Source organism: Sphingomonas paeninsulae (assembly GCF_003660165.1).
Classification (GTDB): Bacteria; Pseudomonadota; Alphaproteobacteria; order Sphingomonadales; family Sphingomonadaceae; genus Sphingomonas_O; species Sphingomonas_O paeninsulae.
In genome coordinates, this window is record NZ_CP032829.1 from 2,080,588 (window position 1) to 2,311,273 (window position 230,686).

Below are 230,686 nucleotides of genomic sequence, written 5' to 3' on the forward strand. Positions count from 1 at the left end.
ATCTTGCCAGTGGCCTGAAGGTTTTTGGCACCGAGGGTGTGATCAAGGTCATGCGTCTGTTGCTCGACGTGCTTGGCCCCGTCGGCCTGGTGCGTGACGGATCGCCGGGAGCAGTGTTGCGTGGGCGGATCGAGCGTGAATATCGGAAGTGCCAGATCAACACATTTGGCGGTGGCACAGCCGAGGTGCTGCGCGATATGGTGGCACAAATCGGCCTCGGTATGCCAAGGGCGGCGCGCTGATGGCCGAGCTTCTCGAACAGGCACGCGCATGGGTTGGGCGTGCGGCAAACACACCATCCGTCGCCCGCGACGCCGTTAACCTGCCAATGATCCGCCGCTGGTGCGAGGCGATGGGTGAGACCAATCCGATCTATTATGACGATGCTGCGGCGCGGGCGGCGGGGCATCCGGGTATCGTGGCTCCGCCTGCGATGCTCGACGTGTGGGCGATGGCACCCTATCGGCCCGGCGGCCGAACCTCCGAAGAGAATATGCCGGTCCTCAATCTGTTCGATGCGGCTGGCTATACTGGTGTCGTCGCGACCAACGTAAAGCAACATTATGCGCGTTATCTGCGCATCGGCGATGTGGTCACTTCAACACCCAGCGTCGCGGACGTTTCGGACGAAAAGCGTACCGGGCTGGGGATCGGTCACTTCGTCACATTGGCCTATGACTTCACCAATCAGGATGGCGATGCGCTCGGTTCGATGACGTTTCGGGTGCTGAAGTTCAAACCGAATCTCGCCCAGCCAAAGCTTGTCGAACCCACGGATACGGACGGCCCCGTTGTCGCGCATCCTCGACCTGCGATCACTCATGACAACGCATTTTTCTGGGAAGGGCTGTCCAATCGCAAGCTGCTCTTTCAGTCATTCGGTGGTCGCTTGCGTCACCCGCCGGGGCCGATGGACCCGGTAACCGGGTCGCTCGAATTCGACATTGTGGAGGCCAGCGGTCGCGGCACTATCCACAGCTTCGTTGTCGTGCATCAGCCGAGAATGCCGGGCTTTGAATACCCACTCCCTGTGGTGCTGGTCGAACTGGAGGAAGGCGTCCGCATCGTTGCCAATATGATCGACGCCAAGCCCGAAGACGTCGCCATTGGCCGTGCGGTCACCGTCGATTTCGTCGAGGTCGAGCCCGACTATGTGCTCCCTGCTTTCCGTCTCGCCTAAGGACCGTCCATGGATTTCACCCTGACAGACGACCAGCGCGAACTGCGCGATCTCGCGGCCCGTATCCTGAGCGATGCCGTGACCGATGAGAGCCTGAAGCAATTTGCCGCCGGCACTGCATCCTACGACGCCGGGCTGTGGACAACGCTGGCGGATGCTGGCCTGCTGGGCCTCGCTATCTCGGCGGATGCCGGTGGGCTTGGTCTCGGGATGGTTGAACTTGGCCTGCTGCTCGAGGAACAGGGGCGGACGCTTGCACCGATCCCATTGACTGCGACAATCGCGCTGGGGGCGGTGGCGATCGATCGTCACGGAAGTGCTGCACAGAAAGAAACGTGGCTGCCAAAGGTTATTGCGGGACAGTCAATAATCACCGCCGCGATCGAGGAAGTAGGCGGGATCGATGCGATGTTGCCGACCACGCGCGCTCAGTCCGATGGCAATGGCTGGCGATTGAGCGGTGCCAAGGTGGCCGTGCCCTATGGTGCGCAGGCCGCAGCGATTCTGGTTACGGCGATGACCGTAAATGGCCCGGCGCTGTTCCTTGTCGATCCAGCCGGTCCCGGCGTTCGCGTGGATCCACAGCAATCGACCAGCGGTGAGCCGCAGGCGCTTGTCACATTCGACGGCGCGACACTAACCGGCGATGCTTTGATTGGCAGTGTTGAGGACGGTGCCGCGATTGTGAGCGATCTGGTCGGGAGGGGCAGGTTGCGCTCGCGCAGCGGCAGGTCGGTGTCGCGGCTGAGGCGCTGCGACGAACGGCGGAATATTCGAGCAACCGGATCCAGTTCGGCAAGGCGCTCGGTTCGTTTCAGGGTGTCCAGCAACGCGCGGCGGATGCCTTTATCGATGTGGAGGCGATGCGTTCAACGTCGCTGCTCGCTGCGTGGCAATTCGATGCGGGGGTCGTGCAGGCTGCCGATGTCGCGACCGCCAAATACTGGGCGGCGATGGGCGGTCATCGTGTCGTCCATACAGCCCAGCACCTGCACGGCGGGATGGGTGCCGACGTAACCTATCCAATCCACCGATTTTTCCTTGCGGCCACCCAGATCGGACAGGCGCTGGGCGGTGCTGCGCCGATGCTGGCGAAAATCGGCCGCGAGGTTGCGGCAGGCAATAGCGAGCCGCTCGCATGAAGGACCAGCCGATGCGCTTTAACGATATTACCCTCGGGCAAACACTTCCCGAACTCGCCATACCGATCACGGCCAGCGCCATCGTGGCGGGCGCAATCGCGACCAATGATTTCGAAAACGTCCACCACGACAAGGCGGCTGCGCTGGCGACCGGCGTACCCGACATCTTCATGAATATCCTGACGACCAACGGTCTGGTTCAGAGATACGTTAGTGACTGGTGCGGTACGGCGGGTCGTGTCGCGAGCGTCGAAATCAAGCTCGGCGCACCTAATTTCGTTGGCGATACCATGATGATGACAGGGCATGTCGCCAAGCGAGAAGGCAGCATCGTCGATGTGGCCGTCAGTGGCCGCAATGCCATCGGCGAGCATGTCGTCGCCACCGTTTCACTCGATTTCGGGAGCACGAAATGACCGATGCACTGTCCGGCAAGGCTGCCATCGTCGGCATCGGCGCTACTGAATTCTCAAAGAACAGCGGTCGGTCGGAGTTGCGGCTCGCGGTCGAGGCCATCACTTCTGCGCTCGAGGATGCGGGCATCGATCGAGAGGAGGTTGACGGTCTTTGCACCTATACGATGGACAATAACCCGGAGATCGAGGTTTTTCGCAACATCGGCGGACGGCAACTGAAGTTTTTTAGCCGGGTTCATTATGGCGGCGGCGCTGCCTGTGCCCCGGTGATGCAGGCGGCTATGGCGGTCGCGACCGGCGTTGCCGAAGTCGTGGTTTGCTATCGCGCCATGAACGAGCGTTCGCAATATCGCTTTGGCAGCGGCTATACTCCACCGCCGGTCCCGAACGCGGAGTCCGCTCATTATGGCTATTATGTACCGTTCGGATTGGTATCGCCCGCGTCTTGGGTGGCGATGGCAGCACAGCGCTATATGTACGAAACCGGCGCGACATCGGAGGATTTCGGTCGCGTTTCGGTTGCGTGTCGCCGCCATGCTGCCAACAATCCGAAGGCATGGTTTTACCAGCGGCCGATCACTCTGGACGATCATCAGGCGTCTCGCTGGATCGTAGAACCTCTCCATCTGCTCGATTGCTGTCAGGAATCGGACGGTGCGCAGGCGATTGTGGTGACCAGTGCAGCGCGGGCCGCCAAGCTCCGTCAGCCGCCAGCAATTATCCGTGCGGCTGCACAAGGAGCGGCGGATGACCAGCAGATGATGACCAGTTACTATCGCCCGGATATCTCGCGATTGTCGGAGATGGATCTGGTCGCGGAACAGCTTTACGCGCAGGCGGGCGTCGGCCCCGATGCGATCCGTACTGCCACCCTCTACGATCACTTTTCGCCATTCGTACTCCCGCAGCTCGAGGCGTTTGGCTTTGCTGGACGAGGGCAGGCGAAGGACTTTGTGCGCGAGGGTAGTCTGGAGATCGGTGGACGATTGCCGGTCAATACCAATGGCGGTCAGTTGGGCGAGGCTTATATCCACGGCATGAATGGCATTGCCGAGGGTGTCCGGCAGGTGCGTGGTACGTCGGTCAACCAGGTGCCCGGCGATGGCCTGGTCCTTGTTACTGCGGGGACGGGCGTACCGACCAGTGGTCTGATCCTCGGGGCTGCCTGATGCTGCGCGATCGGATGCTGCTCGTTGCACTGATGCTCGGATCGGCAACGACGGCGCTGGTGCTGGTCGTGCTCATTCCGGTATTGCCGATGCTGGCGGCGTCGTTCGGTGGTGGCTCGAAAGGAGCCGCACTTTCGCAGGCGGTGATGACCGCTCCCGCCCTTGGCCTGATTACCGGCGGATTTATCAGTGCCGTGGCAATCAAGGCGCTTGGCGCACGTACCCTGCTGATTATCGGACTGGCGCTCTACGGTTTGGTGGGTTCTGCCGGTCTTTACCTGTCGGGCTCGCCGTCGTTGCTCGGTTCAAGATTTCTGCTGGGCGTCAGTGCATCATTCGTTGGGATTTCTGCGACCGCTTTGATCGCCGCGCTTTATGCGCCGGATGCGAGGGCGCGATTGCTGGGGTTTAAGGGGGCGCTGGGTTCGGTCGGCGGCATTATAGGTATTTTGATCGGTGGTGAACTCGGCTCGATCGGTGGTTGGCGGCTTCCCTTTGCGGTCTATCTGGTAAGCTGGGTACTCCTTGCATTGGTCCTGCTTGGCCCCCGCGTTCAGGTCAAAGCCCCAGAGCGTATCGTGACTGTGGGCACCGGAAGATTACGCGTGTTGTGGCCGTTTTACGTGATGATCGTCGCGTTCGGTGTCGTGCTGATGATGACGAATACCCAATTGTCGTTTCTGCTTGCTGAGATCGGGGTGAATGCTCCCTCGGCAGTGGGACGCATTGCGGTGATGGCATCGGTTGGGGCGACGATCGGCGGGTTAAGCTATGGTTTTGTTCGGGCGCGCCTTTCATCGGGACAATGTTTTGTGCTGGTGTTCGCGATCTGGACGGCGGGGCTTTCTATTCTCGGCTTTGCGCATGTACCGCAGACGGCCGTGATAGGCTGTGTCGTAACCGGTGCCGCAACGGGGCTTTTCCTGCCTCATATGGTGACCACGCTTGCTGCCGCAGCCGATGACGGTGTTCGCGATCGGGCAATCGCGATGTTTTACTCGGCGATATTTCTCGGCGATTTCCTGAACCCACTGGTGGTGGAACCGATCAGCGAACAGCTCACGCGGCACGGTGCATTTCGGGCGGTCGCGGTTTTCACATTCATTGCGATGATCGTCGCCGCGCTGGGCCGTTTTGGCCGGGCAGGGCGGCAAAATAAGGACTATGCCAATGGCGCACTATGATCTGATTCTTCGAGGTGGACTGCTTGTCGATGGGAGCGGTGGTGAGCCGGTCCAGGGCGATCTGGCGATCAGCGATGGGCTGATCTCTGCAATCGGCGTCATCGATGGCGACGGTGAGCGTGAAATTGATGTCACAGGGCGCGTGATTACCCCCGGATTTGTCGACATTCATACCCATTATGATGGTCAGGCGATGTGGTCGGAACGGATGAACCCGTCTTCTGCCCACGGCGTCACGACGGTGGTATTGGGCAATTGCGGGGTTGGTTTTGCACCTTGTCGCGCTGCCGATCACGATCTGCTTATCAACGTGATGGAGGGTGTCGAGGATATCCCCGGCGTTGTCATGGCCGAGGGGCTGGATTGGGATTGGGAGAGTTTTCCCCAGTATCTCGATGCTCTGGACCGCCGCCGACGGGATATCGATATCGCTGCCTATCTGCCGCACAGCCCGCTGCGCGTGTTTGCAATGGGCGCGCGTGGGGCGGAACGGGCTTCTGCCACTAAGGACGATCTCGCACTGATGCGCACATTGGCGCGGGAAGCGATCGAGGCGGGTGCGCTCGGCTTTGCAACGTCGCGAACATTTATCCACCGCACGGCCTCGGGCCTTCAGATCCCGAGTTTCGACGCGTCGAATGATGAACTGGAAGCGATCGCCATGGGCCTTTCCGATGCAGGCGGCGGAATTTTGCAAGCCGTGTTGGACGTTCCGCAACGTAGCTGGGCAGAGGAGATCGGTGCGCTGAGGGAAGTGGCACGCCGTTCTGGCCGACCGGTCACGTTCACCTTTGCGGCCCCGAATGGTGGTCCGCCGATCTGGCAGCCGGTGTTCGATATGCTCGATGATGCAAAAGCACGCGGCGAAAGCCTGAGCGCACAGATTTTTCCGCGACCGATCGGCATGATTGTCGGGCTGGAGCTTTCGACCCATCCGTTTGCACAATGTCCCGGCTTTCAGCCGATTGCCGCCTTGCCGCTTGCCGAAAAACTGGCCGCGATGCGCGATCCGGTGCTTCGCGCCCGGCTTCTGAGTGAAGCGCCGATCGAAGGGCACCCGCTGGCGGCGATGGGCCGGGCGTGGGCGTGGATGTTCCCGTTATCCGACCCACCCAATTATTCGCCTTCGGCCGATGATAGCGTGGCCGCGCGGGCCGCCCGTCTTCAGGTTTCGCCAGAAGAAGTGGTGTATGATCTGCTGCTGGAAGAAGACGGCCACGCCATGCTCTATGTCGCGCTCGGCAATTTTCACGATGGCAAGCTCGACGTGGTCAGAGACATGATCCTCCACCCCGGCACGATACTCGGTCTCGGCGACGGCGGTGCGCATTATGGAGCGATTTGCGACGCAAGCTATCCGACGTTCATGCTTGCTTATTGGACGCGGGATCGCGGTCACGATCGAATTCCGCTGGCCCTTGCCATTCGGATGCTGGCGCATGATCCGGCGCGTGTTGTCGGGCTTGCTGATCGCGGGCTGCTGGCGGTCGGCTATAAGGCGGATGTGAATGTCATTGATCTGGACCGGCTGACGTTGTGTAAACCTATGCTTTCTTACGATCTTCCTGCGGGTGGACGACGGCTCGATCAACGGGCGGAGGGGTATGATCTGACCATAGTTTCGGGTGAAATCATTGCCGAACATGGTGTGCCGACCGCGGCGCTGCCGGGGCGGCTGGTGCGTGGAGCACAGTCGGCTCCGTCCGTTGTCGGGGTGGCGGCGTGAACGACATTCCCTATCTGCTGCGCGGGGTGAGCAAGCTTTCGACCGAAAGTTCGACCCTGATAAGCTCCTCCAAATATCTGAACGATCCGCGACTGCGCATGTGGATTGCGGAGATCGTGCTGAAGCAGAACGGCCCGGACATGCCTGCACAGGCAGAGATGTATCCCGTTATCGCGCTTCTCGACGAATTGCAGGATAAGGCGCGGATCGAGGAACTGTTCACCGCTGAACGGGCAAAGAATCCAGCGCTCGATGCCTGGTTCGAGGAAGGCTTTGTTTCCGATTACGACGCCGATTATTTCAAGGCGTTCGGTGCGGGAACGCTCGGGCGCATTTTCTACGACGAAGTGATCGCCAAGAATTTCGAGATTGTGATTTACGAAAAGCCACCACCGAAAAGCCAGCTCGATTATTTCCTGCTGCGGTCAGGTCAAACTCATGACCTTGAGCACATCATGACCGGCGGCGATTTCTCCTATATGGGTGAACTGGTGCCTGCCTGGTTTCGGATCACCAATCATTTCAAGCATCTGAGTGCGGAACTCGCGGGCGAATTGTCGACCAGCTATATGTTCGTCACCTTGCGCTATACGGTGCGAACGCTCCTGCATTATCCCGAAGTCTGGACGATATGTCAGGACGCCGTCGAACGCGGTATGCGATGCGGGCGGGCGTCCGGGCCATTGTTTATGGCAAAATACGAGGATGTCTTTCATCTGTCGCTGGAGGATGCGCGGGTCGCACTTGGCGTAGAATGCGCGACGTTTGCGGACACCAGCGCCGCCTCAGCGGTCTGGGCCGCCAGGCCACAGCGATAGTCCAAATGGACGATGCGGACTCGCCTCTTTTCGATCCATAGACGGTTAAACGCCGGTCGGCCGGTCAATTATAGGAAAAGCTCATGTCTGTTCGGACACTGGAACCGACGCTGTCGACCGCTCCCACAAACGTGGAAAGCACCGCATCGGACGTCACGGCAGATTTGAAGCTGGCGCTGCGTCGGCTTGCGAAGGCAGTCGTGGTGATTACGGTTCGGCACGAGGGCCAGCGCTTTGCAATGGCGGCGACGGCGGTCGATGCGCTTTCGATGGAGCCGCCCTCTCTGCTCGCCTGCGTAAACCGTTCTGCCTCGATCTATCGCGCGATGACCGAGGCCAGCCATTTCGCGATCAACATCCTTGCGCGCGAACACGAGAATCTGTCCCACCATTGCGGTGGCCTGAGCAAAGGCGAGGAGCGGTTCGCGATGGGAGCGTGGGAAGACGACGGAGCCGCTCCGGTACTGGCCGATGCGCAGGCCGCGATCATCTGTCGCGCCGATGCTCGTTTCGACTATGGCACGCACAGCATCTTCGTTGGCATTGCCGAACAGGTGCGGACGCATGGCATCGTCAATCCGCTGGTCTATGTCGATGGACGATATACGGGGTCGGTGCTCGACTGAGCACAGACCCCGATGGCTGTCGGTCAGGCGTCGAAATTGGTTCCGGCGCTCAGTGTCCGATGCTGTTCCATAGCGGCGCGCACGTCACCCATCCGCCCCTCGATCGCGGCATAGGCGTCCGGTCCGGCAACGATTTGTGGCGGAGGATTCGGCATATCAGCCACCGCGACCAACAGTTCTGCAAGCTTCGCCGGGTCGCCCGTCTGCTTTCCGTCCACCGATTTCACCAGTGCCATGCGTGCATGGACGCCGTCGTCGTAATCGGTAACGGCGGTCTCTCCGGTCTTGAGCGAACGACCCGAAAAGTCGGTTCGGAACATGCCTGCTGCAATCGCCGTCACTTTAATGCCGAGACTGCCGACTTCGCGGTGAAGAGCCTCGCTCAATGCCTCCAGCGCGAATTTTGAGCTGGAGTAATAGCCTGTCGCAGGGTTGGAAATTCGCCCGGCCAGCGATGAGATTGTCAGAATGGTGCCAGCGCGACGGGCGCGCATTCCGGGCAGTACCGCCTTCATCATGCGGAGCGCGCCGAACAGATTGACCTCGTACATCGCTTTTACGGCGGCCTCGTCACCCTCCTCGATCGAGGCGACATAGCCATATCCGGCATTGTTGACGAGAACGTCGATTGCGCCAAACCGCGCCTCTGCTGCTGCGACGGCGGCCGATACCTGCGCAGGGTCGGCAACGTCGAGTTTCAGGGCGATCGCGCGATCGGGTGCCAAGGCGATGATATCGGTAACGTCTTCGGGATTACGCGCGGTGACGACCGCCTGCTCGCCGATCGCCAGCACATATTCGGCGATCGCGCGGCCAATGCCGGTCGAACAGCCAGTGATAAGCCAGGTCCGCATGGTCATTCCTCGATCCGCCAGAGATAAGTGGGTGCGCGTTCGGCCTGCTGTGCCTTGCGCTCTGCCGGCGTGACGCGCTTCGTTCCTTCGGGCAGCACATTATTCAGCGCATCCAGCTTCACGACGCGACTGACAGCGCCAAAGCCTTCACCCGGTCGGCCATCGGCAAATTCCGCCCAGCGCAGCGTCAGCAATCCTTCGGGCATATCGCAGGGGTCGATCCAGTTCCAGACGCCGGGATCGTGCCGTGAAACGACATAGGTGAGGTTGCCATCGGCGTTGCGGACCGATTGCGTGAGATTGAGGCTGGACGTGCGGTTCACGATCTCGTTCGTGGTGCCCCAGATGTTGGTGATTGGGGCAAGGAAATAGCCCGCGCCGCCAAGACCAATATCAATCACCAGCGCCTCGTCGTCGGCAAGATCGAAATGTCCCATGATGTAGAGTTGGTTGCGAAGCGCGCCGTCGCTGTCACGGTCGATCGTGAAGTCGAAGCCATTGGCGTCCTTGTTCAGCGCCTGCGCGTTCCAGCGCATCGTGTTGTCGATATTCTTGGTGAGCATGGCCTGAGCCGCGGCCACGTTTTCATCGAAGCTGCGTTCGGGGGTCTTGGGCGCACCGCCAAGCCGCTCGATGCTGAGCATGTTCGGCCGCTCACGACCCCAGTCGGCGATTACGTCGCGGATGTAGAACTCGACGGCTGCGGGGGATGAGCGAACATGGTTGGCACGGTCCCCTTTCTCGTCCGCATCGACGAAGATTTCGAATCCCCCGTTGGCATCCAGCACAATGTCCTTGCCGTCGAGCACGTCCACGGTGCCCATATGCTCATTCCAGAGCGTGAAGTAGTTTTCGGTCAAGCGGGGATTGGGCACGCTGCCCTGGATCACATAGCGTTCAGCGCCGTCGATCGGGATGACGCGATAGACTGAATCGGGATTGTCGAGGCCCCATCGCGATCCCGGCACGTCCACGCCATTCAGCCGGTGCGGAATGCGGGTGATCGTGACGATGGCGGGACGCTGGGGATCGGTGTTCAGTGACCAGATGATCGCGCCGAATACGACCTCATCATAATGTTTCTCGAACGCCTGACGCATTGCCGGGCTGGGCTGGGTTTGCTCCAGCCAATAGGCACGGCGATCCGCGATGGTTGCCTTCATACGCGGATCGGCCAGAACGGCGAGCGCGGCTTGTTCGAAGCGGGCTTGCTCGGCAGTTGCAATGGGATTGGTCATGGGCGACTCCTGATTTACATCGCATCACGCTAATGCGTAGGGTGACGCGCGCAATGTTTGCGCATTCGCAAAAGGTGACCGAGTTTGCGATGAGTGACGCGAAATTTGAGAGCAATCCGTTCGTTGCAGGATTGTAAGCAGCGGACGCGCTGCTAGGTTCCGGTCGAACGCCCGGCGCATGTACGACGGGGGCAGGAGGCGATGATGGATCGAGGCTATCGTATCACAGCCGAATTATCGCTGGCGCACATGCAACTGGAGCGACTGGTGCAGGACGGCAGCGGCCCGTTCGAGCGCGTCCATCGGCTGGATCGGCCATCGCTGGTGTATCTGAATGCGACCGGCGGTGGCAACGCGCTCGGCTGCTTCGGGGAACCGCGATCGCATCGATCGTTCAGTCCCTTTGGTTCAGCGGTGGTGGTGCCCGCACATATGGCCCTCCATGTCCGTTCTCCGGGCTTTGCCGTGCGCGAGATGACGATAGTGCGGTTCGAGGAATCGCCGTTCGAGGATCTGACCGGCGTCGATGCCTCGGCTAACGAAGTGGAGCTTGCCGCCTGCGCCGATGTGCGCGCGACAGGAGTTATTGCGGCGCTTGAGCGACTTTCTGCCGAATTTGCGCGACCCGCGATCGCACACGAGACGATAGTTGCGGGTCTGGGGATGTTGGTGTTGGGGGAGTTGGCTCGCCATTTCGAGGCATCCCGTAACCGCGCGTCAGGGCGTGGGGGAACGCTGGCGGCGTGGCAGGTGCGCCGTATCGAGGAACGTTTGGTCGCACAGGACAGTCCGCCGCCTGACATCGAGGAACTGGCGGCATTGTGTGGCATCGGGCGGCGTCACCTGATGCGTGCGTATAAGGCGACAACCGGTACCACGGTGATGGCGAGGGTCCAGCAAACGCTGTTCGATCGCGCCGTGCACATGCTCGATGCTGAAAATCGCTCGGTCAAGGTGGTGGCGGGAGCGCTCGGCTATGACAGTCAGGGCAGTTTCGCCACAGCATTTCGTCGCCGCTTTGGTCAGACGCCGTCCGACTGGCGCGCGCAGAGGCGCGCGATGCACTAAGCTGGCTGGTCGAGACGGTTCGCGCGTGTTTCGGGTATGGCAAACCAGACGAGCGGTACTGCCAGATAAGAAACGAAGCCAAGCGCGGTGGCGGCCGGACCGATGCCGCCGATGCGGGCGGAAAGCGCCCCCAATATCCACGGTGCCAGCACGACGCCCCATCGTCCGATAAGGTTGTGGCACCACCCGTTCGCCGCTGCGCGTAAGCTGGTCGGAAACAGCTCTGAATTCAGCGTATATGCGACGACCCACACACCAAGCATCGCCTGTAACCCGACAAACCCCCGGCGATCGGCAACCATGTGGTCGAGGTATAGCAAAGCTGCGTAAGTCCCCCCAAAGCGAGCATGAACAGCGTGATTGTCCAGCGTCGACCGATCAGGTCGGACAGCGCCCCAGCCGCCAGATAGCCAAGGAATGCTCCGCCTAGTCCGAACGGCGCAAGGCGGGCGAAATCGGTGGGTGCCCAGCCGCGCTCCTGCACGACGTATAGCGTGAAAAAGAGGCTGGAAACCGATGTTGCGAAGTTAACGATGAACCAAAGCAGGCTCATCGCGATGAATCGGCGACGGAGGGTCGGTGCGGTGAGTTGGCGAATTTCCTCACTTGGGCTGAGGCTAGGGGTGCCAGCCGTCCGGGCTGCGCGCCACACTGGCGTTTCGCGCAGTCGCCACAGAAGCAGCGGCATGATTAGCAGCGGCGCTGCGCCGATCACAAACAGCAACCGCCATCCGATCGTTGTCCCAAGAGCCGGAGCCAGCGCGAGAAAGGGGAGCGCCGCGCCAAAACTGCCGCACGCGCCCAATAATCCGTTTGCGCGCCCACGCAGCGACGGAGGCAGCGTTTCGCTGACGATAAGATAGGCCATCGCGATCTGCGTCACCATGAGCAGCCGCGTCACAAGTTGAATTGCGGTGTAGGAACTGAGCCCGAACGTGAACACAGTTGCCAGGGAACCGATTGCAAACCCCGTCGCTGCCAGCAGCAGGATAGGTCGCCGCCCAAAGCGGTCGGCCAGTCGGATCAGCACCCATGCCGCGATCGACCCAAGTGCAATGACTGCCAGCGCGCGGCCGAGTGTGGCGGGTGTGGCTCCATATTCCTTGCCCAGATAAGGCAGTACGACGCTCGTTAGGCTGATGTCGAAGCCTTCGAACATCACAACGAAAGCAAGCATTGCCAGCAGGCCAGCATGAGCGCGCGTGAAACGCTCCCCAGTCACGCCAGCGGGTATGCTGGTCGGCATTAGCTGGCGGTTCCGTCGATCTCGAAGTAACTGATCGGCGTATCCAGCACGCCCGTTGCCGCGGCGTAGCGATCCCATGCCGCTATCAACTCGGCGAGAATGCCGGGTTCGTCCACCGCACGGTCCTGCATCTCACCCGGATCGGCGACCAGATCATAAAGTTGCCATGCAGCGACGCCTTCGGGTTGTCGCAGCCATAATGCTTTCCAGCGATCGCGACGGATGGCGCGGCGGCCGAATAATTCCCATCCGGTTTCCGCGCCGTCAGGATGAATGGCGGTTGTCTCGCCATCAAGGTGCGCGGCCATCGATCGCCCGCGCATCGGCGCTACTGCCCGGCCGCCATGTTCGGCTGGCATGGTGATCCCTGCCCAGTCGAGCAGCGTGGCCGGAACGTCCATTGCGGTGCCAAAGGCGTGACTTATGCCGCCGTCAGTAATGACACCGGGGCCGCAGGCAAAGAAGGGTACGCGAATGCCACCTTCGGTCGGGAACGCTTTGTGAAGGCGGGAAGGGGCAGTTGCCGCTTGTGCCCAGCGCGGACCGTACCAGAAGCAACTTGTCGGGCGGCCGAGGTTCTCGATGCTATTGTCGAAATGCTCCGCGATCTGGGCCTCTATCATGGGGCCGACGATTGGCGTCGCCTCGACCATCGCTCCCTCCGCGCCGTTGTCGGACAGAAACATGATTACCGTATTTTCGTAATCGCCAGCCGCTTTCAATTGCGCCACGACACGGCCGACGTTCCAGTCCATTCGCTCGACCATGCCTGCATAAACTTCCATCGCGCGTGCCGACCATGCCCGGTCCGCGTCGGAAAGATCGGCCCAATTGAGGCCGCCAACGAAGGGGTGCGCCGTTACTTCGGGTGGGCACAGCCCCATCGCCTGCATCCGCCCCAAACGCTCGGTCCGTAAAGCCTCCGGCCCCGCATCGTATCTACCTCTATAATGGGCAATGTTGGATTCGGGTGCCTGCAGCGGCCAGTGCGGTGCGCTAAATGGCAGATAGGCAAAAAAAGGCCGATCGCGTGGCCTCTCGTGTAACCATCCGGTCAGCCGCTCGGCAAAATAGTCGGACGAATAGAAATTCTCCGGCAGCGCGGGGACCGCAACGCCGTCCTCCTGATAGGCCGTCTGGACGATCGAAAAACGATCGAGCCCTTCGCCAGCATAATGGCTGGCTCCGGCGGGAAGCAGTGCGAAAGACCGATGGAAACCGCGCGCCGCAGGGATGCTGGTTGGGGTCTCGCCTAAATGCCATTTGCCCGACAGCACGCAGTGATAGCCCGCATCCCCAGCAATTCGGTAACCGTGACAACACGGTCGTTGAGATGGCCTTCATACCCCGGCGCGCCTGCGAATCCCGGCACTGCGACTTCCAGCATCGTACCGATGCCTGCGATATGCGGGTCCGTTCCCGTCATCAGCATCGCACGCGTGGGCGAGCAGGCGGGTGCCGAGTGGAAGTCGGTGAAGCGCCGCCCTGCCATCGCCAAAGCATCGAGGTGGGGCGTCGCAATCTCTCCCCCGAACGCGCCCAGATCGGAGAAGCCGAGATCGTCAGCGACGATCAGCAGGATATTCGGGCGGGTCACAGCGAGGCTTTGAAGGTTATGCCATAGGTACGCGGATCGCCAAGGATGGCGGTGGATTGCCCCGTGTTGAATGCAGACGGGTTGATGATGCTGATATAATGGCTGTCGAACAGGTTGCGCGCGTATAGCGAGACATCCCAACCGCTGTCGGCCATCCGCAGCCCGAGGCGCGCATTGGTGACGCCGTATCCATGCGCCAGCGAATCTGCGGCCAGATTGTACGTGGTGTAAAAGCTGGAGCGATATGCATGATCGGCGTTCAGATAGACCTGCCGTGATGTGCCCACGTCCACCGCATATTCGCCGCCGACAGATGCGGAATAGCGCGAGACGCCGGGCAAACGCCGCCCGCTGAGGTCGCAAACGGTCGCCAACCCAAGATATTCGACGGGGCAAGGGGCGTTTTTGAAACTGCGATAGGTGGCGTCGGTATAGGACCCTGCCGCGAACAGGCTGAGTCCGCGCATCGGTTGTACGCGTGCATCCAGTTCAAAGCCGCGCGACCGCACGGTGCCGACGTTGGCGATGTAGGCGGTCTGCGCCACCTGTGTGTCGATCTGCTGGCTCTGATAATTGCGCACCCGCTGCGTGAAGGCGGCAAGGTTCAGCGTTAGCCTGCGATCGAAGAACTGCGTTTTCAGGCCAGCCTCGATATTCTGCACTTTTTCCGGAGCGATCACGCGTGGCGCTGCTGTCGCGTTCAGATTGAGGCCGCCGGATTTAAAGCCGCGCGCATAGGTGGCATAGGCCATGATATCTGACGTGACGTGATAGGCAATCGTCGCCCGGCCGGAGAGGTTGTTCTCGGTCGTGTTGGCTGTGAACGGCGCGATATTCGGTGCGAACGCGTCACGGATCGCCTGAGCGCCGAACAGAATTTGCGTCGCGGTAAGCGTCGGCCCGCGCTGTACCTGCGCGAACGATCCATCCTTCTTTTCGTGGGTATAGCGCAATCCGCCGGTCAAATCGAAGCCGGGCACGATATGCCAGGTCGCCTCCCCGAACGCAGCGGTACTACGCGTGCGAGCGGTCGCGCTGCCATCCGCGAACAGCCCGTTCAACGCAGCCTGTCCGCCGATCGATGGTGCAGTGCTGCCTGCCGCTGGTCCCAATATCCATAACGCCGCGTCCGGGCCGTAAGTCGTGAACAGGCGATCATCGATGCGCTGCCAGAAATAATAAACGCCGCCGACATAATCGATCGCGTTGGTGCCGTTGGAGGCGAGGCGCAATTCCTGGCTGAACTGCCTTTGAGTTTCGCTCACCCCTGCATTCTCGAAAATGTCGAGCCCGATCACGTCGCCATCGGTGGCGGGTTTGTAATCGAGACGGCGCCAGCCGGTGACAGAGGTAAGGGTGACCGGCCCGAGATCGAGATCGGCGATACCCGTACCGCCATAGGTTTTAAGCGCGACGGAGAAGGGACGGTTCGTTTCCAACTGCCGCGAATAAGGATCGATCGGCAGAGGTACATAGCCGAAGCGGGCGACGCGCTGCGTGAAGTTGGCGGGGAGCGGCGATCCATCGATCCGGGTGGTGCGTACAGTCGTGGTGACGCCGGTGCAGCAATCCTGATGAAAGTCGCTGTAGTCGCCGATCAGCCGCAGCTTGAAAGCGGTGCTCGGCTGGAACAGCAATTGTCCGCGCACGCCGAAGCTCTGGAGGTCGTGGACTCGCTGGCCGGTGCGTGGGATCGTCTGGAACCCATGATCACGATCAGTGTCGGTGACGGTCAGCCTGATCGCGAGTGTATCGGTCAGCGGTGTCGTCGCCGTGGCACGTGCCTGTATCGTGTGATAATTGCCCAAGCTCAGTTCACCTCGCATTGCGGGTGTGAACGACGGCTCCTCACTGACGATGTTGATCGCACCCGCAGTAGTGTTTTTGCCGAACAGCGTGCCCTGTGGGCCACGCAGAACTTCTACACGCGCGAGATCATACAGATCGAACGCCGATTGCGCGGGGCGGCTGTAAAACACCTGATCGACATAGACACCGACGCCATATTCCAGACCAAGGCTGGCAAAGGCCGGTGTCGCACCGAGGCCACGAATATTAATGTTCGTATTGCGCGGGTTGGTCGCGGTAAGCTGAAGGCTGGGAGCAAGCTGCGCCACCTGCGCAAGCCCGATCGTACCGGGCACCGCGATTTGCGCGCCGGACAAGGCAGTGAGCGCAATTGGGACGTTTTGCGCATTTTCCGAGCGGCGGCGGGCGGTGACGACGATGTCTGCTGGCATTGATGCATCGGCGGCACTGGCAGAAGGCAACGGATCGGACGTTTGTGCGGTGGCCGTGTTGCCGATTGCCAGCGCCGTAAGCCCGATCAACGTGCAGGCGTGCCGCTTCGTCCCCGTACGCATTCTATTTTCCCATCCTGGTGAATTGTGCGCAAATTAGCGATTTTTTGCGCTAATTTTGTCCGCATATGCTACGTGTAGGTGTTCTTATATGTCAACTTGCGTAGTGCACTTGGCAGTGACGGATTTTGTCGAAAGCGACGTTGCGTAAGGGGTTTGGTGAGCGGTCCAAAGAACGCTGCCTTTAAGTCAGCGTTTACTGGATGCGCTGTGACACAAAACAGTTCCGGGCGGATTAAAGGCCGGCCTTCCGGCACAGGGTCTCGAGCCATCCCCGCGAGATAGCTTCGACGGTATCCGAAGGCTACGAACTGCCACGGTGATGGCCGTGAGGTCGTCGGTGCGAATCTTGTAATCGCTCGATTATGCCGAGCGGGCGTAGGTTTTTTCGGTTGCCAAGGCCTTATCTGTAATCTGTTCGGCATAATTGACCAGTTTTCTGAGCTGCCGCTGCAATGAAGGCTTGCCACTGGTCACCGAGACGGTGAGAATCTATTGATGCGAAAAGACGTCGATCATCTTCCTATAGTCCAGTAAGAAGAGCTGGCGCGCGTCAAGCAGATATTGATGGAGGAATTTGTCGTCGCGATATCGCGCGCGACGCAACCGTGGAAAAAGAACGGCAAGATCCAGAAAATAATACTTTTTGGCAGTTATAGTCGGAATGACTGGATCGATGAGCCGTCGCAGGGATACAAGTCGGACCTCGATATCCTGGTGATTGTTAGTCACAAAGATCTGACCGACGTCGCCGAATACTGGTATGTCGCCGAAGATAAAATCCAGCGCGATGGTGAAATCGCGCGCCCAGTCAACGTGATTGTTCACACTCTGGAAGAGGTGAACCGAGGCCTGACGCACGGCGAGTATTTTTGGGTCGATATCGCGCGCGATGGCATCGCTCTGTACGAATTGCCCGGCGTTGGGCTCGCAACCCCGAAACCGCTGACGGCGGCGGACGCGTACGAAATGGCACTTGCCTACTTCAACAAGCAACTTCCGGCGGTCGATCGGTTTCTAGAGATTGCACAGATGGCAACACTGAAAGGAAGGCAGGATGCCGAGTGGCGTAACAATGCTGCCTTCAATATCCACCAAGCAGCGGAAACTGCCTACATATGCTTCTTGCTTGTCCGCACTCATTACGTACCACGGTCGCACAATATCAAGTTTTTGCGTTCGCTGGCCGAGGACAAGGAGCTGCGGCTCATCGACAGTTGGCCTCGCTCAACCAAACCGGATCGACGGCGCTTTGAACTTGCAAAACGCGCCTATGTCGAGGCCAGGTACTCGAGTGCTTACGAGATCAGCAGCGACGATCTCCTCGCCATTACGGATGCAGTGCGCGACCTTCGCGACCGGGTCGAGGTGGTGTCGCGCAGCTGGCTCGATGTGCTGAGCGCGAAGGCCGGCATCGGATCATAAGCCATCCAGGAAGGCGAGCAGTCGATCTTCGGCTTGTAGCGGCCGCCCTTTTGTCTGTTGAACGGCTTGATCGTGGCCAGCGCTGCTTCCTTCAGCGCGAGGTGGGCGTGCAGATAGGCTTGGGTCGTCTTGATGGACTCATGACCAAGCCACAGCGCGATCGCCGAAATATCCACGGCCGCCTGGAGGAGCTCCATCGCTGCACTGTGCCGAAAAACGTGTGGCGTGACCCGCTTTCGGCGGAGCAACGGGCTACTCGATTACGCAAAGAATCTGGCTGGCTGTCGGCAGGCGCGCCTCGCGAAGCGTGCCCTATCGTCCAAATATCCTCTGAAATGCGGTCTTCTGGGGCGGCAGCTCCGTTTTCACAATGACGGCATGGCCGTTGAGATTGTGCATGACCACAGCCCCGCTCATCCCCCGCTTTTCGTTGACCAATTGAGTGATCCCCGAACATGCAGGAAAGCCGTAGTCGTCGAACACAACGATCCCTCCCACAGGCATTCTTGGCCAAACCCAATCGAAGATGTGTAGCGCGGACTCGTAAACATCCACGTCTATATGGCAAAGGGCAAACTGCCGATCTTCAATCTGGTGAGCTGTATCGTCGGGGAAAATGCCGGTCAGTATTTCGATATTGTCCACGTCAAAGGAGGCGGCCAAGTTTCTAACGTACTCCTCCGACGTGTCGGCATGCTCTCCGCCGACATACCTAGTATCGGCCTCACCAGCTTTGACGACGCCGCAGAAGGTGTCGCACATGAAAACCTTGGCTTCGGAACCAACAATCTGAAGTCGCTTGGCCATGATGCAGCCGGTGCCCCCGCGCCACACTCCGACTTCCAAGATGTCGCCAGGCAGTCGGGCGGCTTGCTCGACAAGTTGCCAAAGTTCGTAAGCACGCATGTGATCAACCAAGGTGCACGGGTGAGCTTGGTCGTAGAGACGCGTAAACAGTTCGTCGTCGTACCACGGTGAATAAGTTGCAAAAACATTCACTGGTGCATGCCAAAATTTGGCCAAGTTTATTTCCTCTCATTGCGAGCGATCACCCTTCGCGAGGAGATGGTCAACACACCCGCCCCTTCGGCGTGAATTACTCAGTCCCGCCTCGCGAAGATCTCGACGCCATGGCACCCACCATGATTGGCGTGGTGCATGTAGTATCGGCTGAAACCGCGCCGGACCATCATGGCGATCAGCAGGTTCATGTCGTAGTCGTACATGCTCATGGACCCAGCGGCCCGGTCCTTGCGCAGCAGCGGCTTGAGCTCGCGCCCATCCCAAGTCGAGAACTCGACGTTGGGGTGGTACTGGTCGGCGACACCTAAGGCATCCTTGAACAGCATGAAGTGGACGGACAGCATCGCCTTGGGCGAGGCGGCGTCAAGAAGCTTGCCGAAGAGATCGTAGCCGCGCGCTGGCGGGATGTGCTGGAACACGATAGAGCTGTGGATCCAATCGATCAAGCAGTCCTGAGGGATGTCGAAACGGAACTCGACGTTCTCGGGCGGACTGTTCCGACGGGCTTCCTCCAGCATAGGGCCGGAGATGTCGATGCCGAAAACCCGATCTGCCATGGGGGCCATTGCGCGGGTGAGACGGCCTACTCCGCAGCCGAAGTCGATAGCGGTCTTGGGGGCGAACTCGCCGCCGAAATGGTCGATCAGGATTTGGCGAACGCCGACCATGTGGTTCGCGCCGGTCTGCCAGAACTCGGCCAACCCGGCTTCGTTGAGATTGTGTCGCAGGAACCGCTCATGGCTGAGCACGCCGAAGTAAGGCTCGAACTCCCCAAGGTTCGTCCAGTCGTTGTCGGTGTCGCGCATAAGTTCCCCTGTTTCGCGGCAACCGATCACCCGCCCCGCGCCCATAGTCAACTAGGCATCATGAAGATCATTCCGCGAATGGCGGAGCGCCCCTGAGGCGTCGGCGACAGCGCCCAAGCCCTTCTCATTACCGAACAAGTCGCTGAAGCGGTGATCATGAAATACGAAGCCGAACACACGCGCGCCAAGGAGGTCGAGATACCCGCACCTTTGAAGTGAGCCGCCACCATCATCGCGCCCCTATTCACCGCAGGCGTCGCTGCCGTTGTGTTTTGACTCATGTCATCGGTCTCTGAAAGGGAGGTCAACCTCGCCGGATGGATGAGCGGATTTCAGTGACTTCAGATGTCACAAGAAACAGCGCTCTCAAGTGGATGCCGAGGTTATACTTATTCGCACTGTCTTGTTCCGGAGGTGCATCATCGAAAGGAAAAGATGGACCGGTGGTCCTGATGCATTCCCGTCGCTATCCGGCGGCTTGCAGGGTGTCCCGTAGCCTTTATAGTAAACCTTGAGTGGCGATAACTTGAAGCTTTCTAGCAGTTTAGTCTCGTATAATGCTTGCCCTCCGAAGATTTGGCAGCAATAAAGTCACGACTGCCAAGATGGTTCGTCTGCCATAACATTATTCGTCCTGTAATCGCCTCATTATGCGGTTTGATCACATTGACCCGTTTGTGAGGCCGACTTGGGATTTCCGCTCACCGGCCGCTTCAGACAGAGGTTTCGCTCCTGGATTCCTTTCGGTACAAGACAGCCTATTCCGACACATGGCAGCCTAAAGGAGCCATCCCGCTATGAAATTCGACGACAAAGAAAGATCGGCCGCTTTCGTGAGTGCGCTCTATCATGCAATCCTAGGCCGCGACCCTGATCGAGAAGGCCTAGAGTCTCATGTTGAGCGGCATCGTAATGGCACGACCGATGAGGAAACAATTGAAGCGTTTCTTTCGTCGCCAGAGTATTGCGCTCGCGAAATCACGAAAGTACGCCACCTTGTACTCGAGCGCGAAGGGCCAGAGGGCTTGCGTTCGCTATTTTCGCTTGACTACAGTCCCCCGGGTGAGGCGGGACGTTCCTATCGCCAACGAGTTTTGTCAGGCTTTCTGGATCGCTATTGCGCAGGACCAGTTGTGCTTGACGTCGGCTACACCGGCTACGATAATCCCGATCGCAAGGCAGCTCTAGCCGGAGCTATCGGTATTGATCTTGATTACCCAGGATATGACGGATTGACTTTGCCGTTTGCAGATGACTCGGTGGATACAGTCTTTTCCAGCCATTGTCTCGAACACATAGCGGCGGATCACGCCGCGATTCAGGATTGGTTTCGGGTGTTGAAAGTCGGTGGATTCATTGTTTGCATGGTACCAAGCCAGGCACTTTATGAAAAAAGGCGTTTTCTCCCGTCGCGGTGGAATGCAGACCATAAGCGGATGTATACGCCTTCCAGCTTCTTGGAAGCTTTCGAGACTGCGTTGCAGGTCAACACTTATCGTGTCCGACACCTTTGCGAGAACGACACAGGTTTCAACTATGCGCTGGGTCCCGAAAATCATTCGGACGGTGCCTATGAAATCGAGTTGGTAATCGAAAAAATCGTTCCGCCAAGCTGGTCTTTTTGTTGATGCCGCAAGTTGCGATGGTAGCCATGCTCGCCGCAACGGAGCGCTGAAGGAAACGAGTTCACTCCTTCAATGGCATTCTATAATTGGGTGTATCAACTTGCCTTGTGCCGATTTAAGGCGACAATGGCTTTAAGGATTTTGCGTGACCAACCGGCTATCCGATGCTCCGGCAAACAACATTTTTCTAAAAGCCCTCTTTGCAAAAGATGATCTTCGCTTTCTGCAAGCAGTGTACTGGCTTTTCCTAGATCGGGAGATCGATGCGGAGGGCCGGAGCAGCTATCTACGGGACTTACGCGAGGGTTCCGGCCGTTCGGCCGTTCTGGCTATTATATCTGGATCGCACGAGGCGCTCGAAAAAGCCCGTTCGGTGCCGCTCGTTTTAATTGATATTATCGCTCGCGGGACCAATCCTTTCATTTTGGAAGAGCTGTCACGACTTGAAGACCAAGCGTTCGTGAGGCTGGCCTATCGCACAATCCTGGCACGTGACGTCGACCAGGAGGGCCTCGACCTGTACTCTGTTCTACTGCGTACTGGCCGTAGCCGCGACGCTGTTCTGCGTGATCTTCGTACATCGCGTGAGGGACGACACGTTAAGTTAGATTTGCCCGAAATCGATGGAGCGATCGCGCGTAGTTGGTTGATGCGAGTTCCGTTGCTAAGGCGCTTTGCGCGCAAATCGCTTACCACCAGCGAGAGCCGCAGCGTTCGAGACGCGCTCCATCGAATCGAAGGCAGTTTGGCAGAGTTCCGCAAACTGCCGCTTGGTAAAAAACTCACGGAAAGTCTTGTTTTAGAAGATGCGAGCTTGGAGCGGCTGAATGTGACAGCATTAGCCGAGATGCCTGCGGCGACGGGCGAATCCCGCAAGGTTACCGGCAACGTCGCAGTTTCCGCTCAAGCTTGGGCTGGGCAACTTCCTATCCGGCGCATCCTGCTGCTGAAACTAGATCATATTGGCGATTTCTTTGTTAGCGTGCGCGCCATGGTTATGCTGCGTGACGCATGGCCTGACGCGTTTATCACACTCGTTTGTGGCCCATGGAACGTGCAGCTTGCCAAGCAATTGAACATCTTTGATGAGATACGGGCATATAGCTTTTTCACGGCGAAAACCGGGGAGGAGGAATTCGATTGGGATGCCAAGGATTGGGCTGCCCGCTGCGATGGCATTCGCGCGCTTGATTTAGGCGCCTTCGATCTTGCCGTAGATCTACGCCACGACGTCGATACGCGTCCGATTTTGACCCGGATCGAGACTAAGTTGCGCGCTGGTTTCGCCTCCACGGGCGGCCGACTGCCCTCCACACCGCCATTAGATCTTTTCATCATCGAAGTTCCTGCAGACCTTCGCGATCAAATGCATGCCGAAGCTCGACTAATCGCATTGGCCTCGATGGTTGTCGAGACTTTATCTCCGCCCACCGAGCACCCAATCCGCCGACTAATTAGGCCAGGTGTTATAAAGCCTTTCGAGGACCGTCCTTACGTGATCTTTGCGCCCGGTGCCGGGTCCCCGAACCGGGCTTGGCCCGCTGAGAATTTCGCCGCGCTCATGCGCAAAACTCTCGATACATGGCAGGCCGGCCTCGTGCTTATCGGATCAAACAGTGAGCGAGAGGTAAACGCTGGTATCGCTCAGCACTTTAGCGAGAAGGATTGTGCCGATCTGACGGGAGGGGCACTGGCCGATCTCGCCGCGCTTATCGATACCGCTAGCGTGTTCGTTGGCAACGATACCGGTAGCGGCCACCTATCGGCGTTGCTAGGGACGCCGACGCTGTGCATTTATGCTGGCGTAAGCGATCCACGCGTCTGGCAGCCGGTAGGGCCGTACGTGTCGATCGTTCATTCGCAGACTCCCTGCTCTTACTGCCACATAAATTTGCGCAAGGACTGTCGATACGAACTGCGATGCCTGTCAGAGATCGGAGTTGAAATGGCTTGGGTCGAGCTTGAGCGGCTTCGCACGAAGAGCTCGGCTCGAATAACTCTTGCCAAATCGATGCATAAAGGAGTGTTATCCTGATGCATCTCAACGATTTGTACGAGTGTGGCAATGAGCGATTCGTCTTAAATTGCTACCATCTGATCCTAGGCCGCGAGCCCGATGAAGAAGGGTTTCTTCATCACCTAAGCATGTTGCAGCAAGGACGTTCGCGCCTGCGGATAGTGCGCGGCATGATGCGCTCGAGCGAGGCTCGCCGCCGGGGTGCTCGCTTCGCGGGGCTACGCGGGGCTTTAGTGTGGGACTGGGTAATTCGCCGGAGTTATATCGGCCCGTGGCTCAACCGGATCGCATGGGCGCGCACTTCGAACGAAACGCTAACCCGTATCTGGAGCTTGGAGGAGGGCTGCAGAAAGCTCGTGCAAATGGCCGCCGATGATGCCGCTGCCAGGGAACAGCAAGGTCAGCACTCCAAAGTCAAAAGTAGCGAAGCGAGCGCCGGGCTCTCGCCGCGTGGCTTGGAAATCTTCAACGAATTGCGAGCATAAGCAATGCGCATCATCATAGACATGCAGGCGTGTCAATCGCCATTTTCCGCTATGCGTGGGGTTGGTCGCTACACCGACAACCTCGTGCGCGCACTCCTTGCCATAGCGGACCGGCACGAGATCTATCTAGCTTTCAACGGCGCGCTTGTGGACTCCGTCGAGCGCCTGCGCCAAGACTTTTCCGGCCTCGTTCCACCCGAACGGATGGTCGTGTTCAGCCATTATTTGCAAACCCAATTTGCCGCCGGCCGCGAGATCACACGCCCCCGGGAAGAGATCGTGCGCGTCGCAGAAATCGCTTGGCAAACCTTTCTCAACGCTGTTCAGCCGGATATTATTTTTTCCCCTAACCTTCAGGAGGGTTTCTCCGATCCCGCGATCACCAGCGTGCGCGGCGTAAAGTCGAGCGCCCTTTACGTGACGACGCTGCACGACCTCATTCCGTACCATTTCGAAGATGAATTGTTATCCGATAGCAACGTTCGCGACTGGTACGAAGAAAAGATTCGGTATGTTGTGAATAGCGATGTTATCGTGACAGTATCGCACGCCACTAGAAACGATATGGTCGAGATTCTATCGATACCGGAAGACAAGATTCACGTCATTCATTCTGGATTCGACGCCACTCTCTTCCGCAGTGAAATAGCTGCCGACGAACAAAGTCGCGTACGATTGAAATATGGATTGGGCGAAAGTTTCATTTTCTACTTTGGAGGAGGAGACCCCTGCAAAAATATTGCACGCCTGTTGAAAGCCTATAGCCTTTTGGACGAGACAACACGCCAAGGGGTACCGCTCGTTCTCGGTGGCAAGTCGTTCGAGCACGACCGATACGGCGACATGCACAATATCCTGCAGAAAAACCTTGCCGAACTGGGTCTCGACGCGGGAAATGTAATAACGCCGGGTTTCATTGCCGACGCGGACTTGCCGGCATTGCTCGCGGCTAGCAGCTGCTTCATCGTCCCATCCACATTTGAAGGCTTCGGCCTGCCCGCGCTCGAAGCGATGGCATGCGGCGCGCCGGTTATCGGATCCAACCAATCTGGCGTGGCGGAAGTCATTGCCAATCCGAACGCATTATTCGACCCCTATGATCCGCACTCCATCTCGCAAAAGATTCACCAAGTCTTGGAAGATGGCGACTTTCGCTCGGAGCTGCGCCAAGCCGGCCTCATGCGAGCTGCCGATTTTTCCTGGGCATCGGCGGCAAAGGAGTTTTTGGCCATCTGCGAAAAAGCCTTTGGTGAACGTCGTGTTGGACCGGAGGGATATTCGGGCGAACCGCTCCGTAAAGCGACCAACGCCATGCGTCCCTTCACTTCTGCGCTCGACGGCACCGAATTGTCGGCACTGGCACGAACGCTCGATGAAAGCTTTCCACCTCCAGGCCGAACGACTCTCTATCTGGACGTCAGTTCGGTCGTCCTGCAGGACGACCGATCGGGCATTCAGCGCGTCACGCGAGCGATCGCAACGGAAATGCTAGACAACCCACCATCCGGAATCCTCGTCGAACTAATCTATGCGTCTCCCGACCACGACAACTTTTATCGGGCGAACGAATACAAACGCAGCGGGCTCGGGCTCGAGGCCGCTGGAGCCGATGACTACGTCGCCTTCCAACCGGGCGACTTTTTGGTTTTCCTCGACCTTGCCCCACGCATGGCGATCAACCATCATCGCTACATCCGCTATCTGCGAGACATGGGCGTCAGCGTCTACTTCTTCGTGCACGATCTGATTCCTCTACAGCGGCCCGAATGGTTTTCAGCTGGCGGCGTCGAGGAGTTCCGAGAATGGATGGATACGGTTGTTACCGCAGACGGGGCACTATGCTCGTCAGAAGCCGTCGCCAACGATGTTCGGGACTATGTGCTACCGCGGCTTTCGCCGGGCCATCGTCCTTATCGTATTGGATATTCTCATCTCGGCACCGACATTGCGCGGTCGGCCCCAAGTATGGGACTGCCGGTCGATGCCCAATCGGTATTGGCAGAACTGAAAGCGCGCCCTACTTTTTTAATGCTTGGAACGTTGGAGCCACGCAAGGCTCATCGCCAAGCACTGGCAGCATTTCAGATGCTGTGGCGCGAGGGAATCGGCGTCAATCTGGTGATCGTTGGCCGTTGGGGCTGGAAAATGGGCAACTTCGACCAGGAATTGCGCGATCATCGCGAAATGAGTCGGCGTTTATTTTGGCTTAACGGCATAAGCGATGCATATCTTGAACTAATTTTCGCGGAGTGCAACTGCTTGCTCGCCGCGTCGGAAGCCGAAGGGTTTGGGCTACCGTTAGTCGAGGCTGCGCAGCGTGGCCTGCTCATTATCGCGCGCGACATTCCAGTCTTTCGTGAAGTGACCCAAGGTCACGCAGAGTTTTTTCCTGATACCCAGGAACCAGCTGCAATCGCCGATACGGTGCGGGATTGGACTTTGCGTACCTTGTCGGGATCCGTCGAAGCTCCGCGCGGAATTGAGACACGCCGTTGGCGGCAAACGGTGGATGGACTGAAAGAAATGATCTTTGGGGGGAAGTGGTTGTATAACCTCCCCTAGTGTTCGGTCGCAGTGATTATGACTCGTTGAGCGCTGGCGTGGGATAGGATTTGGCCATTTTCAGTCGGGCCTTATCGGTGGAGAACATCCAGCGGATCTGAGCACCGCTTTCGGTGCGGCGCCGCTCCCAGGCGTGGATCTGCGTTTCGAGCAGTTCGCGGTTGTCGATGCGGCGGTCAAGACATTGTCGGCGCATGACGCCGATCTCGATTTCGGCCATGTTGAGCCAACTGGCGTGCTTGGGTGTGTAGTGGAACTCCAGACGCCGCAAGATCCGCCGTGCTTCGACGGCGGGGAAGGTTTGATAGATGGCGGAGGCGGTGTGAGTTGATAGGTTATCCATCACGACGCGGATCTTGTCGGCGTCGTGATAGTCCCCATCGACCAGGTCGCGCATGCAGATGGCGAAGTCCTGATTGGCGCGCCGATCGGTGACCTTGACCTTACGCCATGACCGGTTGGCGTCGATCATGACAAAAAGGTTGGCCGTGCCGTTCCGCTTGTACTCAGAATCGTAGCGATAGCGTTTCCCAGGTTTCGGCGTGATGGGCACGCGGAACTCGCCAATGAGTTGGATTGGACTTTCGTCAAAGCAGATTCACCGGTCGCTTGGGATCATGAGGTTCAGCATAGAGATCGAGGAGATCTTCCATGCGGGCGATGTATTCGCCATCGATCCTGGCGATACACCAAATTTGCTTTTGCCAGGGTTTCAGATCGTTATCGTCGAGTCGGCGGCGGATGGTCTCGCGTGAGACACTCTGGTGTTCGATCACTTCGACCAGAGCGTTGGCCAGAAGCTTCAAAGTCCGCCGAACGCATCCCTCAGGCGGATTCGAGCAAGCCAGGGCGACCAGTTGCACCTTTTCGTTGCCGCTCAGCTTTCGAGCCGCTCCCGGTCGTGGCTCTTCGCTGAGGGCGGCCTCTAGGCCGATCTCTACAAAACGTTTTTTGGTGCGATGCCAAATACGCGGGCGACGCTGGCGCGGTTCACCGGCAAACAGGGGCAGTATCTCGCCTTCATATGGGCCTATGCGCAGATTAACCGCCGCGCTCCGGCGGAGGCCGACTTCTAACGCTACTTCAAGGCCACCGCAACGTCAGTTCACCAAATGCTCAAGACCCTCGACCAGCTCGGATTGATCGACAAGCAGCCCGGTGTCGCGCGAAGCATTCAGTTGCTCATCCCGCCCCACGAACTACCCATTCTCGGAATGGACTAACTCGTCATAATCACTGCGACGGCAAACTAGGACGGATCGACATTCATCTTAACCAGACCATAGCGGCGGCAAGGTGTACGAAGCCGGAGAAATGGATAGTGCGTCGATCATAGCGGGTGGCGAACCGACGAAAATGTTTGAGGCGGCCGAAGCATCGCTCGATCTGATTGCGATGTTTGTAGATGGCGGTGTTGTGGGGAATGAAGACCTTGCGGTTGCGCTTGGACGGGATCACCGCCTCGGCGTTCATGGCTGCAATGCGCGCACGTAAGGCATTGCCGTCATAAGCTTTGTCAGCGAGTACGGCCTGTGCTGTCAGACCTTCGAGAAGGTCGGGCGCAGCATTAATGTCGCTGGCTTGGCCAGGTGTGATGCAAAATCGTACAGGCCGGCCGAGCGTATCTGCGAGCATGTGGATCTTGGTCGTCAGTCCGCCTCGGGAACGCCCCAGCGCCTGGTCCTTGGCCCCCCTTTTCCGGACGCTGCCTGCTGGTGGGCGCGAACGATGGTACTGTCGATCCTGAGATAGCTGTTGTCGCGGTCGGCGGCGAGCGTGTCGAATACCCGCTCCCACACGCCAGCGTGGCACCACCGGCTGAACCGTCGATGCACCGTCTTCCACCGCCCATAGCGCTCTGGTAGATCGCACCAGTGTGCGCCGGATCGCAAAATCCACAAACATCCGTTCACGAACAAGCGGTTATCCGATCCCGTGCGCCCGGGATCGCTTACCTTGCCCGGCACCAACAGCGCAATCCTTGCCCACTGCGCCTCATTCAACTCGTATCGCCTAGTCCCCATCGTCCGCTCCGCGTCTCAACATGGTGCCTCATGAATCAGACATCACTCCCTTTGGGAATCCTGAATGTCGATCCGCCCTAGTGGGTCAACACGGAGGAGAGCTGGCGACAGAAGTTCGAAACAGCGTCTGCGCAGGCTTGACGCTCCGATGCGGCCTAAGCGCAGATATATTCCGCCAAGGGCCTTGTCGCCGCCCCCGTAGAACGCTTGCAGCCTTGCGATGGACGGGGCCAACCTCTAAGGCTTCCGGGACTTGGAAGCGAAACTTCCAGAAAACAAGGGCCTTCCATGCGCGCAGCCGTGAGACTTCTACTGCAGCGATCAGTAAAACTCCCAATCCTCAGTCTTCTATCGTCAACGATGATTCTCTCGCTGTCGGCCTGCGGTGCCGGCGTGTTTTTCGGTGCCGACGGGCCATCGACCGCCCGCATCAAAAAGGCTGGCGGAGAAAGCGGCTATGGGGCGCTTCTGCTTGAAGTGAACGAACAGACCGCCGCTCGCGCTAGCATAGCGGCACGCTCTCCCAGTTTTGCCGAGGTGTTGGGCGAAGGACAACCTTTTGGCACTATTATCGCTCCGGGGGACACACTAGGGATAACGATCTACGAAGCGCCGCCTGCGGTGCTGTTTGGCGCGGCCGCCCTCGACACCAGCAGTCTGTCGGCAGGATCTTCGCAACGCGGCAGCTCGCTGCCGTTGCTTCAAGTCTCTAATGCTGGGATGGTGGACATCCCTTTCGCAGGACGCGTCCGTGCGGCTGGTCTTTCGCCACAGGATTTGGCCCGCGACATCGCCGCGCGATTAGTCGGTAAGGCGCACAGTCCACAGGTGTTGGTCAATATCGGTGAGAATGGGACTTCAGGAGTAACTGTAGTAGGCGAAGTTGCCAAGAGTACCCGCCTGACGCTTACCCCACGGGGAGAGCGCTTGCTTGATGCCCTAGCCGCAGGCGGGGGAGCCCGCGAAGCGGTCGATAAGGTTTCGATACAAATGACGCGCGGAAGCGCGGTCGTGGGAATGCCACTCGAGCGCGTGATCCGCGATCCGCAGCAAAACGTCTATCTGCGTCCCGGCGATATCGTCACGGTCTACTATCAATCTCAGAGTTTCACCGTGCTCGGCGCATCCGGTAAGAACGATGAGGTGAAGTTCGAAGCTCAAGGCATAACACTGGCGCAAGCATTGGGAAGAATTGGTGGAATCCGAGATGACCGGGCAAATCCGCACGGCGTTTTCATATTCCGGCTCGAAGAACCGGCCGCGATTAATGCCGCTGACATCGGCACCATTCAACATACCCCGGAAGGAAAGATCCCGGTTATATATCGGGTCGATATGCGCAATCCTGCGACCTTTTTCGCTGCTCAGCATTTCATCATGCGTGACCATGACGTTGTCTTCGTTACAAGTGCGCCTTCTGCCGATCTACAGAAATTTGTTAATATTATTGGTGCCGCCATCTATCCTCTCGTTACCATAAAGGCTGCAGGATTCTGACGTTTTTCGATCAATTCATAAACGCTTGGACCTCGTTCCCCCGACTATGTCGATGGCTGCAAGGCAGAGATATTCGCATTAACACGGTCTCGTGTTGTCTCATAAACTCCAAAGAATAGTGACAAAATCGTGTCCGCTAAAAATTTCAAAGCAACTACTGCCGGATTGACGAGGCTTCCAAGATTGTTTTGGTTTGCTACAGCGCTGCCAACGATATGCGCGCTGCTATATTACGGGTTGTTTGCCTCCAACGTTTACATATCTGAATCACGATTTGTAGTTCGTAGTCCAGACAAGCCTGCGGTCAGCGGACTCGGATTACTTGTAAAAAGTTCGGGCCTCTCCACTTCGGGTGATGAGATATACGCCACGAAAGACTATCTGACTTCGCGCGACGCTCTGAGGGCGATCAATCGCGGAAGCGCGTTCGAGCGAGCATTTACCAATACTGATGTGTCCGTCTTCGATCGATTTGATGGCATCCTTGGAAACCGCTCATTCGAAAATCTGTATAAATATTACGATGGCAAGGTTAAGGTGGAGTATGACTCAGCGAGTTCAATCACTACTCTGACTGTCCGTGCTTATAATCCCAAAAGCGCCCAGCAGTTCAATGAACAATTGCTTGAAATGGCTGAACAGACAGTCAATCGAATGAGCGAGCGTGGGCGGCGTGATCTCATTAGCGTTGCGCAAAATGAGGTGAGTAATGCCAAGCAACAGGCTCAGGATGCTGCCGCCGCCCTTGCCAGCTATCGAGATCGACAGGGTCTGATCGATCCTGAAAAACAGGCCGCTATCCAGATGCAGATGATCTCCAAACTTCAAGATGGACTGATTACGACCAAAACACAATTACTCGAACTTCGCTCGTTAGCACCCGCAAGCCCGCAAATTCCGGTCCTAGAAACGCGTGCTAAAGGCCTTGCCCGCGAAATCGAAGGTCAAATTGGCGCAGTCGCAGGGAGTAAGGGTTCCCTTGCAGCCTCTGCTGTACAATATCAGCGTTTTTCAATAGCAAACCAGTTCGCAGAGAAGCAACTTGCAAGCGCGCTTGCCTCTCTAGAGGAAAGCCGCAGTGAGGCTCGGCGCAAGCACGCATATGTCGAGCGTGTCGTTCAACCAAATCTTCCCGATAATCCGCTCGAGCCCCGCAGGCTACGAGGTGTTTTTTCAGTATTTGTGCTGGGGTTGGTGGCTTGGGGCCTCCTGTCAATGCTGCTGGCGGGTTTAATGGAACATCGGGATTAACGTTGGCATGCCTAACTCCGTGACCTCGATAGGGCGCAGCGTAGCCGTGCAGAGCCGGGTGATCTATGCGCTTCTTTTGCGCGAAATACTTACACGATATGGACGTCATAACATTGGGTTTTTATGGCTTTTTGTAGAACCCATAACTTTTACAACCGGTGTGACGGTCTTGTGGACTCTCAGCAAGGCAGTGCATGGGTCCAACATTCCAATCGTGGCGTTTGCGCTCACGGGGTACTCAAGTGTGCTGCTTTGGCGTAACATGCCATCGCGTTGCATTCACGCGATCGAAACCAATCGTTCTCTTATGTATCACCGCAATGTGCGCGCGCTAGATATTTTCTTGTCGAGACTTTTACTCGAGGCGGCGGGTGCAACTTGTTCTTTTGTTGTGCTGTCGATATTTTATATTTACATTGGATGGCTGGAGCCGCCGGCTGACGTTCTAACTGTCGCCGTGGGTTGGGTTCTATTGGCATGGTTTGGCATGGCGCTGGCAATTTTCTTAGGTGCGCTTTCGGAGAAAAGCGAGTTGGTAGACAAGATCTGGCACCCATTATCTTACCTGATCTTTCCTCTATCGGGAGCAGTTTTCATGGTCGACGCCTTGCCAACAAGCGTACAGAAACTTGCTTTGCTTATCCCTATGGTAAATGGCGTCGAAATATTACGGGAAGGATACTTCGGTCATTTAGTGCGACCCCATTACGATCTTCCTTATCTGGTGACTTGCTGCATAGTGTTGACGTTTGCAGGCCTTGTTCAACTTTCGGATGTTGCGCGCAAGATAACGCCGCAATGATACGCTTTGAAAATGTCATTAAGACATATCCAACACGGCTCGGAGAGCGGGTGATATTGGACAATGTGTCTTTTACGCTTGAGCGCGGTGAAAAGCTTGGTGTTATGGGTCGAAATGGAGCAGGTAAATCGACGCTTGTTCGACTGGTCAGCGGCGCAGAAAGTCCCAACTCGGGCAGAATAGACCATAGTATGTCGGTTTCTTGGCCTTTGGCCTTCGGGGGAGCCTTTCAAGACGGGTTAACCGGTCAGGACAATCTGAAGTTTATCAGTCGTATCTACAATCAAGATTTTCGCCAAAACCTGGACTTTGTGGAGCAATTCGCGGAGCTTGGTACCTACCTGCGTGAGCCGGTGAGCTCATATTCCTCGGGTATGCGCGCCAGACTTGCGTTCGCTATCTCAATGATCATCGAATTTGATTGTTACTTAATTGACGAGATCAGCGCGGTTGGCGACGTACGTTTTCACGAAAAGTGTCAAGTCGAGCTTTTTGAACGTCGCAGCGACCGCGCCATGCTAATTGTCTCGCACGATATCAATTATGTACACGCGCATTGCCAGCGCTTTGCGGTCCTCCATCAGGGACATCTCAAGTTTTTTGATGATTTCGATGCCGCATACCAGGCGCATCTCGACGCCATGCACGTCGAGGGCTATCAGTTTTCCGCACTGTGACTGCCAAGGCCAACACCGGCCAATTAGGCCCTGCCGTGTGCTGAAGCGAATCTGGCGTTTACGCCAGCGCTTGGAATTGCCAGCGCATGGCTTGCATCAGACACTATTTCCGCGCGCGTTGCGCTCTTGGCGCGTTCGACGTTGCTCTCAACACCGCCCAGACTGCTCTTCGCCTTTACACCGCACGCTCTACATCGATGTAGCAGTTGTAAGCGTAAATGATGCCGGCACAGGAATTCAGCGGGTCGTGCGCGCGCTAGCGCTCGGCTTGGCTCGACAGAAGCCTCCTGGTTGGCAAATCCAGTTTGTCGCCGCCACGCGCGAGCAGCCCTACCATTGCGTGGCCTGGCCTGATTCGGACACAAATAGCGAGAAGCTCCAACTTATCCAGTTCCGCCCCGGCGATGTATTCGTTGGCCTCGATTACTCTTTAAACGCGCTCCGCTGGCACCGTCGCCAGATCGCAAGCTTTCGTCGTCAAGGCGGCATTATTTGGTTTTTGGTTCACGATCTTTTGCCGGCACAACGGCCCGACTGGTTTTCTTCCAACACAGTTTTACGCCATCAGATATGGCTCGATACCGTAGCTGCTATCGCTGACGGCTTTCTGTGCAACTCACGACAAACCGAAGCAGATATCATCGAGGCACTAAAAGTATACGGTCTTGCTTCAGGTGATTTCCGGACATGCGTCCTGCCAATGGGGCATGACATCCGCGAGGCTCCCCACATGGCGTTGGTGGAAAATGACAGCGGGTGTGAAGGGATACATGCGCTTCGTGGCAAATCTTTCTTTCTCAAAGTTGGAACGCTAGAACCCCGTAAAGGCCATATCGATCTAATCCGCGCTTTTGAAACGCTGTGGGCAAATGGATTTGACCAAACACTTGTCTTGCTCGGCCGCCGTGGATGGCACGTTGATGACCTATGCGAAGCAATCACCACACATCCAGAATATGGTCGGCGGCTGATCTGGCTCGACAACGTGAATGACGCCGGTCTTATCGAAGCTTTTCGTGAAAGCGAAGGTGTGCTTGTGGCCTCGCTTGCGGAAGGATTCGGCCTGCCGCTGATCGAGGCGCTGGGCCACGGCAAACCAGTGTTGGCACGTGACATACCGGTTTTTAAATTGCACGAGCCAAACGGCGTGTGGTTCTTTCCGGCTGATGCATCGTCTCAAACTTTGGCTGATTATATTTTTCGTTGGCGCCTAGCCATTCGTGCCGGTGCCGTAATTATCCATCCGCCAAAAGGCGGATGGGAGGCATCAGTGCAGACGCTGCTCGCTGCGGTTACCGCTTGATTACACTTGTTCAATGGAGAATAATATCTTTGAGCATGAAACGTGGCGGATCGAGCAGATAGCTCTGTCCAACGCCTGCGGCCCCCGCCGCGAGGATATCGCTGTCTTTGTCGCCGACTAGGATTGAATTTCCAAGATCTATATCGTGCTCGCACGCAGCCTGAAGAATCATGCCCGGCTGCGGCTTGCGGCACCTGCATGCAATTGCAAATTGCGCGACTATACCGTCGGGATGATGTGGGCAGTGATAGATGCCGTCGAAGTTGATTTTCTCTTCCGCGAACACCGCGCGCATGTGCGCCTCAAGCGTGAAATACTCTGCGAGCGAGAAATAACCGCGCGCGATGCCGGACTGGTTGGTAACCACGATTAAAGCGTAGCCCAGCGTGCGCGCACGGCGCAGCGCGTCGAATACGCCGTCGATGACCTCGAACTGCTCCGGACGGAAAATGTAATGGCTATCGATATTGATGACGCCGTCCCGGTCTAGGAACAGCGCGCGCCGCCTGGCGGTCAAGGTTTGCTCTTACGGATACGCTTTACTAATGCGGTGGTGGAATATCCGGGCCGAAAGGCAATAGCGTGAGCCTCGCCACCATACGATCGGACAAAGCGACTCTCGTCGAGCGTCTCGATGTCATAATCGCCGCCTTTGACATAGATGTCCGGGTGGACCGCGTGGAGAAGCTCGATTGGCGTGCGTTCGCTAAAGGACGTCACAAGCGCGACCGATTCGAGCGCTGCCAGCATGAAAGCCCGGTCTGCCTCCGAGTTGATTGGCCGGTCATCACCTTTTCCGAGTAGCCGTGCCGAGGAATCTGTGTTGATACCAACGATGAGCGCACCGCCAAGGCTGCGCGCGCGCGCGAGATAGTCGGCATGCCCGGGGTGCAAAAGGTCGAACACGCCGTTCGTGAAGACCAATGGACGGGCAACTGAAGCTAAACGTTCATCGATCTCGGAGCGCGAGACGATCTTATCCGCCGGGCTCATTCCTTTTCGCTCGCTGGTAACGGCGGACGCGCGTTTATCACTTCGTTGAACTCGACAATTGAAGTGCCGAGCTTGCCGACCGCGATGCCGGCCGCGGTGTTGGCAAAGGCTACCGCCTCTTCCCAACTCCTGCCGCTTCCTAGCATCACGGCGATACCTGCAATCATGGTGTCCCCCGCGCCTGACACATCGAACACTTCGCTCGCGCGCGCCGGCTGGTGTAGCGCATGCCCCTCGCGGTACAGCTTCATCCCCTGCTCGCTCATCGTCAGCAACAACGCATCCATTCCGAGGCGCGCGCGCAATGCCTCCGCCTTGTCGTCCATCTCTGCGACGTTGCTCCATCCGCCGACCGCGTCCGACAATTCTGCTCGATTGGGGGTGACGGCCGTCGCGCCGGCATAGCGCTGATAGTCCTGGCCCTTGGGATCGACGAGCACGGTCTTTCCGTGGCGTCGCGCGATCGCTATTAACGCTTCGATGGCATGCAGTGCCCCCTTACCATAATCCGACAGGATGACAATGTCGGCTAAGGTGACGATCTCTTCGAAATCGGCGCGCTTGGCCTCTAGCGACTCGTGCGATGGCGCCTCCTCGAAATCGACCCGCAGCATTTGCTGGTTCTGGCTGATCAGCCGAAGCTTCAACGTCGTCCGGATTCCGGGATCTACATTCAACCGATGCGCGACCCCTGCCTCGTCCAGCGCGTCGCGGAGGCGGTCGGCGGTGGCGTCGGCACCGACAACTGAAAGCAGCGTGGCCTGAGCGCCGAGCGACACGACGTTGCGCGCGACATTGGCGGCCCCGCCGGGGCGTACATCGCTACGCGTCACATGTACGATCGGTACCGGCGCTTCGGGCGATATCCGGCGAACGTCGCCAAACCAATATTCGTCGAGCATCACGTCCCCGACGATCAGGACACGAACCCCTGCGACGAGATCACGCATCGGCAGGTTGAAAGACGGTATCGAGATAAGCGCAGATCGCGTGATAGACAATCTGGTGCGCGGACTGGATTTGGTCTGTGTGCTCGAGCGGGACGACGATCGAAAAGTCGCTCATCGCTGCGAGCTTACCGCCAGACCGTCCCAGCAACCCGAGCGTCGTGGCGCCAATGGCATGGGCCGCTTCGAACGCCCGCATCACATTCGTCGAATTGCCAGAGGTAGAGATGCCCCAAACAACATCGTCGGGTTGAGCGAGCGCTTCGACCTGCCTGCTGAACACCGTCTCATACGCATAATCGTTGCTCCATGCCGTTAGCACCGAGCTGTCTGTAGTCAGCGCGATCGCTGCGAGGCCACGCCGTTCGATTTTGAAACGACCGACGAGTTCCGCCGCGATATGCTGGGCATCCGCTGCGGACCCGCCATTGCCCATAATTAGAATTTTCTTGCCTGCCTGCAGTGCCTCCGCCAACGCTTCCGCCGACGGTACAATCGTAGCGGCAAATTCTGGCGTAAGCGCGCGCCGTAGCTCAGCAATGGCAATAGCCACGTCATCAACGATCGAATACGCCATATCAACTCTCCGCATTTCAATCTTCGCATGCTGTAGTCTGCAATAACGCAATGCGATAGCGCGACCATTGTGGTCCTTGCCGCTCCCGCATTGCAGCTGTCAACGCCCGTAGTGCGGCTGCGCAACTTTCGGGTTGGATGAACGGCGGAACGTGTCAACGATTGTGAGACAGCCGGATCAAGAGATTAGGCTATCGTAATTCGCTCGTTGGTTGGTGGATTGATCCAGACCGCGGTTGGTTTCTGTGGCGGCTTTGGAGCTCGATTGACGAAGCGTTCCGAGGTTGTGCGGAAAGCCTGGTCAAGGATAGTTCAGGCGATGCAGCCGCAGGCGGTGTCACCAGCATCGGCCTGCGGCCTTCTTCGGTGGCAGCGCCTGCGGCTGCGGGGATCTGTTCGTCTGTAATGCGCGGGATAACCATGGTGATATCTCATCCGCGCCCTCAAGGGTAAAATACCGGCAGCGCGTTGTCTCATCATCGTTGGCACGGAGGGCTCGGGCGAATGCTACGCTCCTGTAATGATGAGAAAAGTGAGGGCGGTGGCGTTCCAATTTAATTTGCGCGAGGCTACCTGATAAGCGAAAAGCTCAGCCCGAGGGACTATCCGAAATTTCGTGTGTGGGCGGGCGGTTAAACATTACGCCGCCATGGCCTTGATAAAACGCTCACCGAAGATGACGCCTAACTGAGCCTTTGCCATGGTCCACTCACGTGGTGGCATTTTTTCTTTCTCGGATCGATTCAAGACCAGATAGAGGAGCTTGGTTGCGGCCTCGTCGCTGGGGAAATGGCCCCTGGCCCTGACGGCACGGCGAAGCTTTGAATTCAGCGATTCAATGGCATTGGTGGTGTATATGATCCTGCGAACATCATCGGGGAACGCAAAGAAAGGGATGACCTCGCCCCACGCCCGCCGCCAGCTCTGCCCGATGGCAGGATAACGCTGACCCCAGGGGCCAGCCTCGAACGCCGTCAGCGCTTTTTCCGCAGCCTCGGCATCAACAGCACGGTAAACCGTCTTCAGTGCGGCAGCGAGGTTTTTGCGGTCTTTCCAGCTCACAAACGCCATGGAGTTGCGCAGCAGGTGGACGATGCATATGTGGACGGCCTCCGCCTTGCAATAGCCTTAGCAGTATTTGACCGATCGCTTGCGTTCATATGTCCGGCCTCGAAAGAGCGGCCGCAATATGACCGCGGGCCAAGATGGTTTCCGCTGCGTGGGTTCCAAACACGTTTCCGGCCTATAATGGCCATTGCATCGTACGGAAGTAAGCGTGGCCTGACGGCCGCCTTGCCCGTTGGTGGTTTGACGGGTTGATTGTCGCTCTTTGAGCGGGGCGGCCAGTGTCGGACGAGATCACAGATTCAGCGAGCGAAGAAGCGAGCGCTCATACGAGTAGTCGTACGAGTGCTCGGATACAGATTGTTTCCCGGGTTTCGGGCCGGCGGCGCTGGACGGTCGACCAGAAGCTGGCGGTGCTTCGCGATGCCTTTGGTCCCGACGGTTGCGTGCGGATGGCAGTCGAGCGCCATGAGGTTGGCAGCGGGTCGATCTATAGTTGGCGCCGGCAAGCGATGTCCGGCGTGCTCGGCGGCATGCGTAAAGTGCCCGACCCTGCATTTGCCGAGGTGACGGTCACAGAGCCACCGGCGTTGCCTGCACCAGAGATTGCTCCACAGGGAACGGCCCAAACCGGCTTGAGCCAGATCGCGATCGAGCTTCCTTCAGGTGTGCGACTGACGATGGACGCGTCGGTCGATGCCGATGCACTGTCTCGAGTGATTGGCGTCCTGACCCGATGATCCCGTTGCCGCCGTCGACGCGGATATTTCTGGCTTGCGGCGCGACCGATATGCGCAAGGGTTTCGATGGCCTTGCGGTCATGGTGCAGCAGGTCCTGACGCTCAGTCCTCATTCCGGCGCGCTGTTCGCGTTTCGCGGCAAGCGCGGCGATCTGGTCAAGCTGCTCTGGTATGATGGCCAGGGGCTGTGCCTCTTTTCCAAGAGGATGGATCGCGGCCGGTTCGTCTGGCCATCGACCCAGACCGGCTCGGTGGCGATGACTTCGGCACAGCTTTCGATGCTGTTGGAGGGCATCGACTGGCGTCGTCCGGAACGCAGTTTCACGCCAACACTGGCGGGCTAAAAACACCCTGTTTTCGTCGCCTTTTCGTCGGTTTTCATGGTGCCGGGATGCCCCGTCTGCTATGTAAGTGCGGTGACAGACACAGGCTTTTCTATCCCTGAAAAGGATGCTCGCATCGCCGAGCTGGAAGCCGCTTTGGCAGCAGCCCACGCCGATATTTCCGCCCGCGACATCCTCATCGACACGCTGCGTGTACAGATTGCCCGGCTTAAACGGATGCAGTTCGGCAAGTCGTCCGAGAAGCTCGACACCCAGATCGCCCAGCTTGAGCTGGCGCTCGAAGAACTCGAAGCCGAAGCCGTTGTGACCGACGCGCGTCGTGCGCATCCGGTTCAGGTCGAGCGGCCGGTTCCCGTGCGGTCATTGCCCGATCATCTGCCACGTACCGAACAGCGGATCGAACCCGAGCAGGGCAGTTGCACCTGCCCGGACTGCGGCGGTGCATTGTGCCCGCTCGGACAGGACAGTGACGAGATGCTCGACGCCGTGCCGATCCAGTGGCGTGTCGTCCGCACCATCCGGCCCAAGTATAGCTGCCGTGCGTGCGACAGGATCGTGCAGGCACCAGCGCCGGTAAAGGCGATTGCCCGAGGCAAAGCCACGTTCGGCACGCTGGCCCATGTCGTCGTTGCCAAGTTCGATCACCATCTGCCGCTCTACAGGCAGGCCGAGATGATGGCAGCCCAAGGCATCGACATCGATCGTTCGACGCTGGCGGGCTGGGTCGGCCAAGCATCGGTATTGTCAAATCGCATCCAAAGGCGACCCCTGTTTCGCGCCCAATAATGACCCCCGCTGAGATGCCGGACTGCTGCGTTTCGGAGGTTTCGGCGCGTTGATCGAGATTGGGATGCTGGAGAGGCTGCAACGCAGGGAGGGCGTAGCCCGACCGGAGTTTCAGCCTCTCCAGCATAAATCCTTTTCCCTTTCCGCCGCAGGGTCAGCTGCGGTTTTTGAAGCGCCAGGAGTCGTTGCCGGTCTCGATGATATCGCAATGATGGGTCAAGCGATCGAGCATGGCGGTCGTCATTTTGGCGTCGCCGAACACTTGGGGCCAATCGGCGAAGGCGAGATTGGTGGTGATCAGCAGCGAGGTGTTTTCGTAAAGCTTGCTGATCAGGTGGAACAGCAGCTGTCCGCCTGACTGGCTGAACGGCAGATAGCCCAGTTCGTCGATGACGATGAGATCGTACCGCAGCAGCTTCTCGACAAGGCGACCGCTGCGGCCAGCGGCATTTTCCTGTTCGAGCTGATTGACCAGATCGACGAGGTTATAGAAGCGGCCGCGGGCCTGGGCTCGGATGACCGCTGAGGCGACCGCAATGCACAGGTTGGACTTGTAACGGTTTTGCGCCGGTCACTTGAGAGTTTAAAACTCGTTCAAGGAGACCGACGAGATGATCAAGCATACCGAAGAGTTCAAGCGGGAGGCGGTGCGTATTGCGCTGACCAGCGGGTTGCCACGTGACCGTATTGCGTCGGATCTGGGGGTCGGCAGGTCGACGCTGGGCAAATGGCTGTCACAGCATCGTCCGGCTGACCTGGTGCCAGCGCCGCAGGCAGATTTAGCCCGCGAGAATGAACGTCTGCGCCTCGAGAACCGCGTACTCAAGGAGGAGCGGGACATCTTAAAAAACCGTCCCGGGCTGGGCCCGCCTGTGTGCGGTAGAAACGGGCCGTGCTACTGTATTGGCGGAAGGGTCGCGGCCGATGGCTTATTGGTGGCATGATCCCCGTTAAAAAACGTGGCCCGTGGGTGTTTGCGAACTTGAGAGTGGTGACGCCGTATTGCGACGATCCCGGTTAGGAAGATGACGTTTAGCATCACCCATACCCTTCTGCTTTGAAGGAGAAATGGAATGGCTAAAGCAAAATCCAAAGACATTGATGCGTTGTCGATGGTCAACCCTGGTGCCGCCGCAATCGACATCGGTTCGACCATGCACATGGCGGCCATAAATCCCGAGGCTGACAATAAACCGGTACGAGCATTCGGCACATTCACCGGCGACCTGCACGATATGGCCCGCTGGTTCAAAGAATGTGGCGTCACGAGTGTGGCAATGGAATCCACCGGCGTTTACTGGATCCCGGCCTATGAGATCCTGGAGGGACACGGTTTTCACGTGATCCTGGTCAATGCGCGCTACGCCAAGAACGTACCCGGCCGCAAAACCGATGTCAGCGATGCTGCATGGTTACAGCGGCTTCACAGCTACGGGTTATTACGCGGCAGCTTCCGTCCGGAGGCCGAGGTGGCGACGTTACGTGCCTATTTGCGCCAGCGCGAGCGACTGATCGAATATGCGGCTTCTCATATCCAGCATATGCAAAAAGCGCTGATGGAGATGAACGTACAGCTCCACCATGTCGTCTCTGATATCACCGGTGTGACGGGCATGCGGATTATCAGGGCCATTGTCGCGGGAGAACGCAAACCCGGCGTCCTTGCCGAAATGCGCGATATCCGTTGTCACGCCAGCGTCGAGACAATCTGTGCAGCGTTGTCGGGGAACTGGCGGGATGAGCACATCTTCGCACTTTGCCAGTCGCTGGCTCTGTATGATTTTTATCAGACCAAAATCGTTGAATGTGACCGAAAGCTGGAAATCGCGCTTCAGAACCTTGCAGTCGAACAAGGTCACGATATCGGAAACCTACCCAAGGTGCGGACCAAGACAAAGCAGCCGAACACGCCAGACTTCGAGGTCCGTTCGGCGCTTTACCGTGTCCTCGGCGTCGACCTGACACAGATCCACGGGATCGGCCCATCATTGGCGCTTAAGCTTGTCGGTGAATGCGGGACAGACCTTGCCGCATGGCCCAGCGCCAAGCATTTTACATCGTGGTTATGCCTGGCACCGGGGAACAAGATATCGGGAGGTAAGCTGCTCTCGTCGAAAACACGTAGGTCATCAAGTCGAGCTGCGGCGCTGTTACGCTTGGCCGCCACGACTATTGGCCGTAGCGACACTGCCCTTGGTGCCTTTTACCGCAGACTGTCAGCACGCGCCGGAAAGGCCAAAGCGGTGACCGCGACGGCGCGCAAAATCGCAGTCCTGTTTTATAACAGCCTGCGTTACGGCATGAAGTATCATGATCCCGGTGCCACCCAATATGAGGAACGCTATCGCTCGCGGGTAATCGGCAATCTCCAGCGTCGCGCCAAGGCGTTCGGCTTTGCCTTGCACGAGTTACCGGCAGCACCTGAAATGGCTGTTTCTTAGGAAGGCCACGCAGTTCTTCGCGAGTCAGCGGCCATGAGGTTCGCATTCGTGGAGAACTGGCGTCATATATGGTCTGTTGAGACCATCTGCCGGGTGATGCGGGTCAGCCCTCGCGGCTATCGTTCCTGGCGGTCACGACCGATCAGTCGTCGGGAGCGGACAGACATGAAGGTGCTGGCCCATATCCGGGAACAGTATAGCCTGAGCCTTGGCAGCTATGGTCGTCCGAGGATGACGATGGAGTTGAAGGAGGCAGGCCTCGACGTTGGCGAGCGCCGGGTCGGGCGACTGATGAAGATCAACGGGATCAAGCCAGTTCGTACGCGCAAACACAAGGTGACAACTGACAGCAACCACCGCCTGGGGGTTGCGGCAAACTGGCTTGACGGTGACTTTGCCGCCGACGTACCCAACCGTAAATGGGCGGGCGACATCACCTACATCTGGACATCAGAAGGCTGGCTCTATCTTGCCGTCATTCTCGACCTGCATAGCCGTCGTGTGGTTGGTTGGGCTGTCAGTGACAGGATGAAGAAGGATCTGGCGATCAGGGCGCTCGATATGGCGGTACGCCTGCGTCAGCCACCTGAAGGCTGCCTGTTCCACTCCGATCGCGGCAGTCAGTATTGCTCCTACGACTATCAGAAGAAATTGCAGGCCTACGGCCTGCGACCCTCGATGAGCGGCAAAGGCAATTGCTACGACAATGCCTCTGTCGAGACGTTTTTCAAAAGCCTGAAAGCAGAACTCATCTGGCGACGAAACTGGCCAACACGGCGACAGGCGGAAGCTGCCATCTTTCAATACATCAACGGCTTCTACAACACACGTCGCCGCCACTCATATCTCGGCGGCATCAGCCCGCTCGCGTTCGAAGCCAAGGTGGCTTAATGAAATAGGTGACCGGCACGAAACCGATACAAGTCCACTTCCTGATATGAAGAGTTCAGGTGCGGGTGTCTTCATCATCAAGAGCGATGCCCCGATCGGGCCCACGCCAGGGATTTCGGCGAGCCGCCGGCTGCACTCATTTTCCCGATGCCACTGTGCCAGCTGTACCTCGACTTCTTCAATCTGCTCCTGGAGCTGGCAATATTCCTTGCCCTGCGACGCGAAGAGCGCGCGAGCAAGAGTCGGCACATCCTGGTTCGCCGCGACGCGATCGAGGAGCGCGGTAATCCTGCAGGTTCCCTTTGCTGCAATCAGGCCGAACTCCGCTGCGTAGCCCCGAATTGCGTTGATCAACCGGGTGCGCGTGCGGATCAGCCGTTCGCGTACGCTCACCAGCATGAGTGCAGCCTGCTGTTCCGCCGTCTTGACAGGCACAAACCGCATCGTCGGGCGGCCCATTGCCTCACAAATCGCTTCTGCGTCGGCCGCATCATTCTTGCCACGCTTCACGTAAGGCTTCACCAGTTACGGCGCAATCAGCTTCACTTCGTGGCCATACGAGGTCGCAGCCATGCCAAATGGTGTGACGCGCCACAAGCTTCAATGGCGATCAGTGTTGGCGACAGCTTCTCGAAGAAAGCCATCGTCTCGGTACGACGAAGTTTTTTGCGCAGGACAGGCTGCTCCGCGCCATTTACGCCATGCAGTTGGTAAACGTGTTTTGACGTGTCGATACCAACTCGGATAAGATTTTCCACGGACGGTCTCCTTCATGGGTTTTGTAACAACCTCATATTGGCACATCGCGATGCCGTTTGGAGGCCGTCCACCCCAACACGTTTGAACGATCGTCTCGGGGAACACAGCCGTGATCGCGTCGGGAAAGCCTTTAAGGCCGTCGACGACGGCAAGCAGGATATCGTCGACGCCGCGGTGCTTCAGCTCGTTCATGACGCGCAACCAGAACTTGGCGCCTTCGTTCTGTTCGAGCCACAGTCCGAGCACCTCCTTGCCGCCATCGGCGCGGACGCCAAGCGCAATGTGGATCGCCTTGTTGCTCACCATCCCCTCATCCCGGATCTTGACCCGCAGCGCATCGAAGAAGACCAGCGGATAAACCGGATCCAGTGGCCGCTGCTGCCAGGTCACCACTTCGTCGAACACGGCATCGGTCACCGTGCTGTCAGATCGGGCGATACACAGATGCCGTAAAGGTCATGCAGGTGTCCCACGATCTCACGCGTGCTCATGCCGCGCGCGTACATCGAGATGATCTTCTCATCGAAGCCGGGAAAGCGCCGCTGGTATTTGGCGATCAGTTGCGGATCAAAGCTCGCCTGGCGATCGCGCGGCACCTCGAGTGCCAGCCTCCCTGTATCGGTCATCACCGTCTTGCGGCCATAACCATTGCGGCTGTTATCCGCCTGATCCTCCTGCCCAAGATGATAATCCATCTCGGCATTCAGAGCGCGCTCGGTCAGCGCTTTCTTCAGGCTATCCAGCAGGCCTCCCTGATCAAAGGCCGCACTGGCGGCACCGCCCGCAAGCAATTGGTCCAAAAGCTCATTGGCTATTATAGGCTCTTTGCGTCGTGACATATTGGGTTCCTTCTTTCCCTTTATGCCCGCCCACACACGAAATTTCGGATAGTCCCCAGCTCGAGTGTATCTATCCATTAATCTGCTTGGACGCGTCGATCGCACGCACGTAGCGGCATTTACTGAAGGTTTCAGGATACTTCCTCTGTATAGAGTTTTGCGATGTATATGAAAGTATATTGGAGTGGCACCGATCTACCTGATAATCAAAAGCTCATAAATTAGGACAACTCTTCCGTCTTTCGAATTCTAGCGCTCATTACAGGAACTTTCTAAAAATCATGACGAAAACGACAGACCGGCCTGTGCTGCTAGACGTCAGCCGCTCAATCTGGCGCGCTTGGTCTGGTCGGCACCCGACCGGCATTGACAGGGTTTGCCTGTCCTATGTTCGGCATTATAGAACCCAGGCTCAGGCTGTGGTTCAATATAAAGGATTTCGCCGCATATTGTCGTCACCCGCGTCGTCAGCTTTATTCGATGTACTGCTCGACGATAGACCAGATTTTAGAAAACGCGTGGCGAGCTGGAGCGTTTACCACTTACCCGGTATCCTGCCTCGGCGTATGGGCAATATGCGACCTTATCTCAACGTCGGTCACACCGGACTTGATGATCCCGGTTTCCGTCGATGGCTCGACTGGTGCGGCGTCTCCCCAATCTATATGGTGCATGATTTAATTCCAATAAGTCATCCGGAGTACGCTCGCCAAGGCGAGGCGGAGAAGCACGTTCAGCGCATCAAGACGGTATTAGAGACGGCCACCGGTATTATCGGCAACAGCACGACGACACTTAACAAGCTTACAGATTGGGGAAGTAGTAGACAACTCCCTTCACCCCCACAAAGAGCTATTTGGCTAGGCACAACAGTTTTGAAGGCTAAATCACAATCTCCAGCAGGCGATCCGTACTTCGTAGTGTTGGGTACGATTGAGGGCCGCAAAAATCATCTTCTTTTGCTAAATCTTTGGTTGAACTGGATCGAGAGTGGGAGGATGCCAGTTGCACGACTCTACATCGTTGGTCAGCGTGGCTGGTCCGCAGAAAAAGCTCTGGCAATGCTCGACCAATGCGACGCACTCCGATCCTATGTAGTAGAATTAAACCATTGCAGTGACGCGGCACTTGCCGACCTCATCGGCAATGCCCGAGCGCTCGTCTTTCCGTCACTTGCGGAGGGATATGGCATGCCACTTGCTGAAGCCATGATGGCATGCGTGCCGGTTATCGCGAGCGACCTTCCCGTGTTCCGAGAAATTGCGGGAGAACTTCCAACCTATTGCGATCCGCTAGACAGTAAATCGTGGGAGGAAGCGATTTTATCTTTTACTCCAAGACACAGCGAGCCTCGGGCAAGACAATGCGCGGCGCTGACACATTACAAGGGGCCAACTTGGGCCGACCATTTTCAACAGGTTGACGGATGGCTTGAAGAACTTGACTTAATTTAACATGCAAGTTCTCTCTTCGGCGAGAATAAATGCTTTTAGAACATCCTGCATTGCTGGTTGAATGGTAAGCGCTAAATCCTTCCCACGGGGATTGGTTATGCGGCTTGCGCAGTGATGCTCGGCAGGTTCGCGGCCCGGCTGTCAGTCCAGTTATATGGCAACAGATCATCGATGGGGTCACCATCGTTTCGAAGGATGATCCGGCCAAGAACGTCGGTGAGATAGGCTTGCGGATCGATGGCGTTGAGCTTGCAGGTTTCGACCATGCTGGCGATGATTGCCCAGTTTTCGGCACCGAGGTCGTGACCTGCGAAGAGTGCATTTTTCCTTTGCAGCGCGATCGGCCGCATCGAACGCTCGACGGTATTGTTGTCGAGCTCGATGCGCCCGTCTTCGAGGAAGCGATTGAGGCCGTTCCAGTGATTGAGGGCATAGCCGATTGCTTCTGCTGTTCCCGAGCCACGTGGCAGTCTGGGCAACATATCTTTCAGCCAGGGCTTCATCGCCGCGACCAGAGGCGCGGCTTCGGCCTGACGGATTGCGCGGCGATGCTCGGGGTCTAATTCCCGGATTTTGGCCTCGATGGCGTACAGCCGGGCGATCTGGCGCAGCGCCTCATCGGCGACCGGCGCGTTGCCGCCTTTGGTCGCGTCGAAGAAGCCCCGCCGCACGTGCGCCCAACAAAAGGCGAGCTTGCCCGCGCCACCGGCACGATCGGCTGCCTCGATATGCTTATAGGCCCCATAGCCATCACACTGGACGATGCCGTGATAGCCGCCGAGCAGCTGCGCCGCCCAGACTTTGCCGCGCCCCGGCATGTAGCTGTAGACGACCGCCGGCGGATCGGTCCCGCCATGAGCACGGTCGTCGCGGGCGATCGCCCATAAATAGCCGGTTTTTGTCTTGCCCGTCCCCGGTGCCAGCACCCGCGCAGTGGTCTCATCGACAAAGAGCCGGTCACCCGACAGCAGTTCAGCCTTCATGCGGCGGGTAATCCGCCCGAGCCACGCGGCGCTGCGTCCCGCCCAGTTGCACATCGTACCGCGGTCGATTTCGATGCCCTGGCGACGCAGTGCCTGTGCCTGCCGGTAAAAAGGACCATGGTCGGCGTATTTCCTGACGATCATGTCGGCGATCAGCGCCTCGGTTGGAAGGCCGCCCGGCACGACATGCTTTGGCGCGGGTGCCTGGAACACACCGTCGCTGCATGTGCGGCACGCCATCTTCGGACGCACCGTTACGATCACGCGATACTGGACGGGGATGACATCGAGCCGACTGGCGACATCCTCGTCGATACAGTGCAGCGCACCGCCGCAGCAGGGACATTCGGTTTCGACCGGCATGATCACTTCGCGGATCCGTGGCAGATGCGCTGGCAGCGAAGCGCGTTCGGTGGTTTCCTTGCGCTTCTTCTCGGCTTTCGGACCGACCGGCGATTGTTCGGCGAGCGCCAACAGCTCGGCCTGCGCGACTTCGATATCCTCGAGCGCCAGCGCCAGTTGATCGGCACTGAGCTTTTCAGAGCGCCTGCCGAACGTTGCCCGCTTCAGCTGATCGAGCAGATGCTGCATCCGCGCCTCGCGTTCGAGCCCTGCGATTATCATCGCTTTGAGGACTCCGACATCGTCGGGAAGGTCGGCTTCGCTCGCAGACATGGACTATTTCTGGCATGTTTTTCCGCCGTCGCAACCACCATTTCGACGAGCAGATTCAGGCGTGCGACCTACTGCGCAACCTGCGGTTTTTGCACCCGGGCCGCATGCATTCGGGTCCATTGCAGACCCTCGAACAGCGCCGACGCCTGGCTCGGCGTCAGTCGCATCACGTCGTCACCAACCCGCGGCCAGCAAAAGCCGCCGGTCTGGAGAACCTTGCTCACCAGCACCAGTCCCGTGCCGTCCCAGACCAGCAGCTTGATCCGGTTCGCGCGTTTCGAGCGGAAGATATACGCCACGCCCGAGAACGGCTTCAAACCAAGCTCATTCTCGACCAGCGCTGCCAGGCTGACGGCTCCTTTCCTGAAGTCGACCGGCTTGGTCGCAACCATCACTTTGAGCGGTCCCGGCGGAAGGATCACGTCGCCTGCCTGATCGCGGTAAGCACGCGTTCGATGTGCGCAGCCGTGACATTTTCGGGAACATGGATCGTTATCGCACCGGCATGGATCACGATCTCCGCGGCGGATGATCCTGACGGCGACGGCAGGCCAGGCTCGTCGACAACCACCGGCACAAACGCCATCTCACGCGCCTTCAGCACCGTGTGCCGCCACGCATAAAGCTGCTGGGGTAAAAGGTCATTGGAGCGCGCGATCGCCGCGATATTTGCACCGGCGACAAAGCTCTCCTCGACGATCCGCGCCTTGGCATCGGGTGCCCACATCCGGCGTGCAGCACCCGCCGGGATCACGTCCATACGCTGAGGACGACGGCCACCCTTGCTTTCGAAAGTCCTTTCGAACGTTGTTTCGATACCTGACACCAAGCTACCCCTCACATGAGGCGGCAAAGCATACTCAGATCACGGATTGCCGATATGTGGGGGAGAATTGGCGCTTACGTTGAATGTTAAGCTGGACACGAATCTACCTGAAACCTTTGCCATGCGTGCGGCAAGCTGGGCACATCCAAAAACCTCTCGCCCATTTGCTAAGGATCTGATTCATTCGTCTTGACGGGAGGCGGTGATGAAGCACTCAGGCTCGTTCGGATTGGTGCCCAGATGATTCGATGACTCCGGAGCAGGCGCCGCACATGGCCAACGTGATCCAGAGTGCGCCGGTCCGCTGAGCAGATCTCATGTGGCAGAAGGGTCAGTTGAGATTTTGGGCTCGGGCTCAGCGTCTATCAGGCGCGATAAGGATGCTGCAATTGAGCAACTTCGAAGGACATCTTTTCGCCTTTGGTGTGCGAAAGTCGGATCGCTAGGCCGTGGGCGTGATATTTATCGCAAGGCCCAAAAGCCGATCGTCTGCATGCCCGTTAACATCTCTGGGGCGCAGTAGCGGGGGCGTGCGGATCGTGACGGTGCTGATACCCGATTCAGGACGGCTAATCGTCGCCCATATTTCTGAATTCCCCGTAACAGTTTGAACCTCTGTGCCATCGACGAATAGCCTACACCGCTCCGCAAAATCGGGGACAATCTGCTGCTGAAACGGAACGCGTAATTTGCACTGCCCGTCTGGCAGTTGAACGATCCACCGAAGTTCGTCTAGAGCTGTCCAGCGAAACCCCGTTGTGCGGCTTCCTTCAACGCCATGATAGGCCTCATCATCGCTCAACGGTGCGCCAAGCAACTGAGGCATTGCAACTTTGGCTCCAACGCGACGGGCGAACGCCTCCAACGGTGACCCTGGATAGCAAAAACAATGCGTAGCCCCTCCACTATACAAATCTAGTCCCGCGCGATCAGCAATCAGCGCTAGAGCCGTATCGGTATAAAGTGATACATGACCGTTTCGTGGCGATGCATACCACCAGTTGCACCGAAGCTGTTCGATGTCTTCCGGTTGCAAGCATTGCGAGAAGACGACGCCGCCGGTTGGCTCCAAAAAAGAAATGAAATTTGCTATGGTTTCCATCGGTCGCGGAGAATGCTCAATTACCTCAAAGCACGTAATGACATCGAAAAGCCCCGCGGGGCGCTCTGGTAGCGAAACAGGATCATATGCTTCAAAATTAAAGCCAGCATTCCGCATATGCTGCGCGAATAATCCACTTCCGGCCCCGTAGTCGAGGAACCGACAGCCCTTGTACTCGGCGAGCAATTCGGCAAAACTATCTGCTAGTTGGCGGGGTCGTGCATATTCGTACCCGACATCAACGAGGCTCAAATCATCGTTATAAATAAATTGTCCAAAATCGGCGACTGTCCAGTCATCAGTGAAATCAGTAAAAAGAAACCCGCACGCAAGGCATCGAAAATAGGAAACCGCGACGCCGCTAGGCCCGTATACGTAACCATGACATTTATTGAAGTCCACGACATCGAAGAAAGGCGCGGCTCCTCCGCAGACTTTGCATGATTTCGAATGTAGATCTGAATTTTTGGTGGAGAGGCTTGGTAGGTTTCTAAGAATCGTGCGGGGGTCCATAGATTTCCTAGCTGAAACGAGGCTAGCTTTCAGCATAATGGCTCTGACAGGTGTTGCCCACTCCAATTCGCAAACTTCCAGATCGTCCACATAATCAGACTTTCGAAGCTCCACCGCTCTTTAGCGCTGCTCGACCAGCCACCGGATCGCTTCAGCGGCATCCGCGCACTGCATTTGCACGCTGCGCATCCGTTGTCGCTGAGCATAGCCATTGTTTCACGAAACCAAACAGTTGCCTCAAGGCAGCGTGCCCGGCCTACTGCAGGATGGACTGTTCGGAGCGAACGGTTCAATTCTGCAATGCCGAGTCGTATGGTCAGAGGCTATGGTATGCGGAACCGGACCCGGACCCAGTAGGTCGCTCCCTCTCGGATCATGTGCTGAGCCACTCCGCCTTACCCACATACCGGTGTAACAGGGTAGTGTAACCGCGGTATGCCTGTTCGTTTCGACGAAGAAGCTATGGAATTGTAAAATAGTGATTTTCTGCGGTTTTGGTGCGCCCGAGTGGATTCGAACCACTGGCCTCAAGATTAGAAGTCTCGTGCTCTATCCAACTGAGCTACGGGCGCGTTACAAGGTCCAATAGCGGGAAAATACTCTAGGCTCCACCACCATGAACGAGATTTCGAAACCAGTCGCCGTAAGCGCTGATACTGTGGCACGCGACGGCTTCCGCTGGTTCGATTTTGTCATGGCCGCGTTTGTTGCGATCCTGTTGCTGTCCAATGTGATCGGTGCGGGCAAAGTCGCGACTTTGTGGGGCTATAGTTTTGGCGCGGGCATATTGTTTTTTCCATTGTCCTATCTGATCGGCGACGTGCTGACTGAGGTTTACGGATACGCCCGCGCGCGACGTTGCGTGTGGGCGGGGTTTGCCGCCGTGCTGTTCATGGCGTTCATGTCGTGGGTCGTCACCAGCCTGCCGCCGGCGCCGGGCTGGACCAACCAGCCTGCCTATGATGCCGTGTTCGGGCAGGTGCCGCGCATTGTTTTTGCTTCGGTCGCGGCGTTCTGGGCGGGCGAACTCGTCAACGCGTTTGTCATGGCAAAGATGAAGATTGCGACCAGGGGCAAACATCTGTGGTCCCGAACGATCGGGTCGACTGTGCTGGGGCAGGGGGTCGACAGCCTGATCTTCTATCCGCTCGCGTTCTGGGGAGCGGAGGGCTGGACGCATAATCTGGTGCTGACAGTGATGGTCACCAACTGGGGCTTGAAGGTCGCATGGGAAGTGTTCTTGACGCCGCTGACGTATGCGGTGGTCGGTTATCTGAAACGCAGCGAGGGCGTGGACGTGTATGACGAGGGAACGAACTTCACACCGTTCAGAACGCGCGTTTAAGACAAAGGTTTAACCGAGTGCTGCCATCAATCCCTCGAACATCCGGCGGCCATCGGTGCCGCCATGGGCGCTTTCGATAACGCGTTCGGGATGCGGCATCATGCCCAGAACATTGCCAGCGTTGTTGACGATGCCAGCGATATCGCGCGCCGATCCGTTGACTGATTCGGCATAACGCAGCGCGACGCGTCCTTCGCCTTCGAGCCGGTCGAGCGTTTCGTCATCGGCAAAATAATTGCCGTCGTGGTGCGCGACCGGGACAGTGATGCGCTCATCGGCCTTGTAGCGACTGGTAAAGGCGGTCTGCGCGTTGGACACGGTCAACATGACATCGCGACAGACGAATCGAATGCCGGCGTTGCGCATCAATGCGCCAGGCAGGAGACCTGCTTCAGTCAACACCTGAAAGCCGTTGCACACACCAAGGACCGCGCGACCCTGACCGGCTGCATCGACGACGGCGCGCATGACAGGCGAACGTGCCGCCATCGCGCCCGAACGAAGATAGTCGCCGTAGGAAAAGCCGCCGGGAACCGCGATCAGATCGAGGCCGTCGGGCAGAGTGCTTTCACCGTGCCAGACCATCGCGGGAGCCTCGCCGGTGACGTCGCGCAACGCTGTCGCAAGGTCGCGGTCGCAGTTCGATCCAGGAAAGACGATGACCGCCGACTTCATGAGCTAACGGGCTCGATCCGGAAATTCTCGATCACGGTGTTCGCAAGCAGCTTGTTGCACATCGCCTCGATGTCGGCGGCGGAGGTGCCGTCGGCAAGGTCGAGTTCGATCAGCTTGCCCTGACGGACGTCGTTGACGCCGGTAAAGCCCAGCCCTTCGAGCGCGTGATGAATGGCTTTGCCCTGCGGGTCGAGGACGCCGGTTTTGAGAGTCACGAAGACGCGTGTTTTCATGGGGGTCAGCCTATGGCTTTTGCAGCCGCCGCCCGCAACCCTTTGGTATCAGAAATAGCGGGCCAGATTGAAGGCCAGTCGCGAACGTTCGCTTTGATAAAGGCTCATGGATGAGTCTATGCGTGAAAAACTATAGGTCATGCTCGGCGAAAAGCCGAGGACGCGGACCGACCGCAGACCGACGTACAAGCGCGCGTTATAGCGCCAGTCGACGCGTGGACTGACTGCCAGAAATGCGAGCGGCGCATTGTAAGTGGCATGGCTGAAACCGCCCGAAATGCCTGCATTTATGCCGTGTTTCAGTTCACCCCCGATGCCGAGGCTGAGACCAATTTCCTCATCTGAATAGGCTTCGGATTTTAGCTTGTCCGTTCGATAGAAAATGCTGGCACTCGCAACCATCGAGCGCATCACAACGCGTTCGTAGGTTCCATAAACGCCCGTTGTCCAGCCATTGTAAATTGGACTGTAACCAGAATCGGTGTGGCGTGAGTCGAGAGTAAGTCCGACGCGCTGACCGGCATCCAGAGTACGTTCGAGCGTTGCACGACCGCCAAATTGGGTCGCGGCCCGGACGCCGCCATAATAGCGTTGGCTGGCAATGCCTTCGACCGAGATCGTCATCCGATCCGATAGTTTCAGTTCGGGGCCAGCGGCAAATTGACCGGTGAAATCGTCTGCGCTTTGGCCTGCGTAATTGACACCCTGAGCGTCGATGTCGGCAAGCAACGCGATGTTTTCACCGATGTGATGGCGAATGCCAGCTGAGAGGCTGGCTGTTTGGCCGATCCCGGAGCGAGATCGAACATTGCCGCTCAGTGCAAGCGCGTTGGGAATTGTCTGGTTACCGTAAACCAGATCGACGCTTTGTGCGTTGGTGCCATTCGTAACATTGGTGTCGGGGGCAATTCCGAAATCGAATGACAGATGATGGTCACGACCGTCGCGCAGCAATCCGCGGGACGCGCGGATGGTTGCCTGTATTTCGGGAGGAAGCTTGGCATCCTGTTCGGCAAGACGAAAATTATAGTCGGCGGCGTCGCGTTTGCCCTGAAGCATTAGCGCGCGCGCCAGTTCGAGACGGATGCGGGTCTGCCCCGGATTGCCGACGAGGGCCGCGCGGAACTCCTTGACAGCGCCTTCGGTGTCGCCGGTTTCGACGGCGATATATCCGGTCAGGAAATGGGTTTCCATGCTAAGTCCGGGAGCCTTGGAAAGTGCCGCGACCAGAGGGCGGGCCTCATCGAAACGTCGGGCCGCGACGAGTTTGGAAACGGCGGCCAACATTTCCTGTGTCGTCAGACGGACGCTGCACACGCCCGCTACGCAGGCCGGCTGCCCTGTGTCGGTAGGCGTGGCGGCATGGGCGGTGCCGATTGAAAGGCATGCTGTCGTCAGTGCCGCGACTGTGCCACGGCCCGAAAAACTCCGGCCCAAATGATGGTGCGACACGCGCATCTCCTGCGGTATTCCGTCGTCCGGCGGAAAAGTTCATTTCAGTGGATTGGCGCGTGCGGCGTACCGGCCTTTTCGTTAGGGGCCTTTCGCGCCAACAAATGCACCTTGAATATCAACGCGCTGTCCGGGAATGCCGCCAACGATCCGGAAGTTTCCGCCGACATTGACCGCATTCGGACCGTAAAAGGCACCATCTACTGAACTTGCGCCGGCGACATTCGACCCTGGCGAGATGGGCGAGAAATTGACGGGAAGGGTTGTGCCATCAGGATTTTTGAAGGTGGCAGTTGCGAATTGTCCTGTGAATCCTCCTGTATGAACAAGATCAATCGTCGCGTTCGCTGTGGCATTGAATGTCGCGCCTGCCGCTACTGTCGTGTTTGTGACTTCGACGTTGTTGAGGAAGGCCTTGTCCACAGTTCCGGCAAATGTCAGGCCGGCCGTCGCTTTCGAAAAGTCGACTGCAACTGTGCTGGTGCCATAAACCCACTGAAAATAACGGGAGTTATTGACCATAGATGCCAAGAAACCGCCAGTATAGGATCCAGTGCCAGTTGTCGGAATACTGCTTTGGATCGTGGGTGCTCCAAAGACAAGAGCTCCACGCTCATAGATGTTGGTAGTCGCAGCGGTAGTGGTTCCCGCTGCCGGCGTATTTATGACGTCACGTACATAGCCGGCCAGGCTGACATAGTTCGTGCTAACGCCGGGTCTCTGATAAAAGAACGTATATTCGTCGCTAACCGACGCACCGCCTGCGGTGGCCGCTGGACTGTTGGATGGTCCAAGTGATTCCAGATAGTTGAAACCGTCCAGAGAGGGCGCGCTCGCCGTCGGAGTAGCAGTCGGTGAAAAGTCGGTGCGGTGAGCCGGGTCCTGAAACCGAACGTTTGTGCTAATACCCGCTTTTGTATCGGCGAGGGTAAGCGTGAAAATTCCGTCTCGGGGACTATAATCGACGGTGCCGCTCGGCGTGCGGACGGTGCTGGCATTCCCCTGATAAAGCGAGGTGTTTCCGGTGACTTGAAGCGACTGGAGTGCGCCGACAGCGTTGAAGCTCGTGTCAGCGGTCAGCGAAAGGAAGCCGACTGGAGCAGTCGTCGTGCCCGATCCAGAGCCCCCGGTCACCCCACCGCCAGTTCCGCCGGAAACGGTGCCCCCCGTCGATCCAACGGGAGCGGCGGTGCCGCCGATTGTCTGAGGGCCATCTGCACCACATGCGGTCAAAGCAGTTGCAGCCAGAAGAGCCAGGTAAATGCGCATGGGGATTGCCACTCCAAGAGTTTAGTCGGGAATTCATCTTCCCCGACTAAATACAATTCGAATGGTTAAGAGCGCGTAAACGCCTATTTGGCAGGTCCCGCAAAAACCTCCAGCGCGCCGGGCTTTACGCTGAATCTCAATGGCGTCTGAAGGCGTATGATTTCGCCATCCACGGCGACTTCAATCGTTCGCGCATGGGATGACAGTTCCAGCGTTTCGCAAACGCCGAGTGTCGCAAAATCGCGATCGGAATCACTTTTGCCGATCATCGCGCGCAGGCCAAATCCGATCAGCCCGGCCCGACTGTTGGGTGACACTGCGAAAACCGAAAGCTTGCCGTCGTCGAGTGCGTCGCGCTGGCCGACTTTACCGAGATCGAGCGAATAGACGTTGTTACCAATGAACAGCAGCGGTGTGCGGATTGGCTTGGCCGCCCCATCCATCGTCAGTCGCAAGCGGTGGTGGCGCAGGTTACCGAGAGTTTGCCAGCCAGCTGGAATATTGGCGATCCATTTCGGTAGGCGATGGCTTTTTTGCAGGCCATCGCGGACGCGAACCATCGCGGGGTACATGCCGATCGAGGCATTGTTGACGAAGACCCGGTCATTGACGCTCGACAGGTCGATCTTGCGTTTGTGGCCGTCGGCGATAACTTTTGCCGCACTGGGCAGGTCCATCGGAATGCCAAGTTCACGGGCGAGATGATTGCGTGTTCCGAGCGGGAGAATGCCGAGCGTTGCGCCTGCCTTTGCTGCAATGGCAGCGGCCGATCCTAATGTGCCATCGCCACCGCCGACGATGACCGCGCCAGTCTTTGCAGCGGTTTCGACGCGGGCTGCGATATCGTCGCCGGCGATGGCTTCAATGGTGACGGAAATGCCCGTCGTTGCGAACGCCGCCTTGATCTGATCGATCAGCGCATCACCGGCTCGCGAGGCCGCGCCGCCGTCCTTGTTGACGATGACGGCCAGAGGCCTTGCTTTTGCCAGTTACCGGCCCCGTTTTTTGCGCTGTGTCTCGAGGTCGAGAACGACGTTATCTGCGCCCTCTGGCAACAGCCCAAGACGACGCGCGACTTCCTGATAGGCTTCCACTTCGCCGCCGAGATCGCGACGGAAGCGGTCCTTGTCGAGCTTTTCGTTGGTGACCATGTCCCACAGGCGGCAGCCATCGGGGCTGATCTCGTCTGCCAGAATAACGCGGGCGTATTCGTTTTCCCACAATCGACCGAATTCGAGTTTGAAATCGACCAGCTTGATGCCGACGCCGGCGAACAGACCACACATGAAGTCGTTTACGCGAATCGCCATGTCGGCGATGTCGTGCATCTCTTCCTGGCTCGCCCAGCCGAAGCACGCGATGTGTTCATCGGTGACAAGCGGGTCGCCCAGCGCATCGTCCTTGTAATAATATTCGATGATCGTGCGCGGAAGCTGCTGCCCCTCCTCGATGCCGAGGCGTTTCGACAGCGACCCTGCGGCGACGTTGCGAATCACGACTTCGATCGGAATGATCTCGACCTGGCGAATCAGCTGCTCACGCATATTCAGGCGACGCATGAAGTGATGCGGGATGCCGATCGTGCCGAGCAGCGTGAAGATATGCTCCGAGATTCGGTTGTTCAGCACGCCCTTGCCGTTGATCGTGCCCTTCTTCTGGGCATTGAACGCGGTCGCATCGTCCTTGAAATACTGGATAAGTGTGCCCGGCTCCGGACCTTCATACAGTATCTTGGCCTTGCCTTCGTAGATTTGGCGGCGGCGTGTCATCGGCATCTCACGTCAATAAAGAGCGACGCCCCGGTCGAGCGCGCATCGATTGGTCGGTGCGGCTGCCGGGGCGATTGAAAGCGATATAATCAAACCAGTCGCCGGGCGCAACGCACCCGGCGAAATCTGCATCAGCTGCTGCAGGACTGGCTCTTTTTTGTTGGCGTCGTCAGCGAGATCTTTTTCTCGGTGCCGGTGAGCGAATAACCGTCAGCCGTCATCGGCTGCCCGGCTTCGGCAGCGCGAAGCATGATCGGCGTACCCTTTGGTGTTGGGTGAAGGTTCGCCTGCTTGTCGCCGACATAAAGTTCGACCGAAACGACGCTATTGTCGTCACAACGATAGGTCTTGGTCGACTTAACCGAAGGTGGCATTTCAGCGGGTGGCTTTGCAGCTTCTGCTGCGTTTGCGGCGGCCGCTGCATTCTCTGCGGCGGTTGGGGTGGCCTGACCATTGCACGCAGCAAGGGAAAGGATGGCCGCTACTGCGGCGAAAACGGGGGCTTTGTTCATAGGCGCGCTGATTTCGCGGGTGCAGCATGGCACGTCAAGTAAATTTGCGGGAGGTGGGGGCTCGTTAACCATTATTTGGATTGCTCTGGCTTATCGATGGTCGATGATAAAAACTTTGGCAGAGAACCCGGTGGCACGCGGCAATTGGGTGACAAGCGCGCGCGTGCAAATGTTCGCCACGCTGTCGCTAATCGGGACGATCGGCGCGGTCGCCTATCTTTTCCTGACTGCGCACGGGACGGTCGATTCGTTCGGGCGGCCACTCGGTACCGATTTTTCCAACGTCTGGACGGCGGGCCGGATGGCGCTGGAGAGGCGAGCGCCGCTGGCATGGGACTGGCCGACGCACTTCGCAGCGCAGCAACTGGCTCATCATAAAGCCAACATTCCTTTCTATGGCTGGCACTATCCGCCGCCGTTCCTGCTGATCGCGGCGTTGCTGGCCCTCGTGCCCTATATTCCGGCTCTGATCGTCTGGCAGGCATCGACGCTCGCTCTGGCGCTGTTGACGGTGCGCAAGATCCTTCCATCGCCCGGAACCACGCTGGCGGCGCTCGGCGCGCCGGTTGTGCTGGTCTGCCTTGGTCACGGTCATAATGGCTTTCTGACGGCCGCATTGCTGGGCGGTGGGCTGCTCCTGCTCGACCGGCGTCCTTTTGTCGCGGGCCTGTTGCTGGGCTGTATCGTCTATAAGCCGCAGTTCGGGCTGGTTCTGCCGGTCGTACTGCTGCTGGGCGGCCACTGGCGCGCAATCTGTGGGGCGTTGTTGTCGGCAGGATTGCTTTGCGCATTGACGCTGGCGTTGTGGGGGTGGCCGGTCTGGGCTGCGTTCATCCACTCGCTGCCGCTGACGCAATCGGTCATTATCGAACAGGGAGCGACTGGCTGGGAGAAAATCCAGAGCGCATTTTCCGCAGCGCGAAACTGGGGAGCGGGTATTTCGCTGGCCTGGGGCATTCAGACGGTGGTGACTGTCGCGGCCATTATCGGCACGATGGCCGTTTCACGCGGCACGCGCCCGTTCGTTCGCAACGCTATGGTCATTGCGGCCGCGCTGCTGTCGACACCCTATTTGCTCGACTATGATCTCGTTCCCCTTGGCATGGCGATTGCGTTTCTTGTGGTGGATGGCCGTGAACGGGGGTTTTTGCCCTATGAAAAGACTATGTTGGCCTTTGTCTGGATCGTACCTCTCTTTGGTCGCGCATTGATGAGTCTGACAACGGTTCCGCTCGGCTTCCTGTCGATTGCCGCAATATTCCTGATTGCCCTTCGCCGTTCGCGGTCGATCACTTAAGTCTGGCCGAAACGCGGCCTTTTGGGTGGGCAAGCTGGCTTTGCTTGCTGCAACCCCGGCGGCGCGGCTAGAGAGCGACCATGACCATCGTCCGCGACACCATTTCACTTATCGGCAACACCCCGCTCGTGCGGTTGAATGGCGCGAGCGACGCTACGGGTTGCGAGATTCTCGCCAAGTGCGAGTTTACCAATCCGGGCGCATCGATCAAGGATCGCGCCGCCCTGTTCATCGTGCAGGACGCGGAGGAATCGGGTGCGCTGCGGCCCGGCGGTACGATCGTAGAGGGTACGGCGGGCAATACCGGCATTGGTCTCGCGCTCGTTGGTAATGCGAAGGGGTATAAGACGATCATCGTCATGCCTGAAACACAGAGCCGCGAGAAAATGGATACTTTGCGCGCGCTGGGGGCAGAGCTTGTGCTGGTTCCTGCAGCGCCCTTTTCCAACCCGGGGCATTTCGTCCACACATCGCGCAGGATCGCCGAGGAAACCGATGGTGCGATCTGGTCAAATCAGTTCGACAACATATCGAACCGTCGCGCGCATATCGTTGGAACGGCAGAAGAAATCTGGACGCAGACCGATGGGCGAATTGACGGTTTCGTTTGCGCAGTCGGAACCGGCGGCACGCTGGCAGGCGTCGGCCTCGGCTTGAAAGCAAAAAACGAAAAAATCGTTATTGCTTTGGCCGACCCGCATGGCGCGGCGCTGTATAATTATTACGCGCACGGTGAGTTGAAAGCCGAAGGCGAGTCGGTTGCGGAAGGGATCGGGCAGGGGCGCATCACCGCCAATCTGGAGGGCGCGCCGATCGACACACAGTTCCGTATTTCCGACGAGGAGGGACTTGAGCAGGTCGCTGCGCTGCTTCGTGACGAGGGGCTTTGTCTTGGCCTGTCCTCCGGGATCAACGTTGCGGGTGCGATCAGGCTGGCCCGTGAGCTGGGGCCGGGCAAGACCATTGTCACTATCCTGTGCGACACCGGCTTTCGTTACCTGTCGACGCTTTATAATGCCGACTGGCTGCGCGCGAAGGGATTGACCGTTCTCCCTTGGCTTGAACGTTAGTCCTCCCTATTTTCAGGTTTATGGTCCGTGACCGTCCTAACAGTCCGCTGCGGCGTGACAACACGCAGGAGCCAATGCAGCGCATTCGTGTGGGCGTGACCGGACTTGCGGCGGTTGTCCTGATCGTCCTGCTGGCGGCAGCAATTGCGACGAGCGTTCGCCGTACCGCGAACATGAACGCGCCGGGGGCAACCGCGCCGTTGGCGACGGGGCCTAAGTCCACCAATTCGAAAACTGTCGATCCAGATTCAGAGCCATTGGCTCAACTGGGCGTCGCGCCGGGGGCGAATGATCGCAAGGACTTGTCCGATGCCCCTGAAAAGCGGGCGAATTAGGCGGGCCGACTCAGCCTGTTAAGGCCGTCTCGCAATTCTGAAGAACAGTCCGCCACGGCATTACAATTCCGGCTATTCAATAAATGACCCTGAAAACTCGTTGTTGTTTTAAGAAAACGTGAAGAACATAACCAGAACCCGCCAATTTTATTGACGATTTCCCCGTTTTACCCGTGAAAACCCGTTGTGAACCGCGATATCCCCTGATACGTCTGCTTCTCAAGAGGCGGGGTCGTCTGCACGCAAACAGTTCAAACATCGCGAAAAACACATGTCGCGATGAGCGGCGGAGCTTTGCCTCTTTAGAGCAGGGAAACAGGCTTTGGCCGATCGGGGATTGTTCAGAGGTTACGCGCTGCAGGCGATCGACGGCAAAGGCCGTGTCGCTATCCCAGCACCTCTGCGCGCCGTCATCGAACGCAACAATGGCGACCGCGTCCTCCTGATTTCCAAACATGATGCTGACCCCTGCCTGACCGGATACGATCGCGGCTGGTCCGATCTGCTTCACGCCAAACTCGATCGCGATGAGACTCGTGCGCTGGATGCGGGCAAGGATGTCGATCGTCACAATATCGCACGCCGGGCCTTCGGTTCGGTCGATGAGGTGCCCTTCGATGCGTCGGGGCGCTTCATCCTGCCGCCGTTCTTTCGCAGCAAAGGCAAGCTCGAAGACCTCGCTTTCTTCATTGGCACCGGTGACACGTTCGAAATCTGGAACCCCACAGTTTTGATCGAAACGCCTGGTGTGGACGAAGACCTGAAGGACATGGTTCGTTTCTGCCTCGAACAGCGGGGGCGGCATGACCGCGCCGCATATTCCCGTCCTCCTCGATGAAGTCCTGACCGCGCTGGCAATTCAGCCGGGTGAACGGCATGTCGACGGCACTTATGGTGCCGGCGGTTATACGGCTGCGATGCTTGATCAGGGCGCGGATGTCACCGCGTTCGACCGTGATCCTGATGCGATTGCCGCTGCAACTCCGCATGACCGGCTGACTTTGGTTCAGGATCGTTTCTCGCAACTCGATCAGGCTGGCCCCGTCGATGGTGTCGTCCTCGATATCGGTGTGTCGTCGATGCAGATCGACCAGCCGACGCGCGGCTTTTCGTTTCAGTCCGAAGGGCCGCTCGATATGCGGATGGAGCAGGCTGGCCCAAGCGCTGCCGATTTCCTGAATACTGCCGACGAAGCCGAAATCGCCGACATCATTTACACGCTGGGTGACGAGAAGAAATCGCGGCGCATTGCTCATGCCATCGTCGATGCGCGGCCGCTGAAGACGACAATGGACTTGTCTCGGGCCGTCCGTCGCGCGGTCGGTCATAAGCCCGGCGAGAAGAAAGATCCCGCGACGCGCACGTTTCAGGCGATCAGGATGCACATCAATCGGGAGTTGGGAGAGCTGGAAGACGGCCTTGCCGCCGCCGAGCGCGCATTGAAGCCCGGTGGTCGGCTGGCCGTCGTAACCTTCCACAGTCTCGAAGATCGCATGGTGAAGCTGTTTCTGCGTCGTCGTTCGGGTGGAGAGCCTTCCGGGTCGCGCCATCTCCCCGCCGTGGCCGCCGTTCGTGCCCCCAGCTTCGAAGCGGTCGGTAAGCCCGTTCGGGCAACGGACGCCGAAATCGACCGCAATCCGCGTGCGCGCTCCGCCACGCTTCGTTCCGCACGCCGCACCGCCGCTCCCGCATGGTCTAGCCACGAAAGCCTCACCTCATGATTGGCCAAACCCTATGATTGGACAACGTTTCCGCTCGCTCGGCTGGGTTGCCGGTGTCGCCACCGCCGCGACCTGCCTCTATCTTGTCTCGCTTCAGGTCGCCGCCGAACGTGGCAAGCTGGAAGCGGTGGAGCATCAGATTGCATCGGCGCAGCGCGATATGCGCCAGCTCCAGACTGAACTCGGCACGCGTGCTTCGCTTCGCCAGCTTGAGAAGTGGAACGGCGATGTGCTGGCGCTTTCCGCTCCGAAGGCGCAACAGTTCCTGCATAGTGAAGCTCAGCTCGCCTCGCTCGGTTCAGGAGCCATTGATGACGGTACGCCTAATGCGCCGCCTGCAGTCATGAATGCCTCGTTCGAATCCGCTTCTGTCCCCACAACGCCAGTCGCTGCGCCCGCACCCAAGAGTACGGCTGAACCCGCCCGTGCGCGCGCCGGGTTCCAGCGCGCAATATTTGTAAAGCCAGCCCTGTCTCCTCGCACTCAACGTGTTGCGATGCTCGATGCAAAGATACTCGGTGACATTGACCGCTCTGCGGCTGCAGAGGAGCGCCGCAAGCGTCCGTGACAACATTGGTCGCCCAACCCCCGCGGATACGCCACCAGGACCAGCGACAGGCGTCGCTGGTCGTCGCACATCAGCGCCTGATGATGTTGATGCTGCTGTTCGGTGCCGTCAGCCTGCTGATCGCGGGTCGACTCGTCTGGCTGTCGGTGTTTCATGACGCGAAGGTGTCTTCGAGTATTTCCAGCATGTTGCCCAATCGCGGCGACATCGTCGATCGCAATGGTCAGGTGCTGGCGCGGACGATCGATGCTTGGTCAATCGGGGTCCATGCGAACAAATTGCTGAACGACCCGAAAGATGTCGCGGCAAAGCTGGCCGCTCTGATGCCGGAAAAGACCGAAGCGCAATATCTCGCCATTCTGCGGTCGGGCGTGCGTTTCACCTATCTGCGCCGTCGCGCCATGCCCGATCTGGTGGCTCAGGTGAACGCGATCGGTGAACCGGCAATGGCCTATGCCCGCGAACCCGAACGGCTCTATCCTCAGACGACGCTCGCCGCTCATGTCATCGGCTACACCGATTTCGACGGGCGTGGCGTCTCGGGCATGGAACGCGTGCTGAATGATAAGCTGTCGAATGCCCATAATCGCGCGAACGCCATCGCCCTGTCGATCGATGCGCGCGTGCAGGCGATTATGGAAAGCGAAATGTCGGCTGCGATGGTCGATCAGCAGGCAAAGGGCGCGACCGGCATCGTGCTCGACGTTCACACTGGCGAAGTGATCGCAATGGCGTCGCTGCCGGTCTATAATCCGAACAAGCCCGGTGAGGGACCGGACGAAGCGCGCCGCAACAATGTGACGCAGAGTGTTTATGAGCTTGGCTCGACTTTCAAACCGATCACCATAGCCAATGCGCTCGACACCGGGGTCGTCCCTTCGCTGGCGAAACGATATGATGCGACCGCACCGTTGAAAGTCGGCCGCTTTACGATCCATGACGAACATTCGGCGGGACGGTGGCTCAACGTCATCGAAACCTTGATCATGTCATCGAACATTGTAACCGCGCGCATCGCCGATGAATTGGGTGAAACGCGGACCGCCAGCCTGTTCCACAAACTTCACTTCGACACTGCGCCCGACATCGAACTGAAAGAGCGCGGCCGCCCGATCTGGCCGACCTATTGGGGACGGACGACGGTCATGACGATCGGCTTTGGTCATGGCATGGCGGTCACCCCGCTGCATCTCGCCACGGCTTATGCAGCGCTGGTTAACGGCGGCATCTTCCGTCCCTCGACGCTGCTGAAGATAGCGCCGGGCAAGGCTCCGCAGGGTACTCGCGTGTTCTCACAGGCGACCAGCGACAAGATGCGCCAGCTTCTCCGCATGATCGTCCTCGACGGCACTGGTCGCAAGGCCGACGTCGACGGTCTCCGCGTCGGCGGCAAAACCGGAACAGCCGACAAAGCCAATGGCGGCGGTTACAACCGGCATTCGACGGTATCCACGTTCGCCGCCGCTTTCCCGATGGATGCGCCGCGTTATGTGGTGGTGACGATGCTCGATGAGCCCAAGGGCAGCGCCGCTTCGGCCGGTCAGCGAACGGCCGGGTGGGTGGTCGCACCGGCAACCAGCAAGATCATTTCGCGCATCGGTCCGTTGCTGGGTGTCATGCCCGACAACAGTAAGGACATTGACGTGAGTGCGCTTGCGCCTCTGGTCTGGAAACCGAAGGCCGGGAACTGATGCGGCTCGATACGCTCCTTGAGACGGTCGGCCTCGAGAGCATAGCGCCACAGGAAGTGACGGGGTTTGCGATCGACCATCGTAAAGTCGCACCCGGCACGGTGTTCGGCGCATTCAAGGGTGCCCGGTTCAACGGTGAGGACTATATTCCCGCGGCCATCGCTGCGGGCGCTATAGCGGTCGTGACCTGCGCCGGGGTGGAAGTGGACGGTGCGGTTGCGGTGATCGCCGACGAACCACGCCGCACATTTGCGCTGCTGGCGGCAAAATTCTTTGCGCCGTTTCCGAGAACCACGGTCGCGGTGACCGGTACCAACGGTAAGACTTCGACCGTAGAGCTGACCCGCCAGCTTTGGCGGATGGCGGGCCATCATGCCGCGAGCATCGGGACGCTGGGTGTCACGACGGGCGACGAGACGGTTACGACCGGACTGACGACCCCGGACATCGTGACCTTCCTGAGCAATATGGCGGGCCTCGCACGCGAAGGCGTGACGCACGCAGCTTTCGAGGCATCGAGCCACGGCTTGCACCAATATCGTACGGAGGGGCTGCCCGTTGCCGCCGCCGGTTTCACCAATCTCAGCCGCGATCACCTCGACTATCACGGTGACATGGCGGCCTATCTGACCGCCAAGCTGCGGCTGTTTTCCGAAGTTGTCGACCCGAACGGCATCGCGGTGATCTGGCAAGACGATGAAGCGTCCGACCGGGTCATCGACCTTGCGCGCGAACGTGGCTTGCAGTTGATGGGCATCGGTACGCGCGGCGCAACGCTGCGTTTGATCAGCCGTATTCCGACACAACTGGGCCAGACGCTGACGGTCGTCCATGAGGATGTCGAGCATAAGATTATGCTGCCGTTGATCGGCGCTTATCAGGCCGCCAACGCCCTGATGGCGGCTGGTCTGGTGATTGCGACGGGCGGGAATCCCATGACAACCCTGGCCAATCTGTCGCGACTGCAACCGGTCCGTGGACGGCTGGAGCGGGCGGTCATCACTCGTGCGGGCGCACCGGTCTATGTCGATTATGCCCATACGCCCGATGCTCTGGCAGCAGCGATCAGTGCGCTGAAACCCCATGCCGTCGGTCGCCTGATCCTTGTCATGGGCGCGGGTGGCGATCGTGATGCCGGTAAGCGCCCTGAAATGGGCCTGATTGCCGAAGCAATGGCCGACCGCGTTATCGTGACAGACGATAATCCCCGCAGCGAAGACCCCGAAGCCATCCGCCATGCAATCATGTCGAAAGCACCCGAAGCCACCGAAATCGGGGACCGCCGCCGGGCCATCGCCGCGGCCATTGCCGAGGCCGGACCGGGCGATATCGTCCTGATCGCGGGCAAGGGGCATGAAACCGGGCAAGTGGTCGGTGCCGGAGACGATCAGCGCATATTGCCGTTCGACGATGTTCAGGTTGCGCGGGACTGTGCGGCATGACCGCACTCTGGACTTCTGAAGCCATAGCTAAGGCAATCGGCGGTGTGGCATCCGAATCCTTTGCCGCAACCGGTGTCGCATTCGATTCCCGTGAGATTGGGGCTGGCGACCTGTTCGTCGCAATGCCCGGTGAAGTCACCGATGGGCACCGCTTCATCGAAGGTGCATTTGCGCACGGAGCATCGGGCGCGATCGTTTCGCAGCCCGTTGCACATCCACATATATTGGTGGCCGATACAGCCGCCGTACTGGACGCCCTGGGGGTCGCATCCCGGCGGAGAACGGCAGCAAAGATTGCCGGAGTAACGGGGTCGGTTGGAAAGACCGGCACCAAGGAAGCGCTGGCCGCCGCCCTCGGGCGGTGGCCGGACACTAAAGTCCACAAATCGGTCAAGAGCTACAACAACCACACGGGCGTACCTCTCAGCCTGTCGCGGATGGCCGCCGACAGCGATTTTGCGGTGTTCGAGATGGGAATGAACCACGCGGGCGAACTGTCGGGGCTGACCCGTATGGTGCGTCCGCATGTTGCTATCGTCACCGCAATTGCTCCGGCGCACATCGAATTCTTTGCATCGGAAGCGGCGATTGCCGATGCGAAGGCTGAAATCTTTCAGGGGATCGAACCCGGCGGCACGGCGATTATCCCGTTCGATAGCCCTCACCGTGATCGGCTGGTCGGACACGCCCGTGAGCTTGGCGTTCATGTCGTGACGTTCGGGATGGGCACCGGGGCAGATGTCCACGCGCGCGAAGCCATGCCGACGGCGGGCGGCACGCTCATCACTGCGACTTTGCCGGATGCCGAACTGTGCTTCACTGTCGGACAGGTGGGCGACCACTGGGTGTCCAATGCGCTTGCGGTTATCGCGGCGGTGCAGGCGCTCGGTGGCGATCTGGCGGCTGCGGGGCTGGCGCTGGCCGAACTGGAGGGGCTTGCCGGACGTGGCGCACGTAAAACTATCCGCGCCGGAAGTGGAACCGCGCTGCTGATTGACGAAAGCTATAATGCCAATGCGGCATCGATGGTCGCGACGCTGGCCGTCCTTGGTCGCCAGACTGCGACGCGCCGCATTGCCGTTCTTGGTGAGATGCGCGAGCTTGGCACCGAAAGCGAACGTCTCCATGCCGCGATCGCCGAGCCGCTGCTGGCAGCCAACGTCGATTTTGCACTTCTCGTCGGACCGGGCATGGTCGCACTCGCCAAGGCGCTTGAGGGGAGGGTGGAGTTCCGCCATGTGCCCGACGCCGCCGCTGCGCGCGACCTGATCGAGTCGGTCATTGCCCCCGGCGATGCGATCCTCGTCAAGGGATCGAACGGGGTCGGCCTTTCCACGCTTGTCGATGCTCTGGGGGCTGCCTGATGCTTTATGTAATCGCCGATATGATGGGCTTCCCCGGCGTCCTGAATCTGTTGCGATATTTAAGCTTTCGCACCGGAGGCGCTGTAACCACGGCTCTTGTTCTCGGCTTGTTGATCGGCCCGCGCTTCATCGGCTGGCTCCGTGTGCGTCAGGGCAAGGGGCAGCCGATCCGCGCCGATGGTCCTGCTACGCACCTTGCAAAAGTCGGCACCCCGACGATGGGCGGGCTGATGATCCTGACCTCGCTTGGTGTTTCCAGCCTGTTGTGGATGGACTTGACCAACCCCTATGTCTGGGCCTGCATCCTCGTCACTTTCGGCTTCGGAGCCATCGGCTTCATGGACGATTGGGACAAAGTGCGGAAAAACAGCCATGCTGGCGTGTCTGGCCGCGTTCGTTTGCTGGGTGAGTTCGCCATTGCGATCATCGCCGCATGGATTATCACAAAGCATAACGGCACCGAACTTTATGTGCCGTTTTTCAGCAGTTTTCACCCCGATCTCGGTGTTTTCTACATCCTGTTTGCCGCATTCACGATGGTCGCGTTCGGTAATGCGGTGAACCTGACCGATGGTCTGGACGGACTGGCGACGATGCCGGTCATCATCGCCAGTGTTGCTTTCATGACGATCGTTTACCTCGCAGGTAACGCCAAGTTTGCCGTCTATCTCGGCATCCCGCACGTTCCCGGAGCCGGTGATCTGGCGATCTTCTGCGGCGGCATCGTCGGGGCGGGCCTTGCGTTCCTATGGTTCAACGCTCCCCCGGCAGCAGTGTTCATGGGTGACACCGGCAGCCTCGCTCTCGGCGGCGCTCTTGGTGCAATCGCGGTAACCGCGCACCATGAGATCGTGCTGGGGATCATCGGGGGCTGTTCGTCGTCGAGGCGATGTCGGTTATCATTCAGGTGTTCTTCTACAAGCGCACGGGCAAGCGTGTGTTCAAAATGGCACCGATCCACCATCATTTCGAACAACTCGGCTGGGCCGAGGCAACGGTTGTCATCCGTTTCTGGATCATCAGCTTCGTGCTGGCGCTCGCGGGTCTCGCGACCCTGAAACTCAGGTGATCACCAGCACCGCCTTTCGCGGCAAACGCTATGCGGTGCTTGGACTTGCGCGTTCGGGACGGGCGACTGTCGATGCTCTGCTGACGAGCGGGGCGGAGGTTGTTGCGTGGGATTCGAATGAGGATGCGCGTGAGGCGCTTGTCAGGAACGCCGAGCTTAGTTTCGCCGACCCACTCGAAACCGATCTGACCGGTTTCGCAGGCGTCGTCGTATCCCCCGGCGTCCCCCTGAACCGCCATCCCATCGCGGCTCATGCCGCAAAGTTTGGCGTACCCGTAATCGGTGACATCGAACTTTTCGCTCAGGGCCGTGCCGAACTGCCTCCGCATAAGGTTGTCGGCATCACTGGGACTAACGGCAAATCAACCACGACCGCGCTGGTGCATCACATCCTGCAATCGTCGGGCGTGCCGACGATGATGGGCGGCAACATCGGGCTGCCGATTCTTGGGCAGGAGCCGTTGCCGACAGGTGGCGTCTATGTGCTGGAACTGTCGAGCTACCAGATCGACCTGACGTTCTCGCTCGACTGCGACGTCGCTGTATTACTTAACATCACACCTGATCATCTCGATCGGTATGACGGGTTCGACGGCTATGCGGCATCGAAAGCGCGGCTCTTCGCGATGCAATCAACGGGGCACCCGGCAATCCGTGGTACAACGCCCACGCTCGATCAGTTCAACTGGGCTGCCTTGCAAGGGCCGCACAACGCCCAAAACGCAGCGGCGGCAATTGCTGTTTGCAAAGCTCTGGGCCTGACCGAAGCTCAAATCGAAACCGGCCTTCAGACCTACCCAGGCCTGCCACACCGCATGGAGCGCATTCGCGAGCGCGATGGCGTCCTCTATGTAAACGACAGCAAGGCAACCAACGCCACGTCGACCGCGCCAGCCCTCGCCGCTTATTCCCAAATCCTGTGGATACTCGGCGGGCAGGCAAAATCCGACGACCTCGACGCCTGCGCGCCCTATTTCGACCATGTGAAGACCGCGTTCGCCATCGGTCGCGATGGGCCGATGCTGGCAAACATTCTGCGTGACCAAATGCCGGTTGTTCACTGCGTCACGCTCGACGTTGCCGTCCATCGCGCATCGATGGCCGCGCACCCCGGCGATACGGTACTATTATCGCCAGCCTGCGCCTCATTCGATCAATTTACCGATTTCGAGGCGCGGGGCGACGCGTTTCGTGCTCTTGTGGAGGCACTGTGAACACACCTGCCGCCCGCATCCGATCATCGGTTTCCGCCCGCCTCGGTCGCTCGGATCGTTCTGCGTTCGGCCTGTGGTTCTGGGAAATCGACCGCTTCCTGCTGCTGCTCGTCTTCATTCTGATCTCGGTTGGACTGATCGCCGTCGCCGCCGCATCCCCAGCCGCAGCCGATCGCTATTCGGGGGGCAACGTCACCGTCGCACCGCTGCACTATTTCTGGCGACAGCTCGCATGGGTAGCACTCGGCATCCCTGTGATGATCGGTGTCTCGATGCTGCCAACACAAATCGCCCGTCGGTTCGCGCTCGGCGGTGCAGCGTTTTTCAGTTTAATGCTGGTGCTGGTTCCCCTGATCGGCTCGCAAACCAACGGTGCCCGGCGCTGGATCGGCTTTGGGCTCGCGCAGTTTCAGCCTTCCGAATTCCTGAAACCGTTTTTCGTCGTCAGCCTCGCTTGGCTGCTATCACTCCGCGCGCATGACCGCACTTTGCCCGTCATCCCGTTGTCCGGCCTCCTGACAGGGTTGGTTGCGGTGTTCCTGATGAAGCAGCCCGATTTCGGTCAGACGATCGTGTTCTTTACGATGTGGCTGGCCTTGTTGATGCTTTCGGGAATCTCGACCAAGATCATGGGCGTGCTCGGCGCTGCCGGGGTGGTCGGCATCGTGATGGCCTATCTGTTCTATCCGGTGGCAAAACTCCGCATCGACAACTTTCTGTTCAGCGAAGGCGACACCTATCAAACAGACAGCGCCCGTGCGACGCTGACGGCAGGTGGCTTTTTCGGAACGGGGCCGGGCGGTGGCGAAATGAAATTCCACCTTCCCGAAGCACACACTGACTATATTTTTTCGGTGATCGGCGAGGAATTCGGCCTGATCGCCTGCATCGCCATCGCAGTGTTGTTCCTTGCGATCGTAGTGCGGGTCTTCGTGAAACTGCTCGATGAGGAAGACCCGTTCATCGTCCTCGCCGCAGCGGGACTGACCACGCAGTTCGCCGTTCAGGCGCTGATCAACATGGCGGTCAACGTCAATCTCGCGCCGTCGAAGGGCATGACGTTGCCGTTTATCAGCTATGGCGGGTCGTCGATGATCGCACTTTCGATCGGCTTTGGGCTGCTGCTGGCGTTCACTCGTCGAAATCCGTATCTGACCCGCTCACCCTATGTCGTGCGCTGGAGCAAGAAGTGACGGTTAGTAAGCATTTCGTCCTGGCCGCAGGCGGCACGGGCGGTCATATGATCCCGGCGCACGCGTTGGCGGCGGAACTGATTTCGCGTGGCCACCGGGTTGCTCTAATCACCGACGCGCGCGGCGCAAAGATTCCGGGACTGTTCGACGGTGCACAGGTTCATACCCTGCCGGCCGGTCGCTTGACGAAAAACCCGTCGAGCTGGCCGGGCGCGGCAAAGGGCATTTACGACGGCCGCTCGATGGCGTTGCGCCTGTATGAATCGTTCGAGCCGTCGGCGGTGATCGGTTTCGGCGGCTATCCCGCTTTTCCCGCGCTGCTCGCCGCTCTGAAAGCAGGCGTGCCGACTGCTGTGCATGAACAGAATGCCGTCCTTGGCCGCGTCAACCGGCTGTTAGCCGGGCGTGTCGATGCCATTGCGACCGCTTATCCAAGCGTCGCGCGGATGAAGCCTGATTGGAACGGCAAAACCCATCTCGTCGGCAATCCTGTGCGAGAGGAAATCCTGAAAATCCGCGAACAGGACTTTCCGCCACTGGATGAGAACGGCATTTTCCGCGTGCTGGTCACTGGCGGAAGTCAGGGTGCCAGCATCTTGTCGCGCGTCGTGCCCGATGGTCTGGGGATGCTACCGCTGAACTTCCGCCGTCGTTTGCAAGTCACGCAGCAATGCCGTGCCGAGGATATCGAGGCAGTTCGCGCGCGCTATGTCCAATTGGGCGTGCCTGCCGATCTTGCCACTTATCTACCCGATCTGCCCGATCGGCTGAGCTGGTCACATCTGGTCATCGGACGTGCAGGGGCCTCGACCATCGCCGAACTGACCGCCGCTGGACGTCCGGCAATCCTGATCCCGTTGCCAAGCGCAACCGATGATCACCAGACTGCCAACGTCCGTGAGATGGTTGAGGCAGGCGGCGCGCGGTCGATTGCCGAACGTGATTTCTCCCCGGTCGAACTCGCCAAACAGATGCAGAAACTTGGTCTCGATCCGGCAGCGCTGGCAAATGCCGCGAGACGTGCGCGCGCTTGTGGGCGTCCCGAAGCAGGACGGGACCTGGCCGATTTGGTTGAAAGTCTGTCACCCGCAGCAATCCCGCCTGCGCCGATCAAATTGAAGCCCGCTTTCGCATGAGGGGCGTGGCAACCGACATTGGCACGATCCACTTCATCGGCATCGGCGGCATAGGCATGTCCGGCATTGCGGAGGTCATGCACAACCTTGGCTATAAGGTGCAGGGTTCGGACGTTTCCGAAGGCTATGTGATCGAGGGGCTGCGGAAGCGTGGCATCGACGTGAAGATCGGCCATTCCGCCGATAACCTTGGCGATGCTGTGGTTGTGGTCACTTCGACGGCAATCAAGCGCGGCAATCCTGAAGTCGAGCGCGCATTGGAAACGCGTGTGCCCGTTGTGCGTCGCGCCGAAATGCTGGCCGAACTGATGCGGCTGAAATCGACGGTTGCGGTTGCGGGAACACATGGCAAAACCACGACGACGTCGATGATCGCGGCGATGCTCGATGCGGGCGGGGTCGATCCGACCGTTATCAATGGCGGCATCATCAATAGCTATGGTTCGAACGCGCGACTCGGCGCCAGCGACTGGATGGTGGTCGAAGCGGACGAGAGCGACGGCAGTTTCCTGCGCCTCGATGGAACGATTGCGGTCGTCACCAATATCGATCCCGAGCACCTCGATCATTATGGTTCGTTTGACGCGGTAAAGGATGCGTTTGTCGAATTTATCGAGAACGTGCCCTTTTATGGAGCGGCGATCCTCTGCCTCGATCATCCCGAGGTTCAGGCTTTATTGCCGCGTATTCGTGATCGCCGGATCGTGACTTACGGCTTTAGCGCGCAAGCCGATGTGCGCGGTGTCAATGTTATACCGGGCAGCGGTGGCAACCGGTTCGAAGCGATGGTGCGGAGCCGTGATGGTAGCATCCGCAGCATAGAGGATATCGCGCTCCCCATGTCGGGCCGCCACAATGTCCAGAATGCGCTGGCGGCGATTGCTGTGGCGATCGAGCTCGGACTGGACGATGCGACGATTCAACAGGGGTTCGCTAAGTTCGGTGGCGTGAAGCGCCGTTTTACCAATGTCGGCGAAACCGAGGGTGTGACGATCATTGACGATTACGGCCATCATCCGGTCGAAATTCGAGCCGTCCTTTCGGCAGCGCGAGAGGGGGCGACAGGACGGGTGATCGCCGTCGTTCAGCCACACCGTTATACGCGGCTTGGTGGTCTGATCGACGATTTTGCTCAGGCGTTTAACGATGCCGACATGGTCTATGTCACGCCGGTCTATGCGGCGGGCGAGCTGCCGATCGAGGGGGTCAGCGCGGCTGCTCTGGTCGACAAACTGAGGCAACGCGGACACCGGGCGGCCGCGGAGATTGCCGATGCCGGGGCGCTGGCCCTGGCGCTGGCTGGAGAGGCTCAGCCGGGCGACATGGTCGTCTGCCTTGGGGCTGGCGATATCACGAAATGGGCGGCGGGACTTGCTGCGGGCATAGAGGGCGCGCGGCCATGACCCAGACGCTTGCCCCTGTCGAAGTGCGCGGTCGCCTGACCGCAAACGCTCCGCTTGCGCCGCTAGTGTGGTTTAAGACTGGCGGTCCGACCGATGAATTGTTCGAGCCAGCCGATGTTGCCGACCTGCAGGATTACCTGCGCGCAACGCCCGCTGATGTGTCAATCTGGCCGTTGGGGCTGGGGTCTAACCTGATTGTTCGCGACGGCGGTGTGCGGGGCATCACTGTGCGTCTTGGTAAGGCGTTTGCGAGCATCACAGTTGAGGGCAATACGCTCACCTGCGGAGCGGGAACTCCGGGCATTTCGGTGGCGAGCTATGCGCGCGACAATGCGATTGCCGGGCTTGAATTTCTGCGCGGGATACCGGGAACGGTCGGCGGCGCGGTGCGGATGAATGCGGGTGCCTATGGCCGCGAAGTGGCCGATTGTCTGGTCAGCGCCGATATCGTGCTGCGCTCGGGCGAACGGCGCGTGATCGCGGTCGATGATCTCGGCTACACCTATCGCCACTCTGAATTGCCCGACGGTGCGATCGTCGTGGGCGCGACCTTTGCCGGAGTGCCGGGGTCGCCCGCGATTATCGGTGCAGAAATGGATCGGATCGCGACAGAGCGGGAAGCCTCCCAGCCGTTGAGGAGCCGAACCGGGGGATCAACTTTCAAAAATCCTGAAGGTCAAAAGGCGTGGGCGCTGGTCGATGCGGCCGGGTGTCGCGGGCTGCGTCGTGGGGACGCGCAAGTGTCCGAGAAACATTGTAATTTTCTGCTGAACCTTGGGTCTGCGACGAGTGCGGAGATCGAGGCGCTGGGCGAGGAGGTTCGTGAGCGGGTGCTGGCGCATTCCGGTGTTACGCTCGAGTGGGAAATTCAACGAATTGGGGAAACGGCGTGAAGGTCGTGGTTCTGATGGGCGGCTGGTCCGCCGAGCGCGAGGTTTCACTGGTGTCGGGCGCTGGCTGTGCCGATGCGTTGGAGCGGCTGGGGCATGAGGTGGTCCGCATCGATATGGACCGCGACGTTGCGCTGCGGCTGTCCGAAGTGAAGCCCGACGTCGTGTTCAATGCGCTGCACGGTACGCCCGGTGAGGATGGTTCGGTGCAGGGTATGCTCGACCTGATGGGCCTGAAGTATACGCATTCCGGGCTGGCGACATCGGTGATCGCGATCGACAAGGTGCTGACCAAACAGTCACTGGTTCCGCATGGAGTTCGGATGCCGGGTGGGCACATCGTTAAATCGGAGTCGCTGTATCTGGGCGATCCTCTGCCGCGCCCTTATGTCCTGAAACCCATCAACGAGGGGTCTTCGGTCGGAGTTGCGATCGTCACGGCGAGTGGCAATTATGGCAACCCGATAGGACGCGATGTGGTGGGTCCGTGGCAGGAGTTTGAGGAACTGCTGGCCGAACCGTTCATCCGGGGCCGCGAACTGACGACAGCAGTCGTTGGGAACCGGGTGTTGGCGGTGACCGAGTTAAAGCCGAAAAGCGGTTTCTATGACTATGATTCCAAATACACCGATGGGATGACCGAACACGTCTGCCCTGCAAACATTCCCGAGGAAATTGCCGCTGCCTGCCTGGAAATGGCGTTGAAGGCGCACCGCGTTCTCGGTTGCCGTGGAACGTCGCGCAGCGATTTCCGCTGGGACGATGAGCGTGGGATCGACGGCCTCTATCTGTTGGAGGTCAACACGCAGCCGGGATGACGCCATTGAGCCTCGTTCCCGAACAGGCGAAATATCTCGGCCAGAGCTACGATCAACTCGTCCAATGCATTCTGGAGGATGCCCAATGACGGCTGCATCGATCAAGCGCGGCGGCAACGGGGGAACCCGCAAACCGCGCGCGACCGTCAAGGGTAAAGCGGGCAAGTCGAAACCCTCGATGCTGGCGCGGAGCATAGAGTCGATCCCGATCAGCGCGACTGCGATGCAACGGATCGTAACCTTCTCGATCCTCGGTGTCGCAGGCGCGGCGGTGATTTCCATTGCGGTGATGCTGGGCTTGCCAGCCTATGCTGCCGCTCAACTGTCCGAAATCGTTGGCGGCGCAGGTTTCGCGGTGAAGCGCGTCGAGGTCACCGGTATCGACCGGATGGATCGGCTGACCGTTTATGCCGTCGCGCTCGATCAGAAAAGCCGTGCGATGCCGCTGGTCGATCTGGACAAAGTACGCGGCGAATTGCTGCAATATGGCTGGATCGCCGATGCACGTGTGTCGCGGCGCCTGCCCGATACGCTGGTGGTGGACATCGTCGAGCGGAAACCTGCGGCGGTGTGGCAACACGAGCAGCAATTGTCGCTGATCGATGACAAGGGCGTTGTTCTGGAACCGGTTGCGCTGAACGCGATGCCCGATCTGCCGTTGGTTATCGGACCCGATGCCAATGTGCAGGCGACGGCACTGACTGATCTGATGGGTCATGCGCCACGTCTAAAACCGATGCTCGCGGGAGCGACCTGGGTCGGCAATCGCCGTTGGGATTTGCGTTTCCAGTCGGGTGAAGTGCTTGCCCTGCCAGAGGGGGATGCGCCGTCGGCCAAGGCGTTGGCAAAATTTTCCGCTATGGATGGGGTGGACCGATTGCTCGGGCGTGGTTTCGTGCGTTTTGATATGCGCGATCCGGCCAAGATGTTCGTGCGCGTGAGCCGCGACAAGCCGCGCATCGACAAGCCAGCCGGTACGGATAATAACGACGATCAGCACAACGAAGGGGTATCGCATAATGGCACAGCCGCGCCGCGAGAATCTGATCACCGCGCTCGATATCGGGTCGTGGAAAGTGTCTGCGCTGATCGCCGAACGGGGTGAGGGCGGCGATCTGACCGTGCTTGGCACCGGACAGCGCGAAAGCCGGGGCGTGCGGCGGGGCTATATCGCTGACATGGATCTGACCGAAAAAGCTGTGCGCGAGGCAGTTGAACAGGCCGAACGGATCGCGGGCACAAATATCGAGGATGTCTGGGTCAGTTTCTCGGCGGGTGGCCTCGTTAGCGATATCGCTTCCGTCGAGGTTGAGCTTGGCGGGCATCGCATCGAACAGGACGATATCGACGAACTGCTGGCGGCGGGGCGCAGCTCGATCGACCCCGATGGGCGCATGGTCCTCCACGCGCAGCCAACACTTTACACTCTCGACGGGTTGCAGGGCGTGAAGAAGCCGTTGGGTCTCCACGCCGATACGTTGGGAGTCGATATCCATGTGGTTGCGGCGGACGGTTCGCCGGTTCGCAATCTCGATCTCTGCGTGCGCTCGGCGCATCTCGAAGTGAAGTCGATCGTCGCGTCGCCAGTCGCGACGGGCATGGCTTGTCTATCGGACGAGGAACGCGAACTGGGCGTCGCACTGGTCGAAATGGGCGCTGGTGTGACAAATGTTTCGCTGTTCGCGGGCGGCGTGCTGGTCGGGCTGGCATCGATTCCGTTCGGCGGATCGGACATCACCGACGACATAGCGTCCGCTTTTGGGACACGTCGCAATCAGGCCGAGCGCATGAAGTGCTTTTTCGGATCGGCGACTGCCAGCCCGAAAGACAATCATGACATGATTGAGGTCGCGCCTTTGTCGACCGAAGAAGAGCAGGGCGAAACGGCCCGGATCACACGGGCGGCATTGATCGCGGTCATTCGTCAGCGGCTCGAGCATCTGATGGGCGAAGTTGCCAAGGCGCTAAAGGACCTCGGCTTTTCAGGGCCGGTCGGTCGGCAGGTCGTTCTCACCGGCGGCGGTGCGGAGTTAAAGGGTATTGCCGACTATGCGCAGGGTTCGCTGGGCCGTGCTGTCCGGGTTGGGCGGCCGCGCGGAATCGTTGGTTTGCCCGAAGCGCATAGCGGTCCGGGGTTCGCTACGCTTGCGGGTTTGATCCATTATGCGGCGTCCGATCCGATCGATTTACGAGCGATCGTACCTGCGGGGCAGACCGTTCATCGGCTGCCAGCGGGTGGGCTGGTTCAACGTTTGATGGCTGCATTTCGGAGCGGTTATTAAAAAAAGCAGTTTTCGTTAACTTTTTACGTGATTCGATGAGTCGCTTAGTGCAAAAGAACTCAGGGTCAGGTTTTGACCCGCAAAATGAAGGGGATATTTCGATGAGTATCGAATTCTTGCCACCGGAAGTGGATGAGCTTCGTCCACGTATCTGTGTAATTGGTGTCGGCGGTGCGGGCGGAAACGCCATTGCCAACATGATTGCCAGCCAGGTGCAGGGGGTCGATTTCATCGTCGCCAACACGGACGCGCAGGCGCTGAATTCCAGCGCCGCCGAACGGCGTTTGCAACTTGGCCTGAAGATTACGCAGGGTCTGGGCGCTGGATCGCGTCCTGAAATCGGCAAAGCAGCGGCAGAGGAAACTCTCGAGCAGGTCGAAAAGGCGCTCGATGGGTCGCACATGTGCTTCATCGCGGCAGGCATGGGCGGCGGCACCGGAACGGGTGCGGCTCCCGTCATTGCAAAGGCTGCGCGCGATCGTGGGATCCTGACCGTTGGTGTCGTCACCAAGCCGTTCAGCTTCGAAGGTTCGCGCCGTATGAAAGCTGCGGAAGCGGGCATTATCGAATTGCAGAAGCACGTCGATACGCTGATCGTCATTCCGAACCAGAATTTGTTCCTGATCGCCAACCCTTCGACGACGTTCAAGGACGCTTTCAAGATGGCCGATGAAGTCCTGCAACAGGGCGTTCGCGGGATCACCGACCTGATGGTGATGCCCGGCCTGATCAACCTTGATTTCGCCGACGTTCGTTCCGTCATGGGCGAAATGGGCAAGGCGATGATGGGAACCGGCGAAGCCGAGGGCGACAACCGCGCCATCGAAGCAGCCGAAAAAGCCATCGCCAACCCGCTGCTGGACGGTGTGTCGATGAAGGGCGCAAAGGGCGTTATCATCTCGATCACCGGCGGCGAAGATATGCGCCTGATGGAAGTCGATGAAGCGGCCAGCCACATCAAGGAACTGGTCGATCCCGACGCCAACATCATTTGGGGTTCGGCGTTCAACAACTCGTTGGACGGCAAGATCCGCGTTTCGGTTGTGGCGACCGGTATCGAAGCAGAAGCTTCGGCGATGCCAGAACCGGCCCGCGTGTTCGCATTCCCGGGCTTCAAAAAGCCTGAAGCAGCGGCTCCTGTCGCCGCTACTCTACAGGCCGAACCCGCGCCCGTAGCTGTTGCGGAGGCTGCTCCTGAAGTTGTAAGCGAAGCCGCTCCTGCGCCCGTTGTCGAAGCTGCACGCTTTGTCGATTCAAGCCTGACTGAAGACGAGTTATTGCTCGACACCGGTACGATGCTTGATGCTGCAGGGACGAGTGATCCCGTGGCTGAGGCACCGAAGGCCGGAAGTCGCTGGCTTTCCACTCCTGCGGCAGAGCCAGAAGCCAAGGCACCTACGCCCGGCGGTGGCACGTTGTTCGAACGGATGTCGAACATTGCGCGTGGTTCGGCAAAGGTCGACCCCGGCGCCGACGCGTCGAAAGACCCGCTCGACATTCCGCGTTTTCTGAACCGGCAGAATAATCAGTAATCAGAATAACCAATAAACCGTATTGCCGGTCCGGTTCGTCCTTGGTGCGAACCGGCCCGGCGCGCTGGCAATCAGCCAGTGCTTGCCCCGACCGGCCCTGGTCCGGTAATCAAGGGCGATAATGAAATTCACGCTGATTCTCCGTCCGTCGCATCTGCGGGCGGGCACTGTTTTTCTGGCACTTGCTGCTTCGTCGCAGGCCGTTGGTCAGACGATCGGTAATGCCCGGTCGATCCAAACACCCCCCACGCCGCCATCGCTCATCGGCTCCACCGATCCCGCCGATATGCTTTCGATGCATCTACGGACGCTATCGGTCGCACCTCGCAGCTTGTCGGCCTTGTTGGGCGCAGGCCAGTCTGCACTCGCCATCGGTGATCCGAATGCCGCGCTGGGGTTTTTCGCGCGTGCCGAACAGGTCGATGAACGCAGCGGCAAGGCAAAGGCGGGTCTGGCGTGGGCGCTGGTAATGCTGGAGCGTCCCGACGATGCGTTGCCATTGTTTGCCAAGGCGGTTGCGCTTGGCATTCCCGAAGAGGAAGTCGCGCGCGACCGGGGTCTCGCCTATGACCTGCGGGGGATTCGCGACGGGCGCAGCGGGATTACGCGCTGGCGTTGAAGCATGAGCCCGATGACGAGACGACGCGGCGTTATGCGCTGTCGCTGGGAATCTCGGGCGACCGGGAAGATGCCATGAAAATGCTCGATCCGTTGTTGCGCAAGCAAGACCAGAGCGCGTGGCGCGCGCGGGCGTTCATTCTTGCGATGACTGGCGACGTGCCCGGCGCGAACGGTATCGCGCGACAGGTGATGCCTGCCAATCTGGCATCGACGATGGCTCCATTTTTAACGCGGTTGCCGCAATTAAATGCGGCGGACAAGGCTCATGCAGTGGCGTTCGGAACAATGCCGTCTGCGGGAACCAACATGGCCTCGGTTGAGATCGGTGACCCGTTTCATCCGATCGGACCGGGAGCGACCGCCGGAACAGGCAGCGCAGCCGATGGGTTGATCCCCGCGGGTGCACCTCTTGGTGCCCGAACCGAAACAGTGCAGGTCGCTCGTGCTGCTCCGCTTTCGCGGGAACGCCGCCGCCGGCCGGGGCGCGAGACGCTAACAATGGCTGCTCCGGCGACCGCAATCATTCCTGCGACTCCGGGGCAGGTTTTGCCGACACCGGGCTTTACCGCCAGCACTCCACAGGTCGCCAATTCGCCAGCCATCCGGGCCGATACGCGCGTTGCCTCATCTGAACCGACGAAGCAGCCGCCCGCAGTTGCAACGACGCCAACTGTTTTGAAGCCGACTCCTGCCGCACCCGCGCCAGCGTTCGAAACGCCACCGAGGCCGAGTGCTCCGACGCAGGTCCAGCCCGCGACCCGGCAGGAAACCCGGACCGAAACCCAGTCCGTGTTCGAAACCAAACCGGCTTTCGAGACGAAACCTGTCGTGACCACCCACCTGCTATCGTCAGCGTGCCGCCTGCACCGCGTTCTGTCGCGATCGGTCCACCCGCGGAGGAGGTTGCAGTCGTTCGGACGCCGCCTGTCGTTCACAAACCTGCGCCAGTTCCCGCGCGTGCCGTTCCCATGTCGCGTCTGGCAGCGATCCTCGCTGGCCTGACGCCCGAGATGGAAAGCCCCGCGGCGGCGCTCCCCACGGCCGCAGAGGTTAAAGCCGCAAGGCGTCTGGCGCAGCGCAAGGCGGCTGAAGCAGCAGCCGTTGCGGCCGATCTGAAAGCGGAGAAAGCAGCGCAGGCGGCCGAAGCCGCTGAACTGCGCCGTAATCCTGCGCGGCTGTGGGTTCAGGTCGCGACTGGCAACAATGAACGCGGACTGCCATCCACCTGGGCGCGTATTCGCGACGACAACGAAACGGCGCTGAAAGGGCGCGGCGCGTGGAGCGTTCCGTTCAAGGCGACCAACAGGCTGTTGGTTGGGCCGATGAAGACGCCCGCCGAGGCTCGCGCACTGGTCAACGCGCTCGCCAAGAGCGGCGTTTCTGCCAACACTTTCAGCAGCGAGGCCGGTCAGGAGGTTATGCGGGTCGGCGGTAAATGAACGCGCGCGCGTCGTATGCCAGCGACCCGCTGCTCAGTCGCGGGCGGCAATATTTCGAAGTGTTGGGCGAAACGCGGGGTCCGCGCACGGTTTTCCAGCGCGACCGTGACCGTATCGTCCATTCGATCAGTTTCCGCCGCCTCCGTCACAAGACGCAGGTGTTCGTCGCGCCCGATGGCGATCATTTCCGCGTTCGCCTGACCCATAGTCTGGAGGTTGCGCAGATCGCGCGGACAATGGCGCGGGCGCTTGGTCTGGACGAGGATCTGACCGAGGCGCTGGCATTGGCGCATGATATTGGCCACCCGCCATTCGGCCATGCGGGTGAGGATGCGCTGCAGGCGGCGATGGCCGACACTGGTGGTTTCGACCATAATGGCAATACGTTGCGCGCGGTGATGACGATAGATTCGCCTTATCCGCGTTATCCTGGCTTGAACCTTAGCTGGGAAGCGCTCGAGGGGCTTGCCAAGCACAATGGCCCCGTTGGGCGGGCTGGCTGGGCGCTGGCAGAAGCTGATGCGGCATTTCCGCTCGAACTGACGAGCCATGCGTCGCTGGAGGCTCAGGTGGCGGCGATCGCCGACGACATTGCTTATGACAACCACGACATCGACGATGGCCTGCGTGCGGGCTTGCTCGACCGCGATGCGCTGATGACATTGCCATTCGTGGCGCGGCGCTGGGATGAGGTGCGTCGGCGATATCCTGACGTTGCCGAGCCGCGGTTGATGCCCGAACTCGTTCGCCAGCAGATCGGGGCAATGGTCAACGACGTGCTGGTCGCCACACGCGCGCGGATCGCTGAATACCGGATTGCAACAGTGGACGATGTGCGGGGCGCAGGAGTCACGCTGGCGGGGTTTTCGGATGCCATGCAGGCTGATGAACGAGCCTTGAAACGCTTCATGTATTCAGAGCTTTATCATCATCCGCTACAGTTGGCGGTTGCCGAACAGGCCACGCGCGTCGTTGCGGGGTTGTTCGCCGCCTATAGCAACGATAGCTCGCTGTTACCCGAAGGATGGCGTGCGCGATTGACGGGGAATGAGCCGGGGCGCAGTCGCCATATCGGTGACTTCATTGCGGGCATGACCGACCGGTTTGCGATCAAATCGTACCGCGCGATCGTCGGGCCCATTGATTTACCTGACGGTTTTTGAACTTCGACACTATCGCGGCATGAACTTTTAGTCATACGCGCGAAACCAGTACGCCAAACGACTCTGACTAGGTTAGGGAGTGACTGACGTTACGTAAACCGCGCGACAACTTGGGCAAAATGTGCATGGGCCGGAAAATCCTGATTATCGAAGACGATGCGGAAACGCGGGCTTTTATTGCAAAGGGGCTCAGCGAACATGGGCATGTCGTCGATCAGTCGGCTGATGGTCGGGACGGCTTGTTCATGGCTTCGGATGCCAGTTACGACCTGATTGTTCTTGATCGCATGTTGCCGGGAATGGACGGGCTGGGCGTGTTGCGGGCGTTGCGCGCGGCGGGAGTCATAACGCCCGTTCTGACGCTGTCGGCACTGGCATCGGTGGACGACCGAATTGCAGGGCTGGAAAATGGGGCCGACGATTATCTGGTCAAACCGTTTGCGTTTTCCGAACTTCTGGCGCGCGTCAACGCGCTGCTGCGGCGCGCGGATGGACGGAACAATACCGGTGCGGTCGAGACGCGTCTGACGGTCGGAGATCTGGACATCGACCTGTTATCGCGGACCGTAAAGCGCGCGGGCCGGACCATCGAACTGAAACCGCGTGAATATGCCCTGCTGGAATATTTCGCGCGGAACAGCGATCGGGTCGTCACACGAACCATGCTGCTGGAAAGCGTCTGGGATTATCATTTCGACCCGGCAACCAACGTGATCGACGTGCACGTTAGCCGCCTTCGCAAGAAACTGGACGAGGGGTTCGATAATACGCTGCTCCACACCGTACGCGGCGCAGGATACCGGCTCGCGGCCAGTTGAAACCGCTGAGGCTGCCGACCACGGCGCGGATTGCGCTGCTTTCGATCTTGCTGGCCCTGGCGACCAATTTCGCGCTTCTCGGGTTCATTCGCGTTGCTACGCAGGATGATGCGATGGCCATTATGCGGCAGCGAGTCTCGAGCGATGCCGACGTTCTGCGCGATACTGCGGCCTCCGATAATCTGCCAGCGCTTGGCGCGGCGATTTTGGATGCGGTGCGCGACGATCCTCATGTATTTACCGGGCTGCTGGATCGCGATGGGCGAGTCATCGTCGGTAATATCAGCCGCGATCAATTGCCTGCGCGCCTCGGCAGCGTCGATTTCAAGACGATCGATGTTCTCCGTTCGCCGCGCGGTTATGTCGTTTCTGTCGGTTACACGATGCGCCCAGGGCCTCACGGCGAATGGATTGTCGTCGGGCGTGAATTCGATCAGCATCTTGAATTGCAGGATACGCTGGAGCGGTCGCTGCTGCTCGCCCTGCTCCTGTCGATTGGTATGGGTATCGTCAGTGGTGCGCTGATCGCCCGCTATGTCGGCTCGCGCGTCGAAACCATTGCGCGTGTGGTGGATGAGGTCGGTGCCGGTGACCTGACCCTGCGCGCGCGTGTGGGGCCAAGCGGTGACGCTTTCGATCAACTGTCGTCGCGGATCAATTCGATGCTCGATCGGCTCGGCCTGCTGATGAGTGAACTGCGGATGCTGACCGACACATTGGCCCATGATCTGCGTTCTCCGGTCGGACGGCTGCGTGCGCGGATAGAAGCCGCTCTGACTGTCACCGACGAGACGCAACGGGATCAGTTGCTGGGCGGTGTGTTGAATGAGGCCGACAATCTGACGCGGATGCTGACCACCGTTTTGGAAATCGGTCGGTCGGAAGCGCAAACCGCGCGTAGCCAGTTCGTCGATCTGGACCCGGCGGCGCTGATTGCCGAACTGGGCGAAATGTACGAACCGCTTGCCGAGGAAAAAGGCGTGGTGCTGTCGGTCGATGCGGCTCCGTTGAAACTGGTTTCTGCACACCGCCAGCTGTTGGCGCAGGCCCTTAGCAACCTGGTGGACAATGCGCTGTATTATGGCGCGGGCGCAGCCGTAACCCTGTCGGCGCGGGATGCTGGTGGGGATGTTCGTTTGACGGTTGCCGATAATGGACCGGGGATCGCGGAGGCCGACATGACAGAGGCGCGGCGGCGGTTCGGTCGGCTCGATGCGTCGCGTGGCAAGCCCGGTGCAGGGCTTGGGCTTTCGCTGGCAGAGGCCGTTGCGCACCTTCACGGTGGACGATTGGAACTGGCCGATAATGGGCCAGGTCTTGCCGCAACCCTGATTCTCCCCCGTTGATGACCGCGGTCGGCTCGCTAATGCTGGCGTCCGCGGCCTCGTGCCCGTAGGAACACACCATGCGTTCAGTCCTGTCGCGCGTTCTGCGCTCCGCTTTCGTCTTTACCTTTGCTGCTTCGGGAGCCTTTACCGGGATCGTCGCCGAAGCGCGCACGCCTGCGAAAGCGGTTGCGCCTGCCGTCACCGCCGCACCGGTGCCGTGGCTTTACCGGGGCAGCGACATCCCGCCCGACAAAGCCTGGATTTTTGGTGAGCTGCCTAACGGCCTGCGTTATGCCGTGCGTCGCAACGGCGTACCACCGCATCAGGTTTCGATCCGCGTGGCGATCGATGCCGGTTCGCTGATGGAGCGTGAGGGTGAGCGTGGCTTTGCCCATTTCAACGAACATCTGAGCTTCCGTGGATCGCGCTACGTTCCCGATGGTGAGGCAAAGCGCCTGTGGCAGCGACTGGGCGCGACTTTCGGGTCCGATACCAATGCATCGACCACGCCGACGCAGACGATCTATAAACTCGACCTGCCGAGCGCGACCGCCGAGGGGTTGGATGAAAGCGTCAAGATCCTGTCGGGCATGATGGCCGCGCCCGAATTGACCCAAGCCGAAGTCGATGCTGAACGTCGCACTGTGCTTGCCGAATTGCGTGAGGGCAGCGGGCCACAACAGCGCGTTGGCGATGCCACGCGCCAGTTGTTCTTTGCTGGGCAACGACTGGGCGCAGGGTCGCCGATCGGTGACATATCCTCGCTAAACGCGGCGACTGTACCTGCGCTGCGAGAGTTTCACGACCGCTGGTATCGGCCCGAACATACGCTGGTCGTGATCGCCGGCGATGCCGATCCAGCTATCTTCGAAGCGCTGATTAAACGGTATTTCTCCGATTGGGCTCCCAAGCCGCCAACGACGGTCGCTCCCGATTTCGGCAAGCCCGATCCCAACGCGCCCCGCACACGGGTGTTGGTTGAAACCGGTCTGCCGACGGTGGTCAACATCGCAGTTCTGCGTCCATGGGCCGAAAAGAACGATACGATCGAATATAACCGTGGCAAGCTGATCGAGACGGTGGCGACGCGCCTGATTAACCGCCGCCTCGAAACACGTGCGCGAGCGGGAGGTAGCTTCCTGTCCGCGAGTATCGACCAGCAGGATATTTCGCGTTCCGTGGACGGGACATTCATCCAGATCGTGCCGCTGGGTCAGGATTGGCAGGCGGCCATCCGTGATGTTCGCGGTGTCATTGCCGACGCGCTGACTCATCCGTCGAGTCAGGCCGATATTGACCGTGAGGCCGCCGAATTTGCATCCGCGCTGCAACAGGCCGTCGAAACCTCGACAAATGACGGCGGCGGCGAGCTTTCAGACAATCTGGTCGAGGCGGTGAATATCCATGAAACCGTCGCCAGCCCCGAAGTGGCGCGCGACGTGTTTGCGATCATGCACGACCGACTGACTCCGGCGGCTATTCTTGCTGCTACGCAGCATCTGATGTCGGGTACACCGACCCGAGCATTACTGACTCTGCCTGCCGCCGATCCGAAAGCGGATGCGCTGTTGAATGCCGCGCTGGTCGCTGATGTGAAGGCGGGTCCAGCGACCGCCGAGGGTAAGCCTGTCAGTTTCGACCGGCTTCCCGCGCTTGGAAAGCCGGGAACAGTCGTAAAAACTTCGCAAATTCAGTCGGTCGGCCTTCAGGTTCTGGAGTTTTCCAACGGGTTGAAGCTGGTCCTGCATCCCGATCCGAACGAAGTCGGCAAGGTGCTTGTCACCGCGCGTTTCGGTGCTGGTATGAAGGCATTGCCATCGAACAAACCGACCGTTGCATGGGCTGCGCCGATCGCGTTGGTCGCGAGCGGCATCGGCGATCTTGGGCAGGAAGAACTCGACCGTCTGACGAGCGCACGCCGGATCAATCTGGCGTTCGATACCGACGAGGACAGCTTTACTTTGCGGGCTGTGACGCGCGCTGCCGATCTGAACGACGAACTGAAACTGATGGCGGGCAAACTGGCTCATCCGGGCTGGGATCCGGCACCGGTGTTGCGCGCCCGTGCGGCTATGGCGGCGGGCTATGACACTAATGATGCGTCGCCGAATTCAGTAATCAATCGTGATTTGCAGGGGCTTTTGCACGGTGGCGATCCGCGTTGGTCGACACCGACGCGTGAGCAAATCGCGGCGCTGACCCCAGCAAGCTTCCGCGCGTTGTGGGAGCCGTTACTGGCGCAGGGGCCGATTGAACTGTCGATATACGGTGATTTCGATGCCACTAAGGCGGCAGCTGCAGTGGCCGCCACTTTCGGCGCACTGGCTCCGCGCGCGCCTGCCGTCATTGCGTCCGGCAGCGCGGGTTCACCCAGCGTGAAGCCAACGCGTAAACCGATCATGCGCACGCACCGTGGCCCCGACGATCAGGCGGCGGCGGTAATGGCATGGCCGACTGCGGGTGGGATTGCCGATGTTTATGAAAGCCGCAAACTCGATATCCTCGCCGCGATCTTCAATGATCGCCTGTTCGACCAGTTGCGAGAGGGGGAGGGTGCCAGTTACTCGCCCAATGTATCGAGCCAGTGGCCTTTAGGCATGGCTAGCGGCGGCAGCTTCGTCGTGATGTCACAGGTGAAGCCGCAGGGCGTCGATCGCTTCTTCGCACTGACCAGCAGCATTGCCGCGCAAATGGCGTCGCAGCCGGTGACTGCGGATGAACTGGCGCGCTCGGTCGGGCCATTGCGCCAGCTGATCGCGCGAGCGGCAAGCGGAAACACGTTCTGGCTGAATCAATTGGGCGGCATTACGCGCGAACCGCGCAAAGAGCAGGCGCTGATTACGCTGTCCACCGACTATGCGCGGATCACACCCGAAGAGTTGCAGGCAACCGCCAAGCGCTGGCTTGTGCCGGGCAAAGAGTTTCGGATGACGGTGCTGCCAGGGAAGTAGGGGCGGCGAGTTATCGAGTTATCGAGAAACTCCGCTTCCCTGAGCCTGTCGAAGTGCTGCCCTGTTCTAACTTCAGAAAGGCAGTTTTTTAACCAGCTCGGGGAAGCGGAGTTTCTGAGCTATATTAAAGTACGTATTTCGACAGATCGGTATTCCGCGCCACGCTTGCCAGTTGCGCGTCCACATAGGCCGCATCGACCGTCAGCGTCGTACCCTGACGATCCTCAGCCTCGAAGCTGACGTCCTCCAGCAACTTCTCCATCACCGTGGACAGCCGCCGCGCTCCGATGTTTTCGAGGCTCGCATTCACCTCCGCCGCGATGTGCGCAATCGCCGCAATCCCATCATCGGTGAACGTCACCGTCACGCCCTCGGTTGCCAGCAGCGCACGGTATTGATCGGCAAGGCTCGCCCGTGTGTCCTTCAGGATGCGGACGAAATCCTCCTCAGTCAGTGCCTTCAACTCTACGCGGATCGGCAGGCGACCCTGCAACTCGGGCAGAAGGTCGCTGGGCTTGGCGACATGAAACGCACCGCTTGCGATAAATAGGATATGGTCTGTCTTCATCGGCCCATATTTGGTCGCAACCGTCGTCCCTTCGATCAGCGGCAGCAGGTCGCGCTGTACTCCCTCGCGACTAACCGAACCGCCGCGCACATCGCTCACCGCGATCTTGTCGATCTCGTCCAGAAAAACGATGCCATTGGCTTCTGCATCGGCCAATGCTGCACGGCTGACCTCATCCTGATCGAGCCGTTTGTCGGCCTCCTCCTCGGTCAGTTTTTCCCAGGCCGAGCGCACATTGATCTTGCGCCGCTTTTGCTGGCCCTGACCGAATGCCTTGCCCATCATTTCGGACAGATTGATCATGCCGACATTGCCGCCGCCGCCCGGAATCTCGAACGGCATCTGCTGTGCGGCATCGAGTTCGATCTCGATTTCCTTGTCATCCAGCGAACCCTCCTCGAACCGCTGACGGAACGCTAACCGCGTCGCTTCCGAGGCGCCTTTGCCGGTCAGCGCATCGAGCAAGCGGCCCATCGCGGCTTCCTCGGCCTTGTCCTTCACCGCTACCCGGCGGCGTTCTTTTTCCAGCCGGATCGCTTCTTCGACCAGATCGCGGGCGATCTGTTCGACGTCGCGGCCGACATAGCCGACTTCGGTGAACTTAGTCGCCTCGACCTTCACGAACGGCGCGTCGGCAAGTTTAGCCAGCCGCCGCGAAATCTCTGTCTTTCCGCAACCCGTGGGTCCGATCATCAATATGTTCTTTGGCGAAACCTCGTCTCGCAGATCTGGCGAAAGCTGTTGCCGACGCCAGCGATTGCGCATTGCCACGGCAACTGCACGCTTGGCATCCTGCTGCCCGACGATATGCGCATCCAGCGCCGCGACGATTGCTTTGGGGGTGAGTGCGTCGTTCATGCCGCGGCTCCTTCGATGATTTCGATTGTCACGCGGTCGTTGGTGTAAACGCAAACCTCCGCTGCAATCGCCATCGCTTTCCGTGCCAGTACCTCGGCATCCGGCTCATATTCGACCAGCGCCTTGGCCGCCGACAGGGCATAGTTCCCACCCGACCCGATGGCCGCAATCCCGGCCTCGGGTTCCAGCACATCGCCATTACCCGTCAGGATCAGCGTCACGTCCTTGTCTGCGACGATCATCATCGCTTCCAGGTTGCGGAGGTATTTGTCGGTCCGCCAGTCCTTCGCCAGTTCGACGGCGGCGCGCATTAGCTGGCCGGCATGTGCCTCCAGCTTGCGCTCCAGCCGTTCGAACAGCGTAAAGGCATCGGCCGTCGCGCCCGCAAATCCGGCGATAACCGTTCCGTCACCGATGCGGCGAACCTTGCGCGCATTCGGCTTCATCACGGTCTGGCCCATCGTTACCTGACCGTCCCCGGCGATAACGACTTTCCCTGATTTGCGGACTGAAACGATGGTGGTGCCGTGCCATGTGGGCATCGACGAAGATGTGCGATCATTCATGACGGCGATATGGGGACAGTCCGCCCGCGCCGCAACGCCTCTCTGAACCGGCGGCTTATTTCGCCATTGCTTCCAGTTGTGGGATGCTCACCGAACCGACTGCGGCTTTGAACACGTCGATCGATGGCGCGGTGCCCGATGCCTCGACCATGAAGCGGTCCGCGACGATGGTGTTGTAGGTGCCAGCCTTGCCCACCGAATCCCATTTTTCGGTGGTCAGGCGGCCATCGACCTTGCCGGTCTTGTCATAGCCGGTCGCGGTTTGCTTGCTCGATTCGATGTTCATCGCACCGCCCAGCGCGGCAAGTCCGCCCAAAGCCCCCATATCGGTGACTTCGAGCCGGACGATCTGGTCACCACTGGCATATTCGCCCTTCGCGTTCGACCCGCCAAGGCCACCGGCCCCCGCCGACGCACTTTCGATGCTGGTTCGCGTAAAGCCACCGGGCAGGGACGCGGGCAACAGCGTCTGTAACACCGCGGGAGCGGCCGGGGGTTTTGCCTGACCGTTTTGCATATTGGCCGTGGCGGCTTCCATCTTGGCCGCCGCCGCCTGCATCTTGCCCAGATCGACCGAGCCCCCACCGGGAACGTTCATCGTGCCACCGACAACGCCAGCCGTTGCGCCGATGCCCATCGGAGGACCGAACACGCGGGCCAGCGGCACCGCGAGCAGGCTGAGGATGAAGCTGAGCACGATCGCGACGACGATCACGACTGCGACATAGCTGACCGCCTTGTCCGCAGGGGCCTTCATCACGACCGGCAGGCCCAGATATACGAGGTAAAGGCTGTACAGCCCCAATAGGCCAAGGACCGACAGCGCCGGAATCAGGCCGAATATTCCGACCACCCATGCCGCGGTCCAGCCATAGGCCGCGACCTTGAAAGCCTGTGTTCGGTTCTTGGTCGCGCCAAAGTTCGGCGCCAGATAATCGATGATGAGCGCGAGCAGATAAACGCCGACCAGCGCAAATATATAGGCGACGACCGCGCTTCCCACCGCGCCGACGACCGACGGGCGATAGGTGATGCCGAATATCGAATAGCCGAAGACGGTCGATCCGATCAGGCTGGCGACTGGCCCAATGGCAGCAAGCGGCAGGACATGTGATTTATAGATTTGCGCAATCGTCGTCGGCTCTGCGTCGATCACAGGCCATTCGGTTTTCGGCGTAATCAGGATCGCTTTAACCCGGTCGATCAATCCACTGTGGCGACTGGCGGGCGGCGGTACGAAATCGGTCATTTCAAATCTCCCCGTGCGTCCACAAGTTTCGCCATAGAAATCGTTTCGACGCAAGCCCCGATCAAGCTCCGGGCAAGCAGCGCGCATGTCGATCGATCCTATTTATCGACGCCCTTCGACTTTCCCCAGCTACGCGCAGCAGTATAGCCAAGATAACCTGTCCCGAATAACGTCCACATTGGTTCGGGAATGCCGGCCAGATAGGCGTTCATACCATTGGCGATCTCATGCGCGATTGCTGGCTGGACCGCCGCGATCAGGCCCATCGGGATCGACCATAATATAATGGTGTACATGACATAGAGAAAGCTGGGCCGTGCGCGACTGGTCCACGCATCCACCGATTGCGCTTCTGCGACGATGGCGGTCATCTGCACCCTGACCGCATCCATTTCCTGCGATCCTTCCAGTTTCAGCAGTTCGAGTTTGGCCGCATCGCGCGCACGCGGATCGGGAATGATCTTGTCGAGCAAACCCGCAATCGGGCCGACAATGGAATCGAGCAATGCCATCTGAATATCCTCTCTAAATCCCCTCTCGCTCTCGGCGCGACTGGGGGGTGAAAATGATCTGTCGGAATAAAAGCGGCCTACCCGATCCGGTTTGCGAGCCAGCCGTATAGGAACGCCTCATTGGCGGGACGACGCTCGGCAAGGTCGAGGTAGCGTTCGCCTTGCAGGGCTTCCAAAGCCTTCATCAGCACCGACGTTCCGCCGGGTTCCCGCTTTTTCAAAAAAGCGCGCAGTGCCACCAGCGTGGCAGCGTCAACACGCGGTCCTGCCACAATGTCGGCATAATCCGATGCCCCACGGTTCAGGGCATTCAGGGCGCGCTGAAGAAAGGCGACCGCAACCGCCGGTCCCATGTTAATCCCGGTGTCGAACAGTTCGGCCGCGATCGTCGGAGCCACCTCTGCAACTTCGGCAAAACCCGGTCGCAGCCAGTAAATTCGATGATAGATCGCCACTGCATCGACGCGCGGAAAACTCCGCATTTCGCCTCGATACCCGTGCGCGCGAGCCACAGCCTCGGTGATCCCCCAGCGCGTTGCCCCGCCACGGTCGGCGGGATGGTTCACATAGCCGCCTTCTCGCCCGATCGCGTCGTCGATGAGTGTGTCGATATTCATAGCTGTCCCCCGATTTCGAATCGAGAGATAACCTATATGGTTCACTGTAGGACAGCGATTTGGCACTCCGCGTCGTTGGCGGTGTTAAGAAACAGTCCGATTGGCCGGTGAACCGCTGCCAAATCGCGCAACAAGGTCATAGGCCTCGGCCACGAATGTCTGGCGAACGCTGGTAATTTGTTCGTCGCCGCGCCACGTCCGCCGCTCTATCACCAGACACGCGTCTCCGTTGCCGATTTTTAACAGCTCGCTGATTTTCCCATCGGCACCCATCGCCGAAATGCGCGTTTCCGCCTCGGTCCACGGAACATGCCGAAGCAGCCATGTACCCGAAGCTTCGACCTCAAGATCAGCGTCGATAATCGTTGGAACAGCGGTCACGCTAACCAATCGCCGCTCCAAAGCCAGGGGTGTCCCGTTGGCGAGGTGCAGGCTTTCGACTTCGATCAGTTTTCCGCGCCCGGCCAGCGTCATCTCGTCGGCTCTATCCTTGACCGGCGCTCGGATCGTTCGCGCAAGCAGACGATAGCCATAGGACTGCCCCCGACGTGCGACTTCCTGCGCCAGATCGGGCACGTCCAGAACCATCGCGTGAAGGCGGGGACGGGCGACGAATGTCCCGGCCCTCTTCCGTCGCTCGATCAGCCCAATCAGTGTGAGCGCCGAAAGCGCCTTGTTCACCGTCATGCGTGAACAGCCATATTCCTGCATCAGTTCGGCTTCGATGGGCAGCCGATCTCCCGGCACCAGTTCGCCCTTTAGGATTTTGGCCTCGATATTACTTCGGATGCGTTCGTGCAGCGGTATCATTGGCCGAGCAATTCCCTCAATACTGTGCGATACCGTGCTTCGATAGGTTCGCGTGAACGATGACGACCGCCGCTGACCAGTTTTTCTCCACGACGCCAGACGCAATCGATCGCATCCTTCCCTGCTGCGAACACAAATGCGTCCAATAAACCGCTGTTCTCCCGCTCGATAAGCGAGGCATGGCCTGTGTCGAGACTGACGATATCGGCTGCGTTGCCGACTGCGAGTACGCCACCGATCCCCAACGCCTGAGCACCACCGGCTACCGCCGCGGCATAAAGGGTCTGGCCGGTCGATCCGCTGCCGTCTTTTGCAAGCACATTGCGCGCGCGGCTGGTCAGTCGCTGACCATATTCCAACAGCCGCAATTCCTCCGACAGATCGATGCGTACATTGGAATCGGACCCAACGCCGATGCGACCACCCGCTTCCATGAAAGCTGCCGCCGGGAAAATTCCATCACCCAGATTGGCCTCGGTGATGGGGCATAATCCCACGACCGCACAGCTCCGCGCCAATGCCGATAATTCAGCATCATCAATGTGCGTCGCGTGGACAAGGCACCACCGGCTATCCACGTCCGTATGATCGAGGAGCCATTGCACCGGCCTTGCGCCGCTCCACGCCAGGTAATCGTCCACTTCGCGGATCTGTTCGGCGATATGAATATGGATCGGGCCATCCCCCGCCAGTTGCTCGACAAGGCGCAGTTCGTCCGGAGTAACCGCCCGTAAGCTATGCGGCGCAACACCGACGATCGCGTCGGGCAACGGGGCCACTAAGGTCCGCGTCTGTTCGATAAGTTTCGCAAAACCATCGATTCCGTTGATGAAACGTCGCTGGCCGACGCCCGCAGGCGCACCACCAAAACCGCCATGCGCATAAAAGACGGGCAGGAGGGTTAGCCCAATTCCGGTTTCCCCCACGGCCTCGATGATTGCCGATGCCATCTCGGCCAAGTCTGGAAAAGTATTGCCCCGCAATCATGGTGCAGATAGTGAAATTCGCCGACGCGGGTAAATCCGCTCTCCAGCATCTCGACATAGCCAAGCGCCGCGATGGCCCGCAGTTGGTTCGGCGAAATGCGATCGACAAAGCGATACATCGTTTCCCGCCACGTCCAGAAGCTGTCGCTATCCGGTCCCCGACGCTCGGCAAGACCCGCCATCCCGCGCTGAAACGCGTGACTGTGGAGGTTCGGCACGCCCGGCAAGCCGACCGTGTACCGATGTTCCCCAGCGGGCGCTGCGCATCCGGCTGTCACTCCTGTTAAAAGTCCGTCGCGGATTGTGAGGCGCACGTCTCGCGCCCAGCCACCGGGCAGCATGGCCTGATCGAAATAAAGGCATCTGTCCGACCCGCTTTCGACACTCATATTTGCCTCCATCGACACTTATGTCTATACATTAATGACGCTGACCTGCAAACTGGAGATCAGACGATGGAGTCCGACGATGCAGTGTGACACCTTGTGGATCGATGCACGACTCGCGACGATGGCTAACGTCGGGGCTGTTGCCGGAGTTGGGGCCATCGACCGCGGGATGATCGCCGCCACCGATGGGCGCATCGTCTTTGCCGGACCGGTGGCCGACGCCCCATTTTTCGACGCGGCCAATGTGGTAAAGTGCGATGGTCGTTGGATCACGCCGGGGCTTATCGACTGCCACACGCATCTCGTTCACGGCGGCGACCGCTCGGCTGAATTCGAACTGCGGCTTGCCGGGGCGAGCTACGAGGAAATCGCGCGCGCGGGCGGCGGCATCGTCTCGACGATGGAGGCAACCCGCGCTGCCGGCGAAGATTCTCTTGTCCAAAGCGCATTGCCTCGTCTCGACGCGCTGATCGGGGAGGGGGCTACCACCGTGGAGGTGAAATCCGGCTACGGCCTGACACTTGCGCACGAAATCAAGATGTTACGCGCCGCACGTCAGCTTGGCTCTGTGCGGCCCGTCGGGATCGTGACGACCTTCCTCGGCGCACACGCCTTGCCGCCCGAATATCGCGACGACCCTGACGGTTACATCACCGCCGTTTGCGAACAAATGATCCCCGCCATTGCCAGCGCGGGGCTGGCTGATGCGGTCGACGCGTTTTGCGACGGCATTGGCTTCACCGCCGCTCAAACTCGCCGTGTGTTCGAAGCAGCAACGGCCCACGGCTTGCGGGTCAAACTTCACGCCGAACAGCTCTCGAACCTCCACGGAGCCGCCCTCGCCGCGGAATTCGGCGCGCGCTCCGCCGACCACCTCGAATATCTCGACGACGACGGTATTCACGCAATGGCCGCCGCCGGAACCGTCGCAACGCTTCTGCCCGGTGCCTACTATTTCGTCCGCGAAAACCGACTGCCCCCGATTACACTATTGCGCGCGGCGGGCGTCCCGATTGCGCTGGCAACCGATTGCAATCCGGGGACGTCGCCGCTGACCTCGTTGCTGCTGACAATGAACATGGCCGCAACGCTGTTTCACATGACGGTCGATGAATGCCTTACCGGCGTAACCCGAAATGCCGCGACGGCTCTTGGCCTCGGCCATGAAATCGGAACGCTCGAACCCGGCAAGTCCTGCGACCTCGCCATCTGGGACATCGAGCGTCCTGCCGAGCTTGTCTATCGTATGGGCTTCAACCCCTTGCACGCCCGTATCTGGAGAGGCCAATGACCGACATCATGCTCGTACCGGGCGCAGTTACGATGGATGACTGGCGCGCAATATATCGCGGCGCTGTGCCGCTGCTTGATCCAGCTTCCGCGCCGGTCATCGCCGAAAGCGCGGCCTCTGTCGAACGCATCCTTGCGCGGGGAGCGCCAGTTTACGGGATCAACACCGGCTTCGGCAAACTCGCCAGCGTCAAAATCGAGGCAAGTGACCTCGCCAAGCTCCAGCGCAACATCGTCCTGTCGCATGCGGCAGGAACCGGAGCGGCGTCGCCCATTCCGATCATCCGCCTGATGATGGCGCTCAAGCTTGCGAGTCTTGCCCAAGGCGCATCGGGAGTCCGCCGCGAGACCGTTGCATTGATTGAAGCGTATCTGGTCAAAGGACTGACCCCTGTCGTCCCCGCACAGGGTTCGGTCGGAGCTTCGGGCGACCTTGCTCCGCTGGCTCACATGGCCGCCACGATGATCGGCGTCGGCGAAATCTTCATCGGCAACCGCCGCCTTCCCGCTGCCACCGCTCTCGCCGAAGCCGGCCTTACGCCCCTCGTCCTCGGTCCCAAGGAAGGTCTTGCGCTGCTCAATGGCACGCAATTTTCCTGTGCCAATGCGCTCGCCGGATTGTTCGACGCCGAGATCCTGTTCCAGTCCGCGCTGATCACCGGCGCGTTGTCGACCGAAGCGGCAAAGGGCACCGACGCTCCCTTCGACCCGCGCATCCACGCGCTGCGTCGCCATCCCGGCCAGATCGCTGTAGGGGCGGCTTTGCGCACGCTCATGGCCGGGTCGGCCATCCGCGCATCACACCGTGACGACGACCCGCGCGTGCAAGATCCCTATTGTCTGCGCTGCCAGCCGCAGGTCATGGGCGCGGCGCTCGACGTGCTGCGACAGGCAGGCATCACGCTGCTCACCGAAACCAATGGTGTGTCCGACAATCCGCTGATCTTCCCGGAAACCGACGAGGCGCTGTCAGGTGGCAATTTCCACGCCGAGCCGGTCGCATTCGCTGCCGACATGATCGCGCTGGCGGTCTGCGAAATCGGATCGATCGCCGAACGCCGCGTCGCGATGCTGGTCGATCCTGCATTGTCGGGCCTGCCAGCTTTCCTGACTCCCAGGCCGGGCCTCAACTCCGGCTTTATGATCCCCCAGGTGACGGCAGCCGCGCTTGTGTCCGAAAACAAACAGCGCGCCTATCCCGCCAGTGTCGATTCAATCCCGACCTCCGCCAATCAGGAGGATCATGTCTCGATGGCCGCCCACGGCAGCCGCCGCCTGCTGGAAATGGTAGCCAACGCGACCGCCGTGATCGGCATAGAGTTGCTCGCCGCGGCACAAGGCTGTGACCTCGCAACCAACCTGAAATCTTCAGCAGCGCTGGAGGCGGTCCGCTCCTGTCTCCGCGCGGAAGTCCCAACACTTCAGGACGACCGCCATATGCACCCGGACATGGAAGCGGCGAATGCGTTGATCCGCTCTGGCCGCATCATCGCCGCATCACGCCTAAACCTCCCCGGAGTTGCAGCATGAGCGACTGGCTCGAAATTCACCGTGGCTCATCACCGTTGATCGTCGCCTTTCCGCACACGGGAACCCTGCTCCCCGATGGTATCGAACGCGATCTGGTGTCACCGTGGCGCGCGTTGAAGGATACCGATTGGTGGGTCGACCGCCTCTATGATTTCGCCCGCGATATGGGCGCGACGACGATCCGAACCACCATCTCTCGCACGGTTATCGACGTGAACCGCGACCCGTCCGGCAAGTCGCTCTATCCCGGCCATACGACGACCGAACTATGTCCGACCACGACCTTCGACGGTGAACCACTTTACATCAACGCCCCACCGTCGGCCGACGAAATTGCACAACGACAGCACGCTTATTTCGATCCCTATCATCAAGCAATCGAAGCGGAAATCGCCCGCCTCCGCGCCCAGCATCCTCGTGTCGTCCTTTACGATGCCCATTCGATCAGAAGTCGCGCGCCACGCCTGTTCGACGGCGTATTGCCGCATATGAACATCGGGACCAACGGCGGCACGACCTGCGATCCCGCCCTCTTGAACGCCGTCGAAACCGTCCTTGTGGCATGCCCGTTCAGCTTCGTCACCGATGGCCGGTTCAAGGGCGGCTGGACGACGCGCCACTATGGGCGCCCGACAGAGGGCATCCACGCGATCCAGATGGAACTCGCCGATCGCGGCTATCTCGACGAACCCGACCATGTCAGCCCCGAAAACTGGCCGGCCGCCTATAGCGCCGACACCGCCGCCCCGCAGCGCACCGTGCTTGCCGCCGTCCTTAAAGCCTGTCTGACTTTCACCCAGGAGCTTGCATGACCCGCCTCGACAACAGCCGCAAAATCCTGCCCGCGACTGGCACTGCACTCACCGCCAAAAGCTGGCTCACCGAAGCCCCTTTGCGGATGTTGATGAACAATCTCCACCCCGACGTCGCTGAACGGCCCGAGGAACTCGTCGTTTATGGCGGCATCGGGCGAGCCGCGCGCGACTGGGAAAGTTACGACCGCATCGTCGAAACGCTACGTCGCCTGAACGACGATGAAACATTACTCGTTCAGTCGGGCAAGCCGGTCGGCGTATTCCGCACTCACGCTGATGCCCCGCGCGTTCTGATCGCCAATTCCAACCTCGTTCCGAAATGGGCGACATGGGAGCATTTCAACGAACTCGACCGCAAGGGACTGGCGATGTACGGTCAGATGACCGCCGGTTCGTGGATATACATCGGCAGTCAGGGGATCGTGCAGGGCACTTACGAAACCTTCGCAGAGATGGGCCGCCAGCATTATGACGGTGACTTGTCCGGCCGCTGGTTGTTGACCGCTGGCCTTGGCGGAATGGGTGCCGCACAGCCGCTTGCTGCCGTGATGGCGGGGGCTTCATGCCTTGCCATTGAATGCCAGCCCAGCCGGATCGAAATGCGTTTGCGCACCGGCTATCTCGACCATGGCGTCGACACGATCGAAAAAGCGATGGAGATTATCGAGGACGCCCGGCGCACGAAAACCCCGGTGTCTGTCGGGCTTCTTGGCAATGCGGCGGAAATCCTCCCCGAACTTTACGCGCGCGGTATCCGCCCTGACCTGTTGACCGACCAGACATCCGCGCACGACCCCGTCAACGGCTACCTCCCCGCCGGATGGAGCGTCGCCGAATGGATCGAAAAGCGTGAACGCGACCCGCAGGTGGTTGAAGCCGCAGCGAAATCTTCGATGGCAACGCACGTCCGCGCAATGCTCGACTTTCAGTCGGCAGGGGTGCCGACCGTCGATTACGGCAATAATATCAGGCAGGTCGCAAAGGATGAGGGCGTTGCCAACGCCTTCGACTTCCCCGGCTTCGTGCCTGCCTATATCCGGCCCCTCTTTTGTCGCGGCATAGGACCCTTCCGCTGGGTGGCGCTCTCCGGCGACCCGCAAGACATCTATAAAACCGACGCAAAAGTGAAAGAGCTTTTGCCCGACGACGCCAACCTCCATCGCTGGCTCGACATGGCGCGTGAGAAAATCCAGTTTCAGGGATTACCTGCACGAATTTGCTGGGTCGGCCTTGGTGATCGCCACCGCCTTGGCCTTGCGTTCAATGAAATGGTCGCATCCGGGGAGCTAAAGGCTCCCATCGTCATCGGCCGCGATCATCTCGACAGTGGTTCGGTCGCCAGCCCGAACCGCGAAACCGAAGCAATGCGCGACGGTTCGGATGCCGTATCCGACTGGCCGTTGCTCAACGCGCTACTCAACACCGCCAGCGGCGCTACATGGGTTTCGTTACATCATGGAGGTGGGGTCGGCATGGGCTATTCGCAGCATAGCGGCATGGTCATCGTTGCCGACGGCACCGACGCAGCGGCCAAACGGCTTGCCCGCGTCCTCTGGAACGATCCTGCCACCGGCGTCATGCGCCACGCCGACGCAGGTTACGAAGTCGCGCTCGACTGCGCTCGTGATAAATATCTGGACCTGCCGGGTATATTGGGATGAGCGGTATAAAGGTGCTGCGCGTTGCCGATCGTACAGCATCTCCCTGGAAAAATGGCGGCGGAACGACATATCAGATCGCAGCTTTTCCGCCGGAATCCGGACTGGCTGATTTTCAGTGGAGAGTCAGTACCGCCGAGGTCGCCACTCCCGGTACTTTCTCGTCATTTCCGGGGATCGATCGAATCCTGATGGTTATCGACGGCGCACTCGAGGTTACGATCGACGATAGTCCCGGCGTTCGGCTTGCTTCATCTTCTGCGGGCCTCAGCTTTACCGGCTATCAGCGCGTCTGGGGTTCACCGATTGGCGGCACCGCAACCGACCTGAACGTAATGACACGTCGAGGGCGCTATACAGCGAAGATGGCGCCGCTGGACGCTCAGAATGGAATGCTGTTAATTTTTGCCGACACGACGGTCGTTCTTGTCGCCCAAACTGAAACGTCATGGTCTTTTGGCAACAACACAGGAACTCTGGCCCCGCGCGATGCGATTATGATCGAAGTCCAGGAAAGCGGATGTTCCGCGTTCGCTTTTTCAGGATGTCTTTACAGAATCGAGCTGAACCGCTGCTAAGATTCTATTTTTGGTCGGGACGAGAGGATTCGAACCTCCGACCCCCACACCCCCAGTGTGATGCGCTACCAGGCTGCGCTACGTCCCGACCGAAGGCGCGCCAATACGGGGAAGGGGGAGTGAAGGCAAGCCGCCTGACGCGCACAAATGTTTGATGCTGCAATCTCGCCCTGCGTCCACCGCAGGTTGCGCACGCCCGGCCCCTCTGTTAGTCGCGCGCCTTCGCCATTTACAGGCTATAGAGTTTCATGTTCATAACACCCGCATACGCACAAACCGCTGGCGCGGCGACCGGTGGCATCGCCGCTTTCATGTCGCCGCTGATCCCCGTGATCTTCACGATCGGTATCTTCTATCTACTGGTCTTCCGTCCGCAACAGCGTGCGGCAAAGGCACATAAGGCGCGTATCGCTGCCGTTAAAAAGGGCGATAGCGTCGTTACCGGTGGCGGCCTGATCGGCAAGGTCACGCGGGTCGAAGACGATAATGTCGAAATCGAAATCGCGACGGGTGTAAAGGTGAAGGCGATCAAGACGACGCTCACCGACGTCACGCCTCTCGGCGGCGCGAAACCCGCGAACGACTGACGATGAACGACTTTCCCCGCTGGAAGATCTGGTCGATCATTCTCGTTCTGCTCGCGGGTATCCTGTTCGCGATTCCCAGTCTGATCCCTGAATCGACCGCCCAGCGGATCGGTATAGGTGGCTTGCCGCGCATCAACCTTGGCCTCGATCTGTCTGGCGGCAGCCATTTGCTGCTCGAAGCGCAGACGGCCGATGTTGCCAAACAGCGTCTCGACCTGATGGAAGACAGTGTCCGTCAGGAAGTTCGTCGCGCGTCGCCTGCCATCGATATCGGTGACATTTCGACCGCGAATGGTGCTCTGGCATTTTTTGTCCGCGATCCGGCACAGCTTGATTCTGCGGTTGAAAAGGTTCGCGCGCTGACCAATCCGGTCGGCGTTACCGGACAGCGCGACTGGAACGTCACGGTCGTCGATTCGACCAAAGTCACGATGACGCCAACGACCGCAGGCATGAATGCCGCAGTCGAAAATGCGATGCAGGTTGCAACAGAAGTCGTCCGCCGCCGCATCGATGAACTCGGCACCAAGGAGCCGACGATTATCCGTCAGGGTGACGACCGTATCGTCGTTCAGGTTCCCGGTCTGCAAAATCCCGAAGCGTTGAAATCATTGCTCGGCAAAACCGCAAAGCTCGAATTCAAGCTGGTCGACCTGACCGCCGATCCGACACAGGTTGCAAAGGGTATTGCCCCCGCCGGTAGCCAGATCCTCTCCTATCCGAGCAACCCGAGCGGCGTACCGTTTATTGCGGTTCAGCGCCGTGCGATCATCAACGGCGACGAATTGTCCGATGCCAACCCCGGTAACGACCAGCAATCGAACGCGCCGGTCGTAAATATCAAGTTCAACAGTGCTGGCGCCCGCAAATTCGCGCGCGTGACGCAGGCCAACGTCGGCAAGCCGTTCGCGATGATTCTCGACAACGTGGTCCTGTCCGCGCCGAACATCAACGAACCCATCCTCGGTGGTTCGGCGCAGATCAGCGGCAATTACACCGTCCAAAGCGCGAACGTGATGTCGATCCAGTTGCGTTCGGGTAAACTGCCGGTCGCACTGAAAGTGATCGAGGAGCGCACCGTCGGTCCTCAATTGGGCGCGGATTCGATCCACGCCGGTATCATCGCATCGGTGATCGCGGCGCTTGCGGTCGTCATCTTCATGTTGCTGACTTATGGCCGGTTCGGCGTCTATGCGAACCTTGCCGTTATCATCAACATCTTCGTGATTCTGGCGGTGATGGCGTTCTTTAACGCGACGCTGACATTGCCGGGTATCGCGGGTTTCGTGCTGACGATCGGTACAGCGGTCGATGCCAACGTGCTGATCAACGAACGTATCCGCGAAGAACAGCGGCGCGGTCGCAACCCGATCCAGTCGGTCGAACTCGGATATAAAGAAGCCAGTCGCACGATTTTCGAGGCGAACACCGTTCACTTCATCTCAGGCATCGTAATGCTCCTGCTTGGCTCCGGCCCGGTAAAGGGGTTCGCGATCGTGCTGCTGATCGGTATTTTCGTGTCGTACTTCACCGCCGTTTTCTTCACGCGGATGCTCGCGGTCAGCTATCTGCGCCGCAAACGTCCCAGCGTCCTTCACATCTGATCCGGGTCACACGATCATGCGTCTGCTGAAACTCGTCCCCGACAACACCAACATCGGCTTCGTGCGCCTGCGCTTCTGGGCGTTCGGGCTGACCGCTTTGCTGACTGTGCTTGCGACCCTCGCGGTCGGCACGCGCGGCCTGAACCTCGGCGTTGATTTCGTCGGCGGACTGATGATCGAAGCGAAGTTCCAGCAGGTTCCCGTGATCGACAAGGTTCGCGGCACCGTGGATTCGTTGAACGTCGGCGAGGTTTCGCTCCAGCAGTTCGGCGACCCGAAAACTGTGTCGATTCGCCTGCCGCTGCCCGCCAGCACCGATGAAGGTGCCACCAACGCCGTCGTCAACAAGGTGAAAGCGGCGCTAACCGCAACCAATCCCGACGTGGTCTTTTCACGCTATGACACTGTTTCGGGCAAGGTTTCGAACGAGCTGATCCGCAACGGCCTGCTTGCAGTCTTCATCGCCGTCCTCGCCATCGCGATATTCAGTTGGCTGCGATACGAATGGCAATTCGGCGTCTCCACCTTCGTCGCCATCGTCCACGATCTGTTGATGACGCTCGGATTCTTCGCGATTACCCGGCTCGAATTCGACCTGAACATTGTCGCGGCCGTGCTCACGATCATCGGTTATTCGATCAACGACAAAATCGTCATCGATGACCGTATCCGCGAGAACATGCGCAAATATCGTCAGATGGACATCGGCGCGCTGATCGATCTGTCGGTCAACGAAACGCTGCCCCGCACCGTCATGACTTCGGTCACAGTGCTTCTCGCTCTGGGCGCGCTGCTGTTGTTCGGCGGCCATGTGTTGCAGGGTTTCACTGCTGCCATGATGCTCGGCATCATCGTCGGAACTTACTCGTCGGTCTATGTGTCGTCGTCGCTACTACAGGCGCTCGGCCTGCGCGCGGAGAATTTCGACCGCAAGCCTGCCAGCCCCGCCGGTGGCAATGCCGAACGCGTAACCAAGCGCGAGCGGTAAGTGTCGCTCGAACCCGTCGGCGACCCCGGCGGACCATTAATCACCGGCTTTGCGGGCAAGCTCATCAAGATCGATGGCAACCCGCGTCCCGGCGGTGTTATCCTGACGCCGGAAACTGCCCTGGACTGGGACGGCGCGGACATCAAGGCAGCAGCCACGCTCACGCCGCCGCCTGAATTTATCTTGTTCGGAACTGGCGAAACGCTGGTCCGCCCCGCACCCGCGCTGATCGCAGCTTATGAAGCGCGTGGCATCGGTATCGAGGCGATGGATACCCGCGCCGCCGCCCGCGCGTGGAGCCTGCTACGTGGCGAAGGCCGCTGGATCAGCGCCGCGCTCCGCTCGCTCTAAAGCGCGCCGCCGAAATCCGCATCAATATCGCTCGCCGGTCACCCGCCGTCGCGCCCGACCACGCGCCAATCTCGTCCAACGTCCGCCCGCAACCGACGCACACGTTCTCGCGCGCGTCGATCGTGCAAATCTGCGTACACGGCGATGCAACCTCGTCAACTTTCACAACAGTCCCTTCAAATGCGCACGCAACTGAACCGCATTCGCTTCCCAGCTAAACCGCGCTGCAGCCCCTGCAACAACCTCTCGGTCCGGCGGCTCAGAAAGCAACTCCCGCACCGCTCCGGCAATCGCCCCGGGCTCGCGCGTCACCAGACGCCCGGCTCCCGCACGGTCCACAACTTCGCGAGCGCCACCCACATCGGCAATCACCACCGGCGTCCCGCTGGCCAGTGCCTCGACCCACGCATTCGCCAATCCTTCCGAGGCTGATATCAGCACCATGACATCCGCCGCCGCCAGCCAGTCGGCAATCACGTCCTGATCGACCGACCCCAGAAACCGCACCCGATCGGCAACACCGACCCGAACCGCCAAAGCCTCCAACGCAGCCCGTTCTGCGCCGGCACCGATCAACACCAGCGTCGCTCCCGGCACGTCAGCCAACGCCGCCACCGCCAGCCCATGCCCTTTACGCTCGATCAGCGCCCCGACGCTCACCAGCACAGGTCCGAAAATTCCTAAACTAGCCTTTGCCGCCACCCGATCACGCACATAGAACCGCGCGTGATCCAGCCCGGTATAATGCACTGCGATCCGATCTCCTGGGATTCCCAGCGCCACCATGTCCGCCCTGATCGCAGCCGAAACGCATAACATCCCGTCCGCCGCCCTTCCTGCATCCACGATCTGCCGCCGCGTCGGCCCAGCCGAACCCCAGGCATGAATATCCGCGCCTCGGGCCTTGATCGACACCGGCACCCCGAATGCCTTGCCCAAAGCAACAGCCGCAGGCCCGTCAGGAAAAAAGAACTCCGCATCGATCACATCAAACGCAAATTCCGCGCGGATCTCCCGCAGCAAAGGCACCAAATCCCGCGCCAGCAAAGCCGCATCGAGTCGCCCGCTAACTCCCGGAAGATGCGCAAACCGCGGCCGATAAACCGTCAGCCCCTTCCACACCTCCTGCGCGGACAGGGCAGCCAATTTCCTGTATCGTGAAAATAACCGGCCCAGCGGCGGTATCCCGATGGGCGCGATCACACGCACCTCCACATCGGGTAACGCTGCCAGCTCCATCGTCTGCCGCTCTACAAACGGCCCGAACTGCGGTCGCGTCGCATCGGGAAACAGGGTGGCAAGAGTCAAAACGCGCAACATCGCCACCGCCTTAGCTCAAGCCTCCCTAAAATTCCCTATCCTAGTATCGGAGCAGCATCCGCCAGTGGGTAGGCGAACAACAGATCGCTCCCGGCATCGACCACCAAAGCCGCGCCGCCATTGACCATCCAGCCTTCGCCAGCCTCGAACCGCGTGCCATCGACCGTGCCACCGCCGGTAATGGGGATCAGCCAGCCCGGAACCCTGTCGGGCATTGTTACGTCACGCGCGCCGTCCCACGACCAGCGTTCCATCACAAACTTGCCGCCTTCACATAGGATCTTGCGACCCGCTCCGGCATCATATCCGGTATCCACGATCTTGAATGGTTTTGGGTCGCTGACCGCAATACCCTTGTCCAGATGAAGTTCGCGCGGACGACCGTAATCATACAGTCGGTAAGTCAGGTCGACGTTCTGCTGAACTTCGATCACGGTCAGGCCCGCGCCGATCGCGTGGATCGTCCGGGCAGGTGAATAGATCACTTCGCCAGCGTGAACCGGTTTCCAGTCGACCAGCGTTTCGATACTCCCATCCAGCGCCGCTGCGCGCAGAGCTTCGCCGCTTACCGTCTCGTGCAGGCCCAGCCCAATCGTGGAATCCGGTTCGGCACCCAGAATGACCCATGCCTCGTCCTTGCCCCGTTCATGCCCCACGGCATGTGCGGATGCGTCATCCTCATGAACCTGAATCGATAATTTTTCGCTGGTGAACAAATATTTGACCATCAGGTCTGGATCGGTCCCCTTCGGCGCTTCGAACCAGATTTCTCCAGTCTGGGCGCCTGAATCATTATCGAAACCGGGCCACAATTTCTTGCGGCCCCAGGGTTTATCGACGCGGATGGTGGTGAGTTTTGTTGCTGGCATAGCGCCTATAATAGCTGACGCCATGTGCTTGTTCCATCATGACCTTAACCGGACCTGTGCCGCGTTATACGCCGCTTCGCACTCACGGCTTGGCGGGTGCGGGGAAGGGCGCTAAGACCCGCAGCCATGCGTATGCCTTCCCCCCGTTTCATCGCCGTTTCTGCCGCCCTTGCCGTCCTTGTGACCGCGAGTGGCTGCGCCCGTAACAAGACGACGAAAGGGGACACGCCGTACATCGCCCGCGACGTCAACACGCTCTATTCCGCAGCGAAAACGCGGCTGGACAAGAATGATTTCCGAACGGCGGCGGCGCTGTTTGATGAAGTGGAGCGCCAGCATCCCTATTCGGTATGGGCGCGCCGCGCCGAACTGATGAGCGCATACAGTTATTATCTTGGTCGCGATTTCACCAAATCGATCGATTCGGCAACGCGCTTCCTTTCGATCCATCCTGGCAACAAAGATGCGCCCTATGCCTATTACCTGATCGCGCTCGATTATTACGAACAGATCAGCGACGTGACGCGTGACCAAAAGATTACGCAACAGGCACTCGATTCGCTGGGCGAACTGATTCGCCGCTATCCCGACACCCGTTACGCCGCTGATGCTCGCCTGAAGGTCGATCTGGTCCGCGATCACCTTGCGGGCAAGGAAATGGAAATCGGCCGTTTCTATCAGCGCCGCTCGCAATGGCTGGCTTCGGTCGTTCGTTTCCGCAAGGTCGTGGACGAATACGACAGCACGACGCACGTTCCCGAGGCGTTGGAGCGCCTGACCGAAAGCTATCTGGCGCTCGGCATCCCTGAAGAAGCGAAGAAATCGGCTGCCGTCCTCGGCGCGAACTACCCCGGTTCGAAATGGTATGAGCGGGCGTATAAGCTGATGCAGAAACACCCCGTAGCCTGACGCGCGGAAGGGCTAAGCGGCGCTAAATCCAGCTCTCCCGTCAGCCTTTCAGCCGCGCCTCGATCGCGTTCCAGATCATCGCGCAAGTGTCAGTTCCGTTGAACTTGTCGATTGCCACGATCCCGGTCGGGGATGTCACATTGATTTCGGTCAGCCATTCGCCGCCAATCACGTCGATGCCGACAAAGATTAGGCCGCGCTTTTTGAGCTCGGGGCCGAGGGCTTCGCAAATTTCGATTTCACGGGCAGTCAGTTCAGTTTTCGCCGCTGTGCCGCCGACTGCAAGGTTGGAGCGGATTTCGCCTTTGCCGGGGATGCGGTTGACCGCGCCTGCAATCACGCCGTCGACCAACACGATACGCTTGTCACCCTTAACGACGGTTGGCACGAAGGCTTGAACCATGTGCGGCTCTACATAGGCGGTGTTGAATACTTCGATCAGCGAGGCAAGGTTCGCGCCGTCCTTGCCGATTTTGAAGATCGCCTTGCCGCCGTTTCCGTGGAGCGGTTTCAGGACGATTTCGCCGTGTTCGGCAAGGAATTTGCGAGCGGCGCCGAGCGACCGGGTAATCATCGTCGGCGGCATGAAGCGGGCATAGTCGAGTACGAACAGCTTTTCCGGGGCGTTGCGGACGCTTGCCGGATCATTGGCGATGAGGGTTTCGCCCTGGATGCGTTCGAGCAGGTGCGTGGCGGTGATATAGCTCAGATCGAACGGCGGATCCTGGCGCATCATGATGACATCGACGTCGCGACCGAGGTCGAGGATGACGGGTTCGCCAGCGGTAAAATGATTGCCGTGTTCGCGCCGCACCGTCACTGGATACGCCATCGTGTAGAGTCGTTCGCCTTCCCACGTCAGGTCGGGCGCAAGATAGTGATAAAGCGTATAGCCGCGCGACTGGGCCGAAAGCATTAGTGCAAAACTGGAATCGCCTGTGATGTTCAGGGTTTCCATCGGGTCCATCTGGAAGGCTATGCGTAGGGTCATGCGCTGCCTCTAAACGCTGATTCTCATCCGCACCATGCGTTTTCGATATGGCGGGGGAGGGTGCGTGGCGCGAGCAGGATGACGTCGATACGGATGTCGTCGCCGGGTTCGGCAAAGCGGGCCATCAGAATTTCGGCAGCAGCGGCGACCCGGCGCAGGCGGAAGTCGTCGATGGCATAGTCGAGTTCGGCCAAGGTGGCGCGATGTTTGACTTCGACAAAGGCGACGAGTCCGGCGCGACGGGCGACGATGTCAACTTCCCCGGCGGGTGTGCGGACGCGCGTGGCAAGGATTTTCCAGCCCTTTAGCCGGAGCCAAGTGGCGGCGAAGCGTTCAGCGCGGCGTCCGCGTTGTTCGGCCTCCTGTCTGCTCACTCTTTCATGGCCAGCGCGCGAGCATAGAGGGCGCGGCGGTCGAGACCGAGGCGTTGAGCCACTTCGCTGGCGGCGCGTCCGGTGGAAAGGCGAGTGAGGGCTTCGGCAAGGGCGGCGTCGGCATCTTCTGCGCTGGCGGCGGCGGGTATTCCGGGGGGGGCGACGACGATGACGATTTCACCCTTTGGCGAGGCATCGGCGTAGCGGGCAGCGAGTTGGGTGAGTGAACCGGTGACGCATTCCTCGAACATCTTGCTAATTTCGCGGGCAACCCCGGCCTCGCGGTCGCCGAGCTTTTCGGCGAGAGTTGACAGCGTGGCGGCGAGGCGCGGGCCAGATTCGTAAAAGATCAGGGTGGCGCGGATGGCGGTGATTTCTTCGATAGCTTCGCCGCGAGCCTTGGCTTTGGAGGGCAGGAAGCCGACGAACAGGAAACGGTCGGTCGGTAATCCGGCCAGCGTCAGCGCAGCAACGGCGGCGCAGGGGCCGGGGATGGTGACTATGGCGATTCCGGCCGCACGAGCGTCGCGGACGAGTTTGTAACCGGGGTCGGAGATCAGTGGCGTTCCGGCATCGGATACCAGCGCAACCGATTCCATGCCCATTCTGGCGATTAGGGCGGGGCGGACTCCGTCGGCGACATGGTCGTGATAGGGCACCATGGGCTTTCGGATACCGATGTGGCGCAGGAGTTTTGCGGTCACGCGGCTGTCCTCGACTGCGATCACATCCGCGTTCGTCAGGATTTCGGCAGCGCGCGGACTCAGATCGCGAAGATTGCCGATTGGCGTCGCGACGATGTAGAGACCGGGTTTGAGTATTGAATCCATAAGGGTGAGAGCGATGGCAGAGGAACAGGCACGCGGGCAAGGGCCTGCACGTAGGAACATGCTGTCGAAGTGGCTTACCGTTGGAACGCTGGCGTTGCTGGCGGCGTGTCAGGTGGTGCCGAAGGGCAGGCCGGGACCGGTCGCGCCGCCGCCGACGGCGACGCGGCCAGAGCCGGTGGGACCGTCTTTGCCGACCGATAAAGAGCGTCACCGGGTTGCGTTGCTGGCACCGCTGACGGGGCCGAATGCGGGTGTCGGAACGTCGATCTCGAACGCGGCCAACCTTGCGGTGATGGATACAGGTGGAACCAAAATTCGCGTAACGATGTACGACACGGCTACGGGTGCTGCCGCAGCGGCGCAGCGTGCGATTGCCGAGGGGAACCGCGTTATTCTGGGGCCGTTGCTGGCCGAAGACGTGCGGATCGTCGCGCCAATCGCGCGCGCTGCCAAAGTGCCGCTGATCGCCTTTTCCAATGATGCTGGTGTTGCCGGGAACGGGACATATGTGATGGGTTATTCACCCGGACAGTCGATCAACCGGGTGATCGATTATGCCAAGAGTAAGGGCGTGACGAAATTTGCCGGACTGGTGCCCATCGGTCTTTATGGACAGCGGTCATCGACGGCTTTGCTGAGAGCCGTTGAATCGAGCGGCGGACAAGTTGTTTCGGTCCAGACTTTCGATCGGTCGGCCGGGTCGATGAAGGCGGCAATCGTCAAAATGAACGCTGCGTCCCCCTATCAGGCTGTTTTGATCGCCGATTCGGGTCGTGTCGCCCTGACAGCCGTTCCCCTGATTCGCGCAGGGGGTGGACGTTCAGCACAGATCCTCGGAACCGAATTATGGAATACCGAGGCAGGGATTGCCGCCAGTCCGGCACTGAAAAATGCGTGGTTCGCAAGTGTTTCGGACGGGTTGTATAACCAACTCGCGGCCAAATATCGCTCGCGGTACGGCAAGTCGCCTTATCGTCTTGCCAGCCTTGGCTATGATGCCGTGTTGCTAGTCACAAAAATCGCTGCCGACTGGCGCGTGGGTACACCATTCCCGCAAAGCGCACTGACCGATGCGGGCGGGTTTTCTGGAATTGACGGCGCATTCCGTTTCAATCGCGAAGGCATAGCAGAGCGCGCGCTGGAGGTTCAGCAGGCGGGACCGGGTGGATTTACGGTGATTTCACCAGCGCCACGTGGGTTTTGACGATCAGGCGATAATTTCGGGCAGGATGGCATCGAGCAGGAGCGTGCCCTGCTCGGTGACAATGAGCCGGGTGCCGTCGAGTGCAACCAGCCCGAGCGCCGACAGTCGATTGATCGCCTGGGTATCGACAGGCGACCGATCGCCGAATCGCGCGAGGTCCACGCCTTCTCGCAAACGAAGCCCCATCAACAAGGCTTCGGTTGTTTGCTCACTGACAGATAGCGGCGTTTCGCTCTGGAGGCCGTGACCATTGCGCGCGATGGCCGACAGCCAGTTCTCAGGCTTTTTGTGGCGTATCGTGGCAAGGTCGCCGCGTCGGCCATGCGCGCCGGGGCCGACACCGACGTAATCTTCATAGCGCCAATAGGTCAGGTTGTGGCGGCTTTCCGCACCGTGCCGCGCGTGATTCGAGGTTTCGTAGCCGGGAAGGCCCGCCGCATTGGTTAGCGTTCGCGTTACGCCAAACAGGTCGGCGGCATAGTCAGCATCGGCTGGCTTTAGTTTGCCTTGCTGGACAAGAGTGGCGAAGCGCGTGCCGGGCTCGATGGTGAGTTGATATAGCGAAAGATGCTCGGTCCCGAACGACAGAGCGCGCGTCAGTTCGGCTTCCCATGCGACGACGGATTGGTCGGGGCGAGCATAGATTAGATCGAAGCTGACTCGCGCAAAATTGGCCTGCGCGGTAGCCAGTGCCGACAATGCCTCGCCCACATTATGCGCGCGGCCGAGAAAGAGCAGCGTATCATTGTCGAGCGCTTGCAGGCCAAGCGAAGTGCGGTTCACACCCGCCCTGGCAAGATCGGCAAAGCGTGCGGCTTCGACTGAGGAAGGGTTAGCTTCGAGCGTGATTTCTATGTCGTCCGCTGGGGTCCAGTGCGTCGTTGCTGCGTCGATCAGAGCGGCGACCGTGGCAGGAGGCATCAGCGACGGTGTGCCGCCCCGAAGAAAATCGATCCCAGAATACGGCCGGGGGTTAGCCCCGCTTCATGCGCCAGATCGCCCAGCAGTGCATTTAGCCAGACCGTCTGGTCTATTGTTTCGCGGACATGACTGTTAAAGTCACAATAAGGGCATTTCGAGACGCAAAACGGCCAGTGAATGTAAAGGGCAAGTTTTCCCGTTAGGGCGTTGTTTACCGGGGTGGGGTTATTTGACAGCGACATGATAGTTGCTCGTGCTCTTAGCGGTATAGTGATCGCGCTGCCACTGCTGCTGTGCGCGCCTTCGTTCGCCACGGTTCATCGACAAGCGGCCTCTTCCGAAGTGGTGATCGAAACCGACGAGGAAGTCGACAACGAAGGTGAAGGCGACGTTGTGGAATGGGTAAGCCCCGTTTTACAGCCTAGAAATCACGAGGTTTTCCGCAAGCAGGTGCTCAACGATCATAATCGTGCGCGTGCTAATGTTTCGGTTCCTGCGCTGACATGGGACGAAGGGCTGGAGGCGGAGGCTGCGGAATATGCGGAGACGCTGGCCCGGACACGGACTTTTGCTCATTCACAGAGGATTGCAGGGCGTCCGGTCGAGGGTGAAAACCTGTGGATGGGAACGTTTCGCGCCTATAGCTATGCCGATATGGTCGATGGGTGGATCAACGAATGCCGCGATTTCAAACGCGGTGAGTTCCCCCGTCTCAGCCGGACAGGGTCGTGGCACGATGTCGGTCATTACACACAGATGATCTGGGCCGGGACAAAATCGGTCGGCTGTGCGATCGCCACGAACCACACGGACGAATATATGGTTTGCCGTTACTTCCCGGCGGGAAATGTCTGGGGGCAGGATCCCCTGTCGAGCGAACGCGAAACCCTGCCGCATTATAATGTGATCGCTGCAAACAATCGCTAGACGACGGTTAGAAGACCGTCGCAATTAGAAGACTGTTGCAACGAGCTTTGCAAATGCGTCCGCGCGGTGGCTCATCGCGTGTTTGGCTTCCGGGTCCATCTCGCCGAATGTCAGCGTCTGGCCGTTGACGACAAACATTGCATCATAACCGAAACCATGTGTTCCCCGTGGTGGGTTGACGAGCAAACCATCGACGCGGCCCTCGACTTCGACTTCGCTGCCGTTCGGCCAACATAGCGCCAGCGCGCAGACGAAATGCGCGTCGCGGCCTGAGTCTTTCGGTGCACGGCCGAGGTGCTCTTCGACAAGGCGCATTGCCGCTCCGAAGTCCTTGGTCTCGCCTGCCCAGCGAGCCGAGAATATTCCCGGATCGCCGTTCAGAGCATCGACGCAAAGCCCGCTATCGTCGGCGAGTGCGGGCAGGCCCGACAGGTCGGCAGCGGCGCGAGCCTTCAACAGCGCATTGGCGGCGAAGGTGGTGCCCGTTTCTTCTGGCTCGGGCAGGTCGAGCGACGCCGCCGAGATGGGTTCGATGCCGTAGGGTTCCAGCAGCGCCCGGATTTCCCGCACTTTGCCGGGATTGTGACTGGCGATGACCAGTTTGCCGGGCGCTAGCTTTAATGTCACCGACCGGTTGCCTTTGCCTGTGCCGCGAAAATGTCTGCGCAGCCGATACGGGCAAGGCGAAGGAGGCGGAGCAACGCTTCCTCGTCATAAGTCGCGCCTTCGGCAGTTGCCTGAACTTCGGCGATGTTGCCGTCTTCGATCAGCACGAAATTGGCATCGGCATGGGCGTTCGAATCCTCGATATAGTCGAGGTCCAAGACTGGCGTGCCTTCGTAGATACCGCAACTGATCGCGGCGACTTTCTGCCTGATCGGATCGACGGTCAGCTTGCCCTCTGCCAGCAATTTGTCGACAGCGAGGCGCATGGCGACCCACGCGCCGGAAATCGAGGCGGTGCGGGTGCCGCCGTCGGCTTGAATCACGTCGCAATCGAGTGTGATCTGACGTTCGCCGAGTAGCTTCATGTCCATGACCGAACGGAGCGAACGACCGATAAGACGCTGGATTTCCTGCGTGCGACCGGACTGTTTGCCCTTGGCAGCTTCGCGATTGTTGCGGGTATTGGTGGCGCGAGGCAGCATTCCATATTCGGCCGTGACCCAGCCTTCGCCCTTGCCGCGCATAAACGGCGGGACTTTTTCTTCAAGGCTGGCGGTGACGAGGACTTTGGTATCTCCGAACGAGATCAAGCATGATCCCTCTGCGTGTTTCGTGAACGCGGGTTCGATGGTGATGATACGCATTTGATCGGCAGTGCGGCCTGATGGGCGCATAAAAGATTGTCCTTCTTGGTTTCGTGGGCGCATCTAGCGGCGAGACTGGCGAACTGCCAGCCATTTGGGGAGGACAAGTTCCATGCGCGCCATTCTGTTGATCGTCGGCATCCTTGCACTGTTGGCTGGAGCCTTGTTCGCACTACAGGGATCGGGCGTGGTTCACTGGCCCTCTGACAGCTCAATGCTTGATCAGAGTGTGTGGCAGTCGCGCGGTATCACCATTGCAATCGCGGGTGCGGCAATCATCCTGATTTCGCGCCGCGTCGGAAGACGTTGACGCGGCGGCCTTCGCGCCCGACATAACAAGGGTGGCAGCACCCGTAACCGAATTGACCGACCGTGCGCGTGATGTGTTTCGCATCGTGGTGGATTCCTATATCGAATCGGGTGCGCCGGTCGGGTCGCGGACTATATCGAAACTGTCGGGTCTGAACCTGTCGTCTGCCTCGATCCGCAACGTGATGCAGGATCTGGAAGAACTCGGCCTGCTGGCCGCTCCGCATACGTCGGCGGGGCGGATGCCGACCGAAACCGGACTGCGGTTGTTCGTGGACGGGATGATGCAGGCGTCGGAACCCACGCGAGAGGAGCGGGCGGTGATCGAAAGTCGCCTGTCGGGCGGTGGTCCGGTCGAGGATGCTTTGGCTGCTGCGACTTTGGCGCTGTCGGGGTTATCCTCGTGTGCGGGGCTGGTGCTGGTGCCGACGCACCAGCCACGGCTCAAACAGTTTGCATTCGTGTCCCTGTCCCCGGAGCAGGCGCTGATCGTACTGGTTGGAGATGATGGCTCGGTCGAAAATCGAGTCATTGCGCTACCTGCGGGCATGAATGCGTCCGCGCTGACGGAGGCTGGGAATTATATGACGGCGCGGCTGTCGGGGATGACGCTGGTCGAGGCTGCTGCCGAGGTTGCGGGGGAAGTGCGACAGGAGCGGGCGGCCCTTGATGCAGCGTCGCATACTTTGATCGAGCGCGGACTGGCGATCTGGTCGCAGGACCATGCTGCGCGGCCTGTGCTGATCGTGCGTGGGCAGGCTAATTTGATCGAAGACGGTGATGCGGCGGCACTCGAGCGGGTGCGGCAATTGCTGGGCGAGATCGAGGGCAAGGAAGAAATTGCGCGCTTGCTCGACAGCGCCCGTAGCGGTTCGGCGACCAAAGTGTTCATCGGCTCCGAAAACAAATTGTTCGCATTGTCGGGGTCGTCGGTGATAGCTGCACCTTATCGCGGGAGCGACGGCCGGGTGGTCGGCGTGGTAGGTGTAATCGGCCCAACGCGGTTGAATTACGCGCGCGTCGTACCGATGGTAGATTTCACAGCACAGACTTTGACGAGATTAATGGCATGAATGACGAAGAATTGACGGCAGAAGACGCGATGATCGCTGAAGGCGGCCCTGCGGAGCCGAATCCCGAAGAGCAGGATCGCACCGTTGCCCTGGAGGCTGAACTGGCCGACGCAAAGGCCGCGACGCTTTATGCTCAGGCGGAAACGCAGAACGTGCGTCGCCGTCTGGAAAAGGATGCGCAGGACGCGCGTGCCTATGCGTCGACTGGATTTGCCCGGGATATCTTGTCGGTGGCCGATAATCTGTCGCGTGCACTCGATGCGATTCCAACCGATCTGCGCGAGGATGAGAAGTTTAAGGGGCTGGTTGTTGGCCTTGATGCAACGGGTCGCGAGCTGGCCGCGGTGTTCCAGCGCAATGGCATTACCAAGGTCGTGTCGGTGGGTGAAAAGCTCGATCCCAACCGTCATCAGGCGATGCTAGAAATGCCGAGCGATCTGGAGCCAGGAACGATCGTTCAGGAAATGCAGGCCGGTTATATGATTAAAGACCGCTTGCTGCGCCCTGCGATGGTCGGAGTTGCTAAGGCGGGTTAAGCGGATTTGGCGTTTATGCGGTCGATGCGAAGGCGCGCATCGGCCAGTAGGCCGAGCATCTCTTCGCGCAACGGATGTTGCGTGGGAGCTTTCCGTAGCTCAACCTGAAAGCTCCGAAGGGCGGCCGTCATGGCAAAGTATTCGTTGGCATTGAACGCCATGTCTGTGATGATCGAATCGTGTTGAAAGCTCATGCAGGTATCGTGCGCCTGTCATGGTTAACGACCGATAAAGGGTAGCACGCTGTTGTATTGGTCGAGGGCGGGCGCGCCGCGTACGATTCGCCCCTGCCGCAGCAGAAATGCGTGACGCACAATCTCTGCCTGTTGTTCGATGCCATAACGTTTGAGCGGCCAGCCGGGTTTCAGGCTGTAATCATAGCGACAGAATGGATGCCGCCGCAGGGGCAGGAAAATGCCAGACTGTCGCTGCCAGACGTGCGTCATTTCGTGGATGAACAGCCCCTGTTCGCTCACATGACCTTCGCAAAAGTCTGCGCAATACAGATCGCCCTTGGGATGGAACCAGATGCCGCCGTCGGGTGCCATCGCGGTCTGGCGTGGCTGGAAAAATATCCACTTCGCATTGTGAATTTTCACGCGATCATAGTCGATCGCATCTCCGAAAACCGATGTGGCCAGCGCAATTTCGGCGCGAGTGAGGGAGCGGACGCTCATATAAGCGTCATTTTTCTCCCGGTCGTATCAACACTGCGTCGACCTGAATTCGTTCGCCGCTGGCAAAGATGAAATTGATTGGCATCGTGCGTGGTGGCTGGAGCGCCGGGTTAACGTCGAAAAACATAACGTGTTTGCCGCCACTTTCGAATTTGACGATTCCCTTGGCCGGGATTTCCACCCCCCCTCGAGCGGCTTCATGGACGCCATGCCACCCCCTGACATTGATTCGTGCATTTCCGCGCGAATGGCGTTTTCGGACGTCACCTCGAGAAGTCGATCGGCAACGGGGCCACCGTGAACAGTGAAATATGCCGCTGCGGGCCCTCGGGGGACCGCAGGGAGCCGCACTGAGGCATCCGTGACGTTCAGGACAGGCTTCTCCTTGCATCCGCTGAGCGCCAGCGCTGCCAGCGCGATCATGCCGAATATCCTCATCTTCAACGCTCCTCGGTTCCAATGTGTGACAGCTAGTGCCCCATCCTTCTTGCGACAAGGCAAACGCCCCCTATATCCGCAACTGAAACAATCACTCGGGCGTCAGTTTTTTGAGCACGCCCACAGCATCATGGGGATGATATGGCTAAAGTTATCGGGATCGATCTGGGTACGACCAATTCGTGTGTTGCCGTCATGGAAGGCGGCAAGCCCAAGGTCATCGAAAATGCAGAAGGCGCGCGTACGACGCCGTCGATCGTTGCATTCGCCAAGGATGGCGAGCGATTGATCGGACAGCCTGCGAAGCGCCAGGCAGTTACGAATCCTGACAGCACTATTTTTGCGGTGAAGCGTTTGATCGGTCGCCGGTTCGACGATCCAATCACCAAGAAGGATACCGAACTTGTCCCTTATTCGATCTCAAAAGGACCGAATGGCGACGCTTGGGTGAAGGCAGCGGGTGAAGATTATTCGCCGTCGCAGATTAGTGCGTATATTTTGCAGAAGATGAAAGAGACGGCAGAAAGCTATCTCGGTGAGACGGTCACTCAGGCTGTCATCACAGTTCCTGCGTATTTCAACGATGCCCAGCGTCAGGCAACCAAGGATGCGGGCAAGATTGCCGGCCTGGAAGTCCTGCGCATCATCAACGAGCCGACTGCTGCTGCCCTTGCTTACGGCATGGACAAGCAGGACGGTAAGACGATCGTGGTTTACGATCTTGGTGGTGGTACGTTTGACGTTTCCATCCTCGAAATCGGTGACGGTGTGTTCGAAGTGAAATCGACCAACGGCGATACGTTCCTGGGTGGTGAAGATTTCGATTCGAAGGTTGTCGAGTTCCTCGCTGCTGACTTCCAGAAGGCAGAGGGCATCGATCTTACCAAGGACAAGCTGGCTCTTCAGCGTCTGAAGGAAGCCGCCGAAAAGGCGAAGATCGAACTGTCGTCGGCACAGAGCACGGAAGTGAACCTGCCGTTCATCACCGCCGACGCCACGGGGCCGAAGCATCTGGTGAAGGCGATCACGCGTTCGGATCTGGAAAAGCTGGTTGAAGCACTCATCACGCGCACGCTGGAGCCTTGCAAAAAGGCGCTGGCCGATGCTGGTCTGAAGGCCGATGCGATCGACGAGGTTGTCCTCGTCGGTGGTATGACCCGTATGCCCCGCGTTCGCGAAGTCGTGAAAAACTTCTTCGGCAAAGAGCCGCACACCGGTGTGAACCCCGATGAAGTTGTTGCAATGGGTGCTGCCATTCAGGCGGGCGTGTTGCAGGGCGACGTTAAGGACGTGCTGCTGCTGGATGTGACGCCATTGTCGCTCGGTATCGAGACGCTCGGTGGTGTGTTCACCCGCATGATCGACCGTAACACGACGATCCCGACCAAGAAGTCACAGACTTATTCGACGGCTGACGACAATCAGGGCGCGGTGACGATCCGCGTGTTCCAGGGTGAGCGCGAAATGGCGGCGGACAACAAGTCGCTGGGCCAGTTCGATCTGGTTGGCATTCCGCCAGCACCACGCGGCGTTCCGCAGATCGAAGTTACGTTCGACATCGACGCGAACGGCATCGTGAATGTCAGTGCCAAGGACAAGGGCACCGGTAAGGAGCAGCAGATCAAGATCCAGGCTTCGGGCGGTCTTTCGGACAGCGACATCGATCAGATGGTTCGTGATGCCGAACAGTTCGCCGAGGAAGACAAGACGCGTCGTGCGGCGGCCGAGGCAAAGAACAATGCCGAAAGCCTGATCCACACGACCGAGCGTCAGCTGGTCGATAATGGCGACAAGATCGACGAAGCGCTGAAGACTGAGATCGAAGCTGCGATTGCCGAAACCAAGACTGCGGTCGAAAGCGGCGACGTTCAGGCGATGACTGACAAGGCCCAGAATCTCGCGACTGTTGCCATGAAGATGGGACAGGCGATCTATGAAAAGGAGCAGGCCTCACAAGCTTCCCCGCAGGGTGAAACCGCTGCTGCCGCCGACGACGGTGTCGTTGATGCCGAGTTCTCTGAAGTCGATGAGAACAAGGGCTGATTTCTCTTCTCCCCCTCTCTTTTTGAGGGAGGGGGACCTGAGATGGGGACACTATGTCTGACGATTTTTATGATTTGCTCGAAGTCGAGCGCACGGCGGACGATGGAACGATCAAGTCGTCCTATCGCCGCCTTGCCATGCGGTTTCATCCCGACAAGAATCCGGGCTGCGATAAATCCGAATCCAAATTCAAGGCGATTTCCGAAGCTTATGAATGTCTGAAGGACCCGCAGAAGCGCGCGACTTATGACCGATATGGCAAGGCCGGCTTCCAGAATGGCGGCGGTGGTGGAGCGCAGGACTTCGGTGGCTTCGCAGATATCTTCGACAATATCTTTGGTGGCGGACGTGGCCGTCAGGCGGGACCACAACGTGGGGCCGATCTCCGTTACGATATGGAGATTACGCTCGAAGACGCATTCCACGGTAAAGCAACAGAAATTACTGTCGAGGTTTCCGCCTTGTGCGAGCCGTGCAGCGGTTCGGGCGCAAAACCGGGCACGTCGGCAAAGAGCTGCACCACCTGCAACGGACACGGAAAAGTTCGCGCTCAACAGGGATTCTTTGTTGTCGAACGCGCTTGCCCAACTTGCCACGGCGCAGGGAAAGTTATTGCCGACCCCTGCAAATCATGTCGGGGCGAGGGACGAGTCGACAAGCAAAAGACCCTGTCGGTCAATATCCCGGCGGGTGTCGATGAAGGCACACGCATTCGCCTGACCGGTGAAGGCGAAGCCGGTGCGCGGAGCGCTCCGTCGGGCGATCTGTATATTTTCCTGCACGTCACTCGTCATGCGATCTTCGAGCGGGAGGGCACCACCCTGTTCGCACGCGCACCGATCAGTTTCACAACTGCGGCATTGGGTGGGAGCATTGCAATTCCAGGGTTGGATGGCGTTTGCCACGACATTCGCATTCCGGCTGGCATTCAGTCGAGTAAGCAATTGCGGCAACGCGGCGCAGGAATGCCTGTGCTGAATGGCCGGGGTAGCGGTGATCTGGTTATTCAGGTCGAGGTCGAAACGCCAACTAAGCTGAGCGCCAAGCAAAAAGAATTGCTTGAGGCATTCCGCGAAACCGAGACGGGCGATGAATGCCCGAAATCAACGAAATTCTTCGATAAATTGCGGTCGGTTTTCGACGATATAATCTGAAAGCAGAAACGGCACCGCTCGCTCTGAATTATCAGAGCGAGCGGATAGGCCCGGATGCTGACGATTAAGCTACGGTTATTGTAGCAATTACCAGCATCGAGGCCACGACCACAGCAGCGCCAAAGGCTGCCAGTTCGATGATGCGCATGATGAAGGCTTCCTGTTAAATCGGAAAAGAGTCCGACCTCAGCGCAGCAAAGTTTGTTCGGTAGCCGAACAAACTTTGCTGCGCTGCACAATAACTAGGCCTTCAGTGTATTTTCACAACCGCAACAATTGCAGGGACGAGTGCAGTTTCTGCAACTACGCGTCAAAAACCCGTTTGAAGATCGTGTCGACGTGGCGGAAGTGATAACCGAGATCGAACTTATCGGCGATCTCTGGCGCTGATAGAAAGCCAGTCACTTCGGGATCGTCGGTCAGCAACTGCATCAGCGACATTTCGCCGTCCGATTCCCAAACCTTCATGGCGTTGCGTTGCACGGCTTTATAAGCGTCTTCACGGCTCATTCCGGCTTGCGTCAGCGCAAGCAGGACGCGTTGTGAGTGAACAAGTCCGCCCATGCGATCGAGATTCTTTTGCATACGCGCGGGATAAATCAGCAATTTGTCGATTACACCGGTGAGGCGAACCAGCGCGAAGTCGAGCGTGATCGTCGAGTCCGGCCCGATCATACGCTCGACACTCGAGTGCGAGATGTCGCGTTCGTGCCAGAGGGCGACGTTTTCCATCGCGGGAACAACCGCGCTTCGCACCATGCGAGCGAGGCCCGTCAGATTCTCTGCGAGGATCGGGTTGCGCTTGTGCGGCATCGCCGATGAGCCTTTTTGGCCGGGCGCGAAATATTCTTCGGCTTCCAGAACTTCGGTGCGCTGCAAATGGCGAATTTCAATCGACAGGCGCTCGATCGACGACGCAATCACGCCGAGCGTTGCAAAAAACATGGCATGGCGATCGCGTGGAATGACCTGAGTCGAAACCGGCTCGATAGTCAGGCCCATTTTTTCCGCAACATGCTCTTCGACGCGCGGATCGATGTTGGCGAATGTGCCGACCGCCCCCGAAATTGCGCAGGTGGCGATATCTTCGCGTGCGGCGATCAGTCGGGCGCGATTGCGGGAAAACTCTGCATAAGCCTGAGCGAGTTTCAGGCCGAACGTGACGGGTTCGGCGTGAATGCCGTGACTGCGGCCGATCGTCGGTGTCATTTTATGTTCGATGGCGCGGCGCTTCAGGACGACCAACAGCGCATCGATGTCGGCGATCATGATGTCCGACGCGCGGGCCAGTTGGACCGACAGGCAAGTGTCCAGAACATCCGAACTTGTCATGCCCTGATGCAGGAAGCGGGCTTCTTCGCCGACATGTTCGGCAACGTTTGTCAGGAAGGCAATGACGTCGTGCTTCGTTTCGCGTTCGATTTCGTCGATACGATCGACTTCGAAAGCGCCGCGTTCCCATACCGCTTTTGCCGATGAATGCGGCACGACGCCAAGTTCGGCCATCGCATCAAGGGCATGAGCCTCGATCTCGAACCAGATGCGAAAACGGGATTCGGCCGACCAGAGGGCGACCATTTCGGGGCGTGAGTAGCGTTCTATCATGGTCACGCCGCCTAGCAGGGACGAACCGACCCGACAACGCGTTGGGGTGAGCAACGTCCGTGTTTTTCATGAGTTGGTTTATTGGATGGCTAACGGGCCATATCGAGTTTGCTTAGAAACACGGAGAATAACATGAAGAAATTTATCATGGCGATTGGTGCAGTTGCGCTTGCAACGCCCGCGCTTGCACAGATGGCACCCGCCGCCCCTCCAGCCACGTCGGCTCCTACAACGGTGTCGCCAGATGCGACGACTGCGCGAGCACCAGCGGTGGGTGCGCCATCGCCTGCTGCAGCCACGGGTCCCGCAGCAATTATCGCCACCGAGTTTCCTACCTACGACAAGGATGGAAACGGCGTGTTGAGCGCAGCTGAGTTCGATACATGGATGGTCGCATTGAAGGAAAAGTCGGGTGCGCCAGCAATGAAACCAGCTGAGAAAAAGGCTTGGTTGGACGGTGCTTTCACCACGGCCGATAAGGATAAGAACAAGTCTATTAGTCAAGCTGAACTGACGGCCTATCTGACTGCCGGAGCCTAGGACTTCGGGTCGCAGGGGAAGCGGGTCTCGCGAAAGCGGGGCCCACTTTTTATGGGCGCTACATAAGGCCCAAAGCTCGCAAGCTGCTGTGCCCTTGCGTTCCGATAATGATGTGATCGTAGACCGATATGTTCAAACGTCGCCCGGCTTCGATGATATCACGGGTTGGTTGAATGTCAGCGCGGCTCGGCTGCGGATCGCCGCTAGGGTGATTGTGGACGAGGATTATGCCGGTGGAGCCCAGGTCTATGGCCCGGCGAATCACTTCACGCACATGCACCGCTGCCTGATCGACTGATCCTTCGGACATGACTTCATCGCGAATCAGCATATTCTTCGAATTGAGGTGCAAAATACGCACCCGTTCGATCCCCAGATACGCCATATCCGCACGAAGATAGTCGAGCAGCGCTTGCCAGCTTGCCAGCACGGGCTTTTTCGCCACGTCCAGTCTGAGGAGTCGCAGCGCGGTGGCTTGCACGATCTTGATCGCTGCGGCTGCGGTTTCGCCGACCCCCGGTACGCGGAGCAATGCCTCCGAGTCGGCTGCGAACAATCCACCGATCCCGCCAAATTCCCGCAACAGCGCTTTCGCAAGCGGTTTGGTGTCGCGCCGCGGGATTGCCAGTGCCAGCAGATATTCGATCAATTCATGATCGTGAAGCGCATCACCACCTGTTCAAGCAATCGATTGCGCAGTCGAGATCGGTGCCCTGCGGCATCCTGACCGTTAGCATCTGAGAGGGCATCGGCCATGACGATCGCCTACGGTGGCCGGGCCGTGCGCGCAATTGCCCTTGATGCAGGCCACCAAAGCGGCTTGTTACGCGTTGTGAGAGTGATGAGCATTTCCCCGGCCGAATCATGCGCGGTGTAACGCGGCGGCGGGTTGCCGTCGTTGGAACTGTCACTGTCGTTCTGGCCGGGATCGGGGTGTGGAACGAGCGGCGGACGCTGGCAGACGGTGCGATCGCGAGCGAACTGGCAAGGCGTGGAGTGAGGGCGACTTACCGTGTGGCCGACATCGGATTTCGCTGGGAGCGGCTTGAGAACATCGTCATCGGCGATCCGCGCCATCCCGACCTGACTGCTGACTGGGCAGAAGTCCGGGTTGCCGCAACGCTCGGCGGGCTGTCGGCAACAGAAATTCGAGCGGGCGGTGTTAATCTGCGCGGACGACTGGTGGGTGGTAAGGTCAAATTCGGGGACATCGACAAACTGATCCCCGCATCTTCGGGGATTCCCTTTACCCTGCCAGATATCACGGTCGATCTGGCCGACGCGCGGATTGCGTTAGCGACGGATTACGGAAATGTCGGGGCGCGGCTGGATGGTCAGGGAAATTTGTCGAACGGATTCAAGGGAAAGCTTGCCGCGATTGCTCCGACTCTTGTTCTGTCGGGATGCCGGGCCAACCGCGCCACGCTCTATGTCGATATTTCGATTTCGGCGCGGAAACCAACAGTGACGGGCCCGCTGCGGGCGAACGCGATCGATTGCGGGGCGGCTCATTTCCGTAAGCCCGCGTTGGCGCTGAACGTGGCTTTGTCCGAAGCCCTCGACCATTGGCGGGGAACGAGCACGGTCGGTCTAAAGACGCTTTCATTGGGATCGCAGATTTTCCGCGACTTTACCGGCTGGGGCGCTTTCGAAGGCAGTCCGCGAGCAACGAACGGCTCTGCGCAGGTTATGATTGCCTCCAGTACCACCCCGTTTGCAACGCTTGCCGGAATGTCGGTCGATGCAAAGTTCGGTGTTCGCGGAAGTGATCTCGATGGACGCGGCACGGTCAAGGCGATGCAGGTCGTTCTTGATCGACGTTATGTAGCACAACTCAAGTCGGTGAGGGCGAACGGGACGCCGGTCGGGCCTTTACTGAAGAAACTGTCCGACGCTGCCTCGAGCGCTATACAAAATTTGGCCGTGAGCGTCGACGTCGGGGGGCAGGTTCGCGGGTCGCAGATGTCCGGAATAGTGACGGCGGCCAACATCACAACACTAAGGGGGATGAAACTGGTAGTCGGTGGCGGGCAGGGAGTTCGCTTCGGCGCGCAAGGCCTGTTTGCCGATACGCAGGCGAAACTGAGCGGCGGCGGTTTTCCCACTATCGCAGCAAGTTTTCGAAGAGGCGCTAATGGAGTCACGAGCGGCGTTGCTCGAATTGAACCATATGCAGCGAACGACGCGCGGCTTACCGTCACGCCGGTGCAATTTACCGTCGGCGGCGATGGTAGAGCGCGGGTGTTGACTACTGCAACGCTCGACGGGCCGCTGGGGAACGGGCGCGTCATCGGGCTACAAATACCGCTGGTGCTTGCTCTTAGCGGCGGCAACATTGCGCTCAATCCGGGGTGCACGCCCGCTGCGTTCCGGTCGCTTAGCATGTCGGGGCTGCACCTTGATCCAAATTCGCTGAAGCTGTGCGCCAACAATGGCGGCCTGTTCAGTCTAAAAAATGGCAGGATAAATGGCGGAGCGACGATCATCTCACCGCGCCTGACCGGCCGTTTGGGCAACTCACCGATCGTCCTCGGCGCTGGACAGGCAAATGTAGCGCTTTCCGATAACCGGTTTACCATGGGCAATCTGGGCGTAAAACTTGGCGCTGCAGATCATTTGACCACGCTCGAAATCGGAGCGTTGAACGGGGCGTTCGTGAGCGAAGGGGGCACGGGCAAGTTTGAAAACTTGTCCGGCAAGATTGCAAACGTTCCTCTGCTGATTGATTCGGGCGTCGGAAACTGGACACTCAATAATGGTGTGCTGACGCTTGGCGGCAGGGCCGGTGTTTCGGACGAGGCAAAGTCGGTGCGGTTCAACACGCTGGTTGCCGAAGACGTCAAACTGCGCCTCGCCAGCGGCAAAATTGCGATGACGGGAATGCTGCGTGAGGTCTCCACGAACGCCGACGTTTCAGCAGTCGCGATCACCCATGATCTGGGCAACGGCAGGGGGCATGCTACGCTCGATGTTGCGGGCCTCAATTTCGGCAAGACACTTCAGCCCGAGAAACTAACTCCGCTGACGTTGGGCGTAGTTGCGAATGTAGCGGGTAGTGTCAGCGGAAAAGGCCAGATCGACTGGTCATCTGCGGGCGTCACAAGCACAGGACGATTTGAAACCAAGGGCCTGGATTTTGCCGCGGCTTTCGGTCCGGTGGCGGGACTTTCGGGAGAGATCGTGTTCACCGATCTACTTGGTCTGGTGACTGCTCCTGGCCAGACGGTGTCGATTGCCACGATCAATCCCGGCATTCCTGTTCCCGATGGGCGCGTGACCTATCACCTGGCAGCGGGGCAACGGATCATTGTCGAGGGTGGGCGCTGGCCGTTCGCGGGGGGCTCGCTGATTCTTGATCCGACGACGCTCGACATGGGCGTTTCAAGAGAGCGACGACTGACGTTCAGAGTCGACGGACTCGATGCGGCAAAGTTCATCCAGCAGCTCGAATTCGAAAATCTGAGTGCGACCGGCATATTCGATGGCGCGATGCCAATGATTTTCGACGATCAGGGCGGGCGCATTGTCGGGGGCAAGATTGCGGCGCGGTCGGGCGGCGGGACACTATCCTATGTTGGTGACGTGTCGAACGCCAAGATGAACGTCTTTGCCAAGCTCGCGTTCGATGCGTTGAAGGCGATCCGTTATAACAATCTTGTCATCGAGATGGACGGAGCGCTGGATGGAGAGATTGTCAGCAAGGTGAGTTTCCGCGGCGTGAACGAAGCGCCCCGCAACGAGAAGCGCGGGTATTTCGCGCGGCAGTTCAGCAATCTTCCCTTTATATTTAACATCGCGATTCGCGCGCCATTCCGTGGATTATTGGCGACGGCGCGGACGTTTCAGGACCCGAGCTCGCTACTGCGCGGATTGCCGATTCCCGGTGCAACCGTGCCCGATTCGATCGTTACGCCGGTGAAACCCATTCAGCCCTCAGAAAGCGAGAAACGCCCATGATCGCAGCAGAATTGACGACAAGTCTTGGCGATGCGAGGGCAGGGCGATGAAGAAACCCGTGATCTTTGCAATTGGTTTGGCGTTGTCGATTTGCCTGTCGGGATGCATCAATATCAAGGCACCCGACAAGCCGATCGAGATTAATCTGAACGTAAATATCAAGCAGGAAGTCGTCGTTAAATTGCAGAAAGACGCGCAAGACCTGATCACCAGCAACCCGGAGTTGTTCCCGCAATGATACGCAAATTTGCCCTTATCGCTGTTGTCCTGACTCTTTCATCGGGTCTGACTGGCGTCGCTTATGCCCAGAATGCCGAAGTGACCGCCGCGCTTAATGCGGGGACTGTCGGTGAGCAGGCTGACGGGTATCTGGGTGTGCTCGGTTCGGTTTCAGGCAATGTGAAGGCCGAGGTCGAAGCGATCAATATTAAAAGGCGCGCAGCGTACACCAGTCTGGCAGCGCAGCGTGGTGTTACCGTCAAGGATGTGGCTGCGGCAGTCGGTTGCACCACGTTGAAAAAGCGTGGTGCAGAGTTGCCGGCATATTGCGCGAACTGAATTGGTCACGGGGATGAAAGTCTGGCCCTGTGTCGGATAGGGTATCGGTAATCGTCCTTTAAACCTCAGCCTTATCGCAGGCCGTTGCTGCACTGCGGTTGACTTGAAGCGGTCGCTTTCCTAAACGCGCCTCCAAGCCGCCGCAGCATCAGTTGCAGACGGTTTTTTCGCATACACGGGGCATTTCTTGGCTGACGACCGCAATACAGAAAACGACTCGCTCGCCGCTCGCATTGCTGCAGTGAAGGCCGAGTCCGTTCGTCCGTCGACGGCCGACAGCAAGGCCGAAGGTCGTGGCTGGGCAATCGGTGCTGAGTTCGTTGTCACGATACTGGTCACGACGTTCATCGGTTATCTGATCGATGGCTATTTCCAGACTCGTCCGTGGGTGATGATTATTTTCCTGTTGCTCGGCTTCGCCGCCGGCACCCGTCGCGCCATGCAGACGTCGAAGCAATTCGACGCCGATCCGAAAGATTAAAGAACGCCGATGGCAAACCCAATGGAACAGTTCGAGATCGTAAAGATCCATCCGATCAGCGCGATGGGCTATGATGTCTCGTTTACCAATTCTTCGCTGTGGATGCTGGTTGCGATGATCGCCATCGCAGCGTTTCTGTTCATCGGCACCGCCAAGCCGCAACTGGTTCCAAACCGGGCGCAGGCAGCTGTCGAATATCTGTACGACTTTGTCCGAAAGATGTTGGACGAGAATGTTGGACCTGAGGGACGGCGCTTCGTTCCGATGATCTTCTCGATCTTTATCTTTGTTCTGGCCTGCAACCTGCTCGGGCTTATCCCATGGGTAGGTGCGTTTACGCCGACCAGCCATGTAGCGGTCACGCTTGGTCTTGCCGTGCTCGTGTTCGTGATGGTTTGCATCGTCGGTTTCGCCAAGCACGGCTTGCATTTCTTCAGTCTTTTCTGGCCGAAGGATACTTTCTTTCCGCTGGCCGTATTCGTGGCCGCGATCGAGTTTCTGAGTTTTCTCAGCCGTCCGTTCACTCTCGCAATTCGTTTGTTCGCCAATATGACTGCGGGTCACGTTTTGCTGAAGGTTTTTGGTACGTTCGTTGTGGCGCTCGGATCGTTCGGCGCGCTGCCTTATGTTTTTGGAATCCTGCCGCTGGCGGTCAATGTTGCGCTCTCTGCGCTCGAAGTGCTGATCGCTGTTGTGCAGGCTTATGTTTTCGCTCTCCTCGCGTCGATCTACCTGAATGACGCGGTCAATCTTCACTAGTTTTTACAACTTCAACTAAGGGAATTTATCATGGATCTCGGTTCGGCAAAGGTTATCGGCGCAGGTTTGGCCGCCATCGGTGCAGGTCTTGCAGCTATCGGCGTTGGTTCGATCTTCGGTCAGTACCTCAACGGTGCGCTTCGCAATCCAGAAGCTGATGCCAAGATGGGCGGACGCCTGATCTTCGGTTTCGCCGTGACTGAAGCGCTCGGCCTGATTGCAGCCGTCGTTGCGCTTGCTCTGGCGTTCTCTTCGTAAGTCGAGTCAGCTAAATGCCTCAGTTCCACCTCGACAATTTCGTTCCCCAGCTTGTCTGGCTGGCGATATTTTTCGCCATTCTGTATTTCGGAATCGTGCGTCTCACCTTGCCCAAACTGGGCAGGACACTGGATGCGCGCGAAGATCGAATTTCGGGCGATCTGTCGACGGCTGAACGTGCCAAAGGGGAAGCCGACGCGCTGTCGGCGACCTATGCGGCGGGCATTGATGAAGCTCACAAGACGGCGCGGACGGCCATTGCCGAGGCGAAAGCCCGAGCAACGGCCAGCGTCGAAAAAACTGTCGCTGCTGCCAATTCGGTTTTGGCCGAAAAGGCAGCCGTTGCTGACGCTTCACTGTCGGCTGCGCGTTCACGGGCGATGATTGAGATCGAGAGCGTCGCCACTGATGCCGCTGCTGACATTGTCGAGCGGTTGACGGGGCGTCGTCCTGACGCTGCACTGGTGGCAGGTGCCGCCAAAACTGCATTTGCGGGCTGAACAATATGGCTGAAGAAACCACCGCAACAACCGAAGCGCATGGCGGCCATGAGATGTCGTTCTTCAATCCACAGAGCCCTGAATTTTGGGTTTATGCCGGACTGACGATCTTCATCCTGCTGGCGATCTTTGTAGCGAAGGCTCCAAAGGTTATTGCCGAAATTCTCGACCAGCGCATTGCCGAGACGAAACGGACGCTCGACGAAGCCCGGGCAATTCGTACCGAAGCGGAAGCTTTGCTGGCGACAGCCAAGGCGCAGACCGCCGCGAGTGCCGGGGACGCTTCGGCGATTATTGCTCACGCTGAGGTCGAAGCAAAGAATTTGCTGATCGAGGCTGAGGCTCATGCCGTCGATCTGACGATGCGCCGTGCCAAGATGGCAGAGGACAAGATTGCTGGTGCGGAACGCACTGCGCTTGCAGATGTCCGTTCGAAAGCCGCCAGCGTTGCGGCCAGCGTTGCCGCTTCGGTGATCGCGCAAACGCACGATGCTGCTGCTGATCGCGGATTGGTCGACACTGCGATTTCCCGCCTGAATTAAGCGGTCGGGTTGAGGCTCAGCGGAATTATTCAAACCCGGAAATGTTCGTCAGAATGTCGGAAGTGTAATCGAGTGCTCGCCCGATGGGGTAGTTTAGGTCAAAAATGCGACCAGGACGTCGGGGTGGATCGGTAGGTCGAGAAACCCGGCAATCAGGAATAGCAGTCCGAAACCGGCTGCGATCCAACCGATTATCAACAACTTACGGCTTTCAGTCAGTGCGGAAATGCCGCTGACGGCGAGGGCGATGGACATGAATCCTTCTGCGAGGTCGAACTGATCGTCGCGGCGGCCCTGGACGTCATAGTCGGTTTCTGCGGACCTGGCCTGATCCTGCAAACCCCTTGATTCCGAACGATAACGCGCGGCGGTTTTGGTCGCGGCAGCGCTTTCCGGAATTTTATCCAGAGCCGTCAGCATCATAGCCGTGTCCTCGGATAAATGCGCCTTGACCTTGGTCGCCTGATACTGATCCCAAAGGTCGATCTTGCTTGCTTGATCGGCTTGCATATTCTGGACGATATTGCCGTCCTTTATGTTGCCGATCGTGAGCAAAACACTCAGCGCAACGACGGTCGCACCAACCATCCGGTTCAGCGTGCGGTCGCTCGTTTCGGGGACATCCACGCCTTCGGTCATTCGATTCTCGCGTTCAATTGAATTGCGCCCGTTGTCCCGTCACGCGCGGCCCCCTAATTGGGCAGTCAATGTCATCACCGCAATCCCCCGACCGTTTCAACGAAGATGCCGCCACTTTTACGGTCAAGGGTGGTGATGCGCCCGATCTCGATGCGGGCGTGGCGGCGATCCGCAACGTCCTGAAAACCCTGCCGCAAAATCCGGGCGTCTATCGGATGACCGATCTGCGCGGCGATGTGCTGTACGTCGGCAAGGCGCGGTCGCTGCGGAACCGCGTGACGAATTACACGCAAGTGGCGCGGCTGCCGAAACGATTGCAGCGGATGATCTCTCAGACGCGCGGTATGACGATCGTCACGACGAACAACGAGGCGGAGGCGCTGCTGCTGGAAGCGCAACTCATCAAAAGGTATCGGCCCGCGTATAACGTGCTGCTGCGCGACGATAAGAGCTTTCCGTTCATCCTGCTGCGTGCCGACCACAAATTTCCGCGCATCTCAAAACATCGCGGCGCGCGGCGGGCAAAGGGTAATTATTATGGCCCGTTTGCCAGCGCTGGGTCGGTCAACACGACGCTAAACGCGTTGCAAAAGCTGTTCCTGCTGCGGAGTTGCACCGACAGCTTTTTCAACAATCGCGACCGGCCGTGCCTGTTGTACCAGATCAAGCGGTGCTCTGCTCCATGCGTGGGGCGGATATCCGAAGATGATTATGCCGAACTGGTGAGTGATGCGAAGTCGTTCCTGTCGGGCAAGGCGACGTCAGTACAGTCCAAGCTGGGTGACCAGATGCAGGGCGCGGCTGAGGCAATGGACTTTGAACGGGCGGCGATGCTGCGTGATCGATTGCGTGCGCTGACGTTTATTCAGGGGTCGCAGGCGATCAATGCGGACGGCGTCGGCGACGCCGATATTTTCGCGCTGGCCTGTCGGTCGGGCGTGATTTGCGTACAGGCATTTTTCATCCGGGGTGGGCAGAATTGGGGGCATCGCGCCTTTTTTCCAGCGCATACGAACGATGTTCCGGAGGATGAAGTTCTCGCCAGCCTGTTGATGCAGTTTTATGAGGACGTGCCGCCGCCGCGTCTGATTCTGCTCGATCGCACCCTGACCGAAAGCGCGTTGCTGGAGGAGGCGCTGTGCGAGCGAGCGGGGCATAAGGTTTCAATCACAATGCCGCAGCGTGGAGATCGCGTCCGGTTGGTCAAACAGGCGACACGCAATGCCGAGGAAGCGCTGGACCGCCGTGCCGCTGAATCGACGACGCAGGGCAAGCTGTTGCGCGATATCGCGGAACTGTTCGAACTTGAGGGACCACCCAAGCGGATCGAGGTTTACGATAACAGTCATATCCAGGGGACCAATTCGGTTGGTGCGATGATCGTTGCCGGGGCCGAGGGCTTCATCAAGGGGCAGTATCGCAAGTTCAACATCAAGAACCCCGACACTGTGCCGGGCGACGATTTCGGGATGATGCGCGAAGTTCTGGAACGCAGGTTCACGCGCGCAATGGATGAAGATCCTGATCGTGAGAATGGGACTTGGCCCGACCTGCTGCTGATCGACGGCGGCAAGGGGCAATTGTCGGCAGTGAAGGGCGTGCTCGATGCGCTGGGTGTCGAGGACGTGCCGCTGGTCGGTGTCGCCAAGGGGCCGGACCGCAATGCCGGGCGCGAGACGTTTCATCTGGTCGATGGACGCGAGATCAACCTGCCGATGAACCATCCCGTGCTGTTTTACCTCCAGCGGTTGCGCGATGAGGCCCACAGGTTCGCGATCGGTGCGCACCGCACGAAGCGGGCGAAGGCGCTGGTGACATCGACGCTGGACGATGTGCCGGGCATCGGACCTGCGCGGAAGAAGGCGTTGTTGATGCATTTCGGTACGGCGCGGGCGGTGAAGAACGCGAGTCTGGTGGACCTGCAAAAAGCGCCCGGCGTGTCAGGGATGATGGCGCAGGGGATTTACGATTATTTCCACGCCAGCGGGATCGAGCCTTCCTAGGCTTTTGCGAAGATTCCCCGGATTTTACGAATCGCCCGATAGCCGACCGATTTTGCCAGATTGCGATTGGGAAAGCGTTTCGGGGCGGCGGCGGGCAGGCCCAAGCGTCGTAACATGGAGTTCATACCGCGCGCGTCGGCCTCCATATAACTCCATTCGCTGCGCCATGTGGCAGAGAAACTGATGGAGACGCCGGGGCCGTTCTGGACCCAATGCGGTGCCTTGACCGGTACGTAGATCGCGTCTCCTGCGACGAGGTCGAACACGCGCCCTCTGGTGGCGATTTCTTCGCGCCACGGCAGGTTGCGGTGTCCCCCCATATGGAAGCGTTCGTGTTCGATTCCGGCAACGATCCGTTCGTCGTCAGCGGGAAAGACGGTGATCGACTTGGTGCCGCGCAACTGCATGAGGATGTTGTGTTCGGGATCGAAGTGGAAGGGCGTGACGGCATTGGGGCTGGATATGAAGATAAACCCCTCGCGCTTCAGCATTTCCCCCGTGACGTCGCCGACGACCGGCATCAGTTCATTAAGGGTGGCGTTCAGCAACGCGCGATATTCGGCATCCTTTTCGATAAATTTCAGCACCATCCACGAACCGTTTTCCTCGATACCGCGTATCGTGTCCGCAATGTTCAGGCCGTTCTGGATATTGGCTTTCGAATCGACCCCCACCGGCAGATTGCCGCGATTATATTCGACATCGACCGGACGCATACGCGCCGCCAGAGCGATTAGCGCATCCAGTTCGAACATCGGGTGGCCCGTTAACCGGTGATGCAGCGTGCCGGATAGCTCGGGATAGAGAGCTGTTAACCCGGACAGGTCGGAAAAGGTGGTCATAACAGCCTGCGGACCCCCGCTGAGATCGTTTCAAGTGCGCGACAGGCATAGAATGCCAAAGTGCGCCCCACGCCCTTCAGAGGCACCGTAATGCGCACGATCTCTCGCCGCTCTGCCCAGATGCTGTTGATCATCGAATGATCCTCGATCGCACAGCTATCCATCCATTCCACGTCGGTGCCGTCCAGAATTTTCAAATTCTCGAGCTGGATCAGGACGCCGGGGGAGTAGCGCGCATAATTCTCATCGAAAGCGATCTTGAAGCTGTAACTGCCCGGTGGCGTGATAAAGTTCACGAGCAACGCGAGCGGCCTGCCATCCAGCGTAAGCCGCAGGATTTCGAGTTTGCCCATCGCGAAGGCGCCCGCGATCGATTGTTCGAAGAAAGTTTTGGTTGCAGGGTCGTTACGCAGAGCCGAACCCGCGCGTCCTTTCCAGCCCGATGCTTCGAGTTCGAGAAATTCGGCGATCCAGGTTTCGACGATCCAGTTTTCGACAGGGCCATGCGCGGACAGGCGATCGAAGGCGACCTCACCAAGTTCGGCAAGTCTCAACTGTAGTCGTTTGATTTCTTTTCGTTTTTTCTTTCTGATGTTGAGTTCGTAATAGGCTTGCGAGGACAAATTACTTTTCAGAAAGGCTCGTTCGGAACGGTGGACGATGTCCGCACGGCGTTCCGCTTTCAAAGCGGAAAGCAACGCCCCCTGTCCGACCAACCCGCAGACGTGGAAAAATGAGGGTGCCCATTTTGCCGTATCGAGTTCGCCAAGGATCGCAGCCCAGAATTGACGCTCGAAACCGGCACGAACCAGCGGCGTGCCGAGAAAGGCGTGATAATGTTGCCAGTTCTGGACATGGCGGATCGGTGTGCGCCCGTATTTGTTGCCTGTGCAGACAGCGATCATGCCGATCAGGAGCGGACCCTGACGAACCGCGAGCATTCGTGCTGCGATTGGGGCAGGGAGATTGCGAATCGACGGTTCGAGAAACCAGCGTTCGGCAAAGGGTGCAGGTTCGGACGCTTGTTCTGCCAGATCATCCCATGCTTGCGCCCATGAATCGGGTATTTCGGCCAGTGGCACCGTTTCCACTGCCACCGCTGCCGTTTCCGGGCGCGGGGGAGCGACGTAGCTCATGCCGTTTCCAGCGCGTGCATTATTTCGGTCGATCGGATCGGTAACACGCCGTTTTTGGCGAACAGGTCGAAAACTCCGTCCCACCAACTCCAGAATGTGCGGAGATCGGCGGCGTCGCGAACGTAGGGCGTGTGACCGGGGACGACGCTGGGCGTGTGGAACGACAAGCTGAACAACTGGTGCCCGTCGTCCAGCAAGCAGCGGATCGCTTCGCAGGCGTCGGTCAGCGGCACGCCCTCTGGGGTGAGGGGTACGCGACCGATCATGCCGGTGCGTGCCAGCAGGCCACCGATCTTGCCGTTGTAGATGCTGGGATAGCGGCGGAGCCTGCCTGTAAACGCCGCTGTCAGAGGAAGCTCGTTCAACGTATCGGAAACGCGCCACGGCCAGACTGGATGCCCTGAGAAGTCGGGGCCGCCCTGTCGCCGGTAATCGAACAGCGAGCGGATCGACACGTCAAGCCTGTACCCGGCCTCGACCAGCAAGTCGGCGGTGTGTCGGCCGATGCCGTAGCGCCCGGCGCGGTAAATGGTAGGACGGACACCGAACGCCCGTTCGATGCGCTCTGTCAGCGCGAACAGCTTTGCACGCTGAAGGTCGATGGGCAGATTGCCGAGATAGCTGTTGCGACCCGACAAATCTTCGTCGAACGGCGGATTGACCCACGGATGAAGCTGGGTGCCGACATCGCACTGGTCGTTTTCGACCAATGTGCGGATGATCGTGGCGGTGGCGGGGGTATCGACAATCGGCCAGTCGACCATGTGTGTGGGGACGCAACCGGCGGCAACGAGGCGCACGTTCGCCTCTGGCAGCGCCGACATTGCGGATGTCGCGACCGAATCGCGGCTGAAAGGGGCGTTCCAGTCGAACTCCTCTTCGGCGTCGGCAAAGATCGCGAAACGACGGCCGAAACCGGTCGGCAGTATAATGCGGGCCGTGACCGGTGGCGGCAAATCGAGTCGCGCGCATTCCACCTGAATCTTGCCCCTGCCGATGACGATGACCTTAGTCGTGAACCGAACGATTAGCACGGTGCGGTTGATGGTTAGTTATCATCCTGCGTTTTCCTGATGCCCAAGCCACTTTCGCATGATTGCGGGGGTCGCCATAGGTAAAGAATGCTGATCCGTGCCCAAACCATTGTCTGCGCGGTTCGCGCTCATGGCGAACACGGCGCGATCGTGCGGGGGCTGACTGCGGAACACGGGTTGCTGGCGGGCTATGTCAGGGGCGGCCGGTCGCGGCGGCTGCGTCCGATATTGTCGGCGGGCAATATCGTGGAGGCGGAGTTTCGGGCGCGGACCGAGGATCAGCTTGCTGCATTGACGGTGGAACTTGTGACCAGTCGTGCTGCTTTGCTGACGGAACCAATGGCGGCGGCGGCGCTCGACTGGGCAACGGCGCTGGCCGCAGCGACTCTGCCGGAGGGGCATCCTTATCCACGGATATACGCCGCGCTGGATGGTGTAATCGCGGCGATCGAGGCAGCTTCGGTTGCGCGGGACTGGGCGAACGGGCTGGCACGGTATGAATTGCTGGTGCTGGCCGAGCTGGGATTCGGGAGTGACAATGTTGCGGGCGACGACGGGCTGCTCGCGCGGTTGAAGGATAACGGAGAGCGGCTGTCGGCGGACCTGTTTGCCGGGCGCAGGGTGGATGTGATGGCGGCGCGCGAGCGGCTGATCGACCGCCTGACGCGCGCCGTTGGTTGACCTGACACCCGTGGTGACGGCAAAGCGATTTTTATGAAGCGCAAAACTGGCCAGGATCGATCGATAACCTCAACATGGCGGCCTGCCACTCTGGCCGTCCGTGGGGGACTGCACGCAGCGAATATGGCGAGACGTCGGAGGCTTTGTTCCTGAATTCGGGATATGCCTATGACAATGCCGAGACCGCTGCGGCGCGGTTCAACGGCGAAGACGATGGCATGACCTATTCGCGGTTGCAGAATCCTACCGTCCAGATGCTGGAGGAGCGGATCGCGTTGATGGAGGGGGCGGAGGCTTGCCGCGCTCAGGCTACCGGCATGGCGGCGATGACGACGGCTTTGCTGTGTCAGTTGCAGACGGGCGATCATGTGGTTGCGGCGCGGGCTGCGTTCGGGTCGTGCCGTTGGCTGACCGATACATTACTGCCGAAGTTTGGGATCACGACGACGACCATCGATGCGCGCGATAATGACGCGTGGGTGGCGGCGATCCAGTCGAACACCAAGGTTTTCTTTTTCGAAACGCCTGCCAATCCGACGATGGATATCGTGGATATGCGGTTCGTCTGCGATCTGGCGCGAGCGCATGGAATTACCACGGTTGTCGATAACGCGTTTGCGACTTCCGTTTTGCAGCGACCCCTGGAATTCGGCGCTGATGTGGTTGCCTATTCGGCGACCAAGATGATGGACGGGCAGGGGCGTGTCCTGGCTGGTGCGGTTTGTGGGTCGGCGGAGTTTATCAACGACAAGCTGTTGCCGTTTCAGCGAAACACCGGGCCGAACCTGTCGCCATTCAACGCTTGGGTAGTGTTGAAGGGGCTGGAGACGCTGGACCTGCGGGCAATGCGGCAGTCGGAGAATGCGCTGGCGCTCGGTAAGTTCATGGACGGCCGCGTGGCGAAGATGCTGCATCCGGGGTTGCCAAGCCACCCACAGCATAATCTGGCGATGGCTCAGATGAAGGCGTGCGGGCCGATATTTTCGTTCCTTCTGGACGGCGGGCGGCGGCAGGCGATGGACCTGCTCAACGCGCTGGAACTGGTCGATATCTCGAATAATATTGGGGACAGTCGCAGCCTTATGACGCACCCTGCATCGACGACGCATCACGGGGTTGGCCCCGAGGGTCGTGAGGCGATGGGCGTGGTCGAGGGGATGTTGCGGATCAACGTCGGGCTGGAAGATCCGCTCGATGTGATCGCCGACATCGATCGTGCGCTGACCAGGGTAGGGCTATGAAAGCACTGTTCCCCTTTGCGGAGGAAACACGCGGCGTCACGGTGCGCGTGTCGGTCAGTTACCTGCCCGAACAGTCGCAACCGGGGAGCGCGCGGTGGTTTTGGGCCTATCACATCCGCGTCGAGAACGATGGTGAGATGGCGGTGCAACTTATGACGCGCCACTGGATCATTTCCGATGGACGCGGTGAAAAGCATGAAGTTCAGGGCGACGGTGTGGTCGGTGAGCAGCCGGTGATCCTGCCCGGCGCGAGTTATGATTATGTCTCGGGCTGTCCGCTGCCGACGCCGAGCGGATCGATGGTGGGAAGTTTCGGGATGATCGGCGAAGACGGTTCGCGGTTCGACATTGGGGTGCCACGTTTCGAATTGCTGACCCCGGTGACCACCCGATGAAGCGCACGCACCTGCCATTGAACGGGCTGCGCGTGTTCGATGCGGCGGCGCGGCATCTGTCGTTTACGCGGGCTGCCGATGAACTGGCGGTTACGCCGGCGGCGGTTGGGCAGCAGATCCGCGCACTTGAGGATACGCTGGGCGTGGTCCTGTTTCGTCGGACGCCGAAGGGGCTGGAACTGACGCCGGAGGGCGAGGCCGGGCTGGTCGAATTGCGCCGGGGGTTCCTGAATTTCGAGGAAGCGGTGCGCGCGATGCAGGCCGGGCAGACGTCGAAGTCGCTGGCGATTGCGGCGCCGCGCGACTTTTCAGCCAAATGGCTGGCGGGACGGTTGGCCAATTATCGCAAGACCGATGCAGATTTGCGCTTTGCTCTGGTTGCGGCCGATGCCGGGCTGGATTTCACAGAGGCCAATCTCGATCTCGCGATCTCTTTCGACACCGGGCCGGGCGCGCATGAGGGCGTTGCGATCGGGCCGCGTGGATTTGTGATCGTCGGCACGGCGGACGGTGAGACCGGTGCGATCGGTTGGCCGGGGCATCCGGGCGATGGCGAGGTTGCGGCGCTCACGGTGGCCGATGCGGGACTTGCCATCGATGCGGCGGCACTTGGGCTGGGGCGGGCGACTGTGCCTGCCATGCTGGTAGCTGCCGATATCGAGGTGGGGCGGGTCAGTGTGTTCGGGAGCGAGGACAGTGAACTGGGTTACTGGCTGGTCGCGCCCTTGCCACAGTGGCGTCAGAAGAAGGTCAAGGCACTGGTTGAGGCACTGGCGGCCTAAAGGAGAGCCGATCAGGCGTCGATCGCTTCCTCATCGACCCGTGCGGCGTTTTCCTGAATGAAGTTGAATCGGTGTTCGGGGTTTTTGCCCATTAACCGTTCGACCAGATCGCGCACTCCTGCGCGATCCTCATATTCCTGTGGCAGAGTCACGCGAATCAGCGTGCGGGTTTTCGGGTCCATCGTCGTTTCGCGAAGCTGACCGGGGTTCATTTCCCCGAGTCCCTTGAAGCGCCCCACATCGACTTTCTTGCCCTTGAATTCCGTTGCCTCGATTTCGGCGCGGTGAGCATCGTCGCGGGCGTAGAGCGATTTCGCGCCGACGGTCAGGCGATAAAGCGGCGGCTGTGCGAGGAACAAATGGCCCTGCCGAACCAGCTCGGGCATCTCCTGAAAGAAGAAGGTCATCAAAAGCGTTGCGATGTGCGCGCCATCGACATCGGCATCGGTCATGATGATGACGCGTTCATAACGCAGATTTTCGGGCAGGCAGCGATCGCGCGTTCCACAACCAAGCGCCAGCGTCAGGTCGGCGATTTCAGAATTGCCGCGAATTTTCTCGGCGCTGGCGCTGGCGACGTTCAGGATTTTACCCCTGATCGGCAGGATCGCCTGCGTCTTGCGGTCCCGTGCCTGTTTGGCTGAACCGCCAGCGCTGTCGCCTTCGACGATGTAGATTTCGGTGCCTGCGGGGTCGTCGGTCGAACAATCGGTAAGTTTGCCGGGCAGGCGAAGTTTACGGGCGGAAGTGGCCGTCTTGCGCTTCACTTCACGCTCTGCGCGACGTGCCAGCCGGTCGTCCATGCGATCGAGGACAAAGGTCAGCAGCGCCCGGCCACGTTCCATATTGTCGGTCAGATAATGATCGAAATGGTCCTTCATCGCATTTTCGACGAAGCGAGCGGCTTCGGGGGACGTCAGGCGATCCTTGGTCTGACTTTGAAACTGCGGGTCGCGGATAAAGACCGACAACATGCTTTCAGAACCGGAAATCACATCCTCCGGCTGGATATTCTCAGCGCGTTTCTGGCCGGTCAGCGCACCGAAAGCGCGGATACCCTTGACGATAGCCGCGCGAAGCCCTGCCTCGTGTGTGCCACCATCGGGTGTCGGTATGGTGTTGCAATACCAACTGAAACTGCCCTCGCTCCACAAGGGCCATGCGATGGCCCATTCGGCGCGCCCCTGACTGTCGGGGAAATCCTGTCGACCCGAGAAGAATTCGGCAGTCGCACATTCGCGTTCGCCGACCTGTTCGCGGAGATGATCGGACAGGCCACCGGGAAACTGGAACACAGCTTCGACAGGCGTGTCGTCAGTGATCAGTTCGGGTGCGCATTTCCACCGGATTTCCACGCCTGCGAACAAATAGGCTTTCGACCGCGCGAGGCGATGAAGTCGCGCTGGTTTGAACGCCATTTCGGCGCCAAAGATTTCTGGATCGGGAACGAACGTCACGGTCGTCCCGCGCCGGTTCTGGATCGGGCCGAGCTTTTCAAGCGGGCTGACCGTCAACCCTTGCGAGAAGCGCTGGCGATAGAGTTCCTTGTTCAGGGCAACTTCGACCACGGTTTCGATGGACAAGGCATTGACGACGCTGACGCCGACCCCGTGCAGGCCGCCGGATGTCGCATAGGCCTTACCATCGAACTTACCGCCCGAATGGAGCGTCGACATGATAACTTCGAGAGCGGATTTGTCAGGAAACTTCGGGTGCGGATCGACCGGGATACCGCGTCCATTGTCACTGATTATCAGGCGATTGCCCGGCTCCAGCGTCATTTCGATCCGCGTCGCGTGACCAGCCACAGCCTCGTCCATCGCGTTGTCGAGCACTTCTGCTGCCAGATGATGGAACGCGCGCTCGTCGGTGCCGCCAACGTACATACCGGGACGACGGCGGACCGGCTCCAGTCCCTCGAGAACCTCGATCGACGAAGCGTTATAGTCGGTCGATGTGGGGATGGGCGCGTTGAACAGGTCGGTCATATTGCGCGGGTATAGAGCCGCGCGACTTTCACGCGCAAGGCCAGCTCGACCAGGTTTGCAGGTCAGATGATGTGGCATATCGTTCGCGCCACGGAGGAGTTTCGATTCGAACGGTCGCGCCGAACAAAAAGGGGCTGCCGATCACATGATCGGCAGCCCCTTTTTTTGTCTTGAGAATCCGTTCCCGGGGAGGGAGCAGATCGCCTTTACCTGACGCGCGGGCCGCCGAATGGCATAGGGGGAGGCGCGCGGCGGTCGCGGCGTGGCATTTGTGCCTGGAAGGCCTGTCCGCAATGCTGGACGCAATAAGGGAAGCCGGGGTTCACCGTCGCGCCACAGAAGTGGAAGTCCGGCTCACCAGGGTGACCCAACGGCCATTTGCAAATCTTGTCGTTCAGATCGAGCAACGTCGTTTTGCCAGCCATTTCCGGGCTTGGCCGCGCAGGAACAAGCCGCCGTGGCGGTGCAGGTGCCGCTGGAGGAGCCTGATCGCCCGGACCCTGACGCAGGAAGCCACCGGGGCCTACCGAGCGGAGCTGAGCGCCGGTTGGACCGGTCGGAACGTGTGGCGGGAAGGGTGATGGCGGCGGCGGAGCCTGCCGCAAAACCTCGGCGGGTGCAGCAGCAACCTTTGGCGTTGCCTTTACCGGAGCGGGGACGGGGGCAGGAGCGGGCGTCGCTTCGGCAGCAGGAGCGGCCGTTTTAGCGGGTGCAGTGGCTGCCACCTTGGGGTCGTTCGGCTTTACCGGTGACGGACGTGACTGGAGACCAAGGCGATGCGCCTTGCCGATAACGGCATTGCGGCTCACTCCGCCAAGATCTTCTGCAATCTGGCTGGCGGTGAGGCCTTTTTCCCACTGTGCTTTCAAACGGTCGATGCGTTCGTCGGTCCAGGACATCGTTTTTCCCTAAAATCCCCGGTCTCGCGCCTTGCGGGCAAACGCCCGAGTGCCTAACCGGCAGTGATATGAACACCCAATCCCAAAGCGCTATCTTGAACGAGCCGGGCGTGCCGGTCATCCGCAATATCAACTTGGTCGGGTTGAAGACCCTCTATATCAAGGAAGTGCGGCGGTTTTTCAAGGTGCAGCTCCAGACCATCTGGGGTCCGGCGATCACCACGGCTCTGTTTCTCGTCATTTTTACGGTCGCGCTCGGTGGCGGAAAGCGTGAAGTGCTGGGCCATCCGTTCGGTGATTTCATTGCGCCGGGCCTGATTATGATGGGCATGATGCAAAATGCCTTCGCCAATTCCAGCTTCTCGCTGCTCGTCGGCAAGATGCAGGGGACGATCGTCGATTATCTGATGCCGCCGCTGTCCAGTGGCGAATTGCTGATTGCTTTGGTCGCCGGGGCCATGACTCGGGCTATTCTGGTTGGGACCGCAGTCTGGGTCGTCATGGCGTTATGGCCAGGTGTCCATGTGTGGCCGATGCACATCTGGGCGGTGCTGGTTTATGGGCTGCTCGGGTCGAGCATGTTGTCGCTGATCGGCGTTCTTACATCCATCTGGGCGGAGAAGTTCGACCAGTCGGCGGCTGTGGGAACGTTTCTGATCGGACCGGCTTCGCTGCTGTCGGGCACATTCTATTCGATCGACAAGCTGGCACCTGCGTTTCAGGTGTTCAGCCGGTTCAACCCGTTTCATTATGCGATCTCGGGTTTTCGCTATGGGTTCATCGGAGTGGCTGACTCACCGCTTGTCGCGGGTGCTATGGTCCTGCTGGCGATCAACATCGTGCTCGGTGCAACTTGCTATGCCCTGCTGCGGACCGGCTGGCGCCTGAAGGCTTAACATTTGACGGAGACGGGGAGGGGGCGATATATGCCGCTTCCGCGATAGGGCGGCCTTTGACGGGTCGCCTTTTCTTTTTTGAAAGGCCGACCCCATGACGATCACCCCGCTGATGCCTGTCTATCCCCGGAGCGGGGTCCGGCCGGTGCGAGGCGAGGGTGCTTATCTGATCGACGAGAGCGGGCAGCGCTATCTCGATTTCGCCAGCGGTATCGCGGTGAACATCCTTGGGCATGGTCATCCGCATCTGACCAAGGCGATTGCCGAACAGGCGGCGACGCTGATGCATGTGTCGAACCTTTACGGGTCGCCGCAGGGTGAAGCGCTGGCGCAGCGACTGGTCGATAACAGTTTTGCGGACACGGTGTTCTTTACGAATTCGGGAGCCGAGGCTGTCGAATGCGCGATCAAGACGGCGCGGCGTTTTCACTTTGCCAACGGCCATCCCGAGCGGCAGAACCTGATCACGTTCAAGAATGCGTTTCACGGGCGGACGCTCGGCACGATCAGCGCGACCGATCAGCCAAAGATGCGTGACGGTTTCGAGCCGCTGTTGCCGGGTTTCGACTATGCGCCATTCGACGATCTGGAAGCGGCGCGGGCTTTGGTGGACGAACATACCGCAGGATTCCTCGTTGAACCCATACAGGGCGAGGGCGGCATCCGTGCTGCTTCGGTCGAGTTCCTGAAGGGGCTGCGCGAGATTTGCGACGAGCATGGTCTGATGCTGGTGCTGGACGAGGTCCAGTGCGGCGTCGCGCGGACAGGCAAGCTGTACGCACATGAGCATTACGGGATCACGCCAGATATTATGGCGACTGCCAAAGGTATCGGCGGCGGATTTCCGCTCGGCGCGTGTCTGGCGACCGAGGAAGCGGCCAAGGGCATGGTGTTCGGAACGCATGGCTCGACATACGGCGGTAACCCGCTGGCGATGGCGGCTGGACAGGCCGTTCTGGACGTGATCCTCGCACCGGGCTTCATGGAGCAGGTCACCGCGACCGGCGACCGCTTGCGTGCTGGGCTCGAACAGATGATGCCGAATCATGACCAACTGTTCGAAAGCGTCCGCGGCAAGGGGCTGATGCTCGGCATAAAGCTGAAGACGGACAGTCGCGCATTCGTGGCACATGCCCGCGATAATCATGGGCTGCTGACCGTTGCAGCGGGCGAGAATGTTGTGCGCGTTTTGCCGCCGTTGAATATCGAAGAACATCATATCGCCGAATTCATCGAGAAACTGTCTGCGGCCGCCGCCAGTTACGAAATACCGGCATGATCCGGCATTTCCGCGATCTGAGCGACGCTGGCGGCGATGCAATAGCGGCGATGCTGGCGGACGCGATCGACCGAAAGGCGGCGCGGGCTGGCTGGCCGAAGGGCAAGGTCGATGCCGACGCGCCGCTTGCCGGGCGCACGCTGGCGATGGTTTTCGAAAAGAGCAGCACGCGGACGCGGGTGAGTTTCGACATGGCGATCCGTCAGCTCGGCGGGACGGCCGTAATTCTCGAATCGGGCACGACGCAACTGGGCCGTGGTGAGTCGGTTGCCGACACCGCGCGCGTCCTGTCGCGCTATGTCGATGCCATCATGTTGCGCACCGATGATCCGATGAAGCTGGCGGAACTGGCCGAATATTCAACCGTTCCGGTAATCAATGGACTGACCGATTCGTCGCACCCATGCCAGATCGTTGCCGATCTGCTGACTGTTATCGAAAGTGGCAAATCGCTGCCCGGTAGTCAGTGGGCATGGCTGGGTGACGGCAACAATGTGTTGCACTCGATTGTCGAGGCGGCAGGCCTGATGAAGTTCGCCGTCCGTATCGGTTGTCCAGAAGGTTACGATCCCGACGATGCCTATCTGGCCGTAGCTCAGGCGCATGGCGCGTCGATCGACATCCTTCGCGATGCCGGTGAGACTGTGCGTGGTGCCGACATCGTGGTGTCCGACACCTGGATATCGATGGGGCAGGATCATGTGGACGAGAAGCTGGCGGCAATGATGCCGTATCAGGTCACGTCGGAATTAATGGCGCTGGCAAAGCCCGACGCGATATTCCTGCACTGCCTGCCTGCTCACCGCGGCGAGGAAGTGACGGCCGAGGTCATCGACGGCCCACAGTCGCGGATTTGGGACGAGGCTGAAAATCGAGTTCACGCTCAGAAGTCGATCCTGCTCTGGGCGTTCGGGCTTTTGGGTTGAGTCACTTTGGTCGGTTGAGTTTCGGGTGGGCCTTCCCATCTAGGCACGCATGACCGACAATATCGATATCGACCGCTCGCTGGGTTTCACGATCGCCGCGCGTAATGCGCGGGGGCGGCTCGTTCGTCTTGGTCCGGTCCTCGAATCCATCATTTCGGCACATGCCTACCCGCCGGCAATCGAGAAGCTGCTGGCTGAGGCGCTTGTTCTGACCGCGTTGCTCGGGGCTACCCTGAAGGACGATAGCGGGCAGATGACGTTGCAGGCGCAGACTGAGGGCGGTCCGATCGACCTGCTTGTTTGTGACTATCGTGGTGGGGAGTTGCGCGGGTACATCAAATTCGATGCAGAGCGACTGGCAGAAATGCCCGTAAATCCGACATTGTTTGCGCTGTTCGGCAAGGGGTATCTGGCGATCACTTTCGATCAGGTCGCGACCGGCGAGCGCTATCAGGGAATTGTGCCGCTCGAAGGGGCGACTCTGGCGGACGCTGCAGAAAGCTATTTCGCACAATCCGAGCAAATCCCTAGCCTGATCCGGATCGGCGTCACGCGTGATGAACATGGCTGTGTCGCGGGTGGCCTGATGCTTCAGCATCTTGCGGAAGGGGAGGAAGGGCGTGATCGTATTCACACCCGGCTCGATCATCCCGAATGGGAGCATGTCGCCATTCTGGGCAGCACCATCAAGATCGAGGAGCTGGCGCAACGCGATTTGCCGCTGGAAACCATTGTCTGGCGCTTGTTCAACGAGGAAACCGAGGTTCGCTTGCTCGGTGGCGCATCGCTGACCAAAGGATGCCGCTGCGATGTCGTCCATATCCGTGATGTCCTGTCGAAGTTTCCGGCCGAGGAGCGCGCCAACATGGCGGATGACACCGGCAAGATCGGCGTCGACTGCGCATTTTGTTCACGTATTTTTGCAATTCCCGTTGCGGAACTTGAAAACGCTGGCGAAACGACCAAATAAGCAATTGGGACTAATTGTTAGCAAGTCCGGATTATCAGGCGCGATGTTCCGGAATTTGAGATCTACAAATTTTGCCGCAACGACGGCTTCGTTTTTTTAAGCGGGCTTGGGCAAATGACACCGTTCTTCAAGATGATTATTGCGACGGCTGCGGTGTTTCTGGCGACGGCCGCCGAAGCGCCTTTGATCGCCTTATCTCAAATCGAGCCGGGACAATGGTCGTTGGTAGCGGCGGGCGCACGGACACGTTCGATCTGTCTGTCCGATCCGCGTGTTCTGCTCCAGCTTCAACATACCGGTATCGCCTGTAGTCGCTATGTCATTGAAAATGATAAGGACTCTACGATCGTCCATTACGCCTGTCCAGGTGCCGGGCATGGCCGAACTGAGGTAAAGGTGGAGACTCCCCGCCTTATCCAGATTCTGTCGCAGGGGATTTCGAAGAACGCGCCATTCGATTGGGCTCTGGAAGGCCGGCGCACTGGCCCCTGTGCCCCGACGGGGCAACGGTAACCTTGAGTTAACCATTTCGAGCTTACACTAATGATAGCGCTTCTCCTTCTTTGATGCGCTCCTCCCTAGAGACCGAAAGGTCGAACTGGCCGCCCGCGCGATCGGGCGGCCTTCTTTCATTCGTGAGGCGTTTGAACGTTGCGTATGGTCGCGCACGGGTTTAGCCGCCTGACCCCATGACGATGACAAAAGCAAAACCCGGCGCTGCGATCGTTGCGCTGATTTCGGGCGGCCTCGATTCGATGGTCGCGGGCGGATTGGCGCGTGAGGCGGGGTATCGAATCTTCGCTTTGACGATTGATTATAATCAGCGCCATCGTGTCGAACTGGAAGCGGCCGGACGCGTTGCCCGGATGCTCGGCGCCGAACGTCATATAGTTATGCCGCTGGACCTGTCGCAATTCGGCGGGTCGTCGCTGACCGATCCCGACATGGCCGTGCAGAAAACGGGTTTGGAGCCGGGCATCCCGACCACCTATGTTCCTGCGCGCAATACGATATTTCTTTCGGTCGCGCTGGGTTGGGCCGAAGCGGTGGGTGCACATGATCTCTCCATCGGGATCAATGCGCTCGATTATTCGGGCTATCCCGACTGCCGCCCTGAATTCATCACGGCGTTCGAGGCGATGGCTGAACAAGCGACCAAGGCTGGCGTCGAAGGGCAGGCATTCAAAGTTCATGCGCCGTTGGCCGCGATGAGCAAAGCCGACATCGCGCGCGAAGCTGCGCGTCTGGGGCTGGATGCCGGGCAAAGCTGGTCCTGTTACGACCCGTTGCCGAACGGTCGGCCCTGCGAACGCTGCGATTCTTGCCGTTTGCGGGCAAAGGGATTCAGTGAGGCGGGCCTGATCGATCCGCTGCTGGCATGAGCTATGCTGTCAAAGAAATGTTTCTGACGCTGCAGGGTGAGGGCGTTCATGCCGGTCGTCGTGCGGTATTTGTCCGGTTTGCAGGATGCAATCTGTGGACCGGTCGCGAGCAGGACCGGGCAACCGCTGTCTGCAAGTTTTGCGACACCGACTTTGTGGGAACCGACGGAGAGGGAGGGGGTCGCTTTGCCAGCGCAGATGCACTGGCCGATGCCGCAGCCACTTTCTGGGGCGCGGGTGAGACGCTCCGCTACGTCATCCTGACCGGGGGCGAACCGATGTTGCAGATCGATGCCGCGTTGATCGATGCGCTTCATGCCCGGGGGTTCGAGATCGGGGTGGAGAGCAACGGCACGATTGCCGCCGCGCCCGGCGTCGACTGGCTTTGCATCAGTCCAAAAGCCGGAAGCACTGTTGTTCAGCGATCGGGTAACGAACTGAAACTGGTCTGGCCGCAACCCGGCAGCGATGTCGATGCCATGCAGGGCTGGGCATTCGACCATTTCCTGATCCAGCCGATGGATTGCGACGAAGGCGTGGCCGCGCGGGATGCGGCCATCGCCTTCGTCATGGAACGACCACAGTGGCGCCTGACGCTGCAGGCGCACAAGACGCTCGGCCTGCGGTAAATCCCGCTTAAATTAGATCCCGTTCGTGTAGGCACAATTCTTGTAACCGCGACTGCTCCAGCATTTCTTCGAGAAGTCGGGGTAACTGATCGGTAGTTTTGATCCGAACCGGAAAAGCTGTTCGCCCTGTGGGACAAGGCTGTTGCGTAATTCGCGCAGGCGTTCGACTGCTACGGTCTGGAACGAACCGCGCGGCGCAAACAAAGTCGCGCGTGCGATATTGGAAGCTGCCTGACAGAAACCGTATTGAGCGCGGACGGTTGAAAAACTGGTGTAGTTTTTCGTGCCGTACTTATCGAGCAAATCCTGAGCGGCTTTCTTCGTCTTTCCGAGCCGCATGAAATATCCGTTCAGCATGTTATAGTCTTTTGTCAGTTCTTCACGATGGTTGATGAGGATGCCATTGTAGCTGTCCTGTGCAAGCAGGGTTTTGTCGAACTGACACTGTAGCGCCATGACGTTGAGGCCCGATCGCAATTGCCAGGCGAGCGCTGCGCTCTCTTCTGCGGGTGTTGCTCCGGGCATAGGGATGCCTATGCCCGCTTCACCCGCTATGATTGGCGTTCCGCGAAAATCGGGCGACTGCCAGAAGATTTGGGCAGCGGCTGGATGTGCGACGGCAACGGACATCGAGACGAGCAGGATCGAGCGAAATTTCATGGATTCATCCCTAACGCAAACAACTTGCCTAGCGGATACGCAGTTTGAGTCGCGGGGAAAAGCCCTCTCTTTACGAAGAACGATGAACCGAATCATCGGGGAGTAAGACAAAAATAAAGGCCGCCCGGTTGCCCGGACGGCCCTTACTCGAAATCAATCGAAGCTTATTTGATAGTGTTGCCACCGGCCATGCCGTTGTCAGCAGTGCTGCCGACCATAGCATTGTCGGCAGCCACGTTGCCGGCCACCATGTTGTCGCTGGCACCCATTGCGCCGTCGACGTTGGTCATCGAATCATTCGTGGTGCCTTCCATGGCATCCGAAGCATTCATTTCGGTAACCATTGCGTTGGCGTCCGAATTGGCTGGCTCGCTCTTGCCACAGGCCGAAATGGCCAAAGCGGCTGCAGCCACCATCGAAAGTGTAACGATCTTGCGCATATTCGTGCTCCCTAGATAACATGATCGGGCGGCATTTGCCGTTAATACCCAAATCGACGTGTGCATTAGCTTTTCTTTAGGGCGTCCTCAAGCGGATTGTTGTTGCCCAATTTCGTGCAGGAAATCGGAAAGTCCTCCGCAAAGCGCGGAATCGAAAGCGGAAATTGTCGCAGGGTTGCCGAGGTTGGCGATGCTCGTAACCGCGAATTCGGCCAGTCCGCACGGCACGATGCCCCCGAAATGCGATAGATCGGGCGATATGTTGACTGAAAACCCGTGGAGGGACACCCAGCGACGTACCCGGATGCCGATTGCGCCGATCTTTGCCTCCTGTCCTGCGTCGTCAGTCCAGATGCCGATGCGCCCTGGTTCGCGGCGCGCTTCAATGCCCAGCTTGCCGAGCGTCGCAATCACCCAGCCTTCCACCGCATGCACGAAGCGGCGGATGTCGCGCCCACGCTTGTTGAGGTCGATCATCAGATATCCGATCCGTTGACCGGGGCCATGATAGGTGTAGCGCCCGCCACGGCCTGCATCGAACACGGGAAAACGCGGATCGAGCAGCTCGGCGGTGTCGGCACTGGTCCCTGCTGTATAAAGCGGGGGGTGTTCCAGCAGCCAGATGCATTCGCGCGCAGTGCCTTCCGCGATGGCCGTCGCCCGCGCTTCCATCCATGCGAGCGCTTCCGGATATGGGACAAGCGTATCCGAAATCTTCCATTCGATGTCATTCTGACCAGTCATGCGCAGCGTCTTGCCACCGGTCGCGGGGCGGGGCTAGAGCGGGCCAACGCGCTAGTGCCAGCGATTTGGGGATGACGATGATTTCAATGAATGTCGTCTGGGAAGACACAGTCGCTTTTCTGCGTCGCGAGGCCGGACTGGTTATCCCGCTCGCGCTCGCTACTTCACTTGTAGGGAATGTCGTGAATTCGCTGGTAAATCCGGCGGTTCTGGGCTCTCCGCCTAACGCATTGTTTTCGCTGTTGACCTTTGTCGCCCTGCTTTGGACGGTCATCGGCCAATTGGCGATCATAGCACTTGTCCTGCGACCAGGGAGCAGCGTGGGTGAGGCGCTGTCGCTGGCGGCACGGCGATTGCCGACATTGCTGGGGACGGCATTCCTGATCGGCACGGCTGCAACTCTATTCGCCCTTCCCGCGCTCATCGGTTTCTTCCAGAGCGGGGTCAATCCGAACATCCCTGCGACATATACGAAGCTGCCGGGATGGGTTTCGCTCTATTTTCTGGTTTTTGCCTGTGTCGCTATCTGGGTCAGCCTTCGTCTCAGCACTTTATATTCGCTGATCGTCGACAAGCAGCCAGGTGTGATCGCGTCGCTTAAAACCGCGTTTGCGATGACGCGCGGTGTGATCGCGCGTCTGATCCTTGCGGCGATCGTTTATTTCATCACGACGATTGTTCTGACTACGGTCGTTCGGTTCGTTCTGGGAAGCGCCTTCGAATTGCTGGGCCGGGCTATCGATTCGCCGTTCGTTACAGTTGCGTTGACGGCGCTGGCGGTCGGTACCGTCACAGCGGCGCTATCGACGTTCGCGGCGGTATTTCTCGCAATGCTTTATCGGCGGCTCAACAACGGTATCTGAGGAGCGACGTCGGCAAGCATTTGGCGGGTTAGTCGCGGATCGGCGAAAGTCTCTACCTCGCGCCGGAACGCGGTAAACCCCTGCGCACGGTAGAAATTCAGCGCCGATGGATGGTCGAGGGTGCACGTGTGGACCCAGACCCGTGCGATGTCGGGTCGCCATGCGCGCATCAGCGCCTGCGCCATCAGCCAGCGGCCATGCCCTGCGCCATTCAGTTCGGGAATGAGGCCGAGGAAGGAAATTTCACACGTAACGGCTTCACGATAGTCGAGTTCAAGCATGCCCACTTCGAGGCCTGATGGGTCGACGACGGCATATACCTTGACAGCGAGATCGCCGATGATCGCCTGCAACGCCTCGTCCGACATAACTGTACGCGAAAACCACATCCACCGTTCGCCGACCCGGCTGAACAGCGCACGATATTTATCGAGCGCTGGCGACTTCCAGCGAATTATGCGCAACCGACTCTCAGGCATGGGACGCAAGGCCGGGCGAGCCATCATCTCGAGCGAGGTGACGACCGTAGCGATTTGATCGTCTGGAACAGGCGTCAGGCCCATGTTGCGACCGGGGGCAGGCTCATCAATATGGCGTCGATATTGCCACCGGTCTTCAGGCCGAACGACGTTCCCCGATCATAAACCAGGTTGAATTCGGCATAACGCCCCCGCCAGGCGAGTAAGGCAGCTTTGTCGGCATCGGTAACGGGCATGCCCATGCGCAGGCGCACAATCCGTGGGAAAACGTCCAGAAAAGCCTCCCCGACCGCGCGTGTGAAGGCAAAACCATCCTCGAACGATCCCTCGAGATGATCGAAGAAAATGCCGCCGACGCCGCGATGAACGCCGCGATGGGGGATATAGAAATAATCGTCCGCCCATTTGCTGAACCGCGGATAGTCGCCCGCCTTGTGCGCGTCGCACACGGCTTTCAGGGTAGCGTGAAAATCCGCGGTATCTTCCGCAATCGGCAGCGCAGGATTCAGATCGGCACCGCCGCCGAACCAGCGTTTGCCGGTAACCAGGAACCGGCAGTTCATGTGAACGGCGGGGACATGCGGATTCATCATGTGCGCGACTAGGCTGATTCCGGTGGCAAAGAATTGAGGATTCTCGGCCGCTCCGTGAATGGTCTTGGCAAATTCAGGAGAAAACGAGCCGCCGACCGTCGATACGTTGACGCCGGCTTTTTCAAAAACCTTTCCCTTCATCGTGCCCATCACGCCGCCGCCGCCCGCTGCCGACGGGTCGTTGTCGCGGTTCCATGGCGTGTAGATGAAATTGGCGTCGCTGCCCGACTCGCGCTCGATGCTCTCGAATTCGCTGCAGATCCGGATGCGCAGCGCTTCGAACCATGCCCGCGCGGTGGCCTGTTCGGCATCGAGTTCGATCATTCGGGTAGTCCTCCAGTTTGGCGCAGTGCTTCGGCCACCGCAATTGCGCAAGCGACCGACAGGTTGAACGAACGCACTTCACGGCGAATCGCAATGCGAAGGCGTGCATCGCAGGCCGCCGCCACCTCGTCCGGCACGCCAGACCCTTCGTTCCCGAACAGCAAAATGTCGTCGGAAAGAAACGAGGCATCGTGTAACGTGTCGTTGCCACGGGTGGTCATCAGCATAAGCCGACCGCTGTGCTGGGCGCGAAAACTGTCCCAGTCCGAATGGCGGACCAGTTCGACGTGATCGATATAGTCCATCCCGGCGCGTTTCAGTTTCGCGTCGGAAAACACGAATCCGCAAGGTTCGATCAAATCGACTCCCACGCCAAAACAAGCTGCGAGCCGCAAGATAGCCCCGACATTGCCCGCAATTTCGGGCTGATAAAGCGCAATTCTCATGCGCGCCGCTTAGTGCAGGGGGGCCATCAGTCACAATAGCGTCAATTTCGCGTTTGCAAGGACGAAGCTTCACGCTATCAGCGCGGCATCCGCTAGTCAGGCGGCCGGTGCCGGGGGCGCATCTCATTGCAAGGGCTTTTAACGCATGGCCGAAACGCCGGTGATCGACAGCAGCGACGCTGCCATTGAGGGTGAAACCGAACTTCGTCGTCGCGATTTCCTGAATATCGCGGCAATCAGCTTTGCTGGTGTGGGTGCTGTGGCGGTCGTCGTACCGCTCATCAACCAGATGAATCCATCTGCCGATGTGCTCGCGGAAGCGACCGTCGAGCTTGATATCGCAAAGATTGCCGAGGGTCAGGCGATCAAGGCGATATACCGCAAGCAGCCGCTTTTCGTGCGTCATCTGACCGCGAAAGAGATTGCCGAAGCGAATGCGGTTCCTGTGGCCACGCTCCGCGATCCGCAGACGCTGGCTCAGCGGACCAAGCCGGGCAAGCCAGAGTGGCTTATTACGATGGGCGTTTGTACGCACCTTGGCTGTGTGCCGTTGGGTGCTGCTGAAGGTGAGCCGCGCGGTGAATTCGGCGGTTATTTCTGCCCTTGTCACGGTTCGTCTTACGACACGGCAGCGCGCATCCGTAAGGGGCCTGCGCCGAAGAACCTCGAAGTTCCCGATTATGTTTTCCGGTCTGCAACGGCCGTCGAAGTCGGAGCCAAAGTATGAGCTTTCCCTGGGCCCAGCATTACGCGCCGAAGCATCCGTTCATGCGTTACATGGACGAGAAGCTTCCGCTGCCGCGCTTCATCTATAACGCAGTCGGTGCCGGTTATCCGGTCCCGCGCAACCTGAATTACTTCTGGAACTTCGGTGTGCTCGCAGGGGCTGCGCTGATGATCCAGATCGTCACCGGCATCGTGTTGGCCATGCATTTTCGCGCCGACGCGAGCATCGCCTTCGATTCGGTCGAGCACATTATGCGTGACGTTAATGCGGGCTGGTTCCTGCGTTATGCTCATGCAAATGGAGCGTCGATGTTCTTCATCGTCGTTTACCTGCATATCTTCCGCGGTCTGTTTTACGGGTCGTACAAGCCGCCACGGGAAATGATCTGGTTGCTCGGTGTCGTTATCTTTCTTCTGATGATGGCAACCGCGTTCATGGGCTATGTTCTCCCATGGGGTCAGATGAGTTTCTGGGGCGCGAAGGTGATTACCGGGTTGTTCTCGGCAATTCCTGTCGTTGGCACGAGCATCCAGCAGTGGCTGCTGGGTGGTTTTGCTCCCGATAACGCCGCGCTGAACCGTTTCTTCTCGCTGCATTATTTGCTGCCGTTCGTTATTCTTGGTACGATCATTCTGCACATCTGGGCGCTGCACATCCCGGGTTCGTCGAACCCGACCGGTGTGGACGTAAAGGGACCGCAGGATACCGTTCCTTTCCATCCGTATTACACGGCGAAAGATGGCTTCGGACTCGGCATCTTCCTGATCGTATTCACGGCGCTGATGTTCTTTGCGCCAAACGCGCTGGGACATGCGGTGAATTACGTTCCTGCCAACCCGCTCTCGACGCCGTCGCATATCGTTCCAGAATGGTATTTCTGGCCGTTTTACGCGATCCTGCGCGCCTTCACGTCGGACTTCTTCTGGATACCGGCAAAGCTGCTCGGTGTTCTGGCGATGTTCGGTTCGATCCTGCTGCTCTTCTTCCTGCCTTGGCTGGACACGTCGCCGGTGCGTTCGGGCAATTATCGCCCGATCTTTAAGAAGTTCTTCTGGGTGCTCGTCGCCGACGTGCTGATCCTCGGCTATTGCGGTGGTTCGGCGGCTGAAGAGCCTTATGTGATGATCTCGCAGCTCGCGACCGCCTATTATTTCGCGCATTTCCTCATCATCCTGCCGCTGGTGTCGATGCTGGAACGGCCTTTGCCGCTTCCGAATTCGATTACAGAAAGCGTGCTTGGTGAAGCACAGGAAAGCGCGTCGCTTGGGGCCGGTGGCAAATCGCCGCTCGCTCCGGCCGAATAAGGAAGTATCGATGGTTCGTCCGATAGGCATTCTCGCAGGTCTGGGTATCGTTACCGCGGTACTCTGGTCACTTCTTTGGGGCGCGGTGGCCTATATCCAGTCGCCACCGCAGATGAGCGCCGAGCATTATGTTCAGCATCATTTTCAGCCGAAAAAGGACATTTCGTTCTCGTTCGACGGTCCCTTCGGCACTTATAACAACCAGCAGCTTCAGCGTGGCTTCCAAGTTTACAAGGAAGTCTGTTCGGCTTGCCATTCGCTGAAACTGGTGGCTTTCCGCGACCTCGAGCAAATCGGTTTCTCGAAGCCAGAGGTTAAGGCAATTGCAAAGGGCTGGGCGATCGAAACGCCGACGCTGAACCCTGACACGGGTGAGCCATCGACGCGCAAATCGGTTGCTTCGGATCGTTTCCCGTTGCCATTCGCCAATGACATTGCGGCACGCGCTGCCAACAACAATGCGATCCCACCTGATCAGTCGCTGCTTGCCAAGGCTCGCGACGAGGGGCCGCACTATATCTATCGCCTTCTGACCGGCTACGGCACGCAGCCAGCCGAATTGCTCAAGAAGTATCCAGATGTGAAAACCCCTACGGGGCTCCACTATAATCCGTACTTCCCTAACCTGAACCTCGCGATGGCTCCGCCACTGACTGGTGAAGGACAGGTCAGCTATTCGGACGGAACCAAGGCGACCGTTCCGCAGATGGCGGAGGATGTCAGCGCATTCCTGATGTGGACTGCCGAACCGAAGCTTGACCAGCGCCACCGCGTTGGCTGGGCAGCATTGATCTTCCTGTTCGTCTTCACGAGCCTGACCTACATGGCTTATAAGTCGATCTGGGCAGACAAGAAGAACAAGAGCCTCTGATCCGAAGCGGGGGATTTCATGATCGACCTGAAATCCCTCGTTCGCACGATCCCCGACTTTCCGAAGCCGGGGATTGAGTTTCGCGATATTTCTACCCTGCTCGCCGATGGCGAAGGGTTTGCTGTGGCAGTCACCGCGATGGTCGAGCTGGCCCGCCCACTGAATGTTGATCGTATTATTGCGATAGATGCCCGCGGGTTTCTGTTCGGTGCCCCGGTTGCGGTTGCGCTGGGAGCAGGGATCATTCCCGCCCGCAAGAAGGGCAAGCTGCCCGGTGCGACGCTTGGCGTCGATTATGCGCTGGAATATGGCACGGACCGGCTTGAACTGCACGTAGGTGCGGTATTACCCGGTCATCGCGCGCTTATCATCGATGATCTGATCGCGACCGGCGGGACTGCGATGGCGTGCGTATCGCTGTTGCGCGAAGCGGGTGCCGAAGTTGCTGGTGCGATATTCGCAATCGATCTACCGGATCTTGGCGGTGCCAACCGAATGCGTGAGGCGGGAGTCAACGTAAGCAGCTTGATGGCCTTCGCGGGTCACTAAAACTTTGGCGAGGTTCCGGTACTAACTTTCGGGGACAAGTTCCTTGGCAGGCCGGCGGCGGATTAGGCCGATCGAGATTACCGTCATCACTCGCTCGTCGTTCTGATTGAATATCGTAGACTTGCTCCGGAACGACCCCATCTCAGGCTTGCTGCGAGACGGAGTCTTGTCGATGATTTCGCTTTCCACGCGAAGTACGTCGCCTGGGTAAACTGGTTTCAGCCAACGCAGTTCGTCGATGCCAGGTGAACCCAAACCGGCCTGTTGAACGTCGGAAAAGTTTGTCACCAGCATCGACATCATCATGGCCGCCGTGTGCCATCCGCTTGCGGAGAGGCGACCGAAATAGGTCTTTGCCGCTTCTTCGTCGGACAGGTGAAACGGCTGAGGATCGTATTTTGATGCGAACTCGATCACCTCTTCGCGCGTGACTTCGTATCGCCCGAATGCGGATTTGCGGCCCGGTTCGATATCCTCGAAATACAGCACGTCGACTTCTCCTCAGACGTTGAACCGGAACAGCATGATATCACCGTCGAGGACAATGTAATCCTTGCCTTCGGATCGCCATTTGCCCGCTTCGCGAGCGCCTGCTTCGCCACCACATGCGACATAGTCGTCATAGGCCATGGTCTCCGCACGGATGAAGCCTTTTTCGAAATCGGTGTGAATCACACCAGCGGCATTCGGAGCCGATGCGCCCTTGTGGACGGTCCATGCGCGGGCTTCTTTCGGACCGACGGTGAAGAAGGTAATGAGGTGCAACAATTCGTAACCGGCGCGGATGACTCGGGTCAGACCGGTTTCGGTCAGGCCGAGATCGCTCAGGAACTCAGCGCGATCCTCGACAGCCATTGTGGATATGTCGGCCTCGATCGCCGCCGAAATCACGACTGCCTGTGCGCCCTCGGCCCTGGCTTTTTCGAACACGCGTGCGGACAGGGCATTGCCTTCGGCCGCAGATCCTTCGTCGACGTTGCAGACGTACAGCACCGGCTTTGCCGTCAGTAACTGAGCCTGTTCGAACAGCCGCGTCTCGTCCTCGTCAGCGGGGACGGTTAGCCGCGCAGGCTTGCCAGCGCGTAACAGGTCCAGCGCACGGCTAAGGACGGCAGCGGCTGCCTTGGCTTCCTTATCGCCCTGCATTCCCTTTTTAAGAAGGTTCGGCACGCGTTTCTCGAGACTGTCGAGGTCGCTCAGCATCAGTTCGGTTTCGACCGTCTCGGCGTCCGCAATCGGATCGACCTTATTTTCGACGTGCGTAACGTCGCCACCTTCGAAACAGCGCAGGACGTGGACGATCGCGTCCACCTCACGGATGTTGCCGAGGAACTGGTTGCCCAGACCTTCGCCTGTCGAAGCGCCGCGGACCAGCCCGGCGATATCGACGAACGCCAATTGCGTCTCGACGATCTTTGCCGACCCACCGATCTTTGCTATGGTATAAAGCCGATCGTCGGGCACCGCGACTTGACCGACATTCGGCTCGATCGTGCAGAACGGATAGTTGGCCGCCTGCGCCGCCGCCGTTTCCGTCAGCGCGTTGAAAAGAGTGGACTTGCCAACATTGGGCAGCCCGACGATCCCGCATTTGAAACCCATGTCAGTCCTTTAACTCGCCAGTCGCTCTAGTTCGTAAGTCGTAGGGCGACATCATTCATAAATCGCACGTTATCGTCCTTCGCCAGCCATTCTGCTTCGGAAGTGATTGCTCCAAGCAGGTCGGCCAGCGGGTCGATTTCGGCTTTCGCATAATTGCCCAGCACATAGCCTGTCACGCGGTCTTTGTGACCCGGATGGCCGATGCCGATTCGCACGCGGCGGAATTCGTTGCCGATATGGGCGTCGGTCGATCGCAAGCCGTTGTGGCCGGCCGTTCCACCGCCGGTCTTCACCTTGACCTTGAATGGCGCAAGATCGAGTTCATCGTGAAATATGGTCACGTCTCCGACCGCCAGCTTATAGAAGCGCAATGCTTCACCGACGCTGCGGCCGCTTTCGTTCATGAATGTCGCAGGCTTTAACAGGATGATCTTTTCACCCGCAATGCGCCCTTCAGCGGCCCAGCCCTGAAAGCGCACGCGCCACGGGTCGAATCGATGCACTTCCGCGATCGCGTCCGCCGCCATGAAGCCGACATTGTGTCGCTGCATGGCATAGGAAGCACCCGGATTGCCGAGGCCGACCCAGAGTTGCACCGCTGCTCCTGAAAACTGTCGCCCCGGCATATAACCGGGGCGAGCAGTAAATTAAGCTGCGGGGGTTTCGCCCTCGGCAGCAGCTTCGTCTTCGTCGCCTTCGCTCGACTTGAGCGCCGACGGAGCAACGATCGTTGCGATCGTGAAATCGTCGTCGTGGACCGTCGATGTTACGCCCTTGGGGAGCGTCACAGCCGAAATGTGGATCGTATCGCCGACTTCATAGCCGGTGAGGTCGATCAGGATCTGGTCGGGGATTTCAGCCGCGTCGCACGACAGTTCAAGCTCGTGCGCAACGATGTTCAGAACGCCGCCACGCTTGATGCCGGGGGATGCTTCTTCGTTCTCGAAATGCACAGGCACGTTGACCGTGACCTTCGCATGTTCCGAAATACGCAGGAAATCTGCATGAAGCGGACGTTCAGTCACAGGGTGGAACGACACGTCCTTGGGCAGGGTGCGCACGCTGGCACCACCGATCTGGATCATGACGACCGAATTCATGAAATGTCCGGTGTGAAGCGCCTTCATCAGCATCTTTTCTTCAAGATGCACGACGGTCGGTTCTTCATTGTTGCCATAGATTACGGCAGGAACGCGGCCTTCACGACGCAAAGCACGGGAGGCTCCCTTGCCTGCCCGCTCGCGCGTTTCGGCCGACAGAGTCAGCTGATCGCTCATATTAAGTCTCCAATTACCCGCCACGCCTCCAGGGATGACCATGGTCCGGGGAGCGGCGCGCATACCCGCGAAGGCGGCGAAAATCAACTTATAGGTGAAAACTACCTTTGAAGTTGAAAGTTATTGGAGTCGAACCGCCTTGATTCCCTTCGCCGCCAGCATCGCCTCGACCGAATCGGGGCCAGCCAGATGCCCCGCGCCTACTGCCATGAACACCGTTCCCGGCTTCGCCATCCGCGCCTGTATCCATGCCGCCCAATTCGCATTCCGACGCCGCAATAACGCTTCGCTCAATTCTGGCGATAGCTTCAGTTCGTCGTCGAACGTCAACGCAATCTGTTTCACATCGCCCGCGCTCCATGCCGCGATCATTTTGTTGAACTCTGCCTCCGCGTTCGAATCATCGTCGGCAATGCTCACCAGAAACGTGCGCTGCGCCGCTTCCGGCAGGGCGTCAAAATAACCGAGCTGCTGCGTCGGTGTTTCCAATCCCGCGACTGGCTTGTGAACCGCCGCAAACCGCGCAGTCAGCACTTTTTCCGCACCATATTCCGCGCTGGCGTTTAGATCCCTTAGTCCTGCCGAGGCGAGTGTCAGCGCGGCCGCCCATGTTTTGAATTTGTCGAGCACCGCCATCGGCACGCCAGCTTTATCCACGACCTTCTGCAAGGCGGCCCGCTTGTTTGCAGGCACCCTATCGAGCAACGGTGGCAGATTCGGACTAACCCCCAGTTGCACCATGATAGCGGCCGTCTTCGCGGGGTCGGGGTCCAGCACTGTTTCCAGCATCAGCGTATCCGAAGCACGGATCGCCTTGTCGATCTTTGGTGACTGCCAGGCCAGATCCTTTGGCAGCAGGTGGATGGTGCCGAACAAATAGATTGTCGTGTCCGCATCGGAAACTTTCCACAGCGCCGGTTGCACGCGCTGGCCGGAAACCGGGGGAGCGGCTTCGGTCTGATTGCTCCTGCAGGACAGGAGGGCGAGCGCCGCCAACGCGACAAATACGATACGCTTCATGAGAGGTCGCCTAGCCGATTGCTTGACCCGCCGCGACCCCCAAGGCAAAGGCTCGCGACAACTTTTTGCACCTGCGAAGGAACCCCCAAGCGTGGCCCAACCTCTCAGCTTTCAAAAGCTGATCCTGAAGCTCCATGAATATTGGGGCGATCGTGGCTGCGTGATTCTGCAACCATATGATATGGAAATGGGCGCGGGGACGTTTCATACCGCGACCACCCTGCGTGCGCTCGGTCCCGATCCGTGGAACGCCGCATTCGTGCAGCCCTGCCGCCGTCCGACCGACGGACGCTATGGTGAAAACCCGAACCGGTTGGGCGCGTATTATCAGTATCAGGTGATCCTGAAGCCGAGTCCGTCCAATTTGCAGGAACTATACCTCGGCAGTCTGGCCGCAATCGGTATCGACCCGCTGAAGCACGACATTCGCTTTGTGGAGGACGACTGGGAGTCGCCGACGCTCGGTGCCTGGGGCCTTGGCTGGGAAGTCTGGTGTGATGGTATGGAAGTGACGCAGTTCACTTACTTTCAGCAGATGGGCGGCTTCGACTGTAAGCCGGTGTCGGGCGAGCTGACTTACGGGCTGGAGCGTCTGGCGATGTATGTCCAGAACAAGGATTCGATCTTCGACCTCGATTACAACGGGGCAGGGGTGACCTATGGCGACGTCTTCCTTGAGAACGAACGCGAGATGAGCGCCTATAATTTCGAGGCGGCGAACACAGACAATCTGTTCAAATCATTCACTTTCGCCGCAGACGAGGCGAAGGCGATGATCGAGCGCAACTTGCCGATCCCCGCCTATGAACAGGCGATCAAGGCCAGCCACATCTTCAATACTCTGCAAGCACGCGGGGTTATCTCGGTCGCCGAGCGTGCCGCCTATATGGGTCGCGTGCGTGAACTGGCGAAGGGTGCCTGCGCTAGCTGGATGGAAAAGAACGGATGGTCGGCATGACGCCTTTCCTCCTCGAACTTCGCTCCGAAGAAATCCCCGCGCGGATGCAGATCAAGGCGGCCGACGACCTTGCGCGCTTGTTTGCCGAAGAACTCGCCAAATCAGGTCTCAAAGCCGAAGCGTTTGAAACTTTCGTCACGCCGCGGCGCCTGACCCTAATCGCACGCGGCCTGCCGGTCGAGACGCAATCGGTGAGCGAAGAACGCAAAGGGCCGCGCGCCAACGCCCCTGAACAGGCGCTCGCCGGGTTCCTGCGTTCCACAGGCCTGACGCGGGACCAGTTGGTCGAACGCGACGGCGTGTTTTTCGCGGTGATCGAAAAGCCCGGTCGCCCAACCGCAGCCGTGCTTGCCGAAGCCATCCCCGCCATCGTCCGCGCCTTTCCCTGGCCGAAGTCGATGCGCTGGGGGGCGGCGTCGCTCAGTACTGAGTCGCTGAAATGGGTCCGTCCATTGCAGGGTATCGTCGCACTGTTCGGCGAAACTATCGTCCCGTTTGAAATTGACGGAACGACAAGCGGCGCGACTACGCTCGGCCATCGTTTCCACCACAGCGGCCCAATCACCATCGGCAGCGCCGACGATTACGCCGAAAAACTGCGGATGTGCCATGTCATCGTCGACCATAGCGAGCGCATGACCGTAATCCGCGAGGGCGCGACCGCCGCCGCGACTGCCGCCGGACTGACGCTGGTTCCCGACGAAGGACTGGTCGCCGAAAACGCCGGGCTGACCGAATGGCCGGTGCCCTTGCTCGGGCGTTTTGACCCCGAGTTTCTGACCGTCCCACGTGAAGTGATCCAGCTCACCATGCGGACCAACCAGAAGTATTTTGCTTGCACCAATGCGGAAGGGGTGTTGGCAAACGCGTTCATTTGCACGGCCAATATCGAAGCCAGCGACGGAGGGGCAGGGATCGTCGCCGGAAACCAGAAGGTGCTTGCCGCGCGATTGAGCGATGCGAAATTCTTCTGGGAACAAGATCTGAAGGTTCCGCTCGAGGAACAAGCCAAGAAACTGTCGCAGATCGTGTTTCATGAGAAGCTGGGCACGGTTGCCGACAAGGTTGACCGCGTAGCCAAGCTGGCGCGGTGGTTGGTCGAAGAGGGCATAGTTCCCGGTCAAGGCGACAAAACACAGCTTGCCGATCTGGCTGAAACCGCAGCGCACCTCTGCAAAGCCGACCTCGTTACCGGCATGGTCGGGGAGTTCCCCGAACTTCAGGGCATAATGGGCGGCTATTATGCAGCAGCACAGGGGCATGACCCGCAAGTCGCCGATGCGATTCGCGATCATTACAAGCCGGTCGGGCAGGGCGATGATGTGCCGACTGCTCCAGTGACGGTGGCGGTGAGTTTGGCAGATAAATTGGATAGTCTTTCCGGGTTTTACGCAATTGGTGAGAAGCCAACAGGGTCGAAAGATCCCTTCGCGCTTAGGCGAGCAGCGTTAGGGATTGTCGCGCTCATCGAAAAGAATGGCCTCAGCTATTCAGTTTCTAAAATCTTGAGGGTGGCTGGCCATCCGTTCGCAGAAAGCAATGCTGGATCGAGCGCATCGTTCAATCAATTGCTTGATTTCACTATCGACCGCCTAAAAGTCCAGCAGCGGGAAGCAGGTGTCCGCCATGACCTAATCGACGCAGTTTTTGCGCTAGGTGGCGAGGACAATCTCGTTCGCCTTCTCGCTCGCGTGAAGGCATTGCAGGCTTTTGTAATCACGTCAGAAGGCGCAAACCTCTTAGCCGGGTACAAACGCGCGTCAAATATTCTGAAAAAAGAAGTGCTAGACCTAAGTATTTCCATTCAATCCTACACTCGCGAACCCGCCGAACAGTCCCTCATCGACGCACTCGACGCCGCTGAACCCCTCGCCACCGCAGCCATCGCCCGTGAAGATTTTGAAGCTGCGATGTCCGCCTTGGCGACCCTGCGCGCACCGATCGATGCGTTCTTTGAAACCGTTACTGTTAACGACCCGGCTCCCGAAAAACGCGATGCGCGTTTGAAATTGCTTGCCCGCGTGCGTGACGCCGTTCACCGCATGGCCGATTTTTCGAAGATCGAAGGGTGATCGCAGAATTGCTGCCCATTCGGTGCAAACTTAAGCCCAGTAAGGACTTCCCATGACCCAATATGTGTACCGTTTCGGTGGCGGCATTTCTGAAGGGAATCAGGAGAAAACCCTGCTTGGGGGCAAGGGCGCAAACCTCGATGGGATGGCGTCGATCGGTCTGCCTGTCCCGCCGGGCTTCACAATTTCGACGCCGATGTGCGCGCGTTATTATGAGGAGGGAGAGGCTTTCCCTGCCGAACTCAACCCGCAGGTCGCCGACGGCATCGCGCATATCGAGGGGATAACCGGCAAGAAGTTCGGTGATCCTGCCGATCCATTGCTGGTGTCGGTCCGATCCGGCGCGCGCGTTTCGATGCCGGGAATGATGGACACCGTCCTCAATCTCGGCCTCAACGATGTCACGGTTCAGGGGCTTTCCGCAACATCCGGTGACGCGCGTTTTGCGTGGGACAGCTATCGCCGTTTTATCCAGATGTATGCCGACGTTGTCCTTGGCCTCGATCACGGTGCGTTCGAAGAAGCTCTGGAAATTGCCAAGGAAGACAAGGGCGTCACTCTCGACACCGAGTTGACGGCAGCCAATCTGGAGGCGCTGGTCGTCGAATACCTGCGCTTGGTTGAGGAACTTTGGGGAAAGCCGTTCCCCCAGGATGTTCATGCTCAGCTTTGGGGTGCGGTGGGCGCCGTATTCGGGTCATGGCAATCCGAGCGGGCAAAGGTTTATCGCCGCATCAACAGCATTCCGCATGACTGGGGCACGGCGGTCAATGTGCAGGCGATGGTGTTCGGCAACATGGGCGAAACCTCGGCAACCGGAGTCGCATTCACGCGCGATCCGGCGAACGGCGAGCGGGCTTATTATGGCGAATATCTGATCAACGCGCAGGGTGAGGACGTTGTCGCCGGCATCCGTACACCGCAATATCTGACGACTGCAGCGCGCGAGCGGGCGAAAGCCAAGCCGTTGTCGATGCAGGAATCGATGCCCGAAGTGTATGCTGAACTGGCGCGCGTCTTTGACCTGCTGGAACTCCATTACCGCGATATGCAGGACATCGAATTCACCGTGGAGCGCGGTAAGCTCTGGATGCTCCAGACCCGATCCGGCAAGCGCACAGCCCGCGCGGCGCTGAAGATCGCGGTCGACATGGCGAGCGAAGGGCTGATTACTCAGGAAGAAGCGGTGATGCGCGTCGAACCTGCATCGCTTGACCAGTTGTTGCATCCGACCCTCGACCCAAAGGCCGCACGCGACGTGCTGGTAAAGGGGCTGCCAGCCTCTCCCGGCGCGGCGACCGGTGCCGCGGTGTTCGACAGCGACACCGCCGAACGCCGCGCTGCTCTGGGCGAATCTGTTATCCTCGTCCGTACCGAAACCTCGCCCGAAGACATCCACGGGATGCACGCGGCAAAGGGCATCCTGACCGCTCGTGGCGGCATGACCAGCCACGCTGCTGTCGTGGCGCGCGGCATGGGACGTCCATGCGTGTCTGGAGCAGGCTCGCTCTCCATTGATGCAAAGGCCAAAACGGCCAAAGTCGGCGCGCGTGTTATCAGCGAGGGCGACATCATCACGCTCGACGGTTCTTCGGGCGAAGTGATGGTTGGTGCTGTCGCTACCGTGCAGCCCGAATTGTCGGGCGACTTTGGAACGCTGATGGTCTGGGCCGATGGCGCGCGCAGGATGAAGGTCCGCGCCAATGCCGAAACGCCAGCCGACGCAAAGGTCGCGCGCGAATTCGGGGCCGAGGGTGTTGGCCTTTGCCGCACTGAGCACATGTTTTTCGAGGCGAGCCGGATCACTGCCGTCCGCGAGATGATTCTTGCCGAAGACGAAGCGGGCAGGCGTGTCGCCCTTGCAAAGCTCCTTCCCGAACAGCGTGCTGATTTCCTTGGCATTTTCGAAGTGATGGCCGGGTTGCCTGTAACGATCCGCCTGCTCGATCCGCCATTGCATGAGTTTTTGCCGACCGCCGAAGCCGATTTCGAAGACGTAGCAAAGGCCGCTGGTGTCGCTGTCGAAGTGCTGAAGCGGCGCACTGTCGAACTCCACGAATTCAACCCGATGCTCGGTCATCGCGGATGCCGGTTGGGTGTCACCTATCCCGAAATTTATGAGATGCAGGCCCGAGCGATTTTCGAAGCTGCTTGTGATCTCGAAGTTTCGCCGATCCCCGAAGTCATGGTTCCCCTCGTCGCCACCAGGCGCGAACTGGAACTGATGAAGGAAGTCATTGATCGTACTGCCGAGGCCGTATTTGCCGAACGTGGCAAGCGTATCGAATATCTGGTTGGCACGATGATCGAACTGCCCCGCGCTGCTTTGATGGCCGGACAAATCGCAGAAGTCGGCCAGTTTTTCAGCTTCGGTACCAATGATCTGACCCAGACGACGCTCGGCGTTTCACGCGACGACGCCAGTCGCTTCCTGACGACCTATGTCGAAAAGGGCATTTACGCGACCGACCCATTCGTCAGTCTGGACGTCGAGGGGGTGGGCGAACTAATCGCGCTTGCGGCGGAAAGGGGCCGCACAGCGCGTCCCGACATAAAGCTTGGTATATGTGGCGAACACGGCGGCGACCCGGCGAGCATTGCGTTCTGTGAAAGCGTGGGGCTCGATTACGTCAGCGCTTCACCCTATCGCGTCCCAATTGCCCGCCTTGCCGCCGCTCAGGCTGCGCTCGGCGTCAAATAGGGCGTCGTATCGTCCGATCGTCGAGCGGCGGGATACGTGTGTCGCTGACCATCCCGTGCTGCTGGAGATGCGCTTCGTAATCGCGACGTAGTGCCAAATGGCTTTCGCGCTCTTCTTCGTAGGCGCGGCGCCATTTGGCACCGCCCGATCGACTCATCAGCCCCAGCAACCACCCGGCCACAAGCACAAGTACGACGACGGCCCATTGATTGGTAGTGAAAGCGGGCATCCTGTTTCTCCTCCGTTACGAAGGAGAAACAGATGATGGCGATTGTCGTTCCGTGCTTCTCTATCGCGGCTTATTTGCCGAGGAAGTTGTCGGAGATCGCGCAGGCCGCTGGCCCGAGGATGACGATAAACAGAACCGGCAAAATGAACATGATCAACGGAATGGTCATGATCGCGGGCAGGCGCGCGGCCTTTTCTTCAGCACGCATCATGCGCTCGTTCCGGAATTCCGCCGATAGCACGCGCAAGGCGGATGCCAGCGGCGTGCCATATTTCTCAGTCTGGATCATGGTCGTGACGACGCCCTTCATCGCATCGAGCGGCACGCGCGTCGCCAGATTGTCGAAAGCAGCTCGACGGTCGGTCAGAAAGCTCAGCTCGATCGCGGTCAGGGCGAATTCGTCAGCCAGTTCGGGATAGGCGCGGCCAAGTTCTTTGGCGACACGACCAAAGGCTGCATCGACGGTCAGGCCGGCTTCGGCGCAGATCACCAGTAGATCGAGCGCGTCGGGCAGACCTTTGCGGATTGCAGCCGTACGCTTGTTGACCAGATTGTTGACGTAAAGATCGGGGCCTTTGTAGCACATGATCAATGTCGCAGCCACGATGCCATAGCGTTTGAGCGGACTCCACAGAGGGAAACCGCCGAGTGCATAGACATACAGGATCATTGCGCCACCCAGGACGATGGGAAGCACCATCCGCGCGAAAATCACAGCAACCGCCATGTCTTTCGAACGGATGCCAGCCTGCATCAACTTGACCTGCGCAGCCTTTAATTGGCTATCCTGAAGCACCTGCAGATAGGACAGAAGCGACCGCATTCTATCGGTCGTTTCGTTCTTTTGCGTCAGCTTTGCTCGCCGACGCGATGTCGATGCGACGATGCCGGCCTTCAACTGCTCACGGCGTTCGTTCAGGGCCTTGACGCGCTTTTGCATAGGATCGCGCACGGTGGTGGCTGCATAGATCGCCGTCAGAGCGAAGAATACGGCTAACGCAGAAAGGATCGTTGCCACCCACAACACGTCGATTCCCATTATGGTGGGGCCGGGCACTGTCGGATTCATCGGTTGCAGCCCTTGTTCAAATTTCGAAACTGATCATTTTGGACATGATGAATGCGCCAATGCTCATCCATATCAATCCGCCGCCACCTGTGATCATCAGACGCTGGTCGACAAAGAATCCGCCCATGTAGTTTGGATTGATCATATAAATCAGGCCGAAAACGATGAACGGCAATGCCCCGATAATGTATGCCGAAGCCTTGGATTCAGACGACATCGCCCTGATCTTCAACTTCATCTGTGCGCGCATACGCAGCACGGTTGCCAGATTGGATAGCGTCTCCGCCAGATTACCACCTGTCTCGCGCTGAATGGTCAGGCTGATGCAAAAGAACTGAAATTCAGGCGTTCCGAGCCGGTCGGCCGTTTCCTGCATAGCCGCGTCCATTGTGCGACCGATCTTGATCTTGTCGCTGACCGATCGAAACTCTTCACCTACCGGGCCGGGAACTTCGGAGGCAACGACGCCCAGCGTTTCGGAAATCGGAAGTCCCGAACGCAAACCGCGTACCAGCAACTCGATCGCGTCGGGAAACCGCTTGTTGAACTGGCCGATGCGCCGATTGATCATGTAACCGACCGCCAGGTGTGGAAACCACAGACCAGCGAATGTGCCGAGTAACAGGCAAAGCAGGAACGGCAGGCCCTTCATTGTCATGATGACGACGATAACCAACAAGATGATCACGCCCGCCATCAGGTATTTGCCAGGCGTCCAATCCTTGCCGGTCATATCTAGGCGCTTTTTCAGATTCGCCGGGTTGGGCAGCAGCCGCGTTGCAATGCCGTCCATCTTGGTCGCACGGGTCGCCTGAATGCGGCGCATCTGCGCTTCCACGACGGCACCCGTGGAATTGCTGTGGCGATCGCGTAAGGCGGTCATCCGCCGCATCTGGATCTTTTGTTCATTGGGTCCAGAAAAGGCGAAATAGATAAGCAGCATCACTGCGAGAGCGCTGCCCGCCAACATGAAAAGCTGCAGGATATCCATGACTAGGCCGCCTTTTCCTTAGACTTTTTAGGCAACATCGCCGTGATGCCACTGAGTTTGCCCAGCAACGAACCCTTGGCACCGGTTTTGCCATCGGCGACCTTGGCGATCGCGGCTTCATCGACGGTGCGGACAAGCCGGTTGGCGATGTCGAGCAGTACGGTGGCTGTTTTGCTCCCCTTGCCAGCTTCTGCGAGCGTTTTGCCGAGCTTTGCCGCCTGAGTTGCGACTTTCACGTCGAGCGGTACGACATAATCCAGTTTGCGTTCGATCGACGTTTCGAAGTCCTTGCGGCTAATTTCGCCAGGACCAGCGGCCGCAACTTTGTTGGCAACGACCATGACGCTGCTCTGTGGCGCATTGGACTTCAGCCACGACAGGATGCGGATCACGTCACGGGCTGAGGCAAGCGTCAGTTCGGTCGTGATGACGGTTGCCTGAACATCGCTCATCAGATGCGGGTGCTGGACCAGCATACCGCGCGGCAGGTCGATAACCGTGCATTCGAAGGCCGTCCGCATTTCTTCCTGAAGCTGGAAGAAGGCGGCACCGTCGGTCATCATCGGCTGATTGATCGGAGCCTCGGCCGACAGGACGGCAAGCTTTTCATTGGCTTTGACCATTGCGCGTTCGATGAACAAACCGTCGATACGGCTTGGGTTGTCAATCGCGTCGGTCAGGCCACGTCCGGGTTCGAGGTCGAGCGTCAGCGCGCCGGTCCCGAAGTGAATGTCGAGATCGAGCAGCGCAGTCGATCGCTCGGCCTTTTCGCTCAACAGCCACGCAATCGACGTTGCCAGCGTCGAGGCACCGGCACCGCCGCGAGCTCCGATGATCGCCGCCATGACATGCGGACGTTCGGTACTGGCATCGATGTGCTTGGGCGCGTTGAACACAGCTTGCGCGTGAGCAAAGGCCTCACGAAGCTGATCGGCACTGAATGGCTTCAGCAGATAATCCTGAATGCCGCTGGCAACCAGATCGCGATAAAGGCGAACGTCGTTGACCTGGCCGGCCGCAATCACGACGGTTCCAGGTTCGCAGACTTCGGCCAGCGCGTTGATGTCGTTCAGTGGATCGCCACTTTCGGACAGATCGACGAACAGGATCTGGGGACTTGCCGAGACCGACAATGACTGGACCGCGTTGCGCAGACCGCCCTTGTTGACCTTGTCCGGAGCCCAGCCAAGTTCGACAGCGATCGGGCGGATCTGCTCGGCAGTCAGCTCGTCGCAAACGAAGGCGGTGAATGGATCGCGTACCACGCCACCATTACGCGAAGGAGACCAGGGTGCGTTCATCAGTTGGCTCCAGCTTTGGACGATTCGATTTTTATGCCAGCGGTTCCGGTGAGGGGAGCGAGACGATAGGCCTTGATTGCCTTGGTCGATGTCGACGCATCGACACTTTCTGAACCTTCACGGCCTGCGAGAAGATCGTGGGGATCGGCGACCATTGCCGCAAGATTTGAATTAATGGCACATCCGTAATTCGATGATTGAGCACCGTTGAACTGTGCCGCAGATTTTTTCGAAAAGTCAGGGCATTCCGGCACCGACGCCGTCATCCGACTGATGACGACACGGACGTTGCCGGCGGAAATTACTCCCTCGGTGACAGGCGCGCGTTCCTCGACCAACAGGCCATAATGAGCAGCGATTGCAGCAACTGCTGCTCGCCCGCCGTGATCGCCGCCCGGCGAGTCCACGGACAAGCGGTCGCCGTAACGTAGCTTGATCGAGCCAAACCAGCCATTCAGTCGATCGGCATCGTTTGTCGAAAACCGCTCGCCATCGGGGGCAGCGACATCGAATACATAGTCGGTACGATTGACGACAGGCTGGTGGACCGATTCCAGTCCGCGACTTGCGTCCGTTGCGCATGCCGACAGCGAAGCGCTACAGGCAATGATCGCGAGAACAGAAAGTTTGCGCATGATTTTCATCTCCGTATCTCGGGTCAATTGCTGCTGAATCCGGGCGTTGGCGTGCTCTGGGTTGCTGGCTGTCGACTGCTCGGCCCCTGCGGAGCCAGCGACGAAGGGCTAACCTGGCCCAATGGCTGCGCAGGAACCGTTACCGGCGGCGCGAGTGTCGGCTTTGGACGCTGAGTGCCAGATTTGCCGCCAAAATCCTGACCCAGCAGGAAGTTTTGCAGATCGGTCGGGTTCTTCAGCCCGTCCGTTGGCAAGTGAATGTCGCCTGCGGACACTGGCTTCACCAGGTATGGCGTGACAATAATCATTAGTTCGGTTTGTGCGCGTTTATAGCCTGTCGACTTGAACAATGCGCCGAGTACTGGAACATCGGCGAGTCCAGGAGCCTTTTGGATCGTGTTGGCATTGTTGTTCTGCAACAGCCCACCGATCATGAAGCTCTGCCCTGAACCCAGTTCGACGGTGGTTTCGGTCCGCCGTGTCGTGAGAGCCGGAACCGTAAAGCCATTGAGCGTAACTGCACCGTCGGTCGACAATTGCGAGACTTCCGGCCGGACGCGCATCGAAATGCGACCGTCGGCAAGCACTGTCGGAGTGAACGACAGGCTGACGCCATATTGCTTATATTCGATCGTCACCTGACCAAGCGTCTGCGAGATCGGAATCGGGAACTCACCACCTGCAAGGAAGCTTGCGGTTTCGCCCGACATGGCCGTGAGGTTGGGTTCGGCAAGCATCGTGACGAGACCATCGGTTTCTGCCAGATCGATCGCCGACCCAATGTCGACTCCGAACAATTTGCCAAGGAAGCCCAGCGTCGTCGTGCCAGCGCCAAGACCCAGCGCGGAGAAGTTGCCGACCGTGGCGCCTTTGGTAATAAAGCGACCGGTGACGGGATCGAACGGAAGTTTCAGCGACCCGGCAGGCAATCCATAAAGCGCCGATGCATCGAGCTGCGGAAGTGCGCTGGTGTCTGCGGTACCGATCGTACCGAAGTTACGACCCTGCGCCACACCGACATTGAAGCCACCCGTCGTATCGCGGGTCGTCATATTGACGCCGATCGACTTAGCGAGCGAGCGGCTGACTTCCGCGATCTTGACTTGCAGGTTGACCTGAAGGGGCGTTGCCGTGCGCAAACGGCTGACGACTTCGACCTTATCGCCGAGGAAAGCCTTGACCAGACGTTCGGCTTCGGCACCATCTTCGGGAGCCGCGACGACGCCGGTCAGCAGCACGAGGCCGTTCATCGAGGTGGCGCGGATCGATGCTTCAGGCATGGCGAGGCGCAACATCTGATCGAGCGAGTTCGCGTTTGCACCCACGCGGACGTTGGCGGAAAACACGACAATTCCCGCCCTGTTCTTGGCGTAGATCGTCGATTCACCTTCGGCCTTGCCGAAAATGTGGATCTGGCGGGCCGAGCTAACGTAAACATCCGCAACCGCTGCGTTCGCAGTCCAGACGTCACTGACATCTGCGGGCAGGTTGTAAAGCTCACCACGACCGACCGACAACACGATCTCACGGCTGGGGCGCTGTTCACCCTGTGGCAGAGATACCTTCCCCGAAGTGCGTGTTGCCACGCGATGTTGGGGGGCGGCGATCGAAGGGATCGAGGTCGCAAAGACCGCCGCTATGGTGATGATCGAGCTGGCGACGCGACACTGGCGAAGCAATGACTTGCGGTTCATGTTATTTTCCCCCACAGGAGTCTCGGTCACGGTAACGCCGCGCGCGACATGGACGACCGGACCCAGCGGTTTCCCTTCGCCACCCGATCCGCCAAGTCCTCCAGTCGCGTTGTTCATCGTCGGCGCGGGGCCCTGCGAAGGTACGGTTTTGCGCTGGAAACGCGATACGTCGGCACCGGTTACGAAAGTGGTATTGGTATCGATAGGACGCGATGCCACTGCAATGAGGAACTTCTTGTCCTTGGGATCGGTGCCAGCCGGTACATTGACTGCGCCCGACGCGATTGCAGCGTCGAGGTCCGACGTATTGTCGGCGATAGACCGAAGCGAAAGCGACAGCTGGCCAATGCTCTGCGCAACCTGGATTTTCTCGGCAATGCGCGGTGTGACCTCGAGAGTGACGGTGGCAAAGGTTTTGACTTCCTTCTTGCCCTTGTCATCTTCGGGTACGGTGCGCTGATCGGTCGCCAGAACGCGGAGGTTACGAACGAAGGTTTCCGAAGTCTTAAGCGCTGATCCGCCGCTCTGACTTCCGCTGCTTTGATTCTCGACGGTCTGTGTCAGTACGAGGTCGACGCGGTCACCTGCAAAGACGAAGCCTGCGACACCTGCCGAGGCGGATACTGAAACGGTAACGGCGCGCATTCCGGGCCCGAGTGCTGCTGCAAGGAAGCCGCGATCGCCGGGACGAACGGTTGACCCCTGCGTCAATGGCTGGCCGGCCGAAATCTGGGCGCGCACGACCGTGCCGGTCAGCGTTGTCGCATCTGCCGTACCCTTAAGGTAATAGGCGTTTTGAATGAGATCCTTCGGCCACGGCTGAAAGCGGAAGCTGTCCGGTTCGATGATCGTCCCGACCGGCAGCGCCCGCGTGGCGACCAGCACCTCGGGTCCGGTTGGTACGATCGTAACCGCCTGAGCAGCAGGGGCTCCACTGCGCCCGAACATGTTCTTCGCCATGACTGCGGTAACCGCTGCGATCAGCAGGGCTCCGACGAGTAGAGCGATCTTTTTAGGTTCCATGTCGGGCAACGCCTCCTTGCGTTGTGCGTGTGTTCGTCTGCGTTATTCGCGGAAATTGGTTAAGATATCGTTTGGTAGATTTCCCAGAGCCCCGCGAAAGCGATTGCAATTCCATAAGGAATCTCAGGGCGCCCTTCGAAATTGTGTATTTTGTGCCGGATCAGCATCGCGACCGTCAGTACGCCACCGGCAACTGCCATCACTGAAATCAGGTGCAAAAATTGCAGCGGCGGAAACCACAGGGCCAGCGCGCCGATCATCTTGACGTCGCCGCCACCCATCGCACCCAGCGCGAACAGCCCGGCAAAGATCGCAAACACAATCGCAGCCTGCGCGACGATGATCGCGACATCGGGCCAAAGCGCGGAACCATTTGCCCACCACCATAATGGCGCACCAATCGCGATCGACAGGTTCAGCCAATTCTCGATCGTGCGCGTAAACCAGTCGGTGATCGACGCGACGATCAGCAGCACGGCAAGCGCGGCCAGTACCATGATATGTAAATCCCCCATCATTAACCCTCTAGACGACGGGTGTTTCCAAACCGTAACCGTCGCGCATGTTCTTCGACCGCCGCCGAATTCCCGCCGACGCCACTGTCTCCATGGCGTCCGCGCCCGACGGTTGGCCGTTGCGAACCTATTTCCAGCCACGAAGGGGAAAGGCGCGGGGGTCGATTCTGTGGCTCAGCGGGCGCGGCGATATTTTTGAGAAGTATCTGGAAAGCCTCGATCAATGGGCCGCTTCCGGCCGCTCCGTGACCAGCTTCGACTGGCGCGGACAGGGCGGTTCAGGCCGATTGGGAGCCGATCCGCGCGTGGGGCACGTCGATGATTTCGCCACATGGATCGATGATCTTGCGGCGTTTTTCGACGACTGGCGTCACCGTGAACCCGGTCCTCATTTCGTGATGGGCCATTCGATGGGTGGCCATTTGCTGCTCCGCGCCCTTGCCGAACGTCGCATCGCTCCCGATGCGGTGGTCCTCTCTGCACCGATGCTCGGGTTCGACACCGGGCCATTGCCGTTTTCATGGGCTGCATCGTTCGCTCACTTGATGGCCCGCGTTACCAGCAGCCGTCATGCCGCGTGGAAGAGCAACGAAAAACCGTCGCTGCCCGGCGTGTCGCGTCAGAGCTTGCTGACGCACGACGACGCCCGCTACGCCGATGAGCTCTGGTGGAAGAAACAGGACTCCGTGCTCGTCCTCGGCCCGCCAAGCTGGACATGGCTGGACGCTGCCTTTCGCTCGATCGCCCTGCTGCGTCGCCCGCAAGCCGTGGAGCATATCACGCAATCAATTCTCATCGTCGGCACCGATGGCGACCGACTTGTCAGCCCGCGTGCGATCCGCGATTTTGCCCCGCGGCTGCCTCACGCAAAACTGTTCATGCTGGATAAGAATGCTGCACACGAAGTCCTTCGTGAACGGGACGAATTGCGCGATCAGGTGATGGCTGAGATTACCGCATTTCTGGACCAGCGATCATGACCTTCGACTTTGCAATCATCGGCGCAGGGATCGCTGGTGCCAGCCTCGCCGCCGAACTGGCCCCGCACGCGTCGGTCGTGCTTCTCGAAGCCGAGGATCAGCCGGGCTACCACTCAACCGGCCGGTCGGCGGCGCTGTGGCACGAGACGCTGGGCGGACCGTTCATCCAGCCATTAACGACGCGTTCGTTCGATGCGCTGAACGATGGTGGTTTCCTTAGTGCGCGCGGCTCACTGAGCGTTGCAGAACCACAGCATATTGCCCTGCTCGATGAAATGCAGGCGAAGTTTGCGGGGACCGTCGCTCTGCAACGCATGAGCTATGAGGATATTCGTGCACGAGTTCCGCGCGCAAAGCCGATACTTGCCGCTGGCCTGCTTGAACCGACTTGCGCCGATATCGATGTCGCTGCGCTTCATGCGGCGGTCCTGTCCCGGTTCCGGCGCGCGGGTGGGACGGTGGAAACCGGCTTCCGGGTCGAGGCAATCGAACGTCTGGCAAAGGGCTGGCGTGTGTCCGCTGGCGATAAAGCCATCGAAGCCACGACTATCGTCAATGCGGCCGGAGCATGGGGCGATGTCGTAGCCAAACTTGCCGGTGCCGAACCACTCGGCCTGCAACCCTGCCGCCGCACGATCGCGCAGGTGCGTGTCGATGGCGACGATGTACCTGCCGACCTGCCAATGGTCACAGACGTTGGGGGCAGTTTCTATTTCAAGCCCGAGGGTCCGAACCGGCTCTGGCTTTGTCCGCAGGACGAAACTCCGGTCGACCCCGGCGATGCTGCTCCCGAAGACATTGATGTCGCCATCGCCATCGACCGGTTCGAAAGTGTAACCGACTGGAAGGTTCTCGCGGTCGAACGCAAATGGGCCGGCCTGCGTACCTTCGCGCCCGATCGTTTGCCGATCTACGGCTTTGACCCAATTATTTCGGGGCTTTTCTGGTGTGCAGGACAGGGGGGCATCGGTATCCAGACTTCACCGGCTGCCGCGCGCTTGTCTGCGGCAATTCTGCTGGGCCAAATCCCTGAAATCGACCCCGCGCCCTATTCGCCCATGCGTTTTTGCTGACTATTTGCGTTCTGGCAGAACCGCGTTAGCTTCGCTTTCCACTTGGGAGGCAAAACATGGCTCACAAATTCGTGATCGAACAGAATAAGGCTGGCGAGTATGTCGCCAAGTTCAAATATAATTCTGAAGTGATCTTCTGGACTGAGGGCTATGCTTCGAAGGCTGGTGCCAAAAACGCTATCGAATCGGTGAAAAAGAATGGCCCCGGTGCCGAAGTCGACCCTGAATAGCTGGCCCAACCCACTGGCCTGCTCCAATAACCATTAGCGCGACGCGGCCACGGCTGCGTCGCTAGCCAGCTTGTCGGCACGCTCATTGTCGGCATGGCCCGCATGGCCCTTTACCCAGATCCAGTCGATCCGGTGAGGCTTGGCTGCGGCTAACAGCGCTTGCCATAGTTCTGCGTTTTTCACCGGCTTGCGATCCGCCGTCCGCCAGCCGTTCTTTTGCCAGCCGTGAATCCATTTGGTCAGGCCGTCCATCACATAACGACTGTCGGTGGATAGTTTGACGCGGCATGGTTGCGTCAACGCGTTGAGCGCCTCGATCGCCGCCGTCATTTCCATCCGGTTATTGGTGGTCAGCTTTTCACCGCCCGCCAGCTCGCGTTCGCGCGTGCCCGAACGGATGATCGCTCCCCAGCCACCGGGGCCGGGATTGCCCTTGCATGCACCATCGGTGGCAATCTCGACGCTCGGCATTTCAGTCATGGTGTTGTCAGTCATAGGCGCGCGTAATGGTCGAGCCTGCGAAGGAAAGCGAGTGGGTCTTTTCGCGTGACCAGCGCACCGGCGGGCGTGTTCAACCAGTCCCAAGCACGCGTCAGCAAGAAGCGAAGGCAGGCCCCGCGCGCCAGCGCCGGAAACGCTGCGCGCTCCGCATCGGAAAGCCCGAATGCCGCGTCGTATCCGGCAATGATCGCATCGCCGATTTCCGGGCGATATCCGGTCCCATCGTTATCAAAGCTCCACGCGGCATGGGTGACGGCAATGTCCCATGCCCGAACTTCGGTGCAGGCAAAGTAAAAGTCGATCAATCCGCCAACATCATCGCCGCGCATTAACACATTGTCTGGAAACAGATCGGCATGAACGACAGCGCGGGGCAAATCGCGCGGCCACGCACCGTCCAGCCATTCGAGTTCCGCTGTTACGCGCACCGACAGTCCGGGCGCGATTGCGTCCAGATCGCCGCTGCATTTTGCCGCCAGTTCATGCCAGCCCTCCGGTCCCATCGTATTCGGACGATCCAGCTTAAAGTCGGTCAGTGCGGCGTGCATCTGGCCCAAAGCCTGTCCTGCAGCATGGGCCTGCGCGGGATTCGGATGGCTGACGGAGACACCGGGAAGAAACTCGATCAGGCATCCAGGTCTCCCGGCAACCTGCTGTAATTGCTTATTATCCCGATCACGAATAGCGCGCGGCACCGGCACGCCATTCGCCGCAAGATGATCGAGCAGAGCGAAGAAAAAAGGCAGATCTCCTGCGTCCACGCGCTTTTCGTAAAGTGTCAGGATGAACCGTTCACCATCCTGGCCGCCGCTCGTGTCGATTAGGAAGTTACTGTTTTCGACGCCCTCCGCGATCCCCTTGGCAGAGGTCAGCGTGCCAGCATCGTAACGCAGCAGCAGCGCCGCCATTTCTTCGGCGGAAACATGAGTATAAACAGCCATCTAGGCAGCCAGACCGCGTGGCAGCTTGAACTCGATCGTCTCGACCGCCGCTTCGACCACCGATTCTGTGATCGAAAACCGTTTAGCCAGACAGGCAACGACTTCGCGCACCAAAAGCTCTGGCGCGGACGCTCCGGCCGTAAGCCCCAGTGATTTGGGCATTCCCAGCCATTCGAAATCAATATCCGCCGCCCTTTCGATCAGGCGCGCACGAACGCCGTTGCGTTCGGCCACTTCGACCAACCTTAACGAATTTGACGAATTCGGAGCCCCGATAACGAGCATCGCTTCGCAGCGCCCGGACATGCGCTTAACCGCTTCCTGCCGGTTCGAGGTTGCGTAACAAATGTCCTCGCCGCGTGGTCCATGAATGAACGGAAACTTCGCTCTTAAAGCCGCGACGATCTCTGCCGTGTCGTCCACCGATAAGGTTGTTTGTGTCAGGAAAGCCAGTCGAGCCGGATCGGCCGGAATTAGAGCCGCCACATCGGCCACCGTCTCGACCAGGGTCATCTGACCGGCGGGAACCTGTCCAAACGTGCCGATGACTTCGGGGTGTCCCTCGTGACCGATAAAAAGGATATGGCGTCCGGTTTCGACCAGTCGCTCGGCCTGCCGATGCACCTTCGAAACCAGTGGGCAGGTGGCATCCAGATATTCCAGACCACGCGCCTGCGCGTCGGCCGGCACCGATTTCGGTACGCCATGTGCCGAAAACACGACCGGCGCGCCGTCGGGAACTTCGTCCAGTTCCTCGACAAAGATGGCACCCTTTGCTTTCAGGCTGTCGACGACGAAACGGTTGTGGACAACTTCGTGGCGGACATAGACTGGGGCTCCATGTCGTTCGATGGCGAGTTCTACGATGCGGATCGCCCGGTCCACGCCGGCACAAAAACCGCGCGGAGCCGCTATAACCAGTTCGAGATGAGGGAGCGTCATGATCGAGCGCCCTACGCGATTGCTTGCACGCGCGAAACCCGGTTCCTATGAGGGTGGCCGATAACCGCAGTCCAAAGGTGTGCGTTTCCTTGACGAATATTCTTGCTTCAGTCGGCCCACGCCTCGGCATAGTTGCCGCTCTCGCACTCCTTGGCGCGTGTGCGCACACCGGCGAAATCGACGAGACGGGCGGCATCACCGCTTCGCGGTCGGCTTGCCCGGCGGTCGCCATCCCTGCGAACACCGGCGACGTGACGCTGTTCAATCCGGCCAACAGTCGTGACTCGACCGCGCTCGATATGGTCGCCACCATTACCAAGCTGCGGGACACTTGTGGCGATGCCGGGACCGACGTTACCGCAGCGGCGACCTTCGAAGTGGAGGCGCGACGGATAAGTTCGGTGGGCGCGCGCGACATCGTGCTCCCATATTTCGTCACCATCATGCGTGGCGGCGATACCGTTGTTGCAAAGCGCATCAGCCACGTCGCATTGCACTTCAACGACGGCCAGTTGCGCACCACCGCCACGGCATCGGGCGGAGCGGTGATCGACCGGGCTTCTGCGACATTGCCGCAGGAAATTCAGGACAAGCTACAACGCAAGCGCAAAGCGAAGGACGCCGACGCTTCGATCGACCCGCTGTCGCAGCCAGACGTTCGCGCCGCCGTGGCGCGGGTGAGTTTCGAAGTTCTGGTGGGCTTCCAGCTCACTTCCGAACAACTCCAGTATAACGCCACCCGCTAATCCGTTTGTCTCGAATCGGGCGTTGACTCGAATCGAGCTGACAAGCATTGCTTTGGCATGTCGTCCGGGGAGCAATCCGCGGGTGGCCGCGCGGGAGAGTGGCTGACCGTTAACGCGGTGCAGTTACGCCGAAGGAGCAACCACCCCGGAATCTCTCAGGCACCCGGACCGCGCGGACCAAGACAACTCTGGAAAGCGTTCCTGTAAAAACAGGAACCACCGAAGGTGTAAGCTGGTGCAAGCCAGCGAAAGCTCTCAGGTTTCCGTGACAGAGGGGGTCGATGAAGTGGCTGGAAGGCCGCGCATTGGCCACCATTCCGTCCCGTGGAGATCAGCCGTTGAGCGAAGATTACGAAATCGAAATCGAACAACTCCCGCTCGACGCATGGCACCGAGCCAATGGCGCGCGCATGGTCGAGTTCGCGGGCTATCATATGCCTATCCAGTATGAAGGCATCATCGCCGAACACCTCTGGACGCGCGAAAATGCCGGGCTGTTCGACGTCAGCCACATGGGGCAACTCCTGATCTCCGAAGACGGTGCGGCAGAGGCGCTCGAAGCGATCCTGCCCAGCGACATCATCGGTCTGCCCGTCAACAAGATGCGCTATTCGCTGCTGCTCGACGAGGATGGTGGCATCCTTGACGATCTGATGGTCAGCACCCGCGAAGACGGCATCTATATGGTCGTCAACGGCGCGGTGAAGTATGAGGATATCGGTCATATCCGGGAATTCCTGCCCGATGAAATCGCCATGAACCACATGGAAGATCAGGCTCTGCTCGCGCTTCAGGGGCCGAAGGCGGTCGAAGCCCTGTCCCGCGTCGTCCCCGGCGTCGAAAAGCTGTTCTTCATGGAGTGCGCCGCGTTCGGCGACCTGTGGATCAGTCGTTCGGGCTACACCGGCGAGGATGGCTTCGAAATCTCGGTCCCCGCCGACCGGGTGGAAGCGCTTGCCACCGAACTTTGCGCCCAGCCCGAAGTGAAACCCATCGGCCTCGGCGCCCGCGATTCGCTCCGGCTGGAGGCTGGCCTGCCTCTCTACGGCCACGACCTCGACCCAGCCACCGATCCGGTCAGCGCGGGGCTGACCTTCGCCATCCAGAAACGCCGCCGCGAACAGGGCGGCTTCCCCGGCGCGGCTACTATCCAGAAATATTTGTCCGAAGGCGCCCCCACAAAGCGCGTCGGCCTGAACGTCTCCGGTCGTCAGCCCGCCCGCGAAGGTGCCGAAATCTACGCTGGCGACACACTCGTCGGCAAAGTCACCTCCGGCGGCTTCTCACCCAGCCTCCAGTCACCAATCGCAATGGGCTATGTTTCGTCAGCCCACGCCACCCCCGGCACGCAACTTGAAATCGACGTTCGCGGCAAACGCCTGTCCGCCACGGTCGCGCCAATGCCGTTCGTCCCCCACCGCTACCACCGCAAGGGAGCCACAAAATGAGCCGTTATTTCACCACCGACCATGAATGGATCGACGTCGCAGCCGATGGCGAAACCGCGACCGTCGGCATCACCGACTACGCCCAGGGCCAGCTCGGCGACATCGTGTTCGTCGAAGTTCCAGCATCCGGCACCCGCATTGAAAAGGGCGGCGACGCTGCCGTTGTCGAATCGGTCAAAGCCGCCTCCGACGTGTACGCCCCCGTCTCCGGCACCGTCAGCGAAGGCAATCCCGCGCTCGAAGGCGACCCCTCGCTCGTCAACAGCGCTGCTGAAACCGACGGCTGGTTCTTCACTCTTGTTCTGAATGACAAGGGCGAACTCGACGGCCTGATGGACGAAACCGCCTATAAAGCCTTTGTCGCGGGACTTTAATTCATGCGCTATTTGCCCCTGACCGACACCGACCGGACCGCGATGCTCGCCACCATCGGTGCATCCAGCGTCGACGATCTGTTCATCGACGTACCCGAATTCGCGCGCCTGACGGGGCCGATAAAGGGTCTGCCCCTCCACGCCCCCGAACTCGCAGTCGACCGGCACCTTTCCGCCCTCGCCAAAAAGAACCGCGCAGCAGGCGACGGCCCGTTCTTCCTCGGCTGTGGCGCGTATAAACACCATGTCCCCGCCAGCGTCGATCACCTGATCCAGCGCGGCGAGTTCCTGACGGCCTACACCCCATACCAGCCCGAAATCGCGCAAGGCACGTTGCAAGTCCTGTTCGAATTCCAGACGCAGGTCGCTCGCCTGTTCGGCACCGACGTCGCCAACGCGTCCATGTACGACGGCTCGACCGCCTGCTGGGAAGCCATCACCATGGCCCGCCGCATCACGAAACGCGGCAAGGCACTCCTGTCCTGCGGCCTCCATCCACATTATGTCAGCGTCGCGCAGACGATGGCGCGCTTCACCGGCGACGTTCTCGACACCGCAGCCCCCGCGCTCACAGCCGAAACTGATATCGCCCGCCTGATCGACGCCATCGACAGCGAAACCTCGTGCGTCGTCGTCCAATACCCCGACATCCTCGGCCGTATCGAAGACCTCACTGAACTCGCAGCCAAAGCCCATGCGAACGGCGCGCTCCTGATCGCCGTCGTCACCGAACCCGTCGCTCTCGGCGCACTAAACCCGCCCGGAGAAATGGGCGCAGACATCGTCGTCGGCGAAGGCCAGTCGCTCGGCGTCGGCCTGCAATTCGGCGGCCCCTATGTCGGCCTGTTTGGCTGCAAGGACAAATACGTCCGCCAGATGCCCGGTCGCCTCTGTGGCGAAACCGTGGATGCAGAGGGAAAACGCGGCTTCGTCCTCACCCTTTCGACCCGCGAACAGCATATCCGCCGGGAAAAGGCGACCTCGAACATCTGCACCAACTCCGGCCTGTGCGCTCTGGCCTTCTCGATCCACATGACCTTGCTCGGCGAACGGGGATTACGCGAACTCGCGAACCTGAACCACGAACTGGCCTGCATCGCCGCCGATCGCCTGGCGCAGATCCCCGGCGTCCGTGTCGTCAACGAAACCTTCTTCAACGAATTCACCATCGCGCTCCCCCGCGAAGCTCGCCCCATCGTCCGCACACTGGCCGATGCCGGTGTCCTCGCCGGTGTCTCGCTCGGTCGCCTGTACCCGGATGTCGAGAACCTGAAAAACGGCCTCGTCATCGCCGTCACCGAAACCACCACGGTCGAGGATATCGAAGCCCTCGCCACCGCCCTGACAGGAGCGCTCGCATGAACATCAACCAAAGCGGCTGGCGTCCCGAAGCTCCTCTGTCAGACAGCACCGAAGCCGCCCCGACCTTTACCGGCAACCGTGGCCTGATGCTCGACGAAGCCCTGATCTTCGAAATCGGCGACACCAACACCACCGGTGTGGACTTCCCCGAAGCCCCCGCAACCGGAAAGCCCAGCAAACTCGGCACCCTGGCCCGCAAAACCCCCATCAATCTCCCCGGCCTGTCCGAACCAGAGACTGTCCGCCACTACACCCGCCTGTCGCGCCAGAATTACGGCATCGACCTCGGCTTCTTCCCGCTCGGCAGTTGCACGATGAAGCACAACCCGCGCCTCAACGAGAAAATGGCGCGGCTTCCCGGTTTTGCCGACATCCACCCGTTGCAGCCGGTCGATACGGTGCAGGGTGCGCTCGAACTGATCGACCAGCTTGCCCATTGGCTAAAGACGCTCACGGGAATGCCCGCTGTCGCCATGTCGCCAAAGGCTGGCGCGCACGGTGAGCTTTGCGGCATTCTCGCGATCCGCGCCGCCTTGGAAGCCCGGGGAGACGCCCGCTCGGTCGTCCTCGTGCCGACCAGCGCGCACGGCACCAATCCCGCGACCGCCGCCTTCGCCGGTTACGCGGTAGAGGATATCCCCGCGACCCCCGATGGCCGCGTCGATGCCGAAGCCCTCAAAGCGCGCCTCGGTCCCGATGTCGCCTGCGTGATGATCACCAACCCGAACACCTGCGGGCTGTTCGAACGCGAATTGAAGGACATTGCCGACGCCGTCCACGCGGCGGGCGCATTCGTTTACTGCGATGGCGCGAACTTCAACGCCATCGTCGGTCGGGTGCGTCCCGGCGACCTCGGCGTCGATGCCATGCACATCAATTTGCATAAGACCTTCTCCACGCCCCACGGCGGCGGGGGCCGGGTTCGGGGCCGGTGGTATTCTCCGCCGCCCTTGCACCCTACGCCCCGCTGCCTTTCGTCGATAAAGAAGGCGACCAGTTCGTCCTTGTCGAGGAAGAAACCGCAGGGGACCACCATGCCAGCTCGTTCGGCCGCATGGTCGCCTTCCACGGCCAGATGGGCATGTTCACACGCGCACTGACCTATATCCTCAGCCACGGCGCAGACGGCCTGCGTCAGGTGGCCGAAGACGCGGTCCTCAACGCAAACTACATCCTCCGCAGCCTCGAATCCTCGCTTGATGCACCGTTCGCCAACTCCGGGCCGTGTATGCACGAAGCGATCTTTTCAGACACCGGCATGGCCGATGGCTTCAACACCATCGACATCGCAAAGGGCCTGATCGACGAAGGCTTCCACCCGATGACGGTCTATTTCCCGCTCGTCGTCCATGGTGCGATGTTGATCGAACCGACCGAAACCGAATCCAAAGCCGCCCTCGACCAGTTCATCGGCGCGCTGCGTTCGGTCGCGGATCGGGCGAGGGCAGGGGACCCGACCTTGAAGACGGCCCCGCACTTTGCGCCACGGCGGCGGCTGGACGAGACGCTGGCCGCGCGGAAGCCGGTGCTGGTTTGGAAAGAGGCGGTGGGTTAGAAGGTCTGCGATTGGTGGGAAGCGGTCGCTCGTTTTCGTTCACCGATGATGCTTTTTCCACGCTAAACAGTTGACGCCGTTAGTTCGTGAAGTTTTTTCTGGGCGGAGAGTTTTGTCTTGGCAGTACCTACTTGATACCGACGAACGAGCAAGACGGCCAAATCGGTCGAATTTGTGTCACGTACCCCAACCTACCGGATGGCGGATCTGCCTGTCCGATTGGAGGACCGCTTGCTGACGAATTTGAGCGCTTAACAGACTATATGGAGGATCTGTTTGCCGCGAAGGCATTCATGGATCATGCACTCACCGTAAGCGAGCCGGGTCTTCTCGAAGCATTGGGGATCGCCGGACTGATAAAGTTCCTTCGTTGCTTTGAGAGCACGAGCGGCTTGAGGATCAAGCCTCTCAAACTTTCCAAGATATTCAATCACGAGGATCGTGCACGCGTGAAAGCGTTGATCTGGACTCGCCATAAATTCGTGGTCCATGATGAGCAGACCCATCCGATGAAGCAATCAGTTTTGTTGGTCGATAGCGACGGCGAGGCAATCGACGTCATGGTCACCTCGAGCAAGCAGGATTTTCGGACGTTCGCTGTGTCTGAGGACTTGCCGCGGCTGATCGAACTTGCTCTAGAATATGTAAGAACGGCTCATCTCTCAGCAGGCGATGCCATAAAATCAGATTGGAATGCTCAGTCAGCAACTGAGAAGCGTGTGGCTGCTCGGGGTAATCGAGAGGTCGTGATCGATATACTTCGAGAGGATGGTGACGAGACCCCCAAGGACGCCAGCGACTTTAGCCAGCAGCTTGCCTATATCATTCCGAAAGAGGTGCTGTCGAAGTAGCCGAAGGGGCTGATGGGCGAAGACGCTTCCCGCCGCTCGCGCGTATGTTAAGCGTAAAAGCTATAGTCCGGTATTGGGTCGGTTACGGAACGTGAGTTTTGGCGAAGCCAGTCTATCCCTCTTCCCCAAATCAAGGCAAAGGAACCCGCGATGGGGGAATTATGACTATCCAATCCGACCGCTGGATTCGCGAACAGGCAACCACGAACGGCATGATCGAGCCGTTTACGGAGAGCCAGCGCCGCGACGGCTGCATATCCTATGGCCTGTCGTCTTACGGCTACGACGCGCGCGTGGCCGATGAGTTCAAGATTTTCACCAACGTCGATTCGGCGGTGGTTGACCCAAAGAACTTCGATCCGGTCAGCTTCGTGGACCGCAAGACCGACGTCTGCATCATCCCGCCGAACAGCTTCGTCCTCGCCCGCACCGTCGAATATTTCCGCGTGCCCCGCGACGTGCTTGTCATTTGCCTCGGCAAATCGACTTATGCGCGCTGTGGCATCATCGTGAACGTGACCCCGCTCGAACCCGAATGGGAAGGCCATGTCACGCTGGAATTCTCCAACACCACGCCGCTCCCCGCCAAAATCTATGCGAACGAAGGCGCGTGCCAGTTCCTGTTCCTGAAAGGGAACGAACCCTGCGAAGTCAGCTACGCCGATCGCGCGGGCAAATATATGGGCCAGCGCGGGGTTACGCTGCCAAAGGTTTGATCCTGACGATGTGAGGAGCGGTAGTAAGGAACCTCAAGGAAGCGGCTTCGACGCTACCGCCGCTTACCCCCCTTATGCGGTATCCCCTTGGGCCGCCCACGGTGCATTGTCGTAATCCGCCCCTTTTGCTGCCTCGGCGCAGAACCACCCTCCGGCAGCTCAAACCGCAGCGCCCCGCTGATCGGGTTCGCCTCCGCCAGCCGCAGTTGCAGCTTCATCCCCGGCGCATATTTCACGCCGGAAACATCGCCCTCCAGCGTCTTGGCACCCTCATCATAGCGGAAGTAGTCGTTCCCCAGCGTCGATACCGGCACCAGCCCATCGCCGCCGATCCCGTCCACCGTCGCAAAGAACCCGAAGTTCGAAACCCCGGTGATCCGCGCGTCGATGATCTCACCGATCCGCGTCGACAGATGCGCGGCGACATAGCGGTCCACAGTCTCACGCTCGGCCAGCATCGCACGACGCTCCGCCTGACTGATCGCCTCGCCCAGCACCTTCATCCGCTGCGCCTCGTCATCGGTCAGCCCACCGTCGCCCAATCCGAAACTGCGCACCAGCCCGCGATGCACCAGCAGATCGGCATAGCGCCGGATCGGTGAGGTAAAATGCGCATAGCTGCCGAGCGACAGGCCGAAATGCCCGTGATTGTCCGGCCCATAATAAGCCTGAGTTTGCGTCCGCAGCACCTGCTCCATGATCTGCGGCCGCTGTTCTGGATCGGTAACGCGCTCCAGCAAGCGGTTGAACACCGCGGGCGTTACAACCTGCCCCAGCGCGAAGTTCACTCCGAACGTCGCCAGATAATCTTTCAGCGCGACCAGTTTCTCACGGCCCGGAACCTCGTGCACCCGGTACATCACTGGCGACTTCTTCGCCTCCAGCGCCTTGGCCGCCGCTACGTTCGCCGCGATCATGAAATCCTCGATCAGCCGGTGCGCGTCCAACCGATCGCGCACCGCGATGCTGACGATCTGGCCCTGTTCGTTCAGCACAACCCGCCGCTCCGGCAAGTCCAGCGCCAGCGGCTCGCGTGCGTCTCGCGCTTTCGCCAACAGCGCCCATGCCGCCCATAAATGTTTCAGATGTTCGGGTGCATTGCCTCCGTCGATGGCGGCCTGCGCGTCCTCATAGGCGATGTTCGCGGCGACCCGGATCACCGCGCGCGTAAACCGCCACGCCGTCACCTTGCCCTTGGCGTCGATGGTCAGGTGGCACGCCAGCGCCGCGCGGTCCTGACCCTGTTTCAGTGAACAGATATCCGCCGACAATTCCTCGGGCAGCATCGGCACAACACGGTCGGGGAAGTACACACTATTGCCGCGTTTCTTCGCTTCCCGGTCCAAAAGTGACCCGGAACGGACATAAAACGACACATCCGCGATCGCGACGATGGCTTCAAAGCCACCTTTGTCGTTGGGAGCAGCCCAAACCGCATCATCATGGTCGCGCGCGTCGGCCGGATCGATCGCCACGATGGGCAAATTGCGCAAATCCTCGCGATCGCCCAGCTTCGTCTTCGAAACCCGGTGTGCTTCCTCCAGCATATCCTCGGTAAAGTGATCGGGGATGCCGTGTTTGTGAATCGCGATTAAACTGAATGCTTTAGGCGCAAATGGGTCGCCCAGAATCTCCGAAACCCGCGCCACGATGCGGGGTGGACGACCGGCCTTTTCCGCCAACACCAGATCACCGTCCACCGCATCGCCAATGTCCGAAATCAGCGTGTCATTCCGCTCGCGCTTGTCGACGGGTTTCAGGAAAAACCGATCTCCCTCACGCCGGACGACGCCCAGCAACATCTCCTCCGATTTGGCTAATTTCTTCATAGAATGAACGACATAGCCCGCACCGCGTTCCTCGGATCGACCCAGGAAACGGTCCCCCACCGCCATCGCCCCGGCCTTGCTTCGTTCGATCACCCGAACCCGCGGCGGCGTGATTCCATCAGCTTGCCAATTCTCCGGAACCGCCAGCACTGAATCGCCCTCAATGTCGACAACGCGAAACACCGTGACCTTCGGCAAACCGCCCATTTTATGAAACGCCCGCCCCGGCGCGCTGTCGATCAGCCCCTCATCAGCCATGTCTTTCAACAATGCTTTCAGCGCGATCTTCTCCGAACCTTTCAGTCCAAACGCGCGCGCAATCTCGCGCTTGCCCGCCGCCGTTTCCGACGTGGTGATGAAGTTCAAAATCTGGTCGCGCGTAGGCAGACCCGGCTCGATATGTTTGGACATCGTGCGACGATAGGGGGTTGGCGGGGTCAGGCCAAACGGTAAAGCAAACCATGGTCTTTGATCTTCTCATCGTCGGCGGCGGCATCAATGGCACCGCGATTGCGCGTGAGGCCGCGTTGAACGGCCTGTCGGTGATGCTCGTCGAACGCGACGACCTCGCCAGCCACACGTCATCGGCCTCAACAAAATTGGTCCACGGCGGGCTGCGCTATCTCGAATATTATGAATTCGGGCTGGTCAGGGAGGCGTTGCAGGAACGCGAGCGCCTGTTGAAAGCCGCGCCCCATCTGATTTACCCGATGCACTTCGTCCTGCCGCATGAGAATGCGGTGCGCCCGTGGTGGCTCGTTCGGCTTGGGTTGTTGCTTTACGATAATATCGGCGGTCGGATTACTTTGCCGCGTTCACGTGCATTACGAAAGACTGATACTAACTATCTGAAACCATTGAAGCGACAGGGCAGGGGCTTCGTCTATTCGGACGCCTGGGTGGACGATGCGCGCCTGGTCGTCCTGAACGCGATGGATGCCGCTCGGCATGGAGCGGAAATCGTCACGCACACCGCAATGATCGCCGCTCGCCGCGTCGGTGACATTTGGGAAGCAACGCTTTCCGATGGCCGAACAGTGCAGTCGCGCGCGATGGTCAACGCCGCCGGTCCGTGGGTCGCTGAAGCACTGGCGCTGACCGGAGCCAACGCCCGCAGCGGCGTGCGCCTGATCAAGGGCAGCCATATCGTCGTGCCAAAGATATTCGACGGCGCCCAGGCCTATATGCTGCAACAACCCGACAAACGCATCGTGTTCGCTATCGCCTATGCTAACGACACGACGCTGATCGGCACCACGGATATCCCGGTCGAACGCCCCGAAGACGCGCAGATCACACCGAACGAAATCAGCTATCTATGCGAGGCGGCAAACCATTTCTTCGTGAAACAGATCGCCCCCGCCAATGTCGTGCGAACTTACTCCGGAGTGCGTCCGCTGTACGACGACGGCGCGAGCGAGGCGAAGGCCGTCACGCGCGATTACGTGCTGGAACTCGACGCGGCGGGAGCGCCATTGCTTTCGGTGTTCGGCGGCAAGATCACGACCGCGCGACATCTGGCTGAGGAAGCTATCGGAAAACTCGCCAAAGTCACCGACTGGCAAGTTTCCCGCGTTACCCGTTCTGCTCCGTTCCCCGGCGGCGATATTGGCGCGTTCGATCCGTTTCTTGTCAAAGTCCTAGCGCGCTATCCGTTCCTCGGTGAAGCACGATCGCTTCGCATGGCCCGCGCATATGGCTCGATGCTGTTCGACATGATTGGCCCCATGATCAAGGACGCGGACGATTTGGGCGAGGAATTCGGTGCAGGGTTATCGCAAACCGAAGTCGACTGGATGGTCACCCACGAATGGGCGCACTCGGTCGATGACGTCATCTGGCGGCGAAGCAAATTGGGACTGGCGATGAACGAGGCGCAAATCGCCCGGCTCGCGGACTATCTGAAAGGCAAACATGTCGAAATATCTGCTGGCGGTCGATCAGGGGACAACATCGTCACGGGCGATCCTGTTCGATAGCGACGCAAAGCCCGTTGCCACCGCGCAGGAGGAGTTTCCTCAGCATTATCCGCAGCCGGGTTGGGTAGAACATGATGCGGAGGATATCTGGGCCTCTACGCTGCGGGTGATGAAACAGGCGATGCAGGCGGGTGATCCGTCCGCCATTGGCATCACCAACCAGCGTGAAACGATCGTGATCTGGGACCGCGCTTCGGGCAAGCCCATCCACAATGCCATCGTCTGGCAGGACAGGCGCACAGCGGAATTCTGTGCAAGGTTAAAGGCGGACGGCCACGAGAGGGCGATTCAGCAAAAAACCGGTCTGCTGCTCGATCCCTATTTCTCGGCGAGCAAGGTCAAGTGGCTGCTTGATAACGTAAGCGGTGCGCGGGAGCAGGCTGGCAAAGGAAAACTGGCGGTCGGCACCATCGATACGTTTCTGCTCTGGCGGTTGACCGGCGGACGAGTCCACGCGACCGACTGGACGAATGCCGGGCGCACTATGCTGTATGACATTCACCGGCGATGCTGGGATGCCGAACTGTTGAAGATATTCGATATTCCAGAAAGTCTCTTACCAGAGGTTTATCCCAACACTTATTTGTTTGGCGAAACCGACCCCGCAATGTTCGGTCGCGCCATCCCGATTGCGGGCATGGCGGGCGATCAGCAGGCCGCCCTGATCGGTCAGGCGTGCTTCGAACCCGGCATGGTAAAATCGACCTATGGCACCGGTTGTTTTATGCTGATGAACACCGGACCCGATGCGCCGATATCGACCAACCGACTGTTGACCACCCCGGCATACGACATTTCGGGAGAGCACGCTTATGCTCTGGAGGGGTCGATCTTTGTTGCAGGAGCGGCAGTCAAATGGCTCCGGGACAAGATCGGGCTGGTGGAGACTGCTGGAGAGACGGAGGCCGTCGCGAGGGCGGCGCGCGAAGATCATGGTGTCGTTGTGATCCCCGCTTTCGTCGGCCTTGGCGCGCCGCATTGGCGACCCGACTTACGGGCCAGTATCCACGGCTTGACCCTGGACACGACCGCAGCCGACCTTGTTCGAGCGACGCTGGAGAGCATTGCCTTTCAGACTCGCGACCTGACCGATGCGATGGCGGCGGACGGCACCACTCGACCGGCAGCGATCCGTATCGACGGCGGGATGGCAAAGAACAATTGGTTTGCACAGTTTCTGGCCGACATATTGGAAACGCCGGTCGAACGCCCTGCTAGCCACGAAACCACTGCACTGGGCGCGGCCGTACTGGCCGGAATCACGACCGGAATTATTGCCGACAAAGGCGAATTTTCTCAGAAGTGGCGGTCCGATGCGCGGTTCGATGTTGAGATGACCAGGACAAGGCGCGACGGGTTTTTGTCGGACTGGTCGAAAGCGATAGAGCGAGCCTTGCGCTGACGATCAATTGATCGCGGTAAGGAGTGGCTGGCCGGTAAAATGCGCGTCCAGATTCGCCAGTACGAGCACCGCCATTGCGGCACGGGCTTCTTGCGTCGCGCTTCCCTGATGCGATTGGAGCACAACGGTATCGAGGGTTTTCAAAGCATCGGGTACAATTGGTTCGTGAGCGAAGACGTCTAGCCCAGCACCGTATATGCGTCCCTCCAGCAAGGCGGCGACCAGTGCGGTCTCGTCCACGATGCCACCACGGGCGATGTTGATCAGGACGCCATCGCGACCGAGGCGATCCAGAATATCTGCGTTCACGGCCTTCGCGGTTTCCGTGCCGCCCGACGCCGCTACGATCAGCACGTCGCTTGCGGTCGCCAGTTCGGCGAGATCTGGCACAAACCGATAGGGTAGCCACGCTTTTGCGGTTCGGCTTGTATAGAGGGTTTCAGATGCAAAGGGTGCGGCGCGGGATGCGATCGACTGTCCGATCAACCCCATGCCGAACAACCCTATTCTGCGTCCACTGGCCCGCCTTCCGTTCGGAACGCGCCAGTTTCCATGGCGAACGGCGCGGTCGTTGGCCGGTATCCGACGCTGCACGGCGAGCATTAAACCGATGGCGAGATCGGCAACATCATCGGTGAGAACATCAGGCGTAAGCGTGACGCGGACACCCGCCCGTGTGGCCGCATCAAGGTCGATGCGATCATGCCCCACGCCATGAACCGCGATGATTTCCAGTGCAGGCAGACTGGCAATCAGGGCGGCATCGACTGCGCTCATACCCCCACCCACAATCGCGCGCGTGGTCGTGGGAGGTGAACCCCGAAACAAGCGAAACCTTGCCGACAAGGCTGTCTCAAGCGGCGCGGGAATGTCAGTGGCGAGGAACAGGTCGATCATAACTATGGGTGATAGTTCAGTATGTCCGCCCGATCAAAATCCGCTCTACGGCAGGCTCGCCTGTGAACACGCATGTGCCAGTTGGTGCCGTTGCACCAACCGGCGTATTGCGCACGGTCAGTTTCAAAGCCTTCAATTTCGCCGCAACTGCGCCCAGCGCCGCTCCGGTCGGTCGCGACCAGTCAGCCTCGACCCAGCCGATCACCTTGTCCTCGCCGCCGGTGAAATGCTTTTCGATAGCCGCCCAGTCTTCCACCCGAACGATCGCCGCATCGCGCCGCGCCTGAGCCTCTGCAAACAAGCCCAACTGAATTTCATCGAGCAATCCGGCAGCCTGACCAATAAAATCGGCCCGCAGCAGGACAGCGCTCGCCAGCTTCCCGCCTTCGCCATAAAGCCGGTCGCGCCGAACCAGCGACACGTTCCCGCCAGCAACATCGCGGCCACCGACCTCGATAATCAGCGGCGCGCCCTTCTTGATCCATGCCCAGCGCTTGCCTTTGCCCGCCTTGGTATCGACATGAACACGCAAAGGCTCACCCAGCGCGTTCAGTTTCAACAGTTCGGCCCGCAATTCGCGCGCATAGGTCAAAACGGCATCATCTTCGGGAGTTTCACGCAGCATCGGGACGATCACGATCTGATGTGGCGCAACAGCGGGCGGCAGACGAAGGCCATCGTCATCACCGTGAACCATGATTAGGCCGCCGATCATCCGCGTCGAAACACCCCAGCTCGTCGTCCAGGCATGGGCGAATTCGCCAGCCTTGTCCTGAAAGCGTATGTTTTGCGCCTTGGCGAAGTTTTGCCCGAGGAAGTGGGAGGTGCCCGCCTGTAAGGCTTTACCGTCCTGCATCATCGCCTCGATGCTGTACGTGGCCTCTGCGCCCGGAAACCGCTCATGTTCGGGCTTTTCACCAGCGACAACCGGCATCGCCAGACAATTCTCGGCGAACTCACGATACACTTCGAGCATTTTCAGCGTTTCTTCGACCGCTTCGTCGCGTGTGGCATGGGCGGTATGGCCCTCCTGCCAAAGAAACTCGCTCGTTCGCAGGAACATTCGAGTCCGCATTTCCCAGCGGACGACATTGGCCCACTGGTTGATCAGCACCGGCAAATCGCGCCACGACTGCACCCAGCGGGCCATTGCCGTGCCGATTACGGTCTCCGAAGTCGGCCGCACGATCAGCGGTTCCTCCAGTTTTGCTGCAGGATCGGGCATCAATCCGCCCTTGCCGTCAGCGATCAGACGATGATGGGTGACAACCGCCATTTCTTTCGCAAAACCATCAACATGGCTGGCTTCTTTTTCAAAATAGGAGAGCGGAATAAAGATTGGGAAATAGCAATTTTCGTGCCCCGTTTCCTTGATTCGCTGGTCGAGCAGCTTCTGAATGCGCTCCCAGATGCCATAGCCCCATGGGCGAATGACCATGCAACCGCGCACGCCTGAATCCTCGGCCATGTCGGCTTCGGATATGACGGCTTGATACCAGGCAGCGAAATCGGCTTCGCGAGTGACGTTGAGGGCGTGTTTCATAGCAAAGCGTCTTTGCGGAGCGTGCGGGGGTTGTCCAGTCTCGCTACGCCACTAGAGCGACCCCCATGAACAGAAACGGCACGAGCGTGCTCCGTGCGGACAGACCGCTGGCTGGCATCGGAATGCGCCTCGCTACGACAGTATTTCTATCGATCATGTTTGCCCTGGCGAAACTCGCGCAAGAGCGGGGCGTCAACCTTATTGAAATCCTGTTTTTCCGTCAGTCCATCATGATTGTTCCGGTCGTCATCATCGCCGCCATTGGGCCGGGTATGGCGTCATTAAAGACCAAAAGACCGGGAGCGCACTTTCGACGCGCAAGTTCAGGACTTTTCGGAATGGCGCTGAATTTTGCGACGGTTGCTCTGTTGCCGCTCGCCGAAGCGCAAACGGTTTGGTTCACGACACCCTTGTTCGCAACGATCCTCGGGGCGTTGTGGCTGCGCGAATATATCGGTTTGCATAGATGGGGCGCGGTGGCTCTTGGTTTCGTCGGCGTGTTGATTGTTGTGCACCCGCAGTCAGGTGGCGTGCACCCGTTTGGCACGGCGATCGGGCTTGCGGCGGCGTTCATGGTCGCGGTGACGTCCATTTTGATCCGTCAGATCGGTCGCACCGAATCCCCATTGACGGTGGTGTTCTGGTTCGGCGTAAATTCGTCGCTCGCGCTGTTACTAATCATGCCGTGGGCACTCCATTATCATGATGCGGGTACGTGGTTATTGCTGATCGGCATGGGTGTCGCGGGCAGCTTTGGTCAGATCGCTTTGACGTTTTCACTCCGGTTTGCGCCGGTATCGGTCATAGCTCCGGTCGATTACGCCAGTCTGTTCTGGACGACGGCGCTTGGTGCCGCGCTGTTTTCGGAATGGCCAACGCCGTGGATGTGGCTCGGCGCGCCGATCATTATTTCCAGTGGCCTCTATATTGTATGGCGCGAACATAAATTGCACCGGATCGCGCTTGCCGCAGCGTCTCTCGCGGAATAGCCTCCCACGTAATAATATATCAGGGAGATTCAAATTGGCCGATTTTGGAATCACGACTAACCGCCGCACGATTATCGCGGGCGGCGCAGCTACATTGGGACTTGCCAGTATTCCGGCTGCGGCGCGCGCGGTCACCGCCCCTTCGCCTGACAGGTTCAGGAACGTGCTTGATAGTATCGCCGATCAGGCACTAAATCTTTCGCCAGAAACCGCGACGAACCTTGGCGTCGATGTAGGTCCGCGTGCCGGGTTGCGCGCAAAGCTTTCCGACTATTCGCCTGCGGGGAACGCTGCCTTTGCGAGCGCAGCCATTGCGATGCAGGCGCAAGTTAATGCAATCGATCGAAAGACCCTGTCGCCGGTGGATCAGTTGCGCTGGGATACGATCCATTACACGCTCGATCGTACACAAGAAGCCAAGCCGTTCTTTTATGCGAATGCCAGCCAGGGGTTCTTCGGCGGCACATCGCCCTATGTCGTTAGCCAGCAAAACGGGGCGCTTTCCAGCACACCTGAATTCCTTGATTCACAGCACCCGATCAATTCGGCAAGCGATGCGGAAGCCTATCTTTCGCGTGTAGCCGCGTTCGCGAAGTCACTCGATGTTGAAACGGCACAGATCAGGGATGACGCAGCGCGTGGCGTGATGCCACCGGACTTCATTGCTGCAAACGTCATCGGCCAGATCAAGGGGTTCCGCGCGACCAAAGCCGCCAACCAAAAGCTGGTGACGTCGATCGCAACACGTACTGCCGCAAAGAATATTCCCGGTAACTGGAGCGCACGGGCGCAGAATATGGTTGAAAGTCTGGTTTATCCGGCGGTCGATCGTCAGCTTGCCGCATTTACTGCTGCCACGAGAAACGCGCCGCACACTGCTGGCGTCCAACGCCTGCCGATGGGCGATGACTATTACAAATGGGCGTTGCGGCTTGGCACCACGACCGAAACTTCGGCTGCGGAAATCCATAAGCTGGGGCTTGCTCAGAACGCAGAGTTGAAGGCCCGAATGGATGTGCTCCTTCGTAAGCAGGGGATGACGCAAGGCACTGTCGGCGAACGTGTGCAGGCGTTGAACAAAGATCCGCGCCAGCTCTATTCGGATGACGATGCGGGCAGGGCGCAACTGATCGCTTTTCTCAATGAAAAGGTTGCGGCCGTTCGTCCGTTGATGCCGAAATTGTCGCATCTCGGGTTGAAGGCAGAAGTGATTGTAAAGCGCGTTCCGGTCGATATTCAGGACGGTGCGGCTCTTGGTTATATGAATTTTGCATCGCTCGACGGGAAACGGCCCGCGATCTATTATGTCAATCTGAAGTCGACATCGCTTTGGCCCAAATACCAACTGGCGACCCTTACTGCGCATGAAGGTATTCCGGGACATACGTGGCAGGGGGCCTATCTTGCCGAACATCATGCGGAAATTCCGCTGATCTCGTCGCTGATCGGGTTTAACGCGTTCGTTGAGGGGTGGGCGCTCTATTCGGAGCAACTTGTTGATGAAGCGGGTCTTTATGCCGACGATCCGTTCAGTGAGATCGGCTTCCTGCAGGCATTGCAGTTCCGCGCCTGTCGTCTGGTCGCGGATACCGGGCTTCATGCAATGCACTGGACCCGCGAGCAGACGGTGAAGTTCCTGATGGATGAAACCGGCAAGGGCGAGGGCGCGATGACCAGCGAGACCGATCGCTATTGCGCGTCACCCGGACAAGCATGCGGTTACAAGATGGGCCACAATGAAATTCTGCGCCTTCGCGGAGTGGCTCAGACGGCGTTGGGGCCGAAATTCGACCTCGCCAGCTTCAACGACACATTGGTCAAGACGGGTGGTGTGCCATTGGCGCTCCTGCCTACTGCAGTCGATGCTTATATAAAATCGGCCAAATCGGCAGGCCCGAACGCATAGGGCAGAAGATCGGACAGGCGGTGCGTTTCCATAATGGACGCATCGCCTGAGCTGCAGTGGATCACGATGTCGCGCCCTCCGAGTTGCGCGGATTCGTTCAGCATCTGGCGGCAGCGACCGCAGGGGCGAACGACCGCTATTCCGTTCGGCACTCCCCCGATTACGGCAATCTCGACAACATTGCGCAGTTGCCCGTCGCAATTGGCCTTCGCCAGCGCGACCGTTTCCGCGCACAGTGATAGGCCATAGCTGGCGTTTTCGAAGTTCGTGCCCGTGACAACGCTGCCGTCGCTGAGCAAAAGGGCGGCGCCAACCGCGAATTTCGAATAGGGAGCATACGCATGAAATGCTGCTTCGCGTGCTGCGGTGATGAGTTGAGCAGGCGTCATATTATCCCTTGATGTGCAGCACGCAGATCAGCGTGAAAAGGCGGCGTGCGGTATCGAAATCGACCTCGATCTTGTTCTGCAACTTTTCTACCAGCATCTCCGACGCTTCATTGTGAATGCCGCGCCGCGCCATGTCGATCGTTTCTATCTGAGCGGGTGATGATGCTTTTACCGCCTGAAAATAGCTGTCGCAAATCGCGAAATAGTCGCGGATAGGGCGACGAAATCTTGCCATTCCAAGGATCAACGCTTCCAACGGCGCGCCGTCTTCGCGCGCGATTTCTAGGCCGAGCCGACCTTCCTCGACCGACAATTTCAACCGATAGGGACCGGCATACCCATCGGGATGCTGGCGTAGGGGCCGAAAGACATTTCCTTCCAACAGGTCGAATATCGCGATCCGGCGTTCCTGCTCGATGTCCAGAGACCGCCAGGCGATCGTTCGCTCGTCGAGCTGAATATCGATGATTCTGGGATCGGCCATCGTTACCCTTTCGGGCAAATCAGTCGGCCACGCGAACGGTGACTTTGGCGCTCCATCCTGCAACCAGCGGTCGTTCCAACTTCTCAGTGAACGTCAAACGCACAGGTACGCGCTGAGTCACTTTCACCCAGTTTCCCGTCGCGTTCTGTGCCGGAAGGAGTGAGAATTGCGAACCAGTGCCCGCGCCAATGCCGGTAACTATTGCCTTGAACTTGTGCCCGGGAATGGCGTCGATCTCGACTTCGGCGCTCTGCCCGATCCGCACTTTCGCTAATTGGGTTTCCTTGAAATTGGCATCAATCCAATACCCGTTGCCGCCCACGATGCTCACCAGGGGAAGCGACATCGTCGCCATATTGCCAGCCTCCAGACGATCCGTTTGCGTTACGCGACCGTTTATCGGTGAGCGGACCTCGGTGCGGGTGAGGTCGAGTCGCGCCTTTTCACGTTGAGCCATTGCTGCGGCAACCGCTGGTGGCTGCCCATCGGCATCGGTGCCCAACGCCGCGCGCGCCGAAGCTGCAGTCGCGAGCGCAGACTGGCGCTCAGCGACAGCGGCTGCTCTGGCTTGCCGCGCCGCGTTCATCGCAGCCTGCGCCGAATCCAGTTGCGCGCGCGTCGTAAAACCCTGTTTCATCAACGCGGTTTGGCGAGTGAGTGTCTGCTCGGCCAGTTGCACGTCCGATGCCCGCGCGGCGATATCTGCCGCTTTCGAGGAAACATCGGCATCCTTCGAATTCGCAGTACCGCCAAGCTGAGCGACCTGAACGCGGGCGTTGCTTACCGCAGCCTCCGCCTGCATCAAGGCAATACGGTAAGGGGCGGGGTCGATGCGGAAAAGCAGGTCGCCGGCCTTAACGACCTGATTCTCCGATACCCGGACCTCGAGGATCGGGCCTGAAACCTCGGGCGCGATGCTGACGACCGGGGCGTTGATTAAGGCGTTATCGGTCGTGACAGTTTTGCCCGAAGTCAGCCAGAAGAACAGCGCAGCTACGATGATGATCGCCGGAACCGAAAGCATAACGATCAGCCGCGTGCGCGATTTGCGCGGCGAAGACTGCGCTCCCCCATCATTTCCATCGACACCAGCAGCCAGTCCGGCATCGACTTCAATTTTCGACATTTCATTCACGGGATCGGCGGTCCTTACGCGATAATTATGCTCCGATGGACGGATATTGGTTTGATATCAACCAAACTATGGTGTGGATAAGTTGCAAAGCCCTGTTGGAACGCTGCGTTTCGGCGCGCATGAGTGTTCCATGGCTGATCCTATCCGACTCGTTCCGACCTCGCCCCCTGCCGGTGGCGGCCCCGAACTGCCGCACAATGTCGAGGCGGAGGCAGCGCTTCTCGGTGCGCTGATGATAGACAACCGAATTGCCGAGGACGTGCAGGGACGGCTGCGACCCGAGCATTTCTACGAGCCCGTACATGGGCGCATCTATGAGGCGATACTGCGCCAGATCGACCGGAACATGATTGCCAACCCGGTGACCCTGCGCCCGATGTTCGAAGCCGATGACACGATGCGCGAGCTGGGCGGACCCGCCTATCTTGCCCAGTTGACCGGCAACAGCGCCGCAATCATCGGCGCGCGCGATTTCGCCACGCAGGTGTATGATCTGGCCCTGTTGCGCGCGCTGGTGACGGTCGGCCGGGAAATGGTCGAGGGCGCGCTGGACACTTCGGAGGAAATTAACCCCAAGGGCCAAATCGAAGCCGCCGAAGTCGCACTTTACAAGGTGGCCGAAGAAGGCGGCGGTGAAGGCAGCGTAAAAACCTTTGGGCAAGCGATGAAAGTCGCAGTCGAAATGGCTGAAAAGGCGCTCAATTCCGGCGGGGGGCTTTCGGGGATCACGACCGGACTACAGACTGTGAACGCCAAGATCGGCGGCCTGCATCATTCCGATTTGCTTATCCTTGCCGGACGTCCCGGCATGGGAAAGACCGCTCTGGCGACCAATATCGCGTTCAATACCGCGCAGCGATGGGTCCAGGATGAGACCGATGGAATTGCGCCGGAAAAGTCGATTGGTGCCAAAGTCGCTTTTTTCAGTCTGGAAATGTCGTCGGATCAGCTCGCAACACGTATTCTTGCCGAAAATTCGGGCCTGAGTTCCGAAGCGCTGCGTATGGGGAAGATCGGTCAGGCCGATTTCCGTAATCTGGCGCGCGCGGCGGCGGAGCTCGAAACGCTGCCGTTGTTCATCGACGATACGCCCGGCCTGACGATCGCGGCGCTTCGTACCCGTGCGCGGCGCCTGAAACGCCGACATGGTATCGGTCTGATCGTCGTGGACTATCTCCAGCTTCTGCAAGGTTCCGGGCGTTCGTCCGAAGCGAACCGTGTGCAGGAAATCTCGGAAATTTCACGCGGACTGAAGACGCTGGCAAAGGAATTGAACGTGCCTGTGTTGGCGCTGTCGCAGCTCAGCCGTGCGGTGGAACAACGTGAGGACAAACGGCCTCAGCTTTCCGATCTTCGCGAATCGGGATCGATCGAGCAGGACGCCGACATCGTGTTGTTCGTCTATCGCGAAGAATATTATCACGGTCATCGCGAACCCGCCGACCATGACAGTGACGCCCATCGCGCGTGGTTTGCCGAAGGCGAGAAGATTTTCGGCACGGCTGAAATGATCGTCGCCAAACAGCGCCACGGCTCGACAGGCAAGGTCAATCTGAAGTTCGAGGCGAAGATTACCAAGTTCAGCGACTTGGCCGACCCAGCATATTACGGATCGAACTAGGTTAGGCCCGCGCCGTCATCCTGAACTAATTCGGGATGACGCGAGTTTTGGTGAGCAATAGTGGCGTGTCGAGTGGATCGCCGCCATCAAAAATCAGAAAACCGGATCGTCCGCTTCGGGCGTATGAATACCGCACTCGACCTTGTCCCAACCACGCCAGCGACCGGCGCGTGGATCTTCGCCATCCGCAACTTTCGACGTGCAGGGCGCGCAGCCGATCGACAGATAGCCTTGCGCTTCAAGCGGGTGATGGGGCAGTTTATGCTCGTCGAAATAAGCATCGAGCTGCGCTTTGTCCCAATCGACCAGCGGGTTGATCTTTAACCGACCTTCGTCCGCCTCGAACCGGGGCAGAGCGGTGCGCGTTCCCGACTGAAACCCTTTGCGGCCCGAAAGCCATGCATCAAAGCCATTCAACGCACGACGCAATGGATCGACTTTACGAATGTCGCAGCAGCCATCCGGATCGTAATTCCAGCGCAAGCCAGTCGCATCCTTCTGCGCCAGCAGATACGGGTCGGGACGATAAACGCGCAAATCCACGAACCCGAGCCGCTCCGCCAGTTCGTCGCGATACGCCAGAGTCTCACCGAACATCTTTTGCGTATTGACGAAAATCAGCGGGAGCGACTTGTCGATCTGCGAAACAATGTGAAGCAGCACCGCACTTTCGGCTCCGAACGACGAAACCAGCGCCAGATCCTCGAAAGGCGGGTTGGCAAGCAGACCGCGCAGCATCTCGGTCGTCTCGACACCAGTCCATTTCTCATCCAACGCGCGCGCGGACTCGGGCGTGAATTTCGGGGCCGTGTCTATGACGTCGATCTGCCGCACTGCGTTAGCCATGACGAAGTTTCCAGACGGGCGTTCGGCCATCGGCGGCGCGCTGATATACCTCGGGGTAGCGCGACAGGACTGTGGCTACGACCGCGGGGTCGATCGGTTTGGCGGGTGCGAAACTGTCGAAACCACAACGGCGCATATAGGCGACCTGATCGACCAGTACGTCGCCCTCCGCCCGCAGTTCGCCGGTGTAGCCCGCTTCGCGAAGGATGCGCGCGGTTGAATACCCACGCCCGTCACGGAACGATGGGAACGACACTTCGACCATGGCGACACGGTCAAGATGCGGCAACAATTCACGCACGTCGTCACCGGGTTCGACACGGACGGCATTCGCGTTCGACTGGTCGGCAATGAACGCATCGAGCGTCACCGCAGGCTCATCCCGTGCGTCATCGTTACGAAAACGCGGCCACTGAAGTTGGGCGTTATCCATAGATCGCCTCCTTAAACGGTTCCATGCCAACGCGGCGATAAGTGTCGAGGAAGCGTTCGTTACCCTCGCGCACCTCGACATATTTGTCGGTCACACGCTCGATCGCATCGACGATCCCGTCTTCCGAAAAGCCCGGTCCTGTAATTTTGCCGAGCGAAACATCTTCGGCACCCGAACCGCCGAGTGAAAGCTGGTAATTTTCGACACCCTTTCGATCCACGCCGAGAATGCCGATGTGGCCGGCATGGTGATGCCCGCACGCATTGATGCAGCCCGAAATCTTCAGCTTCAGCTCGCCGAGGTCTCGTTGCCGGTCCATGTCGGCAAAACGCTTTTGAATCTTCTGCGCCACGGGGATCGACCGTGCATTGGCGAGGCTGCAATAGTCCAGCCCCGGACAGGCGATGATGTCGCTGACCAGATCGAGGTTCGCGGTTCCCAGATCAACCGCAACCAGCGCCTGCCAGACCGCGTACAGATCACGCTTTGCCACATGGGGAAGCACGATGTTCTGCGCGTGCGTCACACGCAGCTCATCGAAACTGTACCGCTCGGCGAGATCTGCCATAACGTCGATCTGATCCGCCGAAGCATCGCCCGGAATGCCGCCGATGGGCTTCAAGCTGATGTTGGCGATCACATACCCCGCGGCCTTATGCTTGGCCGTGTTTTGCGACACCCAAATCTTAAACGCCGGATCGCTCTGTTCGATCTCGTCCGAAAGCCCGGATTCAAAAGCGGGCGGCGCAAAAAAGGCGGACACCCGGTCGAATTCGGTTTTGGGCGGGTCAAGGCCCAAAGTTTTAACGTGCAGGAATTCTTCTTCGACCTGACGCCGGTATTCGTCGGCTCCCAACTCGTGGATCAAGATCTTGATCCGCGCCTTGTAGATATTATCGCGGCGACCATAGCGGTTATAGACCCGCAGGCAGGCCTCGACATAGCTGAGCAGGTCGTTGGCTGCCACGAAGTCGCGGATTTCGGGCGCGACCATCGGTGTACGGCCCATGCCGCCACCGACGTAAATACGGCCGCCCAATACCCCGTCGCGTGTCGTCAGCTCGATCCCGATATCGTGCAGGCGCATCGCCGCGCGATCTTCAGCACTGGCCACCACCGCAATTTTGAACTTGCGCGGCAAATAGCTGAATTCAGGGTGGAATGTGCTCCACTGGCGCAGAACTTCGGCCCAGATGCGCGGATCGGCTACCTCATCGGCAGCAGCTCCTGCATATTGATCCGAACTGATGTTGCGGATGCAATTTCCGCTCGTCTGGATGGCGTGCATCTCGACCGTCGCCAGATCGGCAAGGATGTCGGGCGCTTCGTCGAGTTTGATCCAGTTATACTGAATGTTCTGGCGCGTCGTGAAATGCCCATAGCCACGGTCGTACTTGCGAGCGATCTTCGCCAGCATCCGCATCTGTCGCCCGTCTAGCGTGCCATAGGGCACGGCCACGCGCAGCATGTACGCATGCAGTTGCAGGTACAAACCGTTCATCAGCCGCAGCGGCTTGAACTGATCCTCAGTCATGTCGCCAGCGATCCGCCGTGCCACCTGATCGCGGAAGTCCGCCACACGCGCGTCAACCAGCGCCTGATCGTAATTGTCGTATTTATACATTAAATTATCCAGGCTCCGACATCGCGATCGGCGGGTTTCAGGGTCAGATCGGGGCGCACGGTCGGGCCAAGGGCACGTACGCGGTCCTTAATATGGGCCGGACGGGGCCCATCGGCAGTAGCAACGGCTTCGATGATGTAGGCGGCGTTGACCCGCCGCGCACCCTCTTCGGCGGACAGGATGCCAGCACCATGTTCGCCCACATCTCCGGCATCCTCAACATGGCGCGACCAGCTATCGCCGGTCCACCAGATCACATCGCCCGACTTCAGGTCATTGCCCGTTAAAATTTTCACGTCGTAATCCCCACGGCTTCTGCCTGTTTGGCAAGCGAAACCAATTTGTTTTCTGCATCCGACAACAGCACGACTTCTCCAATGACCAGAATCGCCGGGCTGAGTACATTCTCTCGTTCCACCAGATCGCCGAGATCGGCAAGCAAAGTCCGCATTGCGCGCGAACCGGGCAGGGTACCACGTTCCAGAACGGCAACCGCGATGCCCGGCGAGACGCCCTCCAGCATCAGCTTATCTGCAATAGCTCGCGCGCAAGTGACGCCCATGTAAATAACCAGCGTGCGACCATGTCCGGCCAGCCCCGACCAGCTTTGTTCGGCCAGTCCCTTGCAGGTGCCAGCTACGAAGCTGACGGCACTCGACCAGTCCCGGTGCGTCAGCGGCAACATTGCCTCGGCAGCGCAACCCAGCGCAGCGGATACGCCGGGAATTACATCGACGCGCAATCCAGCGGCGCGCACTGCTTCTACTTCTTCACCGCCGCGCCCAAACACAAATGGGTCGCCGCCTTTAAGCCGCACGACGATTGCTCCAGTTTTGACATGGGCAACGATCAGCGCGTTAATAGCTTCCTGCGGCAAAGTGTGACGGTCACGCTTTTTGGCGACATTGATCCGCTGCGCGTCGGAGCGCACATATTCAAACACGCCATCGTCGATCAGCCCATCGTGGACAACCACATCGGCCTCGCCAAGCGCCTTGACGGCCTTCATTGTCAGCAAGCCGGGATCACCCGGACCAGCACCAACAAGGATAACGCGCCCACGCGCTTCGGGATCGAGAAGAGTAGCCATGACTGTCACATGGCCCTGTGAGCCGCTAACCTCAACCCAGCGATTGTTGTGTCCACATTAGCGCAGCTTTTGCGTTAGTCCTCGCGTAACCCAACGGCGATCGACCCGCGCGCATTCTCTTCCTCGGCGGAGGCGACCGGATAGGCGCAATAGTCGGCGGCATAATAGGCGCTCGGGCGGTGATTGCCCGACAGTCCAATGCCCCCGAACGGCGCGCGTGATGAGGCACCGTTGGTCGGCTTGTTCCAGTTGACGATCCCCGCCCGCGCATTGGCCCAGAACCGGTCGTAAAGCTGTGGACTGCCGCCGATCAACGAAGCCGCCAAACCAAAGCGCGTATTGTTCGCCTCCACCAGCGCCGCTTCGAAATCGGGAACCCGGATCACCTGTAGCAACGGGCCGAACAACTCCATGTCGGGACGATCGGCAATATCGGTAACGTCGACCATCGCTGGTGTCAGGAACGGGCGACCGGCAATCGGGCGCTCCATCTGTAGCAGCGGGCGACCACCTTTCATCAGCAGGGCGAGGAAGCTCTCCTGCAATCCATCGGCCGCTTCATTGTCGATGACCGGGCCCATAAAGGGCGGGGGGCTGGAATGCGGCTCACCGACGATCAGGCGTCCGACCAGCCGCTTGATTTGTTCGATCAGCGGTTCGTGGAAACCATCGTGTACGATCAGCCGACGTGCGGCGGTGCATCGCTGACCCGCGCTCAGAAACGCCGACTGCACGACCAGGACCGCAGCAGCGTAAATATCGGGAGCGTCCCATACGACGATAGGATTATTGCCGCCCATTTCCAGTGCGAGGATTTTTCCCGGCATTTCGGCGAACTGGCGGTTCAATAGCAGGCCGGTTTGTGCCGATCCGGTGAACAGCAAGCCGTCGATATCAGGGTGCGCACCTAGCGTCTTGCCTTCGGCCGGACCGCCTACAACAAGACGAATGACTCCGGTCGGGATACCCGCCTGATGGAAACACTCGACCAGCATTTTGCCCGTCGCGACGGTCTTTTCGGAGGGTTTGAATACGACCGCATTACCCGCGATCAGCGCAGGGACGATATGGCCGTTAGGCAGGTGCGCCGGAAAATTATACGGCCCCAGAACGGCCAGTACGCCATGTGATTTGTGACGGAGGGCCTGACGACCGTTCATCTCGCCATCGACACGCCGCTGGGCGGTGCGTTCGTTATAGGCGTCGACGGAAATATCGACCTTTGCGATGACCGAATCGATTTCGGTCTTGGCCTCCCACAAAGGCTTTCCGGTTTCGCGAGATATGATGTCGGCGAACTCGTCGCCCTTGCCGCGTACGACATTGGCGAACCTGCGTAATAATTCGACACGCACGGCAAGCGGTTTGGCGGTCCATTCGGGCCACGCAGCGCGCGCCAATGCCACCTCGTCATCGACGTTACTGACGGGGCCGCGCCATATGACCGCGCCGGTCGCGGGCTCGGTCGAAACTATTTCCGCACTCATTCCCTGTCTTTAGCGGATCAATGCCGATTTGCCATAGGCCGACGGTTGAGCGCTTCACCCATACGGCGAATCGCGAATACTTTGCGCTCGAACATCGACCATTCGTCGTCCTCGGCAATCGGCTTCCAGATCGCCTCAACCTCCTCGATCGCCATTCCGCACGGCGTGGCATCGGTCCAATAGGGATGGGTAAGATCGATGGTCGATGAATAGGGGGCGATTGCCTGACGGAACGTCGCAAAACCATCCGAAGCATAGTCAGCGTGGCCGACACGAAGGTCGCCGCCTGCCCAATCGAAATAGAAGCGGTCGATATTGATCTGGTTTTCGGTCAGCGCTCCCTCGATCGCCTGAACCAGCGCGATGTCCTCATCCTGACCACGTGGCGCAACGCCCAGCCGCCACAGCATTCGGTTGACCAGCCCAGCGCGATAAGCGGGCGCAAACTCATCCACGGCTGCCGCTAATGGCTCTACTTCCGAGATATTCTTGAGCGCAATTGCAAGCTGCACCACGTCCCAATGGATCGCTTCCGCCTGTCGTCCGAACGAATATAGCCCAGTCGAATCGAAATAAGCTGCCGTAAATCCAGCATCGAAAGTTTGCGCGAACCGCCACGGCCCATAATCGAAACTTTCAGCGGTGATGTTGATATTGTCGGTGTTCAGAACGCCATGAACGAATCCCGCCGCCATATAGGAAGCCGCCAGTCGCCCGGTATTCCGCGCTACAAGGGTCAGCAGGCGGGCAGGGGCGTCCGCTCCGGCCTCCTCCCGATAATAATGCTTCAGGGCATAGGCGACCAGTTGTCCCAACTCATCGTTTAATCCTAGAGTCGCTAACCTTTGAAAACTGCCAATCCTGATATGCCCGTGACTTAGTCGCACCATGACCGACGATCTCGTGGGCGAGGGTTCATCTCCCCGGTGGAGCGCCATGCCGGTTTCGATTAGCGAGAAAGTCCGCGACGTCTCAACACCCAGTGCCTCGAGCATCTCGGTCGCCAAAATCTCGCGCACGCCGCCTTTCAACGTCAGCCCGCCGTCGCCGAAACGACTGTAAGGTGTCGTTCCTGAACCCTTGGTGCCGAAATCCATCAACCGGCCGCGATCGTCCCGCATCTGAGCAAACAGAAACCCGCGACCATCACCGATGTCGGGATTGTAGCTACGAAACTGGTGGCCGTGATAGCGCAGGGCGAGAGGCTGACGCAGGCTTCCCGCAAAGGGTTCGAACTGTCCGAAATGGGTCCGCCATTCATCGTCGCTCAAGCCAGTCAGCCCAACGTCAGCCGCTGCCTTGTCATTGCGCCATCTGATGATGTGTTTGGGAAATTCAGCGGCTGTCACTGGATCGCCGATGAAGTCCACGATCTCGTCGATAACGTGTTCGGGGTGGAAAGCTTGCGCTGTGTCGGCCATGACGCCGCTATGGCCGCTTTGGGTCGGGGCAATCAACCATGACATTCATAGATAGTTTTTGGTGGTCGAACGATGGCTTGCGGCTTCACTACCGCGATTACGCCGGAGCGACGGACAAGCCCGTAATCGTTTGCCTTCCCGGTTTGACTCGAAACGCCCGGGATTTCGATGCGTTGGCGACCCGGCTGGCTGGCCGGTGGCGTGTTCTGGCGGTGGAATTCAGGGGGCGCGGCGAAAGCGCATATGCCAAGGATGCGATGACTTATGTCCCCTTGACCTATGTTCAGGACGTCGAGGCATTGCTGACTGAACTGGCCGTCCAACGTGTGATCCTGCTGGGAACGTCGCTCGGTGGTATCGTGTCGATGATTCTGGCGTCGATGGATCGTGAACGGATCGCCGGTGTTATTCTCAACGATATCGGGCCTGACATCGAACCGCGTGGACTGGAACGGATCAGGGGATATGTCGGCAGGACGGGGCCGTGGCCGACATGGCTGCACGCCGCGCGTTGGCTGAGTGAGAATAACGCTTCGACTTATCCGAATTATGACCTCAGCGACTGGCTGGTAATGGCAAAGCGCGCGTTTCGCCTGACATCGACGGGCCGGATCGTGGCAGATTACGACAAGAAAATTTCTGAGCCGTTTCGTCTTGCCGGTGGTGAGGCCGGGCAGGACTTGTGGCCTGTGCTAACGGGGATGGGGAGCGTTCCGACCTTGGTCCTGCATGGTGAATTGTCCGACGTGTTGAGCGAGGCGACGGCTCAAGCGATGGTCGCCAAGTTACCGAACGCGAGATATACAAATGTCTCCGGTGTCGGGCATGCCCCTGCGCTGGATGAGCCGGCTGCTCTTGCCGCAATCGACGCGTTCTTGCCCGACCTCGCCTGATGTCCCCGCCTTCCGCGACACGGCGCATCCTTCATTGCCATTCGACCTTCGATGCGGGAGGCAAGGAAACCCGTGCGGTTCGGCTGATGAACGCCTTTGGTGGCGAGGCCGAGCATACGATTCTGACAGCAACCCCCGGTGCTTTGGGCGCGCGCGTTTTGATCGACACCGGCATCCGCGTGAGTTTCCCCACGGATGCACCGTCTCTCCATGGTAAGCCAGCCCCCGGTCGGTATCGAAAACTGGCTGCGTATATGCGCAACTTCGATCTGATCCTTACTTATAATTGGGGCGCGATGGACGCGGTTATGGCGCACCGCATTGCGCGGGATCTGCCGCCGCTGATCCATCACGAAGATGGCTTTAATGCCGATGAGGCCGTCCGCCTGAAAACCAAGCGCAATCTTTTTCGCCGTCTGGCATTGCCCACGGCCAAGGCGCTGGTCGTGCCTTCTCGCACGCTTGAGTCTGTGGCTCATAATAGCTGGCGCCAGCCCGCAACCCGCGTCCACCGCATTCCCAATGGCATCGACGTTCCCGCCTATGCCGAGCCTGTCATCCCGATCCCCGGACTGAGCAGCTCACCCGGAGAGATCGTTGTCGGAACACTTGCCGGGCTGCGCGAGATTAAAAACCTGCCTCGCCTTGTCCGTGCGGTTGCCGCCATCCCGAACGGGCGGCTGGTCATCGTTGGGGCCGGGCCAGAACATGCCCGCATCCTTGCCGAAGCGCAGCGCTGTGGCATGGCCGATCGGTTGGTTATGCCGGGTTTCATGCCCCGACCGCAGGATTATGTCGGACATTTCGATATTTTCGCTCTTTCATCCAATAGCGAACAATTCCCGATATCGCTGATCGAGGCGATGGCGGCGGGGTTGCCCTGTGTAACGACCGATGTCGGCGACTGTGCAACCATCATAGCCGACCCTAACCGGCTCTATGTCACTGAGGTAGAGGACGGTGCTTTTGCGAGTGCGCTGGCAAGATTGTGCTCCGATCATTGCACCCGGCAGTTGCTTGGAGCCGCGAACAAGGCCAAGGCGCTCGCGGAATATGATGAGCGGGTGATGATTGCCCGCTATCGTACGCTTTATGATGCTGCATTTTGCGAATCTTGAAGCAATTGCAGATCGGTCCCCGTATATATCAGGCGGGGCATTGGGAGCTGATGGTTTGTTCAAGGGTGTAAAGCCGATCGTGTACCGCGGCCGTGAAGTCTGGCCACTCATTGAGGGCGGCAAAGGCGTTTCGGCGACCAATCACATGAGCTCGGGCGCATGGGCGCATGCGGGCGGCATTGGCACGGTCAGCGCGGTTAACGCAGATAGCTATGACCCAACTGGCAAAATTGTCCCTCAGGTTTACGCTGCACGCACCCGTGTCGAACGCCATAAGGAATTGATCCAGTACGCGATCGACGGAGCCGTCGAGCAGGTTAAGCTTGCCTATGAAATGTCTTCGGGTAAGGGCGCGATCAACATCAACGTCCTGTGGGAAATGGGCGGCGCACAGCCGATCCTCCACGGTGTCCTCGAACGTACCAAAGGTATGATTGCCGGTGTCACCTGCGGCGCAGGGATGCCTTACAAGCTCAGTGAGATCGCCTCGTCCTACGGCGTTTCTTATTTGCCCATCGTCAGTTCCGCACGGGCATTCCGCGCCCTGTGGAAGCGTGCTTATTCGAAGGCTGCGGACTATCTGTCTGCGGTCGTTTACGAAGATCCGTGGCTTGCGGGCGGTCATAACGGCCTTTCGAACGCCGAAGACCCCAGGAAGCCCGAAGACCCTTATCCGCGTGTGAAAGCTTTGCGCGAAACCATGCGCGAAGGCGGCATTCCCGATGAAACCCCCATCGTCATGGCTGGTGGCGTCTGGGCGCTGAAGGACTGGAACGATTGGCTCGATAACCCTGAGCTTGGCCAGATTGCCTTCCAGTTCGGCACGCGACCTCTGCTTACGCAGGAAAGCCCGATCCCACAGGGGTGGAAAGACCGGCTGATGACGTTGGAAGAAGGCGACATCCTTCTTCATCGCTTCTCGCCGACCGGCTTTTATTCGAGTGCCGTCCGTAACCCATTCCTTCGCAATCTGGAGGGGCGCAGCGAACGGCAGATCGCGTTTTCCGGTGAATCGGTTGGCGATCACACGCACCAGCTCGATGTTGGCGTCAAAGGCCGCAATTTCTGGGTGACGCGTGGCGACCTGATGCGCGCCCGCGAATGGTACGGCCTCGGTTACACCGATGCGCTGAAAACGCCCGATAATACGCTAGTCTTCGTCACACCTGCTGAGAAGGGCACGATTCGCAAGGATCAGGCGGATTGCATGGGCTGTTTGTCACATTGCGGTTTCTCAGCCTGGAAGGACCATGACGATTGGTCGACTGGTTACCTTGCCGACCCGCGCTCATTCTGCATCCAGAAGACGTTGCAGGACATCGCGCATGGCGGTCCCGTAGAGGAAAACTTGATGTTCGCGGGGCATTCTGCGTTTCGTTTCAAGCGCGACCCATTTTATTCGAATGGGTTTGTGCCGACGGTAAAACAACTCGTCGATCGGATACTTACGGGGGACTGATCCCATTCCCCTCTCGTTGCGGAGGGTGATGGCTCGTCCATTGACGCGGCAACGCGCATCCAATGTTGCTCGATAGTCACAGTCGATCTGTATTTCTGCCATTCCCCCGTGCGGACTGCATTCTGTCGCCAAAATGACTTATCGACGCTTTAGCGGCGGGATCAGCGAGCTGGAGAATAACTCTGCGCTTCTCGCGCTGACGCACTATAAACACATGGGGAAATTTTTTGTCGAGAACGAAACTCACGCGGCCTGCTTTGACCTTGGCCGTGGCACTGACCGCGTTATCTACCGCAAACGCGGCCCGCGCTCAGGAAGCAGCTCCAGTAGCTGAAGCATCCGAGGGCCAACTGACCGACATCGTCGTGACTGCCGAACGCCGTTCCGAGAACCTGCAAAAGGTTCCGATTTCGGTTGGCGTCGTCGCAGGCGATCAACTGCGCAGCTTTCAATCGGGCGGTGAGGACATCCTCGCGCTTTCCGGTCGCGTTCCCGGCTTATATGCCGAAACGACAACCGGTCGCATCTTTCCGCGCTTCTATATTCGCGGTCTCGGCAACGTCGATTTCTATCTCGGCGCATCGCAGCCTGTCTCGATTATCCAGGACGATGTCGTTCTGGAACACGTCGTGTTGAAGTCGAACCCGGTTTTCGACATGGCGCAGGTTGAAGTTTTGCGGGGCCCACAAGGTTCGCTGTTTGGCCGTAATACCACGGCTGGCATCATCAAGATCGACAGCATTAAACCGAGCCAGCAATGGGGCGGCCGCGCATCGGCTTCCTACGGCAGCTATAATACCGTCACTTTCGACGGCGGTTTTGGCGGCCCAATCGTCGAAGACAAGCTCTCGTTTCGTATTTCGGCGCTTTACCAGCATCGTGATAATTGGGTCGACAATACGTTCACTGGCTTCAGTAATGACAGCACGACCCCGGGAAAGAACGCTCTCGGCGGTTTCAGCGATCGCAATGTACGCGCGCAATTACTGCTGACGCCGAACGACCAACTCTCCATGCTAACGTCGTTCCATTATCGTGATTACAACGGCACCTCTACAATCTTTCATCGTGGAGCGCTGACAAAGGGTTCGAATGACGCTTCTGCGGAACCGCGGGACAGCGTCGCACTCGACGAAGGTCAGGGTAACCCACAGGCGTACAAAACCTATGGTGCGTCCGAAAAGATTGCCTATGATTTTGGACCGGTCACGCTGACGTCGATATCGGCGTACGAGACGACCAGTGGCTATAGCCGTGGCGATACCGATGGTGGTGCGGCCGTGAATTTCCCTGTCGGCGGCGTTCCTAACGGCTATGGCGAATCACAGGGTAATGTCCGCGACCTCGACCAACTGACCCAGGAAGTTCGCCTTTCCAGCAACGGAAACACACGCTTCAAATATCAGATCGGGGCCATGTATTTCGATCAGCGTGATCTGACCGATTTTTATCAGCGGAATTACTTCCTTACTACGCCTGTTGGTACGCCAGCACCGAACGCTCCAAATCCGAATAACTTTGTTCGATTGCACGATATCAACACGAGTTGGGCTTTCTTTGGACAAATGAGCTACGAGATCGTTCCTCATCTGACCATCACTGCCGGTGGCCGCTATACCAAGGATACGAAGAAGACCCAGTTGATAAAAGCTGTCGGCGAGTCAGCTAGTGGGCCATTCGCCAATCGTCCATTCGTGCGCTTGTCAGACAAGCAGCCAAGCTGGGACGTCAGTGCGCTCTACGAACTTTCGCCCGAGGTTAGCTTGTACGCGCGCGTTGCACGCGGTTTCCGTGGACCAACGATTCAGGGACGTTCGGCAGTTTTCGGCGCACCGTTCTCGACCGCCAATTCTGAAACGATCGTGTCCTATGAAGGTGGCGTAAAAACCAATCTGTTCGACAATCGCGTACGCTTTAACCTTTCGGGATTCGGCTATCGGGTGAAGAACATCCAGCTCAACGGTAATGACACCAACGGTAACGGCGTGCTGCTTAACGCAGCCAAAGCCGATGCCTATGGACTGGAAGCAGAGCTCGACTTCAAGCCGATCGAACATCTGACATTGTCGGCCGGCCTCAGCCTGTTGCATACCGAGATCAAGGACAAAAACGCGCTTGCCCAGGTCTGCGCATTGAACGGCGTCGTCGTCTGCACGGTGCAGAATCCGACGGTCAATATCGGGACGAATGTGTTTGCCCACATCGACGGTAATCCGCTGCCGAACGCTCCGAAATATACCGCCAATATCTCTGCGCGCTATGACGTGCCACTGGGCAACGGCGGTGCGGTATTTGCGGCGACTGACTGGAACGTGCAGGGCTATACGAACTTTGTTCTGTACCGGACGGCTGAGTTCAATTCGAAGGGCGACTTCGAAGGCGGCCTGAAAATCGGGTATACTGCCCCGGACGGCAAGTACGAAGTGGCGGCGTTTGCCCGCAACATCACGAATGAGAAAAACCTGAAGGGTGTGATTGAGAACTACATGGCAGCGGTATTCAACGAACCGCGCATCTTTGGCATCTCGTTTTCCGGTAAGATGTAACGGTTAAGGGGCGCGGCTTTGAGCAGGTCGCGCCCCTCTACTTCGGCAGTTATACCCGAACTCGCATCGGCGCGATCATCGAGACCATCAGCGCTGCAATCGCGGTCACGACTGCGCTCCACAAGATCACCACAAGCACGCCGACCCCTTGGGCGAGCGTTTGTGTCAGCAGACCGACCCCTTCGTCAAAGCCGGGGCCACCGAATGTGGGTGATACGAATACGGGAAATGCGATCGCTCCCACGATTCCGCCGCATCCGCTCGACACGAACGCGCTCGCTGTCGAGCCGACATTTAGCCGGGTAATAAATATGGACCCCGCCCACGCTGCTATCGCGCCCAGAACGCCGAGCGCAATTGCACCACCGGGGCCGACGAATGCGGCTCCGGTGCTAATCGCGGCAAGCCCTGCGATTGCCGCGGTCCCGAAGCTGTAATCACCGGACGTATTTCTTCGCCAACGGGCAATCGCAAAGCCGGTCAGCAATGCCGCGCTCGCGGCAAACTGCGCGTTCAACATTGCCGTTGCCGCGTCGTTGCCACCGCTAAGCGCCGCGCCGCCGATGACGCCTGACCAGCCGATCCAGACCAGCCACAGACCCGCCAGCGTCAAACGGCCATCGCCTGCTACATTGCCTTGTCCCGGCCCGAGCAACAGCGCGATGACCAATGTGGCAGTTCCTGCTGCCACCTGCACGACCATCCCGCCGCCGAAATCCAATACGCCCAGTTCGGCCAGCCAGCCACCACCCCAGATCCAGTGAGCGATGGGCGCATAAACAATCAGGCTCCATATCGCGATGAATCCCGTCAGCCAGCCGATGCGCGCACGATTAGCGATCGAGGACACCATGATGCCCACCGCAAACACAGCGATCGAAAGTTCGAACAAGGCGTAAACTGTGTCTGAGATCGTAGCGTCAGCGCGTAACTCGGCCATATTACCCAGCATTGCATTGCCGCTGCCACCGATGATCGAACTGCCTTCGCCGAATGCAAGGCTGTATCCGATGATAGCGAACATGAGCGACGCGATGGCGACCGATACGAACATCGCTGTGCCATGATCACTTTCTCGGTCGCGGCCATGAAAGAGCGCAAGGCCGGGCAGAGCGGCAAATAATGCGATCGCCGACGCGGCCAATACCCATGCGCTGTCGCCGCTGTCGGCAACTATGATCGGTTGCCCCTGTGCCGCAGTCGCTCCAAAAACGGAAAGCGCCGTAAGCGCCGGACGGTAAATGCTTTTCATTCCGCCCTGCGTAAACGTCGCAGGTTAAGGCTTCAACACCAGCGGGTTTCACGCCCCGGACGGCATCCGATTGACGCGCGCGCCCCGAACGGTCAATCGAACGCAATGCGCATCCTTATTCACACTCTCATCCTTTGCTCGCTCGCTATTCCGGGCGCGGCAGTTGCCGAACGCAAGGCTCCCTATTGGGCGTCGATAAGCGCGGGCAAGGCGCGTATGCGAAGCGGGCCGGGGCGTCAGTTTCCCGCGACATGGATGTATCAACGTGTTGGATTGCCGGTGAAAGTGCTGGAAATCTATCCGAACTGGCGCAAGATTCAGGATCCCGATGGTACCACGGGATGGGTACAGGGCAATTTGTTGAGCGATAATCGTACCGCTATCGTAACCGGGGGTATTCGCGAAATGCGCGCTGCCGCTGCAGCAGGTGCTTCCGTGGTGTGGCGCGCCGAACCGGGCGTGATCGGATTGCTGAAACAATGCGACCGTGGCTGGTGCCTGTTCGACGTGAAGGGCCACAACGGCTATATAGAGATTGCCCATATCTGGGGCGCGGCGGCTGATGAACGCCTGCCGTGACCCTGATCGAATGGGGTGCCGGCGGGTTCATTGCAGGGGCAATCGCTGGTAGCTTCATAGCGACTCTCGCCGTCCGTTGGCCATCGGGAAAGGCAACAAACGGTCGATCGGAGTGCGACACCTGTACCGTTCAGTTGCGCTGGTTCGAACTGGTTCCGCTAATCAGCTTCATCATCCTGCGTGGTAAATGCCGACGATGCGGCGCGAAGATCACCCGCGAGCATTTTTTAATCGAGCTGATCTGCGCGCTGATCGGAGCGTTGGCCCTTATAATGGTTCCGGGCGGGGAAGGAGTCGCGGGGGCGTATTTTGGGTGGCTTCTGGTTGCCCTTGCGATTCTTGATTTCCGGTATTTCTGGTTGCCTGATCGGCTTACATTTTTGCTCGGTGCCACGGGGTTCTTGACGGGAGCTTTGGGTTTGTATCCCTCCTTGAGCGATCGGATGATCGGCGGCGCGGTTGGCTATACCGTTCTGAGACTAATCGCCTGGGGTTACTACAGGCTACGTGGTCAGCGAGGCATGGGCGCGGGAGATCCAAAGATGCTCGGCGCAATCGGTCTCTGGCTTGGTTGGCAGGTGCTGCCGTTTGTGCTGCTCGGTGCCAGCATGGTCGGCCTGGCTTTAATCTTGGTCCAGTTCTTTCGAAAACCGCCAGTGACTGCGCAAACCCGGCTTCCGCTCGGTGGCATGATGGCGGTCGCTGCGTTTCCGATCTGGCTCTTTATCCGCTAGCGAGTCGAGCGGCCGCCTTTGCGTTGCGCTCGATCGTCGCGACGTCCAATGTACCCTTTGGAATGATCCAGCTTCCACCTACACAAGTGACGAAATCTTCGGCAAGCCATTCCGGTGCCGTGTCGAGCGTAATCCCACCGGTGGGACAAAACCGCGCCTTTCCAAACGGTGCAGCGAGAGCGCGGAGCGCAGGAAGCCCCCCGATGCGATCGCCGGGAAAAATTTGAACCGCGACAAACCCAGATCGAGGCCACGCATCAGATCGCCGGCGTTTGAGATTCCCGGCAAAAAGGGAATGCCGCTCGCTATCGCAGCCTTGCCTAGCGGTTCGGTCAATCCCGGACTGACGATGAACTTTGCTCCGGCCTTGATCGCGGCATCCAGATCGCTTGGGTTGAGGACAGTTCCTGCTCCGACGATCGCGCCCTTTACGCAGGACATCTCCGCAATCACGTCGAGCGCCGCTGGGGTCCGAAGCGTGACTTCGAGCACGCGGACGCCGCCAGCGACAAGGGCTTCGGCTATGGGTTGTGCTTGGGAGATATCGTCGATGACCAGAACCGGAATGACCGGTCCATCGCGCATGATCGTTTCGACGTTCATCGGGTATGCTCCATTGCGAAAGCGGCTGCTGCGCCGAACAGGCCGGGTTGATCGAGGGTTATGAGCTTAACCGGCATAGCTGCCATCATCGGTTCGAAGCGGCCCTTTGCGACGAAGCGCTGGGCAAAGCCGGATCGGGGAAGATGTCCCGCGATCCGCGCGCCCAACCCTCCAGCAATGACGACAGCGTTGCCGCCCTGAGCCAAGGCCAGATCGCCCGCGACGGAACCGAGTGCCATGCAGAAACGGTCGAGCGCGGCAACGGCGAGCGTGTCAGTGCCGTCGAGTGCTGCCGTCCAGAGCTCTTTGTCGTCGCGCACGATGACAATCTTCTTTTCGATTTTCGCCAGTGCTTCGTAAATGTGTTGGAGTCCGGGGCCGGAGACGATGCGTTCGGCGGAGACACGGCGGTATTTTGCGCGGAGGTCGCCCAGCAAAGCGTCTTCGAACCGGTCCATTGGAGCATAATCCACATGGCCGCCCTCTGTCGCGTTGACGTGGTAGCGTTCATCCGCCCGGAATACATAGGATACGCCGAGGCCGGTCCCGGGCCCGACAACGGTGATTACTCCTTTATGCGGTAGGGCCACATCGGGTCCGCATAAGTGACTGAAATACTGGTCATTTGCCTGAGCGACTGCGTGACCGACCGCGCCGAAATCATTGACCAAAGTGAATTGATCGACATTCAGGCGCGAGGGGATGAGTCCTGGGCGGACTGTCCAGTGGCTGTTCGTCAGTTGTAGAACCTCGCCGCTGACCGGCCCCGCAAATGCAATGCCCGTGGCGCGTGGAAGTGGCGCGCCGATCGCGACACCGAATGCCACCCAAGCAGACTGAAAACTCGCATATTCGGCGGTTTTCAGGGTCAATGCCTCGCCGATGCTGACAACTTTGCCATCGGCCACTTCAGCGAGGGCGAAGCGGGCGTGTGTGCCACCGATATCTACTGAGACGATTTGCATATTATAACCCCGCAGCCATCAACATCGCCGAGGCACCCGCTTCGGCACCATCCGATCCGTGTCGCATGAACGAAAACAGTTCGCGCCCCGTGCCGACTGCCGGTGGAGGGGTAGGGGCAGCAATGCGGCTGGAGAGATCAGCTTTGGTAGAAAGCGTTCCAGAGACGGCATCGACGCGGACGATATCGCCATCGCGCAATTGTGCCAGCGCGCCGTTATTCGCAGCTTCTGGCGTAACATGGATTGCGGCCGGGACTTTGCCGCTGGCGCCGGACATTCGCCCATCGGTCACGAGTGCGACGCGGAACCCGCGATCCTGAAGCACGCCCAGCGCCGGGGTCAGTTTGTGCAATTCGGGCATACCGTTGGCTTGAGGCCCCTGAAACCTGACTACAACGATAACATCGCGTTCCAGATCACCGGATTTGAACGCAGCGAGCACGTCGTCCTGCGTCTCGAACACTGCGCAAGGTGCCTCCACGATCCAGCGTTCCTCGACAACTGCGCTGGTTTTTATCACGCACCGGCCAAGGTTGCCGCGAAGTAAACGCATCCCACCATCGGGCGCGAAAGGCGCAGAGACCGGGCGTACCATTTCTTCGTTTCGCGAAACTGTGATTGGCTGCCACATCAGGGATTCACCGATCAAAACCGGTTCCTGACCATAATCGGTCAGATCCCCCCGAGCGACGGTCATAATGTCGCGATGGAGCAGCCCGCTTTCCAGCAACTGGTAAATGATGAACCCGATCCCACCGGCTTGATGAAAGTCGTTCACGTCGCCCGAACCGTTTGGATATATTCGCGCGATCAGCGGGACTGCTGCCGACAACGCGTCGAAATCCTCCCAGTCGATAACAATGCCAGCCGCCCGCGCGATAGCAGGAAGGTGGATTGCGTGATTGGTCGATCCGCCGGTTGCCAGCAGTCCAACGATCGCATTGACGATCGCTTTTTCATCGACGCACTGCCCGAGCGGGCGATAATCGTCTCCATTCCAGCCGATTGCCGCCAGTCGGTGGACCGCAGCGCGCGTCAGTTCGCCACGCAATCGCGTACCCGGATTGACGAATGCGGCACCCGGCATGTGCAGGCCCATCACTTCCATCATCATCTGGTTGGAATTCGCCGTGCCATAAAAGGTGCAGGTTCCGGCGTCGTGATAACTGGCCGATTCAGCCTCGAGGAGTTCGGTGGTTCCGACTTTTCCTTCGGCAAACAGTTGCCGGATGCGCTGCTTTTCCTTGTTGGCCAGCCCGGACGCCATCGGTCCGCCGGGGATCAGGATGGCCGGGAGATGCCCAAAGCGGAGCGCACCCATCAACAGGCCGGGCACGATCTTGTCACAGATGCCGAGCAGCGCAACGCCTTCGAACATAGCGTGGCTTAAACCAACGGCAGTTGACAGGGCTATCGTGTCGCGGCTGAATAGCGACAGGTCCATGCCTGCCTGACCCTGCGTCACGCCATCGCACATCGCCGGCACGCCGCCCGCAACCTGAGCCGAAGCACCGGCTTCCCGAGCGGCAATTTTTATCATCTCTGGATAGCGGCCATAGGGCTGATGCGCCGACAGCATGTCATTATAGGAAGTGACGATGCCTATGTTCATCGCATTGCCCTCGCGGATGAGGGGCTTGTCTACGCCAGCCGCCGCAAATCCGTGGGCGAGATTACCACAGGACAAATTGTGCCGGTTCGTTCCTGCCTCACGCTGGCGGTCCATAAGATCGAGATAGGCTGCGCGTGAGGAGCGTGATCGATGGATAACCCGATCGGTGACTGCGCTGAGTATTTTGTTCAGTTCAGTCATGCCAACTGGCCCCGTCGCGTTCGATCATACCCATCGCAGCCGACGGTCCCCAGCTTCCTGCGGTGTACGGTTTGGCGTTGATCCCTGCGGATTTCCACGCCGTGTGAATCGAGTCCACCCAGGTCCACGCTGCTTCTATTTCATCACGCCGAACGAATAGCGTCGTGTCGCCTTCGAGCAGGTCCAGCAAAAGCCGTTCATAAGCGATGCGCCGCCGTTTGCCCGCAAATGTCGTAGCAAGGCTGACATCGAGACCGACGTTGGCAAGTTCGATGCCCTCGCGATCGAGACCCGGTTCCTTGGTCATGATTTGCAGGCCGATGCCCTCATGAGGTTGTAACCGGATGACAAGCGCATTGGGTTCCAAACCGGTGCCCCGCGGCGAAAATATAGAATGCGGCACTGGGCGAAACTGGATCAATATTTCGGAATGGCGAGTGGGTAATCGTTTGCCGGTACGAAGATAAAAGGGGACTCCGCGCCAGCGCCAGTTGTCGAGATGTGCCTTTACCGCAACGAATGTCTCTGTGTTCGACTTGCCGCCAAGTTCGTCGGCATAACCGACCACCGGCTGCCCGTCGATCGCTCCGGCGGTATATTGCCCCTTCACGCTATGGGTCGCAGCGTCGCCGTTATTAAGCGGGCGAAGCGAACGCAGAACCTTTACCTTTTCATCGCGGATGGCCGTTGCCGTATAACTCGCTGGCGGCTCCATCGCGACAAGAGCGAGTAGCTGGAGCATATGGTTTTGCACCATGTCCGAAAGCGCACCGACGCCATCATAATAAGAAACGCGACCTTCCAGTCCGACGGTTTCGGCGACGGTGATCTGGACATGTTCGATCGACGTTGCATTCCATAGCGGTTCGAACATCGTATTGCCGAAACGCAGGACCAAAAGATTCTGAACCGTTTCCTTGCCGAGATAATGATCGACCCGGAAGATATTTTCCTCGTCGAACGATTGGCCGACCGCTGCGTTAACCTCGCGGCTGGATGGCAAGTCATGGCCGATCGGCTTTTCCATTGCGATGCGGGTGAGGGGGCCGGTCAGGTTCACCGATTCCAGACCGGCAACGACAGGCGCGAATAAGCCGGGCGGCGTCGATAGGTAAAACGCGATGCCGCCGTCTTTGAACGGTGCGGCCTTTTCCGCCAGATTGTTGAAATCGTTGGGATTATCGCTCGATACGGCGCAATATTCGATGCGATCGAGAAACGTCGCAGCTTTGTCGGCATCGTAAAGTTCGAGCGACTGGAGCGAAACATGAACCTGAGAGCGGAAGCCGTCGGTGTCTATTGCCGAACGCGCCGATGCGATGATCCTGAATTTTGCTGGAAGAAGGCCATCGCAGGAAAGATTATAGAGCGAAGGGAACAGCATACGCTGAGCCAGGTCACCCGTGGCACCAAACAGCACGAATGTTTCGAACGATCGCGACATATGGAGCCTTTGCTGGAGAAGCTTTGAGTGTAGCCAGCCGACTAGCCGATGCAAGGACAACGGTGCGAATCGCCGCTGCTCTTCGTTCCTGAAACGCGGCGGCGGTATTTAATTAAGTTGGGACGCGGGACCGCCAGAAGCTGGTTTGCGTTGAATACGGTTGACGCCAATTTTTACCGTTCCGCCGCGTCGAAAATGGACAGACAAGAATGAATGATTTGAATGGATGTCTCTAAGTACCGGATCGGAAATCTGGTTATTTGACGGCAACAGCCTCGACAGGCGCGCCGGCTGGATGGCGTTTGCCCCAGGCCACGGCCTGGGCGGCCTGTAGTTTGGCGCGTTCGACAGCGATCGTGGCGGCATCACCTGTTCTGACGGCCCGGCGTGTAATCATGGTCTGATGCGCGACGGCTTCGTCGGCCCTGCGCAGTTCGGACGCGTGAGTATCCACCGCCATTACTGGGACACTCAGGCAGCACGAAACGATTGCAACAAGAGCACCGCGGTAATTTCGCATTGGGAACGTCCTCGATTCAACAGGACGTCAACGCGCTTACGGTGATCATGTTCCACGAACCGTGCCAAAAGGAAGGTTAGCTGATACTCTTGCAGAACTGAATTCGTACCGTGAGAGGGTGGGAATGGCGTTTTTTAGCGTCCTGCCCGATTGTATATTGCCGCGGAAAGCCGCCTCTCTTGTTGCTTGGCGTTCTTTGCGAAGGTGAAGGTGCAATGACGAGGGGTCATAACGGCCGTCACGCTCACTGTGGAACGCTGGTCGATTCCTTCTTCACATCGAAAGTCAGCCCGGATGGCAAATCAGAATCGAAACTGATCGTGCTTTCCACTTCCAGCGTGTTGGGTCCAAGCGACATTGGACAGGATGCGCCGGGGACGACTGCAACGTCGAACAATTCGGCAACTGCACCGTCCAGCTTGATCCATTCGACGATATCCCCGTGACGCAGATTCACGATAAATATGCCGCACCACGGTTCACCATCGCGCTTCGCGATCTCTGCCTGAAGTGGCAAATCCTTAAACGTGCCGTCGCGCGGTTTCGACGCGGTGACGATCGCATAGCCGTTATGGATCGTCATGCCCCGCAGGAAGCCTGGGCAGAATGCGATATCCTCTTTGCTGCCCGTTTCGGGATCGACCCGCACAATCTGGCCGCGCCCGGAATCCAGCACGTATAGCTGACCATCCGACAGTCGCGGACTATGGGGCATCGACAATTGATCGGTGACGACCTTGTTTGTTGCCACATCGATAACGACGCCACCAGAAATGCGGCGCTCACGCCAACCGGCGAGCATGTCGGTCTGGCTGACGGCAGAGACATAACGCGGTACGCCCTCGCTCATGGCAAGGCCATTTAAATGGCAACGATCCTCGCCGACCAGTTTTGATATGAAATCCGGCTTCCACAATGGACGAAAGCTGTGCTGCGGATCGACGGTCGCCAGACACGAATATTTGGTGTTCACGAAGATCAGTCGACCCGTGCGATCGACGCCCATTTCGTGAATATCGATGTCGCCGGTCGTATGTGCCTCACGCGGGATAAAAACGCGGTCGAATGTGCCGTTCCCTTTTTCACCGGGGCGCAGCATATTTTCCAGACGCCAGATCTGGAAGAGCGACCCGATGAAAAGGCGATTGCCATCGTGGCACAGCCCCATTGCGCGGACATAATTCTGTTGATTGAAGGACACCGTCCCGTCGGGTTGTACGCCAACCAGAAACAACTGGCCGGTCTGGTACGAGGTGTAGGCGAGGCTGACCCGGTTTGTGTTCAGCCAGTTCGGCAGCCCCCTGGAGACGGTAATTGCCGTCGCGCCGGGGTCGAGCGGCGTATCCTGCCGGCCAACGGTGGACATTAAAAGGCCCCCGCTTTCGCGGAGGCCTCCGTCACATGGTTATTCGCTTCGATCATTAGAGCTTGATACGCAAACCGGCGCGCGCACCGCCACCCTTATAATCGTCGCCATAGTTGCCGAAGCCTTCGACAAATCCGGTAACGCCACTGGCGGAAACGATGTTGATGCCCAACTTGCCTTCGCCATAAGTGCCGATGCGATCGTTACGGTAGTTGAAGGTCGTGCTGTCCGACGTGAAGCTCAGGCCATCGCGACCCTTGAACTCGTGAACGGCATTCCCTGACAGATACACGACGGCTCGGCTGGTTCCCATGTCGAACGCCGAACCAATCCGCAGACCGACCTTACCACGCACACCGTCAAGCTTGTCGAAGTCGATCGATGCATTGTTAGCGACAGGCGAATTCAGGTCGGTACGAACGTACGAACCACTGACGAGCGGCTCGGCATAGAATGTATCCGAACCGAAGCGAACGCCGAGTTCACCCTGCGCACCATAGGATTCCCCATGATAGCGGCTGCTGAAGTTGGCGACAGGGCTGCGTGAATCGATCCAGTAATGGTCGTATTTGGCAAGCGCATTGGCAAACACCGTTCCCGATACGAAGCTCGCATACACGCCACCGTTGACGACGTCATAGCTGGTTCGGTCTGCCGAGTTCTGGAACGTCAGTGCCGAACTCACATAACCACTGGTCACACCGAACACGAACGCGCTTTCGCCTGAGGTGCCCCCCAGATCGATACCGATCTGGCCCCGAACGCGTCTTGCTTGTAGCTGGTGTCGACATTGCGGCTGACACCGAACGCCGTTCCCGACTGGCTGCTCTCACGCTTTTGCGCGCCGCCGTACATGATGCCCCATACACGCCCGCCATCAACGGCATTCTCAGGTCCGGCTCCCCATTTGGCGTCGCGCAGATCCGCTGTGTGCGAAGCCCATGCATCGGCCGATTTGTACCAGAGGTTCTGTGCACCTTCGTTGATCTTTACCGCGCGGAAGACAGTGTCACCCGGTGTTCCGACCAGTGCAAAGCTGGTGACCCCAGCGGCAGTCGATGTCGTGATCGCATAGTTGATGAAGCCGACATTTTGCGACTGGGCAGCGATGCCGAAGGCTGTAGCCGAGGACCCGGCACCACCGGTAGCAACGATCAGGGTGCCATTGGTTATGACGGCATTGTTGCTGTTGATGTTGTGCAGGACGACGGCCGTTGAACCAGTTGCCGCGCCTGTGACTACCAAACGGTCGCTGGTCGGTATCACGCCAGGCGCGATATCGACTGCAATCGTGCTGTTGCCGGTGCCGACGAACGCCCCCGGTATGACCAGCGTATCGCCGGTGTGGCCGTTTAGCAGGCTCACAGTGCCAGAGTTGTTGAACACTTCCAGGCCGGTGAAGGTGACCGTTCCCGGCACCGTCGTTCCTGGTACGACGTTCAGCGTACCACTGTTGTTGAACGTGTCGGTTCCAGCGCCGAAGTCCGAATTCACAGGCGCGTTGAAGACGCCCGAGTTGTTCACGACATCATTACCGGCGGTCAATGCGATGTGACCGTTGATCGTGCCCGTGCTCGAGTTGTTGACCGTGGCCGGACCGCCCGTTGCCAGAAGCGCAAGATTGCTTCCGTTGCCGAGCGTGCCGGAGTTGTTCACGGTGAGCGGACCCGCCGTTGATGTAACGGCAGCTCCCGTTGCGCCGCCCGTGATCGTGCCAGCGTTCGTCAGTGACGAGCTCGTGGTGCCGTCCAGGAACAGCGCATTTACGTTGCCCTTGATCGAACCCGATGCAGTGACGGTGGCAACGGTGGTGTGGCCCGTAAGGGCGACGACGGTATCGCCGGCCGGCGCAGTCACGGCACCGGTAATTGTTGCCGTTGCAGTACCTGGTGCGGTGACGACGAGGGCATGTTGCGTAGCAGTCCCTCCCGTTGCCGAGACATTGTTCACTATTGCCTTTGCATCGCCGACCGTGGCGATTGCGGTGATGGCATCGCCGGTCGTGGTTACTGGCGTCCCCGATGCCGAAACCGTTCCCGTCGCAGCGATGACCACATCGGCACCCTGCGCGTAGATTGCCGGAGCATCGGCACCAGACGTGCTTACGCTGGTTGCGTTGACCGTTGCCGTACCGGTGTCCGAGGTAGCCTTGATGCCGAATGCGTTGGCACCGGATGTCGAGATCGCACCTGTCGATACGATAACTGGGCCATTACCCGAATAGGCATAAACGCCGTCGGAGTTGTTGCCAGTGGTCTTAATTGTGTTCGTAGATACAGTCACCGCGTCCGTGTACGAAGAGGCAAAAACCCCATTAGCTTGTTCACCAGCGGTCGACAACGCGCCTGTTGTCACAACAATCGGGCTAGTGCCCGAATATGCGAAGACGCCGCTGGCATTATCGCCTGTGGTCGTAATCGCGCCGGTCGTGACCATTATTGGTCCATCGCCTGAACTTGCGCGAACGCCATTGGCGTTGTCACCAGTTGTTGAAATTGCGCCAGTTGAAACGGAGACTGCGCCAACATCGGTACGTGCATAAACGCCATTTGCGTTATCGCCGATTGTTGAAAGAGCACCCGTCGAGACTGTCACCGAGCCATCGTTGGACCGGGCATAAACTCCGCGAGCCTGTTCGCCAGTGGTCGATATCGCACCGGTTGTCACAACAATCGGGCCAGCATATGAATATGCGTGGACGCCATTGGCATTGTCGCCTGCGGTTTTGATTGCGCCTGTCGTGACAGTTATTGAACCATTACCTGAATTCGCGCGGACGCCATTGGCGTTGTCGCCTGCGGTCGTGATTTCCCCTGTCGTGACAGTGATTGGTCCATCACCTGAATATGCGTAGACGCCATTGGCATTGCCGCCTGCGGTTTTGATTTCCCCTGTCGTGACAGTTATTGAACCATTACCTGAATTCGCGTGGACGCCATTGGCGTTGTCGCCTGCGGTCGTGATTCCGCCTGTCGTTACAATTATTGGCCCATCACCTGAATTTGTGTAGTTGCCTGCGATCATGAAAAGCGTTGGACGAGCCTCTGAGTTTACGCGAATGCCATCGGCGTTGGAGCCGATTGTTGAAATATCACCCGTCGATACTGTCAGCGCGCCAGTGTCGGATCTGGCATAAACTCCGTAAGCCTGCCGACCAGTGGTCGATATCGCACCCGTTGTCACAACAATCGGTCCAGCACCTGCATATGCGCGGACGCCATTGGCGTCGTCACCTGCGGTTTTGATTTCGCCTGTCGTGACAGTTACTGAACCACCGTATGACCTTGCGCGAACGCCATCGGCGTTAGAACCAGCGGTTGATATTGCACCGGTCGAAACGGTGACCGCGTCACCATTGGAACTTGCAAAAACACCAGTTGCGGAGTCGCCGGTTGTTGAAATATCACCCGTCGAAACCGCCACTGTGCCAGTGTCAGATCTGGCATAAACCCCATAAGCCTGCCGACCAGTGGTCGATATCGCACCCGTTGTCACAACAATCGGTCCAGCACCTGCATATGCGCGGACGCCATAGGCGTTGTCACCTGCGGTTTTGATTGCGCCTGTCGTGACAGTTATTTGACCATCGTTTGAATATGCGCGAACGCCATCGGCGTTAGAACCAGCGGTTGATACTGCGCCGGTCGAAACGGTGACCGCGTCACCATTGGAACTTGCAAAAACACCCATTGCGGAGTCGCCGGTTGTTAAAATATCACCCGTCGAAACCGCCACTGTGCCAGTGTCGGATCTGGCATAAACCCCATAAGCCTGCCGACCAGTGGTCGATATCGCACCCGTTGTTACAACAATTGGGCCAGTGGCTGGATTTGCGTCGAAGGCGAGGGCGAAGTTTGGAGCTGGAACGGAAGCTGCAAAAACACCATGCGAGTCATCGCCACTTGTCGCAATTGTGCCTGTCGTTATGGAAATTGCACCATTGTCCGAGCGGGCATCAACCCCGTTTGAAGAGTCGCCTCTCGTCGTGATGGACCCCAACCCCGAAATATTAATAGCGGTGGTGGAGCCATTGGCGACGATGCCCGACTGGTTAAGGGCGTTCGTCGAGATTGTTCCGTTGTTTGTGATCGTGGTCGTGCCGCCACCGGTGACGGTGACACTGCCATTGGCGACAACGTCGGCCTCTGTGGTCAGTGAAAAATCACCGGCTGAATTGTAGCTGATACCCCCAGCATAAGGGTTTCCGGCGGCCGTGCACGTGACGGTTCCAGCGACAGGAGTGCCGCATACGTCAGCGGCGAAAGCTGGCGCGGTGCCCGCAACGGCGGCGGCAAGCGCCAGGCCGATCGAGCTGCCCTTCAATAACGATGAACGAATATTTTTGGCTGACTTGTTAACCGAATCATTACCACGAACAATAAACATCAAATTTCCCGAACCTGTACTTGTCCCCCCTGGACGGATGGTGCCGTACACTTACGATTATATAATACAATCCATTATTTTCATGTTCTGGCGGTGGAGACGATATTGTTGATCGTGATCAACCTGTCGATCATCTTTAACGCGCCCATCTATTCAGTGTGCGCTTGAGTTAGCGACCAAAATTAGGTGTCAAATTAGGCGTTTAATGCCCGAAGATCAGGTGCATCGTCGATGATCGGGTCGATTCTATCACGCCGATCCAGCCTTAGCTTGTCTGGTCGAAGACGATCTCAAAGCTGTCCCTCGCCACCGTCTGACCGTTGACGATCAACTCCACATCATGGTTGCCCGGATGATGGCGACGTGTGCTGAAATCGCGGATTGTTTGTCGGATGCAAAGTTTCACCGCGTTCTCGACTGTGAGGTCGAAGGTCTTGAGCTTGAACACTTTGGCTGCCGTCTTGTCGCCGGTGCGTGCATAATGAATGCGATAGTCTACCACCAGGCGCTGAACGTCGGTGGCCGTGGAGAGCAGATCGGCGCTGATCGCGATCGTGTCGCCAAGGCACACGATCGGCGGCTCGATCGAAAAGCGCTGTATTTCGACTGCGGCCCCATGCTCCACGCCGATCAACGCCAGCGCGCGCGGGTCGCCCTTCTTTATCAATGTACGCAGGGCATGGCGGATGATCCAGATCGTGCGGGGATCGTCTTTTGTCCATTGAGCAAGGCGATCTACCACCCAGTCGGGGCGATCCTTGGCGATATCGTTAAGATGGTTCGCGACCGATTTGCGGACATAGGCACTGGGATCGGCCTTAAGCGTTTCGAGGATCGGGGCCGCGAGCGTCGGATCCGCCTTGAGCGCCGGGACGCGTGGTGCCCACGGCAGCTTTGGCCGACTGCCCTCACTGGCGAGGCGGCGAACATGCTCGTCATCGCTGTCGCTCCACTTGACCATGACGGCGAGGGTCCGTTTCGCATTTTGAGAAAGGAACGGGCGGATTGCAAATTCGGCGGAGCCGAAACGGGTCAGATCGGCGAGCGCCTCCATTGACCGTTCGAAATCGCCAAGCCCATGCCGTGCGACGAACTCTGTGACGGCGATCGCCTGGAAACCATGAGTCAACTGGGGCGCCATGGTACGGATGATTTCGAGGGCGGAGGCATAGTCGACCGGTAATGCTGTTTTTAGCGCATCAGCGATATGGCGCACACGCGCCATGATCGAAAGCGTATCGAGCCCGGCGGTCGCGGCGTCGAGAAAGGCCGGGGCATTAAAATGTGATGTTGCTGCAGTTCCAGCACGAGCGATCGTCACCAGCGCCTGCGGACCGAGAATGTCTTTGAGAAGGGCAGGGGCGGCAGTTTCGTTCGTCATCGCTGATCATATCTCATTTCGCTTGATCCCGGTACTGGTCGACGGATCGAAAGACCGGGTAAATTTTCTATAATAACAACTTTGCAGCCGTCCCAATCCTTTGGACAGCATCCATACGCGCCTTCCTGAAGTTGATAACAATTCTGAAATTAAACCTTACTTCGAAACATTTTCAAAGAACTGTAAAATATAACGAAAATCTATTGTCATTTTATGGACAAAATCGTCTTATTTACAGGGTCTTATGGAGTATTTTCCGTAAATTGGTTCGATATGAGGCTAAATCCCTTCAATCGTTTCACTAAAATTAACACCCCAATGCGCTTTAAACGCGACAATTAACGGGGGTATTCTTGTGAATAATGTTTCTACAACGATGTTGGCGTCCAACTATCAATCAGGACTTTCGACTGAGAAAAAGCAAAAATTGCTCGGTCGCCATCTTTTGAAATCGGTTTCAGCGGCTGCGCTGACCATATTCACGCCTCATAGCGTATTGGCAGTGCCCGCCACCATCTTCACTGTTTCGACCAGTGGCGACGTGGCTCCCGGCACCTACGATGGGATTATCGTGGATAGTGGCGCGAATGCTACCAGCGCCGGTGGGGTGAACAGCACGACGACTGCTGCTTCCGCGGTCGGCCTGGAGGCAACCGGAGCTGGAACCACAGTCAATTTCGTCGGCAGCACCATCTCGACGAGCGATACCAACGGATCGACCGTCGATACCGTCGGCGCGTATGGCGTTTATGCCCATAATGGAGCCGCAGTCACTCTGACCAATGGCAGCGTCAGCACACTGGGCGCACAGGGGCAAGTCGAGCAGGACGCCAACGGCGCGCGCAGCTATGCGCTTTACGCCACCGGAGCAGGTTCGTCGATTTCGGCAACCGGAACTGCGGTGGAGACCAAGGGGCAGCGTTCTTATGGGGCCTACGCCACGCAGGGCGCTTCGGTCACTCTGAACGATCTTTCGATCGATACCAAAGGCTTCATGGCTTATGGCGTCTATGCTTCAGGTGCGGGTTCGACGGTTACTGCGACGAATGTCAACGTTACGACTGCTGGTTTTGCGGGTGACGCCGCATGGGCTTATGCTGGCGGCCACCTGATCCTCAATGGCGGCTCCTACACAGCCAACGGTCAGCAAAATCCCAATGACCCATTTGAATCGGCCAACGGTTTTGTTGCTGTTGGTGGCGTGAATGGCGTTGGCAATTCGATTATTGATGCGACCGGTGTCACCGTCGTGACGACGGGCGCGAACAGCGTCGGGGCTTTGACCGGAGGCGAAGTAGGCGACGATCATACGTCGGGCACCGTCAATCTGAACAACAGCAGCATCACGGTCAGCGGCATGAATTCCGTTGGTGCTCAGGTTAGTTACGGAAGCACGTTTACCACTTCCAACAACAGTTCGATCACTGCCACTCAAGGGGCTGGTGTTCACCTGATCGACAATGCGACGGTCACTCTTGACGGCACTACCGTGAAGGCCGGTCAGCAAAGCTTCGTGTCAGACCTTCAAACAGCGGGCCAGACGCAGACGCTTTCGCTCGGTGCCGGCACAGTCGCGACGGCAAATAATGGCACCCTGCTGCAGGTTAATCGTACCGAGGATGGTGCAGATGGCGTTGTAACCCTCAACCTTAACGCAGGCTCGAAGACAAGCGGCGATATTTTGGACGACGGCATCAAAACGACTGGCGGCACCGACGTGTTTCTCGCGGCCAATGCATCATGGTCCGGAGTTACGAGCGGCGTGCGCAACTTCACGGCCGAAGCGGGCGGAAGCCTGAAGTTTGAATCAGGCGCTCAAGTTTTGGGCGACCTGAGCGGCAACAGCACCGCGATTGCGTTTGGATCAGGCGGCACGACGATTGGTGGCAATGTTAACCTGGAAAACGGATCGACAACGACCGGTGGGACGAATGGTTCGGGGGCCGTCGACCAGCGTATCCGCGTGGCGGGAGATGTCTTCGTTGATGGTTCCTCCAAGCTTGGAGGCAACTGGCTTATCGGCGGTAGTGTAACCAATAACGGAACGCTCAACCCCGGTAACTCCATCGGCACTGTCACGGTGGGGGGCAACTATACCTTCGGCTCAGCTTCGAACTATCTGGTCGAGGTCAACGCCGCTGGTCAGTCCGATCTTCTGGCAGTCGCCGGCACAGCTGTGTTGGCCGGATCGGTTATGGTTCAGCCGCTCGGTGGTCAGCTCCTGAGTTCGCCTTATACGATCCTCACGGCTGCGGGTGGTTATACAGGAACCTTCACCGATCCCTCTGTCGTCAACGGCTACGCGTTCCTTACAGCTTCACTGGCCTATCTTCCGACGTCGGTGACTCTGACGCTAACCCGGAGCGGCCTTGCCTTCGCTTCGTTGGGCAAAACCCCCAATCAGGTAGCAGTTGGGCGCGCGCTGGACTCGCTGGGATTGAGCGGTTCTCTCGCAACGGCTCTGGCACTTGGAAGCACCGCCAACGCACAGCAGGCATTCGATCAACTGACGGGCGAAGTGCATGCGTCGCTCCGCACCGGTCTGATCGAAGATAGCCGACACATCCGCAATGCCATGAACGATCGCCTGAGCGCGGCGTTCGTGCCAACCATCGGTGGCGAAGATGGCCGCGGATTGGCGGTATGGGGAACCGGCTTCGGGTCATGGGGCGAACAGAACGGCAGCGGCAATGCCGGTCGCCTTGATCGCGATACCAAGGGCCTGCTCATCGGCGTGGACACCAGCTTCGGAGCTGCCGGACGCGTCGGCGTTCTGGGTGGTTATAGCGATGCCGACTATGATGTGAACGAGCGCGCCTCGTCCGCAGGCATCAAAAGCTACCACGTCGGCGCTTATGCCGGTTCGGAATTGGGAGGGTTTGGGCTTCGCGCTGGGGCTTCCTATAGCTGGAACCGCATAAAGACGTCGCGCGACGTGGCGTTCACTGGCTTCACCGACAGTTTGCGTGCCAAATATAACGGCGCAACGACTCAGGTGTTCGGTGACATCAGCCATGTCATCCCGGTCGGTCGCGGACAGGTTCAGCCCTTTGCCAACGTTGCCTATGTGCATTTGCACATGGACGATTTTGTCGAGCGGGGAGGTGCAGCGGCGCTCACTGGCGATCGTGAGAACAGCGATGTCACTTTCTCGACACTGGGCCTTCGCGCTTCGACCGGTCTGCCGTTCGGAGGTGCCGGGCTGACCGCTCACGGCATGGTCGGCTGGCGTCACGCTTTCAACGATCGCTTGCCAGTGAGCCGACTTGCCTTCGTGAGCGGCGGCACTGCCTTCGATATAGCGGGCGTTCCATTGAGCAAGGAAACTGCGGTTCTCGACCTTGGCCTCAATGCTGCGGTAGCTTCTGCGGCTTCAATTGGCGTCAGCTATTCAGGTCAAATCGGCAGCGGCGCGGTTGATAACGGCGTTAAGGCGAACGTCACAATCCGCTTCTAAGCTTTCTGCCCTACCCACTCACCGTTGTTTCAGCGGTGAGTGGGTAGGGAGCAGCTTACGATTTGGCAGCCAGAAAGATCGGAGATCGGGTTTTGCGGAAGCACTTACTCCTTGTCCCTTAAATCGCTTGGTAGCCGCAATCCTTTGCGCGCATACCGCGCCCGAGTGATATCAGCTCGCATATTTCTCTTCGTCGGAGTTTCGCAACTCCGAACGAGTAGCATTTCGTTGATATTGAACAACATTTTGTCCTCCCGCATTTCAGGCAGGCACTCAGGCGTGGCCTTTGGGTTACCGAACGACGTGATCGGGCGCATTGCTGCCTGACCGGTAATGGGCTTGGGCGATAAAGCTTCGACGTATAAGCCACTGTATCACTTCTGAACCCGGGTCTTATATCTCTACCGGCATGCTCCTAGATAGGCAGCGATGACAAAGATTCTCTTGGCAGGTGCTACAGGTATGGTCGGCACAGCGACGCTGAAGCTGTTGCTGGAGGACAGGCGTGTGACGCAGGTCGTTGCACCGACGCGGCGGCCGCTACGGCCGCACGCGAAGCTGCTGAACCCAATCGTGAATAGTACGGACCTGCCGTACGACGCCGACTGGTGGGCAATCGATAGCGCGATCTGTGCGCTGGGTACGACGCGTGCGAAGGCCGGATCGGCCGCAGCTTATCGCGCTATCGACCATGACTACGCACTCGCCATCGCAACGCAGGTCCGTAAGGGCGGCGCGAAGTGCTTTGCGCTAACCTCTTCCATGGGGGCGGATGCGCGATCGCGGTTTCGCTATACCCGCACTAAGGGCGAGCTTGAAGACGCCATTGGTCGCCTCGATTTCCCATCGCTGACGATTGTGCGCCCGGGTTTCCTCGGCGGAGAGCGCAGCGAGCCTCGGCTAATGGAGCAGATCATTGGCCCGCTGTTGCGTATCGCTGCCCCGATCCTTCCCGCAAGCGCCCGTATCAGTCCCGCATCGACCGTTGCCGCTCTATTGGTCGAAGCAGTGCTCCGGGAGAAGGCGGGCAGGCACGTTATCAATTCCACAGAGATAGCGTTCGCCGCCGAAGGTTGTTCCTGAGTGTTGGGCATCCTTATTATTGGGATGGCCCCGTTACCGACCATCTCGATGGTAACCGCTTTTTAAGCCGAGGCGAGCCGAAGGCTGACCGAATCCTAAGTGACATGCTCCGTTGGAAGCGTGTCGTGCCGGATAATCCCTGGCCCACTCGGTCGCGGTGGCAACAGTCGTCTGCGATGCCCGCGTCAAAGGACTGTGTGTGCCGATGGTCGGCCATGCCATGTTGTTGATCCAGATCGCGGGTCTCAACCTTTTGACCGGCCCAGCCCAACCCGCTCGCTTTCGCCTGCCCCAGACGCGTCACGGTGCACGGCGTGTTATCTGGAGCCTATGAGAGGTGCCCCATAGGGGGTGTGTCTTATAGCTAAGTGAGTGAATAATGGTGCCGGCTGCAAGGTTCGAACTCGCGACCTATAAACCATTGAAAACAAGCAATTAATTTTGAGGCACTGTTGCTATTGTACTAGCCGACTGTAACAGTTTCGCTAAGGTTCGCAAGGGCAGGTTAGAAAATACGTTCTTTGTAGTTTTCAATAAAATCTGAGCAGCCGGTCGCGCCATATAAGTTAATCTTTTCGGGATTGTCCGGCCCAGTATTGAAAAATTGGTTCATAGCCGTCGCAGGCCTGCCCTCCAATTGGACAGTATTGAACATATCGGTACCAATCGGCCCCGGATATGAGTTACTTTCAGCTTGCAATATCTCAGCAGCAATGCAGTATTTAGCCACAGTGGTAAGATACGGAATATCTGACCAACCGTTTACCAAGTCATCGATTGAGTTTTCAGAATGGATGGTGTCTCTAATACGGATCATGGCTGAGCGATGTTCATCAGTAACACCAGTAGAGCTTCTCGAAAGTGCGTTAAAAACCTCATTTGAACCTGAGGCAAAGTTTGCTAGTTCGCTGTTCAGTCTCATTTCAATGCGATCGGCGAGTTGCGAACCTATCGGCATATGTCCAGCAGGTGCTAATTCCGCGCTTGCCCCGGCCCCAATAACGAATACGGTTTTCACGCCCGTGTCTCACGACCGAAATACTTGCTTCGCCTAAAGTGTCTCACGCTAGCCCCCATGTGGGCCTGCTAACACAATGAATTGCTTCTACAACCGCATGTGTCTGGTCAAAGGCCCCATCTTTAGGCTTCCCAAACACAATGTAGGGTTCCTCCGTAACTTCATACCGCTCCCAGCCCCTTGTCAGATGCTCGACTAGATCATCCTCGACCCGGTTGGGGCTAACTCCCTTGGGCGACCATAGTTCTTTAAACCACCATCTAGGGGCGGTGCTGAGCCTGATCCTCAGGCGCATTTGGATGTCTGACAGTGGGACGGGCTTGCGGTTCGACATAAGGGATATTTGGAACGAAAAGGGAACAGTGTGCAATTGGCGCTTTGAACTTTCGCCCCCATCACATGGGCCGTGCGGCCTAACCGAATCGAAATTGCGACGAACCGAGTGATGAAGTTTGTATTTACGCCCTTGTATAGATTTCCAAATAGGCGACTATACGGAGCGGTTTCGGTCAGGGTTACTACTATAGATAGTGTCCCCGGACGGAGTAGCCTACTCGATCATCAACGGTCGGATTGGCGATTAGCGGAGAATTTGAGGAACGGGCTACCACTCGAAGCCCCTTCCAGAAGGGCCAAGAACCTACCTCAATTTCTCCGCTGTCGTATAAGTCGCAATAATGCGGCATCATGTCCATACGTTTTCTACACGCAGCGTTTGTGCGCATAGTACGCAAGGCTTCATTGGACAGCCTCAAAACACGCCTATCGTT

At 59.0% G+C, this 230,686-nt stretch carries 208 protein-coding genes, 2 tRNA genes, 20 pseudogenes and 1 riboswitch (1 of these 231 cut by a window edge); of the genes and pseudogenes, 124 read left to right on the plus strand and 106 right to left on the minus strand.

The annotated features are described in order from the left end of the window. The 10 genes and pseudogenes from D3Y57_RS21205 to D3Y57_RS15655 all read left to right on the plus strand — a co-directional run. Positions 1–242, plus strand: the 3' portion of a protein-coding gene (locus D3Y57_RS21205) for an acyl-CoA dehydrogenase family protein (protein ID WP_277873318.1). The gene continues 100 nt to the left of window position 1, outside the view; only the last 242 of its 342 coding nucleotides appear in the window; its start codon lies beyond the left edge, outside the window; it ends in the stop codon at positions 240–242. After that, entirely contained in the window at positions 242–1,180 is a 939-nt protein-coding gene (locus tag D3Y57_RS15620; RefSeq protein WP_121154062.1) for a bifunctional MaoC family dehydratase N-terminal/OB-fold nucleic acid binding domain-containing protein, read from the plus strand. Before D3Y57_RS21205 ends, D3Y57_RS15620 begins: the two co-directional genes overlap by 1 nt. A gap of 9 nt (positions 1,181–1,189) precedes the next feature. Beyond that, positions 1,190–1,723 (plus strand): annotated as a pseudogene (locus D3Y57_RS21425) (acyl-CoA dehydrogenase family protein); the annotation flags it as partial. 209 nt (positions 1,724–1,932) lie between these two features. After that, positions 1,933–2,322 carry an acyl-CoA dehydrogenase family protein gene (locus D3Y57_RS20975; RefSeq protein ID WP_239026084.1) on the plus strand — a complete coding sequence of 130 codons (390 nt, stop codon included), beginning with the start codon at positions 1,933–1,935 and terminating at the stop codon, positions 2,320–2,322. An 11-nt stretch (positions 2,323–2,333) separates the two neighbouring features. Further along, positions 2,334–2,738, plus strand: coding sequence for a MaoC/PaaZ C-terminal domain-containing protein (locus D3Y57_RS15630; protein ID WP_121156048.1), 405 nt, complete (start codon positions 2,334–2,336; stop codon positions 2,736–2,738). Continuing rightward, complete coding sequence (locus D3Y57_RS15635; protein ID WP_121154065.1) at positions 2,735–3,907, plus strand: lipid-transfer protein; 1,173 nt, start codon at positions 2,735–2,737, stop codon at positions 3,905–3,907. The genes D3Y57_RS15630 and D3Y57_RS15635 overlap by 4 nt, the downstream gene beginning before the upstream one ends. Next, positions 3,907–5,091 carry an MFS transporter gene (locus D3Y57_RS15640; RefSeq protein WP_121154066.1) on the plus strand — a complete coding sequence of 395 codons (1,185 nt, stop codon included), beginning with the start codon at positions 3,907–3,909 and terminating at the stop codon, positions 5,089–5,091. The genes D3Y57_RS15635 and D3Y57_RS15640 overlap by 1 nt, the downstream gene beginning before the upstream one ends. Beyond that, the gene (locus D3Y57_RS15645) at positions 5,078–6,817 is read left to right on the plus strand and encodes an N-acyl-D-amino-acid deacylase family protein (RefSeq protein ID WP_162987158.1); all 1,740 of its coding nucleotides are present in this window, start codon (positions 5,078–5,080) and stop codon (positions 6,815–6,817) included. Before D3Y57_RS15640 ends, D3Y57_RS15645 begins: the two co-directional genes overlap by 14 nt. Then, on the plus strand, positions 6,814–7,635 hold the full coding sequence (locus D3Y57_RS15650; protein ID WP_121154070.1) for a Coq4 family protein: 822 nt from the start codon (positions 6,814–6,816) through the stop codon (positions 7,633–7,635). The genes D3Y57_RS15645 and D3Y57_RS15650 overlap by 4 nt, the downstream gene beginning before the upstream one ends. An 83-nt stretch (positions 7,636–7,718) precedes the next feature. Further along, entirely contained in the window at positions 7,719–8,261 is a 543-nt protein-coding gene (locus D3Y57_RS15655; RefSeq protein ID WP_121154072.1) for a flavin reductase family protein, read from the plus strand. A 23-nt stretch (positions 8,262–8,284) separates the two neighbouring features. Here D3Y57_RS15655 and D3Y57_RS15660 read toward each other — a convergent pair whose 3' ends face one another. Next, complete coding sequence (locus tag D3Y57_RS15660) at positions 8,285–9,115, minus strand: oxidoreductase (protein WP_121156050.1); 831 nt, start codon at positions 9,113–9,115, stop codon at positions 8,285–8,287. A gap of 2 nt (positions 9,116–9,117) precedes the next feature. Then, entirely contained in the window at positions 9,118–10,353 is a 1,236-nt protein-coding gene (locus D3Y57_RS15665) for a hypothetical protein (RefSeq protein WP_121154074.1), read from the minus strand. Between the two features lie 201 nt (positions 10,354–10,554). On the opposite strand from D3Y57_RS15665, the gene D3Y57_RS15670 reads away from it, so the two are divergent. Next, a complete protein-coding gene (locus D3Y57_RS15670; RefSeq protein WP_121154076.1) occupies positions 10,555–11,421 on the plus strand; it encodes a helix-turn-helix transcriptional regulator in 867 nt (288 codons plus the stop codon). On the opposite strand, the gene D3Y57_RS20980 is transcribed toward D3Y57_RS15670, so the two are convergent. Genes D3Y57_RS20980 through D3Y57_RS15685 form a run of 5 tightly spaced genes read right to left on the minus strand, consistent with a single transcriptional unit; the run spans position 11,418 to position 16,627 of the window. Continuing rightward, entirely contained in the window at positions 11,418–11,675 is a 258-nt protein-coding gene (locus D3Y57_RS20980; RefSeq protein ID WP_239025893.1) for a hypothetical protein, read from the minus strand. The genes D3Y57_RS15670 and D3Y57_RS20980 overlap by 4 nt on opposite strands. Continuing rightward, a complete protein-coding gene (locus D3Y57_RS15675) occupies positions 11,651–12,667 on the minus strand; it encodes an MFS transporter (RefSeq protein WP_239025894.1) in 1,017 nt (338 codons plus the stop codon). Before D3Y57_RS15675 ends, D3Y57_RS20980 begins: the two co-directional genes overlap by 25 nt. Then, complete coding sequence (locus tag D3Y57_RS15680; protein ID WP_277873319.1) at positions 12,667–13,944, minus strand: sulfatase-like hydrolase/transferase; 1,278 nt, start codon at positions 13,942–13,944, stop codon at positions 12,667–12,669. Before D3Y57_RS15680 ends, D3Y57_RS15675 begins: the two co-directional genes overlap by 1 nt. After that, a complete protein-coding gene (locus D3Y57_RS21210) occupies positions 13,920–14,264 on the minus strand; it encodes a sulfatase-like hydrolase/transferase (RefSeq protein ID WP_277873320.1) in 345 nt (114 codons plus the stop codon). Before D3Y57_RS21210 ends, D3Y57_RS15680 begins: the two co-directional genes overlap by 25 nt. Further along, on the minus strand, positions 14,261–16,627 hold the full coding sequence (locus D3Y57_RS15685; RefSeq protein ID WP_121154078.1) for a TonB-dependent receptor: 2,367 nt from the start codon (positions 16,625–16,627) through the stop codon (positions 14,261–14,263). Before D3Y57_RS15685 ends, D3Y57_RS21210 begins: the two co-directional genes overlap by 4 nt. A gap of 564 nt (positions 16,628–17,191) precedes the next feature. Here D3Y57_RS15685 and D3Y57_RS20985 point away from each other — a divergent pair. Then, positions 17,192–18,049 (plus strand): HEPN domain-containing protein, encoded by an 858-nt coding sequence (locus D3Y57_RS20985; protein ID WP_121154080.1) that lies wholly within the window; start codon positions 17,192–17,194, stop codon positions 18,047–18,049. 116 nt (positions 18,050–18,165) lie between these two features. Here the strand turns inward: D3Y57_RS20985 and D3Y57_RS21645 are convergent. The 3 genes and pseudogenes from D3Y57_RS21645 to D3Y57_RS15705 all read right to left on the minus strand — a co-directional run. Continuing rightward, a pseudogene (locus D3Y57_RS21645) lies at positions 18,166–18,297 on the minus strand (tyrosine-type recombinase/integrase); the annotation flags it as partial. Positions 18,298–18,361: 64 nt separating this feature from the next. Further along, entirely contained in the window at positions 18,362–19,072 is a 711-nt protein-coding gene (locus tag D3Y57_RS15700; RefSeq protein ID WP_162987159.1) for a TylF/MycF/NovP-related O-methyltransferase, read from the minus strand. 77 nt (positions 19,073–19,149) lie between these two features. Further along, positions 19,150–19,878 (minus strand): class I SAM-dependent methyltransferase, encoded by a 729-nt coding sequence (locus D3Y57_RS15705; protein WP_162987160.1) that lies wholly within the window; start codon positions 19,876–19,878, stop codon positions 19,150–19,152. Between the two features lie 797 nt (positions 19,879–20,675). Here D3Y57_RS15705 and D3Y57_RS15710 point away from each other — a divergent pair. The 4 genes from D3Y57_RS15710 (at position 20,676) to D3Y57_RS15725 (ending at position 26,567) form a co-directional block, all read left to right on the plus strand. Continuing rightward, positions 20,676–21,506: a methyltransferase domain-containing protein gene (locus D3Y57_RS15710; RefSeq protein ID WP_121154086.1), complete on the plus strand. Its 831-nt coding sequence runs from the start codon at positions 20,676–20,678 to the stop codon at positions 21,504–21,506. Between the two features lie 142 nt (positions 21,507–21,648). Beyond that, the gene (locus tag D3Y57_RS15715; RefSeq protein WP_121154088.1) at positions 21,649–23,538 is read left to right on the plus strand and encodes a glycosyltransferase family 9 protein; all 1,890 of its coding nucleotides are present in this window, start codon (positions 21,649–21,651) and stop codon (positions 23,536–23,538) included. Beyond that, positions 23,538–24,005: a DUF4214 domain-containing protein gene (locus D3Y57_RS15720; protein WP_121154090.1), complete on the plus strand. Its 468-nt coding sequence runs from the start codon at positions 23,538–23,540 to the stop codon at positions 24,003–24,005. The genes D3Y57_RS15715 and D3Y57_RS15720 overlap by 1 nt, the downstream gene beginning before the upstream one ends. Before the next feature lie 3 nt (positions 24,006–24,008). Beyond that, positions 24,009–26,567 carry a glycosyltransferase family 4 protein gene (locus D3Y57_RS15725; RefSeq protein ID WP_121154092.1) on the plus strand — a complete coding sequence of 853 codons (2,559 nt, stop codon included), beginning with the start codon at positions 24,009–24,011 and terminating at the stop codon, positions 26,565–26,567. A gap of 16 nt (positions 26,568–26,583) precedes the next feature. Here the strand turns inward: D3Y57_RS15725 and D3Y57_RS20995 are convergent. After that, positions 26,584–27,529 (minus strand): annotated as a pseudogene (locus D3Y57_RS20995) (IS630 family transposase); the annotation flags it as partial. 304 nt (positions 27,530–27,833) lie between these two features. Then, positions 27,834–28,591 (minus strand): IS5 family transposase gene (locus D3Y57_RS15745; RefSeq protein WP_430739010.1). Its coding sequence is split into 2 segments (ribosomal slippage): positions 27,834–28,249 and positions 28,249–28,591, totalling 759 coding nucleotides; the frame shifts between segments, so codons are not numbered across the junction. Between the two features lie 360 nt (positions 28,592–28,951). Between D3Y57_RS15745 and D3Y57_RS15750 the strand changes: the two genes are divergently transcribed. From D3Y57_RS15750 to D3Y57_RS15770, 5 genes are all read left to right on the plus strand, one after another. Further along, a complete protein-coding gene (locus D3Y57_RS15750) occupies positions 28,952–30,088 on the plus strand; it encodes a polysaccharide biosynthesis/export family protein (RefSeq protein ID WP_121154098.1) in 1,137 nt (378 codons plus the stop codon). A 129-nt stretch (positions 30,089–30,217) separates the two neighbouring features. Continuing rightward, positions 30,218–31,339, plus strand: a complete 1,122-nt coding sequence (locus D3Y57_RS15755; protein ID WP_205590073.1) for a KpsE/RkpR family capsule polysaccharide export protein — start codon at positions 30,218–30,220, stop codon at positions 31,337–31,339. A gap of 7 nt (positions 31,340–31,346) precedes the next feature. Then, the gene (locus D3Y57_RS15760) at positions 31,347–32,141 is read left to right on the plus strand and encodes an ABC transporter permease (protein WP_121154100.1); all 795 of its coding nucleotides are present in this window, start codon (positions 31,347–31,349) and stop codon (positions 32,139–32,141) included. Next, complete coding sequence (locus tag D3Y57_RS15765; protein ID WP_121154102.1) at positions 32,138–32,818, plus strand: ABC transporter ATP-binding protein; 681 nt, start codon at positions 32,138–32,140, stop codon at positions 32,816–32,818. Before D3Y57_RS15760 ends, D3Y57_RS15765 begins: the two co-directional genes overlap by 4 nt. 247 nt (positions 32,819–33,065) lie before the next feature. Continuing rightward, positions 33,066–34,121, plus strand: a complete 1,056-nt coding sequence (locus tag D3Y57_RS15770; RefSeq protein ID WP_162987161.1) for a glycosyltransferase — start codon at positions 33,066–33,068, stop codon at positions 34,119–34,121. A gap of 10 nt (positions 34,122–34,131) precedes the next feature. On the opposite strand, the gene gmhB is transcribed toward D3Y57_RS15770, so the two are convergent. The 5 genes and pseudogenes from gmhB to D3Y57_RS15795 form a co-directional block, all read right to left on the minus strand. Continuing rightward, positions 34,132–34,638 (minus strand): D-glycero-beta-D-manno-heptose 1,7-bisphosphate 7-phosphatase, encoded by a 507-nt coding sequence (gene gmhB / locus D3Y57_RS15775; RefSeq protein ID WP_205590074.1) that lies wholly within the window; start codon positions 34,636–34,638, stop codon positions 34,132–34,134. Then, positions 34,635–35,114: an adenylyltransferase/cytidyltransferase family protein gene (locus tag D3Y57_RS15780; RefSeq protein ID WP_121154106.1), complete on the minus strand. Its 480-nt coding sequence runs from the start codon at positions 35,112–35,114 to the stop codon at positions 34,635–34,637. Before D3Y57_RS15780 ends, gmhB begins: the two co-directional genes overlap by 4 nt. Continuing rightward, positions 35,111–36,064, minus strand: a complete 954-nt coding sequence (gene rfaE1, locus D3Y57_RS15785; RefSeq protein ID WP_121154108.1) for a D-glycero-beta-D-manno-heptose-7-phosphate kinase — start codon at positions 36,062–36,064, stop codon at positions 35,111–35,113. The genes D3Y57_RS15780 and rfaE1 overlap by 4 nt, the downstream gene beginning before the upstream one ends. After that, positions 36,057–36,638 carry a D-sedoheptulose-7-phosphate isomerase gene (locus D3Y57_RS15790; RefSeq protein ID WP_121154111.1) on the minus strand — a complete coding sequence of 194 codons (582 nt, stop codon included), beginning with the start codon at positions 36,636–36,638 and terminating at the stop codon, positions 36,057–36,059. Before D3Y57_RS15790 ends, rfaE1 begins: the two co-directional genes overlap by 8 nt. 638 nt (positions 36,639–37,276) lie before the next feature. Next, positions 37,277–37,744: pseudogene (locus D3Y57_RS15795) on the minus strand (transposase); the annotation flags it as partial. A gap of 239 nt (positions 37,745–37,983) precedes the next feature. Here D3Y57_RS15795 and D3Y57_RS15800 point away from each other — a divergent pair. The 3 genes and pseudogenes from D3Y57_RS15800 to D3Y57_RS15810 form a co-directional block, all read left to right on the plus strand. After that, positions 37,984–38,442 (plus strand): transposase, encoded by a 459-nt coding sequence (locus D3Y57_RS15800; protein WP_239025896.1) that lies wholly within the window; start codon positions 37,984–37,986, stop codon positions 38,440–38,442. After that, on the plus strand, positions 38,439–38,786 hold the full coding sequence (tnpB, locus tag D3Y57_RS15805; protein ID WP_121154113.1) for an IS66 family insertion sequence element accessory protein TnpB: 348 nt from the start codon (positions 38,439–38,441) through the stop codon (positions 38,784–38,786). Before D3Y57_RS15800 ends, tnpB (D3Y57_RS15805) begins: the two co-directional genes overlap by 4 nt. A 36-nt stretch (positions 38,787–38,822) precedes the next feature. Further along, positions 38,823–39,551 (plus strand): annotated as a pseudogene (locus D3Y57_RS15810) (transposase domain-containing protein); the annotation flags it as partial. Between the two features lie 175 nt (positions 39,552–39,726). Here D3Y57_RS15810 and D3Y57_RS15815 read toward each other — a convergent pair. Next, positions 39,727–40,125 (minus strand): annotated as a pseudogene (locus D3Y57_RS15815) (ATP-binding protein); the annotation flags it as partial. A 58-nt stretch (positions 40,126–40,183) separates the two neighbouring features. On the opposite strand from D3Y57_RS15815, the pseudogene D3Y57_RS15820 reads away from it, so the two are divergent. The 3 genes and pseudogenes from D3Y57_RS15820 to D3Y57_RS15830 form a co-directional block, all read left to right on the plus strand. Continuing rightward, positions 40,184–40,444, plus strand: a pseudogene (locus tag D3Y57_RS15820) (transposase); the annotation flags it as partial. A gap of 201 nt (positions 40,445–40,645) precedes the next feature. Next, on the plus strand, positions 40,646–42,013 hold the full coding sequence (locus D3Y57_RS15825; protein ID WP_121150870.1) for an IS110 family RNA-guided transposase: 1,368 nt from the start codon (positions 40,646–40,648) through the stop codon (positions 42,011–42,013). Further along, positions 42,014–42,904: pseudogene (locus D3Y57_RS15830) on the plus strand (IS3 family transposase); the annotation flags it as partial. It lies immediately after the preceding gene. Between the two features lie 39 nt (positions 42,905–42,943). Here D3Y57_RS15830 and D3Y57_RS15835 read toward each other — a convergent pair. Continuing rightward, positions 42,944–43,662, minus strand: a pseudogene (locus tag D3Y57_RS15835) (IS110 family RNA-guided transposase); the annotation flags it as partial. A 76-nt stretch (positions 43,663–43,738) separates the two neighbouring features. Continuing rightward, positions 43,739–44,502 (minus strand): annotated as a pseudogene (locus tag D3Y57_RS15840) (IS256 family transposase); the annotation flags it as partial. 419 nt (positions 44,503–44,921) lie between these two features. On the opposite strand from D3Y57_RS15840, the gene D3Y57_RS15845 reads away from it, so the two are divergent. Beyond that, a complete protein-coding gene (locus D3Y57_RS15845; RefSeq protein WP_239025897.1) occupies positions 44,922–45,956 on the plus strand; it encodes a glycosyltransferase family 4 protein in 1,035 nt (344 codons plus the stop codon). 95 nt (positions 45,957–46,051) lie between these two features. On the opposite strand, the gene tnpC is transcribed toward D3Y57_RS15845, so the two are convergent. The 5 genes from tnpC to D3Y57_RS15870 form a co-directional block, all read right to left on the minus strand. Further along, the gene (gene tnpC / locus D3Y57_RS15850) at positions 46,052–47,614 is read right to left on the minus strand and encodes an IS66 family transposase (RefSeq protein WP_121154117.1); all 1,563 of its coding nucleotides are present in this window, start codon (positions 47,612–47,614) and stop codon (positions 46,052–46,054) included. Positions 47,615–47,682: 68 nt separating this feature from the next. Continuing rightward, complete coding sequence (tnpB, locus tag D3Y57_RS15855) at positions 47,683–48,036, minus strand: IS66 family insertion sequence element accessory protein TnpB (RefSeq protein ID WP_121150930.1); 354 nt, start codon at positions 48,034–48,036, stop codon at positions 47,683–47,685. After that, positions 48,033–48,440, minus strand: coding sequence for a transposase (locus tag D3Y57_RS15860; RefSeq protein ID WP_121154119.1), 408 nt, complete (start codon positions 48,438–48,440; stop codon positions 48,033–48,035). Before D3Y57_RS15860 ends, tnpB (D3Y57_RS15855) begins: the two co-directional genes overlap by 4 nt. 442 nt (positions 48,441–48,882) lie before the next feature. After that, the gene (locus D3Y57_RS15865; protein ID WP_162987162.1) at positions 48,883–50,145 is read right to left on the minus strand and encodes a class I SAM-dependent methyltransferase; all 1,263 of its coding nucleotides are present in this window, start codon (positions 50,143–50,145) and stop codon (positions 48,883–48,885) included. 405 nt (positions 50,146–50,550) lie between these two features. Next, positions 50,551–50,627 (minus strand) — tRNA-Arg (locus D3Y57_RS15870). A 44-nt stretch (positions 50,628–50,671) separates the two neighbouring features. Here D3Y57_RS15870 and D3Y57_RS15875 point away from each other — a divergent pair. Continuing rightward, positions 50,672–51,400, plus strand: coding sequence for a queuosine precursor transporter (locus D3Y57_RS15875; RefSeq protein WP_121154123.1), 729 nt, complete (start codon positions 50,672–50,674; stop codon positions 51,398–51,400). Between the two features lie 9 nt (positions 51,401–51,409). Here the strand turns inward: D3Y57_RS15875 and purQ are convergent, their stop codons facing one another. From purQ to D3Y57_RS15910, 7 genes are all read right to left on the minus strand, one after another. Further along, positions 51,410–52,075 (minus strand): phosphoribosylformylglycinamidine synthase subunit PurQ, encoded by a 666-nt coding sequence (purQ, locus tag D3Y57_RS15880; protein WP_121154125.1) that lies wholly within the window; start codon positions 52,073–52,075, stop codon positions 51,410–51,412. Then, entirely contained in the window at positions 52,072–52,308 is a 237-nt protein-coding gene (gene purS, locus D3Y57_RS15885) for a phosphoribosylformylglycinamidine synthase subunit PurS (RefSeq protein WP_121154127.1), read from the minus strand. The genes purQ and purS overlap by 4 nt, the downstream gene beginning before the upstream one ends. A gap of 48 nt (positions 52,309–52,356) precedes the next feature. Beyond that, positions 52,357–53,760 (minus strand): surface lipoprotein assembly modifier, encoded by a 1,404-nt coding sequence (locus D3Y57_RS15890; RefSeq protein ID WP_162987163.1) that lies wholly within the window; start codon positions 53,758–53,760, stop codon positions 52,357–52,359. Positions 53,761–53,841: 81 nt separating this feature from the next. Beyond that, complete coding sequence (locus tag D3Y57_RS15895) at positions 53,842–55,029, minus strand: hypothetical protein (protein WP_121154131.1); 1,188 nt, start codon at positions 55,027–55,029, stop codon at positions 53,842–53,844. A gap of 83 nt (positions 55,030–55,112) precedes the next feature. Further along, complete coding sequence (locus D3Y57_RS15900; RefSeq protein ID WP_121154133.1) at positions 55,113–56,018, minus strand: diacylglycerol kinase family protein; 906 nt, start codon at positions 56,016–56,018, stop codon at positions 55,113–55,115. Next, the gene (gene purC, locus D3Y57_RS15905) at positions 56,019–56,798 is read right to left on the minus strand and encodes a phosphoribosylaminoimidazolesuccinocarboxamide synthase (protein ID WP_121156058.1); all 780 of its coding nucleotides are present in this window, start codon (positions 56,796–56,798) and stop codon (positions 56,019–56,021) included. A gap of 131 nt (positions 56,799–56,929) precedes the next feature. Continuing rightward, positions 56,930–57,310, minus strand: a complete 381-nt coding sequence (locus tag D3Y57_RS15910) for a hypothetical protein (RefSeq protein WP_121154135.1) — start codon at positions 57,308–57,310, stop codon at positions 56,930–56,932. Between the two features lie 103 nt (positions 57,311–57,413). On the opposite strand from D3Y57_RS15910, the gene D3Y57_RS15915 reads away from it, so the two are divergent. From D3Y57_RS15915 to D3Y57_RS16040, 26 genes and pseudogenes are all read left to right on the plus strand, one after another. After that, positions 57,414–58,607: a glycosyltransferase family 87 protein gene (locus D3Y57_RS15915; protein ID WP_121154137.1), complete on the plus strand. Its 1,194-nt coding sequence runs from the start codon at positions 57,414–57,416 to the stop codon at positions 58,605–58,607. 80 nt (positions 58,608–58,687) lie between these two features. Next, positions 58,688–59,677, plus strand: a complete 990-nt coding sequence (locus D3Y57_RS15920; protein WP_121154139.1) for a cysteine synthase A — start codon at positions 58,688–58,690, stop codon at positions 59,675–59,677. Positions 59,678–59,751: 74 nt separating this feature from the next. After that, positions 59,752–60,012, plus strand: coding sequence for a hypothetical protein (locus D3Y57_RS15925; RefSeq protein WP_121156060.1), 261 nt, complete (start codon positions 59,752–59,754; stop codon positions 60,010–60,012). Between the two features lie 322 nt (positions 60,013–60,334). Further along, entirely contained in the window at positions 60,335–60,850 is a 516-nt protein-coding gene (locus tag D3Y57_RS15930) for a division/cell wall cluster transcriptional repressor MraZ (protein ID WP_121154141.1), read from the plus strand. Further along, a complete protein-coding gene (gene rsmH / locus D3Y57_RS15935) occupies positions 60,816–61,733 on the plus strand; it encodes a 16S rRNA (cytosine(1402)-N(4))-methyltransferase RsmH (protein WP_121154143.1) in 918 nt (305 codons plus the stop codon). Before D3Y57_RS15930 ends, rsmH begins: the two co-directional genes overlap by 35 nt. Positions 61,734–61,746: 13 nt before the next feature. Beyond that, complete coding sequence (locus tag D3Y57_RS15940; RefSeq protein WP_121154145.1) at positions 61,747–62,301, plus strand: hypothetical protein; 555 nt, start codon at positions 61,747–61,749, stop codon at positions 62,299–62,301. Next, on the plus strand, positions 62,298–63,992 hold the full coding sequence (locus tag D3Y57_RS15945) for a peptidoglycan D,D-transpeptidase FtsI family protein (protein WP_205590076.1): 1,695 nt from the start codon (positions 62,298–62,300) through the stop codon (positions 63,990–63,992). The genes D3Y57_RS15940 and D3Y57_RS15945 overlap by 4 nt, the downstream gene beginning before the upstream one ends. Continuing rightward, positions 63,992–65,434 carry a UDP-N-acetylmuramoyl-L-alanyl-D-glutamate--2,6-diaminopimelate ligase gene (locus D3Y57_RS15950; RefSeq protein WP_121154147.1) on the plus strand — a complete coding sequence of 481 codons (1,443 nt, stop codon included), beginning with the start codon at positions 63,992–63,994 and terminating at the stop codon, positions 65,432–65,434. The genes D3Y57_RS15945 and D3Y57_RS15950 overlap by 1 nt, the downstream gene beginning before the upstream one ends. Next, positions 65,431–66,798 (plus strand): UDP-N-acetylmuramoyl-tripeptide--D-alanyl-D-alanine ligase, encoded by a 1,368-nt coding sequence (locus tag D3Y57_RS15955; protein ID WP_121154149.1) that lies wholly within the window; start codon positions 65,431–65,433, stop codon positions 66,796–66,798. The genes D3Y57_RS15950 and D3Y57_RS15955 overlap by 4 nt, the downstream gene beginning before the upstream one ends. Beyond that, positions 66,798–67,867, plus strand: a pseudogene (mraY, locus tag D3Y57_RS15960) (phospho-N-acetylmuramoyl-pentapeptide-transferase). Before D3Y57_RS15955 ends, mraY begins: the two are co-directional and overlap by 1 nt. Beyond that, positions 67,864–69,081: a Mur ligase family protein gene (locus D3Y57_RS15965; RefSeq protein WP_121154151.1), complete on the plus strand. Its 1,218-nt coding sequence runs from the start codon at positions 67,864–67,866 to the stop codon at positions 69,079–69,081. The pseudogene mraY and the gene D3Y57_RS15965 overlap by 4 nt, the downstream one beginning before the upstream one ends. After that, positions 69,078–70,274, plus strand: coding sequence for an FtsW/RodA/SpoVE family cell cycle protein (locus tag D3Y57_RS15970; protein WP_121154153.1), 1,197 nt, complete (start codon positions 69,078–69,080; stop codon positions 70,272–70,274). Before D3Y57_RS15965 ends, D3Y57_RS15970 begins: the two co-directional genes overlap by 4 nt. Next, on the plus strand, positions 70,271–71,410 hold the full coding sequence (murG, locus tag D3Y57_RS15975; protein ID WP_121154155.1) for an undecaprenyldiphospho-muramoylpentapeptide beta-N-acetylglucosaminyltransferase: 1,140 nt from the start codon (positions 70,271–70,273) through the stop codon (positions 71,408–71,410). Before D3Y57_RS15970 ends, murG begins: the two co-directional genes overlap by 4 nt. Further along, a complete protein-coding gene (gene murC, locus D3Y57_RS15980; protein WP_121154157.1) occupies positions 71,407–72,813 on the plus strand; it encodes a UDP-N-acetylmuramate--L-alanine ligase in 1,407 nt (468 codons plus the stop codon). Before murG ends, murC begins: the two co-directional genes overlap by 4 nt. Next, positions 72,810–73,706 (plus strand): UDP-N-acetylmuramate dehydrogenase, encoded by an 897-nt coding sequence (gene murB / locus D3Y57_RS15985; RefSeq protein ID WP_121154159.1) that lies wholly within the window; start codon positions 72,810–72,812, stop codon positions 73,704–73,706. The genes murC and murB overlap by 4 nt, the downstream gene beginning before the upstream one ends. 14 nt (positions 73,707–73,720) lie before the next feature. Further along, positions 73,721–74,610: pseudogene (locus D3Y57_RS15990) on the plus strand (D-alanine--D-alanine ligase). Continuing rightward, the gene (locus tag D3Y57_RS15995) at positions 74,607–75,626 is read left to right on the plus strand and encodes a cell division protein FtsQ/DivIB (protein ID WP_121154161.1); all 1,020 of its coding nucleotides are present in this window, start codon (positions 74,607–74,609) and stop codon (positions 75,624–75,626) included. The pseudogene D3Y57_RS15990 and the gene D3Y57_RS15995 overlap by 4 nt, the downstream one beginning before the upstream one ends. Beyond that, complete coding sequence (gene ftsA / locus D3Y57_RS16000; protein ID WP_121154163.1) at positions 75,541–76,803, plus strand: cell division protein FtsA; 1,263 nt, start codon at positions 75,541–75,543, stop codon at positions 76,801–76,803. The genes D3Y57_RS15995 and ftsA overlap by 86 nt, the downstream gene beginning before the upstream one ends. Before the next feature lie 101 nt (positions 76,804–76,904). Continuing rightward, on the plus strand, positions 76,905–78,335 hold the full coding sequence (gene ftsZ, locus D3Y57_RS16005; RefSeq protein ID WP_121154165.1) for a cell division protein FtsZ: 1,431 nt from the start codon (positions 76,905–76,907) through the stop codon (positions 78,333–78,335). A 121-nt stretch (positions 78,336–78,456) separates the two neighbouring features. Then, positions 78,457–78,954, plus strand: a complete 498-nt coding sequence (locus D3Y57_RS16010) for a tetratricopeptide repeat protein (RefSeq protein ID WP_121154167.1) — start codon at positions 78,457–78,459, stop codon at positions 78,952–78,954. Further along, positions 78,951–79,958, plus strand: coding sequence for a superantigen-like protein SSL4 (locus D3Y57_RS16015; protein ID WP_121154170.1), 1,008 nt, complete (start codon positions 78,951–78,953; stop codon positions 79,956–79,958). Before D3Y57_RS16010 ends, D3Y57_RS16015 begins: the two co-directional genes overlap by 4 nt. After that, on the plus strand, positions 79,925–80,395 hold the full coding sequence (locus D3Y57_RS16020; RefSeq protein WP_121154172.1) for an SPOR domain-containing protein: 471 nt from the start codon (positions 79,925–79,927) through the stop codon (positions 80,393–80,395). The genes D3Y57_RS16015 and D3Y57_RS16020 overlap by 34 nt, the downstream gene beginning before the upstream one ends. Further along, on the plus strand, positions 80,392–81,558 hold the full coding sequence (locus tag D3Y57_RS16025; protein WP_121154174.1) for a deoxyguanosinetriphosphate triphosphohydrolase: 1,167 nt from the start codon (positions 80,392–80,394) through the stop codon (positions 81,556–81,558). Before D3Y57_RS16020 ends, D3Y57_RS16025 begins: the two co-directional genes overlap by 4 nt. 125 nt (positions 81,559–81,683) lie before the next feature. Beyond that, positions 81,684–82,376, plus strand: coding sequence for a winged helix-turn-helix domain-containing protein (locus tag D3Y57_RS16030; protein WP_121154176.1), 693 nt, complete (start codon positions 81,684–81,686; stop codon positions 82,374–82,376). Continuing rightward, positions 82,373–83,722 carry a sensor histidine kinase gene (locus D3Y57_RS16035; RefSeq protein WP_121154178.1) on the plus strand — a complete coding sequence of 450 codons (1,350 nt, stop codon included), beginning with the start codon at positions 82,373–82,375 and terminating at the stop codon, positions 83,720–83,722. Before D3Y57_RS16030 ends, D3Y57_RS16035 begins: the two co-directional genes overlap by 4 nt. A gap of 59 nt (positions 83,723–83,781) precedes the next feature. Then, positions 83,782–86,655 (plus strand): M16 family metallopeptidase, encoded by a 2,874-nt coding sequence (locus D3Y57_RS16040; protein WP_121154180.1) that lies wholly within the window; start codon positions 83,782–83,784, stop codon positions 86,653–86,655. Positions 86,656–86,779: 124 nt separating this feature from the next. Here D3Y57_RS16040 and hslU read toward each other — a convergent pair whose 3' ends face one another. The 7 genes and pseudogenes from hslU to D3Y57_RS16075 form a co-directional block, all read right to left on the minus strand. Continuing rightward, complete coding sequence (hslU, locus tag D3Y57_RS16045; RefSeq protein ID WP_121154182.1) at positions 86,780–88,081, minus strand: ATP-dependent protease ATPase subunit HslU; 1,302 nt, start codon at positions 88,079–88,081, stop codon at positions 86,780–86,782. Further along, complete coding sequence (gene hslV / locus D3Y57_RS16050; protein WP_277873322.1) at positions 88,078–88,647, minus strand: ATP-dependent protease subunit HslV; 570 nt, start codon at positions 88,645–88,647, stop codon at positions 88,078–88,080. The genes hslU and hslV overlap by 4 nt, the downstream gene beginning before the upstream one ends. A gap of 55 nt (positions 88,648–88,702) precedes the next feature. After that, positions 88,703–89,896, minus strand: coding sequence for a Yip1 family protein (locus D3Y57_RS16055; protein ID WP_162987164.1), 1,194 nt, complete (start codon positions 89,894–89,896; stop codon positions 88,703–88,705). Between the two features lie 98 nt (positions 89,897–89,994). Then, positions 89,995–90,408, minus strand: a complete 414-nt coding sequence (locus D3Y57_RS16060; protein ID WP_121154186.1) for a holin family protein — start codon at positions 90,406–90,408, stop codon at positions 89,995–89,997. 77 nt (positions 90,409–90,485) lie between these two features. Further along, positions 90,486–91,025 carry a glycoside hydrolase family 108 protein gene (locus D3Y57_RS16065; RefSeq protein ID WP_121154188.1) on the minus strand — a complete coding sequence of 180 codons (540 nt, stop codon included), beginning with the start codon at positions 91,023–91,025 and terminating at the stop codon, positions 90,486–90,488. Positions 91,026–91,109: 84 nt separating this feature from the next. After that, the gene (gene hutC / locus D3Y57_RS16070; RefSeq protein WP_121154190.1) at positions 91,110–91,835 is read right to left on the minus strand and encodes a histidine utilization transcriptional repressor HutC; all 726 of its coding nucleotides are present in this window, start codon (positions 91,833–91,835) and stop codon (positions 91,110–91,112) included. Continuing rightward, positions 91,832–93,210 (minus strand): annotated as a pseudogene (locus D3Y57_RS16075) (formimidoylglutamate deiminase). The gene hutC and the pseudogene D3Y57_RS16075 overlap by 4 nt, the downstream one beginning before the upstream one ends. Before the next feature lie 79 nt (positions 93,211–93,289). Between D3Y57_RS16075 and hutI the strand changes: the two are divergent. Genes hutI through D3Y57_RS16100 form a run of 5 tightly spaced genes read left to right on the plus strand, consistent with a single transcriptional unit; the run spans position 93,290 to position 99,081 of the window. After that, positions 93,290–94,501 carry an imidazolonepropionase gene (gene hutI / locus D3Y57_RS16080; protein WP_121156066.1) on the plus strand — a complete coding sequence of 404 codons (1,212 nt, stop codon included), beginning with the start codon at positions 93,290–93,292 and terminating at the stop codon, positions 94,499–94,501. Continuing rightward, positions 94,498–96,030: a histidine ammonia-lyase gene (gene hutH / locus D3Y57_RS16085; protein WP_121154192.1), complete on the plus strand. Its 1,533-nt coding sequence runs from the start codon at positions 94,498–94,500 to the stop codon at positions 96,028–96,030. The genes hutI and hutH overlap by 4 nt, the downstream gene beginning before the upstream one ends. Beyond that, positions 96,027–96,842 carry an N-formylglutamate deformylase gene (hutG, locus tag D3Y57_RS16090; protein ID WP_121154194.1) on the plus strand — a complete coding sequence of 272 codons (816 nt, stop codon included), beginning with the start codon at positions 96,027–96,029 and terminating at the stop codon, positions 96,840–96,842. The genes hutH and hutG overlap by 4 nt, the downstream gene beginning before the upstream one ends. Next, positions 96,839–98,506 carry a urocanate hydratase gene (hutU, locus tag D3Y57_RS16095; protein WP_121154196.1) on the plus strand — a complete coding sequence of 556 codons (1,668 nt, stop codon included), beginning with the start codon at positions 96,839–96,841 and terminating at the stop codon, positions 98,504–98,506. The genes hutG and hutU overlap by 4 nt, the downstream gene beginning before the upstream one ends. Beyond that, on the plus strand, positions 98,503–99,081 hold the full coding sequence (locus tag D3Y57_RS16100) for a HutD/Ves family protein (protein WP_121154198.1): 579 nt from the start codon (positions 98,503–98,505) through the stop codon (positions 99,079–99,081). Before hutU ends, D3Y57_RS16100 begins: the two co-directional genes overlap by 4 nt. Before the next feature lie 11 nt (positions 99,082–99,092). Here the strand turns inward: D3Y57_RS16100 and D3Y57_RS16105 are convergent. Continuing rightward, positions 99,093–99,169, minus strand: a tRNA-Pro gene (locus D3Y57_RS16105). A 160-nt stretch (positions 99,170–99,329) separates the two neighbouring features. Here D3Y57_RS16105 and yajC point away from each other — a divergent pair. The 4 genes from yajC to D3Y57_RS16125 are packed head-to-tail and all read left to right on the plus strand — an operon-like array spanning position 99,330 to position 102,611. Further along, positions 99,330–99,668: a preprotein translocase subunit YajC gene (yajC, locus tag D3Y57_RS16110; RefSeq protein ID WP_121154200.1), complete on the plus strand. Its 339-nt coding sequence runs from the start codon at positions 99,330–99,332 to the stop codon at positions 99,666–99,668. 2 nt (positions 99,669–99,670) lie between these two features. After that, the gene (gene secD / locus D3Y57_RS16115) at positions 99,671–101,272 is read left to right on the plus strand and encodes a protein translocase subunit SecD (protein WP_121154202.1); all 1,602 of its coding nucleotides are present in this window, start codon (positions 99,671–99,673) and stop codon (positions 101,270–101,272) included. Positions 101,273–101,288: 16 nt separating this feature from the next. Beyond that, positions 101,289–102,260, plus strand: coding sequence for a protein translocase subunit SecF (secF, locus tag D3Y57_RS16120; protein ID WP_121154204.1), 972 nt, complete (start codon positions 101,289–101,291; stop codon positions 102,258–102,260). Beyond that, the gene (locus D3Y57_RS16125) at positions 102,261–102,611 is read left to right on the plus strand and encodes an MTH938/NDUFAF3 family protein (RefSeq protein ID WP_121154206.1); all 351 of its coding nucleotides are present in this window, start codon (positions 102,261–102,263) and stop codon (positions 102,609–102,611) included. It begins immediately after the preceding gene. On the opposite strand, the gene D3Y57_RS16130 is transcribed toward D3Y57_RS16125, so the two are convergent. From D3Y57_RS16130 to D3Y57_RS16140, 3 genes are read right to left on the minus strand one after another with little or no spacing between them, the layout of a single operon-like run. Then, the gene (locus tag D3Y57_RS16130; RefSeq protein WP_121154208.1) at positions 102,586–102,777 is read right to left on the minus strand and encodes a DUF1289 domain-containing protein; all 192 of its coding nucleotides are present in this window, start codon (positions 102,775–102,777) and stop codon (positions 102,586–102,588) included. The two genes, D3Y57_RS16125 and D3Y57_RS16130, sit on opposite strands and share 26 nt — an antisense overlap. Beyond that, positions 102,774–103,931, minus strand: a complete 1,158-nt coding sequence (locus D3Y57_RS16135; protein WP_121154210.1) for a glycosyltransferase — start codon at positions 103,929–103,931, stop codon at positions 102,774–102,776. The genes D3Y57_RS16130 and D3Y57_RS16135 overlap by 4 nt, the downstream gene beginning before the upstream one ends. A 35-nt stretch (positions 103,932–103,966) precedes the next feature. Then, a complete protein-coding gene (locus tag D3Y57_RS16140) occupies positions 103,967–104,800 on the minus strand; it encodes a class I mannose-6-phosphate isomerase (protein ID WP_121154212.1) in 834 nt (277 codons plus the stop codon). Between the two features lie 126 nt (positions 104,801–104,926). On the opposite strand from D3Y57_RS16140, the gene D3Y57_RS16145 reads away from it, so the two are divergent. Beyond that, positions 104,927–105,709: an outer membrane protein assembly factor BamD gene (locus D3Y57_RS16145; RefSeq protein WP_121154214.1), complete on the plus strand. Its 783-nt coding sequence runs from the start codon at positions 104,927–104,929 to the stop codon at positions 105,707–105,709. A gap of 40 nt (positions 105,710–105,749) precedes the next feature. Here the strand turns inward: D3Y57_RS16145 and gshB are convergent, their stop codons facing one another. The 3 genes from gshB to rsmI are packed head-to-tail and all read right to left on the minus strand — an operon-like array spanning position 105,750 to position 107,904. Next, the gene (gene gshB / locus D3Y57_RS16150) at positions 105,750–106,700 is read right to left on the minus strand and encodes a glutathione synthase (RefSeq protein WP_121154221.1); all 951 of its coding nucleotides are present in this window, start codon (positions 106,698–106,700) and stop codon (positions 105,750–105,752) included. Positions 106,701–106,723: 23 nt separating this feature from the next. Further along, a complete protein-coding gene (locus D3Y57_RS16155) occupies positions 106,724–107,074 on the minus strand; it encodes a YraN family protein (protein ID WP_121154223.1) in 351 nt (116 codons plus the stop codon). Beyond that, positions 107,071–107,904, minus strand: a complete 834-nt coding sequence (rsmI, locus tag D3Y57_RS16160; protein ID WP_121154225.1) for a 16S rRNA (cytidine(1402)-2'-O)-methyltransferase — start codon at positions 107,902–107,904, stop codon at positions 107,071–107,073. Before rsmI ends, D3Y57_RS16155 begins: the two co-directional genes overlap by 4 nt. Before the next feature lie 13 nt (positions 107,905–107,917). On the opposite strand from rsmI, the gene D3Y57_RS16165 reads away from it, so the two are divergent. Further along, on the plus strand, positions 107,918–109,108 hold the full coding sequence (locus D3Y57_RS16165) for a penicillin-binding protein activator (RefSeq protein ID WP_121154227.1): 1,191 nt from the start codon (positions 107,918–107,920) through the stop codon (positions 109,106–109,108). A gap of 3 nt (positions 109,109–109,111) precedes the next feature. Here the strand turns inward: D3Y57_RS16165 and hemW are convergent. Beyond that, positions 109,112–110,271, minus strand: a pseudogene (gene hemW / locus D3Y57_RS16170) (radical SAM family heme chaperone HemW). On the opposite strand from hemW, the gene D3Y57_RS16175 reads away from it, so the two are divergent. Continuing rightward, complete coding sequence (locus tag D3Y57_RS16175; RefSeq protein WP_121154229.1) at positions 110,270–110,956, plus strand: CAP domain-containing protein; 687 nt, start codon at positions 110,270–110,272, stop codon at positions 110,954–110,956. The pseudogene hemW and the gene D3Y57_RS16175 overlap by 2 nt on opposite strands. Positions 110,957–110,980: 24 nt before the next feature. Here D3Y57_RS16175 and rdgB read toward each other — a convergent pair whose 3' ends face one another. Further along, positions 110,981–111,583 carry an RdgB/HAM1 family non-canonical purine NTP pyrophosphatase gene (gene rdgB / locus D3Y57_RS16180; protein ID WP_121154231.1) on the minus strand — a complete coding sequence of 201 codons (603 nt, stop codon included), beginning with the start codon at positions 111,581–111,583 and terminating at the stop codon, positions 110,981–110,983. After that, complete coding sequence (gene rph, locus D3Y57_RS16185; RefSeq protein ID WP_121154233.1) at positions 111,580–112,296, minus strand: ribonuclease PH; 717 nt, start codon at positions 112,294–112,296, stop codon at positions 111,580–111,582. The genes rdgB and rph overlap by 4 nt, the downstream gene beginning before the upstream one ends. Positions 112,297–112,378: 82 nt before the next feature. Here rph and D3Y57_RS16190 point away from each other — a divergent pair, with 82 nt between their 5' ends. From D3Y57_RS16190 to grpE, 3 genes are read left to right on the plus strand one after another with little or no spacing between them, the layout of a single operon-like run. Next, positions 112,379–112,576, plus strand: a complete 198-nt coding sequence (locus D3Y57_RS16190) for a hypothetical protein (protein WP_121154235.1) — start codon at positions 112,379–112,381, stop codon at positions 112,574–112,576. A 31-nt stretch (positions 112,577–112,607) separates the two neighbouring features. Beyond that, positions 112,608–113,648 carry a heat-inducible transcriptional repressor HrcA gene (hrcA, locus tag D3Y57_RS16195; RefSeq protein ID WP_121154237.1) on the plus strand — a complete coding sequence of 347 codons (1,041 nt, stop codon included), beginning with the start codon at positions 112,608–112,610 and terminating at the stop codon, positions 113,646–113,648. After that, positions 113,645–114,184, plus strand: a complete 540-nt coding sequence (grpE, locus tag D3Y57_RS16200; protein ID WP_121154239.1) for a nucleotide exchange factor GrpE — start codon at positions 113,645–113,647, stop codon at positions 114,182–114,184. The genes hrcA and grpE overlap by 4 nt, the downstream gene beginning before the upstream one ends. On the opposite strand, the gene D3Y57_RS16205 is transcribed toward grpE, so the two are convergent. The 3 genes and pseudogenes from D3Y57_RS16205 to D3Y57_RS21650 all read right to left on the minus strand — a co-directional run bounded on the left by D3Y57_RS16205 (position 114,181) and on the right by D3Y57_RS21650 (position 115,299). Further along, the gene (locus D3Y57_RS16205) at positions 114,181–114,378 is read right to left on the minus strand and encodes a hypothetical protein (protein ID WP_121154241.1); all 198 of its coding nucleotides are present in this window, start codon (positions 114,376–114,378) and stop codon (positions 114,181–114,183) included. The two genes, grpE and D3Y57_RS16205, sit on opposite strands and share 4 nt — an antisense overlap. A 24-nt stretch (positions 114,379–114,402) precedes the next feature. Beyond that, entirely contained in the window at positions 114,403–114,861 is a 459-nt protein-coding gene (locus tag D3Y57_RS16210; protein WP_121154243.1) for a vgr related protein, read from the minus strand. Between the two features lie 7 nt (positions 114,862–114,868). Continuing rightward, positions 114,869–115,299 (minus strand): annotated as a pseudogene (locus tag D3Y57_RS21650) (copper chaperone PCu(A)C). Between the two features lie 141 nt (positions 115,300–115,440). On the opposite strand from D3Y57_RS21650, the gene dnaK reads away from it, so the two are divergent. Together dnaK and dnaJ are read left to right on the plus strand one after the other, a co-directional pair. Continuing rightward, positions 115,441–117,342: a molecular chaperone DnaK gene (gene dnaK, locus D3Y57_RS16220; RefSeq protein WP_121154247.1), complete on the plus strand. Its 1,902-nt coding sequence runs from the start codon at positions 115,441–115,443 to the stop codon at positions 117,340–117,342. A gap of 53 nt (positions 117,343–117,395) precedes the next feature. Next, entirely contained in the window at positions 117,396–118,496 is a 1,101-nt protein-coding gene (dnaJ, locus tag D3Y57_RS16225; protein ID WP_121154249.1) for a molecular chaperone DnaJ, read from the plus strand. Between the two features lie 303 nt (positions 118,497–118,799). On the opposite strand, the gene purB is transcribed toward dnaJ, so the two are convergent. Next, positions 118,800–120,101 carry an adenylosuccinate lyase gene (purB, locus tag D3Y57_RS16230; protein WP_121154251.1) on the minus strand — a complete coding sequence of 434 codons (1,302 nt, stop codon included), beginning with the start codon at positions 120,099–120,101 and terminating at the stop codon, positions 118,800–118,802. A gap of 132 nt (positions 120,102–120,233) precedes the next feature. Between purB and D3Y57_RS16235 the strand changes: the two genes are divergently transcribed. Continuing rightward, positions 120,234–120,641: an EF-hand domain-containing protein gene (locus D3Y57_RS16235; RefSeq protein ID WP_121154254.1), complete on the plus strand. Its 408-nt coding sequence runs from the start codon at positions 120,234–120,236 to the stop codon at positions 120,639–120,641. Between the two features lie 58 nt (positions 120,642–120,699). Here the strand turns inward: D3Y57_RS16235 and radC are convergent. Next, a pseudogene (gene radC / locus D3Y57_RS16240) lies at positions 120,700–121,397 on the minus strand (RadC family protein). A 108-nt stretch (positions 121,398–121,505) separates the two neighbouring features. Here radC and D3Y57_RS16245 point away from each other — a divergent pair. The 8 genes from D3Y57_RS16245 to D3Y57_RS16280 all read left to right on the plus strand — a co-directional run bounded on the left by D3Y57_RS16245 (position 121,506) and on the right by D3Y57_RS16280 (position 127,696). Continuing rightward, the gene (locus D3Y57_RS16245; protein ID WP_121154256.1) at positions 121,506–124,598 is read left to right on the plus strand and encodes an intermembrane phospholipid transport YdbH family protein; all 3,093 of its coding nucleotides are present in this window, start codon (positions 121,506–121,508) and stop codon (positions 124,596–124,598) included. Between the two features lie 46 nt (positions 124,599–124,644). Beyond that, positions 124,645–124,836, plus strand: a complete 192-nt coding sequence (locus D3Y57_RS16250) for a YnbE family lipoprotein (RefSeq protein WP_121154258.1) — start codon at positions 124,645–124,647, stop codon at positions 124,834–124,836. Beyond that, complete coding sequence (locus D3Y57_RS16255; RefSeq protein WP_121154260.1) at positions 124,833–125,156, plus strand: DUF1318 domain-containing protein; 324 nt, start codon at positions 124,833–124,835, stop codon at positions 125,154–125,156. The genes D3Y57_RS16250 and D3Y57_RS16255 overlap by 4 nt, the downstream gene beginning before the upstream one ends. Before the next feature lie 187 nt (positions 125,157–125,343). Next, positions 125,344–125,637 carry an AtpZ/AtpI family protein gene (locus D3Y57_RS16260; protein ID WP_121154262.1) on the plus strand — a complete coding sequence of 98 codons (294 nt, stop codon included), beginning with the start codon at positions 125,344–125,346 and terminating at the stop codon, positions 125,635–125,637. A 9-nt stretch (positions 125,638–125,646) separates the two neighbouring features. After that, the gene (locus D3Y57_RS16265; RefSeq protein ID WP_162987166.1) at positions 125,647–126,396 is read left to right on the plus strand and encodes a F0F1 ATP synthase subunit A; all 750 of its coding nucleotides are present in this window, start codon (positions 125,647–125,649) and stop codon (positions 126,394–126,396) included. A 30-nt stretch (positions 126,397–126,426) separates the two neighbouring features. After that, complete coding sequence (locus D3Y57_RS16270; protein WP_121154264.1) at positions 126,427–126,654, plus strand: F0F1 ATP synthase subunit C; 228 nt, start codon at positions 126,427–126,429, stop codon at positions 126,652–126,654. A 14-nt stretch (positions 126,655–126,668) separates the two neighbouring features. Beyond that, positions 126,669–127,154, plus strand: coding sequence for a F0F1 ATP synthase subunit B family protein (locus D3Y57_RS16275; protein WP_121154266.1), 486 nt, complete (start codon positions 126,669–126,671; stop codon positions 127,152–127,154). Between the two features lie 5 nt (positions 127,155–127,159). Beyond that, positions 127,160–127,696: a F0F1 ATP synthase subunit B family protein gene (locus tag D3Y57_RS16280; RefSeq protein WP_121154268.1), complete on the plus strand. Its 537-nt coding sequence runs from the start codon at positions 127,160–127,162 to the stop codon at positions 127,694–127,696. A gap of 93 nt (positions 127,697–127,789) precedes the next feature. On the opposite strand, the gene D3Y57_RS16285 is transcribed toward D3Y57_RS16280, so the two are convergent. After that, the gene (locus D3Y57_RS16285) at positions 127,790–128,335 is read right to left on the minus strand and encodes a DUF4337 domain-containing protein (RefSeq protein ID WP_121154270.1); all 546 of its coding nucleotides are present in this window, start codon (positions 128,333–128,335) and stop codon (positions 127,790–127,792) included. Positions 128,336–128,403: 68 nt separating this feature from the next. Between D3Y57_RS16285 and uvrC the strand changes: the two genes are divergently transcribed. Continuing rightward, positions 128,404–130,338 carry an excinuclease ABC subunit UvrC gene (gene uvrC / locus D3Y57_RS16290; RefSeq protein WP_121154273.1) on the plus strand — a complete coding sequence of 645 codons (1,935 nt, stop codon included), beginning with the start codon at positions 128,404–128,406 and terminating at the stop codon, positions 130,336–130,338. Here uvrC and D3Y57_RS16295 read toward each other — a convergent pair. Genes D3Y57_RS16295 through D3Y57_RS16305 form a run of 3 tightly spaced genes read right to left on the minus strand, consistent with a single transcriptional unit; the run spans position 130,335 to position 133,350 of the window. After that, a complete protein-coding gene (locus tag D3Y57_RS16295; protein WP_121154275.1) occupies positions 130,335–131,180 on the minus strand; it encodes a cupin-like domain-containing protein in 846 nt (281 codons plus the stop codon). The two genes, uvrC and D3Y57_RS16295, sit on opposite strands and share 4 nt — an antisense overlap. Continuing rightward, positions 131,177–132,316: a GNAT family N-acetyltransferase gene (locus tag D3Y57_RS16300; RefSeq protein ID WP_121154277.1), complete on the minus strand. Its 1,140-nt coding sequence runs from the start codon at positions 132,314–132,316 to the stop codon at positions 131,177–131,179. The genes D3Y57_RS16295 and D3Y57_RS16300 overlap by 4 nt, the downstream gene beginning before the upstream one ends. After that, positions 132,313–133,350, minus strand: coding sequence for a polysaccharide deacetylase family protein (locus tag D3Y57_RS16305; RefSeq protein WP_239025898.1), 1,038 nt, complete (start codon positions 133,348–133,350; stop codon positions 132,313–132,315). The genes D3Y57_RS16300 and D3Y57_RS16305 overlap by 4 nt, the downstream gene beginning before the upstream one ends. An 87-nt stretch (positions 133,351–133,437) precedes the next feature. Here D3Y57_RS16305 and recO point away from each other — a divergent pair, with 87 nt between their 5' ends. The 4 genes and pseudogenes from recO (at position 133,438) to D3Y57_RS16325 (ending at position 136,449) form a co-directional block, all read left to right on the plus strand. Beyond that, the gene (gene recO, locus D3Y57_RS16310; protein ID WP_121154279.1) at positions 133,438–134,031 is read left to right on the plus strand and encodes a DNA repair protein RecO; all 594 of its coding nucleotides are present in this window, start codon (positions 133,438–133,440) and stop codon (positions 134,029–134,031) included. Between the two features lie 33 nt (positions 134,032–134,064). After that, positions 134,065–135,272 (plus strand): annotated as a pseudogene (locus D3Y57_RS16315) (trans-sulfuration enzyme family protein). Next, positions 135,269–135,667: a Co2+/Mg2+ efflux protein ApaG gene (apaG, locus tag D3Y57_RS16320; RefSeq protein WP_121154281.1), complete on the plus strand. Its 399-nt coding sequence runs from the start codon at positions 135,269–135,271 to the stop codon at positions 135,665–135,667. The pseudogene D3Y57_RS16315 and the gene apaG overlap by 4 nt, the downstream one beginning before the upstream one ends. Next, on the plus strand, positions 135,664–136,449 hold the full coding sequence (locus D3Y57_RS16325; protein ID WP_121154283.1) for a LysR family transcriptional regulator: 786 nt from the start codon (positions 135,664–135,666) through the stop codon (positions 136,447–136,449). The genes apaG and D3Y57_RS16325 overlap by 4 nt, the downstream gene beginning before the upstream one ends. A gap of 11 nt (positions 136,450–136,460) precedes the next feature. Here the strand turns inward: D3Y57_RS16325 and parE are convergent, their stop codons facing one another. Together parE and D3Y57_RS16335 are read right to left on the minus strand one after the other, a co-directional pair. Further along, positions 136,461–138,437 carry a DNA topoisomerase IV subunit B gene (gene parE, locus D3Y57_RS16330; RefSeq protein WP_121154285.1) on the minus strand — a complete coding sequence of 659 codons (1,977 nt, stop codon included), beginning with the start codon at positions 138,435–138,437 and terminating at the stop codon, positions 136,461–136,463. 206 nt (positions 138,438–138,643) lie between these two features. Next, positions 138,644–139,336 carry a GcrA family cell cycle regulator gene (locus tag D3Y57_RS16335; RefSeq protein ID WP_121154288.1) on the minus strand — a complete coding sequence of 231 codons (693 nt, stop codon included), beginning with the start codon at positions 139,334–139,336 and terminating at the stop codon, positions 138,644–138,646. Between the two features lie 68 nt (positions 139,337–139,404). Between D3Y57_RS16335 and D3Y57_RS16340 the strand changes: the two genes are divergently transcribed. The 7 genes from D3Y57_RS16340 to queE all read left to right on the plus strand — a co-directional run bounded on the left by D3Y57_RS16340 (position 139,405) and on the right by queE (position 145,418). Then, a complete protein-coding gene (locus tag D3Y57_RS16340) occupies positions 139,405–140,232 on the plus strand; it encodes an ABC transporter permease (RefSeq protein ID WP_121154290.1) in 828 nt (275 codons plus the stop codon). 94 nt (positions 140,233–140,326) lie between these two features. Then, complete coding sequence (locus D3Y57_RS16345; protein ID WP_121154292.1) at positions 140,327–141,511, plus strand: aspartate aminotransferase family protein; 1,185 nt, start codon at positions 140,327–140,329, stop codon at positions 141,509–141,511. Further along, complete coding sequence (argF, locus tag D3Y57_RS16350) at positions 141,508–142,437, plus strand: ornithine carbamoyltransferase (protein ID WP_121154294.1); 930 nt, start codon at positions 141,508–141,510, stop codon at positions 142,435–142,437. The genes D3Y57_RS16345 and argF overlap by 4 nt, the downstream gene beginning before the upstream one ends. A gap of 49 nt (positions 142,438–142,486) precedes the next feature. After that, positions 142,487–143,407 (plus strand): Hsp33 family molecular chaperone HslO, encoded by a 921-nt coding sequence (gene hslO, locus D3Y57_RS16355; protein WP_121154296.1) that lies wholly within the window; start codon positions 142,487–142,489, stop codon positions 143,405–143,407. A gap of 114 nt (positions 143,408–143,521) precedes the next feature. Continuing rightward, positions 143,522–143,920, plus strand: a complete 399-nt coding sequence (locus D3Y57_RS16360) for a DUF3617 domain-containing protein (protein ID WP_121154298.1) — start codon at positions 143,522–143,524, stop codon at positions 143,918–143,920. Between the two features lie 182 nt (positions 143,921–144,102). Then, positions 144,103–144,789, plus strand: coding sequence for a 7-cyano-7-deazaguanine synthase QueC (queC, locus tag D3Y57_RS16365; RefSeq protein WP_121156072.1), 687 nt, complete (start codon positions 144,103–144,105; stop codon positions 144,787–144,789). Continuing rightward, positions 144,786–145,418 carry a 7-carboxy-7-deazaguanine synthase gene (gene queE, locus D3Y57_RS16370; protein WP_121154300.1) on the plus strand — a complete coding sequence of 211 codons (633 nt, stop codon included), beginning with the start codon at positions 144,786–144,788 and terminating at the stop codon, positions 145,416–145,418. Before queC ends, queE begins: the two co-directional genes overlap by 4 nt. A 12-nt stretch (positions 145,419–145,430) precedes the next feature. Here queE and D3Y57_RS16375 read toward each other — a convergent pair whose 3' ends face one another. The 3 genes from D3Y57_RS16375 to lipB form a co-directional block, all read right to left on the minus strand. Next, positions 145,431–146,078: a hypothetical protein gene (locus D3Y57_RS16375; RefSeq protein ID WP_121154303.1), complete on the minus strand. Its 648-nt coding sequence runs from the start codon at positions 146,076–146,078 to the stop codon at positions 145,431–145,433. A 164-nt stretch (positions 146,079–146,242) separates the two neighbouring features. Continuing rightward, positions 146,243–146,518: a hypothetical protein gene (locus D3Y57_RS16380; protein WP_121154305.1), complete on the minus strand. Its 276-nt coding sequence runs from the start codon at positions 146,516–146,518 to the stop codon at positions 146,243–146,245. Positions 146,519–146,605: 87 nt separating this feature from the next. Further along, positions 146,606–147,262 carry a lipoyl(octanoyl) transferase LipB gene (lipB, locus tag D3Y57_RS16385; RefSeq protein ID WP_121154307.1) on the minus strand — a complete coding sequence of 219 codons (657 nt, stop codon included), beginning with the start codon at positions 147,260–147,262 and terminating at the stop codon, positions 146,606–146,608. Between the two features lie 71 nt (positions 147,263–147,333). On the opposite strand from lipB, the gene D3Y57_RS16390 reads away from it, so the two are divergent. Further along, a complete protein-coding gene (locus D3Y57_RS16390) occupies positions 147,334–148,125 on the plus strand; it encodes a hypothetical protein (RefSeq protein WP_121154309.1) in 792 nt (263 codons plus the stop codon). On the opposite strand, the gene D3Y57_RS16395 is transcribed toward D3Y57_RS16390, so the two are convergent. The 3 genes from D3Y57_RS16395 to D3Y57_RS16405 are packed head-to-tail and all read right to left on the minus strand — an operon-like array spanning position 148,098 to position 149,967. Next, positions 148,098–148,688 (minus strand): GNAT family N-acetyltransferase, encoded by a 591-nt coding sequence (locus tag D3Y57_RS16395; protein WP_121154311.1) that lies wholly within the window; start codon positions 148,686–148,688, stop codon positions 148,098–148,100. The genes D3Y57_RS16390 and D3Y57_RS16395 overlap by 28 nt on opposite strands. Further along, the gene (gene hemF, locus D3Y57_RS16400; RefSeq protein ID WP_121154313.1) at positions 148,679–149,521 is read right to left on the minus strand and encodes an oxygen-dependent coproporphyrinogen oxidase; all 843 of its coding nucleotides are present in this window, start codon (positions 149,519–149,521) and stop codon (positions 148,679–148,681) included. Before hemF ends, D3Y57_RS16395 begins: the two co-directional genes overlap by 10 nt. Continuing rightward, complete coding sequence (locus tag D3Y57_RS16405; protein WP_121154315.1) at positions 149,518–149,967, minus strand: tRNA (cytidine(34)-2'-O)-methyltransferase; 450 nt, start codon at positions 149,965–149,967, stop codon at positions 149,518–149,520. The genes hemF and D3Y57_RS16405 overlap by 4 nt, the downstream gene beginning before the upstream one ends. 145 nt (positions 149,968–150,112) lie before the next feature. Between D3Y57_RS16405 and petA the strand changes: the two genes are divergently transcribed. Genes petA through D3Y57_RS16425 form a run of 4 tightly spaced genes read left to right on the plus strand, consistent with a single transcriptional unit; the run spans position 150,113 to position 153,418 of the window. Beyond that, positions 150,113–150,694, plus strand: a complete 582-nt coding sequence (petA, locus tag D3Y57_RS16410) for a ubiquinol-cytochrome c reductase iron-sulfur subunit (RefSeq protein ID WP_121154317.1) — start codon at positions 150,113–150,115, stop codon at positions 150,692–150,694. Beyond that, entirely contained in the window at positions 150,691–151,998 is a 1,308-nt protein-coding gene (locus D3Y57_RS16415) for a cytochrome b (RefSeq protein ID WP_121154319.1), read from the plus strand. Before petA ends, D3Y57_RS16415 begins: the two co-directional genes overlap by 4 nt. Before the next feature lie 10 nt (positions 151,999–152,008). Next, complete coding sequence (locus D3Y57_RS16420) at positions 152,009–152,869, plus strand: cytochrome c1 (protein ID WP_121154321.1); 861 nt, start codon at positions 152,009–152,011, stop codon at positions 152,867–152,869. An 18-nt stretch (positions 152,870–152,887) separates the two neighbouring features. Beyond that, positions 152,888–153,418: an adenine phosphoribosyltransferase gene (locus tag D3Y57_RS16425; RefSeq protein ID WP_121154323.1), complete on the plus strand. Its 531-nt coding sequence runs from the start codon at positions 152,888–152,890 to the stop codon at positions 153,416–153,418. Between the two features lie 21 nt (positions 153,419–153,439). Here the strand turns inward: D3Y57_RS16425 and D3Y57_RS16430 are convergent, their stop codons facing one another. From D3Y57_RS16430 to D3Y57_RS16450, 5 genes are all read right to left on the minus strand, one after another. Beyond that, positions 153,440–153,907 (minus strand): MaoC family dehydratase, encoded by a 468-nt coding sequence (locus D3Y57_RS16430; protein ID WP_121154325.1) that lies wholly within the window; start codon positions 153,905–153,907, stop codon positions 153,440–153,442. A gap of 12 nt (positions 153,908–153,919) precedes the next feature. Next, complete coding sequence (ychF, locus tag D3Y57_RS16435) at positions 153,920–155,020, minus strand: redox-regulated ATPase YchF (RefSeq protein ID WP_121154327.1); 1,101 nt, start codon at positions 155,018–155,020, stop codon at positions 153,920–153,922. 26 nt (positions 155,021–155,046) lie between these two features. Beyond that, a complete protein-coding gene (pth, locus tag D3Y57_RS16440; protein ID WP_121156074.1) occupies positions 155,047–155,616 on the minus strand; it encodes an aminoacyl-tRNA hydrolase in 570 nt (189 codons plus the stop codon). A 51-nt stretch (positions 155,617–155,667) separates the two neighbouring features. Continuing rightward, positions 155,668–156,297 (minus strand): 50S ribosomal protein L25/general stress protein Ctc, encoded by a 630-nt coding sequence (locus D3Y57_RS16445; RefSeq protein ID WP_121154329.1) that lies wholly within the window; start codon positions 156,295–156,297, stop codon positions 155,668–155,670. A 120-nt stretch (positions 156,298–156,417) separates the two neighbouring features. Beyond that, a complete protein-coding gene (locus tag D3Y57_RS16450; RefSeq protein WP_121154331.1) occupies positions 156,418–157,317 on the minus strand; it encodes a TraB/GumN family protein in 900 nt (299 codons plus the stop codon). 91 nt (positions 157,318–157,408) lie between these two features. Here D3Y57_RS16450 and D3Y57_RS16455 point away from each other — a divergent pair, with 91 nt between their 5' ends. From D3Y57_RS16455 to ppdK, 3 genes are read left to right on the plus strand one after another with little or no spacing between them, the layout of a single operon-like run. Next, positions 157,409–158,275: a glycine--tRNA ligase subunit alpha gene (locus tag D3Y57_RS16455; RefSeq protein WP_239025900.1), complete on the plus strand. Its 867-nt coding sequence runs from the start codon at positions 157,409–157,411 to the stop codon at positions 158,273–158,275. Beyond that, the gene (gene glyS, locus D3Y57_RS16460) at positions 158,272–160,347 is read left to right on the plus strand and encodes a glycine--tRNA ligase subunit beta (protein ID WP_121156076.1); all 2,076 of its coding nucleotides are present in this window, start codon (positions 158,272–158,274) and stop codon (positions 160,345–160,347) included. Before D3Y57_RS16455 ends, glyS begins: the two co-directional genes overlap by 4 nt. Before the next feature lie 52 nt (positions 160,348–160,399). Next, positions 160,400–163,048 carry a pyruvate, phosphate dikinase gene (ppdK, locus tag D3Y57_RS16465; protein WP_121154333.1) on the plus strand — a complete coding sequence of 883 codons (2,649 nt, stop codon included), beginning with the start codon at positions 160,400–160,402 and terminating at the stop codon, positions 163,046–163,048. On the opposite strand, the gene D3Y57_RS16470 is transcribed toward ppdK, so the two are convergent. The 8 genes and pseudogenes from D3Y57_RS16470 to D3Y57_RS16505 all read right to left on the minus strand — a co-directional run bounded on the left by D3Y57_RS16470 (position 163,041) and on the right by D3Y57_RS16505 (position 170,508). After that, positions 163,041–163,277: a hypothetical protein gene (locus D3Y57_RS16470; protein WP_121154335.1), complete on the minus strand. Its 237-nt coding sequence runs from the start codon at positions 163,275–163,277 to the stop codon at positions 163,041–163,043. The genes ppdK and D3Y57_RS16470 overlap by 8 nt on opposite strands. Before the next feature lie 70 nt (positions 163,278–163,347). Beyond that, positions 163,348–164,346: a type II secretion system F family protein gene (locus tag D3Y57_RS16475; protein ID WP_205590078.1), complete on the minus strand. Its 999-nt coding sequence runs from the start codon at positions 164,344–164,346 to the stop codon at positions 163,348–163,350. A 16-nt stretch (positions 164,347–164,362) separates the two neighbouring features. Then, complete coding sequence (locus D3Y57_RS16480; protein WP_121154337.1) at positions 164,363–165,337, minus strand: type II secretion system F family protein; 975 nt, start codon at positions 165,335–165,337, stop codon at positions 164,363–164,365. A gap of 2 nt (positions 165,338–165,339) precedes the next feature. Next, the gene (locus D3Y57_RS16485) at positions 165,340–166,638 is read right to left on the minus strand and encodes a pilus assembly protein CpaE (RefSeq protein ID WP_121154339.1); all 1,299 of its coding nucleotides are present in this window, start codon (positions 166,636–166,638) and stop codon (positions 165,340–165,342) included. Continuing rightward, positions 166,638–167,273, minus strand: a complete 636-nt coding sequence (locus tag D3Y57_RS16490; protein WP_121156081.1) for a CpaD family pilus assembly protein — start codon at positions 167,271–167,273, stop codon at positions 166,638–166,640. Before D3Y57_RS16490 ends, D3Y57_RS16485 begins: the two co-directional genes overlap by 1 nt. 23 nt (positions 167,274–167,296) lie before the next feature. Further along, positions 167,297–168,967 carry a type II and III secretion system protein family protein gene (locus D3Y57_RS21655; protein ID WP_121156083.1) on the minus strand — a complete coding sequence of 557 codons (1,671 nt, stop codon included), beginning with the start codon at positions 168,965–168,967 and terminating at the stop codon, positions 167,297–167,299. A 9-nt stretch (positions 168,968–168,976) separates the two neighbouring features. Then, positions 168,977–169,990, minus strand: a pseudogene (gene cpaB, locus D3Y57_RS21660) (Flp pilus assembly protein CpaB); the annotation flags it as partial. A gap of 59 nt (positions 169,991–170,049) precedes the next feature. Then, positions 170,050–170,508 (minus strand): A24 family peptidase, encoded by a 459-nt coding sequence (locus D3Y57_RS16505; RefSeq protein WP_347400394.1) that lies wholly within the window; start codon positions 170,506–170,508, stop codon positions 170,050–170,052. Between the two features lie 44 nt (positions 170,509–170,552). Here D3Y57_RS16505 and D3Y57_RS16510 point away from each other — a divergent pair, with 44 nt between their 5' ends. From D3Y57_RS16510 to D3Y57_RS16520, 3 genes are read left to right on the plus strand one after another with little or no spacing between them, the layout of a single operon-like run. Beyond that, positions 170,553–171,485, plus strand: coding sequence for an alpha/beta fold hydrolase (locus D3Y57_RS16510; RefSeq protein ID WP_121154341.1), 933 nt, complete (start codon positions 170,553–170,555; stop codon positions 171,483–171,485). Continuing rightward, complete coding sequence (locus tag D3Y57_RS16515) at positions 171,482–172,558, plus strand: NAD(P)/FAD-dependent oxidoreductase (protein ID WP_121154343.1); 1,077 nt, start codon at positions 171,482–171,484, stop codon at positions 172,556–172,558. The genes D3Y57_RS16510 and D3Y57_RS16515 overlap by 4 nt, the downstream gene beginning before the upstream one ends. A gap of 56 nt (positions 172,559–172,614) precedes the next feature. Then, a complete protein-coding gene (locus D3Y57_RS16520) occupies positions 172,615–172,788 on the plus strand; it encodes a YegP family protein (RefSeq protein ID WP_121154345.1) in 174 nt (57 codons plus the stop codon). A gap of 33 nt (positions 172,789–172,821) precedes the next feature. Here D3Y57_RS16520 and rnhA read toward each other — a convergent pair whose 3' ends face one another. From rnhA to ispH, 3 genes are read right to left on the minus strand one after another with little or no spacing between them, the layout of a single operon-like run. Then, on the minus strand, positions 172,822–173,268 hold the full coding sequence (gene rnhA, locus D3Y57_RS16525; protein ID WP_121156087.1) for a ribonuclease HI: 447 nt from the start codon (positions 173,266–173,268) through the stop codon (positions 172,822–172,824). An 11-nt stretch (positions 173,269–173,279) separates the two neighbouring features. Then, on the minus strand, positions 173,280–174,230 hold the full coding sequence (thrB, locus tag D3Y57_RS16530; RefSeq protein ID WP_121154347.1) for a homoserine kinase: 951 nt from the start codon (positions 174,228–174,230) through the stop codon (positions 173,280–173,282). Beyond that, a complete protein-coding gene (gene ispH, locus D3Y57_RS16535; RefSeq protein ID WP_121154349.1) occupies positions 174,231–175,172 on the minus strand; it encodes a 4-hydroxy-3-methylbut-2-enyl diphosphate reductase in 942 nt (313 codons plus the stop codon). It lies immediately after the preceding gene. A gap of 89 nt (positions 175,173–175,261) precedes the next feature. On the opposite strand from ispH, the gene D3Y57_RS16540 reads away from it, so the two are divergent. The 7 genes and pseudogenes from D3Y57_RS16540 to dcd all read left to right on the plus strand — a co-directional run bounded on the left by D3Y57_RS16540 (position 175,262) and on the right by dcd (position 182,224). Further along, a complete protein-coding gene (locus D3Y57_RS16540) occupies positions 175,262–175,918 on the plus strand; it encodes a hypothetical protein (RefSeq protein ID WP_347400395.1) in 657 nt (218 codons plus the stop codon). 81 nt (positions 175,919–175,999) lie between these two features. Beyond that, a riboswitch (glycine riboswitch) is annotated at positions 176,000–176,099 on the plus strand. Positions 176,100–176,199: 100 nt separating this feature from the next. Continuing rightward, positions 176,200–177,366, plus strand: coding sequence for a glycine cleavage system aminomethyltransferase GcvT (gene gcvT, locus D3Y57_RS16545; protein ID WP_121154351.1), 1,167 nt, complete (start codon positions 176,200–176,202; stop codon positions 177,364–177,366). Beyond that, on the plus strand, positions 177,363–177,740 hold the full coding sequence (gcvH, locus tag D3Y57_RS16550; RefSeq protein ID WP_121154353.1) for a glycine cleavage system protein GcvH: 378 nt from the start codon (positions 177,363–177,365) through the stop codon (positions 177,738–177,740). Before gcvT ends, gcvH begins: the two co-directional genes overlap by 4 nt. A gap of 3 nt (positions 177,741–177,743) precedes the next feature. Next, a complete protein-coding gene (gene gcvPA / locus D3Y57_RS16555) occupies positions 177,744–179,102 on the plus strand; it encodes an aminomethyl-transferring glycine dehydrogenase subunit GcvPA (RefSeq protein WP_121154355.1) in 1,359 nt (452 codons plus the stop codon). Then, positions 179,099–180,657 (plus strand): annotated as a pseudogene (gcvPB, locus tag D3Y57_RS16560) (aminomethyl-transferring glycine dehydrogenase subunit GcvPB). Before gcvPA ends, gcvPB begins: the two are co-directional and overlap by 4 nt. Before the next feature lie 86 nt (positions 180,658–180,743). Next, positions 180,744–181,508, plus strand: a complete 765-nt coding sequence (locus D3Y57_RS16565; protein ID WP_162987167.1) for a hypothetical protein — start codon at positions 180,744–180,746, stop codon at positions 181,506–181,508. A gap of 161 nt (positions 181,509–181,669) precedes the next feature. Then, entirely contained in the window at positions 181,670–182,224 is a 555-nt protein-coding gene (dcd, locus tag D3Y57_RS16570) for a dCTP deaminase (RefSeq protein ID WP_121154359.1), read from the plus strand. Positions 182,225–182,277: 53 nt separating this feature from the next. Here the strand turns inward: dcd and rnr are convergent, their stop codons facing one another. Next, positions 182,278–184,464, minus strand: a complete 2,187-nt coding sequence (gene rnr, locus D3Y57_RS16575) for a ribonuclease R (protein ID WP_121154361.1) — start codon at positions 184,462–184,464, stop codon at positions 182,278–182,280. Between the two features lie 50 nt (positions 184,465–184,514). Here rnr and glpD point away from each other — a divergent pair, with 50 nt between their 5' ends. After that, positions 184,515–186,032 (plus strand): glycerol-3-phosphate dehydrogenase, encoded by a 1,518-nt coding sequence (glpD, locus tag D3Y57_RS16580; RefSeq protein ID WP_121154363.1) that lies wholly within the window; start codon positions 184,515–184,517, stop codon positions 186,030–186,032. Beyond that, on the plus strand, positions 185,968–187,434 hold the full coding sequence (gene glpK, locus D3Y57_RS16585) for a glycerol kinase GlpK (RefSeq protein ID WP_121154365.1): 1,467 nt from the start codon (positions 185,968–185,970) through the stop codon (positions 187,432–187,434). The genes glpD and glpK overlap by 65 nt, the downstream gene beginning before the upstream one ends. Positions 187,435–187,437: 3 nt before the next feature. Here glpK and D3Y57_RS16590 read toward each other — a convergent pair whose 3' ends face one another. Both D3Y57_RS16590 and proS read right to left on the minus strand, forming a co-directional pair. Beyond that, entirely contained in the window at positions 187,438–188,331 is an 894-nt protein-coding gene (locus D3Y57_RS16590) for a 2-hydroxyacid dehydrogenase (protein ID WP_121154367.1), read from the minus strand. A 16-nt stretch (positions 188,332–188,347) separates the two neighbouring features. After that, positions 188,348–189,874 (minus strand): proline--tRNA ligase, encoded by a 1,527-nt coding sequence (gene proS / locus D3Y57_RS16595; protein WP_121154369.1) that lies wholly within the window; start codon positions 189,872–189,874, stop codon positions 188,348–188,350. Between the two features lie 65 nt (positions 189,875–189,939). Here proS and D3Y57_RS16600 point away from each other — a divergent pair, with 65 nt between their 5' ends. Both D3Y57_RS16600 and D3Y57_RS16605 read left to right on the plus strand, forming a co-directional pair. Then, positions 189,940–190,863 carry a DMT family transporter gene (locus D3Y57_RS16600; protein WP_121154371.1) on the plus strand — a complete coding sequence of 308 codons (924 nt, stop codon included), beginning with the start codon at positions 189,940–189,942 and terminating at the stop codon, positions 190,861–190,863. Positions 190,864–190,897: 34 nt separating this feature from the next. Then, complete coding sequence (locus D3Y57_RS16605; protein ID WP_239025902.1) at positions 190,898–192,769, plus strand: DUF885 domain-containing protein; 1,872 nt, start codon at positions 190,898–190,900, stop codon at positions 192,767–192,769. Here D3Y57_RS16605 and D3Y57_RS16610 read toward each other — a convergent pair. The 3 genes from D3Y57_RS16610 to D3Y57_RS16620 are packed head-to-tail and all read right to left on the minus strand — an operon-like array spanning position 192,730 to position 194,768. Then, on the minus strand, positions 192,730–193,158 hold the full coding sequence (locus D3Y57_RS16610; protein WP_121154373.1) for a cytidine deaminase: 429 nt from the start codon (positions 193,156–193,158) through the stop codon (positions 192,730–192,732). The two genes, D3Y57_RS16605 and D3Y57_RS16610, sit on opposite strands and share 40 nt — an antisense overlap. Before the next feature lies 1 nt (position 193,159). Next, positions 193,160–193,642 carry a UPF0262 family protein gene (locus D3Y57_RS16615; protein ID WP_121154375.1) on the minus strand — a complete coding sequence of 161 codons (483 nt, stop codon included), beginning with the start codon at positions 193,640–193,642 and terminating at the stop codon, positions 193,160–193,162. 19 nt (positions 193,643–193,661) lie between these two features. Beyond that, complete coding sequence (locus tag D3Y57_RS16620) at positions 193,662–194,768, minus strand: HlyD family secretion protein (RefSeq protein ID WP_239025903.1); 1,107 nt, start codon at positions 194,766–194,768, stop codon at positions 193,662–193,664. Between the two features lie 139 nt (positions 194,769–194,907). Between D3Y57_RS16620 and D3Y57_RS16625 the strand changes: the two genes are divergently transcribed. After that, positions 194,908–196,398, plus strand: coding sequence for a replicative DNA helicase (locus D3Y57_RS16625; RefSeq protein WP_121154379.1), 1,491 nt, complete (start codon positions 194,908–194,910; stop codon positions 196,396–196,398). A gap of 93 nt (positions 196,399–196,491) precedes the next feature. On the opposite strand, the gene D3Y57_RS16630 is transcribed toward D3Y57_RS16625, so the two are convergent. The 7 genes from D3Y57_RS16630 to D3Y57_RS16660 form a co-directional block, all read right to left on the minus strand. Next, positions 196,492–197,244 (minus strand): phosphoadenylyl-sulfate reductase, encoded by a 753-nt coding sequence (locus tag D3Y57_RS16630; RefSeq protein ID WP_121154381.1) that lies wholly within the window; start codon positions 197,242–197,244, stop codon positions 196,492–196,494. Further along, on the minus strand, positions 197,237–197,677 hold the full coding sequence (locus D3Y57_RS16635; protein WP_121154383.1) for a DUF934 domain-containing protein: 441 nt from the start codon (positions 197,675–197,677) through the stop codon (positions 197,237–197,239). The genes D3Y57_RS16630 and D3Y57_RS16635 overlap by 8 nt, the downstream gene beginning before the upstream one ends. After that, a complete protein-coding gene (locus D3Y57_RS16640; RefSeq protein ID WP_121154385.1) occupies positions 197,670–199,301 on the minus strand; it encodes a nitrite/sulfite reductase in 1,632 nt (543 codons plus the stop codon). The genes D3Y57_RS16635 and D3Y57_RS16640 overlap by 8 nt, the downstream gene beginning before the upstream one ends. Next, on the minus strand, positions 199,301–199,597 hold the full coding sequence (locus D3Y57_RS16645; RefSeq protein ID WP_121154387.1) for a DUF2849 domain-containing protein: 297 nt from the start codon (positions 199,595–199,597) through the stop codon (positions 199,301–199,303). Before D3Y57_RS16645 ends, D3Y57_RS16640 begins: the two co-directional genes overlap by 1 nt. Continuing rightward, on the minus strand, positions 199,594–200,391 hold the full coding sequence (cobA, locus tag D3Y57_RS16650) for a uroporphyrinogen-III C-methyltransferase (RefSeq protein WP_121154389.1): 798 nt from the start codon (positions 200,389–200,391) through the stop codon (positions 199,594–199,596). The genes D3Y57_RS16645 and cobA overlap by 4 nt, the downstream gene beginning before the upstream one ends. A 74-nt stretch (positions 200,392–200,465) precedes the next feature. Beyond that, a complete protein-coding gene (gene astD, locus D3Y57_RS16655; RefSeq protein ID WP_121154391.1) occupies positions 200,466–201,878 on the minus strand; it encodes a succinylglutamate-semialdehyde dehydrogenase in 1,413 nt (470 codons plus the stop codon). A 17-nt stretch (positions 201,879–201,895) separates the two neighbouring features. Next, entirely contained in the window at positions 201,896–203,299 is a 1,404-nt protein-coding gene (locus D3Y57_RS16660; RefSeq protein ID WP_121154393.1) for a protein adenylyltransferase SelO family protein, read from the minus strand. 38 nt (positions 203,300–203,337) lie between these two features. On the opposite strand from D3Y57_RS16660, the gene D3Y57_RS16665 reads away from it, so the two are divergent. The 4 genes from D3Y57_RS16665 to D3Y57_RS16680 all read left to right on the plus strand — a co-directional run bounded on the left by D3Y57_RS16665 (position 203,338) and on the right by D3Y57_RS16680 (position 209,315). Next, entirely contained in the window at positions 203,338–204,192 is an 855-nt protein-coding gene (locus tag D3Y57_RS16665) for an alpha/beta fold hydrolase (protein ID WP_121154395.1), read from the plus strand. After that, a complete protein-coding gene (locus tag D3Y57_RS16670) occupies positions 204,192–205,310 on the plus strand; it encodes a glycosyltransferase (protein WP_121154397.1) in 1,119 nt (372 codons plus the stop codon). Before D3Y57_RS16665 ends, D3Y57_RS16670 begins: the two co-directional genes overlap by 1 nt. A 55-nt stretch (positions 205,311–205,365) precedes the next feature. Beyond that, complete coding sequence (locus D3Y57_RS16675; protein WP_121156093.1) at positions 205,366–206,769, plus strand: NAD(P)H-dependent flavin oxidoreductase; 1,404 nt, start codon at positions 205,366–205,368, stop codon at positions 206,767–206,769. A gap of 227 nt (positions 206,770–206,996) precedes the next feature. Then, positions 206,997–209,315, plus strand: a complete 2,319-nt coding sequence (locus D3Y57_RS16680; RefSeq protein WP_121154399.1) for a TonB-dependent receptor — start codon at positions 206,997–206,999, stop codon at positions 209,313–209,315. A 49-nt stretch (positions 209,316–209,364) separates the two neighbouring features. On the opposite strand, the gene D3Y57_RS16685 is transcribed toward D3Y57_RS16680, so the two are convergent. After that, positions 209,365–210,567, minus strand: a complete 1,203-nt coding sequence (locus D3Y57_RS16685; protein WP_121154401.1) for an ammonium transporter — start codon at positions 210,565–210,567, stop codon at positions 209,365–209,367. A gap of 105 nt (positions 210,568–210,672) precedes the next feature. Here D3Y57_RS16685 and D3Y57_RS16690 point away from each other — a divergent pair, with 105 nt between their 5' ends. Further along, a complete protein-coding gene (locus D3Y57_RS16690) occupies positions 210,673–211,146 on the plus strand; it encodes an SH3 domain-containing protein (RefSeq protein WP_121154403.1) in 474 nt (157 codons plus the stop codon). Further along, on the plus strand, positions 211,143–211,880 hold the full coding sequence (locus D3Y57_RS16695) for a prepilin peptidase (protein WP_121154405.1): 738 nt from the start codon (positions 211,143–211,145) through the stop codon (positions 211,878–211,880). The genes D3Y57_RS16690 and D3Y57_RS16695 overlap by 4 nt, the downstream gene beginning before the upstream one ends. Here the strand turns inward: D3Y57_RS16695 and eda are convergent. The 9 genes and pseudogenes from eda to D3Y57_RS16740 all read right to left on the minus strand — a co-directional run bounded on the left by eda (position 211,870) and on the right by D3Y57_RS16740 (position 224,358). Then, a pseudogene (gene eda / locus D3Y57_RS16700) lies at positions 211,870–212,483 on the minus strand (bifunctional 4-hydroxy-2-oxoglutarate aldolase/2-dehydro-3-deoxy-phosphogluconate aldolase). The gene D3Y57_RS16695 and the pseudogene eda sit on opposite strands and share 11 nt — an antisense overlap. After that, positions 212,480–213,448: a glucokinase gene (gene glk / locus D3Y57_RS16705; protein ID WP_121154407.1), complete on the minus strand. Its 969-nt coding sequence runs from the start codon at positions 213,446–213,448 to the stop codon at positions 212,480–212,482. The pseudogene eda and the gene glk overlap by 4 nt, the downstream one beginning before the upstream one ends. 1 nt (position 213,449) lies before the next feature. Then, complete coding sequence (edd, locus tag D3Y57_RS16710) at positions 213,450–215,261, minus strand: phosphogluconate dehydratase (protein WP_121154409.1); 1,812 nt, start codon at positions 215,259–215,261, stop codon at positions 213,450–213,452. After that, positions 215,254–216,705, minus strand: a complete 1,452-nt coding sequence (gene zwf / locus D3Y57_RS16715; protein WP_121154411.1) for a glucose-6-phosphate dehydrogenase — start codon at positions 216,703–216,705, stop codon at positions 215,254–215,256. The genes edd and zwf overlap by 8 nt, the downstream gene beginning before the upstream one ends. 256 nt (positions 216,706–216,961) lie before the next feature. Next, on the minus strand, positions 216,962–217,225 hold the full coding sequence (locus D3Y57_RS16720; RefSeq protein WP_162987168.1) for a hypothetical protein: 264 nt from the start codon (positions 217,223–217,225) through the stop codon (positions 216,962–216,964). A 244-nt stretch (positions 217,226–217,469) separates the two neighbouring features. Then, positions 217,470–218,591, minus strand: a complete 1,122-nt coding sequence (locus D3Y57_RS16725) for a TIGR03032 family protein (protein ID WP_121154415.1) — start codon at positions 218,589–218,591, stop codon at positions 217,470–217,472. 55 nt (positions 218,592–218,646) lie between these two features. Beyond that, positions 218,647–219,342: an autotransporter domain-containing protein gene (locus D3Y57_RS16730; protein WP_121154417.1), complete on the minus strand. Its 696-nt coding sequence runs from the start codon at positions 219,340–219,342 to the stop codon at positions 218,647–218,649. After that, positions 219,288–222,977, minus strand: a complete 3,690-nt coding sequence (locus D3Y57_RS16735; RefSeq protein WP_121154419.1) for a beta strand repeat-containing protein — start codon at positions 222,975–222,977, stop codon at positions 219,288–219,290. Before D3Y57_RS16735 ends, D3Y57_RS16730 begins: the two co-directional genes overlap by 55 nt. A gap of 265 nt (positions 222,978–223,242) precedes the next feature. Beyond that, positions 223,243–224,358, minus strand: coding sequence for a DNA alkylation repair protein (locus D3Y57_RS16740; protein WP_121154421.1), 1,116 nt, complete (start codon positions 224,356–224,358; stop codon positions 223,243–223,245). A 355-nt stretch (positions 224,359–224,713) separates the two neighbouring features. On the opposite strand from D3Y57_RS16740, the gene D3Y57_RS16745 reads away from it, so the two are divergent. Together D3Y57_RS16745 and D3Y57_RS16755 are read left to right on the plus strand one after the other, a co-directional pair. Continuing rightward, positions 224,714–227,815 carry an autotransporter outer membrane beta-barrel domain-containing protein gene (locus D3Y57_RS16745; protein WP_162987169.1) on the plus strand — a complete coding sequence of 1,034 codons (3,102 nt, stop codon included), beginning with the start codon at positions 224,714–224,716 and terminating at the stop codon, positions 227,813–227,815. A 429-nt stretch (positions 227,816–228,244) separates the two neighbouring features. Further along, positions 228,245–228,898, plus strand: coding sequence for a Rossmann-fold NAD(P)-binding domain-containing protein (locus tag D3Y57_RS16755; protein WP_121154427.1), 654 nt, complete (start codon positions 228,245–228,247; stop codon positions 228,896–228,898). 505 nt (positions 228,899–229,403) lie between these two features. On the opposite strand, the gene D3Y57_RS20255 is transcribed toward D3Y57_RS16755, so the two are convergent. Beyond that, a complete protein-coding gene (locus tag D3Y57_RS20255; RefSeq protein ID WP_162987170.1) occupies positions 229,404–229,916 on the minus strand; it encodes a hypothetical protein in 513 nt (170 codons plus the stop codon). Positions 229,917–230,686 lie beyond the last annotated feature (770 nt).

Bases quoted from the DNA above. Each gene is read 5' to 3' on its own strand.
- D3Y57_RS15620 (WP_121154062.1), top strand. From the start codon at position 242: ATGGCCGAGCTTCTCGAACAGGCACGCGCATGGGTTGGGCGTGCGGCA.
- D3Y57_RS15630 (WP_121156048.1), top strand. From the start codon at position 2,334: ATGCGCTTTAACGATATTACCCTCGGGCAAACACTTCCCGAACTCGCC.
- D3Y57_RS15635 (WP_121154065.1), top strand. From the start codon at position 2,735: ATGACCGATGCACTGTCCGGCAAGGCTGCCATCGTCGGCATCGGCGCT.
- D3Y57_RS15640 (WP_121154066.1), top strand. From the start codon at position 3,907: ATGCTGCGCGATCGGATGCTGCTCGTTGCACTGATGCTCGGATCGGCA.
- D3Y57_RS15645 (WP_162987158.1), top strand. From the start codon at position 5,078: ATGGCGCACTATGATCTGATTCTTCGAGGTGGACTGCTTGTCGATGGG.
- D3Y57_RS15655 (WP_121154072.1), top strand. From the start codon at position 7,719: ATGTCTGTTCGGACACTGGAACCGACGCTGTCGACCGCTCCCACAAAC.
- D3Y57_RS15660 (WP_121156050.1), bottom strand. From the start codon at position 9,115: ATGCGGACCTGGCTTATCACTGGCTGTTCGACCGGCATTGGCCGCGCG.
- D3Y57_RS15665 (WP_121154074.1), bottom strand. From the start codon at position 10,353: ATGACCAATCCCATTGCAACTGCCGAGCAAGCCCGCTTCGAACAAGCC.
- D3Y57_RS15670 (WP_121154076.1), top strand. From the start codon at position 10,555: ATGATGGATCGAGGCTATCGTATCACAGCCGAATTATCGCTGGCGCAC.
- D3Y57_RS15675 (WP_239025894.1), bottom strand. From the start codon at position 12,667: ATGCCGACCAGCATACCCGCTGGCGTGACTGGGGAGCGTTTCACGCGC.
- D3Y57_RS15685 (WP_121154078.1), bottom strand. From the start codon at position 16,627: ATGCGTACGGGGACGAAGCGGCACGCCTGCACGTTGATCGGGCTTACG.
- D3Y57_RS20985 (WP_121154080.1), top strand. From the start codon at position 17,192: ATGGAGGAATTTGTCGTCGCGATATCGCGCGCGACGCAACCGTGGAAA.
- D3Y57_RS15705 (WP_162987160.1), bottom strand. From the start codon at position 19,878: ATGCGCGACACCGACAACGACTGGACGAACCTTGGGGAGTTCGAGCCT.
- D3Y57_RS15710 (WP_121154086.1), top strand. From the start codon at position 20,676: ATGAAATTCGACGACAAAGAAAGATCGGCCGCTTTCGTGAGTGCGCTC.
- D3Y57_RS15720 (WP_121154090.1), top strand. From the start codon at position 23,538: ATGCATCTCAACGATTTGTACGAGTGTGGCAATGAGCGATTCGTCTTA.
- D3Y57_RS15725 (WP_121154092.1), top strand. From the start codon at position 24,009: ATGCGCATCATCATAGACATGCAGGCGTGTCAATCGCCATTTTCCGCT.
- D3Y57_RS15750 (WP_121154098.1), top strand. From the start codon at position 28,952: ATGATTCTCTCGCTGTCGGCCTGCGGTGCCGGCGTGTTTTTCGGTGCC.
- D3Y57_RS15760 (WP_121154100.1), top strand. From the start codon at position 31,347: ATGCCTAACTCCGTGACCTCGATAGGGCGCAGCGTAGCCGTGCAGAGC.
- D3Y57_RS15765 (WP_121154102.1), top strand. From the start codon at position 32,138: ATGATACGCTTTGAAAATGTCATTAAGACATATCCAACACGGCTCGGA.
- D3Y57_RS15780 (WP_121154106.1), bottom strand. From the start codon at position 35,114: ATGAGCCCGGCGGATAAGATCGTCTCGCGCTCCGAGATCGATGAACGT.
- rfaE1 (WP_121154108.1), bottom strand. From the start codon at position 36,064: ATGCGTGATCTCGTCGCAGGGGTTCGTGTCCTGATCGTCGGGGACGTG.
- D3Y57_RS15790 (WP_121154111.1), bottom strand. From the start codon at position 36,638: ATGGCGTATTCGATCGTTGATGACGTGGCTATTGCCATTGCTGAGCTA.
- tnpB (WP_121154113.1), top strand. From the start codon at position 38,439: ATGATCCCGTTGCCGCCGTCGACGCGGATATTTCTGGCTTGCGGCGCG.
- D3Y57_RS15825 (WP_121150870.1), top strand. From the start codon at position 40,646: ATGGCTAAAGCAAAATCCAAAGACATTGATGCGTTGTCGATGGTCAAC.
- tnpC (WP_121154117.1), bottom strand. From the start codon at position 47,614: ATGTCTGCGAGCGAAGCCGACCTTCCCGACGATGTCGGAGTCCTCAAA.
- D3Y57_RS15875 (WP_121154123.1), top strand. From the start codon at position 50,672: ATGAACGAGATTTCGAAACCAGTCGCCGTAAGCGCTGATACTGTGGCA.
- purQ (WP_121154125.1), bottom strand. From the start codon at position 52,075: ATGAAGTCGGCGGTCATCGTCTTTCCTGGATCGAACTGCGACCGCGAC.
- purS (WP_121154127.1), bottom strand. From the start codon at position 52,308: ATGAAAACACGCGTCTTCGTGACTCTCAAAACCGGCGTCCTCGACCCG.
- D3Y57_RS15895 (WP_121154131.1), bottom strand. From the start codon at position 55,029: ATGCGCATTTACCTGGCTCTTCTGGCTGCAACTGCTTTGACCGCATGT.
- purC (WP_121156058.1), bottom strand. From the start codon at position 56,798: ATGACACGCCGCCGCCAAATCTACGAAGGCAAGGCCAAGATACTGTAT.
- D3Y57_RS15910 (WP_121154135.1), bottom strand. From the start codon at position 57,310: ATGAACAAAGCCCCCGTTTTCGCCGCAGTAGCGGCCATCCTTTCCCTT.
- D3Y57_RS15915 (WP_121154137.1), top strand. From the start codon at position 57,414: ATGATAAAAACTTTGGCAGAGAACCCGGTGGCACGCGGCAATTGGGTG.
- D3Y57_RS15920 (WP_121154139.1), top strand. From the start codon at position 58,688: ATGACCATCGTCCGCGACACCATTTCACTTATCGGCAACACCCCGCTC.
- D3Y57_RS15925 (WP_121156060.1), top strand. From the start codon at position 59,752: ATGCAGCGCATTCGTGTGGGCGTGACCGGACTTGCGGCGGTTGTCCTG.
- rsmH (WP_121154143.1), top strand. From the start codon at position 60,816: ATGACCGCGCCGCATATTCCCGTCCTCCTCGATGAAGTCCTGACCGCG.
- D3Y57_RS15940 (WP_121154145.1), top strand. From the start codon at position 61,747: ATGATTGGACAACGTTTCCGCTCGCTCGGCTGGGTTGCCGGTGTCGCC.
- D3Y57_RS15950 (WP_121154147.1), top strand. From the start codon at position 63,992: ATGCGGCTCGATACGCTCCTTGAGACGGTCGGCCTCGAGAGCATAGCG.
- D3Y57_RS15955 (WP_121154149.1), top strand. From the start codon at position 65,431: ATGACCGCACTCTGGACTTCTGAAGCCATAGCTAAGGCAATCGGCGGT.
- murC (WP_121154157.1), top strand. From the start codon at position 71,407: ATGAGGGGCGTGGCAACCGACATTGGCACGATCCACTTCATCGGCATC.
- murB (WP_121154159.1), top strand. From the start codon at position 72,810: ATGACCCAGACGCTTGCCCCTGTCGAAGTGCGCGGTCGCCTGACCGCA.
- D3Y57_RS15995 (WP_121154161.1), top strand. From the start codon at position 74,607: ATGACGGCTGCATCGATCAAGCGCGGCGGCAACGGGGGAACCCGCAAA.
- ftsA (WP_121154163.1), top strand. From the start codon at position 75,541: ATGGCACAGCCGCGCCGCGAGAATCTGATCACCGCGCTCGATATCGGG.
- ftsZ (WP_121154165.1), top strand. From the start codon at position 76,905: ATGAGTATCGAATTCTTGCCACCGGAAGTGGATGAGCTTCGTCCACGT.
- D3Y57_RS16010 (WP_121154167.1), top strand. From the start codon at position 78,457: ATGAAATTCACGCTGATTCTCCGTCCGTCGCATCTGCGGGCGGGCACT.
- D3Y57_RS16020 (WP_121154172.1), top strand. From the start codon at position 79,925: ATGTCGCGTCTGGCAGCGATCCTCGCTGGCCTGACGCCCGAGATGGAA.
- D3Y57_RS16025 (WP_121154174.1), top strand. From the start codon at position 80,392: ATGAACGCGCGCGCGTCGTATGCCAGCGACCCGCTGCTCAGTCGCGGG.
- D3Y57_RS16030 (WP_121154176.1), top strand. From the start codon at position 81,684: ATGGGCCGGAAAATCCTGATTATCGAAGACGATGCGGAAACGCGGGCT.
- D3Y57_RS16040 (WP_121154180.1), top strand. From the start codon at position 83,782: ATGCGTTCAGTCCTGTCGCGCGTTCTGCGCTCCGCTTTCGTCTTTACC.
- hslU (WP_121154182.1), bottom strand. From the start codon at position 88,081: ATGAACGACGCACTCACCCCCAAAGCAATCGTCGCGGCGCTGGATGCG.
- hslV (WP_277873322.1), bottom strand. From the start codon at position 88,647: ATGAATGATCGCACATCTTCGTCGATGCCCACATGGCACGGCACCACC.
- D3Y57_RS16055 (WP_162987164.1), bottom strand. From the start codon at position 89,896: ATGACCGATTTCGTACCGCCGCCCGCCAGTCGCCACAGTGGATTGATC.
- D3Y57_RS16060 (WP_121154186.1), bottom strand. From the start codon at position 90,408: ATGGCATTGCTCGATTCCATTGTCGGCCCGATTGCGGGTTTGCTCGAC.
- D3Y57_RS16065 (WP_121154188.1), bottom strand. From the start codon at position 91,025: ATGAATATCGACACACTCATCGACGACGCGATCGGGCGAGAAGGCGGC.
- hutC (WP_121154190.1), bottom strand. From the start codon at position 91,835: ATGATACCGCTGCACGAACGCATCCGAAGTAATATCGAGGCCAAAATC.
- hutI (WP_121156066.1), top strand. From the start codon at position 93,290: ATGCAGTGTGACACCTTGTGGATCGATGCACGACTCGCGACGATGGCT.
- hutH (WP_121154192.1), top strand. From the start codon at position 94,498: ATGACCGACATCATGCTCGTACCGGGCGCAGTTACGATGGATGACTGG.
- hutG (WP_121154194.1), top strand. From the start codon at position 96,027: ATGAGCGACTGGCTCGAAATTCACCGTGGCTCATCACCGTTGATCGTC.
- hutU (WP_121154196.1), top strand. From the start codon at position 96,839: ATGACCCGCCTCGACAACAGCCGCAAAATCCTGCCCGCGACTGGCACT.
- D3Y57_RS16100 (WP_121154198.1), top strand. From the start codon at position 98,503: ATGAGCGGTATAAAGGTGCTGCGCGTTGCCGATCGTACAGCATCTCCC.
- yajC (WP_121154200.1), top strand. From the start codon at position 99,330: ATGTTCATAACACCCGCATACGCACAAACCGCTGGCGCGGCGACCGGT.
- secD (WP_121154202.1), top strand. From the start codon at position 99,671: ATGAACGACTTTCCCCGCTGGAAGATCTGGTCGATCATTCTCGTTCTG.
- secF (WP_121154204.1), top strand. From the start codon at position 101,289: ATGCGTCTGCTGAAACTCGTCCCCGACAACACCAACATCGGCTTCGTG.
- D3Y57_RS16135 (WP_121154210.1), bottom strand. From the start codon at position 103,931: ATGTTGCGCGTTTTGACTCTTGCCACCCTGTTTCCCGATGCGACGCGA.
- D3Y57_RS16140 (WP_121154212.1), bottom strand. From the start codon at position 104,800: ATGCCAGCAACAAAACTCACCACCATCCGCGTCGATAAACCCTGGGGC.
- D3Y57_RS16145 (WP_121154214.1), top strand. From the start codon at position 104,927: ATGCGTATGCCTTCCCCCCGTTTCATCGCCGTTTCTGCCGCCCTTGCC.
- gshB (WP_121154221.1), bottom strand. From the start codon at position 106,700: ATGACCCTACGCATAGCCTTCCAGATGGACCCGATGGAAACCCTGAAC.
- rsmI (WP_121154225.1), bottom strand. From the start codon at position 107,904: ATGGATTCAATACTCAAACCCGGTCTCTACATCGTCGCGACGCCAATC.
- D3Y57_RS16165 (WP_121154227.1), top strand. From the start codon at position 107,918: ATGGCAGAGGAACAGGCACGCGGGCAAGGGCCTGCACGTAGGAACATG.
- D3Y57_RS16175 (WP_121154229.1), top strand. From the start codon at position 110,270: ATGATAGTTGCTCGTGCTCTTAGCGGTATAGTGATCGCGCTGCCACTG.
- rph (WP_121154233.1), bottom strand. From the start codon at position 112,296: ATGCGCCCATCAGGCCGCACTGCCGATCAAATGCGTATCATCACCATC.
- D3Y57_RS16190 (WP_121154235.1), top strand. From the start codon at position 112,379: ATGCGCGCCATTCTGTTGATCGTCGGCATCCTTGCACTGTTGGCTGGA.
- grpE (WP_121154239.1), top strand. From the start codon at position 113,645: ATGAATGACGAAGAATTGACGGCAGAAGACGCGATGATCGCTGAAGGC.
- D3Y57_RS16205 (WP_121154241.1), bottom strand. From the start codon at position 114,378: ATGAGCTTTCAACACGATTCGATCATCACAGACATGGCGTTCAATGCC.
- D3Y57_RS16210 (WP_121154243.1), bottom strand. From the start codon at position 114,861: ATGAGCGTCCGCTCCCTCACTCGCGCCGAAATTGCGCTGGCCACATCG.
- dnaK (WP_121154247.1), top strand. From the start codon at position 115,441: ATGGCTAAAGTTATCGGGATCGATCTGGGTACGACCAATTCGTGTGTT.
- dnaJ (WP_121154249.1), top strand. From the start codon at position 117,396: ATGTCTGACGATTTTTATGATTTGCTCGAAGTCGAGCGCACGGCGGAC.
- purB (WP_121154251.1), bottom strand. From the start codon at position 120,101: ATGATAGAACGCTACTCACGCCCCGAAATGGTCGCCCTCTGGTCGGCC.
- D3Y57_RS16235 (WP_121154254.1), top strand. From the start codon at position 120,234: ATGAAGAAATTTATCATGGCGATTGGTGCAGTTGCGCTTGCAACGCCC.
- D3Y57_RS16245 (WP_121154256.1), top strand. From the start codon at position 121,506: ATGCGCGGTGTAACGCGGCGGCGGGTTGCCGTCGTTGGAACTGTCACT.
- D3Y57_RS16250 (WP_121154258.1), top strand. From the start codon at position 124,645: ATGAAGAAACCCGTGATCTTTGCAATTGGTTTGGCGTTGTCGATTTGC.
- D3Y57_RS16255 (WP_121154260.1), top strand. From the start codon at position 124,833: ATGATACGCAAATTTGCCCTTATCGCTGTTGTCCTGACTCTTTCATCG.
- D3Y57_RS16265 (WP_162987166.1), top strand. From the start codon at position 125,647: ATGGCAAACCCAATGGAACAGTTCGAGATCGTAAAGATCCATCCGATC.
- D3Y57_RS16270 (WP_121154264.1), top strand. From the start codon at position 126,427: ATGGATCTCGGTTCGGCAAAGGTTATCGGCGCAGGTTTGGCCGCCATC.
- D3Y57_RS16275 (WP_121154266.1), top strand. From the start codon at position 126,669: ATGCCTCAGTTCCACCTCGACAATTTCGTTCCCCAGCTTGTCTGGCTG.
- D3Y57_RS16280 (WP_121154268.1), top strand. From the start codon at position 127,160: ATGGCTGAAGAAACCACCGCAACAACCGAAGCGCATGGCGGCCATGAG.
- D3Y57_RS16285 (WP_121154270.1), bottom strand. From the start codon at position 128,335: ATGACCGAAGGCGTGGATGTCCCCGAAACGAGCGACCGCACGCTGAAC.
- uvrC (WP_121154273.1), top strand. From the start codon at position 128,404: ATGTCATCACCGCAATCCCCCGACCGTTTCAACGAAGATGCCGCCACT.
- D3Y57_RS16295 (WP_121154275.1), bottom strand. From the start codon at position 131,180: ATGACCACCTTTTCCGACCTGTCCGGGTTAACAGCTCTCTATCCCGAG.
- D3Y57_RS16300 (WP_121154277.1), bottom strand. From the start codon at position 132,316: ATGAGCTACGTCGCTCCCCCGCGCCCGGAAACGGCAGCGGTGGCAGTG.
- recO (WP_121154279.1), top strand. From the start codon at position 133,438: ATGCTGATCCGTGCCCAAACCATTGTCTGCGCGGTTCGCGCTCATGGC.
- apaG (WP_121154281.1), top strand. From the start codon at position 135,269: ATGAAAGCACTGTTCCCCTTTGCGGAGGAAACACGCGGCGTCACGGTG.
- D3Y57_RS16325 (WP_121154283.1), top strand. From the start codon at position 135,664: ATGAAGCGCACGCACCTGCCATTGAACGGGCTGCGCGTGTTCGATGCG.
- parE (WP_121154285.1), bottom strand. From the start codon at position 138,437: ATGACCGACCTGTTCAACGCGCCCATCCCCACATCGACCGACTATAAC.
- D3Y57_RS16335 (WP_121154288.1), bottom strand. From the start codon at position 139,336: ATGTCCTGGACCGACGAACGCATCGACCGTTTGAAAGCACAGTGGGAA.
- D3Y57_RS16340 (WP_121154290.1), top strand. From the start codon at position 139,405: ATGAACACCCAATCCCAAAGCGCTATCTTGAACGAGCCGGGCGTGCCG.
- D3Y57_RS16345 (WP_121154292.1), top strand. From the start codon at position 140,327: ATGACGATCACCCCGCTGATGCCTGTCTATCCCCGGAGCGGGGTCCGG.
- argF (WP_121154294.1), top strand. From the start codon at position 141,508: ATGATCCGGCATTTCCGCGATCTGAGCGACGCTGGCGGCGATGCAATA.
- hslO (WP_121154296.1), top strand. From the start codon at position 142,487: ATGACCGACAATATCGATATCGACCGCTCGCTGGGTTTCACGATCGCC.
- D3Y57_RS16360 (WP_121154298.1), top strand. From the start codon at position 143,522: ATGACACCGTTCTTCAAGATGATTATTGCGACGGCTGCGGTGTTTCTG.
- queC (WP_121156072.1), top strand. From the start codon at position 144,103: ATGACAAAAGCAAAACCCGGCGCTGCGATCGTTGCGCTGATTTCGGGC.
- queE (WP_121154300.1), top strand. From the start codon at position 144,786: ATGAGCTATGCTGTCAAAGAAATGTTTCTGACGCTGCAGGGTGAGGGC.
- D3Y57_RS16375 (WP_121154303.1), bottom strand. From the start codon at position 146,078: ATGAAATTTCGCTCGATCCTGCTCGTCTCGATGTCCGTTGCCGTCGCA.
- D3Y57_RS16380 (WP_121154305.1), bottom strand. From the start codon at position 146,518: ATGCGCAAGATCGTTACACTTTCGATGGTGGCTGCAGCCGCTTTGGCC.
- lipB (WP_121154307.1), bottom strand. From the start codon at position 147,262: ATGACTGGTCAGAATGACATCGAATGGAAGATTTCGGATACGCTTGTC.
- D3Y57_RS16390 (WP_121154309.1), top strand. From the start codon at position 147,334: ATGACGATGATTTCAATGAATGTCGTCTGGGAAGACACAGTCGCTTTT.
- D3Y57_RS16395 (WP_121154311.1), bottom strand. From the start codon at position 148,688: ATGGGCCTGACGCCTGTTCCAGACGATCAAATCGCTACGGTCGTCACC.
- hemF (WP_121154313.1), bottom strand. From the start codon at position 149,521: ATGATCGAACTCGATGCCGAACAGGCCACCGCGCGGGCATGGTTCGAA.
- D3Y57_RS16405 (WP_121154315.1), bottom strand. From the start codon at position 149,967: ATGAGAATTGCGCTTTATCAGCCCGAAATTGCGGGCAATGTCGGGGCT.
- petA (WP_121154317.1), top strand. From the start codon at position 150,113: ATGGCCGAAACGCCGGTGATCGACAGCAGCGACGCTGCCATTGAGGGT.
- D3Y57_RS16415 (WP_121154319.1), top strand. From the start codon at position 150,691: ATGAGCTTTCCCTGGGCCCAGCATTACGCGCCGAAGCATCCGTTCATG.
- D3Y57_RS16420 (WP_121154321.1), top strand. From the start codon at position 152,009: ATGGTTCGTCCGATAGGCATTCTCGCAGGTCTGGGTATCGTTACCGCG.
- D3Y57_RS16425 (WP_121154323.1), top strand. From the start codon at position 152,888: ATGATCGACCTGAAATCCCTCGTTCGCACGATCCCCGACTTTCCGAAG.
- ychF (WP_121154327.1), bottom strand. From the start codon at position 155,020: ATGGGTTTCAAATGCGGGATCGTCGGGCTGCCCAATGTTGGCAAGTCC.
- D3Y57_RS16445 (WP_121154329.1), bottom strand. From the start codon at position 156,297: ATGAGCGATCAGCTGACTCTGTCGGCCGAAACGCGCGAGCGGGCAGGC.
- D3Y57_RS16450 (WP_121154331.1), bottom strand. From the start codon at position 157,317: ATGAAGCGTATCGTATTTGTCGCGTTGGCGGCGCTCGCCCTCCTGTCC.
- glyS (WP_121156076.1), top strand. From the start codon at position 158,272: ATGACGCCTTTCCTCCTCGAACTTCGCTCCGAAGAAATCCCCGCGCGG.
- ppdK (WP_121154333.1), top strand. From the start codon at position 160,400: ATGACCCAATATGTGTACCGTTTCGGTGGCGGCATTTCTGAAGGGAAT.
- D3Y57_RS16470 (WP_121154335.1), bottom strand. From the start codon at position 163,277: ATGCCCGCTTTCACTACCAATCAATGGGCCGTCGTCGTACTTGTGCTT.
- D3Y57_RS16475 (WP_205590078.1), bottom strand. From the start codon at position 164,346: ATGAATCCGACAGTGCCCGGCCCCACCATAATGGGAATCGACGTGTTG.
- D3Y57_RS16480 (WP_121154337.1), bottom strand. From the start codon at position 165,337: ATGGATATCCTGCAGCTTTTCATGTTGGCGGGCAGCGCTCTCGCAGTG.
- D3Y57_RS16485 (WP_121154339.1), bottom strand. From the start codon at position 166,638: ATGAACGCACCCTGGTCTCCTTCGCGTAATGGTGGCGTGGTACGCGAT.
- D3Y57_RS16490 (WP_121156081.1), bottom strand. From the start codon at position 167,273: ATGCGCAAACTTTCTGTTCTCGCGATCATTGCCTGTAGCGCTTCGCTG.
- D3Y57_RS21655 (WP_121156083.1), bottom strand. From the start codon at position 168,967: ATGAACCGCAAGTCATTGCTTCGCCAGTGTCGCGTCGCCAGCTCGATC.
- D3Y57_RS16505 (WP_347400394.1), bottom strand. From the start codon at position 170,508: ATGATGGGGGATTTACATATCATGGTACTGGCCGCGCTTGCCGTGCTG.
- D3Y57_RS16510 (WP_121154341.1), top strand. From the start codon at position 170,553: ATGTTCTTCGACCGCCGCCGAATTCCCGCCGACGCCACTGTCTCCATG.
- D3Y57_RS16515 (WP_121154343.1), top strand. From the start codon at position 171,482: ATGACCTTCGACTTTGCAATCATCGGCGCAGGGATCGCTGGTGCCAGC.
- D3Y57_RS16520 (WP_121154345.1), top strand. From the start codon at position 172,615: ATGGCTCACAAATTCGTGATCGAACAGAATAAGGCTGGCGAGTATGTC.
- rnhA (WP_121156087.1), bottom strand. From the start codon at position 173,268: ATGACTGAAATGCCGAGCGTCGAGATTGCCACCGATGGTGCATGCAAG.
- thrB (WP_121154347.1), bottom strand. From the start codon at position 174,230: ATGGCTGTTTATACTCATGTTTCCGCCGAAGAAATGGCGGCGCTGCTG.
- ispH (WP_121154349.1), bottom strand. From the start codon at position 175,172: ATGACGCTCCCTCATCTCGAACTGGTTATAGCGGCTCCGCGCGGTTTT.
- gcvT (WP_121154351.1), top strand. From the start codon at position 176,200: ATGAAGTGGCTGGAAGGCCGCGCATTGGCCACCATTCCGTCCCGTGGA.
- gcvH (WP_121154353.1), top strand. From the start codon at position 177,363: ATGAGCCGTTATTTCACCACCGACCATGAATGGATCGACGTCGCAGCC.
- gcvPA (WP_121154355.1), top strand. From the start codon at position 177,744: ATGCGCTATTTGCCCCTGACCGACACCGACCGGACCGCGATGCTCGCC.
- dcd (WP_121154359.1), top strand. From the start codon at position 181,670: ATGACTATCCAATCCGACCGCTGGATTCGCGAACAGGCAACCACGAAC.
- rnr (WP_121154361.1), bottom strand. From the start codon at position 184,464: ATGTCCAAACATATCGAGCCGGGTCTGCCTACGCGCGACCAGATTTTG.
- glpD (WP_121154363.1), top strand. From the start codon at position 184,515: ATGGTCTTTGATCTTCTCATCGTCGGCGGCGGCATCAATGGCACCGCG.
- glpK (WP_121154365.1), top strand. From the start codon at position 185,968: ATGTCGAAATATCTGCTGGCGGTCGATCAGGGGACAACATCGTCACGG.
- D3Y57_RS16590 (WP_121154367.1), bottom strand. From the start codon at position 188,331: ATGATCGACCTGTTCCTCGCCACTGACATTCCCGCGCCGCTTGAGACA.
- proS (WP_121154369.1), bottom strand. From the start codon at position 189,874: ATGAAACACGCCCTCAACGTCACTCGCGAAGCCGATTTCGCTGCCTGG.
- D3Y57_RS16600 (WP_121154371.1), top strand. From the start codon at position 189,940: ATGAACAGAAACGGCACGAGCGTGCTCCGTGCGGACAGACCGCTGGCT.
- D3Y57_RS16610 (WP_121154373.1), bottom strand. From the start codon at position 193,158: ATGACGCCTGCTCAACTCATCACCGCAGCACGCGAAGCAGCATTTCAT.
- D3Y57_RS16615 (WP_121154375.1), bottom strand. From the start codon at position 193,642: ATGGCCGATCCCAGAATCATCGATATTCAGCTCGACGAGCGAACGATC.
- D3Y57_RS16620 (WP_239025903.1), bottom strand. From the start codon at position 194,768: ATGTCGAAAATTGAAGTCGATGCCGGACTGGCTGCTGGTGTCGATGGA.
- D3Y57_RS16625 (WP_121154379.1), top strand. From the start codon at position 194,908: ATGGCTGATCCTATCCGACTCGTTCCGACCTCGCCCCCTGCCGGTGGC.
- D3Y57_RS16630 (WP_121154381.1), bottom strand. From the start codon at position 197,244: ATGGCTAACGCAGTGCGGCAGATCGACGTCATAGACACGGCCCCGAAA.
- D3Y57_RS16635 (WP_121154383.1), bottom strand. From the start codon at position 197,677: ATGGATAACGCCCAACTTCAGTGGCCGCGTTTTCGTAACGATGACGCA.
- D3Y57_RS16640 (WP_121154385.1), bottom strand. From the start codon at position 199,301: ATGTATAAATACGACAATTACGATCAGGCGCTGGTTGACGCGCGTGTG.
- cobA (WP_121154389.1), bottom strand. From the start codon at position 200,391: ATGGCTACTCTTCTCGATCCCGAAGCGCGTGGGCGCGTTATCCTTGTT.
- astD (WP_121154391.1), bottom strand. From the start codon at position 201,878: ATGAGTGCGGAAATAGTTTCGACCGAGCCCGCGACCGGCGCGGTCATA.
- D3Y57_RS16660 (WP_121154393.1), bottom strand. From the start codon at position 203,299: ATGGCCGACACAGCGCAAGCTTTCCACCCCGAACACGTTATCGACGAG.
- D3Y57_RS16665 (WP_121154395.1), top strand. From the start codon at position 203,338: ATGACATTCATAGATAGTTTTTGGTGGTCGAACGATGGCTTGCGGCTT.
- D3Y57_RS16670 (WP_121154397.1), top strand. From the start codon at position 204,192: ATGTCCCCGCCTTCCGCGACACGGCGCATCCTTCATTGCCATTCGACC.
- D3Y57_RS16685 (WP_121154401.1), bottom strand. From the start codon at position 210,567: ATGAAAAGCATTTACCGTCCGGCGCTTACGGCGCTTTCCGTTTTTGGA.
- D3Y57_RS16690 (WP_121154403.1), top strand. From the start codon at position 210,673: ATGCGCATCCTTATTCACACTCTCATCCTTTGCTCGCTCGCTATTCCG.
- glk (WP_121154407.1), bottom strand. From the start codon at position 213,448: ATGCAAATCGTCTCAGTAGATATCGGTGGCACACACGCCCGCTTCGCC.
- edd (WP_121154409.1), bottom strand. From the start codon at position 215,261: ATGACTGAACTGAACAAAATACTCAGCGCAGTCACCGATCGGGTTATC.
- zwf (WP_121154411.1), bottom strand. From the start codon at position 216,705: ATGTCGCGATCGTTCGAAACATTCGTGCTGTTTGGTGCCACGGGTGAC.
- D3Y57_RS16720 (WP_162987168.1), bottom strand. From the start codon at position 217,225: ATGCGAAATTACCGCGGTGCTCTTGTTGCAATCGTTTCGTGCTGCCTG.
- D3Y57_RS16725 (WP_121154415.1), bottom strand. From the start codon at position 218,591: ATGTCCACCGTTGGCCGGCAGGATACGCCGCTCGACCCCGGCGCGACG.
- D3Y57_RS16735 (WP_121154419.1), bottom strand. From the start codon at position 222,977: ATGTTTATTGTTCGTGGTAATGATTCGGTTAACAAGTCAGCCAAAAAT.
- D3Y57_RS16740 (WP_121154421.1), bottom strand. From the start codon at position 224,358: ATGACGAACGAAACTGCCGCCCCTGCCCTTCTCAAAGACATTCTCGGT.
- D3Y57_RS16755 (WP_121154427.1), top strand. From the start codon at position 228,245: ATGACAAAGATTCTCTTGGCAGGTGCTACAGGTATGGTCGGCACAGCG.